Below are 230,686 nucleotides of genomic sequence, written 5' to 3' on the forward strand. Positions count from 1 at the left end.
CACTTGTTCTTCCCTAACAACAGAACTTTACGACCCGAAGGCCTTCATCGTTCACGCGGCGTTGCTCCGTCAGACTTTCGTCCATTGCGGAAGATTCCCTACTGCTGCCTCCCGTAGGAGTCTGGGCCGTGTCTCAGTCCCAGTGTGGCCGATCACCCTCTCAGGTCGGCTACGCATCGTCGCCTTGGTGAGCCGTTACCTCACCAACTAGCTAATGCGCCGCGGGCCCATCTATAAGTGATAGCCGAAGCCATCTTTCAACAAAGGAACAGGAGTTCCTTTGTGTCATCCGGTATTAGCTCCGGTTTCCCGAAGTTATCCCAGTCTTATAGGTAGGTTGCCCACGTGTTACTCACCCGTCCGCCGCTAACCTGCAGGAGCAAGCTCCTACAAGTCCGCTCGACTTGCATGTATTAGGCACGCCGCCAGCGTTCGTCCTGAGCCAGGATCAAACTCTCCATAATAGTTAAGTTTAAATCTTGTTTTGCTCTAAAACTAATAATTGACGTTTTACTTCATGTTTTGTTTAGTTTTCAAAGTTCATTGTGTCGCGTCATTGGCGACTTTTTTATCTTAACACCTCTCTAAGAGAGAGTCAATAAAAAGTTAAACATTTTTTAACAACTATTTCAGTTGTTTTGCCGCATCATCTTGGCGACGTATATAAATATAACACCTAGGTTTACGTATGACAAGTCTTTTTTTAAACTTTTTCAAATAAAATAGTAAAAATCAAGTTCAAAACAAAGGAAGAGTTATAGGTTGTGTCGAATTACGCATAAACTATATAGAAAAAGGAGAATTGAAAAATGGAATTACAGCCAGATATCCTACTAAAACTACTTATTTCAGCAATGTTAGGTTCTGTGATTGGATTAGAAAGAGAATTAAAAAGGAAACCACTTGGCTTAAAAACCTGTCTAGTTATTTCAATCATGAGTTGTATTTTAACAATTGTCTCAATTAGCTCGGCTTACACATTTAAAAGTAGTGATTATTTAAACATTACAATGGATCCATTACGTTTACCTGCACAAATCGTTTCTGGTATAGGTTTTGTTGGGGCAGGTGTAATCCTTCGTAGAGGGAACGACACAATAGCTGGATTAACTACTGCTGCGATGATATGGGGTGCATCAGGAATTGGAATCATTGTTGGCGCAGGTTTTTATGTAGAAGCATTTGCAGGAGTGGGTTTACTTATTATTAGTGTTGAACTGATTCCTTTCTTAATAAGTAAACTTGGACCTAAAAGATTAAAAGAAAGAGATATCAGTCTAAAACTGATTGTAAATGGAATTGATAATATCAATGTAGTAATTGATCAAATAACAGCCCAAGATATAACGGTTAAAAACATTAAGATAAAAGGTTTAAGCAATGACGAACATTATGTCCAAATGAAGCTATTGGTCTTTAATAAACGAAGAACAACCGAGATTTATTATGATATCGAACAAATCAATAATATCCGCGGTATTGAAATAGAGAGTATTTAAATTTGATAACTAAACAAGTTTTGGTAAAAATAAGTGTTACGAAATAATGATGGAGGTATATATTTTGAAAGTATTTCGTAACGAGCCAACTTATTTTAAATCCTATACCTTACTAAAAATTACATTAATACTAATTTTATTAATAGTTGTATTCGGAACGATTATTCACTTTGCTGAACCATTTACATTCCCAACTATTTGGGATGGATTATGGTGGTCATTAGTTACTACCTTTACAGTTGGTTACGGTGATTATGTTCCATTCTCTCCAGTTGGCAGATTTTTTGCAGTTGTATTGATATTATTAGGAACCGGATTAGGTTCATATTATATGATTTCATTTTCAGCCCAAGCATTTAGAAATCACGATGCTGACTTTAAAGGAACACTTACCTTTTCTAAAAAAAATCATTTTGTCATTGTCGGATGGAATGAACGAGTAAAGAACGTAATTAGTCAAATTCGATCCAACAATAACTCAACTCATATAGTTTTAATCGACGAAAGCTTAGAACTATTACCTCCAGATTTAGATAAGGTACATTTTATAAAAGGCGGTCCTTCAAGTGATTCAATTTTAGAAAAAGCAAATATCCGGTTAGCTCATACAATTTTAATTACTGCTGATCAAAATAAAAATGAACACGAAGCAGATATGCAAACAATCTTAACAATCATTGCGGCCAAAGGAGTAAATCCCTCCATTCATTGCATTGCAGAAATATTAACTAAAAATCAAGTGATCAATGCTAACCGTGCTGGAGCAAATGAGATAATAGAAGCAAATTTACTAACCTCATTTGTAATGTCCGGTTCATTACTCCACAAAGGTTATTCGGATGTCTTTCTAAAGCTTTCAAATCAATTAGAAGATTTTGCTGTCAAAATAATCGAAGTTGATAAACATATGATCGGCCAATTCTATTTCGACATTGTAATAGAAGAAATAAATAAAGACAATTTAATCATCGGTGTCGTTCGTGATAAAAAAACGATTATTCATCCAAATAAAGACTTAAAAATTATTGAAAATGATTTTCTCATTGCACTAGCATAGCTCCTTAAATAAAAAAGAGCCGCATCTAATCGAAGATGAACTGGCTCTTTTATTTTTATAATAGATACTCTTCTACTTTTTTTAGAATTTCTATTCCTTTTATTTGATACTTTCTGGGTACTTTAGCATCTTCTTCTAAAGGCTCAGAAAACTGGTTAATAGATGCAGTAACACTACCTTCCATTCCAACATTATCATCTATTCCTTCATTATAAATATGAGTTAATAAATATGGTGTTTGAAATTGTACAACTGCTCCATTCATATCCAATGAACCTGAAGTCACATCAAATGGTAAACGCAAATACTGATACCCACCGTCATCTGCCATTAATAAATCAAAGCTCCCGTGATCAAAATCCCAATTAGGACCGATTACAAATCCGTGTTCTTTTAATTTTCCTTCAATTGAATTTAGTGGGAAAATCTCTTTTTCTAATTTAGATTTTAAAGGATACATTCTTTTCTCCTCCTTTTTATAGATAGTATCTTCTTACTTGGATAAAAAAATGACCTTTAAATTAAAGGAAATTCTGAATAAGTTTAAAAAAAATAAAAACCGCTGCTAAAACTAATTAGCAACGGTTTTTTATTTATTATTTGGCTGTTTTGTATATATTATTTCAAACGTTCTTCTAATTGCTTTTTTAATTCCTCAAATCCTGGTTTACCTAGTAGTGCAAACATGTTTTTCTTATAAGCCTCAACACCCGGTTGATCAAAAGGATTTACACCAAGTATGTATCCACTCATTGCACAAGCAAGTTCGAAGAAATAAACTGTGTAACCAAAAGTAAATTCGTCTAGTTTTGGTAAAGTAACGACTAAATTCGGTACACCACCATCAGAATGAGCTAATATTGTGCCTTCAAAAGCTTTTTTATTAACAAAGTCTACAGTTTTTCCCGCAAGATAATTTAAGCCATCAGAATCATTGTCTTCAAGTTCGATTGTTAATTCGTGGCGAGCATTTTCAACAAATAGGATTGTTTCAAATAAGTCACGGCGACCTTCTTGAACATATTGTCCCAATGAGTGTAAATCTGTAGAGAAGTTTGCTGAAGAAGGATAAATTCCTTTTTGATCCTTCCCTTCACTTTCTCCGAATAATTGTTTCCACCACTCACCAAAGTACTGAAGAGAAGGCTCGTAATTTACAAGCATTTCGATTGTTTTCCCTTTATTATATAAAACATTACGTACAACCGCGTATTGGTATGCTTGATTATCTTCTAACTCAGATGAATTATATTCTTGATATGCAGCTTGTGCACCTTTCATCATCTGTTCAATATCAAGACCAGCTGCAGCAATTGGTAATAGACCTACCGCTGTTAATACTGAATAACGACCACCAACATCATCTGGTATAACAAATGTTTCATAACCTTTTTCATCTGCAACAGTTTTCAGTGCACCACGTGCTTTATCAGTCGTAGCATAAATGCGACGTTTCGCTTCATCTGCACCATATTTTTCTTCCAATAGTTTTCTAAAAATACGGAATGCAATTGCAGGTTCAGTAGTTGTTCCTGATTTAGAGATAACGTTAATTGAAAAATCTTTGTCTTTTAATAATTCAGCTAAGTCATGCATGTATGTAGAGCTAATATTATTACCTACAAAAAATACTTGAGGTGCATTTCTTTCTTCTTTAGAGGCAACATTAAAAAATGAATGTTGTAACATTTCAATCGCAGCACGAGCACCTAAATATGATCCACCAATTCCAATTACTAAAAGAACGTCTGAATCTGATTTTATTTTCTCTGCAGCTTTTTGAATACGAGAGAACTCTTCCTTATCATACTCATTCGGTAATTCAACCCATCCTAAATAGTCATTACCTGCACCAGTTTTTTCATGAATCGTATGATGAAATAATTTTACAGCATCTCTTAAGTATGTAAGTTCATGTTCTTGAAAAAACATTTTAGCCTTTGAATAGTCAAATTTTATATGAGAAGTCATATGTAACCCCCTAAGATTAATTAATACAATAACAATGTACCTAAATAGTTAGTTCAAATCAAGTTTCTTACTCAAATTTTTGTGAAGTTTTTAACAATTTTAAGCTGAGTTTCACATAAAATTTATTTTTCATCTAATACATATTCTAATTTTATTGAGAGAAAATAACTTAGAAGGTAATGAAAAGGAGGTAAACCTATATGAGTACACTTCAACGTATTGCACTTATCTTTACAATTATTGGAGCAGTAAATTGGGGATTAATTGGTTTTTTCCAATTTGATTTAGTTGCAGCTATATTTGGGGGAGCAGATTCTGCTTTCGCTCGAATAATATATGGTATCGTTGGTATTTCAGGTTTAATAAACCTTGGCTTATTATTTAAACCTTCAGAAGAGCTAGGTACACATCCTGAAACAAATGATATTTAATAGATAAAACTAAAAAGGAAGGGATAGCCCTTCCTTTTTAGTTTGTCATATTTTCTTTCTTCATTTCTAAGTGAATCCACTCGTTTAATTTTTTGTTCAGAGTGCTAAATCCATCTGGCTTAAGTTCTCTTAAAAGTCTTGCAGCATGCCTTAAGTTTTCTTCGCCATTTATTCCTTGATCAATACTTGCGCCTTTTAAAGATAAACTTATTTTCCCGGTCATCTCATCAATTGACAGGACACGTACATTGACGGTTTGCCCAACTGAAATATAATCTCGAATATCTCGAACATAACCATTTATAATTTCGGAAATATGTACTAGTCCTTGTGTTTGTTGATCAAGTGAAATAAAGGCACCATACGTTTGAATACCTGTTACTTTACCAGTGTAGACTTTCCCAATATTGTAGTTTTGTGCCATTCAAAACACTCCTAATTTTCGTTCAATCCTCTTATTAAATTCTAGCACACACAGTCCAACTTTTAAAGCTTGCTCAACTATTACAAAATGGCACTTTGTAACTGCACGATATTTACCTTTATTGTATTATAGTCTCTCTAATGGTTGGGCTATATCTATTATTTTAAAATTTCTTACTATTTATAGTAATTGACTAAAAACTGAAAATATAAAAGTACTTATGTTTCTAAACGACTTTGCCTTTTTACACTATAAAGTTTATTTACTAATTTATTTAAGCATTTTATCTTTTTGGTTTGGACATAATAAGGCAAAATCTAAAAAGGAGAGTTTTGGATGGTGAATCCTTCAGAAACAATACAGTCAACGTATATGGTCTCCGGACTAGATGTCTATTATGAACTTTATGGTCAACATAATTCCATAAAGAAAGATTCAAAAGTTTTTGTATTAATTCATGGATTTTTATCATCTTGTTTTAGCTTTCGTAGGCTAATCCCATTTATTGCAAAAGATCATACTGTACTGGTTATTGACTTACCCCCTTTTGGTAAAAGTGGAAAACATCTCAACTTTATATACTCTTACGATAATTTTGCAAATGTCGTAATTTCTTTAGTGAATCATTTAAATTTACAAAACATTAATTTGGTTGGCCACTCGATGGGTGGACAAATTGCTTTATACGTTTCAAAGAAAAAACCAGAATTAGTAAATAAGGTCATTTTGCTTTGTAGCTCTGGGTATATGGGAAAAGCTAATCCACATTTAATTTTTTCTTCTTATTTTCCGTTTTTTCATCTTTATGTAAAAAGAACATTAGCAAAACAAGGGATAATGAACTCATTGGTCTCAGTAGTTCATAATCAAAGTCTTATTGATGATGAAATGATAAATGGATATAAGGAGCCGTTCTTACAAAATGAAATATTTAGAGCTTTAACAAAAATGATACGTGATCGTGAAGGAGATTTAAGTCCTACTGATTTACAGGATATCAATACTCCTGCCCTATTAATTTGGGGTGAAAAAGATAAAGTCGTTCCGCTCGAAATAGGAAAAAGATTGCACCAAGATTTAAAACAATCCATCTTAGTGACTTATCCTGAAGCTGGACATTTAATTCCTGAAGAAATTCCCGAACATATTTATGATCGGATATCAAATTTTATATAATAAAAAGTCTCGCCGACTTGGCGAGACTTCTTTACTGTTCAAATAAAGGTAATGAAATGATAACCCTTAGTCCTTTACCTTCATAATTACTAAATCTAATTTCTCCATTATGTTGATCAATTATCTGCTTCACGATAGCTAATCCTAATCCAGTACCTCCTTCGTTTCGGGATCTGGCTTTATCTACTCTATAAAATCTTTCACCTAGACTAGTAATTTCCTCATTAGGTACACCTTTCCCCTCATCAATAATCTCCAAAATAACCTTTTTATTTTGACTTAATGAAATAAATATTGATTTTCCATTCGGAGTATAACGAATCGAATTGTCAATAAGATTGTGGATAACTTGTTGAAAACGATCAGGATCAACATTTGCAATGATCGTTTCATCTATATCCCTAACAATCTTAATTTCATTCCTATTGAGTGACTGAGTATAGGTTTCTAGGGTGTCTTCAATTAATTGTGCGATTACATTTGGTTCTTTATTTAGGGGCAACTGCTTTGCATCTAAAGTGGCTAAATCTAATAAATCTCGAACCAACCTTTGCATCCTGCCTGCTTCTTTACGAATAATACCTACATATTTTAATTGTTGTGGTGGTTTTACTACGCCATCAAGTATTGCTTCACTATAACCTTTCACATAACTTAATGGAGTTCTTAACTCATGTGAAACGTTTGCCAAGAATTCTTTTCGATTCTCATCTTCTTTTTGAAGTGACTCTGACATCGAATTAAATGCAGAAGCTAATTTTCCAACTTCATCTCCGCTATTGTACTTTATTCGTTCAGTATAATCTCCATTGGCCATTTTATATGAAATTTGCTCCATTCTTGATAAAGGCTTAATCATTTGTTTGATTATCCTTCTACCAATGACAAGTACAACAAACGCAAATATCAAAGTACTAATTAATAAAATCCATTTTGATTGTTGGATCAATTCAGTAATACTTCTTAGTGGTAAATGCAAATATACAATTCCTTCTAGCTTTTCACCTTTTACTACTGGTACTACAACACCGATTATTTGGCGTTTAAATTTCTCCTCAAATCCTGTCTTTGTGATCGTTTTACCCTTCAATAAGGTTTCTCTATCATCCTCTGTAATAAACGATTGATGACTCAAATTATACGGAATACATGCACTTAAATCCCTTGGATTACTTACAAAAATCACATTAGCATTTGAAACATTATCAAAATTAGAAACGAATTGTTCAAATTTTTTATCATCATTTATTTCATGATAGTGTTTTACTAAACTATTACCTTCTTGTATTAAAGTGGAACGAACATATGAAACATATAATTGTTTATAGGCATATTGAAACATTAAAAAGAAAAAAATAGTTGTACAAATCACAATTAAGCAAATTGTTAACCATAGTTTTTGTAAAAATGAAAGTGAATAAAAAATGCGCCTCATCCACTAATCCCAAATTTATATCCTACACCCCATACAGTAGAAATATAATCTGCATCCTGTCCTAGTTTAATTCTTAATGTTTTAATATGAGTATCTACCGTTCTAGCAGTACCGAAGTAATCAAATCCCCATACTTTTTCTAAAATTTGCTCCCTACTAAACACATAATCCTGATGTTTACAAAAAAAGAGGAGTAAATCATATTCTTTTAAGGTTAATGATAATTCTTTGTTTGATACAAAAACTGTTCTAGCTTTTTCATTTATTTGGATGTTACCTAATTGAAATAATAGCGGTGACTCATCATTATTTTTTGAGCGTCGAAGTACGGCATCTACTCTTGCAATTAATTCACCAGGACTAAAAGGCTTTACAATGTAATCATCCGCTCCCATTTTCAAACCATTTACTTTATCCCATTCCTCACCTTTAGCTGTTAAAAATATGATAGGTACCTTAGATGTTTCTCTTACCTTTTTACAAAGTGTCCATCCGTCCATTATCGGCATCATAATATCTAAAATTATTAAATCAAAGTTAAATTGATTTATCTTTCTTAATGCAACTTCCCCATTATTTGCTGAATCCCAATTATAATCATGGTTCTCTAAATACATTCCAACCAACTGACAAATTTCTTGTTCATCATCTACAATTAAAATCTTTCGTTCATTCATGACGAATACCCTCTCTTAATAATAATTGAAAAGGACCTCTACCAACTAATGCCTCTTTCTCTATGCTCATCGTAGACGTATCGATTTGATACAATTTATTTAAATCATAACTAGCAGCATAGGCCGTATGTTTAAATCCTATAGCAGAATATGGATTTGAACCTATTTCGATAAACTTATCTTGCTTTGTTGTGCTTAGATTTAATTTGTAAATTTGATTCGTTCCATGAGCAATCGTAAATAGCCCATCATCATTCCTAAAAAATGAAATTGGCATTAAAGGTGTATGAAGTGTTTTAATCAATTCACCATTATTAATAGAATAAACCTTAACATCTTCATTTTCCTTTTCACCATTTCCGTGACCTCCGACATAAAGTTCAGAAGCGTCCTTATTTAAAATTAGACCCATTGATGTAAGTGGTACTTTAATTGATTGTTCAATCTTAAAGTTTTCCATATTAATTTGAATAACCTTTTGTTCATTAAACAAACCTACAAATAATTGTAAATGCAAAGGATCTTCCGTCATAGATACTGGATTTTTACCAATTTTAATTTTCTTAAGCAATTTTCCTTTTTCATTAAAAAAAGAGATTGTATTTTCATTCCCATTCGTAATAGCAACCATATTTTTATAGCTTAAGGAAACCATGTTTGAAATTCCTTTTTCAGCATTCCAACTATTAATCTTTTCTCCAGTTGATAGCTGATAAACATCAATAGTCGGGTTTGATGGATGATATACTGCAATTTGTTTTCCTTGATTCAGTAAAATCGCACCACTAACATCTCTATTTAAATTCCAATCTGTTAACTTATGTAAATTGGACTGAGCAAGAAATGTTAAACTTCCTACTTTCTTATTTACTGAAATAATTACATTTTTATTATCATCTATACTACTTAATTTAGTGTTCATACAACTTGAACAAATTAAGCAGAAGAAAACAGCATAAATAACAAAAATCTTTTTCATATAATCACCGCCATAAAAAAGCTTTTCTCTAAAAAAGAAGCTATCCTAATCTTCAATATTGAAAGGATAGCATTCTTTTCTTATTTAGTTAACCATAACTTCTTTTTCCACGTGATCGTGTAACTCACCTTTTTCAACATGGACTTTAATGAAATTTGTTCCTTTTTCTTCAAAATTATACTTCACTTTGTACTCACCTGGTGCAACTTCTTTTGCATCGGAATAATTATGTTTACCCTTTTCATCTTTCCATGTTTCAATACGAACATTCGCCTTTTCTAAAGCTTTTCCTTCGTTCGTTTGAATGTGAATTGTGAATATGTTTTCTTTATTCATTTTAATTTTTTCTGTTCCCATTAAATGAATCATGACATCACCATGATGATGTTCTCCAGAATGTGCACCGTGATCATCTGCTTCATTTCCATTATTTGTTTCCGTATCAGTAGATGTATTTGTTACTATAAAATCTTTTTTTGGCATCGAATGTTGGTCCCTTGCTGTTACGTGAGCTACAACATAATAATCACCTGGATCTGTAAATGTATAATTAGCTGAATAAATTCCATCTGCACCATGCTTAGCATCAAGCATCGCCATGCTATCTTCACCAGTTTTTCCGACTTCAAATTGTACTTCGTCAGCATCGGATACAACTTTTGAGTTTTGAGTTACTTCTGCTCGGAAAGTAATTTCCTTTTTAACATTTATCCCAGTAGTTGGTAGAAGTAAATTAACCTCAACTGGTTTTTCTACTGTTTGCTTCTCAACTTTATCATTAGAGCAGCCTGCAGTTATCGTTATACATGCGAGTACTATACTTAAAACTTTTTTCATATGTATTGCCTCCTAAAATTCTACCGTGAATAGTTTAACAGAAAGTTGTGATGAAAATGTGATAAAGTTCAAAAAAGGCTGTTTCACGAAATTTTTGTTGTTATTTAACAGGAGTTTAGTTATCTTTCTCTCCAGGATGCTTGGGCCGTGGGCAACCTCGGTCAATTTCACCTGTGTTGGGTCGAAGTCTCCGCTCCAATCAAGTTCTATGTTTACGTTACACATATAAAATCTTTTAAAACAATATTCCTTTAGAAAAGAGCAAAAAAAAGAGACCTTCTTTAGTAAGTCCCCATTTTAAATGAATTTATTCATTTGTTCTATTTTTTTCTCTTGCTTGATCAATTTCGAATAAACGCTTCTCTTCTTTTTGTGATGCTCTTTTAAATAAGTAAAATGTAACAAAAGCACCAATCATAAATATGATTAAAGAAATAACAGCTGGAATATATTCGGTTTTATCTTCTGGAAAATATAAAAATTCCATCATGGCTATATCACTCCCTTTGCCAATTATACAAAGTAATGTCTGATAATCAAAGTTAAATTATGATTATAACCACAATGCAAAGCCATAAACACTTGAAATTGATGGCTTCAAACTGGTTTCGTAGAATTTTTTACTATATAAAAAGGTTCATAGTTTATTTCCACTCAAGGATACTTGCTTTCCGTGGGGCTGGCGCTGAGCCTCCTTGGCCCACACGATGTGGATGATGTATGCGTTACGATAGGACGTCTTGGTATAAGAATTTTTTGACCACTGTCGAATCTCACCTGTTCCACTACTCCCACAGGGGTTGAGCACCTACCGTTCCAAGCAACTCTTTTCAGATGTATGGTTTCGATGATTCTTTTACCAACAACAATCACTATTAAAAAGCCAGCCAAAATAAAAACCAATTGATCTTATAATCAATTGGTTTTTTAGTATGATGATATACGCTTTTTTAACAGAGAAAAATCAATAAGATCTCCAATTGTTGCTGGTTCTGGTTTTTTCATATACTGTTTATCCTTTTCTACTAACTTAAAAATATGGTACGTAGTTAATGCATCATCTAATGCTTTATGGTGTTTACCGGTTCCATCTTTGCCATATTCTTTTAATGCATTCCATAGACCAGTTTGGTTTTGATTTCCAAAGAAAGTTTTATATTCAAGACTTAGATCCCTTACATCTGTTTTTAAGGGAAACGGAATATTAGCAGCATCACAATTATGTTTTAACACTCTCATGTCCATGTTACCCCAAGTAATTACTGTCGTTTTATAATGCCTTGTAGCTTCCTTTAGTTTCTCCGCAAGTTCATTTAAAGATATTCCCCGATCAACATTAACTTGAGAAATATTTAAAAATCGTTTGCATCTTGAGGTTAAGGTCGGAAATTGAATTGGTTTAACAAAAGATGAATAGGTTTGATTGATTTCATCGTTTATCACGCTTGCAAAACCAACCTCAATAATTTCCGGATAAAACTTTAATCCTCGTGACTTTCCATCAGGCATTGTAAATTCAAAATCGATAAACAGCAACTGTTCTTCCATCCCCTCACCTCCCAATTTAAAATTTTCTGATTTTTATTTATTGTCTTATATGATTGATGATTATTCAAGTAGGACAAAATACCCATTTCCAAAATGCTTACTTATTAAATTAATACAATCGGTTTGTGTAAAAAATAACAATAGAGTGCCCAACTATATGAAATTTCATGTTAAAATATAAAAGTTCGGTAAAAAAATCGATTCAAGTTTCAAAAATCAAAAGAATATAGAGGGCAATTATGAGAAAAATTATTGGTTTTATCTTTATTATAATAAGCTTTCTTGTCTTTTATTTCACATCTGGGAAAGCCATGTCGGCATACGAAACCTCAAAAAATATTCCAAAAAAGACAGTTGAAGAACTACCAGTTGTTTCTTTATCGCAAAATAGTGTATTTTACGATCGAAATAACAAACCTTTTTATATCCCTGGTTCGGGTGAAAATAGAATTAACTTAAAAAGTAATGAAATTCCTCAACTTGTTAAAGATATTTTTATTTCAACAGAAGATCGTTATTTTTACTCGCATAAGGGTGTTGATCTTTTTGGTGTGGCTAGGGCATTTTTAGTAAATGTCTCAAATAGTGGAATAGAACAAGGAGCTAGCACAATTACACAGCAACTTGCTCGTAATTTGTATTTAAGTAATGAACGTTCAATTGAACGTAAAATTAAAGAGATCCGTATTTCTCTTCAATTAGAAAAGCAATATTCCAAAGATGAAATTTTAGAAATGTATATTAATACAATTTATTTTGCGAACCGAAACTATGGCATAGAAGCTGCAAGTAAAGCTTACTTTAGTAAATCTGCAAAAGATTTGAGTATTGCTCAAACAGCTTTTGTCTGTACGATTCCAAATAACCCAACACTATATGATCCATTTAAAAACTTTAATAATTCTAAAAAACGTCAAGAACGTATTCTTGGAATTTTGAAAAAACAAGGGATTATTACAGAGAAGCAATATACGTCTGCAATGAATGAAAAAATCACTTTAAAATCAGATAGCAAAATTCAAGAATATCCAGACTACTATTCATACGTAGAATCTGAACTTAAGAAAATCTTATCTGGAAGAAAAGGAACATTTAATACTTCAAAACTTTCAGTCGGACAACAGACTGAATTAAGAAAATTAAGAACGCCTGAAGAAAGAGTTACGTATTTACAAAATCAAGGCTTAAAGATTTATACAAGCTTAAATCCATATGTACAAGAAGCAACAGTTAGAGCTGTAAATGAAGGTACGCGATCGACTGGCACTGTAGGATCAGCAGTGGTAATTCGTAATAACAGTCACGAAATCATTGCACTTTCTGGTGGTCCTTACTATCAACCTCACAATCTTAATCGAGCGTTTCAAGATGTTAGACAGCCAGGTTCTACAATAAAACCATTACTTGTTTATGCTCCGTACATTGAATATTTTGGTGCAACTCCTGATACAAAGGTTAGTGCAGATAAATTCTGTGAAAGAGGTTTTTGTCCAAAAAATGATAGTGGTAAAGAATATGGAGATGTGACAATTCGAACAGCGATGCAAAATTCTTATAATACTGCTGCTGTCCGACTATATGATCAGCTTACTCCAAATGTTGGATTTTCATATTTAAATAAATTCAAGTTTTCAAATATCGCTGCTTCAGATCGAGTAGAGTTAGGTATCGCTCTTGGTGGATTTTATTATGGAGTGTCACCGTTAGAAATGACAAGTGCTTATACAACTTTCGGAAATGATGGCGTTTATTATGAAAATAGTGCTATTCAGAAAATAACCTTAAGAGATGGCACAATTGTATATGATAACAATCCAAATTCAACAAGAGTGTATAACCATCAAACGAATGAAACAATGAGAGATATGTTAAATTCAGTTGTCAAATACGGTACTGCAAGACATATTTATATGCCATTGCCATATATTGGTGGAAAAACTGGGACAACTAATGAAAATACGAATCTATGGTTTATGGGTTTAACATCGAACTATACGATTGGGACTTGGATAGGGAATGCTGAACAATCCGTACCAATTCCTAAAAATTATTCTGTACCACCACCACAAACAATTTGGAGAGACATTGTAGTTAATACGAATTTAAAATAATTTATTCTTTAATAGAAATGTAGTTTAGCAGAATCAAATAATAAAAAAGAAGCACTTTTGAGATCATCAAAAGTGCTTCTTTTTTTAGAATGGCATAGAAGTTTTAACCTTCGAGAAGATAGTAAAAAATGCGTATACTACCCCACTACCTATTACACCCCAAACAATCAATTGAAATAGAATAAATCCTGTTATACCTATAATTGTATAGTTTGAAGCTTGTTTAATTAGATATAAAATGAAAAATGATAGGACCGTAGTAATAAAAATAATAGCAATATAAATTAAAGAGCTATTTAAAAATACTGCAATTAATCCACCTAGAATAAAGACAAATGAATATTTTTTACTTGCTAACAAGTCAACTCCCTCATTATCTTTGGAAAAGAACAATAAAGCAAATTGCCATATCGTATCCGAAAATAATTTAAGTCCACTTATAACTAAATAAATAACAAAAGAAATTCCAATAAATGTTAGGATCCTAATTTCTTTTTCTGGGAGTACATCAGTAAGCGGTTGTAGTATTCCTGATACCGATAGGAAGTTTATAGTCATTTGAAATAGGTTTAATGTAATGGCGACCGTAAACAAAATAATTGATAATAATGCAAAATAACTTGTGTAATATATGTTTTTCATCATATGTCTCCTTTCATATCTATTAAAGGAAATGTATCCAATTATAGAAAGATGTCTCACTTAAGTTACAATATCTTATTTACACAACTTAATTATTTTACCATAAGTTAAATGAAATTTAGATGAGTTTTCTTTATTTCTTTTATTTGAAATTAGTTGAAAATAAAAAAGATGCTTTTTCACATAATGTGAATAGCATCTTATATTAATTATTTTCGTTTGTCTTTAATGGCAACTGTACATCTTGAGATACAAATTAGTTGTTCATCTTCAGAATAAATCTTGATATCCCATACCATTGTAGTTTTTCCAGTGTGAATAGCTGTACCAACCGCAGTAACAAATCCTTCTCGTACTGATCGTAAGTGATTCGCATTGATTTCAAGTCCAAATGCTAACTGATTCTCTTGATCAATCATCGAGAATGTTCCTACACTTGCAACTGATTCAGCTAATGCAACTGAAGCACCTCCGTGTAAATAACCAAATGGTTGATGAACGTTTTCAGTTACTTCCATCTTCATGACAACTTTTCCCTCTTCAACAGATTCAATTGTCATACCTAACGCCTTCATTAATGTCATTTTATCTTGCATAATCATTTCTCTCTCCGCCTTTCTATCTTAACTAAATCAATCAATGATTTCTGAATTTCTATAAAAAAGAATAGTACTTCATCTTTTTTATTATTATGTAAAAATAGAACATTTATTTTAAATTCGAGATAGCTTAAAAATTTCCTGTTAATTTTTATCGTAATATTATTTTTTCAGTAAAAAATCCCTTACACATATTCAGTTGTAAGGGATTAACTTTTATATTACTCCATCAAACCTAGCTTCAGCATATTTCTTTAACTCGGCCATTTGTTTCGATAACATTCGCTTAGAAAACCAGTTAAATATAAAACCCATACTTCTAGCTAAAAATGAATGCAATACTAATTTACACTCATAATCCAAACGGGTTTGATTTTTTTCGACTGAGGAAAAACGATAGTATACGTCAACAGTAAATGAAGAATGCATCAATCGCAATCCTAATTCTTTTGGACGTTTATACGAAAGTATTTCACCATTATATTCTTGTATCTTGTTCCCCTCTTTTAATCTTTGCTTAAATTTTTTGCCAACTGGATTTTCTCGATCAAAATCTCCTTCATATATATTCTCTATAAAACCTTCTAACCAATTTTTCACATGATCATCAGAATCCACAACTTCAAATACTGCTCCTATTGGTGCATTTATAATTATACTGTAATTTGATTTCTTCATTTCTTTAAGCTCCAATTAATCCCTTGTTTGTTGTCTAAATACTTGTAATGAATTTTGTTCATTTAAGTCTCGTAAGTCAGCATTTGTAAATTTCCCCGAGCCTTTTTTAACAATATAAACGTTTAATTTCTTTTTTCCCCAGTGTTCAAAAACATCTCCGACAGTATGGAAATACAAGTCTAAATGATGCCCTTTTACAGCTGCTCCCTTATCGGCTACCACTCCATAACCATATCCAGGAATGAATAGAATTGTACCAATTGGAAAAATTGTTAAATCTGCTGCAATCGTTGAAAATACATCTCTTTTAACCTCTACACCAGAATAAGTAATCCCGTATGAATGATCATTTGGACTTTTACCGGTTGATTCTTTTCCAGCAGTATAACCAGTAGCTGTAACAGTAACCTTCTTAAAGTTACTCCAATTTGTATTTTTTTCAATGTTTTTCGCTATCGTTAACATAGTTTTCTCATTTATTGCTTGTGACTTTATCTCACCTGCATATACACGGTTTAAAGATGAAACGTCACTAAACCAGTGTTGAATAGTCGAAAATTCTACATTTGTTAGTATTTTGAAAGATGATAACAACGCAAGGATAAATAATATTGTTAAAATAAATTTGCTTATCATTTTTTTATTTATAACCAATGAATCATTTCACTCCTTTTCATCTTCTCATCATTCCCTAAAACAAAAAAAATATAAAAAAAACTTTCCCATATCTGAGAAAGTTAAAACATTTGATATCCGTTTTTTCTTAAAGATAGTATGACAACGCCTGACATGATTGCTCCAGCTAAACCGCTTGTCAAAATAATCACATCACCCATACCAACTGATAATAAGTTTGTTTTTAAAGTTGAAAACGCAATTGAAGTCTCGGTAAAATACTTTGTTGTGCTAATCTTGTCCACTATCATTACAATCAGTATTGGATAGATAACAACCATAAACCATGTCGTTCGGAAAAGCATGTTTGCAAGAAAACCAATTCCAAATGCTAATACAAAAAATAACAAAATAGAAATTAGTAAAACCGGAATACTCATCCCCATATAAAACACCCCACATTTTTTCTATATACAGTGTAAAACCTAATTTTCTTAACGTCAATTTTTTCAATCTTCTAAATCATTTGATAAAATGATATGTAGTATATTGGAACTGATCGCCTGGATTTAAGCCTTTCTTCACAAGCATTGGCTCATTAGGTGGATTTTCAATTAAATATTTAATAAGCAAAGAAGAAGCCGGATCGTTGAGTAATTCATTTTCTGAAATGAATCTTGCATCTGATAATTCTTCTTCTTGAATTGTAATTGTCGTATCAACTGCTTCTAATAAAAAAAGGAGCATATTATCACTTATTTCTTCGCGGATAACTCCTGTTCTTACGCCGATTAATCCGACTAATGTAGCGTCAATTCCAGTTTCTTCTCTAACTTCTCTTAAAACTGCTTGATCGACAGTTTCATCTTGCTTTACAAAGCCAGCAGGTAATGACCATAAATTTTTTAAGCCACTATATTTCTTCTTAACAACTAACCACTTACCTTCAGAATCCTTCACTAATCCCGCAACACCTAGCCAAACATTTCCTCTTTTGCTCATTATAATTACCACCTTTTTTCGGCAAAGAAAAAGCCCGACAAAAGTCGAGCTATTATGCTTATAGTAAGTTTAATTTACCTTTTTTAAGAACTAACATTGGTCCACCAAGTACAAATAAGTAACGGTTATCAATTACTTTTTTCATAAATGACGCTTTCCAACCAGTTAATTTCTTACCGAACACTACACCGATTGCATCGTCATGACCTAATGAACATACTGTACCTTTAATATCTGGAACAAATTCTTCTAATTCGCCTTTACCACGAACTAAAACTGCTAAGTTATGTGCAACATTAAATCCTTGTTGGATTGCAATTTGTGCAGTTGGTGGGTAAGGACGATTATTCACTTCATCAATTAATAAAGCTGAGTCACCTACAATAAATACATCATCATATCCAGGAACACGCATATCTTTTGATACTTTAACACGGCCGCGCATTGCTTCGAAGCCAGCTTGCTCTACTAATGCATTTCCACGTACACCAGCTGCCCATACTACAGTAGCAGACTTGATTTCTTCTACGTCGTCACCTTTAGCAACGATAATTCCATCTTCAGTACATTCTTTAATTGCAGTACCGATTTTGAATTCAACGCCTTTTTTCTCTAATTGAGATACAGCATAGTCAACTAATTCTGGATCGAAACCAGGTAATACCATTGGAGCTGCTTCCACACATACAATTCGAACTAATTCACGATCGATATCATATTCTTTACATAAAACTGGTACACGGTTTGCAAGTTCACCTACAAATTCGATACCTGTAAATCCAGCACCACCGACGATGATTGTTAATAACTCATCACGCTTTTCAGCTGGAGTGTTATGATATTTTGAAAAACTGTAGTCAATATGCTCACGAATTTGACGAGCCGCATTGATGCTAGCAATCGAAAAAGCATGTTCTTTTAATCCTTTAATTCCGAATGTCTCAGATTCAAATCCAAGGCCGATTACTAAGTAGTCATAATTTAATTCACCATGAGCAAGAACAACTTTCTTATCTTCTGGTTTGATTTCAGTAACTGTATCTTGGATAAAGTTAATTTTACTTGGGTTAATCACGTCTTTAATATCAAGTCGTGTACGGTCGTGATGTAATGTACCTGCTGCATTTTCATGTAACCAAGTAGTTTGGTAGTGGTAGCTATTTTTATTTACTAACGTAATTTCTGCCTCATTTGCAGATAATGTTTTTTGAAGTCGAGTTGCAGTAATAATACCACCGTACCCAGCTCCAAGGATTACAATCTTAGGCTTATTCATGATACTTACCATCCTTTTAATTATATTAAGTAATTTCGATTGTTATAATTTTTATTCAAATTATAACTTAGTACATTAGTGAGCAAACTATAAGTTCATTAGTGAGCAAACTATTGCGCTCGAATATTGTCGAATTATTTCGTAATAATTGTCACAAATTGTTAACAATTAGCCTATAACAATATTAAAGTTTTTTCATTAAGATTTCAAGTATAATCTAAACGCTAGAATTCTCTGAATATTATGTTGTCATTGTAAATTTAAATTATTTTTTTATTCTTTCTTTTATATTGAACCAAATAAAATATTCTACTACAATTTAATAAGCTTTTTTTCTTTTCACTGCATAAAATATGATATTATTCTATTATAAGAGCCAAGCATTTAAACATGAGGGGGATATTCCGATTATGAAAGACGAAAAAGTATATGATATTACAATTATTGGTGGAGGACCGATAGGTTTATTCACTGCTTTTTATGGTGGAATGAGACAAGCAAGTGTAAAAATTATTGAAAGCTTACCACAACTTGGTGGGCAATTATCTGCACTTTACCCTGAAAAATTTATATATGATGTTGCAGGTTTCCCTAAAGTCCGTGCACAAGAATTAGTTGATAACTTAAAAGAACAAATGAAAAAATTTGATCCAACAGTATGTTTAGAACAATCTGTACAACAAATTACAAAAGGTGAAGATGGGGTATTCCATTTAGTTTGTAATGATGGGTTTGAACATTATACAAAAGCAATTATCATTACTGCAGGAAACGGTGCATTCCAACCTCGTAAACTTGAAATTCCAGGTTCTGAACGCTTTGAAAAAGCAAATTTACATTACTTTGTAGATGATATGAATAAATTCGCTGGTAGACGTGTCGTTGTATTCGGTGGTGGAGACTCTGCTGTCGACTGGTCTCTAATGCTTGAACCAATTGCTGAAAAAGTAACATTGATTCACCGTCGTGATAAATTTAGAGCACATGAACATAGTGTTGAAAATTTAATGAATTCAAAAGTTGAAGTAAAAACTCCTTGGATTCCAGTTGAAGCTGTAGGTAATGATCGTATTGAAAAGGTTGTTCTTCAAAATGCAAAAACAGAAGAACGTGAAGAAATCGAAATTGATGATGTAATTGTTAACTATGGTTTCGTTTCTTCATTAGGTCCTATTAAAGACTGGGGCTTAACAATTGAAAAAAATAACATCGTTGTTAACTCTCGTATGGAAACAAATATCCAAGGTATCTATGCTGCTGGGGACATTTGTACTTACGATGGTAAAGTAAAACTAATCGCTTCAGGATTTGGTGAGGCTCCAACTGCAATCAATAATGCAAAAGCTTACATCGATCCAAGTGCTAAAGTACAACCTGGCCACAGTTCATCAATGTTCTAAAAAATATTACAAAATAAATTACATGTTAGACTGTCCTTTACTTGGACAGTCTTTTATTATCACTCTCCTTGTGAAACAGTGAGCAATACACAGTATAGTTAGTGAACTTCTTCACAACTAACTACATAAAATCAAGACGAGCTTAAAATGATTTCTACACTATATAATAGTATCGTAACTCAAAAAAGATTCTATAAATTGACCTAAATTTGTAAAAATATTAACAAATTAAATAAAATTTATTTGATAGAGTTACTTATTAAAAAATAGGATACTTACGTATCCCATTTTCTTAGCACTCTTCAGGAGTTCCAGCATTTGTAGCAGTTCTAAAACTTGAACCACAACCACAAGATGCAATTGCATTCGGATTATCGATTGTAAATCCGCCGCCAAGCAAGGATTCTTTAAAGTCAATTACAATTCCTTTTAATATTGGCGCACTCTCATTATCAATTAAAAACTTAACTCCTTGGAATTCGTGTACAGTATCGTTTTCACTTTTTTCTGGATCAAATCCTAAACCATATGAAAGACCTGAACATCCTCCACCTTTTACACCTAATCGAACGTATACATTTTGATTTTCTTCATTTTCAAGCATTTCCTTAATTTTTAAGCCTGCTTGTTCTGTAACTGTAATCATTTTATTTCACTCCTCTTTGAGTATAGTATATGCCTTCGGTTATCGTTACTGCTGGGCCTTTCATCCATACATCACCTTTTGAGGACCAAGTTATTTGTAAATCCCCACCTTGTAAATGCACAGTAATTGGCTCGTCACGTTTATACTTACCTTCTTGAATCATTGTAACTACGGCAGCACAAGCTCCTGTACCACATGCTTGAGTAATTCCGGAGCCACGCTCCCATACAACAAAATTTATCTCATTATGAGGCAAACATTCAACAAATTCAACATTTACGCTTTCCGGAAATAATTCATGTTTCTCAACAAATGGACCTAGAGTAGTTAATGGTGCAGTTTTTATATCATCTACCTCAAATATAGCGTGTGGATTTCCCATTGAAACCCCACTAAATGAATGATACTTATCTTCAAATAAAATTTGATCTTTTGCAAAATCTTGATCTTCACCAGTTATCGGTATTTGCGATCTTTTAAAAATTGGTTTACCCATGTTAATTGTAATTTGATTTACAACTTCACCATCAAGATGAACATTTGCATTAACGATTGTACTGATTGTTTCAATTGTAAAGGAACTATTTTTTACAATTCCGTGTTCAAAAGCGTATTTAGCAACACATCTCAAACCATTCCCACAATTCTTAGCCTCAGATCCATCATTATTAAATACTCGCATTTTAACATCAGCTTTAGTTGAAGGACAAATTAAGATCATACCATCACTACCAATACCAGTATTGATGTTTGACACTTCAATAGCAATTTGTGAAAGCTCTGCTTCTTTTAAATGTTCTTCAAACATATTTACATATATATAATTATTCCCTAATCCATGCATTTTTGTATATCTAAAAGAATCCATTTTCATGACTCCTCACTTTTTATAATACTTTAAGTATAAATTTTTAATGAATTGAGCACAATAAGAACATCCCCCGTTTCTCGATATAGAAACATTTTTCGAGCAATCACTTTATGTGAATGCTCATTTTTTTTGTAGTTATGAAGATGTAAGATTATCGTTTTGCTCTCTTTAGGTTGAGTTAAACAAACCGTTGATTAAGAAAATAATTGGAGCGGAAAGTGTGAGACCCCTGGTTGAATAGTATGAAGGTGAAAACTCACAGGTGTAATGCGCCGAGGACCACCCTACGGATTGCAAGTAACCTTAAGTAGAATTCTTCAAATTCATCACCATTTGCTCCATCAAAAACAGACAATACTTTTTACCTATTTTATAATATTTTTGTACTACATACACATTCCTTCTACTCATTAGCCGATATATAGTTATAGAACATTTAAATCAGCAAATATTGGAGCCGAAGGATAATATGACTATAATAACACCAACTTTTACAAGAAATTTAAAATGCCCTTGTTGTTCAAAACCATTTACAACAGTAAACATTCGAATTTCATACCCAAAAACCGCTGAAGTAAGTACTGATTACTGTGTAACATATCAAGATGAAGAAAATTCACCTTATCTTTACTATGTTAATGTATGTGATCAATGTGGATACGCCTTTACAAAAAATAGTATTCCGCTAACAAATTTGGCAAAAGAGAAGATAAAAAAAGAAATCACTGAAAAGTGGATTCCGAGATCCTACGGAGACATTCGAACAATTGAAGAAGCAATTTCCTGTTATAAACTGGCAATTTACTGCTCAATAATTAAACGAGAAAAAAATTATATACTTGCAGGTCTTTTACTTAGAGTGGGATGGTTATTTCGAAAACTAGATAATTCAGTTGAAGAAGAACGATTTATGAAAAAAGCACTTGAAACATACAAAAATAGTTATGAAATCGCAGATTATATTGGAACTGAAATGTCAGAAATTAGAGTTTTATATTTAATTGGGGAATTATCAAGGAGATGTAGACTTTATGAAGAAGCAATTACTTACTTTTCCAAAATTGTTTCACACCCAAATGCACCAATTGAAAAAGGAATTGTAGAAAAAGCAAGGGAACAATGGTTAGTAACAAGAGAAGATGCGAAAGATATATAAAAAGCACTGTATTATGAACAGTGCTTTTTATATTAACATATTTTCTTCCAAAAATTTATATATATTATCAACTAATTCAGTTGCATTCTCACCAGTAACAACTTCACCTTCTACCAAAGCAAAAAGTGATAAACTACATTTTCCGCAATACCCTAGGCATCCATATTCTAATATATCTAGATTAGGGTCGCGTTCTAGCTGTTCCAATGCTTTTTGTGCACCGTCCGCTAGGTTTTTAATACAAAACTCTACTAAAGGTCTCAATTTTTTTCACTCCTTGCTCATCATAAAGTTACTCTTTTTTATGAAAAAGGTCAATCTTTTTGAGTTTAAGTAGAACCCATTTTATTTTACTAAGTAGACATTGTTATTTCATCATAAAATATATATAATATAATTGTCGAAAATTAGAAATTTTTTTTTATTTCATCGCTAATAAAACAAAAGGGGAACAGCAACTATGAAAAACCTCGTATTACTAGGTGGCGGATATGGAAATGTTCGTGTTTTATCTCGTCTTTTAACTTCCGCCTTGCCTGAGGATGTTCATATCACATTAATTGATCGAAATTCTTACCACTGCTTTAAAACAGAGTATTATGCATTAGTTGCAGGTACTGTACCAGAGCAACATATTCGAATTCCGTTTCCAACTCATGAAAAATTAACTGTTGTGTATGGGGATATTACAACAATTGATACATCAAGCAAAAAAGTAGTTTTAAGCAATGGAGAATCAGTTTCTTATGATGATTTAATTATTGGTCTAGGCTGTGAGGACAAATATCACAATGTGCCTGGGGCAAAGGAGAATACGTTCAGTATTCAAACAATTGAAAAAACTAGGGTAGCATACGAAAATGTAAACAGTCTACCTCCAAATTCAGTTGTCGGTGTAGTTGGTGCTGGATTAAGTGGGGTAGAGGTAGCAAGTGAATTAAGAGAAAGCAGAAGTGATTTGAAGATTTATCTTTTTGATCGCGGAAGTCGTATCTTATCCATGTTCCCTGAAAAACTAAGTTATTATGTTCAAAACTGGTTTGATGAGCATGATGTAAAAATCATTAGCAATTCAAACATTACAAAAGTTGAAGAGAACACACTTTTTAATCATGATGATGAAATACATTGTGATGCCGTAATCTGGACTGCTGGTATTCAACCGGTAGAAGTTGTACGTAATTTGTCTGTTGAAAAAGACAATACTGGACGAGTTGTAGTTACAAAATACCACCATATTCCAACTGATGAAAATGTTTACGTTGTAGGTGATTGCGCAGCATTACCATATGCTCCTTCTGCACAGCTTGCAGAGGCACAAGCCGAACAAATTGTAACCATTTTACAAAAGAAATGGAATGGTGAAGAACTTCCAGAAGTAATGCCTCAAATTAAACTAAAAGGTATTATGGGTTCTTTAGGTAAGAAACATGGTTTTGGCCTGTTTAACGAACGACCTTTACTTGGACGTGTACCTAGACTTATCAAATCTGGAATTCTTTGGTTATATAAATATCATAACGGTTAACAAATGAAAGACCCTTAGCATATCGCATAAGGGTCTTTTTTTATTTAATAATTAAAATTTTTATTATTCTGGTTTGTCAGTACGAATAACTTCTTTTATACTTTCTACCATACCTAATAGTTTTGTTGCATCCGTAGGGATAACAAGTTTTGATGCAGGACCATATGCCACTTTTTCTAGAGCTTCCATTGAGCGTAATTGGACCATTTCTTTTGTTGGTGCAGCTGTTCTCCAGACATCTAACACTAAACGCTCACTTTCCGCTTTCGCTTCCGCTAACTTAATGATTGCTTCTGCTTCCCCTTCTGCTCGTAATACCTGGGAATCTTTATCTCCTCGTGCTTTTTCAACTTGACTTAATCGTTCACCTTCAGCTTCAAGAATTTTAGACTGTTTTTCACCTTCAGCTTTAAGAATTTTCGATTCTTTGTCACCTTGTGCGATTAATACTTTTTCTCGACGTGTACGCTCAGCTTGCATTTGACGTTCCATCGCATTTTGAATATCAAGTGGTGGGATAATATTTCGAATTTCAACACGATTAACTTTCATACCCCATTTATCAGTAGCTTGATCTAGAACTGCACGTAATTTATTATTAACCGTGTCACGACTTGTTAAAGTCTCATCTAAATCTAATTCCCCGATTAGGTTACGTAAAGTAGTCGCCGTAAGATTTGAGATAGCAGCAAGCGGATTTGCAATTTCATACTCATGACGTACAACATCTGTCACTTGATAGAAAACAACTGAATCTACTTGGATACTAACATTCTCCTTTGTGATCATTGCTTGTGGTGGAAAATCAACAACAGTTTCTCTTAACGATTTTTTACTTGCAACTCTTTCAATAAATGGGAGTACAATATGAATCCCACTTTCTAATTTGCGATGAAATTTCCCAAGTCGTTCAACTAAATAAACTTCAGATTGTCTTACGATTCGAATACTCGATAACAATAACAATACAACAAATAAAACTATAATACCTATAATAATTGGACCATACATAATCTCAGACATTAACCACTACTCCTCATATTTAAATATTTGTTACGTATAATGTCGCACCCTCCACTTTGGATACGACTACTTTTCCATTTAAAACTAATGGTTCAGTTGAACGGATTGTCCATTCATCTCCGTAGACTTTTGAAGTCCCTAAATTTTCTTCTTCTAGATCAATTGATGAAACTACAATCTCCTTACCAATTAATGAATTCACTCCATTTTCTAGCGTCTTTTGTTGGTGTAAACGCTTTGCAAACTTCTTTGTACAAAGCCATAAAATTATTGCTCCCACTATAAAGACGATAAAAGTTAAGGTGTTTGATTCCGTTAAGTAACTAACTATTGATGCTAAAATACTAGCTAAACCAATCCAAAGGAATACAAATGTTAATGAAAACATTTCGATTATGATCAGTAAAACTCCAATTACGAATAAACTAATTGCAACCATACCACCCCTCCTCCCAGTTCTATATATATGCCAATATTTGTAAATTATCTTACACATCTATTTTATCATGTAAATTAGCCCATTTTACATAGAAATCTTGAATTTTATTAAAATTCTTTAATGTTTTGATGATTTCGTTAAGTTTGTTACTATAAAAGATTATTCTTAGTTGATTTCCTCTTCTGGATGCTCGCTCTTCCGTTGGGCGGGCTCAGAGCCTCCTTGGCCCACACGATGTGGGTTATGCATGCGTTACGACAGGACGTCGTGGTGTTAGCATGCCTACCTTTTTGACCACTGCGGGGTCTCACCTGTCCCGCTACTCCCACAGGAGTCGAGCACCCTCCGCTCCAATCAACTTCTTTTCAACAGTTAACCTTGGAAGATATATTTAAGTAAAATACTAAAAAACTCCTTACAATTTGTAAGGAGTTTTTGTCTTATTGTTCAATTGCATTATAAACATCTTTCAGCTTTGGATTACCTTCACCAACTACATTCCCGTTTACTAATACTACTGGATAGAAAAACTCGTCATTTCTAATTCTTTCAGCAAAATTCTCTTTTTGTTCATTTTCTACATTAAATATGTCAATATACTGAAAATCGAACGCTAAGTCAGGATACTTTCTTTGTAATGCAGCTTGAAGCCATTCATATGTCTCAATTGAAGATGGCATCCCTACACAACTAGCACAAATAACTTCAGCCCCAAAAACTTCCACTAAAATTTTATTACTCATTTTCTCCTCCTAGCATACACTAATATGTGTGTCCAAAATATATTCTTACACACAAAGTACTATGTAATAGATTTTTTCCTCTTAACTGATTATAATAAAATTAGTGAAAGGAGTCGATATGAATGGACATGAAAGAACAAGTACAAGAAGTATTAGATAAATTAAGACCGTTTCTTCTACGTGATGGCGGAGACGTTGATTTAGTTGATATTGAAGATGGCATTGTTAAACTTCGCCTATTAGGTGCATGTGGAAGCTGCCCAAGTTCAACTATTACATTAAAAGCTGGTATTGAACGCGCACTATTAGAAGAGGTACCAGGAGTAATTGAAGTAGAACAAGTTTTCTAATCAATTAAGTTTTAAAGAGAAGGGGAAAAAAACCCCTTCTCTTTTTATTTTAACCAGTTAATTTCTCTAATTCCCAATTTTGCAGTAGGTAATCCAACTAGATCATAAAATCCACCTAAAAATGCTTCAAATTCATTTGTTGTTTCAAGATAATGAACTAATTTGCGTTCATATCTTTTTCTGTCTGCATCATTTTTTGACAAATAGTATCCTTCAATTGTTTCGAAATAATGAACCGGAAACAATAGTCTTGCATATAGTAAACGCCAAGAAAATGTAGATAAAGGACTTTTCTTCTCATATCCGTATAGAAATGATAAAATCTTTTTCTTATAGTTTCCGCTGTTTTCTAAATACTCATCTCTTACCCACTCAGCAAGGTCTCTACTAGGATGATCATATATCCATTCAGAAGGTATTTTTGCAAAATGAATCTCTTTCATTTTTCGTTCAGTAATTTTTTGATGGCAAATTGTTGCAGAATCGACTATTTGTGGTGTATCGTCTAATTCGGTATCAACCACATATTGTATAGCATTCTCTGTCATTCCGAGATAATATGGGAATGATTCAATAAAAATTTGTTCAAAGTAATTTTCAGGATGATTATTTACTTTCGTTTGCCAAAATCGCTCTAGCTGTTCTAATCGTTTTTCCCACAAACTTTTCCATTTACCAATCCTATTTAAACGCTTTAAATCATCCGAAAACTTTTTCCCTCTTAAATGGAAAATGGCCATTTCTTCTCCAAAATTAGAACTCCTTTCATTTTGCCTATAACTTTTAAATAATGAGTAATTATTACCGGCTATTTTACTTACATAATAGCCTTGAATATTTTGAACAAAAGTAGCAACTGTTTGATCACCCGTTGAACTCATAAAATCACTCAATCTTTTCATTTCCTGCAAATCATCTTCTTTCAAGCTTCCTATTGGCACAAGAAAATACACTCGATTCCTTTGCCAAAACATGTAATATGACTGAACTTCTAATAGCTCAGCTGGTTGAATTTGATAATGATGAAATAAATCTTGAATGATGTTTTCGTTACGATTAAACACCATCACTCACATCCTTCTGTTGTAGCTACTTACTAATATATATGTCACAAATCTCAAAACCTGTACCCATACTTTCTAATAACGAAAACATAAACCGAATGACCCTTCACAAAAAAGGAGAAAATAACGTATATATATATGAAAGGTGGAAGGCGTACGCTCTGATCCAACAAGCATAAGACAAGAATTGATGATGGTTGCACACTTTAACCGTCTCCTGACATTGTTTATGACTTCGAGAGCAAACGCCTAGAAATAGACATTTTAAAAAGTGAAGGTGTTTGTTTAGGAAGAAAGACTTGTTATAACACATACCGCGTGTGTACTTGCTGACTTTTTTTGTAAATATGAATACCATTTTTTAAAGGGTAATTATACTCGATATAGAATCATATATATAAAACCTCTTAATTTACATGATCATTCCATTAATAAGCAAAAGTTGCAATTATCCTATTAAATCTATATCAAAATTGGTAGTTCATTCACTTTATTAATTTTTCACACTAAATAAATCAATCGATAAGGAAAAGGTGATGAAATGGAATATTTAAATCACGATTTAGAAAAGACTGCATTGGCATTATTAGAAAAAAGAGGTGTAACACTTGATGATATTGCTGATTTAGTTTATTTTTTACAGCATAAATACCATGATCATTTGTCATTAGAAGAGTGTAAACACAATGTTCAGAGAGTCTTGACAAAACGTGAGATACAAAATGCCGTCATTACTGGTATTGAATTAGATATCTTAGCTGAGCAAGATAAACTGCAAGAACCTCTATTAGCAATTATTAAAAAAGATGAGGGTTTATATGGGATTGATGAAATAATCGCCTTATCGATTGTAAACGTTTATGGATCAATTGGATTTACAAATTATGGTTACATCGATAAATTAAAACCTGGTATTTTAGAAAAATTAAATGATAAATCAACAGGATTAGTAAATACATTTCTCGACGATATAGTTGGTGCAATTGCAGCCGCTGCTTCAAGCCGATTAGCACACCGTGCAGCACATAAAGATGCTGATCAACGTAAATCAGACAAATAATAAAAAAACACTCAGTAAATTGATTACTGAGTGTTTTTTTATTATATATACTGAATCCATTCCTCTAGTGATTGGACTGAATATGTGGGTTGTTTTTCATAATCGGCTAACATTTCTTTTGTTGTTACACCAGTATGTACTAATAAAGTATCTATACCTGTATTGATCCCAGCTAATATATCTGTATCATAATAATCGCCAACCATTAAAGTATCTTCTTTCGAAACACCAAGTACCTTTAATGCCTGTTCCATTATAATGGATTCTGGTTTTCCGATAAATATCGGTTTTACCGTTGTTGATACAGCAATAACCGACGTTAACGAACCATTCCCAGGTAACAATCCTCTTTCAGTAGGAATGGCTATATCACCGTTAGTTGAAATAAATTTCGCTCCATTTCTAACTGCGATACATGCCTTGGCCAATTTTTCATAATTGATATTTCGATCTAAGCCACTTACGACGAAATCAGGATAATCATCCGTTAATTTAAGACCAACTTCTTCTAAGGCATATTCCAGTCCCTCTTCACCAATCATATAAACAGTTGCATTTTCTTTTTGCTCTTTAATATAATTTGCAGTTGCATTACTAGTTGTAAAAACTTGATCTTTAGTCGTTGGAATATTGAAGCGATTTAGTTTTTCAGCAACTTGCTCCGGTTTACGCGTTGAATTATTTGTTACGAATAAATATGGAATATTTTTTTCCTTTAGTGCCTTAATAAAGTGACTTGCCTCTTCTATTTGTTCCTCTCCACGATACATCGTACCATCTAAGTCAATTAAGTATCCTTTATATTGCTTCATATTGCCACTCCTTACAAATCCATAAATAAGTCTGTTTATTTTTCTTCTTCACTGCTAAATGCATTTACTACACCTAGTTCTTTATCTAAATAAGTTTGTACGGCGCATGTAAATTCATTAAACGCTTTTTTATTTTCCCTTAAAGTCTCGACAATCAATTCAGTAATTGAAGTTGTGTAGTCCTGTAATAAGTGTTTACGTATTGGAATTAATTTTTTAATTGATTCACCAATAGTAGAAGTAATTACTTTTTCATCCATTAGTATATCAACTATATCATCATAACTTCCTGGATCTCTCATAATAAAACCATCAATCATTGTATTTCCAATATCTAGAATCGCATCAATTAATAAATGAGTCATTCTTTCTAGGGCTAACTCTTCTGTTTTATTCTTTGGCTGACTATTAGCATCATAATATTCAAGCATAGAGTTAATTATTTCAATTCGATCTAATATGCTTTGACGATTTACAAAGTACATTTGTACACTTCCTTCTCAATTCTATCTTCTACATTTTACGAACTTATATTTATTTTATAGCTAATTTCAAAAAAAATCGACATGAATGAAAGCGTTTCGTATGTATTTTTGTTATATTATATAGGTGAATATTATTTGGGGGTTGGACAATGGAGCGTGAATTAGCACTTGAGATTGTAAGGGTCACAGAAGCAGCAGCTCTTGCCGCAGCTCAATGGATGGGACGCGGTAAGAAAAATGAGGCAGATGATGCAGCAACAACCGCAATGCGTTCAATGTTTGATTCAGTAAACATGGCTGGTACAGTTGTAATTGGTGAAGGTGAACTTGATGAAGCGCCTATGCTATATATTGGAGAGAAACTTGGGACAGGCAATGGACCTGAAGTAGATATTGCTGTTGATCCACTTGAAGGAACGAATATCCTTGCAAAGGGCCATGCCAATGCTATGGCAGTCATTGCAATCGCCGATAAAGGTAATCTACTACATGCGCCAGATATGTATATGGAAAAAATTGCAGTAGGACCTCTCGCTGCTGGAAAGATATCTCTAGACGATCCCATCGAAAAAACGATTGATATTATAGCTCAAGCAAACAATAAACGTATTCATGACTTAACGGTAATTGTCCAAGAACGTCCTCGACATGACGAAATCATTCAACGAATTCGTGAAAAAGGTGCTCGAGTTAAATTATTTGGAGATGGTGATGTTGGTGCAGTAATTGCTACTGCTTTACCACAAACAGGTATTGATTTATTTGTCGGAATTGGTGGCGCACCAGAAGGTGTAATATCCGCCGCTGCAATTAAAGCGCTAGGTGGAGACATGCAAGCAAGACTTGTTCCAATGAATAGTGAGGAGGAACAACGTTGTATAGATATGGGCCTTGAAAATCCGAGACAATTGTTAACCTTAAATGATTTAGTCAAAGGTGACGATGCCATATTTGCTGCAACGGGGGTCACTTCAGGGGAACTTCTTGATGGAGTAACTTTTCTTGGCGGAGACTTAATTGAAACTCATTCAATTGTTATGAGAAGTAAAACGAAAACAGTTCGCCATATAAAGGCACATCACCATCTCGGATTTAAGCCAAGCCTTAAAAATAATACAGAAATTACACAGTAAAGCTGACGTATCGCTTAAACGAACAAAAAAGAATATATTTTTGGAGGTACACCAATGGGAGAACGCTTTTTCTTATATGATGATGTAATTCAAGCAAAGACACGATTTGTAAGCTTTATGGGAGACGAGCAAAGACATGATCTTGCTTTAATTTATTCAGATCGTCATTATGGTAAAGTTTTTGTGTTAGATATTCAAAGTAATCGTTTCGCAATTATTGGGGGAGATGATTTAAAAGAAGAAGGATATTTAGAGTATGCTTTTGGTATTTCAGAAGAAAAAGCTGCAGAGTTATTAGATTTCCTTAGTGAAATAATATTCTAATTTTAAAATTTTCTTGTGGATAAATAATTGAAAATATAAAAAGAGTGGATAACCTTTAGAGTTGTCCACTCTTTTTGTGATTAACTTAGCACTTATGCACATTCATATAATAAGTTTTTTACTTATCCACAATATTTTTCATTATTATAAATATTTTAAAAATAATTATCCACAATTTTAAAAATGGCTGTTTTCGTATATATTTTTGCAATTTTAGATTGTTTAGTTGATTTCAACTCCAGGATGTACCTTTCAGCCGGGAGTGAACTAAGCCTCCCTGGCCCACCGCAACAATCTTTTAGAAAAGAGCCTAAAAAATAAAAAAATTGGTGAGTTTCCCCCACCAATTAATTTTTAATTTTTTTTACAACGAAATATTTACAGCCAAAATTACAATACTCATAAATATATTCACGTAAGGTACTTATTTTTGAATCATATGGTACATTTTTTTGTGAGTCATCGAAAAACCCTCTTAAACGTAATTGCTCGTAACCCCAATCCCCTACAATGTAATCATACTTGGAAAGGATTTCAGCGTATCGTGCTTTAAAAGCTTCTTCATTAAACCCTTCACGATAGTCTTCTACTATTTCATAACAAATATTTTGTATGCAAACCAAATTGAATTCTCCTTCCTTTTACTCCCATAAATATGTATTCACTTTATTTGGCATACTAATTTTACAATTGATTTTTAAAAGGTGGGATTAAGTATGCGCAAATTTTTAGTTTGTTTAGTAACTTTATCTTTATTAGGTGGGTGTTCCTTTGGTCCAAGTCACTCTAGAAAATTTGAATATAAAGATACAGCTTATCAAGGTGATCAAGGATTAACACCAAAAAGATTAAACACGAAGCCTGGTGATTTAGGTGCGATGAATTCTGATGCTTTAGACTCTTCTTACAAAGATTATGGCTTTTCTAGGTTACAAAAGCAAGGGGTTTTAGGTAAAGATGGTGAATATTCTTTAAAAATTGACAAGCAAGAAGTTGCTAAATTTATATCTTATTTAGTTGTTAAGCTACCTGCAGTAGACGATGCAGCAACATTAGTTACTGATCAAGAAGTATTAATCGCTTACCAAACAAGTGAAGATTTAAAGAAAGTAAGAAGCCAAGTTGAAAAAACAGCTCGTTCTGCTCTACCAAGTTATTATCACATATTTACTTCTGCTAAGATGCAAAATATCAACACAATTGAAGACCTTGATAAATATGGACAACTTACAGATGGTCAATTGGAAGAAAAAGTGAAAGCTTTATCCGAGGGCTTCGATGTGGATAAGGAAAGTCTTCACTTTGATAAAGTAATTAAAGATTAATTAAATAACAAAATAAAAAGCACTAGCTAGTCTAGTGCTTTTTATTTTTAATTATTGAGCTTGTTTTGCTGACTGAACTTGCTCATCAGCGTGATATGATGAACGAACTAATGGGCCAGATTCACAGTGAGAGAAGCCTTTTTCAAGAGCTACTTCTTTAAGAGCTGCAAATTCATCTGGAGTATAGTACTTCTTAACAGGTAAATGATTTTTTGTCGGTTGTAAGTATTGACCTAACGTAATAATATTTACACCCGCAGCACGTAAGTCATCCATCGCTTCATATAATTGTTCATTCGTTTCTCCTAAACCAACCATTATGCTTGATTTAGTAGGAATTTCAGGATTAATTTCTTTCGCTCGACGTAAAAATTCAAGTGATCTTTCATATGTTGCTCTCGCACGTACTCGTGGAGTTAATTCGCGAACTGTTTCAATATTGTGGTTCATAATATCTGGCTTAGCATCCATTAACATTTTAAGGTTCTCAAACTTTCCAGCCATATCTGAAGGTAAAACCTCAATTGTAGTAAATGGATTTGCTTTGCGTACTTCACGTACTGTTTCAGCAAATACTGCTGCTCCACCATCTCTTAAATCATCACGTGCAACAGCAGTAATTACAACGTGTTTTAAATTCATTTGAGTGACAGACTCTGCAACTCGAACTGGTTCTTGTAAGTCTAACTCTGTAGGTAATCCTGTTTTAACGGCACAGAAACGACAAGCACGAGTACAAATATCACCTAAGATCATAAATGTAGCTGTTTTTCTTACAGCCCAGCATTCATGGATATTTGGACAACGAGCTTCCTCACATACTGTGTGTAAATTCTTAGAACGCATCATTTTTTTTAAATCAGTATACGTTTCATTCGTATTTAATTTTATTTTTAGCCATTCGGGCTTTCTCAAATATTCTTCTTTTTTAGATGCCATTTGAAATTCCTCCAACGTTTATTCGTTTACGACATATTTCAATCTTTATTTCAATATTACTATATATTACTACATTTTTCACAGAGATGAAAAACTTTCGTTCGAATATCCCTATAATTTCCATCTATGAAAGTTGCTTCTTTAACCAAACTAAAGGAGAAAATCAATTTAAAGGATGATGGTTTTGAAAAAATTAATTGTACGTTTCTGTATGGTGCTGATCTTCTTAACACCATCATTAGTAAACGCCGAAGAAATTAACCAAGAAAAATTAAATCAAGAGCGAATGGCATTATATAAAAAAGGAGAAGCTTTGTCCTTTATTCCTTGGTACTATTTTGCAGCGATTGATACTTATGAGAGAAATGTACGAAGTGTACGAAATGATATTCCAAAAAGAGAAAATGGCGTACTTTCCATTTATATTAAACCAGAAGACTGGACTGGAGTTGTAAACCCAATAAAAAATGACACGTATATACCGACAATTCACTTATTTAGCGGTATTGGTATGGATGGAAATAATGATGGGAAAGCCTCACTTCAAGACGATGAAGATTTGTTATTTACATTTATTCATCGATTACATTTTTATGGACCTACGAGACAATATATTAGAATGATGTTATGGGACTACTATCAACGGGCTATAACTGTGGATATTATTGACGAATATGCTCGCATGTATCAATATTTTGGCAAATTATCGATTAATGGAAACGCCTTTCCATTACCTATAAGAAGTGAACATAGTTATCAAAGCACTTGGGGGGCGCCTCGTAGTTTTGGAGGTCGAAGAGTACATGAAGGAACGGATATATTTGCTAATTACGGTACGCCTGTTAGAGCTACTTGTTATGGAATTATTGAGACAAAAGGTTGGAATCGAATTGGTGGATGGCGAATTGGTATACGTGATCTAAGTAATAGTTATCATTACTATGCACACCTTGGAGGATTTAATAAAGTCATTCAAAAAGGTCAAGTTGTTGAACCAGGTACAGTAATCGGATATGTTGGAAGCTCCGGTTACGGTCCTCCAGGAACTTCTGGTAAATTCCCTCCACATCTTCACTATGGAATTTACAAGGATAATGGATATTCAGAATGGTCATATGACCCTTACCCTAGACTACGTTTATGGGAAAGACAGGATCGGATTTCATTAAGACGAAAATAATTTAAAAAGCAGACTAAATTGTTGATTAGTCTGCTTTTTAAAAATTTATATTATATCTTTTTAAAAATGTAATCGACTGAATAGAACTAAAGATTAGTCCTTCTTCTCTTCAGTTGGATTCGGTAATGCTTGATTATTATTTGGTGAAAAAGGGATATAGCTTGGTACTTCTCCATCGATAATTTCAGTAGCAATTGGTACTTCAACTTTTACCTTCGTTGATTTTGTACTAAAAGGAATAATTACATTCATATTTACCTCTACATGCATGATAATCTCCACAACTGAATTATCAAATCCAAATGGTTTAACTTCTTGTGAGACACTAGCAACTGCATCCCCAACAACTGAAAATCTAACTGGAATTGTAGGTCCCAGTTTACCTAACAAAACAGTATTCGTAACTACACCTATTGGTACATCCAAGTAAAATCCGTCATTATCAGTTTTCATTTTTTTCATTTCTGACTTGGGTAAGGATAAAAATGAAATATCTCCATTTTCAACTCTTCGAATATTTTTTTCTACATGTTCTGTTGTCGAGCCGATTATTTTATTTATTAGATATGTATCCGTGCTTATGACAGCTTTCCCATTTTCATCTACATCACGAATAATGATGTCATGACCCTTTAATTCTTGAGAAGCTGACTCATATGCTTCATTAATGACTAAGGAGGCTATTCGTTTTGTTTGTTTTTCGGAATACTTCAATATCGTTGGTGAAAAGATTTTATCTATTTTCCAAAATCCATAACAAAATAAGATTACGAATAAAATTAGTATCACTATATATTTATTTGGAAGTTTTTTTCGGAATAATTGCAAAGCAGGAATAGCAATGGCATTTGTTTTAAATACCCTAAAAGATTTTTTTTTACTAATAAATGCCCTACTTCCTGGAACACGCCTATGTTTAAATTTCTTCATTGTATCCATGCCCCCTTATTAATGGGTATGCATGTCAACGCATGTTCATTCTTATTGTCTTAAACTCAAGGTAAGTGTGACGACTTTATCAAAGTATCTTGTTTAACATTGTTAAACACAAAAAAAGATGCCCAAATTTTATGGAACATCTTTTTTATTATTGATAAACTCTTTGTTTTAAAGTTGTATCACAGTCTGTAATCATTAAATGTAATTCATCATAAAGATTTACTTCATAAGGAATACTTATTTCGTACCCATTCTCCTCAATGATTCGAATAATTGGTCGATCAGTAGATGCAGCATTTTGTCTTGCAACAATACCGCGTCGTCCGTCATTTAGCTGAACCGTTAATCCCGTTGGATAGATTGAAAGAGAATCTCTAAAAATTTGAACTAATTTTGCATCAAATAATTTATCACTACCACTATATAATAATTCTAAGCCCTCATGCGGAAGCATTGCTTGCCTATAGACACGATTTGAGGTAACTGCATCAAAAACATCAGAAATCGCAATAATTTTTGAATACAAATGCATATCCTTGCCTAATATACCTTTTGGATAACCGCTACCATTTATTCTTTCATGATGTTGTAACGCACAGATTGCTACAACGGAATGAATATTTGGAACCTCTCTTAACATCTCATATCCAGCAGTAGTATGTTGTTTGATTAGCTCATATTCTTCTTCAGTTAAACGTTCTGGTTTATCAAGAATTTGATTAGGAACAACCATCTTTCCTACATCATGTAAAAGTGCTCCTAAACCAAGAAGGTCAAGCTGGCTCTTATCTAGTCCAAGATTTGTTCCAATTGCTAAAGAATACATTGTTACATTTAACGAGTGTGTAAAAATATACTCATCATATGAAAATACATCTGTTAATAACGATAATACATCATTATTTTGTTTTAATTCTTTTAGTAGTGATTCAATAATTCCTTTTAGTTGAGGTGCAGATTTTTCTAATGAAAGCCATCTTAAATGTAATTCTTCATTTTTAAATTTAACAAAGGCATCTTCGATCTTTTTCGTGCTTTCAATACGTAGTTCATCTGAAATGGTAGACTCTAATTCTAAGCCATCAGAAAGAGGGTCTTGTATAAAGACATAAGAAACACCTAATTTATGAAGACGATTAATCATCATCTCTGTTAAAGGAACATTTGCATTAACTAAAATTTTTCCCTGTTCGTTATATATCGGCTTACCTAATAGCGTGCCTGGAACAAGAGTTGATGTCACGACGATTCTCATAGCATTCTCCCTGATATACTTTTTAATTAAATATATGTCTGTTCAGATGAGTTAATTCGTGATGTCATGCTTAGTAATTCTAGTTGTTTTATAGCACCTGAATACATTTTTCGAAATATTTCTACTAATTTTTATTTATTATACTATTTATAACGGTTAAATTGTAAAAAAATTTAGCCACTAAACAAAATTTAGTGGCTGTACTCATATCATTCTTAATAATGCGTCCCTTCCAATCATGCCTTTTTGAATGCCAAGACGTTCAGCTTCAATTGTAATGGATTCTAAGGGTGCATTTAATAACTCTTCGATTGTTTTGACACCAACTGCACGGCCAGCAATTATTTGCCGATCGCGAAGCCTTTCATTTAAAAGAGCAACATCTAAAGCTCCACACATTATATAACCTTTATCATTCATTACGACTAAAAGTGTTGTTTTTGGTAATAGAACGGTAACAGCATTAAAAGTATGATTTTCGATTGTAATGGGTGTTAAATTAATCAAGTTCAACGCTCCTTTCTCATTCTAAAATATGAGAAAAAATTTAAAAATGAACCTGTCTAGCCTACTAAATTTACATACTTTTTAACGCCCAAAGTAACACGTCTCTAATAAATTCAGGCATAAAGTACCTTTTATTTGCTGAATCACGAATCGTAGGTAATAAATGTCCAAACGTAAATAAATCCAAAGTTCCAACTTCATAAATTCTATTTAAATCAAGCATTACACCATTGATATAAATATCTTCCTTAAAAAAATGCGTTTTCTTATGGCGATTACGTATCGTAATACCACCATAAACCATTCTACCAATTACTTTACCTCTAAATCCAAATCCTTTCATTTTGAGATGCACTAGTTCTTTTTCTTCTCCGCGGTTTATCACATCTAATAGTTCGTCTCCACTTAGATAAACAATGCAAGGATTAATCGGATGCGGGCAAATTCGGTGCACATGTCCTTTATTAACAATTCCTTTTGTTAGACCGTCTAATAAAATACCTGAGTTTATCATACTTACTTCTGAATTCGTCCATTTTTTTAAAGCTTCTGCTAATAACGTTGGAAGTGGGCTATCTTTGAACCAATTAACATTAAGATGATCTGAGAGTATAGCTACCGGTTCACTTAGAATTTCTTCGCTCAATCTCATTAATTTCATCAAACTTCTTTTCGTCATTTCATCTTGATAGTATCTAGGTACTTTATGTACTTCTATAACCGAAGCATCTACATTGATCACTGTTTTTGTTTCTTGATTTACAGTTATTAAAACTTCACCTAGATATTTTCCATGTTTACCCGTACCGCATAATAAGGTCCCTCCTACATACTCACCATTTGGAAATAAATGATGGGTATGGGCACCTAATATAATATCTATCCCTGAAAATTGTTCTGCAATTCTTTGATCCTCTTTCATTCCTAAATGTGACAGGATCATCACAACATCTGATTTTTCTCTTACTATTGGAAGAATTTCATTTAATGTTTTAAATGGTTCGCTAATGCACCATCCAAGTGCTTCATAAAATACAGGATACGCTACCGTCAACCCTATTACACCTAACTTCATGCCATCGACTTCGTAGATTTGATATGGCTTACTAATACTTTGTGAATGTTCTTCCGAGATTGATAAATTACCAATCAACACATCAAAATTTGCATTTTCATAAAGTTTTAGTAATTCTTCCTTTGATAACGTAATGCCTTCATTATTACCAATGGTTATCGCGTTGTATCCAGCCTCATTTAATAAGCTTACATTTCCTTTTCCTAAAGTAGCCTCTGAAATTGGATGAAAACGATCCACGAAGTCGCCAATATCAAAAGTTAAAGTAGATTCACCATTAATTCTAGCAAGCTCTCTTTTAGATTTTAATAACCCTACAATCGTTGGCCATGTTTCAAAGTGACTATGAATGTCATTTGTATGGAACAATCGAATATTTTTTGTTTGATTGGTTTCCATTGTTCCACCCCATTTCTACATATTTTCTATCATTAATTTTATGCCATACAACAATAACACAAATCTCAAAATAACTGAGATGGTTTCAGTTTTTAACTTTTGATTGATATATGCTCCAAGTTTTCCTCCAACCCATGCTCCAGGTATTAGCAATAGTACATAATAAAAATTAACTGATCCAATCGACAAATACGAAATAGAACTCCCGACTGTCGTGAACATTACGACAAACATAGAAGTTGCAATTGCTAATTGAGGTGGAAAGCCAAATAAAAAGGCCATCATTGGAACTAGCATGACACCTCCACCTATCCCAAATAACCCTGAAATCAAACCAACTATTACCGAAAGCCCAATAGCTAATGGAAGATTATAACTATATGTATATGCTTCACCTTGCTCATTTGTATATGTTTGAATCATACCTTTATGTATTTGTTTTGGTTTTTTCTTAAATCTAGAAGATGCGAATAAAAATAATGAAATACAAACTAATAATACTCCAAAATACAATTTAAAACGGTCTGTATTTAGCAGTGTATTTATATATGAACCAAGTAAACTTCCTGGAACACTCCCTATCAAAAATAATAATCCACTTTTAAAATCAATTCTCTTTTGCTTACGATAAGTAAGAGTAGATGATAAGGATGAAAATACAATTGTAATAAGGGAAGTTCCAACCGCAACTTGAATTGGAACAGTAGAAAATCCAGGTAAAATTCGTTCAATATTCAGTAGCATCGGAACAATGATAATTCCTCCGCCTAAACCAAATAGCGACCCAAAAGTCCCTGCTGCTAACCCTATACTGATCAGTATAAGAATTTGTAAGGTTATTTCCAAACGATCACTCTCTCCTTCTGATCAACTCGATGACTAGATAATATTTAAAGTTTAACATAAAAAACTCGGATTTCTCCGAGCAGTGACTTTAATTTCTTCTTTTCATACATCTCTTTTAACAAGCTATTTCACTATCAAAACTTCTGTTATCAATTTTTGGATTAGGACCCCATTGATTTTCATCCTCTTTACTATTTAAACAAGTACTATCACAAAGTGTTTTTTTACAAAATATCACAAATTTTATACACACCTTAATCTTTGAAATAAGATGTATGCTTCAATAAAACTTGCTTATAAATCGACACTCTCCTTGAAAATAGCCAATTTTTAAAAGCATGTATAAATGAGGGTAATTCTAATTTTCTTATTTTTTTAGAATTCCTAAATATTCTTTCCATGGACCAACATCTTCACGATAACTATTAGCCATTACCCTTACAATTTGACTGATATGAGTTAAATCATGTACAACCCAAGTAGACAGTAATTCTCTTAACTTAACAAGTCCAAATTCAGGATGAACGCCCTTTAACTCAAAATTTATTTCTGCTTCAATCAACATTTGTAATTTTGTGATATTCTGTGCTCTATTTACCTTAAATTCATGTAATTTCTCTTCAATTGATCTATTTTTTTCTTGATTCAGATGTGTTAAACGATCAAATGGAGGAAATGGCTTATGTTCACCTTCATTAAGAATCCAATTGATCCTCACCATCCAATTCGTTTTTTCTGCTTCAATTAGGTGATCAATCACTTCAGAGACATTCCATGTCCCATCGCCTTCATTGCTATGTAACCACCTATTAGATAAACCGGATAGAAAAGAGTCCAATGTTCGCGGAGTCCGCTCTAGTACCTCAATCGTTTCATTCAGATTAAAATTCATCTAAATCGCTCCTTTCTTCATTCAATTAAATGTATGTATCTAAAACACTCTTAACAATCCACCTATCTAAATTTTAGCAAATATTTAATCGTCCACAACTAATTAATAGGTAATTTAATGCAAAAAAAAGACGAACTTAGAAAGTTCGTCTTCATTATTGTAATGAAAAATTAACCAATTGATCCTTCCATCTCGAACTTAATCAGACGGTTCATCTCAACTGCATATTCCATTGGTAATTCTTTTGTGAATGGCTCAATGAAGCCCATTACGATCATTTCTGTAGCTTCTTGCTCAGAAATTCCACGGCTCATTAAGTAGAATAATTGTTCTTCAGATACTTTTGAAACTTTTGCTTCGTGCTCAAGTGAAATATTGTCGTTTAAGATCTCGTTGTATGGAATTGTATCAGATGTTGATGCATTATCCATAATTAACGTATCACACTCAATATTTGAACGTGAACCAGCTGCTTTACGTCCGAAGTGTACAATACCACGATATGTTACTTTACCACCATGTTTCGAAATTGATTTCGATACAATTGTAGATGAAGTGTTTGGAGCTAAATGAATCATTTTAGCACCAGCATCTTGGTGTTGACCTTTTCCAGCAATTGCAATAGAAAGTGTAAGACCACGTGCGCCTTCACCTTTTAAGATAACTGCAGGATACTTCATTGTAAGTTTAGAACCGATGTTTCCATCAATCCATTCCATTGTTGCATTTGCTTCACATACAGCACGCTTCGTAACTAAGTTGAATACGTTATTCGCCCAGTTTTGAATTGTTGTATATCGGCAATATGCATCTTTTTTAATGATGATTTCTACTACTGCTGAGTGAAGTGAGTTTGTCGTATAAACAGGAGCTGTACAACCTTCTACGTAATGTACGCTTGCTCCTTCGTCAGCAATAATTAGAGTACGCTCAAATTGTCCCATATTTTCTGAATTAATTCGGAAATATGCTTGAAGAGGCGTATCAACTTTCACACCTTTTGGAACGTAAATGAATGATCCACCAGACCAAACTGCAGAGTTTAAAGCAGAGAATTTGTTATCTGTTGGTGGAATTACTTTACCAAAGTGTTCTCTGAAGATGTCTTCGTGTTCACGTAATGCTGTATCTGTATCAGTAAACAGAATTCCAAGATCCGTTAAGTCTTGTTTCATACTATGATAAACTACTTCAGATTCGTACTGAGCGGAAACACCCGCTAAATACTTTTGTTCAGCTTCAGGAATACCTAATTTATCAAATGTGTTTTTAATTTCTTCAGGTACTTCATCCCAAGACTTTTCTGTTTTCTCTGATGGCTTTACATAATAAGTAATTTCATCAAAGCGTAAATCAGACATGTCTCCACCCCATTGAGGCATTGGCATATCATAAAAATGTTGTAAAGATTTTAAACGGAAATCTAACATCCATTGTGGTTCATTTTTCATGCGTGAAATTTCTTCAACGATTTCTTTTGTTAATCCACGTTCAGAACGGAAAATCGATACGTCACGATCATGAAAACCATATTTATAATCACTAATATCTGGCAAATTAGTAGACATTTTTCTTGCTCCCTTCTAATAGAAGAGGAGGATTAAAGCTCAGAAGTTATTCTGATTTTAACCCCTTCTCCATCGCTTTCCATGCAAGTGTTGCACATTTAATTCGAGCTGGAAATTTCGAAACACCTTGCAGTGCTTCAATATCATCTAAATCAATTGATTCATCGTATTCTCTTCCAAGCATCATATCTGAAAAGATTTGAGAAAGTTTTAATGCTTCCTCAATCTTTTTACCTTTAATTGCGTGTGTCATCATTGAAGCAGAAGCCATTGAAATCGAACAGCCTTCACCGTCAAAACGTGCATCCGATACTATTCCATCGTCTACTTTTAAACGTAATTCAATGCGGTCACCACAAGTTGGGTTATTCATATTAACAGTTAAATCGCCGTCAGAAATAGCTCCAACCCCTTTATTACGAGGGTTTTTATAATGATCCATAATCACTCGACGATATAATCCATCTAGATCAATATTTCGATTAATAGACATCGCTGAAATACTCCTTCGTTTTTACTAGTCCTCTTACAAAAGCATCTACATCTTCTTTTGTATTATACAGATAAAAACTTGCACGAGCTGTAGCAGATACCTTTAACCATCTCATTAATGGTTGCGCACAATGATGGCCTGCGCGAACAGCGATCCCTTCTACATCTAATACAGTTGCAACATCATGTGGGTGTACATCTTCCACATTAAATGTCACTAATCCTGCACGATGTTTAGGTCCGTAGATTGTTACACCTTCTACAGATGATAACTGCTCAAGTGCATAATCAGCAATCTCATGTTCATGTTTTTCAATGTTATCCATTCCAATTTCAGTTAAGAAATCAATCGCAGCACCTAAACCAACAGCACCCGCGATGATAGGAGTTCCACCTTCAAACTTCCATGGTAATTCTTTCCAAGTAGAGTCTTGTAAGTCAACGAAATCAATCATTTCCCCACCAAATTCAATTGGTTCCATGTTCTCAAGAAGCTGTTTTTTACCATAAAGTACACCAATTCCAGTAGGAGCACACATTTTATGACCTGAGAATGCGTAAAAGTCACAATCTAAGTCTCGTACGTCTACTTTCATATGTGGCGTACTTTGTGCACCATCAACAAGCATGATTGCACCGTTTTGATGAGCAATTGCCGCAATCTCTTTTACAGGATTAATTGAGCCAAGTACATTCGAAACGTACATAATGGCAACAATCTTAGTATTAGAGTTAATTGTAGCTCTTGCCGATTCAACACTGATTGAACCATCTTCTTCTAATGGTAAATATCTTAATGTTGCTCCTGTAGCTTTTGCAACCTGTTGCCAAGGAATGATGTTGCTGTGATGCTCCATATAAGAGATAACAATCTCATCTCCAGCTTTTAGGTTTGCTCTGCCATAACTAGCAGCAACTGTATTAATTGCAGTTGTTGTTCCTCTAGTAAAAATAATCTCTTCAATTGAAGACGCATTTATAAAGTTTCGAACTTTTTCACGAGCCCCTTCATAAGCATCTGTCGCTTTTGTTCCTAGAGTGTGTACACCTCTATGAACATTTGAGTTATATTCACGATAATAGTTTGCAACTGCTTCGATTACCTGAACTGGTTTTTGCGAAGTAGCAGCACTATCTAGATATACTAAAGGATGTCCATTTACTTCTTGATTTAATATCGGAAAGGCTTCACGGATTGCTTTAACATCCATTACTTAACCTTCCTCTCAATTACATCAACAAGCATTTGTTTAACTTCTTCAATTGGTAATTCCGAAACTACAGGTGCTAAGAATCCGTGAATAACTAAGCGCTCTGCCTCTTTCTTCGGAATACCGCGACTCATTAAGTAGTAAAGTTGAGTAGGATCTACTTTACCAACAGATGCTGCGTGTCCAGCCATTACATCATTTTCATCGATTAAAAGAATAGGATTTGCATCTCCACGTGCTTTTTCGCTAAGCATTAATACACGAGAAGTTTGTTGAGCATTTGACTTAGAAGCTCCGTGCTCAATTTTTCCAATTCCATTAAAGATTGACGTAGCAGATTCTTTCGCCACACCATGTTTTAAAATCCAACCTTCAGATCCCTTACCATAATGAATGATACTTGTAGTAAAGTTTTGAGTTTGCTCACCACGACCAACTGTAACCATTTTTAAGTCTCCGAATGAGCCATCACCAACTAAGTTTGTAATGTTTTCAAATACTGAGTTTCCATCATTCATTAATCCAAGTGCCCATTCAATTTTGCTATCACGACCCGCGTGTCCGCGACGAACAACATATGAAGTTACACCTTTCGCTAATGTATCAACTGCACCATAGCGTACTTTTGAATTATCTAAAGTGATTACCTCTGTTACAATATTTGCAACAGCTGATGTTAATTCATCAGATGTTGAAACATAGTTTTCAACATAAGTAACTTCACTGTTAGCATCAGCAACTACTACTACGTGGTTATATGCTGGTACAGTTTCCCCATCAACTACGAAAATAGCTTGAATAGGTTTTTCAAGTACTACATTTTTAGGAACATATAAGAATGCTCCTCCATTAACTAATGCTGCATTTAGAGCGATTAATTTATTTTCATCGACTTTAACAGCCTCTGTCATAAAATATTTTTTCACAAGATCTTCATGATCTTTAATTGCTGTGTGTAAATCAACAAATAGTACACCTTTTTCTTTTGCTTCTGTTGAAAGCGCATGATATACCGGTGAACCGTTATATTGTACATAAATAGATTGATCAGCATCTTCATTCATTAATGAAGTAACTGATTCTGGTAACTGATCCTTTGTAGGAACATTTCCAGTAGTTGCTTCAAATTCTTTTCCAAAGAAATCCCATTTAGAGATATTCGTTTTATCTGGCTTTGGAAGAGAAAGTGATTCAGCTTTTGCAAGTGCGTTTAAACGGAACTCTGTGAAGTATGCAGGTTCATTTCGCAGTGCAGAAAGCTGCTTAACTGTTTCTTGACTAAATGGAATTGTAGTACCAGTTGTCATGAGAATCCCTCCTATCCGATTAAGCTTCTTGCCCAACTGTCTCGTCTTCGATACCTAACTCTTGTTTAATCCAGTCATATCCTTCAGCTTCTAAACGAGCTGCTAATTCAGGACCACCTGATTTTACAATACGTCCTTGCATCATTACGTGAACGAAGTCTGGAGTAATGTAATTTAATAAACGTTGATAGTGAGTGATGATTAAGCAACCAAACTCTTCTCCACGCATTTCGTTAACACCTTTAGAAACTACTTTTAAAGCATCGATATCTAAACCAGAATCGATTTCATCAAGAATAGCGATTTTTGGTTGAATCATCATCATTTGAAGAATCTCGTTACGTTTTTTCTCTCCACCTGAGAAACCTTCATTTAAATAACGTTGAGCCATTTCTGGATCCATTTCAAGGAATTCCATGTTTTTATCTAAAGTACGGATAAATTTCATTAAAGAAATTTCATCGCCTTCCGCGCGGCGTGAGTTTACTGCAGAACGTAAGAAGTCAGCATTTGTAATCCCACTAATTTCGCTAGGATATTGCATAGCAAGGAATAAACCTGCTTGAGCGCGCTCATCAACTTCCATTTCTAATACATCATTTCCATCAAGCTCGATGCTTCCACCGATTACTTCATATTTCGGATGACCCATAATAGCAGAAGATAAAGTTGATTTACCTGTACCGTTTGGTCCCATGATTGCGTGGATTTCTCCACCTTTTACTTCAAGGTTTACACCTTTTAAAATTTGCTTACCTTCAATAGCAACTTGAAGGTCTTTTATTTTTAATGTAGAAGCTCCCATTTTACACCCTCCATAATCTTACAAATAAAATTCTATAAAATAGAAAATGGCTATTTTAAGTTCATTCTCATTTTATTCTCATTCTAATCTTAAAGCAATTAAAAAGTATTTTCAAGCCGACCATAATTTTATCAAAAAAATTTATTCAATTGTATCTATTTTTTAATTAAAACCAATTTAATTAGTGATACTATATAAATAGGAAGTAAAAAATTTTCACTTCACATAAAAAAAGAGGTAAATTATGGCTAAATCATCTAAATTTTCACCAGAGCAACAGAAATATGCAATCAATCAGTTACAAACATATTTTTCGCAAGAAAGAGACGAAGAGTTAAGTGAATTAAGTGCTATTTTACTAATTGATTTTATTTCAGAAAAACTTGCGCCAATGTACTACAACAAAGGTGTTGAAGATTCCCAAAGATTTATGTCTGAACGCATCGAAGATTTATACGCTTTATTATTGAAAGAACGTATTGAAGATTAATTAAATTTTTACAAGTTAATTTATGCACATACTTAATTTAGATTATTCAACTGTAGTATAGTTGTTCAAGTTATTCTATAAAGTTTGTTTAAAACCGATTAATATTACTCTCCAAAAAACATCACCTTACCATTATTAACGAAAAAGCCTCTTTTCATAAATAATTTTCTCCGATTTTATAGCAAATAAAAGAACCTTCAAAAACACTATCGAAGGTTCTTTTCCCACAAAAACATTAAATTTTTCATCACTTTTTATACATGTGATATGGCACTACAACTTCTGGCATCCCAGCAGCATAGGCAGCTACCTCATATTCGCCAAAAATAAGTTTAATCCCCTTCTGATCAAATACCCATAGACGATTTTTATCATTTAATGCGATTTCATTTGGTGACTCGATCAATATATATCCGCTATATTTTTTTTGGAGTTGCTGATAGGCATACTGTTGTATAACCTTCGCCTTATTGTTTATCAGTTTAGATAAAGGAATTATCTCTCCAGTATTTATATTAAAATTATAAGTCGTTCCAACTGTCATCCCATGGGCTCCACCGGTATACGAATATTCATTATAAATCACACTTAACTTATTTCGATCGTTAAAAGGGACTTTATAAGTAAAAATGTATTCATAAGGTCTCCATGGTCCTTGACTTGAGGTCCACTTTTTCTTAGCCTCTTTCTCTTCGAATAAAAGTTTTAAACGGTTTTTATTAGCTAGATCTGCTCCCTTTCTTAAAGTAGCATTTATTTTTTCTTGTGCAATTCTATTTTTAAGACCTTTTACTTGTGGATATGTAATTGGCGAGTTTTTTAATTTCACTTTGTAAATTTGAGCTTTTTCAATCGGTGCTAATTGTTTTACTTCTGCTTTCGTACTGCTTGGCATAATCGTCAAACTTGAGAAGATAATAACCACTATCATTCTAAAGAAATACTTCATTAAATTACCTCCCATTTCTTCATGTATTAGTATGTTTATTTTGATAATGAAATATAACGTATATCAATTCTTATTTCATAGCTCTTTCTATAGCATACTATTTTTATATTTAGAAGAATGTAAATTTTTGTCATTAATCATATAATAAGGAGAAGAATACTTACCATCAATCATTAGAAAGTAGGGTTTAATTTGTCTCAGATTTTCGTAGCAGGAAAAATACCAGATAAGGCTGAATCAATCTTAAGCAATTATCAAGTAAATTTATTTGAAGGCGATCAGTTAATTACTGAAGAAGAACTTTGTCATGAGGTAAAGAATGCAGAAGCGATTTTAAGTCTTTTATCTACACCAATCAGTAAAAAAGTGATTGATGCGGCTAAAAACGCTAAAATTATTGCCAATTATGGTGCAGGATTTAATAATATCGACGTTGATTATGCAACTGAAAAAGGGATTCATGTTACGAATACACCTTTTGTTTCGACAGATGCAACAGCGGAACTGACTATTGCCATTTTATTAGCTGTTTCAAGACGGGTTGTCGAAGGAGATCAGCTTTGCCGAACACAAGGGTTTGATGGTTGGGCTCCACTATTTTTTAGAGGAACTGAAGTAGCCGGAAAAACACTCGGAATTTATGGTTTCGGAAATATCGGACAAGCTGTTGCAAAAAGAGCTTTAGCGTTTAATATGGACATCATTTATTCGCAACCTCGTAGATTAAGTAGTGAACTAGAAGCAAAATATAATGCTACATATGTTTCAATGGAAGAGATGCTATCAACAGCCGATTTTATTACTTTACACTGTCCGTATAAACAAGAGCTCCATCATTTATTCGGTAAAGAAGAGTTTTTAAAAATGAAGAAATCTGCATTTTTTATTAATGCTGCTAGAGGTCCTTTAGTAAATGAAAAAGAGCTAGTGAGTGCATTAAAGGATCGAGAAATTGCTGGAGCTGCCCTTGATGTATTTGAATATGAGCCAAGTATAACAGAAGAATTAAAATCACTTTCAAATGTCGTGCTAACACCGCATATTGGAAATGCAACCTATGAAACACGTGATGCAATGTCTGAAGTAGCCGCTAATAATATAGTAGAAGTCTTAAATGGAAGAAATCCAATTTCACCCGTTAATCGAATACTAATTAAAAACTAAGCTTTGTTAATTTATATTATTGATATTTAATAAAGGCTTCCTTTAAAAGATTGTTCTATAGTCAGGTTTAAGCAAAGAATGCAAAATCGATAAATATAAGAAGTTGATTCGAGTGGAGCGCAAGGTGCTCGACTCCTGTGAGAGTCGCGAGCCAGTAGAGACTCACGCAAGGCGCATGGGCTAAAGGAAGCTAAAGTTGCACGTGCCCCACGGAAAGCGAGAATCCTAAAGTGGAATTCAACAATCTTTTTTAATAGCCCAAAAACTAAAAAAGAAAGCTCCTAGTGAAATCACTAAGAGCCTTCTTTTTTATTATTCGCTTACAGGTACAACTGCACCTTTATATTTTTCAATAATGAAATCTTGAATTTCTTTAGAGTGTAATACTTTTACTAAAGCTTTGATTTCTTTTTTATCTTTGTCACCTTTACGAACAGCGATGATGTTTACGTATGGTGATTCTTTACCTTCTAATGCAATTGCATCCTTCATTGGATTTAAACCAGCATCAATCGCATAGTTTGTGTTAATTAATACTGCGTCTCCTTCTTTATGTTTATAAACTTGTGGAAGTAAACCAGCATCAACATTTGCTTCAAATTTTAAATTTTTAGGATTTTCTGCGATATCTTTTAAAGTCGCAACTGTTGGATCTACACCGTCAGCAATTTTAATTAGACCTTCTTGTTGCAATAAGCTTAACATACGACCATGGTCAGCTACTGAGTTACTCATGATAATTTTCGCACCATTCGGAAGATCATCTAAGCTCTTATATTTTTGAGAATAAACACCGATTGGCTCGATATGAATACCACCAGCGTTTTCGAATTTATATCCATTTTCTTTCATTTGTGCTTCTAAATAAGGAATGTGTTGGAAATAGTTTGCATCTAATTCTTTAGATTGAAGTGCTTTGTTTGGTAATACATAATCTTGGAATTTAACGATTTTCAAATCGATACCTTCCTTTTTAAGTAATGGTTTTGCTTCTTCTAAAATTACTGCATGTGGAACGTTTGATGCACCAACAACTAATTCTTTATTTCCTTTTCCCTCAGCTGAATTTTCTCCACCTTTACATGCTGCTAAAGATAATGCTAAAACGCCTGCTCCTAATAATCCTGCAATTCTTTTTAATTTCAATGTCTTTTCCTCCCAAATTTTGATTAAGCTCTTTTATCTATTTTTGTTGTAACTAAATCTCCAATGAATTGAAGAATAAATACAATAACTAAAATAATAACTGTCGCTACGAATGTAACTTGATTATTTGCACGTTGATAACCTTCCATAAAAGCTAAGTTACCAAGTCCACCTCCACCTACAACTCCTGCCATTGCTGTATACCCAACAATCGCGATTGTCGTAACAGTTAAACCTGAAATGATTGCTGGTAGTGCTTCTGGAATTAACACTTTTACAATAATGGTAAAAGTACTTGCTCCCATCGCTCTTGCTGCTTCGATTACCCCTTTATCTATTTCACGTAATCCAATCTCAACCATTCTTGCGTAAAATGGTGCGGCACCAATAATTAGTGCAGGTAATGCTGCCTTTGCACCTAACATCGTATCAAGAATAAAGATTGTAAATGGGATTAATAGAATGATTAAAATGATAAATGGTATTGAACGAAAAATATTTACAAATGCAGCTAAAATTGTGTTAATCAATTTATTTTCAAGAAGTTGATCTTTACTTGTTAAAAATAGTAATAACCCAATAATTAATCCAAAAATAAAAGTAGCTAATGCTGCAATTACTGTCATAAATAATGTTTCTTGAGTAGCGAGTAGCATTGCCTCCCAATCAACATTTGGAAAAAGTTGTGTCATCTTACGCTACCTCCACTTCAACTTGTTTTGATTCTAAATAAGAAATTGCCTCTTTGATGTTATTTGTATCACCTACAAGTTGAATCGTTAATGTTCCGTAAGAACCTTCTGCTGTTTGAACAATTTTTCCTTGCAAAATGTTAATGCCAATATCAAAGTGCTTTACTACATCAGAAATATGAGGTTGATCAGCTTGTCCATTTTTAAATGTAAGCTTATATGTTGTATCATTCCCGATACTTTGTGAGTTTACCTGATGATTAAATTCCTCATCTGTACCTCTAATTTGTTTAACAAATTTCTTTGTTATTTCTTGCCTAGGGTGAGTAAACACATCTACTACATGTCCTTCTTCTACAACTTTTCCATTTTCCATTACTGCAACTCGTTGACAAATCTTTTGAATAACATGCATTTCATGTGTAATTAAAATAATGGTAATTCCAAGTTGTTTATTTATATTTGTTAATAAAGAAAGAATTGAATCAGTTGTTTCTGGGTCCAGCGCAGACGTAGCTTCATCACATAACAACACATCAGGATTGTTTGCTAAAGCTCTTGCAATACCAACACGTTGTTTTTGACCACCACTTAATTCTGAGGGATATGCATTTTCTCTTCCTTCAAGTCCTACTAGTTTAATTAATTCCCTCGCACGCTCAACTCGTTCTTTTTTTGAGACCTTTGCAATTTCAAGTGGGAAAAGTATATTTTCTAACACTGTTCTCGACCACAACAAGTTAAAGTGTTGAAAGATCATGCCAATTTTTTGTCTTGCCCTACGAAGCTGGCTAGATGAACATTTTGTAATTGATTGCCCATTAATGATTACTTCTCCATTTGTTGGACTTTCAAGTCCATTTAGCATTCGTAATAGCGTACTTTTCCCAGCACCACTATATCCGATCATGCCAAAGATTTCACCTGCTTCAATTTTTAATGTAACATTTTGTACTGCGGTAACTGTGCCCTTTTTGCTTTTGTATGTTTTACTTACATTATTTATTTGAATCATACATTAGTTCTCCTTTCGAAACATTCTAACAACTCACCTTCCAATTTTTTGTATGAAATGCTTTTTTTAGTCTTAAAAAACAAAAAAACCTTTCAACTCACATGAGCAGAAAGGTTTAACATACAAAAGTATTCCTTTCTCTCATCTCTCAAAGCAATTGCTTTGCAGGAATTAGCACCATTTCAATGACGAACATTGACGGTTGCTGGGTTTCATAGGGCACAGTCCCTCCACCTCTCTCGATAAGAGTTAACATATCAAATTATTAAGTTGTTATTTAATGTAATTCTCATTCTACAAATTCCTACATAAGTTGTCAACAATTTTCTAAAAGTTTTTTTTCATTAGCAACACTTGTATATTGAAAAATAGTTTCAATAAGTAACAATAAACGATAGTTTCCTTCAAAAGAAGCATCATTTAATTTTAATAATAACCCAAGTCTTTGAGTTCCTAAGCTAAGCGAACTCCATCCTTCTTTAGTAAAATTAATTCTTAATTGAGGAATGGATCGTTCTAAAATTTCTATAAATGGGGCTTTTTTGCTAAATTTAACAAATAATTTTTCATTGAGGCAATTAAACTCCACAATACGCTCCTCAATTGGTAATATAATTTGAAGATATTCTTTCTGAATAAATAAATTCCTAGCTTGTCCAACCCACTCCTTAATTTCCATTTCGTACACCTCTCATCTTTTCGTTAATACTATTTTCTCATAGATAATCAGAGGATACTTGTCATTTCGCTCGACATTTACTTTGCAATACTACAGTTATTTACATGAATTTCTACACTATTCACCGTATTTCCCGAGAAATATGTCAAATAAACAGAAAGTGCAAACTCAAAATAAAATGAGTGCACCGAATTAGATGCACTCATCGTTTAATATATAAGTTGTATTTTTTCAATAAATCATGTAAGTACGGAACGGATTGAAAAGCGTACACCTTTTGCTTAATTTCCCCATTCTCAAAGATAAGTAAACAAGGAACACTTTCTACTTTCCACTTTTGAGCTTCTTCCACAATTTCATTAATGTTTATTTTACATTCTGGTAAATTTGGTAAGATCTCTTTTACTATGTCCAGCATTTTTGATGCGACTTGGCATGTACCACACATCGTTGTATAAATAAAAATAATTGTTGTCTCTTTCGATTCAATTCTTTGTAGCACTTCGTTTTTTGACCATTGATGCATATTCATAAACCTCGTTAATTTGTTCGTAAATAATCTGTAAAAACTAAAATATCTGCACCTAACAATACACTCGCTAAATGCTGACTTGGTGCTGTTGCCACTTCTCTATAGCTTCTGTCAATATATAGATGCTCCGCTTGAGGAAATTCCCTTTTTAACAGCCTTCTTAGTTTTTCTCCAGCTTCATCAGCATCTACTAGAACATAAATATCTCTAAAATCTAACATTTCAGCTAGTTCATCTAGTTTAGTAGTGCCAACTGTACCATTCGTACAAATTATATCCACTGGCTCTTTAATAATTGACTGTATTTTCTTTTTATCTGTAGTACCTTCGACAATGATAACTTTTCTTTGTTCTTCAATATTCACTGGGCATCACCTAATGTAAAGGACTCAAATCATTTGTATATAGTATATTCTATTTTTACCTGTTGTTTCCTTTTTTTATTAAAAGGAAATTGGAGCATATAATATTTCAGTAAAAAAGTACTACGATTTTTAGAAAACTTTTATATTTAATAGTATACACATAAAATAATAAAAGCGCCCAATAGGACGCTCAAAAAATTATTAATCTTGATTGATCATTTCTTCGTATTTCTCTGCAGACATTAACTCATCTAGTTCAGAAGCATTTGTTGCTTCAACAACTACCATCCATGCTTTTTCATAAGGAGATTCATTAACAAATTCAGGGTTTTCATCTAAATCTGAGTTTACTTCAATTACTTTACCACTGATTGGAGCATATAACTCAGAAACTGTTTTTACAGACTCAACACTACCAAATGGCTCGTTAACTGTAATCTCATCACCTACTTCAGGTAGCTCAACAAATACGATATCACCAAGCTCTGATTGTGCAAAATGAGTAATACCAATATAGTACTTATTACCTTCAACTTTTACCCACTCATGTTCTTCTGAATAACGTAGTTCTTTTGGAATTGACATTGTGAATCCTCCTCTGATAATTACCATAAATTTATGTTATTTTATAACCAAACTTTTTCAAATACTTCCTCATTAAAACCAACTGTTGCTTTGTCACCATTAAAAAGTAGTGGTCTTTTAATTAACTTGCCATCGGAACTTAATAGTTCTAATAACTCGTCCTGAGATTTTGTTGGGATTACATCCTTTAATCCAAGCTCGCGATATTTTACACCACTTGTATTAAATAATTTATTAATCGATATCCCACTTACTTTTAAGACATCAGCAAGTAATTCTTTTGAAGGCGGATTTAATGTAATATCTACAGGTTCTACAGATACGTTATGTTCTTTAAGCCAAGAAGCAGCTTTTCGACAAGTTCCACACTTTGGATATGTATAAAAAATGATACTCATATTCAGCAACTCCTCCCTCACCCTATTTTATCACATGGAATAAGTGAGTTAAAATAGTTCAGTTCGAAAATTCTGTTATAATTTGTCATTTAACAATATTATAGCAACATTACTTCCTTTAAACTACTAAAATGTTCGTAAATAATTTAAATTCGGATGATATTTTAGAATATTTTATGACATATTTAGTATTTTACGATAAATCACACAATGAATAGTTCAAATATTTTTCAACTTGTACTAGAACTTTATTAGTATGTCTCATTTAATGGGAATATTATCCTTTCACATCTCAAAAAAACATAAAAATAATGTACCTGCGCGTTCTCACCTGTCCTCTACTAACACTGGAGTCTCGCACCTTCATTCGAACTAAGTTCTTTAAAAACAAGTCTACTTTAAGTATACCTTTCTAAGAACAAAAATCATTTAGAAAAGAGCCAAAAATAAAAACTGCCAATCATTCGAAAGGCAGTTTTAGTAAGATTATAATGTGTAACGTTCGACAGCTAATACACCTGCTGCAATTTCACGTTTTTTCGCAATTACATTAATAGGTGTATGACGCGTAAATTTACGTAGTGCTGAAGTCATCATACGTAAAGAGTCACCAGACTCTACTGCTACTAGTGTTTCTTTTGCATGCGCTTCAATTTCGTTAAACGCTTCTTGACAGAACACTTGAGTATAAAGTAATTTTTGGTTCGATTTTTCTAAACCTACTTTATTAATCGCCTTTTCTGTACGAAGAATAGTTGACTCCATCGCATAAATATTGCTTACGATATCTGCAATATTCACTAAAATTTCTTGTTCTTTGTCTAATGCTTTACCGAATTTTTGTACTGCTAATCCAGCGATCATGATGCCGATTTTTTTTGCATTTCTTAATAAATGTTTTTCCTGTTCTAATGGAGCTTCTCCTACTTCTGCAGGCATTAGCATCATAAGCTCTTCTTGAATTGCTTGAGCTTGTTGAAGTAATGGTAACTCACCTTTTAATGCTTTACGTAAGAATGTTCCTGGAACGATTAGACGATTAATTTCATTTGTACCTTCGAAGATACGGTTGATACGTGAGTCACGGTAAATACGCTCAATTTCGTATTCAGCCATGAAACCATATCCTCCATGAATTTGCACGCCTTCGTCTGCAACATAATCTAATACTTCAGAGCCGAAAAATTTATTTAATGAGCACTCAATCGCATATTCAGAAACAGCTGCAGCAACTGCTTTAGGATCTTTTGCTTGCTCTTCCGTTAATTGACTAAATCGGTCTTCGAATAAACCAACTGTACGATAAACAGAACTTTCATTTGCATAGATCTTAGTAGCCATATTTGCTAATTTCTCTTGAATTAAGCTGAATTTTGCGATTGGCGTTTTGAATTGTTGACGTTGGTTTGCATATGTTGCTGATAATTCTAAAGCGCGTTTTGAAGAACCTACAGTTCCTACAGCTAGTTTATAACGTCCAATATTTAAAATGTTAAATGCAATTACGTGTCCTTTACCAACTTCCCCTAAAAGGTTTTCAACAGGCACATGAACATCTTCTAAAATTAATGTACGTGTAGATGAAGACTTAATACCCATTTTCTTTTCTTCTGGGCTAGTTGATACACCTGGATAATTTCTCTCAACAATGAAAGTTGAGAAATGCTCGCCATCGATTTTTGCATAAACAACGAATACGTCTGCAAAAGCAGAGTTTGTAATCCATTGTTTTTCACCGTTTAAAATATAGTGAGTTCCTTCAGCATTTAATTTAGCCGTTGTTTTTGCGCCTAAAGCATCTGAACCAGAACCTGGCTCTGTTAATGCATATGCTGCTAATTTTTCACCAGTTGCTAAGTCTGGTAAATAACGTTTCTTTTGATTATCATTTCCGAATAAAACGATTGGAAGTGAACCAATTCCAACATGCGCTCCATGAGAAATTGCAAATCCACCAGCTAATGAGAATTTTTCAGAAATTAGAGCAGAACTAATTTTATCTAATGCAATTCCGCCATACTCTTCAGGTACATCAGCAGCTAATAATCCTAACTCACCAGCTTGCTTTAATAAACGAACAGAACGTTCAAACTCGTGATGCTCTAAATATTCTAACTCCGGTAATACTTCATTAACAATAAACTCTTCAGTTGTTTTCGCAATTAATTTATGCTCGTCAGTGTAATCCTCTGGAGTGAATACTTTATCAAATGTAATTTCTTCTGTTAAAAAGCTTCCGCCTTTAATTAAATTACCGATTGTTTTTTCCATCGTAATTTCCTCCTAATTAGTATCTGTTCTTATATTTAAATCTTAAAATTCATCTGATTAATTGATTCTTAAATTAACTCAAATACACCAGCAGCTCCCATACCGCCACCAATACACATTGTTACTACACCAAATTGTTCGCCGCGACGTTTCATTTCATGTAATAACGATAAAGTTAATTTTGCACCAGTACATCCAAGTGGATGACCCAATGCAATTGCTCCGCCATTTACGTTTACTCGATTTTCATCAAGTCCTAAGTGGCGCATCACTTGAATTGATTGTGAAGCAAATGCTTCATTTAACTCGAATAAACCAATATCAGATAAACTTAATCCAGCTAGCTTTAATGCTTTTGGAATTGCTTCAACTGGCCCGATACCCATTACTTCCGGCGCAACCCCTGCAACCGCAAATGAACGGAACTTTAATAAAGGACTTAATCCTTCAGCTTCTGCTTTTTCACGGTCCATCACTAAAACTGCTGCAGCTCCGTCACTTGTTTGAGAAGAGTTACCTGCAGTAACTGAACCTCTTACATTAAATGCTGGACGTAATTTTGCTAAAATTTCAGAAGTTGTACCTTCACGTACACCTTCATCTTGAGCGAATGTAAATTTATTTTCTTGAATTTTATTATTTGCATCTACTGATCGAAGAGTAACATCAACTGGTACGATTTCATCGGCAAAACGCCCTTCACGAATCGCTACCGCTGCACGTTGGTGACTGCGTACTGCAAATGCATCTTGATCTTCACGAGAAATACCATAACGATTAGCTACTTGTTCTGCAGTATGCCCCATACCCATATAGTATTCAGGAGCAGTTTCTACTAATCTACTATTTGGGCGAATAACATGCCCTGACATAGGAACTAAACTCATTGACTCAGCTCCACCAGCGATAGCAGCTTCTGAATGACCTAACATGATTCGTTCTGCAGCGTAAGCTATACTTTGTAAACCCGAAGAACAATATCTATTAATTGTGATTGCTGGAACAGTATTTGGTAAACCAGCTAATGCTCCAATATTTCTAGCCATATTTAAGCCTTGTTCAGCTTCAGGCATTGCACATCCAAAAATTAAGTCATCAATTGGACCATCATAATTACCTGCACGTTTTAATGTTTCCTTTACTACTAATGCGCCTAAATCATCGGGTCTAACTGTTGCAAGTGATCCTTTTTTCGATTTACCTACAGGTGTTCTAGCACCTGCTACAATGACAGCTTCTCTCATGTTCTTCCCTCCATCTCCGACTAGTTACGTAACGGCTTTCCTTTTACAAGTATGTGCTGCATACGAGCTTGTGATTTCATTTCTGTAATTAAACTTAAAAATGCTTCGCGTTCAATATCTAATAAATATTGCTCATCAACTTTTGTTCCGAATGGCACTTTTCCACCAGCGATTACATATGCCAATTTCTTAGCAATTGTTAAATCATGCTCACTTATATATCCTGATTGATACATTCCCTGAGCTCCTAAAAGTAATGTTGCATAACCAGTTTCACCTACAACAGGTACTTTTTCACGTACTGGTGCGCTGTATCCAGCTTCATATAATTCAAGAACACGTTGCTTAGCTTCATAGATTAAGTGATCTGCATTGAATACTTTGCGATCATCATGGTTTAAAAATCCGTTTTCAAATGCTTCTTGTGCAGAAGTAGAAGCCTTCGCCATTGCAACAGTTTCAAATACACGGTTTGCTAAAGCTTGTAAATCAAATTGTACTCCTTCAGGGAATTGCTTTAATTGTTTAATATAAAGCTCTTTGCTACCGCCTCCTCCAGGGATTAGGCCGACACCAACTTCTACAAGTCCCATATATGTTTCTGATGAAGCTACTACACTAGCTGCTGGTAAGCAAATCTCCGTACCGCCACCAAGTGTCATTCCGTAAGGAGCTACTACCACTGGCTTATCAGAGTATTTAATTTTCATCATTGCATTTTGGAATCCTTTAACAACCATTTCAATTTCAAAATAGTTATCATCTTGTGCTTCCATTAAAATCATGGCTAAGTTTGCACCAACGCAGAAGTTCTTCGCTTGGTTACCTATAACCAATCCTTTGTAATTTTTCGAAACTTCATCAACCGCAAAATTAATCATTTGCGTAATATCCATCCCGATTGCATTACCCTTCGTATGGAATTCTAAGCATGCAACTCCATCACCTAGATCAATTAAGCTTGCACCAGAGTTTTTCTTAATTACACGACCTTGTTCCTTCAGAACATTTAATTTAACTTCCTTAACATTTCTTTCAAGTTGTTCATATTGACCATTATGATAGAAACTTACAACACCATTATCTTGGTTATAGAATGTTTCATTACCGTTGTCGATCATATCCTTAACCCATTGAGGAACAGTTAAGCCTTCACTTTCCATACGAACAACAGATTTAGAAACACCTATTGCGTCCCAAATTTCAAATGGACCTAAATCCCATCCAAAGCCCCACTTCATCGCTTGATCGATCCCAACGATATTATCCGAAATTTCACCAGATAATTCAGCTGAATAAACTAAAACAGGACTAATGATGCTCCATAAAAAGTTACCAGCGCGATCGTCTGCATATACAAGCGCTTTCAACTTATTAGCTAATCCTTTAACTTGTTTTACATTTTCAGTCGAAGCAGTACGTAATGATTTTCTTTCTCCATACTCAAATGTGTTTGGATCAAGTTCTAAAATTTCTTTGCCTTGTTTTAAGAAAAATCCTTGGCCAGATTTACTACCTAACCAATTGCGGCTTGCCATTTCTTTCAAAAATTCAGGAACTTTAAACACTTCTTTTTCTTTGCCTTCAACTAAATCATATACATTGTTTGCTACATGAATAAATGTATCTAATCCAACTACGTCTAATGTACGGAATGTCGCACTTGAAGGACGACCAATCATCGGACCAGTTATTGAATCAACTTCTCCAACACTGTATCCACCTTTAACCATTTCTTGAACAGTTACTAATAAACCGTATGTTCCAATTCTGTTACCGATAAAGTTAGGTGTATCTTTAGCAAGTACAACGCCTTTACCTAAAACATTTTCTCCAAAACGCTTCATGAATGTAAGTACTTCTTCAGAAGTATGTTTAGTTGGAATAACTTCTAGTAACTTTAAGTATCTTGGTGGGTTAAAGAAGTGAGTTCCTAAGAAGTGAGTTTTGAAATCTTCTGAACACTCTTCAGACATTGCTTCAATTGAAATACCTGAAGTATTAGAGCTAACGATTGATCCAGGCTTACGAACTGCATCAACTTTTGCTAATACTTGTTTCTTTACCGCTAAATTTTCAACAACAACTTCTATAATCCAGTCAACTTCGCTTAAACGACCCATGTCGTCATCAAAGTTACCAGCTTCAATTAATGCTAAATTTTTCTTAGATGCAAGGGGAGCTGGCTTCTGTTTTAATAATTTCTGAATAGCCGTTTGACTAAATCGATTACGAAATTCCTTAGAGTCAGTAGTAAGACCTTTTGCAGCATCTTCCTCAGTTAATTCTCTTGGTATGATATCAAGAAGTAATGTTGGAATACCTATATTTGCCAAGTGTGCAGCGATACCAGACCCCATCACACCCGAGCCGAGAACAGCGGCCTTTTTAATTCTTTGGATCATATGCATTTCTCCTCCTTGTTTCTTGAATGAATACTCATTCACTTTCGAGCTAGAATTTCCCTTCGCAAATGAGCACCTCTTATTTCACTATATGATAAATTCTAAGTTTTCGCAATAAACAAAAAGTTCAAATTAATATTTTTTATTTTTAAATGATGTCATTTTTTTACTAATAAGATTAATTTATTAGGTTAGTCTAATGAATGGAGGTGATAGCGATGAAACGTGAAAGAAATCCATCAAAAGGCGGAGTTAGTGCAGCTAGTGTTCAAGGAAATGCGGGTCATGGAGATCAAAAGCCTGAAAAAGGAAGACAAAGTAATAACCAGCAGTACGGTAAAGAAAATATGGGAAAATAAACTCTTTTTAATGAAGGTATAATAGCAAAACCTGGACGCTTTAAATTGAATAATGTTGTTTTTACTTATTTTTACTTAATCACAAATCCTGTATATAGAAAAAAAGAGGCTAACTAAAAAGATATCTCCTTTTTAGCTAGCCTCTTTATATTATTTACCAATCATACCTTTTAAAACGAAAGCAACGTTTGCTGGACGTTCAGCTAAACGGCGCATAAAGTAACCATACCAGTCAGTACCATAAGGAACATAAACCCGCATGTTGTACCCTTCTTTTACAAGCTCTAATTGACGCTCTGTACGAATACCAAATAACATTTGGAATTCGAATTGGTCATTTGGAATATTGTGTTCTTTAACTAATTGCTTCGTATATTCGATCATTGCTTCATCATGAGATGCAATCGCTGTAAAGTTTCCATTTAGTAAGTGCATTTTAATGATTTTTTTGAAGTTTTCATCCACGTCTTTTTTCTCAGGGAATGCTACTTCTGCAGGTTCCTTATATGCCCCTTTAACTAAACGTAAATTTGGTTTTAAACTATTTAGATCCATAATGTCGTTTTCAGTACGATATAAATAAGCTTGAATAACCGTTCCAATATTTTCGTACTCAGATTTTAACTGTTTAAAGATACGAATCGTTTTCTCGCAACGAGAGAAATCTTCCATATCAATCGTTACAAATACATCATGTTTTGTTGCCGCTTCAAGTATACGACGCATATTTGCTAAAACAATTTCGTCCGAAATATCTAGGCCCATAGAAGTCATTTTTAATGATAATTGAGAATTTAATTTTTCTTTACCGATCGCTTCGATTGCTTCGATACAATGGTCGGCCATTTCGTTTGCTTCTTCAATTGTATCTACAAACTCTCCAAGGTAATCAATTGTTACTTTTAAGTCTTTTTTATTTAATTCTTTAATTGCACTAGTCGCTAAATCAATTGTTTCACCAGCAACGAAACGCGCTGCACCAAATTTAAGACCGTATTTTTTTGCCATTTTAGTTAAAAACTTATTTTTAGAAAAAAATAAAAACGTATTTTTCATTAACTGTTCCATCTGTATACCCCCAAGTTTCTTCTAGTACTTTTCTCTCTATCTATATCTAATGTATCATTTTATGATTTTCGTTAAAACAATTATTTGCGATTTTGTCGAAAATTGTTAGAAAAATGAATGCCCTTTCTCAAATATTATATTATCATAATTTCCCTTTCTAGTCATCTTGGAAAAATCTGTTCAGCAAATCAGGAGTTTTTCTTGTTTGCCATTACTTCTCTATGTTTGTCATTTAAAGTTTTTATTTCCTTAATCAATTCAACTACATGCTCTTTCGCATTTGGATAAGTCTCATTCCAATGTTTCGTTAAAGCTGGCATGGATTTTGAAATATATGTATAAACAACCCATTTTTCTACTTTTTCTTGTTTCTCTTCCGACCATTCTCCTAGTAATAGTTCAGTATATTTTTTGATTAATGCATCAAACTTTTCTTCAAAATCATTTGTCATTGAAAACACCTCTCCAATCAAATTTCATATCTATTTACTCTCGTTATGATCATTAAATATTTTATTCAATTTAAGAAAAGTATAGTATACTTCAACAAGTTTAAAAATGGGTTGAACAATTTTTGATTTTCTAATAATAATTTTTAGGCTCTTTTAAAAAGATTTTTGATTTCCATTGCAGGATGCTCGTTTTCTGTGGGGCGTGGCTTAACCTCCTGGGCCCAAATGATGTGGGTCATGCATACGTTACGACAGTACGTCGTGGTATTAGCATGCCTAGCTTTTTGATCACTGCTAAGGTCTCAACTGTCCCGCTACTCACACAGGGGTCGAGCACCTTACGCTCTAATCAACTTATTATATTTGTCGATTGTCTTCTTTACGTCTCCCTGACTATAAAAACAATCTTTTAAAGGAAACCACTATTTTAATATCAACAATAAACATTAACAGAGCCTTTAAAAAAAATCTTCTTTTTACAATTTAAATTCTTTCTTCACACTATGTTCACACATTCACAATGTTGTATTCGTTATAAATCTTTATACTTAATTATGTACTCATGAATCAAATCACAAGTCATTTTGGGAGTGAAAACATGGAACGTGATAGTATCCAATATTGTATTGATTTAGCACTTAAGAAAAAGAACGTTTTAGATCAGAGTATATTTAAATATATAACGCGTGCTGCTTTAGCATCCATTTATATATGCTTCATTCTAATTGTTTGTTTAAAGTTAGCGGAAATCTTCAGATTGAACGAATCACCTTATGTAGCAATTGTTTATCCACTTGTCTTTGCTACTGCTTTAATAATGATTATATATGGTGGCGGAGAATTATTTACTAGTAACACAATGTATTTTACTTTTTCAACATTAGCTCATAAAACATCTAGATTAGACTTATTAAAAAACTGGTTAACATGTTACGCTGGGAATATAATCGGTGCCATTGTCTTTGCATTTTTATTTTATTTAACTGGTATACCTAAAGAATTTCCTAGTGATCATTTTTTAACTGGAGTGGTTGAACATAAAATTCACGCATCATTTTTACAGTTATTTTTTAAAGGTCTTTTATGTAATTGGTTAGTTTGCCTTGCTTGTTTTCTACCAACAAGATTAAAAGAAGATTTTTCAAAGATGACTATTATTTTTTTATTAGTATTTGCATTCTTCTTTTCAGGTTATGAACATAGTATTGCAAATCTTGCAGTATTTACTTTGTCTTCTATTATGCCCCATGATCTAACTTTTACTTTTGGTGATCTGTTACACAACTTAGTTCCTGTCACATTTGGAAATATTATCGGTGGTTCAGTCGGAGTTGGTATGGCTTATTATTACTTAAATACTGGAAAAACAACTAAAACAAAAAGTTTAAAACGAATTTCATAGCTAACTTCAACCTGCACTCATTTATTGATAGCAGGTTTTTTCGTGCAAATCTAAATTTAATATGGTAATAATGATTTTATATATGAAAATTTTTCCTTTTTTGGTGGTGTACATATTGAAATATAATAAGTTTGTTTTTTTTATTATGATTAGCTCAATTTTGTGTTTACTATTATTAGGTTTTGGTTTTGTAAAAGGCGCCTATACAGTCTTAAATCCACAAAAGAGCAAACTAATTGTGAAAGAAACGAATCAAAACCAAACAATGCATAAAACCGACAAGTTAAAAATTGTAGCGTTAGGTGATTCCATTACTCGTGGGATTGGTGACGATGAAGGTTTAGGTTATGTGAATAGACTTAAGACGTCTCTTAAAGAACAATATAAACAAGATTCTACAGTTTCTAATTTAGCTGTTAGTGGTGCTAAGACTTCAAACTTACTTACTGTTCTTCAGAAAAAAGATGTACAAGAAACAATCCGCTCAGCAGATACTATTGTCCTATCAATTGGTGGAAATGATTTATTTCCAGGCGCAGATCAATTAAACCAGGAATTTCTTAAATCTTACCGTCCAGACGAAAAAACATTTAAACATAACCTTCAACAAATTTTCAAATTAATAAGAACGCAAAACTCATCTGCATCTATCTATGCATTTGGTTATTATAATCCATTTCATAATGTACAAGGGCTAGATACCTCATCAAGTTTTGTTTCAAAATGGAATGATATTCTCGAACAATCTGTCCTCAGTATTCATGATGCATACGTAATACCTACGTTTGATCTTTTTTATAATGAAGAAAATAAATACTTATATACCGATCACTTTCACCCAAACAAAGAAGGGTACACTGAAATGGCTAATCGACTGTTAAGAAAAATAGGAAGCCAGCTTCGAGGTGAATCAAATGAATAAAGTACTTAAAGTAGATAAAGTTTCAAAGAAGATAAAAGGAAAATTACTAGTTGATCAGATCTCTTTCGAAGTGTATCAAGGTGAAGTTTTTGGATTCCTAGGACCGAACGGCGCCGGAAAAACTACTACAATTCGTATGTTAGTTGGTCTGATTTCACCAACAAAAGGCACTATTGAAGTAGCTGGTTATCCCGTGAAAACTCATTTTAAGCAAGCAATGAATGAAATAGGCTGTATTGTTGAAAACCCAGAGCTCTATAGCTATTTAAGTGGGTGGGAAAATCTATTTCAGTTTGCTCGAATGTTAAATATTAAAGATGACCAAAAAATTCATGAAGTCGTCAATCTTGTTAAATTAGATGAAAGAATTCATGAAAAAGTAAAAACATATTCTCTTGGTATGAAACAAAGACTTGGAATTGCCCAAGCTTTACTTGGAAATCCCAAGTTACTTATTCTAGATGAACCGACTAATGGATTAGATCCTGCTGGAATACGTGAATTACGTGAATTCATTCATATGCTTGTAAAACAACACAATATTAGTGTGTTTATTTCCAGTCATTTATTAAGCGAAATTGAAATGATTTGTGATCGAGTAGCCATTATTAATAAAGGAAAAATGGTTAGAGTATCAACTGTAAAGGAACTAGTTGAAGAAGCAGCTGAAAGAGTAGAATGGAAAGTCTCTCCAATTCAAAGAGCCAAAGAACTCTTGAGCCAAGACCCGTCGGTACAAGATATTGTCATATCTGGAGATGTAATCCAATGTCGTATGTCTTCCGAAAAAATAAATGAATTTACACATCGGTTTGTCGAAGAATCATTCCAGATTAATGGCGTACGCTCAATGTCCGATACGTTAGAAGACTTATTTATGGAAATGACTGGAGGTGAGGCAAATGACCGAAATGATAAGGCTAGTTTTTAATGAAATCGAAAAAATGGTACGTAAAAAAAGAATATTAGTTATATTCCTGATATTAGGCATTTTAATCCCTATTTTTGTATACGCTCAATTGCAACAAACAGAGGAAACAATTAAACGCTTAGGAACTGATGATTGGAAAGTTGCTCTGCAACAAAAAATAGTTGATCAACAAAACAGATTAAATTCAACAGGAATTCCAGAAGAATGGAAAAGCTGGTTAAAAGTTCAAATCGATCAAGAACAATATTATTTGGATAACAATATAAACCCGACGACTCCTGGAGCACCAACTTTCATTAGAAAACTAATCGAACAAAGTATAGGTTGGTTACTTCTTCCTTTATTAGTAATGGTTATTACAATTGACATCATTTCGGGTGAACGGAGCGATGGGACAATTAAACTTTTACTAACAAGACCAGTCAAACGATGGAAAATCTTATTAAGTAAATATTTTTCAATTTGCCTATTAATTTCATTTTTGCTCGTTCTGTATGGGGTAATGGCATATCTTGCTTCTGGATTTGTATTCGGGTTTAAAGGATGGACTGTTCCAGTACTCACTGGATTTGTCATAAAAAATAACAGTTTAATTACTGATTCAGTACAGCTAATCCCTCAATGGCAATACATCATTATGGCGTTTGGTTTAGCGTGGTTTGTTTGTATTATTATTGGTACATTATCATTTATGGTATCTGTTCTTGTTCGAACAACTCCTGCAGCTATGGGGATCATGTTAGCAGCATTAATTACTGGAAGTGTATTAAGTGGTCTTGCTACCTCATGGTCTGGAGCTAAATACTTCTTTAGTGTAAATCTAGGATTAACTGATTATCTAGTAGGACAGCTTCCTTCAATTGAAGGACTTAATATGCAATTCTCTTTGATCAACCTATCAGCTTGGGGGATTTCAGCCTTCATTATTGCTTTCATTACCTTTACTAAACAAGACATGCTTGCATAATATAATAGAAAAATGCCTAGATAGATGAAGAAATTAACTCTTTCCATCATTTCTAGGCATTTTCTTGTTGGATGTTTAGTCTAGTAATTCAAAATTCACTTTTTCTTCTAGGTTCAACATGTATATGTGTATACTGAATTCCATGTTGATCATGAAGAATACTTTCAATTTTGTCTGTTATGCCGTGACTTTTGCTGACATCAATCCCACCATCAACTTCAATAACAACATCAGCAATGGTTGTATTACCATACATCCTTGCCCTTAAATCTACTACTTTATGTACACCTGGTACATTATCCACTGTTTCAGAGAAGAGAGCCATCTCATCAGGATCAAATCCATCCGTCAATAAATGCGTTGCTTCATAAAATATATCCCAAGCAGTTTTACAAATTATGCAGCCTACTAAAATGGCAACAATAGGATCAATTATTGGATATCCAAATGACGCTCCTAAAACACCAATCGTTGTTCCGAAACTTACTAATGAATCGGATAAATTATCCTTTGCAGCTGCTTCAAGCCCTTTACTTTTTGTCTTTTTAGCAACTTTATTATTATAAAAATAAATTCCTACCATAAAAATCCCCGAAACAAATGCTATAAGCGCCGCTAGATTATTTGGGGTCTCATATTCACCTTTTGTTAGTCCTCTTATATTCTCAATAATTACTTGCAAACCTACAGACATCATAATAAATGATGCAATTAAAGTAGCAATTTGTTCGGCTCTTGAATGACCATATGGATGATCCAAGTCTCTTGGTTTTCTAGCAATTTTTATTCCAATGAATACCGCTAACGTTGCGCCAATATCTGTTACATTATTTAAACCGTCTGCTAAAAGAGCACTTGAATTTGTTTTAAAACTAACAAGGACCTTTACTGTTGCTAATACTAAATATGAAATAACACTTAACAAAGCAGCAAAATCTAGCTGTTTTTGAAGACTTTTATCCATTTGTTCACTCCGCTCTACGTCAAACTAATTACCATTATATGTTTTTCTTACATGGATTTATCATACCCATTATGATTTATTTCCATATTAAGTAAGTATGAAAATATAGGATCTTTTTTAAAAGATTGTTGTTTTTAGAAGGATTATTAATACAAACTGTAAATAAAGAAGATAATGAACGGATATGCGAGATTCCTGTGGGAGTAGGGAGACGCGCAGACCCAGCAGTGCTCAAAAAGGTAGGCATGCTAATACCACGACTTCCTGTCGTACCACATGCATGACCCACATTTTGTGGGCCCAGGACGCTCATCGTACGCCCACTAAAAACAAGTGTCCTGAAGTGGAAACCTGAATGAAATTCAACTTTTTTAATAGCGACAAAATTCACGAAATCAGCAAAAAATAAAACCAGATCCATTGTGAAAAACACGCAGAATCTGGTTTATTTATTATTTTTTACTACAGCAATATTTATTTATAATGGTTTAGGATTATAACTAGAACCAGTTAAATCCGTTAAATCACAAACAGCTTGCCATAACTCTGGATAAAACTCAAATTTAACTGCTCGTTCTAATGCTTCTGCTGGCACTCCTTTTAAACTCTTCGTATTCATACCAATCATTCGACGTACAAGTTGAATATGCTGTCTGCGGAAAGATTGGAATCTCTCATCAAAGCATGTAAGTTCTTGCATTAATTGGAATAACTCAAAATGATTCCCTGCAGATTGGTGTAATTGAACTGGTGTAACTAAGTTTTCATCTAATAGCTCTTTAAAAGGCTGCCAAAGTGTTGGGCCTAATTTTAAGATTTCATTAAATCCTGGAGAATCTTGACCGCTGCCTCTTCCTAGAGCTAAACGAATAATATGATAGTCACTTGGACTTACCATTTTTACCATATCAAAAACCGCTGGTAAATGTACTAAGTGGTTATTAATACGTTGTAAATGATGTACTGCTCTTGTAACCTCTTTTGCTCGTATATGTTTATCTGCAAAATGAATAGATTGGATGATTAATTTAAAATGTAACTCAGCAATTTGATGAACTGTTTGAAACGTTAATTCATCAGGACAAAACAATTCTTCATCAGATTTTTGTAAGCTTAATAGTTCTTCTGTTCGGATATATTTCTCGTAATCTGAAATTTTTCTTTGCTCTTGTGTCATTTTAATATCCCCCTAGAGTAATTTACGTAAAACAGCACGAACTGGACTACCATCTGCATCTGTTAACGGAAGTGGCAATGCAATAAGTTCATAGTCGCCAGCAGTGACGTTTCTTAAATCAACCGATTCTAAAATATGGATTCCGTTTACATGTAATTCATGATGAGCGCTTAATTCTTTACTATCGAGTGGGTCCACAGAAGGTACATCTATACCTAGTAATTTAATTCCACTTTCTTTTAAAAACGACGCTACCTCTGGCTCAATATGAGGTATTCTTTCTGGGAAAACGCTATCATTTTTCCATGAGTTCGTTTTGATGATAAGTCGTTCGATACCTTCTAAAGAAAAATTCTCTAAGTCAGATTTTTTAACATAATCAACATCGATTAGCTCAATCACTCTTGCTTTTCCCACATATAAGTTAGGATCTAAATCAATCACTTTTTTACCATTTTCATCAAAATGAAATGGCGCATCGATATGCGTCCCTGTATGAGTACTTAATGTTAATTTACCAACATTCACTGAGCCACTTTCTTCTTTTGTCCAGCTTAACTCAAACGAAAAATTTGTATCACCAGGCCAAACTGGCATGTCATTCTCTAATCTTCTTGAGATATCAATTAAAGTCATTTCTTACAACCCCTAAGCAATAATTTCTCGTTCATTTTGAAATTGTTCATATTGCTTCTCTACCATGATTTTCTTTAATTTTTGTACACTATTCCATACATCTACATATGAGGTATAAAAAGCGATAGGCGCTAGTCTAATTACATTCGGAGCACGAAAATCTGGAACTATTCCATTTAATTTTAATGCCTTGCAAATTCTAGCCGCATCATCGTGTTCTAAACACACATGCCCACCTCGAAAAGCATCGTCCAGCGGGTTACCTACCACAAAATTAAATTCACTTAATTCTTCATTTATTAAACTCATTAAATACGCCGTACTCTTTAATGATTTTTCTCGAATTCGTTCAATTGTTGCTTCTTTATACAATTCAAGTGATCCAGCAAGTGGTGCCATACTTAGTATATGAGGTGTCCCTATTTGATAAGCACCAGCAGTGTCAGATGGTGTAAATTCATGCTTCATATCAAATTGTTTTTCTTTATCTGAACCAAACCATCCAGTTAATCCTGGCATTCTTCCAAAATGTTTTTCATGCACAAATAAGCTTCCTACTCCACCTGGTCCACTATTAAGATATTTATAATTGCACCAATAAGCAAAATCTACATCCCATTCATGGAACTTATGAGGAATCGCACCTACCGAATGACAACCATCAAATCCAATCATGATTCCACGGTCGTGAGCTTCCTTCGTTAGACGTTCAATATCGAATAATTGACCGCTACGATAAAGAACAGTCGGAAGGATGATCAAGGCAATATCATCAGTCATTGCGTCTATGATATCTTCTTCATTAATCGTTCGGCCATCTTTACTTTTAACTTGAACTAAATGCGTTTCTGGATCAAAGCCTTTTAATTTTAATTGGCTTTGAATAGCATAAATATCTGATGGAAAGTTTAATTCATCAGCTAATATTTTCGTTCGATTACCACTCGGATGATAAAATGATGCAATCAATTGATGAAGATTTGTCGTTGTAGAACCTGTTACAACAACTTCATTTTCTTTTGCACCAACTAATGGCGCACTTAGAGCACCTAATTTTTCAGCTAAGTAGTACCATGGATATTCTCCTTGCATCCAACCATCAATCGCTAATGTTTTCCAAGATTCCAATAAATCTAGTAAACTCTTCTCAGCTCTTTTCGAAAGAAGTCCAAGAGAATTTCCATCTAAATAAATAGTATTAGCCTGTAAATAAAATTCATTTCGATAAATTGATAACTCATCATTTTGATCTAGATATTCAGCAAACTGCAATGTTGGTTGAAACATCCTCTGTCCCTCCTTACAATTAAATAACCTTCTCTATTAAAGTTATTGTAGTTTGATAACAGATGTCAATATTTTCTGAATATAATTTATACAAAAAAAATGCCAAGAACCTAAAGTAGTTTACTTTTCGGTTCTTGGCATAATGATTTAGCTGTTTGCTAATTTCGTAAATCACGATTTCGATAGGAGAAGAAAGTTATAACTGTTAATACAATGATTAATATAATTGAGATGGCAAGAAAACTAATTTTAAATCCACCGCCATACATAATGTTCTTAGCCTCGTAGTATTTAAAAGGTGTTAAATATTTTAAACCTTCTATTTTTTCATTTAAATCAATTGCAATTGATAAAATAAATGTTACTAATAGTATTCCTGTCGCGTAGGAGGCTGCTTTTTTTGAGTTTTTACTGCTAGCAGCTATCGACGATCCAATCACTAAGAAGAGTAATTGTAAGATGAACATTCCAAGCATCACTATAGCAATATCACCGTTTACATCTTCACCCTTACTGTATTTCCCCACAACTATAACACTTGATACCCATGTAACTAGATTAAAAATTAGTATGTTTACGAATGCACTTAGTAATTTATATGAAATGACTTTATTTCTAGATAATGGTTTAACAAATAAAAACTCAGCTGTTTTATCTCTTTCTTCTTTCGCAATGATATTTGCCCCAAGCATTGTAGCGTGTATTGTCGCCATTAAAAACAGGTATAAAACTAGAATTCCAAAGTAGCCACTAGCTTTGGATAAGTCAAGTGCACCTGATCCCATTATTGCCTGAAGTGATTTCGGCATTTCAGCAAACAAATTATTAATTTGTCCATTTGCTGCAGTAGCTTTATATTTTGTCATCCCACTAATCATGAATAAAATAATTCCAATACTCCAGAATATGATTGATTTACGATATGTCTTCAATTCTCTTAAAAATAGATTCATATCTACCCTCCCTTTCCCGAAAACTACACAGCGTGAATATCTTTCTTTGAATAGATTAAATAGCTTGCTACGATCGAAATAGCAATGATGACAATTGCCGTAAATAAATATGAGTATTCGTACTTTGAATGTTCAATGATATATTTCGTATCAAAATATTTAAAAGGAGATAAATATCGTTTTGCACTGTTTCCATCTGTTGAAATAACCATCCCGATTACAAAGAAGCCAAACACAGTAGCAAGAGAGACTGATAAAACAGACTTTATTTTCGTAAAGATGATTGAAACAATGATGCCAATTGAAAAGAATATTAATTGAATAATGAACAATGTACTGGAAATTAAAAAGAATAATTTAAAACTATAATCTACCGTTGTTACTTGTGATGCCATAATATTTGCTGCAGCTAGATAAAATACATTCGTAATTAGTAAACAAACTATACCTGAAAATAATTTTGCTGATAAAATCTTAGTTCGAGTAACTGGCTTTGATAGTAAAAAATCAGCTGTTTTTTCGCGAGTTTCCTTAGAAACAATTGAGGTACCTAAAATCATCGCTTGAATGGCCCCACAAAGGCTAACGTATAAAAATAAGTAAGAATAAAAACCTAAAATCGTTCCAAAACTTTCTATTTCAAGACCTAAAGCTTTTCTTACCCCCTCTGGATACCCTTTAATTATTTTAGCGAAATCCATATAATCTTTTGAAATAGAAGGGAATAGTGATAAGAAAAATATAACAATGGCAATTAATGAACAAGTCCATATGATTGTTGATTTCCGATAGGCCTTAAGTTCATGCAAAAATATATTCATAGCTTATTAGGCCTCCTTCTCATAATAATGCATAAAAATCTCCTCTAGGTCTGGCTCTTCTATCCAAAGATTTTCAATCTCAATCTCAGCGATTTTTTTCATCACTTTATTGATATTTCCTTTAAATAAAAAGCTAATAGAATTCCCTTTTATCTCGATTTTATTTACTCCATCTATATTGAAGAAATTTTGATCTATTTCATCTGTTGTCTCTAATTTAAATCGTTTGAAATTATTTTCCTTTAATTTACTAATCTTTTCGACTGTAACAATCTTACCTTCTTTAATAATGGCAACTCGATTACATAGGCGCTGAACTTCACTTAAAATATGTGATGAAAATAAAATTGTAGCTCCTTTCTTATTTTCTTCCTCAAGTAAATCAAAAAATCTTTGCTGCATTAGAGGATCTAAACCGCTAGTCGGTTCATCTAAAATGATCAATTTAGGTTCATGAAGTAGCCCCTGGACTATCCCTACTTTCTTCTTGTTGCCAAGAGATAAATCATCGATTTTTTTTGTTAAATCTAAATCCATTATTTCAGCTAATTCTTTTATTCTTTTTGTACAATCTTTTTTGTAGAAGCTAGCCGAATACTTCAATAAATCAATTACTTTCATATTGTCATAATAAAAAACTTCTGATGGTAAATATCCAATTTCCTTTTTGATTTCAGGAGCGAATTCAACACAATCTTTTCCAAAAATTTTGGCACTACCACTTGTTGGATAAATTAATGACAATAGCGTTCGAATAGTAGTTGATTTACCCGCTCCATTTGGCCCGATAAAGCCAAATATTTCACCCTCTTCTATATTAAAACTAATGTCCGTGATCCCTCTTGAATTACCGTAGGTCTTTGTTAGATTATTGATTTCGATTGCGTACATTTTTGTACCCCCACATCATTTTGAAATAATTAAACCACAATATTACAAAACTAGTATATACCCGTTTCCAAAAAATGAGAATACATTTTGAAATATTTTTAATAATATATTTCAAAACATGATATACTATTCTATAGATATTCATGGAGGTACGAATGTTGGACGGTTATAAAAAAAGAACGCTAAAGAAAATGGAAAACATTGAATTAAATACGATCAAATTATTATCTTTGCCACTAAATGATATAAAAATTATGGATATCGCTAAGTTAGCGAATGTATCACAAGTTTCAATTTATAATTATTACGGAAGTAAAGAAGCACTATTAAAAGCGGCTATCTTAAGATTAATGGATCAGCAATATGAGGAATATAAGCAATTACTTTCAACTAGTATTCCTTTTAATGAAAAGATAAAAGAATTATTCATGCGGAAGAAAAATGGACTTGATATTGTAAATCTTGAAATGTTTACAGTACTCATGCAAAAAGATAAAGAATTACACGATAGTGTATTAGATTTTACTATGAACAAATCGTTTAAGTTGTTAATTTCACTAATTGATGAAGGCCGCTCACTTGGTTTAGTTCGAAACGAAGTCCAAAATCAAACGCTGCTAATTTATATTCAAGTACTTAGTCAAGCCTTTATGAACATGGATACGGCGACCTCTCAATATATTCAAAAAAAAGAAGTGATTGATGAAATTATGAATTTATTCTTATATGGATTGCTAAAACAGGAGGATTAACATGACTAGAAAAATCATTTTGTATATAGCATCTAGCCTTGACGGTTATATCGCACGTGAAAATGGAGAGATTGACTGGTTATTCGATCCTAGTGATACCGACTATGGATATACTGAGTTGATCAATTCAATTGATACAGTATTAATGGGAAGAAAAACATACGAACAAGTTCTAACCTTTGGAGAGTATCCTTATCTTGATAAAAAGTCATATGTTTTCACAACACAACCAAGAGAAAATGATTCGAATGCAGAATTTATTACTTCTAACATTTCTACATTTATCTCGCAATTAAAGGAATCTGAAGGAAAACACATATGGCTTGTTGGTGGAGCTGAACTAACAAAGTATTTCCTAATGAACAATCTTATCGATGAATTGATTTTATTTATACAACCTACTTTAATTGGAAGCGGGATTCCATTGTTTCAAGGAATTGAAAAAGATCAACAACTATTCCTAAAGAATCATAAAATTTATGAGAATGGCATGGTTGAATTAAGATATGAGTGGTAAAGGTTTGAGTAAAATATAATAAGATTAAGTATGATTGTAGCACCCATAAGAAAAGCATCTTTGCATATAGCAGAGATGCTTTTTTTTGAATATTTCTCTAGTAAATCTTATTAATTGTTTAGTATTATCTCACTCCAAATGAACATAGAATGAATTACTCACGACTTACTTTTATATTTTGGAGGTCAATATGTACAAAACTATTTTAAGTATACGAAAATATTCCGAAGAAATTAAACGAGGTTTAATTGGTGGATTCACTATTTTCAGTCTCACTATTCTTTTTTTTACACCTGATTCTAAAATTGATTTTAGCAAAAAAGCCTGTTTAAAATGGGAATATAGCCACTCTGAACATATTAATGTTTGTTCAATTTATAACACCTCTACTAATAACTCCATCCCATATGGCTCATTAATTGAACTAGATATAGAGAAAAAATAGAATTTTGATGCGAGTCAAAATAACGGATATAAGAAAGAGTAAAAAAGCATCTCCACTAGCTAAGAAGATGCTTTTTATATTAGGCTCATTTCTAAAAGATTTTTGTTTTTAAAAGGTTTTAAAAAAACTGAAAATAAAGAAAATGATTGATCAGAAAGTGCGAGACTCCTGTTGGAGTATCTGGACATATGAAACCCCGCAGGCGAACCGAGGAGGCCCATTCTATGATTTTGCGATTACATGCCTTTAAATAACATCCCTTTTCTTAAACACTTCACCTGCAATAATCAGAAATAGCAAAGTATATAGAATCAGCATCATAATTGAAAACCAAATACTCATTCCATTCTCGATATTCACTCCTTTTATATATACCGTCAAATCTGTATGCATAAAAGGTAAATATTTTGACCAGCTTTTAGCTCTTAATAAAGAGGCGATCACATCTGAAGTTGCAAATAAAATAATACTTATTAATAAAGAAACACTTCCAGATTTCAAAATTGTCGATAGGAAGTAGGCAATTGCAATAAACAAAAGAAATGGTAAAAAGTTAATAAAGTAATCATGCAGAAGACTAGGTAAAATACCTTGTTCTATAACCTTGTTATTTACATACATTAAAACTGGTTGTGTGCTGAATTTCATTCCATTTAAAGCACTGCCGATAATAAATGAATATAATAGGATTGCAAATGTAAATACAAAATACAAAATTCCTAGGCTTATAAATTTTGTATAAAAAATCGTTCTTCTAGTTGATGGTTTTACTAGAAGAAAATTAATTGTTTTCCACTGGTGTTCTTTTGACATCATACTACTTGCAAAATAGATTAAAAGAATACCGATAAAGTTCGTTATGGCAGCACCCTTTTTCATAAAATCCAATACGCTGTACTGCTGAACAGTTGAAATATTATGTTTAATGCGATATTTATATATTTCGTATTGCTCTTTGTCTTGTTCTGACAATGCTCCTAAACCAAGTTCTGCTATTGTTTTCTCACTTTCTTTATTTTGGTCTATTAATTCTGATTTCCAATTTTCTTCTTTTGAAGTCCCAAGTTGTTTTTCTACAAAATCCCATCTTCCTAAAATCAAAACTGGAATAAATAAAACAAGTAATGTTACGACAAAAGACTTTTGAACGAAAATTTTACGCAGTTCATTTCCAATTAATATGAAAAACTTACTCAATGACATTTCCCCCTGTCAATTGAATGAATAAATCCTCTAAACTTTCTTTTTTACGAGTTATATAATAAACCTCTATACCCGACTTAACTAACTCTTTATTTAATAAAGGTATATTCCCCTCTTCAATTTCAAAAATAATCGACTTCTCATCAACCAATTCATATTTGAATTGTTTAATTACATCAGAAAATTTACGTTCAATGTTTTCTGTGCTACTAACAACTACTTCAATTAATAGCTTGTCCCCTGATTGATTACCCATATCGATTGATTCTACAAAATGACCATTTTGAATGATAACTGCACGATCACAAATTAATTCGATTTCAGATAAAAGATGACTAGATAATAAAATTGCTGTTCCTTCTGCCTCCGAGATGCGTTTCAAGTAATCACGTATTTCTCTTACACCAGCAGGATCTAACCCATTTGTTGGCTCATCCAATATTAGTATTGATGGTCTATGTAGTAGCGCTTGAGCAATTCCTAACCGTTGCTTCATTCCTAAAGAATACGTTGAGAACTTTTTATGTATCGCATTTGAAAGACCTAGTAATTCGATTACTTCAAGTACTCTCTCCTTTGTTACCCCATCTAGCATCCTCGAGAAGTACATTAGATTATTAAAACCACTATAAAACGGGTAAAAAGCAGGTGTTTCAATCATTGCTCCAATTTGCTGTATACACTCTTTGAAGTTTTCATTTATTGAATTTCCACTTATTAATATTTCGCCATCCGTTAAACTCATTAGTCCCACGATCATTCGCATAGTTGTTGTTTTTCCAGAACCATTCGGGCCTAATAATCCCAATACTTCACCTTTATATAAATCAAAGCTAATATCGTTAATGATACGTTGGTTCTTAATAGTTTTTTTAACATTTCTAAGCTCAAGAACTACTTCTTGATTCATCTTTTTTCCTCCTTAATGAGAGAAATTAATATAGAAATAAAATTATATCTCCTTTATTTTCCTATGAATAAATGCTATTCTCAAGTAGGAATTGAAAGGAGAACTTTATGAAAAGAATACCATACTACTTAGTATTTGGCTCATTTATTCCTTATTTATTAATATTCGCTTTACCTTTTTTAAAGATATCAGGTAGCTTTAAAGCAGTACTTATTGGGGTCCTTGTCATCCTCGGTGAGGGCATGTTTTGGGTTGGAGGAATATTAGTTGGAAAAGATGTTATGGCTAATTATCGTAAAAAAATGAATCCTGCAAGATGGTTTAAACATAAAAAAAATAAAGTCAAACAAGAAGACTAAAAAGCACATTGGGATAGAGAATCATTCTCTTACTCAATGTGCCTTTTTTTGGAAATTATTATTTATTAATTAAATAGTTTTAAAGTATAATATAGTCTGGCAATTATAATATGACAACTTGGAGGAACACAGATGAAAAAATTATTATCATTAGTTACTTTAGCGTTTATGCTAATTTCACTTATCATGCCATTCAATACAGCTTCTGCAGATGAGAACATTCCACCTACGTTCGACAGCTTAACTATTAGTAAAAAACAAGTCGAATTATTTGATCCAATTGAATTCTATATGGTTCAATCGGGATCACCTTATTTTTTAACAGATATCACACTAAATTATAAAAAACCAAATGGCGAATTATATCCTATCCGTTTATATCATGATGGACCAATGTATCATTATAGTTTAACAACTAATTTTTCGAATGAAGATGATATTGGTTTATGGACACTTGAGTCAATCGAAATGAGAGATGATGGTGATAATCATAATCTCTTAACAAAAGATAACTTTCCTAGTTTAGAAGAATACAATTTTGAAATCACTCCGGGAGCAGTAGACAATACTAATCCAACAATACATAGCATCTCTTTTAAAAAAAATGAAATAAATGCCGGAGAATACAATACTGTTTACGTAAATGCTCAAGATGATTCTGGAATCAGTAATGTATCTATGATGTTAATTAGTCCTTCTGGTAAGAAGCACATTGAAATATATAATTTGTCCAAAAATTCAAATGGTTTATGGGAAAATACATTTGAAGTGCCAGCTTACACGGAAAAGGGTAGCTGGAGAGTAGAATATGTAAATGCCTGGGATATAAGTGGTAATATGGTTTCAATTAATACAAATGAGTCATATCCTGAAAATTTTTCAACATTTCAAGTTATTTCCGAGAATGAAGATATTGATGCACCAGTAATTAAATCATTAAACATTGAAAAAAATGAAATGAATGCAGATGAAACAAATACAATAAAAGTTTCTGTTTCTGACAACAATTCAGGCATCTCTGAAATGGAGGTATCTTTCGGTATAGATAAAGGTGAAAATTCAAAGATTTACCCAACAGAATGTAAACAAACTGAGTCTGAATCTATTTATGATTGTACGTTAAAAGTTCCATACTATTTAGCTTCTGGTGATTATCAAATTATCTATGCTTACGCTAGAGATAACGCTAATAATTTTATTAATTTAACTACTAATGATATACCCGTGGTTGGTACTAATTTAATTAAAATAACAAATCCACACGAAGATATTACACCACCACAATTTAATAAGCTTGTGTTACCTACAAAAGCAATTAAACTAGATTCCCCTATTAATGTTCAAATTGATACAAAGGATATCGGTGCTGGTGTAGGTGCTATGGACATTATGTTTGAAAATGAATATGGCGATCAAGTATATGGTTGGGATTTTAACAAAGTCGATAAAAATACTTGGTCTACCGATATGTATGTTTACGGAAATTTCCACGAAGGTACATATAAAATTAAATTCATAGTAATTTATGATAATGCAGGTAATTCAACAGAAATTGAATACACTGATAATGGCGTGATTCAACATAAAGGTGGTACGAGCACTGTCCTTGAAAACGCACCTGTTTATAAATTTACAGTTATAAAACATTCAACTTCATTAAAAACTTCGCGTACGAATGTAAAAGTACAAACTTATGGAAAACAAACAGTTGAAATTTATAACGGAAATAATTTACTAGGTTCAAAAGTTTCAAACGCGTATGGAAAAGCTTCAATTTCATATAGTGCTTTACAAAAAAACACACGTTTAAAAGTCTTAATTAAGGATTCAGAAGGTAATATTATCGAAGAGTTTTTTACAACAGTTGGTGTTTCTGAGACAGATATAGTTCAACCTGCATAAGTAAAAAAATAAACAGCCGTTAAAGTAAAATTTAACGTCTGTTTTATATTTACCTTATTTACTATCTAATTGTTTCCATTTATTCTGCATTACTGGAGGAGCGTAGTTTTCCATTAATGCTAGTAATTCATCTGCATCATCAGCAACAACTATTAAGGATAATGTATTCTCATTCATAAAACCTTCATCAACTGCATGCTTTAGCAAAGCTAGAACTGGCTTATAAAAGTTATCTACGTTTAGTAATCCAATTGGCTTATTATGAATTCCAATTTGTGCCCAACAGATAATCTCAAATAACTCATCGAACGTACCGATGCCACCTGGTAATGCAATAAAACCATCTGACATTTCATTCATTAATGCTTTACGTTCATGCATTGAATCTGTTTCAATAAATTGTGATAATCCTTGATGAGCAATTTCTCCACGAAATAACCCGCTTGGCATAATGCCTATTGCATTTCCACCATGTTTTAGTACTTCATTTGCGATTTCAGCCATTATTCCTAGCTTAGAGCCACCATATATTAAATCGATGTTATTATTCGCAAATAATCTACCTAGTTTTTTTGCTTGAAAACTAAAAGACTCTCTATTTCCAAGATTCGAACCTGCGTAAACACAAATTTTTTTCATACATTATCACTTCCTTAGATGTTTTTCACTTTATTTTATCATATGTTTAGATTAGGATTGTAAAGATAGAGTTAACAACTTATTTAGGAGTTGAATATTTATGAACTTAGGTACAATTGGTACAAGTTGGATTACAGAAAGTTTTATTGAAGCTGCAAAAGAGAGCAAAATCTTAACCTTATCAGCTGTATATTCTCGAAATGAGGAAACTGCAAAATCATTCGCTTCGAAACATGGCGCAGATACATTCTATACAAATATTGAAGAATTGGCCAATAGTAAAGATATTGATGTTGTGTACATCGCATCTCCAAATTCTTTACACTATGAACAAACGATCTCATTATTACAAAATAAAAAACATGTTATATGTGAAAAACCTATCTTCTCAACAACTACAGAATTAGAGCACGCTTTTAAACTTGCAGAAGACAATGGAGTGTTTTTATTCGAGGCAATTCGAAACTTTCATTCTCCTAACTTTAAAATATTAAAAGAAAACTTATCAAAAATTGGACAAGTTAGAAGTGCAAATCTTCATTATTTACAGTATTCTTCTCGATATGATTCATTTCTAAGAGGTGAGAATCCGAATGTTTTTTCTCCAGAATTTTCTGGAGGTGCACTAGTAGATCTTGGGGTTTATCCACTTTATGTAGCCGTTGGCTTATTCGGAAAACCTGAATCAGTAAATTATACTCCAGTTAAACTTCACAACGGTATTGATGGCAGTGGTACTCTAGTTTTAAATTATGAAAATCATACATGCAGCATTCAATGCTCTAAAATCTCTCAATCATATATCGAAAGTGATATCACTGGTGAAATCGGTGCGTTCGTTCTAGACAAACCATCACCAATCTCAAAAATAGCGTTTGTTAACCATAAGACAAAGGTATCAGAATCTTTAGAAGTCACTCAAGTACAAAATGATATGCTTTATGAAATACAAAATATAACTAAAATCATTGAAGATAAAAATGAAATTGAATATAATCTACTAAAAGAAATGAGTAAAATTGTTTTAACGATTACAGAATCAGCTAGAAAGCAGAGTGGAATTGTTTTTGGAGTTGAAAAGAATTAATGAATAAATACCAGTCAAGCAAATGAGGGGTGAACTATTCTCTCAAATGAATGACTGGTTTTTAATTTAAATTTCAATTAATCTAAAAATTATGTTAAAATAACAAAAGTTGAAAATTTTCTTTCACGATTTATATAGAGATTCTACTAATAAATATTTCATCTAAATAAATCGATGACATCTTAGAACAAATGAACAGGAGTATAGAAAAAATGAAATGGTTAATCGTTTTTAGTCCGTTAATTGAATTATTGATAACAGCAACTATCGCCAAGTTTTGGGCAGAGGATTTTAAAGAAATTGCACCGATTATCATCCTTCAATTCGTGCTTTACACAGTATTTATAACTCCGATACTTTTATGGGGATTTTTACGTTAACATGTAAAAATCTCTTTTTATTTCCGGCTGTTCGTACTATAGCAAAGTGATTATTTCAGTGCTTTTAGTAATCTTTCTGCCTTGTTAGCTGTCCATTCTTTTCTATATTTATCCACTATTCCGATCAATATTTTCTCCGCATCTTCTTTTTTATGCTCCCTGATCAACGATTCTGCATGCATTAATAAAACATCATCATAATATGGTGAGGATTTGAAAAAACTATTTGTTTGATTTAAAAATTCTGTTAGATAAGGGTTCACGTTTGCCTTATTATTCATTTTTTGTTCAGCTAAAATTAAATAATAAAGTGTATCATCACTGCTGTAATTGGTTGAATCCAATGTATAGCTTGTTTTAAATAGTTCGACTGCTTGTTTATATTTTTTATTTTGAAAGTATTTAAAACCTTTTTCATATGCATTAACTGATTGCTTCACAACAGTTTCTGGCTTTAAGGAATAAAGTTTACTATTCACATCATATTGTTGAGATTCTTGCTCTACTTTATTGGAGACAACTGGTTTCACTTCTGTAAGTTTCCTTTGTGCCTCATTTACTTTCATTTCCATCGTCTTGTTTTTATTTCTTAGATCTTTAATTTGGTTTTGTAACATACTTACTTTGTCAGTATTTTCATTTTCTTTAGTCGATTGTTTGAATAAATCAGCTTGAATGATGCCATATGAAATGAATGATATAGCAGCTAGTCCGATTAAGCTAAAAACGACTTTTCTCGAAAAAAACTTGTTTTCTTTAGCAGATTTTTCGATCAAGGTTAAATTATACTTCTTTTGTATTTGTAAAATTTCACCTGCATATTTAATTTCATCTGGTGCACTTGCTAGGAATTGCTGCGCTTGTTTTTGTTTTTCATTTGTTAGCAATAATAAAATATATGTTTTATAAATCTCTATTGGAATTTGCAAGGTCTTATTTCCATTAAAAATTTCTTGTAAAATGAGCTCTGCGCTATCTAAATTATCTTCTTTAATTAATCGTGTAGCTTGATTGTATAAAGCATATACTTGTTTATATTGTTCAAGAAAATTTTTATTCGGATCACCTTGTTGAGAAACCTTTTTCCCTTTCATACTGCCACCTCATTGTCTATTTCTTCGGGTAATTGTTAACAGTTTGAAGAAATAAACTTTTCTAAAATATTACTCTTTCAGTTTATCATATCTATTTAGTAAAATTATGATCATTTTGTAGTCCAAATGGTTTATTTGTTTCTTTTCATTTTCACAATTTCCTTATACAACTTTCAATTAAAATATGCAGATTTATAGATTTCCACTCCAGGACGCTCGCTTTCCGTGGGGCGGGCGGTGAGCCTCCTCGACTCATTCGCGTCTGTGGGGTCTCGCCCTCCCGCTACTCCCACAGGAGTCTCGCACCTTCCGCTCCAATCATCTTTCATAAGAGAAGTTTGCTTTATCAAAGCCATTCTAAAAACAACTATCTTTTAGAAAAAAACCTTAGAATTTTTAGCTTTTATATTTAATAATTGTCGTAAAAAAATAAGAGCTATAAGTATGTTTTTAAGAATCCTCATACTTATAACTCCTATAGATTATTTATTTAGCATTAAAATCTTCTTGTGATAATCCAAATAGCAACCCTTGATTGTCAATGAAGTATGCAAAGTAACCCATACTTGGTATTGCTGTTTTAGGGACTACTATTTTCCCGCCATGTTGAATAACGTTTTCAATTGATTCATCAATTGATTCAACTTCAATTGAATTAGTTGTTCGAGTTTGTCCATCAGGCGAGGCCATTAAGCCACCGTCAATTCCTTTTTTATTTGAGTCACCAGTGATGATAAAGTAATATTCCTGTTGTCCTGGCATCTTTTCAAATTTCCAGCCAAAACTATTTGTATAGAAATCAATAGCTTGTTCAATATTGGGCACTTGTAATTCAAATCGTAAAATTTTTCCCATTTTACTAGCTCCTTTTTTGTTTTATCAATTTTAATTTCGTTACTTATGTAAAAGCTGTTTCAACTATTATCAAAAATTAATAATAGTTCAACCAGCTTTATTGTTTTCTTAAATTACGAACCAACCTAAACCGGGAATATAATGCCATCTTCTACCATTAAGAATATAATATCCTCCAGACCAATAACCACCAGGTCCTGGCCATCCATGCCCATGTCCGTGGCCCATTCCATGCCCATGCCCGTGGCCCATTCCTTGACCATGCCCATGTCCCATTCCTTGACCATGCCCATGTCCCATTCCTTGACCCGGTCCATGTCCCATTCCTTGACCCGGTCCATGTCCCATTCCTTGACCTTGGCCGTGACCCATTCCTTGACCCGGTCCGTGTCCCATTCCTTGACCTTGACCAGGACCGTATACTTGACCTTGGCCTGGACCTGGATATCGATCATAAAAATTTCCGTAACTCATACTTTCACCACCCAATAGTATTTTGTACTCTTTATGTTATGAGTTCTATTAGGTTGATGAGCAAGTACGATTGGAAGTGCTTTTAAAAGATTTTTTAGTTAGAAATATGCACCTTTCCTAATCGAAAGTTTCTACAATAATCTTACTAAGCATTTAGCTTATATACTCATCATATTGAACATATAATTCCTGACATTTAACTTCTATATTTACCTTTTCATCGTGTAAACTTTGCAAAACATCTATATCTGTCTCATCCATCATCAACTTATTTAATTCACTAATCTTTTGCTCTAATGCATTGATTTCACTCTCTATGTCTTCTATATTTCTAACTTGCTCTCTAGCTGTTTTTATTTGTTTTTCATTTCGTATTATTTTAGGTTGTTTTTCAGGTTTCATTCTACGAAGACTCATTTTTTCTTTTGCCAGTTGATAATCCTCGATGAATTCATGAATTGCTCCATCTTCTAACCAATAGATTTTTGAAAAGAGCTTATTAATAAAATAGCGATCATGTGATACCGATAATATTGTTCCTTTGAATTTTTCTAGTGCATCTTCTAAAACTTCTCTAGATTCTATGTCCAAGTGATTTGTAGGCTCATCTACAATTAATAAGTTAATATCTTGATACATAAGCTGTGCTAATCTTAATCTCATCCGCTCTCCACCGCTTAGTTGGCTAACTTTACGATACACCATGTATCCATAAAATAAAAATCCTGCTAATATATTTCGTGCTTCTCCCTCTGGTACATGAACTTCTTCCCTGAATTCCTCTATTACAGTATTTTCTTGCTGAATTGCCTCATAGTGTTGAGATAGGTAGCCCACTTTAATATTACTACCCAATTTTAACTTTCCTTCATCAATCGAAGTTTTCCCTAAGATCATCTTTAATAGAGTGGATTTCCCAGTCCCATTATTTCCAATAATTACTGCCCTATCTCCATAATAAAGAGAGAAGTTAATCTGCTGAAATAAAGTTTTGTCATCAAAACTTTTTGATAGATTTTCCGCAATGATGACATCTTTTCCGCTTCGTCCTGATCCTTCAAGTTGGAATGCCATTTTCTTTTTTTGAAGTACTGGACGTTTAAGTCTTTCAATTCGTTCTAATGCTTTTTCCATACTTCTTGCACGTCTATGCAAACCAGCATTCGGTGGATTTGCTTGATTTGCCCATTCTCTTAAACGTTTGATTGTTTCTTTCATTTTTTGTATTTTCTTTTGCTGCTCTTCATATGCTTGAAATTCTTTTAATAATCTTTCTTCCTTTTGGATCACAAATTGAGAATAATTTGTGTGATAGACAGTTATTTCTCCATCTTCTAATTCCAATATTTGATTAACCACATCATCCAAGAAATAACGATCGTGAGATATGACAATTATTGTTCCTTCATATTCTTTTAAGTAGGTCCCCAACCACTCAATCGCAGACAAATCCAGATGATTCGTCGGCTCATCAAGTAATAAAAGATCTGGTTGCTGTAAAAGTACGATTCCAAGACCTACTTTTGTCTTCTCTCCACCGCTTAGAGATGAGAATTGCTTTGGTAGTAAATCCACAATCCCCAATCCGTTAGCAATTTTTGAAAGGGAAGCCTCCATTTCATATCCACCATTTATACTAAACTTCTCTTGTAGTGCTCCATAATTTGAAAGCATTTGGTTAAGAGTACCTTCATCTACCGTACTCATCATATCCATTTCTAATAGTTTCATTTCACTTTCAATTTTTCTTAATTCTTCAAAAACTGTTAACAACACATCTCGACTAGTCATCTCGTCAGAAAATAATGGGATTTGAGCTAAATAGCCAATTTTTAAACCTTTTTTAAAATGTATTGATCCGCTATCTGGGGACTCAACTCCTGTCAGCAGCTTAAATATACTTGTTTTACCACTACCATTCGCTCCAACTAGCCCAACCCTACTACCTTGATTTATTTGAAACGACAATTCTGTAAAAAGTGAGTTCCCACCAAACATTTTTGAAATTTTATCTATACTACATGCAATCATGATTATGCTCCTTCTATTAACCGTACAATTCCATAGTAAAAAGCCACAGACTTTTTACTCATCCATGGCTTTAAACAATCATTTAATAGAAGTGTAAATAAAATATTTACCTCTTAATTTATGAAGTCGTAGGAAAGAGTACGGTTTTTTATAATTTGAGTTGTTAATTTGTTAAAAATGGACATACGTATCCCGTTAACAGTTAAAAACGCAAATTTCGCACGACAAAAATATAAAAATTCTACCATTTGCGCGCAAACTAATTGAAAACGTAACATCTTTCCTACACCTCCTTTTCGTCAATAATTTATCTAAATTATAAAATAATTCAATCAAATGTTCAATAGCTAATCTATTTGACTATACTTATTTTGGTGACAAAGATTCTCTAAACTATCATATAACTATTTTTTTCCGAATTAAATAGAGATATACAAAATGACAAGGAGCGAAAAGATGAAAAGATTATTACCGCATATTTATATCGAAAATTGTAAGGAAGCATTAGATTATTATCAAAAGGTTTTTGGTGGGGAAATTAAAAACACTCAAACTGGTGATGGAATGGAAATGTTTGAAGGTCACGAAGGAAAATATATTCATTCAGAATTACATATTAATAAAAACTGTGTAATCTTTTTTGCAGACGTTTTTAATCCATTAGTAAAAGGCGAAAATATTTGGACTATGCTTGATATGACCTCTGAAGACGAGATTAATTCAATCTATGAAACACTTTCAAAAGATGGAGAAGTAAAAATGGAGCTTCAGGATACATTCTGGAACTCTAGATTTGCGGTAGTAAAAGATAAAAATGGACTCACTTGGGAATTAAATTTCTCAAAATAAGTAGAATTAATAAAAGCGAAGAACACGTACGGTTCTTCGCTTTTAGCATTTTATAATTGAGTTAAAATAATTGGTTCACCTTTAGTTACTACAATTGTATGCTCACATTGAGCAACTAGGCTTTTATCAGGTGTAATAAACGTCCATCCATCTCCGGATTCAATAATATGATCTGCTTTCGCTGAAATAAATGGTTCAACCGCTAATACTAAACCATCTTTTAATAATGCACCGTCCATCGGATCGAAGTAATTTAAAATATGTTGTGGTTTTTCGTGAAGACTTTTTCCAATTCCATGACCGGTTAAGTTTTCGATTACATTGAAGCCATTTTTACTCGCTTCATTAAATACTGCTCGACCAATCTGGTTTTGTTTTGATCCTGCTTTTGTCTTTTTCATAGCTGACCAAAATGCATCCTCTGCGCATTTACAAAGTTTTTCCTTTAATAAGTCACCTTTCCCAATAACGAAAGAGATTCCAGTGTCTGCATAATAACCGTCTAAAGCGGCAGAAACATCAATATTAACTAAATCTCCTTCTTGAAGAACACGGTCTCCAGGAATACCATGAGCAACTTCCTCATTTACACTAATACATGTAGTGCCAGGGAAATCATATTCCTTTTGAGGGGCTGATGTTGCACCATTTTCGTCTAAGACTTTTTTTCCAATTTCATCTAATTCTTTCGTAGTCATTCCAGCAATAGCTTTTGATTTCATTTCCTCTCTAGCCAATGCAACGATTCGTCCTATTTTTCGTAAAGCTTCTAATTCTTGTTCATTATTGATAATCATTTTTTCTATATACTCCTGATTCTTTTTTGTAAATTTGACTTACTTTTATTATGCCATAATATCACTATGTTATAGTCTTTTAAGGAATTATACAAATTATATTCTTCTCAATAAAAAAAAGACCCAGTTATTAAACTGAGTCCTACTACAATTAGTTCAATTTTTGAATCGTTAGCGTGATAGGCTCACTTACATTGTGTGCTTTATCAATTTGTGTTACTACAACAAATAAACTACCTGCTTGTAATTGAGTAAGATCTAATGTAGTAGTATAAGTACCATCTGCATTCACTTTTACATAATTAGATGCAGTTGATTTACCGTCTGTGAACAAGATACTCACATTTGATCCAATTTCACCTTTTCCTGAAACCGTATAGTTAGCTAAATTATCTTGATTAATCGATCCTAAAGCATTCACTTCAGGAGCACTTGGAGCTGTAATATCTTTTACAAACTTTGTAGTTATTTCTCTGCTTGGATTACCCGCTGCACTTGTTTGAATAGCAACAACTGAAATCTCTCCGCTTTCTAAATCAGATGTATCTAGTTCAACTTCAAAATATCCTTTTGAATCCACTTCTCCAATCGAACTTACTTCTACATTTCCATCACTTAAAACAACTTCAATTTCAGAACCAGCTTTTCCTAGACCAGAAATAGTATAAGTTGTTTGATCTGTGTCAGCAGTTACATTTGCAGCTGGAAATAAAATTGGACTCACAGATGCTTTTGTTTCTTTAATTAAGTTTGTACTCACCTTAGATGAATTTCCTGCTTTATCTACTTGCTTCGCTGAAATTGACACTTTACCTTCAGCAAATTTGTTCAGGTTTGAATTTAACGAATAATTTCCAAATTCATCTACAATCGTTTTTCTAGTTACGATTTGTTTTCCACTCTGTGCAGTAATATAAACTGTTGCTCCTGGCTCACCAGTTCCAGAAACAGGAAAATCACTAGAATTAAATGAGTTAATATATCCTTCATTTTCAATCGTTAATTCATCTAAGATTGTATCTTTCTTTATTGATACATTTTTTACTTTCCCTTTACTTCCACTTGCATCAATAGTATAAATTGATAAAGTTAGAGCACCATCTTTTAATTTTAGTGAATTAACGGTTGCTCTGTAGTTTCCTTTTGAATCTACTTTAGTTGTAAAAGTAATTTGTGAATCTTTACTTTTTAATGTGCCAACAACTTTTGTTTTTGGCTCAGCTTTTCCTTTAATCTCTACTTTCTTTGCATTCAATTTGTTGATTGTTCTATTTACATAAACAACTGGACTTGCTGGAACTTTTGTTTTTTTAGTCACAATGTGTTTTGAATTTAAATTTTTTGATGATAAGCTTTCCTCAGCATGTGCATAACCGACTGTATAAGTTACAAAACTTGTTGCAATAACACTACTTACTAATACTTTTTTCCAATTATTCATTTGAATCCTCCTATTTTGCTCCATGCTCTTTTAATAAATTAACAATTTCTTTATCATCATTTTCAATTGCCATTGCAAGAGGGGTAATACCTAGATCATCTTGAATAGTTGGGTCCGCTCCGGCTTCAAGCAATAATTTTGTTATCTCTAAATCACCATACTGAATTGAAACGATCAGTGGTGTGTTTCCTAAATCGTCTTTCTTATTTGGATCTGCATCTTTAGAAAGGAGTTTTTTTGCTTTTTCAGTTTCACCATTTATAATTGCATCCATTAATGCCTGTACTGAATCAGACTGTTTGGTTTTCACTTCTTCCGCTTGATCCTTATTTATAGGACTTTTAAATGTTGATGGTCTATTTTGTGAACATCCACTTAGCACTAATATAAAAACGAAAAATAATCCGATTAATGTTTGCCTTTTTAACAATATCCTCATCCATTCTCATTAAAGTCTTGATTTCTTTAGTAAATAAAGGAAATACGGGGCACCCAATAATGCTGTGATGACGCCAACTGGAATTTCGATAGGAGCTAACAATGTTCTTCCAATTAAATCACTTATAACTGCAAGCATTGCACCTAATAATGCACTTATTGGTAAAACCCATTTATGGTCATTTCCTACTAGCAATCTACTAAGGTGAGGTATGACTAATCCGATAAAGCCTATTGGTCCTGAAACTGCTACTGCACTTCCAGCAAGTACAACCGTAATAATTAATAAAAATATTCTGCTTCTTTGAACAGATACACCTAAACTAGTTGCGATATCATCGCCAAGTTGAATTGCATTAATACGAGAGGAAAGAATTAAAGTTAAAATGATACCAATTACAGACCACGGGAGAATCATCAATACATGTTCCCATCCTCTGCCCCAAAAACTTCCTGCCAACCAAACAATCGATGCTTCTATTTTTTTTGAAGCAAACACAATCATCCCTGTTGTTGCAGCCTGAAACAGTGCATCAATTGCTATCCCTGCTAATGCAAACCTTTCTTTACTAATTCCATTTTTCCATGCAACGAAATAGACAAGTATCCCAGCTAATGCTGAACCTGCAAATGCCGCTATTGGTAAATAAGAGATTGGTAAAAATGGAATGAAAAACATTGATAATACAGTTACAAAACTAGCTCCTGCTGTTATTCCAATAATATTTGGTGCGGCCAAAGGATTTTGTGTAACAGCCTGTAAAAGAGTCCCAGCTATTGCTAGGTTCATGCCTACAAAGACACCAACCAATGTTCGAGGTAATCTATATTCCCAAATGATGACACTTTCAACTGATCCATTCGGATGAATTAAACCATCAAGAGCTTTCAAAAATGGAATTTTTATATCCCCAAACTCTATACTTAACGGAATAAGTAAAACAGTAATTATTAAAAAGAAGATTAATAGAATAGCAGGTTTTTTATTTCCCATTGTTATTGCCCTGCTTTCGAACTAAATATAAAAAGTATGGACATCCAATAGCAGCAGTGAATATACCAACTGGTAATTCAATTGGCTGAACAATCACTCGAGCTAAAAAGTCTCCCGCTACTAAAATACATCCACCAGTTAGTGCACTAAAAGGGATTAAATTTTTGTGGTCTGGACCTAATACTCTTCTCACTAAATGTGGCACAATTAATCCAATAAATCCTATGCTACCTGCAACAGAAACTGAGCTACCAGCAAGAACTATCACTAAAATTGACATCAATATTTTTAATAGTCCAACTTTTACTCCTAGTCCCTTTGCCATATCGTCACCAAGTTCTAGTAAGTTCATTTTTGTAGAAATTGCTAAAGCTACTACTAGCCCAATTAATGACCAAGGAGCAATTAAAATTAAATGTGACCAAGTAAGTCCATTTAAACCACCGACTAACCAAGTGTAAACAGAAGCTGCATCCTGTCCAAGTAATATTAATATTCCCACTGTGAATGCATGTAAAAATGCGCTAACAGCAACTCCAGCTAGTGTTAATCTAACTGGAGAGACGTTTCCTTTTATGGATAAACTTAAAACTACAGCAGCCCCAATTGCTGCACCAACAAATACAAGTGGTGAGAACCAAGCATATGGTAGACTTGCAAAGAAAAACTCAATGACTACAACCATAGTAGCTGCACCAGCAGAAATTCCTAATAATTTTGGATCCGCTAAAGGATTCTTTGTCATACTTTGCATAATTGCCCCACTAACGGCAAGATTTGCACCGATAAGAAAAGCCATAATGGCTCTTGGTAAACGTAGATCCCATATAATTGTCCTTGCATCTGACCCATCATTTGTTAACAATACATCGACTATTCTATTAAATGGGACATTGACTGTTCCAAACATTAGAGAAATAACTAATAATGAGATACTAATGGATAGTAAGATTAAGAAAAAGATTATTTTTTTTTGCACTGAGTTGCTTCCTTTCGAAATTAGTAGCGTGAAAGGATACTAGTCGCTTCCTTAACGATTAATTTAGCCGCTAATGGACCACGGCTACGAGACCAAAGATCACGATTTACTTGTACAACATGTTTATTTTTTACTGCCTGTAATTTAGGCCAAATTGGATTTTTTGAAACGGTTTTTAAATCACTTTTACCTGGATCTACATAAGCTACAATTAAATCCGGATTAATCGAAAGTACTTTTTCTAAGTTAACTGTTTGGAAATCTGAATACTCTCCACCACGTTCTTTATAAGCGTAATTAGCTTTTAGCGCTGTAAAGATTGTTCCTGAAAATGAATTATCTTGCCAAACATTAATTCCACTCTTATTTACAAAGAAACCTAAAACATCGATGTTTTTATCTTTTAATTTTGCTTTAGACTTGCTTAATTCACTGTTAAATGAGTTTACAAACGATTTCGCTTGCGCTTTTTTACCCATAATATCACCAAGTACTTCTAATTGTTTCATAGATTCGGTATAGCTATTTGCTCTGAATCCTACGACAGGTGATATTTTCTTAAGTTTTGAAAGAATTGCTTTATGGAATTCATAATCTTGATCAATAATGATTAAATCTGGTTTTAAAGCTGTAATTCTTTCTAAGCTTGGAGCACTTAAAGTTCCTACTGATTGAACGCCTTTTAATTTATTTTTCAAATAAACTGGTGTCGAATTTGAATTTGAAATTGTATAACCAACTGGTTTAACTCCTAAAGTTAAAACTGCATCTGTTCCTGCCATACTCAATGTAACTATTTTTTTAGGTATACCTTTTAAAGTAATTGTACCTAGCTCAGTTTTAAATTTACGGGTTTTAGCTGCAGCATCCGCTGTATTTCCATTAAATACTGTAGTAACTACTAAAATAACTGCCAGTAATATTGTAAGTAATGATTTATTTTTATTATTAAACATAAATTTTCTTCCACCTTTTCCCTTTGATAACGATAACCATTCTCATTATAATTCTCGAATATTTAATCAGTCAACAAAATTCTGTAAATTATTTGAAATAAATCTAATATTTTTTTTATTTTTGTCACATTATTTAATTTTTTGTAATAATTACTGACTATAAAAAAAAAAGAGTCTCAATAAATTGAGACTCCCCTAGCGATTCCTTAACCTTGAAAAGTATATGGAACTGACGATTCTAGTAATTTTAGTATGCCAGATTTATGAAATGGCATTAGTTGATTCGCTGTTTCGAGATCAACCCATTTTATTTGTAAAATTTCTTCCTTGTTATGTATGAAAATTTCACCACCAATAATCTTTGCAGCAAATGTTATCATTAAAGCATGATTTCCCCTTTCTGGAAAAAATGCTTCATTTAAAGCTAAAATATTCCCTACTTCAACTTCTAAGCCAGTTTCTTCATAGGCTTCTCTTATAGCTGCTTCTATTAAGGTTTCATTTTCCTCCACAGCACCACCAGGTAATGTCCAACTAAAATTTTCATTTTGTACCATTAAAACAGTTCTATCTTCTTCATTATAAATAAGAGAATAGACTACATTTACTCTCTCCATTTTTATTCCCCATTTCATTTGGCATTGAATTATTCCCCATTTCATTTGGCATTGAATCCTTCATTCTTTACACTATTTCTCTAAATGTCTCTCAAAAACATAGTAAGAGTATAATCGATAAATTAATCCAATCATTAAAAATACAGCTATTACTTTTAGTTTTACATCCTCTATAAAAAAACACATCGGAATCAATACACATGCTAAAATTGCAGCCATATTACCTACGAAACCATTAATTGGGTGGTTATCTAAGAATAATGTTTTAATACTTTTTAAGTCTTTCGCGAAACACTCTTCATGGTACGGAATTACTTCAAAAAAAATAGTCGAAGTGACTAAATCGTCTCTAACTCTAATTTCCCTTTTACATTTGTCACAATAAACTTGTTTGGACAACAGATCGTCTCTCCTTTGATACTACTTATTAAAAGTTTAAACTGGGTTGTTACAATTTGTTCAATCTGCTCCATTTTCGCTGACCTTACCATCTATTTACTTTTTTTTGATTTTATTAAAATTCATGTAATTAAGCAATCATTTTTTAGTTAGCCCTTTAGACAACAAAAAACATAGCTAATATTAGCTACGTTTTTTTTTTACATAAAAACTTGTCATCAATTAAAATAACTTTTTCTGTTGACGGTCTTCCTTTAAAATTTCAACTGCTTCTCTGAATCTTTGTGAATGGACTATTTCCCGCTCTCTTAAGAATCTCAAGCTATCATTCAAATCAGTATCATCTGACATATCAATTATCCATTGATATGTTGCACGTGCCTTTTCCTCGGCCGCGATATCTTCATATAAATCTGCAATCGGATCTCCTTTTGCTTGAATATATGCAGCAGTAAAAGGTACACCATCTGCATTATGATAAAATAATGCACTATCATGCGATGCATAATGCGTATCTAATCCTGCCGCTTTCATTTGTTCAGGTGTAGCATCTTTTGTTAATTTATAAATCATTGTAGCAATCATTTCTAAATGAGCGAATTCTTCTGTTCCAATATCGGTTAATAATCCAATAACCTTATCAGGAATAGTATATCGTTGATTTAAATATCTTAATGCCGCTGCTAATTCACCATCTGCTCCGCCATATTGTTCTACTAAGAACTTCGCTAAAGTTGGATTACACGTACTAACTTTTACTGGATATTGTAGTTTCTTCTCGTAGATCCACATAACGATACTCCTCCTCCTAAATTTGCCATGGCCATGGAGCTTTACCCCAGCTCCAGTTAGCATCAGAATAGCTATTTCCATACTGAAATAATGGACCATACTTGGATTCAAACGTCGATTCAATTTGCTTCTTATATTGAACATATTGATTAAACTGATTAATTGCATTCGCATCATCTGGATGAGTATCTAAATATAAAGTAAGTTCTAAAATGACAAAATCAACGGCTTGAATTTCTTCTAACTCCTGATAATATTCTGGCGGTAATTGCTGATTCATTTCATTTACCTCCCTGCTTTATACGGATTTTCGTAATAATCATAAAATACTTTCCAAAGAGTTCCTTTCATCAATGCCTCTCTATATGGAAACTGTTCCAAATTAGGTGGTTGAAATCCTAAGTAAAGATGTGGAGGTGTTGAAAAATATTTTGTTCCAATTGGGGGGCACGGATCATTTGGGCCATGATAGACACTGTAAGTTTTAACAGGGGTAAATTGAAGATCTTGATTATTTTCATTCAAAGTAAATCACTCCTTTGATGTGAAAAGCTACCATTATTCCCACTATATTCAATCGGAATTTGAAAAATGTAGATAAATTTATTTAGTCATTCATTCATTGACCTTTCATTTACCTCAAACGCGGAACGAATACCAGATTCTATCGCACCCTCTATCCATGCTGGAGCTGACGAGGTATGTTCACCAGCAAAATGAACTCTTCCTTCAGGCGTACCTATATGCGCTGATAACTCTTTATTTTGTTCTGGTTTAAACATTGAAAATGCTCCACCTGAATACGGATATAGTGCCCAACTATGCGAGAAGCCGGTAATATATTCGGTATATACTTGCTCGCCATGTATTGTCGCTAAATCTTTTAATGCATTGAGAATACGATCATTCTCTGACATGCTATCCCATATTAAAGCATCATCCTCCCAAGTATAGCTAGCCAATATGATCCCTGAACCATTTACACCTTCATGATTACTAGGATAATAAGCAAATCGGATTGGTAAATCAGTAATCAATTTCCCACCTAAAATCCCTTCTTTTTCCCAAAATCTGCTTTTAAATTGAAGTCCTATTTTTGTCGATGGCACGTAGTGTAATTCTCTTATTGCTTTCCATTTATGATAAGAAAATGATGCTCGTGGAATAATCTCAATAAAATTCAATAGTGAAAATGGAATCGTAATAATGGCATAATCACCTGTGGTCTGAAAAGGTATATGACTCGTATAATGATCAGAATGTATCGTAACTTGATGATCTCCTTGCACAATTTTATTCATTTTTTGTCCAAAAAATATATTCTCATTTAATTCTCGTAAAAATGATCTAGGTAATTTATCAAACCCACCCTTTATCTCATAAAATTTTAAGCCTTTCGAAAGTAACACAATGAACTCTCTTAAAATTGCTGTAAATGCAAGTTCAGGAAATCCTTCCATTCCAACTAAAACTTTTACTTTTTCAACGGCTCCCGGTGACAACGATTGCCCCATTGGATTGTACCTTAAAAATGAATCCATCGAGTGACGATCTAATTCTTGAATGATATATTCCCAATTCATTTCGGGATTTTTATTAATAAAGTCAATTACAGGCTTAATCGATTTTTCTATTAACTTGTCTACACTCAATCCTTTTTCGTTTTCATTAACCTGATATCTAAGCATATCTGGATTTTCTTCATACGTACTCTGTGTCATTTTTATTCCATTCGCAAAAATTACATCATCTGTATTGCCATTGATAAATTCGTTTACCTGTAAATTATGCTTCTTAATATATTCCAACACGAGAGAATGAGTTGAAGGAATACGCATCGCACCAAGTTCTAAATATTGATCATTTATAAATGGTGCTCTTCTTGTATAAATTCGCCCACCAGCTCGACCATTAGCTTCCAAAATTGTTACTTCATGCCCTGCTTCTTTTAATAGTGAAGCAGCTACCAAACCAGATATTCCAGCTCCTACAATAATAATTTTTTTGGGTCGATGCGTTTTTGGTAAACCATTTTGAATGACTGAAAGCATTTCATTCTTTTTTAATCCAGCTCGTGATGTGCTATTCATCTTTTCGCTCCTAAAAGATTTATTTTAGTTCATAAGATTTTTATTCACTAAAATATTTCAATAGAAGGTTTTTTCAACTTATTCATTAAAAATCTTTCAATTATATAACAAAATTCAGGTTAATTATTGAAATTACATATCTTTTGTCAATTCGTCATAAAAAGATAGGCCGTTTTCGTAAACACGTTAGACATTAATTAATAAAAGGCAATACCATGTCGGTATCACCTTTATCAATTTTATGTTCATTCTTTATAAAAACTAGTGATAATTGTATATCCCAAAATAACACTTGCAATTGATGTAGCTTTTCCTTGAAATAATGCATTACCGAGTACGCCCTCGATTTGTAATGATGGTAAATGAGCATAAATTAATAAGTAAGATGAAAAATATAACGCTGGGATTCCTATAAAGATTAATTTGAATGTATTTAATTTCCAAGAACCCGATTTTTTCTTCTCTCCCATTAGTCTTGGAACTCCTAGACATAATCCTATAGGTATATAGATTAACGATGCTATCCAAATATATCGTGAAAAATCATATTGATTTGCTCCCGCTGTAAGGCTTTTAAAATTCACATAAAAGCTACACAAATAAATTCCAAATAATAAAATAGCGAAAGAGATGTACTTCAATAGTTTATTGGCCATCATCTAATCCCTCCATTACTCTATTAATACTTCTCTTTAATGTAAGAAAGTACCTTTAATTCATCTTTGAACATAGGGCAACTAACATTACTGTAGAAATATCTCTATCACTTTTAGGAGGTTAAATAAAATCAAAAAACACTCACTTAAATGTGAGTGCTTTTTACTTAGATTATTCTTTTACAAATTCTTTTGTACTTCTAACAGTATCAATTGGACGAACAAGTTTTTCGATTTCAACACGTTTTGGTTCTAAAAATGGAGGTAATGATAATTTCTCTCCTAAAGTTTCATACGGTTCATCACCCATGAATCCTGGACCGTCTGTGGCAAATTCAAATAAAATTTGTGGTGCAACTCTTGCATACAATGATTCAAAAAAGTGTCGATCTACGTATCCAGAATTCGGTAATTGGAATGAGTCTAATCGTTTGATCCATTCTTTTAGAACCGAGGTATCTTCTACACGGAATGCCGCATGGTGAACTGTACCAAAACCTTGTCTTGCTTGCGGCAACATTGCATTGTATTCTGCGATTATTTGCGCCCCATTCCCACCTTCTCCTACTTCAAACAGATGGAATGAACCTTCTTTATCAATTTCTTTAAATAGTAGAACTTTTTCAATCACTTCTTTAAAGAAGTCAAAATTAGCAACACGTACAAAGATTGGTCCTAGACCAGTAATCGAATATTCTAATGGAACTGGACCCTTTTGCCATGGTGTACCTGATTCGACTCCTTTATTACCTTCATCAGAAATTAATTGGTATTGTTGGTCATCAAAATCAACAAAAGATAGAGTCTTTTTACCAAATTGTGTTTTTATACCAGTATGCTTTACTTCCAATCGGTCAAAACGGTTAACCCAATACTCTATAGCTTTATCACTCGGTACTCGGAAAGAAGTTTTTGATATTTCGTTTGTTCCATGAACTCCTTTTTGAATACCTGGAAAATCAAAGAATGTCATATCGGTACCAGCACTACCTTTGTCATCTGCAAAGAATAAGTGGTACGTTTGTATATCATCTTGATTTACAGTTTTTTTTACTAAACGCATTCCTAAAATATTTGTGAAAAATTCATAGTTCTTCTCCGCACTGCTTGTAATTGCTGTTACATGATGAATTCCTTTTAATCCGTTCATTTTAATTCCTCCTACTGAATTTATGTTGAAATAGATGGTCCATTTTTATTTTGCTAATTTATGCTTGATGAATACTAATCATTTATATAATTCCACTTACATATACTACTTAAATTTATTTTGAATTCAATATATCTCGAATTCGAGATAAATATATCATGTATAACTTTTTCAGTCAAATAGTAATTTTACATCCTTACCGTACAATTCAGATTACCTTAAAAAACATCACTAATTCAGATCAGAATTTTGTATAAAAAAAGACTCTGATCAGTGTGACACTGTCAAAGCCTCTTAGTACAGAAAAGTTAGCGCACCATTTTTCAACACTTAAAATCAAATGGTCGATCAAGTTCAAACAACTTACGATATCTATTTTCATTTTCATAAAGTTCTTTATGTGAACCATTCATTAATATATTTCCTTGATCTAAGAAAAGGATTTTATCTGCCATCTCAGCACCTATTAAATGATGAGTAATCCATAAAACTGTCTTTTCATCCAAGACATTAAATATAGTTTTGAGTAGTTTGCGTTCTGTTATTGAATCTAAACCTACAGTTGGTTCATCTAAAATAACGATCGAAGTATTTTGTAGTAGAACCCTTGCTAATGCAATTCTTTGGCGTTCACCACCTGAAAATCTCATTCCTGTCTCCTGCATTTGCGTATTGTACCCTTGAGGAAGAGATTCTATATAATCGTGCAATTCAACCATTTTAGTAACCATTATTACTTCTTCATCACTTGCTTCAGGTCTACCTAATCGAATGTTATTCAAAACAGAGGTATCAAACAAATAAGGATTTTGATTAAGAACTGAGACAACTTTTGAGATTTTCTCTCCGAACGCCACACTTTCAATATCATTTAGTTTGACGCTTCCTTCACTAGGAGATTCTACACCTTCAATTAATTTAAGAATTGTAGATTTTCCAGATCCACTTGGTCCTAATAAAGCCGTTATTTTCGAAGACTCTAGAATAAATGATACATTATTTAAAATGTTTTCTCCGTATTTATATTGAAATGTTACATTTTCAAACTCTATTTTTGTGCAATTAGTCATCCCCTCAACATGCGAGTGTATAGTTGTAGTTGTTTTACTTGGATTTTCTTCTTCAATACCTTCTAAACGACTAATGGAATCATTGTATAATGGAACACTTCCTAACGAGTTTGACAATGGTATAAACGCCTCTGTTAACGGAAATAGAATTAATACAAATGCGGCAATAAGGGTCTTTGGAATTTCACCTGTTATACTTTCATTTCCTGCCCAAAATAACATTAATAAAACGAGAATTCCCACAATACATTGTGCAACTAAATCACGCCATCTTCTAAATCGCTTTTCATTATTTTGAAGTACTCTTAATGACCCTTCAATCTCACCAAACCTTTTTATAAAATGTGATTGTCGCCCACTAAACAACCAATCGCTAATTCCCATCACTGCATCTGTTAGGTTTTCATATAAATTGCCTTTTACATTCTTTATCCGCTGAGTTCTTGCCTTTTCTACTAATAATGATATAAATGGCAAAATACAGATTAAAACTAACGATATAAACGCCATTAAAAGCGCGAATGGAATTGAAAAGAATCCAAGCGCAACTATTGATATTGCATAAATGAACAATGCTGCAAGTCCTGGAAAAATGGTCTTTAAGTATATATCTTGTAAATGCTCGATATCATTCGCTAATAACCCTAAAATGTCACCAGTTTTAAACTTCGAGCTCAAATTTAATGCTGACGGTTCAAGTGTTCGAAATAATCTTGTTCTCATACGAGATAATATTTTTAAGATTGTATGATGCCCAACTAATCGTTCGATATATTTCGAAACTGATCTTAGGATCCCAAACGTACGAACTGCAACGATAGGAACATAAATCATTAGAATGTTTTCTGGTCTTGTTGCTGCTTTCGAAATTAAAAATCCTGAAGTGTACATTAGGGAAGCCGCAGCAAAAACAGTAAGGGTACTTAAAAAGATAACCACTATTAATAATCGGCGATTTTCTATTATATATGGTAAAATCCATCCATTTTTATTAAACATGCGATTTCCCTTCTAACTTGAAATTAATTGAAAATAATAACCTTTTTTCTCTACTAGTTCTTCATGATTGCCAATTTCAACTATTTTACCTTTGTTCATCACAATGATTTGATCCATTTCCTTCATCCAATGCAGCCTATGTGTAGCGATAAATACTAATTTATTTGAAAATAACTTAAGCATAGTTTGTTTTAATTCATACTCTGTTTCAATATCAAGATGACTTGTAGGCTCATCTAAAAGAAGAATTGGACGATTTTCTAGAAATGCTCTGGCAATTGCTACGCGTTGACTTTGCCCTCCACTTAAATCCCTACCACCTTCACCAATTTTTTCATCTAAACCTCTTGGCAACTCGTTAAGTAATGTATTTAAACCAGCATTGTTTGCAGCTTTCTCTACCTCTTCGTCAGTAGCATCTGGTTGGTAAAAACGTATATTTTCAGCCACTGTTTTCGAAAAGATATATGGATTTTGTGGTATATAAAGAAGTTGTTTTTGCCAAGAACTTAATTGAAGGTGTGATACTTTTGTTTCTGACACATTAATACTCCCAGTATTCGGTTCTAAAAACCCACCGATCACGTCAATAAGTGTCGATTTCCCTGAACCACTTTCACCAACTATTCCTATTTTTTGAAATCCTTTAAAGCCTACATTCACTTTATTTAAAGACGTTGGACTATCTTCTTCAGGTTTAACTGTAACATCATTCAATTTCAGTAAACTATCTTGATTCCAAATTGCAACCCCTTTATCATCTTGTTCTTTAAACTCTTGTTCGTCTAAAATTGCCTGCATAGCTTTTCCTGCTTCTTGACCGTTAAGTGTTGCATGATAATCTGCACCAACTTCACGAACAGGTAGGAAATATTCTGGAGCCAATATCAAAATTGTTAATGCCGGACCAAGTAATATTTCTCCTCCAATAAGTCGTAGTCCTAAAAAAACAGCAACTGTAGCAATAGATAACATTGTAAATAAATCAAGAGCAAAAGAAGATAAAAAGGCAATTTTCAATGTCCCCATTGTTGCTTCTCTATAGCTCTCACTCACGCTTCTAATTTTTTTACTGTGCCTTCTACTTAAACCTAGAAATTTTAAAGTTTCAAGTCCTCTTAAAGAATCAGTAAAATGGTTAGATAGTATTCGATAAACCTTCCACTGCTTATTTGCTTTCTTTTTAGCAGCCAATCCAAGTAAGATCATAAAAATAATGATAATTGGAAATGTAACGATTAATATAATTGCAGAAACCTTATCAATTACAAAGATATATATGACAACTATTGGGGTTATAATTGCAAGATTAATCATTTTAAACGGAACGATTTCAAGATACTGTCTTAAGTGAGAAGCTCCCTCCATCACTAATGTAACAATATTACCTGTTCCGTTTTTTCGGACAAATCTTGGTCCGAGCCTAAATAACTTTTCAAGTACTCTCATTTTTATCTCATTCGAGGCATTGTCAGCAAAACGCTCTGAATACTTCTGTTTAATCGTCGTGATTGTATGTCGACAAATAAACGAGATAGTGAAGAAAATAGTAGCGTGAATAATATCGCTACTACTTTCCCCATTAAATAGACCTACAACTGCTTGAGAAAGCATATATGCCTGAATAATAATTGCCGTTCCTTGTAGCATTGTCAAAGTACATAAGACACTTAGCAATTTAGTAATTCCGTTAAATTTCAGCAAATCTTTTCCCATCAATATGTCAAATCCTTCTCATCTACGCGTTTTCTGAACACATAGTAGCTCCATATTTGATAACCAAGTACAAATGGTAATAACGTACAAGCAACAATTGTCATCACCTTTAAAGAATAGTTTCCAGAAGATGCATTATAAACGGTTAAATCATAAGCATTCTTTATTGAACTAATCATCACTCTAGGAAATAGTGCAATAAAAAGTGTTCCAATTGTTAGTACAATACCAAGACCTGTCATTACAAATGACCAACCATCTCTTCTCTTGGAGTTAAAGATTGCAGCAAAAACATAGGACACTACAATTAATATAATTAGTGGAACTGTTATTTGTCCTCTAACATTAAACATATCAGTCTCTACAAATGATAAAATAGTAAAGGCTACTAAAGAAACAAGGACTGGTACAATTAATCTTTTTGCAAATAATCGCGCCCGATCTCTTAAGTCTCCTACTGTTTTCAATGTTAAGAATGATAAACCATGTAATAAGCAAAGTAGCGTAATCGTTACCCCACCGACTATAGAATAGATATTAACATAGTCGCTAAAGCCGGCAGATATATTCATATTTTTATCGATTGGCATTCCTCTAAGGATACTAGAGAACAGGACTCCAAATAAAAATGGTGGTAATAAACTTCCTAAAAAGATTACCCAATCCCAAGTTTTTGCCCATTTAGAGTTTTCAACTTTCCCTCTAAATTCAAATGCAACTCCACGACCTATTAAAGCCATTAATACGAAAACAAATGGAATATAGTAGCCACTAAACATCGTTGCGTACCAATGTGGAAAAGCAGCAAATATTGCTCCTCCCGCAGTTAATAACCATACCTCATTTGCATCCCAAAATGGTCCAATGGTGTTTATTAGTATTCTTCTTTCTGTATCATTCTTAGCTAGCAGCTTTGTAGATATACCTACACCAAAATCAAATCCTTCTAAGAAGAAGAAGCCTATAAATAATATTGCTACAAGTAAAAACCATAATTCATTTAATTCAATCATAGTATAGACGCCTCCCTTTCAAATGGATCGACCGTAGAAGCTTTTTCGGCTACTACATGATTAGTCCCTTTCTTAATTTCTTTAACAAATAGATAGACTAAAACAGCTGCTAATATTGCATACATTGCCGTAAATGTTGTTAAAGAAAAGATAAGCGATCCTTTTGAAACATTTGGAGAAACAGATGCTGCAGTTGTCATTAAACCAAAAACAGTCCAAGGCTGACGGCCAATTTCTGTCATAATCCACCCCGCTGTATTTGCAATAAAAGGTAATGAAATCAATAAGATTGAAGCTTTTAAGAATAGTTTTTTTGAATCTAATTTTTTTCGATAACTGTAATAAAGTCCTAGTAATGACATCATAATCATTACCATACCTGATCCAGCCATTATTCTAAAACTCCAGAATGTTGTTTTTACTGGGGGAATATAATTACCGGGTCCATATAATTTCTCATATTTTTCCTGTAATGAATTCATCCCTGGTACTTTTCCTTCGAATTTCTCATATGCAAGATAGCTTAATAAGTAAGGTATTTCAATCTCATATTTATTTTCCTTGTTTTTTGTATCAATAAGTCCAAAAAGCATCCAGCTTGCTGGATCACCACTATCTTCCCATATCCCTTCGCTCGCTGCCATTTTCATCGGTTGAGACTCCATTAAGTGCTTCGCCTGGGCATGACCACTGAAAGCTATACCAATACCAGAAATTAAAGCCGCGACCATCGCGAGATTAAATGATTTTTTAAATAATTCTATTTCTTGCTTTTTTAAGATTTTATACGCACTGACACCAGCGACAAATAATGCACCTGTCGCTAGAGCTCCAGCAATTGTATGTGGAAACTCAACTAAAAGCTGAGGATTTTTCACGATTGCAAAAAAATCATTCATCTCTGCACGTCCATTTCTAATTGTAAAACCGACTGGCTCTTGCATGAAAGAATTCGCAGCTAAAATCCAAAACGCTGACATTAACGTTCCAATAAATACTAACCAAATACTCATTAAATGGACTTTTTTAGGCAGTCGATCCCAACCGAAAATCCAAATACCAAGAAATGTAGATTCCATGAAAAATGCAAGTAATGCCTCTATTGCAAGTGGAGCACCAAATACATCACCTACAAAGCGTGAATACTCAGACCAGTTCATACCAAACTGAAACTCTTGTAAAATTCCTGTAACTACACCAACCGCAAAATTAATTAAAAATAAATGCCCAAAGAACTTTGTTAATTTCTTATATTTTTCATTGTTACGGAAAACATACATTGTTTCCATTATAGCGACCATAAATACTAGACCAATTGAGAGTGGTACAAATAAAAAATGAAAGATTGTTGTTGAACCAAATTGTAATCTTGCAAGCTCTAACACACTCACATTACATCCCCCTTTAATTAAAAATAACCTTAAATAAAATCCAAAATGTTTGTTGTATTCTAATAAAAACTTTGAACATTATTTCACAAATATACATTTAAGAAAATTTCAAAAAACCATTTAATGGAATCTTGTTCTACTTTTAGTTTACTTTCCTAAAGACATTTTGCCTTAACCATATTTGTCAAATTAGTGTCGTTTAGTTGTCTATTTTGTGACTTTTTTCACAATATTCATTTTGAATCAAATTTTTGATACAAAAAAAAAGCATCTGATTAATCAGATGCTTTCGATACTCTTAACTAAATAGAATATGTAACCTGTTTGCTTATGCTAAAAAAACTGCACCGTATACAAGTGCTCCTCCTATTACATATGCAGGATGAATTTTCCAACGTTCCAAAAATAACAAAGCAAGTGTACAAATAATCACTGTTTGTGTAATTCCAACTCCATTATATGAGTCACTAAAAAAATCAAAAGCCATAATTCCTAATAAAACGGCAATGACAGGCCTGACAATGATTGTCATTTTCTTCACTTTTGGCGAATTTTTGTATTTCATTAGTATACTTAGTAAGGCAATCATGAGGATTAAGGATGGAGCAATCGTTGCAAAAAGACCAACAAATGCACCAAACACTCCACCCTCTGCATACCCAATATACCCTGCCATTTTTGTTGCAATTGGCCCGGGAAGAGCATTGCCAAGTGCAAGCACATTACTGAAATCAATCGAACTTAACCAACCATACTTATCAACAACTTCATTCTCTATCAGTGGAATTGAAGCAGGTCCACCTCCATACCCAAGAATTCCAGGTATAAAAAAAGCTAAGAAAATGTGCCAATAAATCATGATGCTTTCACCTTCTTTTTTTGCTCTTTTTCACTTCTTGAGAAGAAAGCAAACCCGATTAAGCAACCTATCAATATTGCAGGATGAACGTTTACACTATATAAAAGTATGAAACTAGCGACCAAGATCAGGCCCGTAGTTTTTAGACCAAGAGATTCTTTCGATTTTTTAATAAATTCCCATGTTAATGTCGCAAGCATAACACCTACTACTGGAACAACCGCATTTGACATTCCCTGCACCCAAGCAATGTTTTTAAAATGATTCAAAGTAGATAATAGTAGAAGTAATAATATTACCGTCGGTAGTGTTGTTGCAATAATGGCATTCAGCATACCAAGTAAGCCACCGATCCTCCAGCCTACATATCCAGCAAGCTTAGTTGCTATCGGTCCAGGGAGAGCATTTCCAATTGCGAGTACATCTGAAAAATCATCTTTGTTAAGCCATTTGTACTTGTCAACGACCTCTTTATGGATTAGTGGTATGGACGAAGGACCTCCTCCGTACCCTAACATTCCCACTCTAAAAAAAGCTATAAAAAGTCTCCATTGTTTCATGATTGAATCATTCCTTTACCAAACGGCAATCGCTCCATCCGTTCGAGATTCTGTTCCTCCCATTAACACTCCTGTTTGTGGGTCACGCCAAATTATTTGGCCCCTTCCAAAACTGCTACAATCAGTCGCAACTTGAATCTGATGGCCTTTTCGAGCAAGAGCTTGGACAATATGGTTAGGAAAATTTGGTTCGACTAATACTGCTTTCCCTTCCATCCATTGCCACCTCGGCGCATCTAATGTACTTTGCGGATTTAAAAGAAAATCTACTGTATTCATCACTACCTGAACATGTCCCTGAGGTTGCATATATCCTCCCATAACTCCGAATGGACCAATAGCTTCACCATTTTTCGTTAAAAACCCTGGTATGATTGTATGATATGTTTTCTTCCCAGGCTTTAGTGAATTAGGATGTTCCGGATCTAAGGAAAAATCATGACCTCTATTTTGAAGTGCTATGCCTGTATCAGGTATAACAATACCGGATCCAAAACCCATATAATTACTTTGGATAAAGGAAATCATATTCCCCTCTCCATCAGCAGCTGCTAAGTAAACAGTACCACCTTTAGGTGGAACGTAACTCTCAGGTTCAATTGCTTTTTCACCAATTAATTCTCTTCGTCGAACTGCATATTCTTCTGATAAAAGCTCGTCTACATCCACTTCCATATATTCTGAATCAGTAATGAACGTTTTTCCATCCGTAAAGGCCAGTTTCATAGCTTCTATTTGTTTATGATATGTAATAACATCATCTTTTACTGGAAAATCAAATCCTCTTGCAATATTCAATGCCATTAATGCCACCATACCTTGACCGTTCGGAGGGATTTCCCATACATCGTATCCACGATAATTTGTCGAAATAGGTTTAACCCACTCAACTTTATAATCCATTAAGTCTTCGTAAGTTAGATAGCCATTATGTTCCTTCATAAAGGAAGCTATCTTCTCTGCCAATTCACCACGATAAAAGCTTTCAGCATTTGTAGATCCGATAGCACGCAGAGTTTCAGCATGTGCCTTTGACGACCATAAATCACCGACTGCTGGTACCTTTCCATCTGGAGCAAACGTCTTAAACCACTCAGCAAATTCTGGTGTTGTCAGTTGTTTTTTAAATTTCTCGTAAGCGATATTCCAAAACTTACCGAGAATAGGTGAAATCGGAAAACCTTCTTCTGCAAGTGTAATAGCCGGCTTTAGAACCTCCTCTAGTGGCAACCTACCGAATCGTTCAGATAAGGCTGCCCAAGCAGCTGGTACACCAGGTACTGTAACAGGAATAACACCATGAGTAGGCATCTTCTCAACCCCTCGGTCACGGAGCTTTTCAATTGAAATGCCCTTTGGAGCAGGTCCACTCCCGTTTAACCCATGCAGTTCGCCATTTACCCAGACTAATGCAAAGGCATCTCCACCTATACCATTCGAGGTTGGTTCAACTACCGTTAGCGCTGCAGCAGTTGCAATCGCAGCATCGATAGCATTGCCCCCTTTTTTTAAGATATCTAACCCAGCCTGAGCCGCTAATGGCTGGGATGTCGCCACCATTCCTTTTTTTCCGAATGTTGTATGGCGTTGTGCTGAATATGGATTGTATAAATGATCAAAATGCATTGATATCAACTCCTTCTGTGTTTACATGATGGCATGCTACAAAATGGTTTTCCTCAATTTCTTTCCATTCTGGCTTTAATTGTTTACAAAGATCCGTCGCTAGTGGACATCGGGTGCGGAATGTACAACCCGATGGAGGATTAGCTGGATTAGGAATCTCACCAGTCAATCGAATTTTTTCAGCTCTTTTTCCAACCTTAGGACGTGGAATTGAGGATAATAATGCTTTCGTATAGGGATGTAGAGGATTTTTATACAACTTGTCCGCTGGAGCTAATTCAACGGTATTACCCAAATACATTACCAAAACTCGATCACAAAAATATCTTACAACTCCCAAATCATGGGAGATAAATAAATAGGTTAATTGATATTTTGATTGCAATGACTTTAACAGTTTTAGCACTTGTGCTTGAACAGACACATCAAGTGCAGATACTGCTTCATCGCAAATAATTAACGATGGGTTAAGGGCAATTGCTCTTGCAATTCCAATACGTTGACGCTGTCCACCACTGAATTCATGTGGATATCTATCATAATGATCTGCATTTAATCCAACTTCCCTCAGCAGATCAAGAACCTTCTCTTTACGCTCTTGTTTCGAAAGTTTTGTATGCATGACAAAAACTTCTTCTAATGCATTACCAATTCTCTGACGTGGATTTAAAGAAGCATATGGATCTTGGAATATCATTTGCATTTCTCTCTTAAATTCATTTCGATGTTTATTCGTTAAATGTTGTATTTCGTTGTTTTTAAACAATACTTTTCCTTCAGTAATGTCTTCGAGACCTAGAATTGTTTTTCCTAATGTAGATTTACCGCATCCAGATTCTCCAACCACTCCTAAGCTTTCACCTTCTAAAAGTGATAAACTAACCTCTTCTACTGCTTTTACATGACCTTGTACCTTTTTTAGTAATCCACCACGAATTGGATAATATTTTTTTACCTTTTTGAGCTCAAGTAGCGGTGATTTACTTTTAGTAAGTATCATTTTTATCCTCCTCACTCAACCAACATTTAACCGTATGACCATTCCCAAGTATAAATTCATTTGGTGTTTCAGCTTTACAACGTTCAGTAGCATGTAAACAGCGCGGATGAAAACGACAACCTGAAATATGTTCATTTAAGCTTGGTGTTGAACCAGGTATAGCCTCCAATTCGAAGTCTGGATCATCTACATTCGGTACAGAATTTAATAACCCTCTTGTGTATGGGTGACTTGGATTATTAAAAATCTCTTCTACTGGACCTTCTTCAATTTTCTCACCTGCATACATGACCATTACTTTATCCGCAATTTCGGCAACAACTCCCATGTCATGCGTAACCATTACAACACCCATGCCGAGCTGATCTTTCAAATCTTGAATTAAATCTAATATTTGAGATTGAATCGTAACATCGAGTGCAGTCGTCGGTTCGTCTGCAATAAGTAACCCAGGGGTACATGCTAATGAAATAGCAATCATCACCCTTTGTCTCATTCCCCCACTTAACTCATGAGGATATTGGTTCATACGTTTTTCTGGGTATGGAATGCCAACCTGCTTCAATAATTCTATTCCTTGTTGATTTGCTTGTTGTTTTGAAAGTTTCTGATGGATCATAAGTGGTTCTCTTATTTGAAAGCCAATTGTAAGAACTGGATTTAATGCTGTCATTGGCTCTTGGAAAATCATCGAAATTTTATTCCCTCTTATTTTTCTTAATTCCTCACTATTCAGCTTTGTTAAATCAGTTCCTTCAAAATTAATTGAGCCACTTTTAATTGAACCATTGCTTGGTAACAGACCCATAATGGACAAAGAAGTGATACTTTTTCCACAACCCGATTCACCAACAATACATAGAGTTTCGCTTTTATTAACTGAAAAAGATATGTTTCGAACAGCTGGGATTTCACCATCAGCTGTTCGAAACGTTGTTACTAAATTATTTACAGATAGAAGCTCAGTCGTCATGATATACCTACTCTCTATGTACGTTATATAAAGACCATTGACCGGTAGGGTCTATTTCGATTCCTTTAACAGATGTATCTACTGCAGATGTAACAACTCCTTGATTCATAACGATGACAGGAGCATCTTTTACTAATAATTCATTCGCCTCTTTTAGTTTTTCTTTTCGACCATTTGGATCAATTATTTGGCGAGATTCATTAACTAATTGATCAAACTGTGGATTGTTGTAAGAAATACGGTTCGATGTTCCAATATTGTCAGAATGGAAATTCGGGTATAATAATTCGCTTCCGTCAGCAGTACTATTTGCCCATCCTAAAAATGTTACATCGTACTGACCTTTCGTTGCTGCATCGAGGAAAGTTCCCCATTCCATCGTTTCAAGTTTCACTTTTAAGCCGATTTCAGTCATTTGTGATTGAGCTATTTCAGCCATTTTTAAATACATGTCACGGTTTGGAACCAACATTTTCACTTCTTTTCCAGCAAATCCATTATCTTTAACAAGCGATTTAGCTTTTTCTAAATCAAACGAGTAGCCAGAATCTTCAGATATTTCGTTATAACCGAAGACTTTTGGTCCGATTACGCTATTGCCTTCAATACCTAATCCATTTAACTGGCCAATATATGCTTTACGATCTAAGCCATAAGCAACCGCTTGTCGGAATGCAAGATTATTCATTGGTGCTTTTTTCATATTAAAACCTAAATAATAAACCGGAGTTCCTTCTGCTTTTGATACTTTTACATTTTTAATAGATTCTAAGCGTTTCACTTGTTCTGCTGGTAAAGCATCAATAAATTGCACCTTGCCAGTTTGTAGCATAGAGATTGCAGTTGATACCTCAGGTACGACCTTAAATGTAACTTTTTTTAGTTTTGGTGCGCCATTCCAATAATCTTTATTGCCTTCAAGGACAATTTCGTCACCAGGTGTCCAACTAACAAACTTGAATGGGCCTGTACCAACTGGTTTTTTCATTAAATCACTATTTTTATCCGATTCTGGACTTACTATAGAAGAAGCAGTATGAGCAAGTGCCGCTAAAAGAGGACCATACGGATACTTTGTTTTAATTTCTACTTTGTAATCATCAATCACATTTACTGATTCAACTGGCTCTAATAATGATGCACGTGGAGCAGCGGTTTTTGGATCACGGAATTTATCAAACGTATACTTTACTGCTTCTGCGTTAAAATCTGTACCATCTTGAAATTTAATGCCTTTTTTTAATGAAATAATCCAAGTTTTATCATTTGGATTATCATATGATTCTGCTAATAATGGTTCTATTTGCATTGTTTTAGGGTTTCGTTTAAATAAAGTTTCATAGACTTGATTAATGACATTCGCCGATACTGAATCATTCGTTAAGATCGGTGACAACCCTACAACATCTGATGTTGAAGCATATGTAAGTTCTTGCGTCACATTTTTTGAGTTACTTGAGTTACTCGTTTTACTAGAACACCCCGCAAGCAATAGCACTGTACTAATTACAATAAACATCCATTTCTTCATAAAATCGACTCCTTATTGGTTAATATTCATATTTGGATCCAAAGCATCTCTTAATCCATCGCCTAAGACATTAAAAGAAAATACAATAAGCATAATAGCTATACCAGGTACAATTGTCATATGTGGTGAGGTAAACATAAAAGCTTGTCCTTGAGCAATCATTGACCCCCATTCCGGTGTAGGTGGTTGGGCACCAAGTCCTAGATAACTTAGTGAAGCTGTCGATAATATAGCTGTTGCCATCCTCATCGTGGCAAATACGATAATTGGTGCCATGCAATTAGGAAGGATATGCTTTACCATAATTCGTAGATCACTCGCTCCTAAAGATCTCATTGCTTGTATGTACTCTTGTTTTTTTACTGACAATACAGAACCGCGAACAATTCGTGCACATGATGGAATCGACCAAATACTAATCGCCACCGCTACATTCACTAAACTTGTTCCAAGAATTGCAATGATGAGCATTGCGAGTAGAATACCTGGAAAAGCAAATAATAAATCTACTAACCTCATAAGTAAGCCGTCTAGTTTCGAATAATAGCCAGCTAGCAATCCAATTGTTATACCACCAATTAGTCCGAGAATAACTGCACAAAATCCAACTTCAAGTGAAATCCGTGCCCCATATACAATTCGGCTCCACATATCACGACCATAATTATCAGTACCTAACCAATGTCCATCGGAAAACAAAGGAAGCTCAGTAAATGATAAATTTTGTTTAATAGGATTATGAAACGTAATAAAAGGAGCAAAGAACGCCATTAAAATCTGCAAGATGATGATAATTAATCCAAATACGGCTAGTTTATTTTTTAATAACCGTTTCAGCGTTTGAAAGATAACTTTTTCCTTCTTTTTTATGGTTGCTTGTTTTGTACTAATGTTGTTGATAACTACTTCAGCAGACAAAATGATTCCTCCCTTCTAACCCATCAGTCGTAGCTAATTCTTGGATCAATAAATACGTATAGAATATCCACGATTAAGTTCACGATTACAAACATGGATGCTACTAACAATACAGCTCCTTGAACCATCGGAAAATCTCTAGCTGCAATCGCATCAATCATCAATCTTCCAACTCCATTTATTGCAAATACTTGTTCAGTAATAATTGTTCCTCCGAGAAGAAAACCAAAGTTCAATCCAATTACCGTTATTACTGGTATCATTGAATTTTTTAACGCATGAATCCAAACAATTGATTTTTCTTTAACACCTTTTGCTCTTGCCGTTCGAATGTAATCTGCTCGAATGACTTCCAGCATTGATGAACGGCTCATCCTAGCTATCATCGCAGCGGAGGCTGTCCCAAGTGCAATAGCAGGTAATATGATTTGCTTAAATCCTTCTATGGTCCAAATGGGTGAATCTAAACCTCCAACAGGTAGTACTTGCAGATGAACTCCAAATATAAGAATGAGGATTGCACCCAACCAAAAATTTGGGATTGAAATACCTGCAAGAGCAATAACTGTACTCGAAACATCTAACCATGAGTTTTGCTTTAGTGCTGAAACAATTCCAGCTGTTACACCGATTACAACTGCTACAACCATACTTGCAATCGCTAGGCTGAAAGTGTTAGGAAATCGAAATGCAATTGCATCGGCTACTGATTGTTTCGTTTGATAGGAGTATCCTAAATTCCCATGAAAAACATCTGATATATAATGCCAATATTGAACCAAAAAAGGACTATTTAACCCCAAATTTTCTCTAATAGCATTAAGATCAGCTTTAGTAGCTGTAGGTCCTCCAATAATTGATGCTGGATCACCAGGTGCAAGGTGCATCGAAGCAAAAACTAAAAAAGAGATACCTAATAATAATAAAAACAATTGAAACAACCTTCTTAAAATAAGTGCTACCATCTTTTCACCTACCCCGTTTGTAAATGAATTAACAAAAAATACCTACAAATGTTAATTCATATAGTTATTTAACTTAACAAATGTAAGTTTTTTTGATTATTTCCGATTATAACGTGTATCGACAAAACATTCCACACTTTTCTGAATCTTTTTAAAAATAAAAAAATAAATAAAAAAAACGAGAGATATCTTCTCTCGTTTAAACACATTATAATTTTAGGCCACTTCTACTTTTAAATCTGCGTAGTAAAATGTGACTCTCCACTCTAGTAATTCCTTCTAGAGCATATAATTCATTATTTATAAATTTCTCTAAACTGACGAAGTCATCAACTAGCACGTGCATATGTAACGTACTTGGACCTGTCATTTGATAGCAGCTCGCTACTACAGGATTATCCGCTAGCGCTTCAGCTACTACTACTAAATATGCCGGTTCACAATCTACTTCAAAGAAAGCAGATACACCTTTACCTACTTTCTCAGAATTTATGACAACTGAGAATCGCTCTATTACTCCATTGTTTATTAATTGGTGCACACGTTCACGAATTGATACTCTTGATAGATTAAGCTCTTTTCCAATATCTGCGTAAGACATCCGACCGTTAGCTGTTAGCATCTCAAGAATTCTTTTATCAATGGCACTTAATTTCATTCATTCACCACTTTTCTATCAAATGGATAAGTATTCTTAATATTATTATGTGTTATATAACATAGGCAGTCAATAAGGAGTAATTGTGTAGACACTTTCTATTGAAACTAAGAACCTTTTGATTCACTTTTATCATAACGAATAAATAAAAAATAGGCTCCTTTCTCAAAGATTTTTGTTTTTACAAGGGCTTTGTTATAGCAAACTGAAAGCGAAGAAAGTGATTGAAACGGAAGTTATGGGACAGGTGGGACTTACGCAAGTGGTCAAAAAGGTAGGCATGCTAATACCACGACGTCAACCTGTCGTAACGCATGCATGCCCCACATCGTGTGTGCGTTACGACAGGAGGCTCAAGCGTCAGCCCCACGGAAAGCGAGCATCATGGAGTAAATCTACAATTCTCCATGTTAACTAGCAGCACTGATTACGAAAACAGCCTAAAATAAAAGGATTGGACCCTATTTAACACGGGTTCAATCCTTTTTTGATATTAAATCGATTCCTGATTTAGTCTTATAGTTTTTCTTCGCTTAATTGACTTTTTTTAGGTAATTTAACACGAATCATAAATGTTATGTTTGTTAATAGTATAAAGATTAATGCAAACCCACTTAAATAAAGGATTTGATCCCATACATATCCATTATTAATTGAATTTGATATCAATTCTCTAAATCCTTTTATAGCATAAGTCATAGGTAAGTAAGGATGGATATTTTGGAAAAATGTTGGTGTTAGTGAAATTGGGAATGTACCAGAAGTTCCTCCAATTTGTAATAACATCATAATAAAAGTTAAATATTGTCCAAGATTTCCTAATGTGACAGTTAAAAACTGTATTAATGAATAGAAAGTTAAACTTGAAATAATCGTAAACAAGTAGAAAAACCATACGTTTTTCACATCAAGACCCATTCCATAAATTAAGACGAGATCAGCTAATATTGCCTGGAATATCCCCATAAAAATTAACACGCTATATTTACTTAAAAACCAAGCAATACCTGAAGTTGGAATAGTAGAGTTTTTTCTCATCGGGTAAACTGAAGTGAACATTAATCCGCCTGCAAAAAGTCCTATTGATAAAATATAAGGTGTTAATCCCACACCATATTCTTTCACGTTATTTAATTTATGCGCTACTAGTTTTGTAGGACTTGCAAAGAAATTATCGTTTGTATCAGTCGTTTTAACTTTGTTTACTTCCTCTCCACCGTCTTCTAAAGATTGATGAAGTTTAGTTGTACCTTTTGTTAAGTCGGTTGCACCTTTTAATAAATCTCCAGAGCCATTATATAGTTTATTAGTTCCATCTGATAACTGCTTTGATCCATTATCTAACTGATCTAGACCTTGAACTAATTGATCTCCACCAATATTTAATCTTCCCAAACCAGTTGAAAGTAAGGTACTTCCATCAGTTAACTGTTTCGTTCCATTATATAAGTCATTAGTCCCTTGCGAAAGTTGTTCTGCACCATTAGATGCTAACTGTAATTTACTATTAAATACGTTTAAATTAGCATTTAACTCCTTTTGACCAGCAAGTAAACTGTTAGAGCCTTCGTATAATTTATTTTGGGCTAAAACTATTTGATCAAATCCATTTTTTATTTGATCGCTGCCCTTTGTTAATTGATCCAACCCTTGAGAAACAGCTTGTAATTCACTTATTTTCTTCTGTAATTCTTCATTACTTAGTGATCCAGAGTTATTTTGTAAGTCACTTAATATTGATTTCAGTTTATTATTTGTAGCAGAAAGATTATTATTTAAACCTATTTCATTTTTTTGTAGTTGTACTGATCCTTCATAAGATTGTTTAAGCCCATCATTTAATTGACTGCTGCCAGTTTCTAATTTTGATGACCCTTCTTCTATTTTCTTACTCCCGTCAACTAGTTGTGCAAGTCCGTTATTTAAGTTACTTGAACCATCTTTTAGCGAACCAGATCCCTCTAAAAGTGAATTCAATCCTGTCGTTAATTTACTTGCACCATCATTTGACTGTTTAATACCATCTGATAACTGGAACGCTCCACTTTTCAACTTAGAGCTACCATTTTCAAATGTTAACATACTATCATTTAACTTTTTCAAATTTTTGTTTAGTGTGTTAGTCCCATCCGTGATCTTTTCAGCACCATCATTTATTTTATTCGCTCCATCACTGGCTTTTTGCATTCCATCTCCAATATCTTTAAAGTTATTGAAAACTGATTTTGCATATTGCTCTGTAATTTCTTTTGAAATTTTTGTATTTATTTCTTTTATTGCATTTGACCCAATTTGAGCTCCTACGTAATTTTTACCGGCATTCGTATAATAGTTTAATTTCATCTTTTGTGGTTTTTCATCAAGTAATGTAGCAGCATTTTTAGAAAAGTTAGAAGGAATTTCGATGACTAAATAATAATCCTCATCTTTTAAACCTTTCATCGCTCTCTTTTTGTTTGTTATTTTCCATTTAAACGAATGATTATCCTTCAAACCATCTACAAAATCTTTCCCTACATTTAGCTTTTTATCATTGAATTCTGTCCCTATATCGTTATTTACAACTGCCACAGATAATTTCTCTGTTTTATTATAAGGATTCCAATAAGCAGACAAGAAAATAAGTGAATAAAGCATTGGTACCAGACCGATCGTTATAATCGTAGCGATCATCATTGGTTTCTTTAATATATTTTTCCATTCCTGTTTTAACACTTTATCACTCCTATAAAAATTTCATTCAGACCAATTGACCAAATAAGTGTTTCGGTCAAAATGGACCAAGCAAATTGTTTAATACTACCTTCAACAATCGTCTCAAAAGGTAATATTAAACCATTTACCAAAATTAAATTTTGTTTCTATATAAAAGAAATTCACTAAGATTTCTACACTTGTTAAGTCTATTCAACAACTTTTCTTCCTATTAACCCAAATAATACTAATTGTACAATTTTGTTCGTTGTTTCATCCGTAATATAACCTGGATCTTCATCTATTAAATTTTTTTGCAGATTAAGTATTGATAATATCGTTGTGATCATACTTAAACTTAGGATTGGTATTTCAAGATGAAAATTTATTTCTTTTGCAAGCATTCTAGTTTCTATTTCTTCTTCAATTGGTGTTTTGCGATAAATTTGCTGAAAGAAAATTTCTGATAGCTCAGGATGACGTAACGTTTCACTAATTAAAATTTCAATTTGACTTCGATTTTTTTCAACCCACTTAATTCTCTTTTCTACATACAACTTAAGTAATTGCTCAATCGTATATTCACTGAAATTCTCATTCATTGAATCCTCATGAATATCAGGCTTTACACAAGTAATTAAAACATCCAACTTGCTTTTGAAATATTTATAAATGGTTGCTTCAGAAATCTTACTTTCTTTTGCAATCTGATTAATTGTCGTACCGTTATATCCATTTTTAGCAAAAAGGTATTTAGATTTATCAAGTATTAGCTGCTTTGTTCTTTCTCCCTTATTCACCATAAACCTCCTAAAAGAATAGACAAATGAAAGTTTCGAAAATACAACATTAAAATATACACAAATCTAAAATTTAGTTTTAGTTTTAATCAATATAAAAAAGTAAGTGTTTATTCACTTTTTCAGTATAGTAACCAAAGATTACTTCGTCAACAAAAAGTAAGTGAACACTTACTTTTTTAATATATTTTTAATAAATCACTCCCTATTAGTTCTTAATCTTAATCATCATTTAATTTTACACACTATTTTGACTTATAAACTTTGTTTTATCTATGCCATTAAAAGAAAAATTGACCCAAATTAAAAAAGCATAGATTGTCTTACTCGACAATCTACGCTTAATAATAGTTTTACTCACTTATCTTGTAATCATTTAGTATAATATATCTACTTTATTTAGCTAAAATTTTAATTCCTAAGAATACACCTAGAGAATTTAAAAGTATATCATCAATATCGAAACTGCCAACAATATAGTTTGTTTGGATTAATTCTAGTAAATTCACTATAAAAATTGATATAAAAATACACATAGAATCTCTCATATATTTATGCAAAAAATAAAAAATGACTGATCCTAATGGAATAAAAATAACAATATTTCCAATTAAGTTCGAAAAGATATAAATAAAATCAGCATTACTGTTTAGATATCCCCAAATGGTTTTAAGAGGGGTGTAGTTATTTCGATAATGATTTCCAAGAGAATTTCTTGAAAATAGAACGGATACTAGTAAAAGGATATAAGAAATCGTAAAAACTGCAAATCCAAATTTACTGATATAAATTTTTTTGTTTTTTTTGTAGTAAATAAAAACATTAATTATTGTATTTAGTATCAGTATCAAACACACAAATACACTATAGCCAAATACTGAATTTGCATAGGGAATAAGTCTAGAGAGGAGTTCTCCTAAAATTTCACGCATTAAGAAAAATACGATTAGTGTTGATAATAATAATATAAATATTTTATATATAATCTTTTTCATTAAATATTTACACTCTCTTACCAGAATTCACCTCTAACACCTAAATATGATGTATTTGCTCCTTTTGATACATCGAATGCAAGCTTGTACTCACCATTGCTAACTCCTTCTTGATAAGTAACTGTCCTATCACCAGAAAAAGGTTGTACTGAGTCAGAAACTGGGGTAAATACTCCTAAGATATTTTTCTTTAGAGGTGTAATTTTTATTGATTTTCCCAAGGCACTATATTGTTCGTGTTTTACATGTATCCATCCATTGGAGGTATTAAAAGAATTTTTCGTTTCTAAGTAACCAGTTAGTTTCCCATCGTAAGACTGAGTTGCCGAGGCGGATCCTACTGTACTAGCTAACATTGGAAGAGCTAAACACATTATACAAACAATTTTCTTCTTCATACATAACACTCCTAGTTCAATTATTTTTATATTAATTTAGAATTAGATTCTTTCAGAATGAGGAAACTAATAATATATTAATATACATATAAAATTTACCACTTAATTTGTATCTCTTATTATTTCTAATTTGAACTCTTTATGAAATTACCAAATTATTCTTATTTCTGTCAGATTATTTACACAAAACAAAAAAACTCTTGAATCATTGTGAACCAATGTTTCAAGAGCTTTTTAGTATTAAATATTATTAAGCATAAGACCTACATTAATGCAAACAAATGGTTAAAGTCTCAAAATAAAAAAACCACCAACAGTATGTATTGGTGGAGACGGTGGGAGTCGAACCCACGTCCAGAAATATCGGCACTTAAGCTTCTACGAGTGTAGTCAACATATTAGTATTTCGCATACTAATCAGCCCATTGACAGGCTTCCTAGTAGCTAGTCTGGTTAATCTCTTCCATTCCCCTCAGACGGCGAGGTCCGGCGTAGCCCACTAATGAGTGAACCCCTCTAAGCTATGCACATGGGCGATACATAGGAGGAGCCTTTAGTGCAATTAAGCAGCTAAAGAGAAATTGTTGTTTTTGCCAGTTATTGGCTTTTGCGTTTTAACGAGGCCGACCCCTCGACTCGCAACCTAAGCTCGAACTACCCCTGTCGAATCCGTAACGTCCCCATATAAAGTGCACACCTAACATATTTCAGTTAAAGTGGCTATGAGTGACTTACGAAGCGGAAACAAAAGCTTCATAATCTATAAAATCTGCACTGCTGTGCTCGTTTAAGTGGTGATTAACTTACAAACTTATTATAGCATATACACCATAAGATGCAATTAACAATTGTTTCTATTTAGCTAACAGATTGGTAATCCTTCAACAATTATCCATTTAATTTGACTACGACTTTTGACGATCTCGGAATGCACGCTCTACTTCACGTTTTGCTTCTTTCTTCTTTAAATCATCACGTTTATCAAACTGTTTCTTACCTTTTCCAAGTCCAAGTAACAATTTGGCATAACCATTTTTCAAATAAATTTTCAAAGGAACTAATGTGTAACCTGTTTCTTTTGTATAACCGATTAACTTTACGATTTCTTTATTATGCAATAATAATTTCCTCGTACGTAATGGTTCATGATTGTATCGATTACCTTGTTCATACGGACTAATATGCATATTGTGAAGCCATACTTCGCCACCTTGAACTCGGGCAAACGAATCCTTTAAGTTAGCTTTTCCCGCACGTAATGATTTTATTTCTGTACCTTGTAATACGAGACCAGCTTCGTATGTTTCTTCAATGAAATAATCATGATATGCTTTTTTATTTTGAGCAATAACTTTCCCTTCACCTTTTGGCATTTCTCTTACACCTCGCTATTGTTACTTATTTTACCATAAATCATAATCGTATACTATGTACCTACAATCCAATAAAGAAAACTCGTCGACTGATGAACCTTTTAGGCGAAGACAGAGAAGTAGTTGCAATTATACTCAGTTTTTAGATTTGGATAACCTCACCGTTTGCCTTCCTAATTGCCAACTTATATTTTCTTATCATATGAAATAAACAGTGAACAATTACATTGCTCACTGTTTTATTCTTATCTATTTCTTTTTATTACCTTTTGCTACTTTATCATAGAAAGGTTTTCTCTTTTTACTCTTGCTTTTTGTTGGACTAAATCGGTCATCTCTTTTATTGCGCGTTTGACCGCTACGTCCTCCACCTTCTTTTTCTCCATTTGAAGATGAACTATCGCTTCTGCGACCACGAGATTTTCCACCTCGAGCACTGTCAGTATTTCTATCTGATGAATTTCTTCCACGTCCTCGGCCTCTTCCACCAGGACCTCCATCATTTAGATTCACAGGTCCTCTTCCGCCGTTTCGACGAGGCTTATTGGACTTCATACCAACAATTTCGAAATCTATTGCTCGCTCTTCCTTATTTACATTGGCTACTCGAACGGCTACTTCATCACCAATTCTAAAGATCTTTCCAGTTCTCTCGCCAATCATCGCATAAGAGCGCTCATCGTAATTATAGTAATCATCAGATAAATCAGCTACGCGTACAAGTCCTTCGATTGTATTTGGCAATTCAATGAACATACCAAAATTCGTTACAGAACTAATAATCCCCTCATACTCTTCACCAATTTTATCAAGCATGTACTCTGCTTTTTTCAGATCATCCGTTTCTCTCTCTGCTTCAACAGAACGACGCTCCATATTAGAAGCATGTTCAGCTATTGATGGTAGTTTATCATCCCATTCACGCTTTGTATCAGCATCCATTTTACGATCTATTAAGTAAGTACGTATTAATCGATGTACGATTAAATCTGGATAACGTCGTATTGGAGATGTAAAATGTGTATAAAATTCTGCTGCCAATCCAAAATGGCCAAGATTATCCGCTTCATATTTCGCTTGTTTCATTGAACGTAGCATTATTGTAGAGATAACTGTTTCCTCAGGCTTCCCATTCACCATTTCAAGAACTTGTTGCAATGCTCTTGGATGAATTTCGTTTGCTGCGCCTTTCACTGTATATCCAAAAGTTGCAATAAATTCGAAAAAGCGTTGCAGCTTTTCTTCTTTTGGATCTTCATGTACACGATAAATAAACGGTACGTTCAACCAATGGAAATGCTCAGCAACTGTTTCATTCGCAACAAGCATAAATTCTTCGATTAATTTTTCAGCTGTAGAACGTTCGCGTAATACGATTTCATTTGGATGACCATCTTCATCCACAAGTACCTTTGCCTCTTTAAAGTCAAAATCTATCGCTCCACGAGTCATACGTCTATTACGTAATACTTTAGCTAATTGAGCCATTTCCTCGAACATTGGAATTAAAGGTTCATAACGTTCCCTTAACTCAACATCCTCATCATCTAAGATTTTATTTACATCACTATATGTCATTCGTTCTGTCGTTTTAATGATACTCTCAAAAATCTCATGTTTTACGACTTCACCTTTTTGATTGATTTCCATTTCACATGAAAGTGTAAAACGATTTACTTGAGGATTTAATGAACAAATACCATTCGACAAACGATGAGGTATCATAGGGATTACACGATCGACTAAATAGATACTCGTCCCACGATCATAAGCCTCTTGATCAATTGGAGAATTATCTGTCACATAGTATGAAACGTCAGCAATATGTACACCTAATTTATAATTTCCGTTATCTAGTTTCGTAACTGTTACAGCATCATCTAAATCTTTTGCATCTGCTCCGTCAATTGTTACGATTTGTTCGCTTCTTAAGTCTCGACGAGTTCCAATATCCGCTTCATCAATTTCTTCAGGTACAGCATTTGCTTGGTCCATCGCTTCTTTAGGAAACTCTTGCGGTAGTCCAAACTTATGAATCACTGAAAGGATATCTACACCCGGATCATTCTTATGTCCTAGTATTTGAACGATAATACCTTCAGCATTTTTTCCGTTCTCAGGAAACTGAGTAAGTTCAACAACTACTTTATGGCCTTCAACAGCACCTTGAGAATTACTTCTCGTTACAAATATATCGCTGCCAAATCGTTTATCATCAGGTACCACAAATCCAAAATTCTTCTGTGCTTGATAAGTTCCAACCATCTTAGTTTGACCGCGCTCAAGTATCTTGACGATTGTACCTTCACGACGAGCGTCACTTTTCTCTTTCGTAATTCGCGCTAAAACAATATCACCATGAAGTGCTCCATTTAAATCGGACGGTGAAATAAATACGTCCTCGGCACCTGCTTCCTCAGGTATCACAAATGCGAATCCTCGGGCATGCCCTGTTAATTTACCTCTTACCAAATTTGATTGCTCAGGTAAACTATATTTATTATTACGAGACCGTACAATGAAGCCTTCATCTTCTAATGTAACTAAGGCTTTTACTACTTCACGAAAGTCTACTGCATCAGTTAATTGTAAGACCTCTTCGATTCCCTGGATATTTAAGGGTTTATATTCTTCATTTTTCATTAAAGCTAATAACTTATCTTTCCATTCCTGAAATTCTTGCATCCTTTTCCCTCCTTTTTCTAACCAATCAGTTAAAGGGTCTTTTATATAAAGTTTGTCCAGATTAACACAATCTTACCATTCTAATTCTTCAAGAAACGATAGAATGTCTTCATGTAACAAATCTCTTTCTTTACCTAATGTGATTACGTGTGTTGAATTTTCGTACCATTTCAATTTTTTCTGATCTGATTGAACTTCATTAAAAATAATATTCGCACTATCTGTGTTAATCATCTCGTCAACTCTTGATTGTACAACAAAAGTAGGTGCATATACCGTGTCTACATTTTCACGAACCTCTTTTATTAATGCTTGAAGCTCTTTTAATGTATTCATCGGTGCTTTTTTAAACTCTTCCATTTCTATTTCAATTTGTTCTTCAGATTTACCTTCACGTTTTTTAAACTCTCTAGTGTATGCAAGAACTCCTTCATACATTATTTCTTCGCTTTTTATGTACATAGGAGAACACATCGTTACAATTCCATTTAAAGGAACCGTATAACCAAGCTTTAATGCGAAAACTCCTCCTAATGAAAGACCTACTGCAGCAATTTTTTGATGCCCTCTATCCTTTAAAAATTGATATGCATCAGTTACATCTAGCCACCAATCATTAGGCCCAGTATGAACTAATTCTTCTGGTGGAACTCCATGCCCTTTATAATGTGGTGCATGACATGTATAACCTTGTTTTTCTAAAAATCGACCTAACATTCGAACATCAGCCGAATGACCCGTAAATCCGTGTAACAATAATACTGCACGCTCTCCGCCTTCAAATGTAAAAGGCTTTGGCATTGATACTTTCATATATACTCACTCCAACACTTTTCTATCCTATATTCTTAACATTCCTTCGTTTTATCTCTTTTATTTGACTAAAAATTATATGTAAACTGAACTCGCACGTTAATTTTTCCCACATTAAGGTTAAATAAACAAACGTTTATAACATAACTAATCATTACAATTCAAAAAATAAAAGCTTACGTAAAGAAGTGTTCTTTTATTTTACCTTTCATTTGAAAGATTTACCAATAAAGAGATTTTTTTTAATAGCTGGTTATGATTTAATTAAAGGTAGGGTATTAATAATGTTTGTATATTAAATAGTACGAAGGAGGATTTATATGTTTATTAGTGTTAAAGAGTTTATTACAGAATGGACACAAGAAGCAGATCGTACGTTAAAATTGCTAAATGTAATGACGGATGATTCTCTAGAACAATCAATAGGGGATGACCTAAAATCATTAGGGGAATTAGCATGGCATGTTACAACATCTATTAAAGATATCATCTCTGAATCTGGTTTGCAATTCGAAGCTCCAGCTTATCAAGATGAAATGCCAGGTACAGCAAAAGAAATAGCTGAAAAATATTCTGAAGTAAGCAATGCAATGATTGAAGCAGCAAAATCAAATTGGAATGACGAAGGTTTAAAAGAAATAATCAACGCTTTTGGTTTTGAAATGCCTCTATTTGCTTTACTTCGAATGGCAATTCAGCATCAGACCCATCACCGAGGTCAAATGACTGTACTAATGAGACAAGCTGGCTTAGTAATCCCAGGTATGTATGGTCCAAGCAAAGAAGAATGGGAACAACTTAAGAAGTAAAACTGAAGACAACCTTATTATCAGGTTGTCTTCTCTATTTTCAATTTTAACTTAAAGACGTGAAATGATAACATCAAATAAAAAAGCCACCTCGAGTTAAGGTAGCTAGTTTATTACAGTTTAAAATAAGTTACAGCAATTGTTAAAATGAAGAATAAAATTGCTACAACAACTGTTATACGTTGTAAAACTAATTCAAATCCACGTGCTTTTTGTTTGCCGAAAAGTTGCTCAGCACCACCAGAAATCGCACCTAGTCCATTACTTTTACTTGATTGAAGTAAAACAAGAACAATCATAAGTACTGACACGATAATTAGAACAATAGATAAAAACGTATGCATTTCTTCACCTCCACAGTAAACACTGTTACTTATCATTTTACTATGAAGAACAATTTACTTCAAGATGAGTAAGTAGCTTATTAATTATTTAATATATGCAGATCTATCCAATTTTTCACATCGTGATGGACTTCCTCTTTATTTATTTCATGAAGCATCTCGTGGCGCCCCTCATCATATAGCTTCATTGTAACATCGGTACATCCTATATTTTTATAAGCTGCATAAACTTTTTTAACACCCTCACCATTTTGTCCAACCGGATCTTTACTTCCAGAGAATATGTAGATTGGAAGTGTGTTAGGAGTTCTTTTCAACTCATCTTTTCGATGAATAATACCGATTCCTTTTAGTAATTCATGATAAAAACTTGATGAACAAATAAAACCACAGAATGGATCTTTAATATATCGATCAATTTCTGCTTCATCCCTTGTTAACCAATCATATTTTGTTCTTGGAAACTTAAAATGATTATTAAAGTTTCCAAAAGTTAAAAAGTCTAATAATTTACTCCTTTTATTTTCCCCAATAATTAATGACTCCGTTCCTGAAAGAAAGACGCCTAACGTCCTTAAAATGCCTGGATCAAACCCTGTACCTGATATGATTAAACCATCGTACAACGCACCATCCAATTGAACAACACGTCTACTCAAATAAGAACCCATGCTATGTCCGAACAAGATAAGAGGTAAATTAAAATCATTTTTTATCAATTTACTAATATAAATGATATCCTTTGCAATATCTTCCCATTTTATTTGATTACCAAAGTAACCTAAGTCATCTTCGTTTTTTGCTGTTTTTCCATGTCCTCTTTGATCATGAATAAAAACAGCAAACTGATTTTGAACTAAAAATTCTATAAATTTCTCATATGCTCCCCCATGCTCTGCCATTCCATGAACAATTTGAACGACGGCTATTGGTTCATTCGGGATATATTTTCTCAAGTATATTTTCGTTCTGTCTTCAGCCGAAATTAACCCTTCCCAGTTATTCATTTTTATTCCCCTTCATTTCATAAGTCATTAAATAAAATAAGTAAAAAGACACCTTATTAGATTATTTCTATTTGTATGTGTTTGATTAAAAGTTCATCACATATTAACCACTTGGATAACAAAATTAAAAATTCATTTTATAAATGGTTGTAAATACATTTTAATAGTATACCAAATATTACCTTTAAACTATTCGAGAAATTTGATCATTCTCCTCCTCATATCAATTCCACTTCTCTCAATTTTCATACGACCACCATTCCAGTACCAGCAATCAATAAAATTGTTATCCAACTATAAACATTTATGACTGTGGTTTTATTAACCTTATCTTATTAGACTTTGATTAGAATTCGTAAGTAATGAATTTTTTCCTACAAGTTTATATATGTATTTAATGAGGTGTTGTATATGAAGAGAAATATTCAAACAATACTGAGTATTAGTTTTACAATATTAATGTTTATTTTATTTTTCGTGTTCTATTTAAATGGAGATCATTATCGATTTCAAATTGCAATTGCTGGTGTTATTTGTGGACTTATTCCGCTCATCTTAGACAAAGTCTTTAAGCTTCATTTTACGTCCCCCTTTATTCTTGCATACTTTGCGTTTTTAGTTGCCTCGCTCTGTTTAGGGGCGATGCTAAAATTTTATTCATTGGGCTGGTGGGATATATTGCTACACTTTTTAAGTGGTTCATTGACTTCATTTCTAGCAATCGATTTAATGGGTAAGCTTTCAACAGATAAATCGAGAAGTGAAATGTCCGCTTGGTTTATATTCCTATTTGTCCTAGCTTTCGGTGTGTTTGGAGGGGTTCTTTGGGAGATTTATGAATTCAGTGCAGACCAATTCCTTGGTACTTCCACTCAAGGTGGAGGTAACTTCGATACAATGACTGACTTAATAGCAGATACAACTGGCGCATTAATCATAGCTTATTGGATTGCAAGGAGATCAAAAATAAAATGATTCTGGAAGCGACTCGCTCTACCAATTTACGCACAAAAAAGAGAAGGTGATCTACCTTCTCTTTCGTTTATGATTTTGCTTCAACAACTACTTGTTTCATTATTTTGAACATCGGAATCATAATGATTATCCCGATGACGAATAGTAAAGCTGAAACTTGATAAATAGAGAATAAAGAGAATTGCTCTTTTAGAATTCCCGACAAGCTCATCGTAATGACCATAGAACCCATAAATAAAGGTGTTAATATTCCGTTTACCCTTCCAACAAAACTTTCATCCGTGTTTTTCAAAATAATTGTATTTATACCAATATGCAGTGCCGGCATAAATAGACCCATAAAGAATTCAGAGCATAAAGTGAGCCAAAAGGACTCGGACCAGCCCATTACAAAAATACCGATTGCTGTAACACCCATACCGAGCATTAACAAAATATGTGGTGCAACTTTATTAGAAATTACCATAATAACGCCACCACCAATAATCATAGCCGCTCCATTTGCTGCAAATAACCATTGTAGATAATCTTTCTCTAAACCTAATCTTTCAGTTACTAGAAATATCGCTAAAGGATGAATAAAACCTAGGCCTAATCCAGCAGCTGTAAATACTCCACCTAATGTAACAAGAATTTTACGAGACCAAACGTATTTAAAGCCTAACTTCATTTCTTCCCACAAGGAAGTAGTTTTCTCAGCCTTTTCTTCAATTTGATCTTTTGGTAGTTTCGTTAATACAACAGCAGATAGTAGAAAAGCAATACCTACTATACTCATTGAAATATAAATACCTGCTTGTTGGAAAACAAAAGTACCTAAAACCGGACCTAGAATCATAAAGATTGCCATCATTGTTTGGAATATGGACATACCAGCTTGCATTTGTTCTCCTGGTACATGAACCTTAAATAACTTCATACTAGAAGGCTGTGAAAACTGCGACAAAATCGCAGAGACCAATGTTGCAAAAAACACGACTTTCCAAGTTCCATACAATAGTGCCAGCAATATTACAAAAATTGATGCAGCACTTAATAGATCACACCAAATCATTGTGCGCTTTGGTCGCCAACGATCTGCAAAAGTTCCTCCGATAAATGAAAAAATAAATATTGGTGCAAATTCAGCAACAGAAATAAGCGATATAGCCGTTGCATCTCCATTCGTTTTATCCATAACAAATAATAAAATTGCAAAATTACGAATCCATATACCAACTTGGATAAACAAACCTGCTGAAAGAATCGTCTGAATAAAACGATTTTTTAACAAAGAAGCCATTGAAGGATTTGAAGTAGTATTAGTCATTTTTTAACCTCTCTAATCTTATTTTCTTTGGTTCAAAACAACATATGTAAAAATTCACAGTTTATGCCCAGAACAAGAACTAACGTTCTCAAGAACATATATTCTTATATTAACATCAAGTTTGATTAAACATCAATGCTTTTTATAAATTTTTCTATTTACACGTAAATCGTAATCAAAAATTTACATAAAAAACCTCTTGTTTTATCGTGAGAAAAATACACATAAACAAGAGGTTTTTGTTAATTGTCTGTATGACTTCGTTCAAGTAATTGATTTACTTAATCCAACAATTGCATTTGACCTGATTGACTCAATTTAAATACAAAAAAAGAGAAGGTGACGATCCTTCTCTTTTTAAATGTCTATAATGGATTATTTTTTGTTTTGTTACTGCACATAGTTTTGATTTTATTATTTTCTTAAGTTATAGAAACTTGATAAACCTTGGTATACTGCGCATTCGCCTAACTCGTCTTCAATACGTAATAATTGGTTGTATTTAGCGATACGATCTGTACGAGAAGCAGAACCAGTTTTGATTTGACCAGCATTTGTAGCAACTGCGATATCAGCAATCGTGCTATCTTCTGTTTCACCTGAACGGTGAGAAACAACTGCAGTGTAACCAGCACGTTTAGCCATTTCGATTGCATCAAAAGTTTCAGTTAATGTACCAATTTGGTTAACTTTGATAAGGATTGAGTTAGAGATACCTTTTTCGATACCTTCAGATAATTTCTTAGTATTAGTTACGAATAAATCGTCACCTACTAATTGAACTCGATTACCTAAACGATCAGTTAATAACTTGTGACCATCCCAGTCATTTTCATCTAAACCGTCTTCGATTGAAAGAATCGGGAAATCATTGCAAAGTCCCTCATAGAAATCAACCATTTCTGCTGAAGATACACCAGTGCGTCCTTCACCTGCAAGATCATATTTACCAGTTTCTTTATTGTAGAATTCAGAAGAAGCTACATCCATTCCTAAAAATACTTCTTCACCAGCTTTGTAACCTGCTTTTGCAATAGCTTCCATGATTACTTCTAAAGCCTCACGGTTTGAACCAAGGTTTGGAGCGAATCCACCTTCATCACCTACAGCAGTGTTTAAGCCTTTACCATGTAAAACTGCTTTTAAGTTATGGAAGATTTCAGTACCCATACGGATTGCTTCTTTAAAGCTGCTAGCTCCAACAGGTAAGATCATGAACTCTTGGAAGTCAACATTGTTATCAGCATGAGAACCACCATTGATGATGTTCATCATTGGAACTGGTAATTGTTTAGCGTTAAATCCACCAAGATATTGGTATAATGGTAAACCTAATTCATCAGCTGCTGCACGTGCTACTGCCATAGATACACCAAGGATTGCGTTAGCACCTAATTTACCTTTATTTTCAGTTCCATCAAGCTCGATCATACGACGGTCGATTGCAACCTGTTCTGTTACTTCGTATCCAACGATTTCTTCAGCTAAAATATCATTTACGTTAGAAACTGCTTTCTCAACACCTTTACCAAGGTAACGAGATTTGTCTCCATCACGTAATTCAACTGCTTCATATTCACCAGTTGAAGCACCACTTGGAACTAACGCACGACCGAAGCCGCCGTCTTCAGTGTAAACTTCTACTTCTACTGTAGGGTTACCACGAGAATCTAATACTTCGCGAGCATAAACATCAATAATCATTGACATAATAAAATCTCTCCTTTATTTGCGATATACGCTTAGTTTAAAACTTTTTATATATTAACTGATCACTTATTTAATAAGTGATTTACCAGTCATTTCATTTGGCTGTTTTACTTTTAATAAATCTAGAACTGTTGGAGCTAAATCTCCTAAGATTCCATCTTCACGTAAAGAAACTCCTTCTTCCGTAACAATTACAGGAACAGGGTTTGTAGTATGAGCAGTCATTGGCTGACCTTCTGGTGTAATTTCTTCATCAGCATTACCGTGGTCAGCTGTAATAATCGCTTTTCCACCTTTTGCAATAATCGCATCTACTACTTCACCTAAACACTCATCTACAGCTTCAATCGCTTTAATTGTTGGTTCTAGTTTACCCGAATGTCCAACCATGTCCGGGTTTGCAAAGTTTAAGATAATTACATCGTGTTTATCATCAGCGATTTCTTTAAGCAATGCATCTTTCACTTCGTACGCACTCATCTCTGGTTTTAAATCGTAAGTTGCAACTTTAGGTGAATTAATTAAGATGCGTTCTTCACCTGGGAATTGTGCTTCACGACCTCCACTAAAGAAAAACGTTACGTGTGGATATTTTTCAGTTTCAGCAATTCGCAATTGATTTAAATTATTTTGAGCAAGAACTTCACCTAAGGTGTTATCTAGGTTTGTTGGTTTAAATGCTACATAACCTTGAACAGTCTCACTAAAATGTGTTAAACAAACAAAGTGAACATTTTTTGGGAATTCATTCCCACGATCGAAATCACGGAAATCTTCATTTGTAAATACATTCGAGATTTGAATAGCACGATCAGGTCGGAAGTTATAGAAGATTATAGAATCTTCATCTTCAACTGTTGCAACAGGTTTACCATCTTCTTTTAGAATGACAGAAGGTAATACGAACTCATCGTGGATACCATTCGAATATGAATCCTCAATTAATTCATACGGATTAGTGTATGTTGGTCCTTCTCCGTAAACCATTGCTCGATAGCATTTTTCTACGCGGTCCCAACGTTTATCTCGGTCCATGGAATAATAGCGGCCAGAAATGGTAGCAAACTCTCCTACACCAAGTTCTTTAAACTTATCTTCCGTTAAATCAATATATTTTTTAGCAGTAGTTGGACCAACATCTCTTCCATCAAGGAATGCATGAACATAAACTTTTTTCATACCTTCTTCAGCTGCTAGTTTTAACAAAGCAAACATGTGATTAATGTGACTGTGAATACCACCATCAGATAGTAATCCAAAAATATGTAATGCTTTATCTTTTTCTTTTGCAGTCTTTATTGCATCAATGAACGTATCATTTTTTTCAAATTCACCTTCACGTATTGCCTTGTTCACTCTAGTTAAACTTTGATAAACAATACGACCAGCTCCGATGTTTAAATGGCCAACTTCTGAATTACCCATTTGCCCTTTAGGAAGTCCAACTGCCTCGCCAGATGCTGTTAATTGAGCGTGTGGGTATTTATTCCAATATCTATCATAATTTGGTTTGTTAGCTTGTGCAACAGCATTTCCAAATGTTTCATCACGCAAACCAAATCCATCAAGAATAATTAAAGCTACTGGTTTTTTACTCATTACTTAACAGCCTCCAATAAAGCTAAGAAAGAAGCTGGTTCTAGACTAGCACCACCAACTAACGCACCATCAATATCAGGTTGTGCCATATATTCTTTAATATTTTCAGGTTTTACACTTCCACCATATTGAACTCTTACAGCATCTGCAGCTTCTTTATTATAAAGACCTGCTACTACATCACGAACAAACTTACAAGAATCTTGAGCGTCCTGTTCAGTTGCAGATTTCCCTGTTCCAATTGCCCATATTGGTTCATAAGCAATAACTAAACTCTTTACTTGATCTTCAGTTAAATCTGCTAGACCAGCAGTTAATTGAGTACGAATTACTTCCTCAAATTTTCCACCTTCACGTTCTTCTAGCGTTTCACCACAGCAAAGAATTGGTGTAATACCATGTTCAAATGATTTTTTTGTTTTACTATTAATAAACTCATCATTTTCACCATAGTATTCACGGCGTTCAGAGTGTCCAATAATAGCATAAGTTACATTAAGATCTTTAAGTGCTACTGGGCTAATTTCTCCAGTGTATGCACCGCTGTCTTTGTCACTTACATTTTGAGAACCAATTTTCAAGTCAGTACCTTTTGCTGCATCCACCATCGGAGCAAGAAATAATGCAGATGCACAAACAGCTGAATCTACTTTATCTGATGTTGGAATGTTATTTTTTACTTCTTCAACGAATGTAATTGCTTCGCTAAGCGTTTTATTCATCTTCCAGTTACCTGCAATAATCGGTTTACGCATGGGAAAACACCATCCTTACTATTTGTAAGACCATATATCCTACTAATTATTCAACTTTTTATCATTCAATCTGTTAATCTTATTTATCGTTTAAAAGTGCAACTCCAGGAAGTTCTTTGCCCTCCATAAATTCTAATGAAGCACCACCACCAGTAGAAATATGGCTCATTTTTTCAGCTAAGCCAAATTTTTCAGCAGCTGCCGCAGAATCACCGCCACCAATAATTGAGTAAGCATCAGAATCTGCTAATGCTTGCGCTACACCTTTTGTACCTTGGGCAAATTTATCAATTTCAAATACACCCATAGGTCCGTTCCAAATAACTAATTTAGAGTCTTTAATAACATCTGCATATAGTGCTGTTGTTTTTGGACCAATATCAAGTGCTTCCCAATCAGCTGGAATTTTATCAATTTCTACTACTTGCGTATTAGCATCTTCACCAAATTTATCAGCGATGATTGCATCGATCGGCATATAGAATTTAACACCTTTTGCTTCTGCTTTTTGCATAAATTCATTTGCTAAGTCGATTTTATCTTCTTCTAGAAGCGATTTACCGATTTCGTATCCTTTTGCTTTCAAGAACGTATAAGCAAGGCCACCACCGATAATTAAGTTATCTACTTTTTCAATTAAGTTTTCGATAACACCGATTTTATCACGTACTTTTGCTCCACCAATAATAGCTGTAAAAGGACGCTCTGGATTAGAAAGTGCTTTACCTAATACACTGATCTCTTTTTCCATTAAGAAACCAGCTACCGCAGGAATATACTTAGCGATACCAGCAGTCGTTGCATGAGCACGATGAGCAGCTCCAAAAGCATCATTTACATAAACGTCAGCTAAAGCAGCAAATTCTTTTGATAATTTTTCATCATTTTTCTCTTCGCCAGGATAAAAACGAACATTTTCTAATAATAAAACATCGCCTTCATTCATTTTGCTAATTTCTTCTTGAACTTTAGGGCCGAATGCTTCATCAGTTTTACGAACATCTTTTCCTAATCTTTCACTTAAACGTTTTGCAACAGCATTTAAACGCAGTTCTTCATTAACTTGTCCCTTTGGACGACCTAAATGAGATGCTAAAATAACTTTTGCTCCGTTTTCTACTAAGTATTGAATTGTAGGAAGTGCAGCACGAATACGAGTTTCATCTGTTACTTCACCATTTGCCATTGGTACGTTAAAATCTACACGGCAAAATACGCGTTTACCCTTTACATCAATGTCACGTAAAGACTTTTTGTTCATAGTAAATGCCTCCAGTATGTATTATATTCAGCCAAGTATTAGCAACTATTCCTTAAGATGATGCGCAAATTCTCTTAAAAGAGTAGTAAAACAAACTATTATTTGTCTTTGTCTTTTGCTTATTTGGACTGACTAAGCCTATTCCATTTCCGATTCTTTTTACGAATTCGCCTTCTATTCTGTGATATTGTCACCGCAATTTTAACAGATTATGTATATTAATTGGAATTTATTTCTTAGAGTATTTTAAATTTTGTTGGATTTAAATGCGGAAATTTAATTTCAAATAAAAGAGGGGAGGAAAATCCCTCACCCTCGTATTAATTTTAATTATTAAAATTATAGACCTTTAGAAGCGATGTGTTCTACTAAGTCAACTACACGAGTAGAGTAACCAGTTTCGTTGTCATACCAAGAAAGGATTTTTACCATGTTACCTTCCATAGTCATTGTAGATAATGCATCGATTGTAGATGAGTTAGTGCAACCGTTATAGTCGATAGATACTAATGGCTCTTCTGAGTAACCTAAGATACCTTTTAGTTCACCTTCAGAAGCAGCTTTAAATGCAGCATTTACTTCTTCTGCAGTAACTTCAGTATTTAATTCAACAACAAGGTCAACTAATGATACGTTTGCAGTTGGAACACGTACTGCACCACCATTTAATTTACCTTTTAATTGTGGTAATACTAGTGAAACTGCTTTAGCAGCACCAGTAGTTGTTGGAATCATGCTCATTGCAGCAGCACGTGCACGACGTAAATCTTTATGTGGTAAATCTAAAATTTGTTGGTCATTTGTATATGAGTGAACAGTTGTCATCATACCACGTTTGATTCCAAATTTTTCGTCTAATACTTTAGCAAATGGAGCTAAACAGTTAGTTGTACATGATGCGTTTGAAAGTACGTTGTGGCTAGCTGCATCGTATTTATCATCATTTACACCCATTACGATTGTAATATCTTCGTTTGAAGCTGGTGCAGAAATAATTACTTTTTTAACTGATCCACCTAAGTGTTTTTCAGCATCTTTTTTATCTGTGAAACGACCAGTAGATTCAACTACTACTTCTACTCCATATTCGCTCCATGGTAGAACTGCTGGGTCACGCTCAGCAATAACTTTGATTTCACTGCCGTTTACAACAATTGAATCACCATTTACTGCTACATCAGCATTTACAGAACCGTGTACTGAATCATATTTTAATAAGTGTGCTAATGTTTTAGCATCTGTTAAATCGTTAATTGCTACAACCTCTACGTTAGGGTTGTTTAAAGCTGCACGGAAAACCATACGTCCGATACGTCCAAATCCATTAATACCAATTTTAGTTGCCATTATAATTTCCTCCTTTTAGTAGGTAGAAGCTATTTTTTTATATAGTTAAAGGGTACTTCCTTTAATTAACTCTCTTGCTGCGCCTTCATCTGTGACGAGAATGTTTACATGCCCTTTCTTTAAGAAAGAGGCGATTGCTTTTGCCTTAGAAGAACCTCCGGCGACTGCCAATACATATGGAATATCTTTTAACTCATTAAGTTGTAAACCAATCGTCCTAACCCTGTATACAACTTCACCATTCTCATTAAAGTAATATCCAAATGCTTCTCCAACAGCTTTTGATTCAATTAAGGTCTCTAGTTGTTCTGAAGAAGACTGTCTTCGTTTGGCCATTGTAAATGCATCACCAATACCATGAATAACAATTGAAGAAGAACGGATTAAATTTAAAACCTCTTTGACTTTCGGTTCTTCCATCATTGTGAGGTAAGCTTCCTCACTTAATTCATCTGGTAAATGTAATAAACGATAATTACCTTTTGCCATCTCTGCCATATTTGCACAAATTGTATTCGCTTGATTTCTTACTTCTTCTCCTAATCCACCTCTTGCTGGGACGAATAAGGGATTCAGTTCTTTTGAGTCGGCATTCATCATTTCAGCTACTGCGGCTAATGTCGAACCTCCAGTAACAGCAACAATATTATTTGTTTCTAACCTTTGGTTTATACAGCCTACAGTTGCACGACCCATCTCTTTTTTAACCCAAGCTAATTCATCACTATCGCCTGAAACAACAATTACTTCCTTAAGATTAAACATTTCCTTAAGACGATCTTCAATGTTTTTCAGACCAAACAGTTCACGCATTGGCTGTTCTAAATCGAGAAGAAGACTCAGACCTTCATCTGTTAATGTCATTCCTGAGGAAGCAACATTAATCAATCGTTGCTCTTTTAAAAGGGCAACCTCTGATCTAAGAACTCTTTCAGTTATTCCTACACTAGCAGACAAATTCCTACGACCTATAGGTTGCATGATTCGAATGAATTGTAGAATCAAAAATCTTTTTTGAATAACCGGAATTAGATCAGGTAACAATTTGTGTTGTAGCTTTAAAATATGGTTCATTTTCATCTCCTCTTTCGCAGAGTTTACTTCTTGGTCACAAAACGTCCCACTATGACATATTATGTCCCACTTGTTTTAAAAAATATACACCGTCTTTCAACGTTGTTTTTTTTTCACAAGATTTACTCCAGAAAATGAAATAACCCTGCTACATTTATATTGTATCAGGGTCATTAAAATGTTGCAACTGATAACTACCTACTTTATGGCATTTAATATGTCGCTTTTATGAATTTTACCATATGCAATTATTTCTCCATTAATTTGTACAACAGGTATCATTAATTGGTATTCCTCTAATAAAGCATCATCAGAGTAAATATCAATCTCTTCTATTTCTAAATTATTTTCAACTTTGATTGATTGGATTTCTTCTTTTGCTTCTTCACAAAGTCCACAATTTGTTTTTGTAAATAATGTTAATTTAATCGACATTCCAATCTCCCTTTTAACAACTAGGCTTTGTTACAAAATAATGTTGATTTCCGTTACAGGATGCTCCCTTTCCGTGGGGTGTGAGCTGAGCCTGCGGGGTCTTACCCTTCTCGATTAACTCGAGCCTTTAACTAAAGCGCTTTCGTTTTGATGAACCTGGTATCCTAAGTATATCTCTATATTTAGCAACTGTACGTCTCGAAATTTCAACTCCATGTTTATCTGCTAGTAATTGGACTAGTTTTTGATCAGATAAAGGTTTTTCCTTATTTTCTTCGTCCACAAGTTGCTTAATGAATACTTGCACACTCGTTGAAGCAAGCTCTTCTCCGTCCGCATTTACACCTTGATGGAAAAAACTCTTCATTTCATATAAACCAAATGGAGTCTGTACATATTTATTTTTACAGGTACGACTTATGGTAGATTCATGAAGTGACAACTCTTCAGCAATTTCCTTTAATGTAAGTGTCTTTAAGTGAGCAGGACCATTTTCAAAGAAAGCGATTTGTTTACGGAGTATGCAATTCATCACTGCCAACATTGTCGATTTTCTTTCCTCTAAACTTTTCATTAACCAGTTCACTTGAGCATTTTTATCTTTTAAATATGCTGAAACTTCTTTCTCATGTTGACCTTTTAAAATAGATGAATATTCACTAAGAACTTTTAGCCTTGGCATAATTTTATTGTTAATTAATACAACAAATTCTTCCCCAATTTTTTCAACTGATAAGTCTGGAGCCACGTAGTTAACTTGATCCTGAAAATAGTTTAATCCGGGTCTAGGTTGAAGAGTTAAAATTAAATCAATTTCTCTTTGTAAATCCGGCAAACTAATCTTTAGTTTTTTTGCAATGTCTTTCCAGTTTTTATTAACGAATAAGTCAAAGTAATCCGTTATGACAAATTCAGCAATAGTCGTATCACGTTCGAGACCTTTTAATTGAATAAGCAAGCTTTCTTTAACCGATCTAGCTCCTACTCCGGCAGGCTCGAAACGCTGTAATATGTCGATACATATCTGTAATTGTACAATAGAAACATTTAACTCTCGAACTAACTCTTCACCTGTTTCCATTAAAAATCCATTTTTGTCTAAATTATATATTAAGTATTTAATTATCCTGATTTCGTCATGATCTAATTTCAACTCATTTAGCTGACTAATAAGTTCTTCCTGTAAACTTTCCGTCTTCCGAGTATACAGTTCCATACCATGATCGTGAGAAGTAGTTTGTTGTTTACTGATTTTAGATGTCGAGTATTCATTATATGGAGTTTCAACCTCTATTAATGGGTTTTCTAACGATTGCTCGAATAAAAAATCAGTAAGTTCTTGGGCATTATATTGAAGCATTGTAATGGCTTGTCGGAGTTCTTGAGTCATCGCAAGTTTCAATGATTGTTTTTGAATTAAATTCATTTCCATACTACTTCACTCCCTTAATACTATTTTACTCGATATTTAACTTTTTCATAGTACTTGACGAATTGTTTCAATATTAAAATATAGTGAAAACGTTTTCTAATTCCTGTATAGTAAAGATATACAAGTCTTTATTACAGGTGGGCTACTATGAATAGAAAGAACCAAATTTATGATGTTTTTGTCCAACAAAGTAATGAAAATGGATATACTGCAAACGACATTGCATTAAAGTTGAATTTAGACCGTGCAAATGTAAGTAGTGACTTAAATAAATTAGTTAAAGAAGGTCTTCTAGAGAAAACAAATACTAGACCAGTTCTATTTAAATTACAATCGAATAGTAGTCTAGTTTATCTTCAGTCGGATAAAAAAGATTCAATCAATCCGATTTCTTCTGATTATAAGTATGAATATTTTTATGAAGAAAATATTAGTTTGAGGCCAGCAATCGAGAAAGCAAGGTCTGCTATACTGTATCCTCCAAATGGAATGCATACTTTAATTTTAGGTGAAACAGGTGTTGGTAAATCTGCCTTTGCGGCTAGAATGCATGATTTTGCAATTCGATCAACTATTTTGGGTAAAGACTCTCCATTTATCATTTTTAACTGTGCAGATTATGCTAATAATCCACAACTTTTACTAGGTCAGCTTTTTGGTGTTAGAAAAGGTGCATATACAGGTGCAACTGAACAGAAAGGTTTATTAGAAAAAGCAAATAACGGTATTTTGTTTCTAGATGAGGTTCATCGTCTAACTCCTGAAGGGCAAGAAATGTTATTCACATTTATCGATTACCAGTTGTATAGACGACTAGGAGAGACTGAGAATGAGCGAACTTCCAATGTTCTAATCATATCAGCAACAACAGAGGACCCTGAATCAACATTATTATCTACCTTCACTCGTCGAATTCCTATGGTAATAAAATTACCAGCATTACGAGATCGTACGTATGAGGAAAGATATACTCTTATTAAGCGTTTTTTTACAGAAGAGAGTTTACGACTTGGAAAAGAAATTGTTGTAAGTGCGAATACGATTCGTTCATTTCTTTTCTATCCATGTCAAAACAACATCGGTCAACTTAAAGCCGATATTCAATTAGCTTGCGCGAAAGCTTACGCTGACTATATTACGAATCAACATGATAAAATCCGTATTTATAGTACTGACTTAAATTGGTATGTAAAGGAAGGCTTGTTTATTGAGAAAAAAGTGAAGCATTCCATTACACTTTTAAATGAGCATTTTGAATTCTCACCTACAAAAGGAATCATTAGTAATCCGCAAATGGATGATACTGATACAATTTATGATCGAATTGATACGAAATATGAGGAATTAAAACAACGTGGTGTAGCACAGGATGAATTAACTTTACTAATGGAAAATGATATTGAAAGTTATTATACACATTATTTAACTTCAATTAATCGAAAATTATCTAGTAAAGAAAATATCCAAAAAATAATGCGGCCTGAAATAGTAACATTAAGTGAAAAAGTATTAAAATTGGCTGAAGAGAAATTAAATAAGAAGTTTAATGAGAAAATACTTGTAGCACTTAGTTTGCACATCCAAACGTTATTACAACGTATTCAGTCAAACAAGAAAATATATCATCCGAATATTACTCAAATTCGAGAACAATATAAAAATGAATTTTCTATTTCCATTGAGTGCGTGAAAATGATTGAAGATTTTTCAAATGTATCGATCCCATTCGATGAAGTAGCGTTTATTACAATGTTTTTTGTATATGGAAATGAGAATTTTAAAGAGATAAATTCAAATGTGAAAGTAATAGTGTTAGCACATGGGAATGGCATTGCTAGAGAAATGGCAAATGTAACAAATGAGTTGTTAGAAAACGAGGAAGTAATTGGAATTGATATGCCATTAAGTGAACAACCTCAGGAATTTTTAAATCGTGTAAAAGAATATATTAAATCTTTAGGGAAGTTAAATGGTATTCTTTTATGCATCGATATGGGGTCATTATCATATATAGGCGATATTATTGAATCAGAGTTAGCAATCCCTGTTCGTGTCATTCAAATGGTAAGTACAGCACATGTTATTGAAGCATCTCGGAAAGCAACTTTAGGTTACAGTTTAGACGAGCTTTATCAAGATGTTAGAAACCTTACTACATTTTTTATTAATTCTCATTCAAATAAAAAGAAACAATTGGAATTTAATCGTTCTGTTATCTTAACTGCGTGTTTGACTGGTCAAGGAAGTGCAATAGCCATTAAAAATATACTAGCGAACAACTTGGTCTATGATAAAGAGATGTTAGAAATTGTTCCAATTAGCCTCTTAAATAAAGATGAATTACAAAAAATGTTAAAAGACATTTCAAAAGAACGAAATATAGTTTGTATCGTTTCAAATTTTGATATAGATGTTCCATACAATACATTCCATTTACAGGATGTACTAAATATGAAAGCAACAAAAAAGATCCAAGGGTTAATAACATACGAAGAAACTTATTTAAAAATGGCAGACACCTTGCAAGAAACAATATCGTTAAAAAATGCAAAAAATGTCATTAATGTCATTCGTCGTTCATTAAATGATATCCAAGTTCAAACAGGAAGATTTTTTAAAAACGAAGATTTAATGGGGATCGTGCTCCATATGAGTTGTATGATTAATCGTATTCAAAACGAGGAACCACTAACACTTTTTAAAAATAAAGAAGATAAAATCAATACCCACTACATGCTTTACTTAAAAATGAAAAAAATACTCCAACAAATCGAAGAAGCATGTGATATTATCATCCCCGATGATGAAATATGCTATTTATTAGAGTTTTATTCTCGAAATGAAGTAGCTGCAACGGAATAAATGAGTAAGAGCCATCTCTTTTAGAGAATGGCTCTTTTTACTTTTTTCTTAATATTTTACTAGTTCGATACCCTCTGGTAATTTAGCAGTTGTTAATATGTCTAATTCTGTTAGTCTTTCAAAACAATAAGACGTTCCATTTTTCAAATCATTATCTACTAACGCAGGGTGTACCATGATTTCAATTGTTTCCGCACCTGGATTAAAGCGTTCTTTAATTGTCTCAAAATAATCGACTGGGATATCGTTACCATAGAAATCTGTTAAAAGTTGATCAGAGAAAGGCGTAATTCCATCAATAATATGTTTTTCAGAAATTCGAACAGGTAAATTATATTTTTGGGATAATTTCGCAATAATTGGTTGTAGAATTGGTATCATATGCATATGGTGATGGCTATCTAAATGCGTTGGATTTAAACCGAACGATAAAAACCGTTGGATTTGAGCATCCCATTCATTTTCCACTTCTTCAATTTTAACATTTGGATTTGAATACCAAAATGTTTGCTTATGAAAAGAGCCATTCTCATCAACAATTGTTTCTAACCCTCCTGATAAAGGCTTCCCTGCAGTTAATACTAAATGTACCCCTAAACCTAAAGTAGGATTCTTTTTGGCTAATTCAACTCCATGCTCAACAGCATACATATTCATCATCATTGTTGCTGAATTAACAATCCCTTGTAAATGAGCCTCTATTATGCCGTAATTAACTCCTTTTGAATATCCAAAATCGTCAGCGTTAACTATTATTTTCGCCATATCTTATACTCCTTCTATATATTAGGTTAAAAAAGGGATGCTACTCTTTGAGTTACATCCCTTTTAAATAAATTAGTATTTAATCTTAATTTGCTGTTACTTTTTCATTTTTAAAAAATTGCGGTAAGTATTCTCTATGAGCTTCTAACATCTCATCTAAAATTTCTTTTGCTAGATTATCTGAACCAACTAATGGATTAATGCACATTGCTAGTAATGCTGTTTTATAATCACCTGTCACACCTGCTTCAGCAGCAACACGTTCAAAAGATTTTATTTGTTGAACTAGTCCACGAGCAGCAATTGGTAAATCCCCCATCGTAAGTGGCTTAGGACCATCTTTTGTAATTACAGCACTTACTTCAACAGCACAGTCATCAGGGATAGAGGCAATTGCACCATTGTTCATTGTATTAACTGGTTGAATATCGCCTTTATTATTATATAGAGAAGAAATTAAGCGACATGCTGCATCACTATAATAGGCTCCTCCACGTTTTTCTAATTGAGGTGGCTTAATTGTTAAATTCGGGTCTTTATACAGTTCAAATAACGCATCTTCTAATTTTTTTACAACCTCAGCACGAGTTCCATCTTTCTTCGCAGCTTCTAATTCTTCTTCTAACATTACCTTAGATTGATAGTAGTAACGGTGATAAGGGCATGGAATTGCTCCAAGTGCTTCAATGAAATCAGGATTCCAATCCATTGCTTTAATATTTTGCATAGTCATACTTTCAGATGGACGAGCAAATTCACTTATTACGCGACTTGTAACATCTTCACCATCTAATAAAACCTTTGTTCCATATACCATATGGTTTAATCCCATAAAATCAATGTGAACACGTTCAGGCTCTACACCTAATCCTTTTGCAATATTCATATGAATATGAATTGGAACATTACATAAACCAACAACTTTACGGAAGTTAGTGTATCGTAAAATTGCTTCTGTTAAGATACCAGTTGGATTTGTAAAATTCACTAACCAACCATTAGGACAAAGTTCTTCCATATCTTTAACAATATCTAAAATTACTGGGATCGTGCGAAGTGCCTTGAATAGACCACCAGGACCGTTTGTTTCCTGCCCAATTACTCCATATTTTAAAGGAATACGCTCATCTTTCATTCGAGCCTCTAATAAGCCTACTCGGAATTGCGTAGTAACAAAATCAGCATCTTTAAGAGCTGCACGGCGATCAAGAGTTAAATGAATCTCCATAGGAACTCCTGCTTTCTCTACCATTCGCTTAGCAAGGTTCCCTACAATTTCAAGTTTTTCTTTTCCAGCTTCAATATCAACTAACCATAATTCTCTTACAGGTAGCTCATCATAACGTTTAATAAACCCTTCAATTAACTCTGGGGTATAACTTGAACCGCCACCGATTGTTGCTATTTTAATTCCTTTACTCATCTTCTCCACTCCTTATCCTCTATTTAGTAACATTAGCTCCATTACCTGAGACCTAGTGTTCTATACAAGATTTAGTAAGAAAAGTAGTTAAAACTCTAAAACTACTTTTCTTTCATACTTATTCAGTTATTTATCTAATTTTTCATGTAAGTATATAATTTCTGTCACTAAATCTCTCATTGTTAAGGCATTCATCAAGTGATCTTGTGCATGGATTAATAGGATGCTTAATTCCACTTTCTCGCCTCGTGCTTCACCTTGAATTAATGAAGTTTGTGCGTGATGAGCATGATTTAATTCTATTTTTGCCTCATCAATCTTACTATTTGCTTCGTCTAATTTCCCTTCACGAGCAGCTTGCATCGCTTCCATTAATGAACTTTTTGCATTACCTGCGTGTAAGATTAATTGAAATGCTGTCTGCTCAACAGTCACTAAAGTACTCATTTAATATCCCCCTCAGATCGCCATTACATAGCAACGTTGTTATTGTTAGCTGCCTCTTTTAATTTTTTTGCATCTATTCTCTCTTGCATAGCTACGAATGGCAAGTAAATTACTACTGAAATTACTAAGTTTATTGCTGCTAAAGCTGCTCCAGTCCAATGTCCACCAGTTGATAACCATCCGCCTAAAATTGCTGGTGTTACCCATGGTATATTTGTCGTCACCGGATGAACAAGTCCCCATGAAATTGATAAATATGATGTGATTGTTAATACAATTGGTGTACCAATAAAAGGTATTAACCACAATGGATTTAACACGATTGGCATTCCGAAAAGAATAGGTTCATTAATTTGGAAAATACCTGGAGCCCCACCTAAAGCAATCATTTGTTTATTACGTTTTCTATTTACTAAGATCATTGAAATAATTAATCCAAGTGTAGCACCCGACCCACCTAAGAATACGAATGCATCGAAGAATGGACCAGCCATTACATTATATTCACTCCATTTACTTACGCCTTTTGCCGCTAAATCAATATTTTCATTACCTAAAGCAGTAAATAACGGTGTTGTAATTCCACCTAAAATATTTGGTCCGTGTAAACCAAGTACCCAGAAGAAATGAATGAAGAATGCAATTCCTATAGCAAATGGTAAAGAATCAGCTGCATTTGTTAATGGTTTTACAAGCACTGAGTTTAACCAATCATTGAAATAAACTCCATCTGAAAGATACAATCTAAATAATAATCCGACTAGAGCAATAATGAAAATTGTTAACATACCTGGAAGTAATTTTGCAAACGCTTTAGAAACTGCAGGTGGAACACCATCCGGCAATTTAATTATTAATTGTTTTACTTTAGTTAAACGAACAAATATTTCAGTAGCGACAATCGCCACGATTATACCAGTAAACAACGCTGTAGAGTTAGTGTAGCTCCAATTTACTAATCCCCAAGCTCCGCCTGTTGCCGTATCACCATTTTCTAATGTTACTGAAACAGCTTTTAATGATTGAGGTACTAAAACAAAATATGATGCTAATGCAACAAGCATCGCTTCAAACCCTTCGTCACCATAAGAACGCGCTAGTTTATTTGCAATACCTACGACTGCAAAGACTGTCATAAATGCGAAAGTTCCCCACCAAATATCGCTGCCTAAAGTTTTCCAGTTCAATCCAAAAACTGCTTCCATCAATTTGTCGTAGCCTTTAATAGCGCCACCTAAGTTGTTGAATAATACAGCGAACGAACCTACCATCGTTATGGCAATCATACCGATTAATGCATCACGAATTGCTAATAAATGACGTTGGCTACCAATTTTTGCTGCAGTTGGCATTATATACTTTTCTACGAAATTCATCATTTTTTAGTCGACTCCTTTAAAAAAAGTTATTTTTTTAGACTAAGTGCTAATTCTAATACGGCTTCACCATTCATTAACCCGTAATGAACTGGATTGATTACATCTACTGGAATCCCTTTTGGCTCAGCGACTTTTTTCATTTCAGCTGCTAAATATCTTACTTGTGGTCCAAGTAATAGCACGTCTGCTTGATCTAAATTATCTTTTGCAGCATCACCAGACACAGCCCAAATTTTCACATCAATTCCTTTTTCTTTTGCTGCATTTTCCATTTTTGTTACTAGTAAACTAGTAGACATTCCTGCTGAACAAGCTAATAAAATATTCATTTTAAATCCTCCTATAGTTAAATAAATTGTAGCGCTTTCAAATAAAGATAAATCACTAACCCAATGTCTTTTAAACAAAAAAAACAATTTTATGTTTGTACATTCTTTTATATTGCAAATGGCGTGCCAAGTTTTATAAATAGTTTAAAAAATGATGAAATTAAATTATAGAAGCCTTATGTACCAACTTTTCGATTAAGATAACTATTTTTTTAAGTGTAAATCTAAATATCATCATATTAAAGTAGTGTGTTACTATTTCAAGTGAAAGTTTTCTAAATATAATATTAGTGTGTAAAATACTTTTTAGTGTGTCGAACCCAAAACACACTAAGAGATTTAGTGTTTTATTATTATTTGATACGAATCTATATATAAATTATACACTTCCAAAAATAAAAGGTGGTATAGCTTTAAGCTATACCACCTTCTTAGTAATTTCTTATTATCGAGAAGTTTTTTCATGCAAGAATAGTATTTCTTCAACTAAGTCTCTAGTTGTAAGAGTATTCATTAAATGATCTTGTGCATGTATAAGTAAAATATTAATTTCATATTTTTGACCGCCTGCTTCACTTTGTATAAGTGAAGTTTGAGAATGATGCGCTTTTTTAAGTTCTTCTTTCGCTTCATTTACTTTTAAACGAGCTCCAGTAAAATTCTCTTCACGGGCTTTATACATTGCTTCCATCAATAAACTCTTGGCATTCCCAGAATGTAATATCAGTTGAAATGCAATTTGTTCAATAGTCGTGTCGGTAGGCATTTGCACTCTTCTCCTTCACTGTCTATTAAAGATTTAATGAAGTGGAGCTTGTAGTCTCATTTGATCTTTTTACTTCTATTCTCTCTGCTACAACAACAAATGGTAAGTAAATAATAATTGAGATTACAACGTTAATCGCTGCTAAAGCTGCACCACTCCAGTGACCACCTGTTGCTAAATATCCACCAATAATCGGAGGAGTAACCCAAGGAATTGTAGATACAACCGGATAAACGATATGAGATGCAACTGCTAAATAAGAAATAATTGTTAAAACGATTGGCGTAAGAATAAATGGTACTAACCAAACTGGATTTAATACAATTGGTAAACCAAAAATGATTGGTTCATTGATATTGAATAATCCTGGAGGTGTACCTAATGCAATCATTTGTTTATGACGTCTACGGTTTACAATGAACATTGCAATAATTAAACCGATTGTTGTTCCTGAACCACCCATGTAAACGAAAGCATCTAAGAATGGTCCTGCTAATACAGCATATTTATCTAAATCTGTAACACCTTTTGCATATAAATCAATGTTTTGGTTGCCTAATGATGTTAATAATGGTGTTGTAATACCACCTAAAATGTTTGGACCATGTAATCCCATTGCCCAGAATAGATGTACAAAGAATGCAATTGCAACTGCAAAGCCTAATGAATCAGCCGCATCCGTTAATGGTTTTACTAGAACTGAATTTAACCATTCGTTAAAGAATACACCGTCTGAAATGTATAATCTGAATAATAAACCTACTAAAGCAATAATGAAAATTGTTAACATACCAGGTAATAATTTAGCAAATGCTTTAGATACTGCCGGTGGAACTCCATCTGGTAATTTGATTGTTAATTGTCTGACTTTTGTTAATCTTACAAAAATTTCTGTCGCAACAATTGCAACGATAATACCTGTAAATAAGGCCGTAGAGTTTAATGAGTTCCAACTTACAAGTCCCCAAGCACCACCAGTAGCTGTTTTTCCATCTTGTAAAGTTACAGATACCGCTGCTAAAGACTGAGGAACTAGTACAAAATAAGAAGCTAAAGCAACAAGCATTGCTTCAAAACCTTCATCGCCATAAGAACGTGCTAGTCTATGTGCAATACCAACAACAGCAAAAACTGTCATAAATGCAAATGTACCCCACCAAATATCTCCACCTAGTGTTTTCCAGTTTGCACCGAACACAGCTTCCATCATTTTATCGTAGCCATGAATTGCGCCACCTAAGTTATTAATAAGTACCGCGAATGCTCCAATCATCGTGATTGCAATCATACCAATTAAAGCATCACGAATTGCTAGTAAATGTCTTTGATTACCAAACTTTGCCGCTGCAGGCATAATATATTTTTCAGCAAAACGCATCATTAGAGTACACCTTCTTTTCTCTTTAGTTTTTAATACCCCGTTATTTCTTCAAGTTCAATGCCATTTCTAAAACAGCTTCACCATTCATTAACCCATAATGAACTGGATTAATAACATCTACTGGAATTCCTTTTGGTTCTGCTAGCTTCTTCATTTCTGAGGCTAAATATCGAACCTGAGGTCCAAGTAGCAAAACATCCGCTTGATCTAGGTTTTCCTTTGCAGCATCACCTGCAACCGCCCAAATTTTAGCCTGAATACCTTTCGCCTTGGCTGCTTGCTCCATTTTTGTTACAAGTAAACTAGTCGACATCCCTGCGGAACATACCAATAAGATATTCATATTCCACCTCCTAACTTAATTTTCCCGTAATTGCAACGCTTACATTTTTACATATAATGACAAAAGAACTAGCGTTACAAAGACAAGCATTTAAATCAATTTTAATATTGCAAGTATCGTGCCAATTTTCTAAATAGTCTTCAAATAATATTTTTTTATAAAAAAAAACCTTGAATAATCAAGGTTTTATCATTTATGTATTTAGTTTAGAAATTCTAGTGTTTTGACAGTGTGTACGAATTATACTACTGTGTTAACGGATAACTAGCAGTGTGTTGACAAACTAGACTATTTTTCCTATAAAAAATTAGCATGTGTGTTCATAATAACACATTAATGCTTAAGCCTCTTCATCTTCACCAGATAGATGAGTTTTACAGAATTCAAGAACTTCTAATTCTTCATCTTCTTCCAAATCAAAATCTAAATACTCATTCGATTCGACTTCAAATAAATCATATTTAATAATTTTTGACTCTCCGCCTTTTACTCCAAATAGTGCTTTTATGTAAATTCCTTTTTCATTGTACAATTCATCATCTTCTGGAACATCGATAAATAAAATGAATTCGTATCGATCACCCTCGATTATCCCAAATGGATCTTTTATTTCTTCAACAGTGTATTCTTTAATTTTTAACACGCAAACATTCCCTTCAATCATAATATTTACTATTATACACAAAGAAATAAACAAAAAGAAAGACGCCTACCGCAGTAGACGTCTGATGCGTTTGAGGCGAGAAACCGGGCGACCACATTCGCGCGTTTAGCTTACGCATATCTCTCGACTTACTCAAATTAGCTCATCGCAAATAAAACTATAACATGCCAAGGTTTAGAAAGCAATAGAATGCTAACTGGTAAATAATCCTTTATCAGGGAAATTCAAACCGTAAATCACGTGAAACGATCAATTAGATACAAAACTTAATATATTTCAAATCAACACAGTACTTCTTTCTTGGTAAATTTGAATATAATTTATATGTCTCTTTGAGCCTCAACTCTCTATCTAATTCTTCTTTATTTAATTTTAAAATCTCCTGTAAAACACAAATGTTCATGTCCATATGAGTCCCTCCTTTTTCTTACTATAAATATATTCTTTTAAGGGGAGAGAACCCATTCATCATTCGATTGAGTATAATTACATCTTTAGTCGTATTTCTTAAGGCTAGAAATAAAAATAAACCATGTAACTTTACAAAAAGTCACATGGTTTATTGCAATTTAGCGCGCTCGACAGGATTCGAACCTGCGACACACGGTACCGGAAACCGATGCTCTATCCAACTGAGCTACGAACGCATATCGTATTGGCTTAGCTATAATTATATCGTTAGAATGTATTAACCGCAATGATTTAAACACTTTCTTTTGTTATTAAGTTAGAAAAGTAGATGCACTAACTAAATCATTAAATGCATCTACTTTTCTAAAGATTACCTATAGATTCTCACCGTTTGTTTGAATGACATCTTTATACCAGTAAAAGCTGTTTTTCTTCACTCTTCGTAAAGAACCGTTTCCTTCATTGTCCTTATCCACATAAATGTATCCGTAACGTTTTTTCATTTCACCAGTTCCTGCACTTACTAGATCAATTGGTCCCCAACTCGTGTAACCAAGAATTTCAGCGCCATCTTTAATAGCTTCTGCCATTTCAATGAAGTGTGATTTTAAATAATCAATCCGGTAAGTATCATTAATTACATCATCCTCTTCTAATACATCAATTGCCCCTAACCCATTTTCTACAATAAATAATGGTTTTTGGTATCGATCATGTAACTGATTACATGTTATACGTAATCCTTTAGGGTCAATTTGCCAACCCCATTCGGACTCCTCTAAGTATGGGTTTTTAATTGATGCAAAAATATTACCTTCCGTTAATTGACTTAGAATTTCTGGATCTGTACTCGTACAACGGCTTGCATAATAACTGAATCCTATATAGTCTACAGTGTGATTTCTGAGAATTTCTTCGTCACCTGCATCCATTTCAATGTGTAAATTATTTTCCTTAAAGTATCTTTTTGCATATCCAGGGTATTCTCCTCTAGATTGAACATCAATAAAGAAATAAGACTCTCTATCTTTATCGATCGATTCCCACATATCATTCGGATGGCATGTATAAGGATATGTAGCACCTGCCGCTAACATACAGCCGATTTTCGCATCGGGAATTATCTCATGACATGCTTTTACAGCCAGTGCACTTGCTACAAGCTGATGATGAGCCGCTTGATATAATACTTGTTTCTTATTCTCACCATCTTTAAGGACTATACCAGCACCGATAAACGGAGCATGTAAAAGCATATTTATTTCATTAAAGGTCATCCAGTATTTCACTTTATGTTTATAGCGTTCGAAGATTGTTCTTGTATATTTTCCATAAAAATCTAGCATTTTTCTATTTTTCCAGCTACCATATTTCTCAACTAAATAGACTGGAACATCAAAGTGACAAGTCGTTACCACTGGTTCAATATTGTACTTTAATAACTCATCGAAAACAGCATCATAAAACTGCAACCCCTGCTCATTAGGTGCTTCCTCATCACCTTTCGGAAAGATCCTTGCCCAAGCAATGGATAATCGTAAGCACTTAAAACCCATTTCTGCGAATAAAGCGATATCCTCTTTATAGCGATGATAGAAATTAATTGCTTCATGAGAAGGATAATACACACCATCTTTTAATTCAAAAGAGTCGACATTGCCCACCATAAAAGAAAAACGTTCTTTCCCAGTCGGAAGTAAATCAACTGTTGTTAATCCTTTTCCTCCTTCCAAATACGCACCTTCTAATTGGTTAGCTGCTGTAGCACCTCCCCACAGAAAATTCTTTGGAAAGTTTGATTCAAACTTACTCATGATTATTCTCCTCCTGACTTAGTCTTTTCCTCTTTACACTGCCATCATAATTTCTGAAATGCATTTCAGGTCAATCTATATTTAATATATATTTAGGTTCTTTCTAAAAGATTGTTGTTTTTAAAAATGTTTAGCAATTACAAACTATGATAAAGAGGATGATTGGAGAGAAGATCTACTAAGTTCTATGTTTATTAGCCAGAAAGTTAAAGAAACATCCACAAAATCGAGTACTATGATAATGTAATATATAAGAAATTATGTTTTAAATTAAAGGGGACTTGATATGTTAAATATTAAAGAAATTGCAAAAATATCAAATGTATCACCAAGTACCGTTTCAAGAGTCTTAAATAACCATCCACATGTAAAAGAAGAGACGAAAAGAAACGTCCTCAGAGTCATTGAGCAATTTGATTATGTACCTAATTTAAACGCCGTTAAACTTAAAAAAGGAAGAAATTTTTTAATTGGAATCATTACTCCTCTAATTAATGAGATTTCTTTACCATACATTTCTAGCTTTATTTCAATTGCAAATGAACACAGTTATAAAACAATTACATATACAACAAATTACGAAACAAATGGTGAACTAGAAGGACTAGAGGCGTTACGAAGAAAAGAAATCGATGCAATCGTCATTACAGTACGAACCTCAAACTGGAGTGAAATTGAGCATTATTGTAAATACGGTCCAATTGTCGCTTTGGAAAGAGTTGATTCCGATCTCGTCCCATCTGTCTATCTCGATCAATATATAGGCTACCATATGGCTTTGAATCATTTAATCCAGAAAGGTTACCGTAAAATTGGCAACGCCTTCGGAAGAATGAATGGATTAAATACAATTAGAAGAATACAAGCTTACAAAGATGTTTTAACAGAAAATAAGATACCAATTATTGAGGACTTTACATTTACAGAAATATACTCAAGTTCTGATGGAGAAAAGATTGTAAATAAATTATTAGAATTAGATGAACGACCAGATGCAATCATCTGTGCAAATGATTATGTGGCTGCCGGTATCGTTTCTGAAGCAAAACGTAATGGACTTATGATTCCAAAAGACTTAGCTGTAATTGGCTTTGATAATCATCTAATGTCACGTATTCTAGATATTACGACGATTCATAATCCAATTAAACAACAAGCAGAAAATGCTTTTATATTAATCTATGAACAACTAGAAAAAATCCCTCAAACTCCTAAAGCCCTTCATTTTAATTTAATCACAAGAAAAACTACATAAACTTTCGTTTAAAAATAGGAAAAGTCGTTAATGATGTTGAAGTATTACATAATGTATTTTTTTTAAATGCGTTAATTTTATTTAGCTCATAGAATACACTGAATGTAGCATCTCTTTTATTTGACCTTTTCTGACCTTAAAGGTATTATTGAATTAATCAATCTTTTGTTTTAAAAAGGAGGAGAAAAATAATGAATTTAATTCCTACAGTTATTGAACAAACAAGTCGTGGTGAACGTGCTTATGATATTTACTCTCGTCTTTTAAAAGACCGTATCATCATGTTAGGTAGTGCTATTGACGATAATGTTGCCAACTCAATTGTTTCTCAGCTTTTATTTTTAGCTGCTGAAGATCCAGAGAAGGACATCTCACTTTACATAAACAGCCCAGGTGGTAGTATCACTGCTGGTATGGCTATTTATGACACAATGAACTTTATCAAGCCTCAAGTATCGACTATCTGTATCGGTATGGCAGCTTCTATGGGTGCATTCTTATTAGCTGCAGGTGAAAAAGGTAAACGTTTCGCTCTTCCAAATTCAGAAGTAATGATTCACCAACCATTAGGTGGTGCACAAGGTCAGGCTACTGAAATTGAAATTGCTGCAAAACGCATTTTATTCTTACGTGATAAGTTAAACGGAATTCTTGCAGAGCGTACTGGTCAACCTTTAGAAACAATCGAGCGTGACACAGAACGTGATAACTTTATGACTGCAGACCGTGCATTAGAATACGGATTAATTGATAAAGTAATCTCAAGCCCAACAGCGATTAAATAAAATAAAAGAACTAGCCGATATTTTTCGGCTAGTTTTTTTTATAAAAAATAGGACACCCAACATCGTGAATGTCCTACATCATTAAATTTCTTCTCCGATAAAGTTTAAAACTTCTTTCATTGCTTCAACTTCATCATCACCTGTTACAGTAATAAGTACTTCTTCACCGTAAGGTACAGCAAGACTCATTACTCCCATAATACTTTTTACGTTTACTTGTTTCCCTTTATATTCTAATAAAACTTCCGAGCGAAACCTCGTTGCGACTTGAACGAATTGTGCTGCCGGGCGGGCTTGAATACCAGTTTCCAATAACACTCTTCCTTTTTTCTCTAACATAATCTTCTCTCCCAAATCATTTATTTAATTTTTATTGGTTCACCAGCTCTAAGTTTATCAGCAATTTCATCAATTTTTCTTAATCGATGGTTTATTCCCGATTTACTAATTGCTCCACTTGAAACCATTTCACCTAATTCTTTTAATGTTACATCTTCATACTCCACTCGTAGTTCTGCAATTTCTCGTAATTTAGGAGGTAAAATATCTAACCCAACAGAGCTTTGAATATAACGAATATTTTCAATTTGTCTAAACGCCGCACTTATCGTTTTGTTTAAGTTTGCAGTTTCACAATTTACTAAACGATTAACACTGTTTCTCATATCTCTGACGATACGAATATCTTCAAATCTTAATAATGCCGAATGAGCCCCAACAATATTTAAAAACTCAGTAATTTTTTCTGCTTCTTTTAAATAAGTTATGTGACCTTTACGTCTTTCTAAAGTTTTGGCATTTAAGCCAAATTCATTCATTAGTCGGCAAATTTCCTCTGTGTGTTCTTTATATAAAGAAAAAATTTCTAAATGATAAGATGATGTTTCAGGATTATTTACTGAACCACCCGCTAAAAATGCACCTCTTAAATAGGAGCGTTTACAACATTTCTTCTCAATTAGTTCATTTGCAATTTCATTTGTAAAAGTAAAACCTTCACCAGTAATATAAAGGCTATTTAATATCTCTTTTGCTTCTTCTTTTATCCGAACAATGTATACATTATTCTTTTTAAGTCGCATTTTTTTACGAACGAGTAATTCAACGTCCACATCATAAACACGTTTAATTAAGACATAAATTCTTCTAGCAATTGCAGCATTTTCTGTCACTACATCAACTATGAATTGGCGATTCGCAAATGATAAAGAACCATTCATTCTAATTAATGATGATAATTCTGATTTCGAACAACAATCCTTTATCTCTATTGTTGTTAATTCTTTCTTCGTTTCTGATGCAAAGGACATTTGAATCACCCCCTCCTTTTTATCTCTCGTAAAAAATCATTTATTTTTACCCTTTTTAATTTTCGTAGGAATTAAATCGCACAATATTTCCGCTAACTTCACTGTATCATGCCTTATTACATTATTATCATATTTAACAATTGGCTTATTAACAATTTCTAGCTGTAAGTCATTCAGTGCATTATAGTCTAATTCAACTTGTTGAGATAACTCTTCACTATATCGTTTCAATACTTGCTTCGGTATATTTCCTTCATTAACAATAATTGTATTAATAAAGCTACAATCCATATGTTGATATAACGCCTTTACATGATCACTAGCGGTATATTGTAATGTTTCACCTGCTTGGGTCATCACATTACATACATATACTTTTTTCGCTTTTGAAGTAAGGACAGCTTTACCTAGGTCCGTTACTAATAGATTAGGTAAGATACTTGTATATAAACTTCCAGGACCGATGACAATTAAATCTGCTTTTCCAATTTCATCAATTGCTTCCTGTATAGGTTCTAAATTTCCTGGAGATAAAAATACACGCTCAATTTTTTTACCTGAGTAAGGAATTTTCGACTCCCCAGAAACAATCGTTCCATCTTCTAACTCAGCTTTTAAAACAACACTTTGATTCGCAGCTGGAATTACTTTCCCTCTTACATTTAATACTTTTCTCATTTCAATTATCGCTCGATAAAAATCACCAGTTATAGAAGTCATTGCACTTAACATTAAATTCCCGAGCGAATGACCGGATAAATCACCAGTCGAAGTAAATCGGTGTTGGAATAACTCCTCTAACATTGGTTCAACATCCGATAATGCCGCTAAAACGTTTCGTACATCACCTGGTGGCGGTATCTTCAATTCATCGCGCAATCGTCCTGAACTTCCCCCATCATCAGCAACAGTCACAATTGCTGTAATATCAACAGGATGCTTCTTTAACCCACGGACTAACACGGATAAGCCAGTACCTCCACCGATAATGACAATTTTAGATTGCTGGCTAGCCATTACTTATGGCTCCTTTTTTCAACATCACGGTGACTAACATTTGTATCATATTGATCTTTAAAGTAATTAGCTAAGTATTCTGCAAGTGTCACCGAGCGATGTTGGCCACCTGTACAACCAATTGCGATAATCAATTGTCGCTTACCTTCTCTTTTATACTGAGGAAGCATAAAACTAACTAAATCAATTAATTTCAACATAAACTCAGTTGTTTCATTGAATTTTAATACATATGAAGATACTTCTTCATCTAAACCAGTCAACGGTCTCATTGATTCAATATAAAAGGGATTTGGGAGAAATCGAACATCAAATACTAAATCTGCATCAATCGGGATGCCGTATTTAAAGCCAAATGACTCGATGTTTACTGAAAAACCTTCTTGCTCATTTTCACGGAACTGTTTAATAATTTTCTCTCTTAGTGCTTTAGGTTTTAAATCTGATGTGTCATAAATCAATTGAGCTCGCCCTTTAACTTGAGCTAATAATGATCGTTCTATCTCAATTCCCTTAAGTGGAGATCCATTTGGTGATAGTGGGTGTGATCGACGAGTCTCTTTATATCGAGTAACAAGAGCAGAATCCGTTGCATCTAAAAATAAAATTTGTGGAATAATTGAAGGGGTTGTCATTAGTTGATCTAAAGAATTACCTAACTGTTCAAAGAACTCCCTCCCACGTAAATCCATTACTAACGCAACTTTATCGGTAGTATGATGATCTGGATCCTTTAAAAGCTCTACAAATTTCGGAAGTAATGCTGGCGGAAGATTATCCACACAGAAGTAACCTATATCTTCTAATGCTTGAACAACGACTGTCTTACCAGCACCTGACATCCCAGTAATAATTACCATTTTCACATGTGATCTTGTAGCCATTGTGTTCCACCCTTTCTAATAGTTAATCTTTAACTTGGATTTAATCGATATCTTAATAATTCAAATTCTGGAGTATATACAAATGTACCGTGTAATATTTCGTTTCCTTTTAGTAAATAGTCAATTATATGATGATCGCCTTCTGCCATTTGAAGATTTTTCACTTCATCAACAGGATGCCAGCGTAGAATTCCTTCTTCACATTCATCTTGGTTTTCACCATCAAATTCAGTAGCTAAAAATGAAAACATCATCCATTCATTAACTACCTTTGCATTCTCTTCTATAATAATTGTAAAAACACCTTTTAATTTTGGGTTTTTCAAATAAACTCCCGTTTCTTCGCGGTATTCGCGAACAACAGCTTCTCGTATATTTTCACCTGGTTCCATTTTCCCACCAGGAGCAACCCACCAATTTCTTCTTGGCTTTTGTAACAGGAGGACGTTATTATCTTTTAACAAAACACAATGTGTAACTCTTTGCATTTTCTTTACCTCACTCATACTCGTCTACAGTTGGTTGTAACTGCCCAATCTATATTATACCGTTAAACCCTTACAACAACAACTTGAAACGCTACATGGCTTTTTTAAATCATAAAATTTTATATCGAATTATTTTTGTTAATAAGTTTTAAAAGAAAACATATTTTAATAAAGAATATATGAAAATCCTAGGTACAACATTTCTCGTGTGTTGCACCTAGGATTTATAAATATATATATCTAATTAGTATAAAACAAATGCTGAGAAACTTATTTTTAAAAATTTATGAACATCCACTCTTTTTTAATGGACGAACCACCAAGCCTGCTAGCTCGTCCTTCACATCGATTAACCGTAATCCGTTTTCCCGCATGACTGTCATTACTACTATTTCTTAACAATGTTTCTATAAAACATTATAAATATAATAGAGCAAAACAAAAAAAGGGAACATGGACAAGCGCATATCCATGTTCCAATATATTTAGGGGGCTCTCTGGTTAATGTATATAATACAGTAAATTTATTGCAAGAAAGTTACACCCTAGTTACATATAAGTGTCAGAATATTACAATTCTATTTGAAGATTAACGTTTTCTTATTTTACGTAGACTAACTGCTTATTTGTTAGAGTTTAGTTTGTTTTTGCTAATGCTTCTTTAAGTTCTTCAACATAATGTTGAACTGCTTGAGCCGCAATACTACCATCACCTGTTGCAGTTACTACTTGACGTAAAGTTTTTTCACGAACATCACCAGCAGCAAAAATACCAGGTACTTTTGTTTCCATCGCGTCATTTGTTTCAATATAGCCATTCTCATTTGTGATACCTAAGTTAAGGAATGGTTTCGTTAAAGGTAACATTCCGATATAAATAAATACACCATCTGTTTTAAAATCAGATTCTTCGCCATTTTGTGTATTCACTAGTGTTACTCCACTTACTTTACCGTCTGTACCATTTATTTGTTTTAAAGTTGTATTCCATACAAATGAAATTTTTTCATTAGCAAACGCGCGATCTTGAAGAATTTTCTGTGCACGAAGTTCATCACGACGATGAACAATCGTAACTTTTGACGCAAAACGAGTCAAGTAAACACCTTCTTCAACAGCAGAGTCTCCTCCACCAATTACAACTAATTCTTTATCTTTAAAGAACGCACCGTCACATACTGCGCAATATGATACACCACGGCCACCAAGTTCTTGTTCACCAGGTACACCAATTTTTTTATACTCTGCACCAGTCGTAATAATGATCGCGCGAGCTTTATATTCTTTTTTACCTGCGATAATAGTTTTATACTCTTTTCCATCAATGATTTCTTTAATATCACCATATGCGTATTCAGCACCAAACTTTTTAGCATGGTCAAACATTTTATTCGATAAATCCGGTCCTAAAATGCTATCAAAACCAGGATAGTTTTCGATTTCTTCTGTATTTGCCATTTGTCCACCTGGAACACCACGTTCCATCATTAATGTAGATAAGTTTGCACGTGATGTATAAACTGCTGCCGTCATTCCCGCAGGTCCAGCTCCAATTATGACTACATCATAAATTTTTTCTTCCATTTCATTTCACTCCTTGATCATATATGGCTATTTGCCCTAGTTAATTAACTACCACTATCCTAATACGCAATCACATAAAACAACAAATCATATGCTCATGAAAATATAGAAAACTCGTTGATTGGCGTGCCTTTTAGGCGAAGACAGAGACGTAGTTGCACTTATACTTAATTCCTTAAATTGCAACAACTTCGAGTACTCTTCGCAGCAGTCAATTTATACTTTCTTAACGTATATAGAAAACTCGTTGATTGACAAGCCTTTTAGGCGAAGACAGTGACGTAGTTGCACTTATACTAAAATTACAAAAACGTCGAGTTCTCTTCCTCGTTGCCCTATTTATACTTTCTTAAGGTATAAAGAAAGCTTGCTTAACACCATTTGGTATTAATACAAGCTTCGAATGGCGCTAATGCCTTTATTCAATAAGTAAGTAGATATGTTATAGTTTGCTGCAATTTTCTTTTGTGATACACGTTTTTCTTCATTTTCAACAAGATAATGTGTTGCAGCTAAAAGTACATTTTCATCTACTGGTAATTCTTTATATTTTAGAGTTAATTCACAAATCGAGAAAAACCATAATTGAAGTTGATTTCGCAAAATCGTATAATCATCTTCCCAATGTGTCTGAATTTTTTTAGCTCCATTTATAGCGACTTTTAATGAAGGATGTGGCTCAATATAGCACATATTATTTAAAAGTACTTGTTCTATTTGTTCATCAATACCAACATTTTCTTTTGGATCTAAATCTTGAAGAATAGAACTAAACTTTTGTTCATAATAATATTCTTTCATAAAATAAATTAATCCCCATCGTTCACTATTCGAGTTAGAGAATTTTGCTTGGTATTCTGTATCTGACATAAGTTTTTCAATTTCATTTGTCGAATGTTTCTTCTCAGCCCATGGAGCTAATTCCTCATGGTCTTCAAATGCATCTGACATTTCGGTTTCCCAAATTCTTTCTGCAAATTCGATTCGTCCGGAACGGTAAGCAGCATCGCTGTACATGTAATAAAATTGTACTTCACGATTCGGTCTTTCCATATAAAGTAAATGAAAAAGTTTAAATGCTTGCTCAAATTGTTGGAATTGATAAAAAAGAACGCCAAGTTTATGACGGTGCTCCTCTGAAATAGGAACGATATTAGACAAGCTTTCAAGGAGTTCTTGAGCAACTTCCTGTTCATTTAATATACGTTTCAGCATTGTTAAATGAATAAGAGATGAAAGATTCCCTGGATTTTGTTCTAATACATAATTTAAAACTCTTTCAGCTTCATCGTGATTTCCCATATGAAGTTCAACTAAAGCCAAATTATTATAAGCTGGCCAGAATTCTTGGTACTTATCGACGATATTCAATAAGGTTGTCTTCGCAGATTTCCAATCATGATTAGCTAAATAGCTTGTCACTCTTTCTTGGAGAACAAGTAAATCATCATTTATGCTAAGATCATCATCTTCCTCACTTTGAATAATATCTAAGTAATCTTCAAGTTCTTCTAGTTGTTCTTCATCAGTACCTATCTCTAAATACTTTTGTGCATAAAGATTTGCTTTTTGAAACAATCCTAACTCAAAAAAAGCAAATGCTAATAAATAATATACATCTTCGTTTGCAGGAAATTTATCTAAAATATATTCTAAAATTGTAATTGAAGTTTGATATTGATGCATTGATAAAAGCTTACGAGAAATATCAACTAACACAGTTTGATTTTCTTCATTTTCAGCTGCTTTTTTTAAATAATAGATCGCTTGCTCTGTATCGTTACTATTATAAGCTTTCATACCTTTTTCGTAGAAATAATCTTTAGGTAACGAGAACGAAACGACATTATGAAATTGATTTGTTTGATTCCCCAAATTTTCTGACATTCGATCCTCCAGTTATTAAAGCTTATCACAGTATATCACACAAAAAGAGGAAATAGTCGTCGTCCAAATTATAAGAATTTGTAAACGATCGAACAATTTCCACTTTCAATAATTTAAAAGTAGTCCAGCTTACTATAATACATGAAACGAAAAATATTGGAAACTACTTTTTAATTTTGGCTTTGTTAAACTAACTTGTTATTAAATGCTTCAAACTAACGAAATTAGAACTTACTATTGACTATTTTTCAACAAGATGGACCTATTGTTCAGAACTAGAATTCGGCATGGAAATAATCCTCATAGGATTCCCACCTACAAATGCCCCAGCTGGAACGTTTTTATGTACAAGGGAAGCTGCTGAAATTTTTGCTCCATCACCAATTGTAACCCCTGGTAAAATCGTCGTATTTGCCCCAACTAACACATTATCTCCAATAAGAACTTCACCTAAACGGTATTCATCAATTAAATATTCATGCGCTAAAATCGTTGTATTGTAGCCAATGATTGAATTTTTACCTACTGTGATTAACTCTGGAAACATTAAATCTGGAGTTACTTTAAATGCAAACGCAGTATACTCTCCGATTGTCATACCAATTAGTCGTCTAAACATCCAATTTTTCAATTTAAAAAACGGAATATATCTTGCAATTTCGATCACAATTACATTTCGAAAAACTTTCCAAAAAGAGACGGTTTTATACAATTGCCACAGTGAATTTACACCTTCAACATTGTAACGCTTTGTGTTTCTCACTTTTCATCGATTCCTAAGATTTGTAAGATATCGCTCATTTTTTCTAGCATAAAATCAGGTTGGTATGTTTCTAAAAAGTCCTTCCCTTTTAAAGACCAAGAAACTCCAGCTGTTTTCGTTCCGGCATTTTTGCCACCCTCAATATCATGATAGTTATCGCCAACCATAATCGTTTCTTCAGGGGTTGAGTTAAGCTTTTTCAAAGCCAATTGAATAGGTTCTGGATGTGGCTTTGCATTTTTAACATCATCAATTGTAATAACCGTGTCAAAAAATTGTTTTAGTCTGCTAAAATTAAGTCCCATTTCAACAACGTTTCGTGCTTTTGTTGTGACGATTCCAATTTTATAACCTTTATTGTGCAAAGCTTCAACTGTTTCAAAAACTGTTTCGTATTCTTCAACAAACTCATCATGCATTTTTATATTAAATTGACGGTACTCAGCAATTAATTCCTCAACTCGTTCTGGGTCAACAGTTGAAAAAGATTCAACTAATGTTGGTCCCATAAAGGGAATAACATGTTCACGTTGATATTGATTTGGGTAATATTTTTCTAATGTATGCATAAATGATGCAATTATTAATTCATTTGTATTAATTAACGTGCCATCTAGGTCAAATAATATTGTATTTATTTTCATTGGTAATTCCTTTCTATTTCGCTTCTACCTTACTATTTGATTCCGACTGAGTACTGATTCTTCCAATCACTCTTGCAACAATGCTGGTAACAATAAGTGCAAGTAAGAAACGGATTCCGAATAAATACCAAACCGGTATACCTAACGGAATAAATAAGAGAGTATCCTCTACTACCGCATGGCATGCTACTAAAAATAAGAAAACTAAATAGAGATCTCGTTTAGTAACCCCATCTTCTTTTACCGCTTGAATCATAACGCCGGCACCAAAAGCTAAGCCAAAAAATAACCCCGCAGCTAATGTAACTCCTGCTTTCGCTTCTACACCAATCAATTTAGTAAAAGGTGATAAAAATTTTGTGATATAGTTCATCCAACCAAAATCTTTTGCAAATTGAATAAAAATCATTAATGGGATAACAATTTTGATTAACTGGAAAATACCTTTTAATGAAGAGATGATTGCCGTTAGAATTAAATCCCATCCAGTATTATTAGCTGCTTCTGTTGCAGCAATTCCTTTATGAACAATTTCACTTCCACCTGGCCAAAAGAAATGCAAACATAATGCTGAAACGATTGCAAAACCAATTCTGACTAAAACGACAAATGATGCTCTAATCCCTACAGCAGATGCCACCGAGGTTTCAACAAATAAGTTATGAGAAAAACTTAGCATTACTGCAAGAATCAATGCTTCCTTCATAGTTAAATCCATCGGGAGCATCGCACCAATTGCGGCATATAAATTTAAAACATTTCCTAAAACTAATACTAATGCAGCATCTCCCTTTAAGCCTATAAAACTCATTAATGGTTCAAGAAGATTTACAAACCAATCCATTAGTGCTGTTTCTTTTATAATCATTAAAATGAAAGAAATAGGGAAGATGATTTTCCCTATTTTCCAAGAAGTTTGTAAGCCTACAAGTAAGCCGCTCCTTAATGTCCCCAAACGGATTCACCTCTCCCGTATTCTCTATTTAATTAAGCGTCTAAATATCGATCATTTGATAAGCCTTTTACTCTACGATAAATAAGAATAATAATAGCTCCCACTATAATTAGAACTGAAATAAATTGTGCCATTCGAATCGTATCCGTCAGCATTAAACTATCTGTACGAAGTCCTTCAATAAAGTATCTCCCCACTGAATACCAAATTAAATAACTTAAAAAGATCTCTCCTCGTCTTAGATTGAATCTTCTTAGCGAAATTAAAACGATAATTCCTACAAAACTCCATAGAGATTCATATAAAAATGTTGGGTGATAATACGTACCGTCTATATACATTTGATTTATAATCCAATTCGGTAAGTAAAGTCCTTCTAAAAATGCACGTGTAACTGGTCCACCATGTGCTTCCTGATTCATAAAATTACCCCAGCGACCTAGCATTTGTCCTACTAGAATACTTGGAGCAGCGATGTCAGCTAATTTCCAGAAAGAATATCCTTTTTTCTTTGCGATGAAATAACTTGCAATGAATGCACCTATTAAACCACCATGGATCGCTAAACCACCTGACCAAATTTGAGGAATTTCGATTAAATGCTTCGAGTAATAATCTAGATTGAACAATACATAGTAGATTCTTGCTCCCAAAATTGCAGCAGGTACAGCAATTAAAACGATATCCATAAAAGTTTCTTCATGAACACCTCGGCGCTTTCCTTCTCGTATAGCTAACCAAAGTCCGAGTAAAACCCCTGTTCCAATTAAAACTCCATACCATTTAATTGAAAGAGGACCTAATTGTAAAAACACTTTATTTAATGGTTGAATTGTTGAATCCATTCCTTTTTCCCCACTTCATTATTAAATTAAATCTTTAAAACTCATTCACATTATTTCCGCCTTGAATGACTTTTTCTAATCGATCAGCAAATTGCTGTGCAGCATTAACTCCCATTCGTTTTAAACGGAAATTCATTGCTGCTACTTCAATAATTACAGCTAAATTTCGACCAGGACGTACGGGTAACGTTATTTTCGAAATATCAGTATCTAAAATTCTAAGTTTCTCGTCATCTAAGCCAACTCTGTCATAAACTTTCTGAGAGTCCCAAATTTCCAAATCAATATTTAATGTAAGACGTTTATACGTACGAACAGAACCTGCACCAAAGAGTGTCATAACATTTATAATTCCTAACCCACGAATCTCTAATAAATGTTCGATTAATTCAGGAGAAGATCCTATTAAAGTATCTTCATCCGTTTGACGGATCTCAACTGAGTCATCAGCTACTAATCGGTGACCTCGCTTTACTAATTCAAGAGCAGTTTCACTTTTACCCACACCACTTTTACCAGTAATTAATACCCCAACACCATAAATGTCTACTAAAACGCCATGTAGTGCAGTTGTTGGTGCTAGTTTTGCCTCAAGATAACTCGTAAGTCTACTATATAATTTTGTTGTCTTACTATTAGAAAGTAAAATCGGAACTCCAGTTTCATCTCCAGCCTCAACTAGTTCAGGAGGTATTTCAAGTCCACGTGTAACGATGATACAAGGTGTATCCTCTGCGCAAAGTTTCTTTAATCGGTCAACTTTTTGTTCATCAGTTAGACTCTCATAAAATGTTAGCTCTGTCTTCCCTAACAATTGCACACGATCAGATGGATAATATGTAAAAAATCCTGCTACTTCTATCCCAGGACGCGATAAGTCTGTAGTATTGATAGACTTATTTAACCCAGCACTTCCACTTAGCACCTCTAATTTAAAGTGCTCAACTAAATCCTTCGTACGTAACTTACCCATTACGAACCTCCTAAGGTTTAATATTTATGTACTTTCCTACATATTGTACCATTTTTAAACAAGGTGGGAAAATGTCGAGAAATGACATTAATTAATTTTAATCTAAGAGCTTTAAAACTTGAAATTGTCCTCTTAAAAACGAGATTCGAAAGGTATTTACCAACACTAAATCTAGTTAAATATTCTTATTATGGTTAAATTTGTAAATTAAACTAAAACATTTGACGTACCTATTGAATCAAAACACCATGGCAAACTAACTATTTATTTAACTTTTATCAATCAATCATTGATTTCTTCCGATAAGAATAGTGTTTAACAAATAATTGTATAGAGGTGAATTATGTTGAAGAAATGGCTTTATAGTGTAAGCTCTTTACTGCTAGCATTTACTTTTTTTCTTCCGTTACTTAGCAATACTATCGCATTTGCAGAAGAGACAAACACAATCCAAAAACTAAACTTAGAAGTAACAAACAGCATCAAAGATGAAGCAATAACAACTAAAGTAAATAAGGACTTATTGTCAAATTCATTAAAAGACTTCGCTACATTAAGTGTTACTGTTTACGAAAATGAAGAACCAAAGGTAACTTCTGAAAACTTATCAAGTTTTGTAAAAACGGGTGTTGCCAATAATGAAAATGGCATCAAAACGGCTTTAAAACCTCATGAAGAATCATATGATGCATATGTCTTAACAATCCTTTACTCCCAGTCAAATACACCACTTGCATATCATTTAGACAAACTCTCAATCGACAATACACCAACGGATGAAAATAAATTACAATTATCTGAAAGCGACATTTCAATCGCTCCAGGAGAAACAAAAGAAATTAAAGTAACATTTTTGAATGAAAAAGGCGTTAAAGAAGATATCACTCTTAAACCTGAGTTAACTGTTGAAAATGAAGATAATGATTTAATCACATATAAAGACGGCATTATTACTGCTGGTGAAGAATTCGGTACAACAGAATTAACTTTCAATTTTTTAAATTCGACTGCTTCTTTAAACGTAACAATCGAAGATAAACCAGAATTAGAAAGTATTAAAATCGATCCTAGAGAATTTAAACTAGCTGTTGGTAAAACACTTCCTTTAAAAGTATTTGGAGTTTACTCTGACGGTTCAAAAGAAGTATTAAAAGAAGGCTTAACTTGGCAAACATCGAATAGTGCAGTAGCTACAGTTAAGGATGGAGTAGTAACAGGAGTTAAAGCAGGAAAAAGTAATGTCTTTATTACCGTTTCATATGAAGATTTTAGCGCAAAAACAGAAGGTAAAATTTTTGTGCAAGAAGCTGCTAAAATAAAGAATATTATTGCATCACCTTCTAAAATAAAACTAAAACAAGGTGAAAAAGAGACGATTAAAATCTATGCTGTTTATACTGATGGTAAGAAAAAAGATGTTACAAAAGATATAAAATGGAAGATATCAAATACTAAAATCGTTACTTATTCAAATGGTAAAATCGTAGCTAAAGCAAAAGGCGCTGCAGTAATTAAAGCTAGTTATCAAAATTTCAAAACAACGATTACTGTTGTTATTGAGAAAAAAAGTAAGCATGACGACGATGATCGTGATCACGGAAATAAACACCACCATGATGATGATAATCATAAAAACGATGATCATGGACATGGCAAAAGATAAATACTGCTAAATAGTAAAGCTCCCTATACTAATTAGGGAGCTCTTACTATTTTCTATTCGCATGTTTACTTTTATTTTTTGGATCAAAGACGAAATATTGAATCAACATACTGAATGTACTGATTAATATTGAAGCAATTATAGCTGTACCAAACCCATTTACTCTTAATGCATCACCAAGTATATAATCAGTTATTTCTAATGTAATTGCATTAATTATGAAAATAAATAATCCCAAAGTAAAAATAGTCACTGGTAATGTTATTAAAATCAATACAGGTCTAATAACTGTATTTAATATCGATAAAACTAAAGCGGCGATAACAGCTGTTGGAATATTTGCTACATAAAAATCCGGTTGAAGAAAACCAGCAACAACGATAAAAACTAAACTATTTATTGCTAATGAAAATAACCATCTCATAAACTTCCCACGTCACCTTCTCTTGGAACAACAAAAATCCAAACTAAATATACAAATAAAATTGCCCCAAAGCCTATAAAAAATAATAAAACAAATAACAATCGAATTAGTGTGCTATCAATATTAAAATAGTTACCTAATCCTCCACACACACCAGCAATCATTGAGTCTTTAGAAGATCGAAATAGTTTTCTCACAGAAATCTCCTCTCTATCAACAAATCTTTTTTTATTTATATTTTATTCATTCTCATTTCTTTATTATTTATTGTATGCCAAAGCATTCAAGAAATGTGGACCACTTATGTATTTCCCTATTGAATTATGAATATGTAGTATATCAAATAAAACAAATACAAAGAAAAAAGAATACTCTCTCTTTTCTTTGTATTTCATGTAGCTATATCGTTCTTATGATTCCATTAAAGCCATTCTTTGTTCCATTCGGCTTTTATCTCGCTCTAATACAGTTTTTAAATACTTTCCTGTATGTGAAGCATCTACTTTACATAGATTTTCTGGTGTTCCTGTTGCTACAATTGTTCCACCTTTATCTCCACCTTCTGGACCTAGGTCTATTAAGTAGTCTGCAGCTTTTATAACATCTAAATTATGTTCGATGACAAGAACAGTATCGCCATTGTCAACTAATCTTTGTAAGACAACTAATAATCTAGCGATATCATCTACATGTAACCCAGTTGTTGGTTCATCTAGAATATATAATGTGCGGCCGTTCGTACGTTTATGAAGTTCTGATGCAAGTTTTACACGTTGAGCTTCCCCACCAGACAATGTAGTAGCTGGCTGCCCAAGAGTAATGTAACCCAAACCTACGTCAAATAAAGTTTGTAACTTTCGTTTAATCTTTGGAATATTTTCAAAGAAAACAACAGCATCCTCAACATTCATATCTAAAACTTCCGAAACTGATTTGTCTTTATACTTAACCTCTAAAGTTTCTCTATTGTATCGTTTTCCATGACAAACTTCACAAGGTACGTACACATCAGGTAAGAAATGCATCTCGATTTTTATAATACCATCGCCTCGACATGCTTCACATCTTCCACCTTTAACATTGAAACTAAATCGGCCTTTTTTATACCCTCTAACCTTTGACTCATTTGTAGTTGCATAAACGTCACGAATATCGTCAAATACACCTGTATACGTTGCAGGGTTAGAACGCGGTGTACGTCCGATTGGTGATTGATCAATATCTATAACTTTTTCTAAGTGTTCAATCCCTTTGATTTCTTTATGTTCACCTGGGCGCACTTTAGATCCGTTCAAATTTTTGGCTAATGATTTATATAGTATTTCATTAATTAAAGTACTTTTACCGGAACCAGATACACCCGTTACTGCAACGAACGTACCTAAAGGAAATGCAGTCGAAACATTTTTCAAGTTGTTTTCTTTCGCACCAACAATCTTAATTTCACGACCATCACCTTTTCGTCGTTCAAGTGGTACTGGAATGAACTTCTCACCTGATAAATATTTACCAGTTAATGAATTTTCATCCTCCATCACTTCTTTTGGTGTACCTTGAGAAATGATTTGTCCGCCATGTACACCTGCGCCTGGCCCAATATCAATTAAATAATCAGCTGCTAACATTGTATCTTCATCATGTTCAACGACAATCAATGTATTTCCGATATCACGCATGTTTAATAAAGTAGAAATTAAACGATCATTATCTCGTTGATGTAATCCAATCGAAGGCTCATCTAGAATATAAAGAACTCCTGTCAACCTAGATCCGATTTGAGTTGCTAAACGAATTCGTTGTGCTTCTCCACCTGATAATGTACCTGCTGCACGATTCAACGTTAAATAGTCTAATCCAACATTAACAAGAAATCCTAATCGTTCTCTAATTTCTCTTAAGATTAAGTTCGCTATTTTTTCTTGCTTCGGAGTAAGATCCAGTCCACCAAAGAAATCATATGCCTCTTTAACTGACATTTTCGTTACTTCACCTACATGAAGTCCATTAATAAAGACTGCAAGAGCCTCTTTTCTTAAACGATGCCCTTTACAAGTTGGACAGCTTTGTTGTGCCATATATTTTTCCATTTGTTCACGAATAAAATCTGAAGTCGTTTCTTTATAACGTCTTTCTACATTTGAAACTACTCCTTCAAATTCAATCATCGCTTCACGCACATGGCCTTGTTCATTATCATACTTAAAATAGATTTGCTCTCCATCACTACCATAAAGAATTTTATCTTGTAAGTGTTTTGGTATGTCTTTAAACGGGATATCCATATTGATTCCGTAGTGATTACATACACTTTCTAGGAGTTGTGGATAATACATAGAACTAATTGATTCCCAAGGAGCAATTGCATTTTCTCTAAGTGTTAATCCTTCATTCGGAATGATTAGGTTTAAATCAACTTCTAATTTTGTACCAAGTCCATCACATGAATGACATGCTCCAAATGGGCTATTGAACGAGAACATACGAGGCTCTAATTCGCCAATTGAGAAACCACAATGTGGACATGCGTGATGTTCACTAAATAATAATTCTTCTTCTCCGATGACATCAATAATGACACGGCCTTCTCCAAGTTTTAATGCTGTTTCAAGGGAATCAGCAAGTCGAGTAGCTACCCCATCTTTTATAACAATACGGTCAATGACTACTTCAATTGAATGTTTTTTGTTTTTTTCCAACTCAATCTCATCTGAAACATCAAAAAGCTCTCCGTCTACACGCACTCGAACAAAACCTTGTTTTTTAATGTCTTCAAATACTTTTACATGTGTCCCTTTTCGGCCAGAAATAACTGGTGAAAGCACTTGGAGTTTTGTTTTTTCTGGGTACTCCATTACTCGATCCACCATTTGCTCTACAGTTTGCGAAGTTATTTCAATTCCATGTGTTGGACAGATTGGTGTCCCAATACGAGCATATAATAATCGTAAATAATCATAAATTTCTGTTACAGTACCAACAGTTGAACGTGGATTACGGCTTGTTGTCTTTTGATCAATTGAAATTGCTGGTGAAAGACCTTCAATTGAATCCACGTCAGGTTTATCCATCTGACCTAAAAATTGGCGTGCATACGCAGATAATGACTCTACATATCTACGTTGACCTTCAGCGTAAATTGTATCAAAAGCTAGTGAGGATTTTCCTGATCCTGATAATCCAGTTACAACTACTAATTGATTTCTTGGAATAGTCACATCGATATTTTTTAAATTATGTGCTCTAGCTCCTTTGATAATAATTTCATTCATACTTTTCAAATTCCTCACCTCTCAGCTTTTAACTCTAATATTAAGTCACGAAGTTCTGTTGCTCGTTCGAAATCGAGCGCCTTCGCTGCATCCTTCATCTCCATTTCAATTGATTGAATGAATAGATGACGTTCTTTTTTGTTCATTTTTGCATATTTAGCGCCAAGGCCATTTTCATAAACTTCTTCATCTCCAGCATCTGAAGTCGCTCGAATGACATCTCGTACTTGTTTAATAATTGTTTTTGGCGTAATTCCATGTTCTATATTATAAGCCTCTTGAATTTCGCGTCGACGTTTTGTTTCTTCAATTGCGATATTCATCGAATTCGTCATCTTATCCGCATACATAATAACATGACCATTTGAATTCCTTGCTGCGCGGCCGATTGTTTGAATTAATGAGCGCTCAGAACGTAGGAATCCTTCTTTATCCGCATCTAAAATGGCAACTAAAGAAACCTCTGGAATATCTATACCTTCACGTAATAAGTTAATTCCAATTAAAACATCATATTTACCTAATCGAAGGTCGCGAATAATTTCAATACGCTCAAGCGTTTTAATTTCAGAATGTAAGTAGTTTACTTTAATGCCAATTTCTTTCAAATAATCCGTTAAATCCTCAGACATTTTTTTCGTAAGAGTAGTGATTAACACTCTTTCATTTTTAGCTGTACGATTTCGTAGCTCATCAATTAAATCATCTATTTGGCCTTCGATTGGACGTATGTCAATTGTCGGATCTAATAGACCAGTAGGACGAATAATTTGTTCTACTCTTTCTGGACATAAATCTAACTCATACGGTCCTGGAGTAGCAGTGACATAAATAGTTTGTTGTACCTTGTCTTCAAACTCTTGAAATTTTAAAGGGCGATTATCTAAAGCAGATGGTAGACGGAATCCGTGATCGACTAATACTTGTTTTCTAGCTTGGTCACCGTTAAACATTCCTCGAATTTGAGGTACCGTAACATGCGACTCGTCGATTACCATTAAGAAATCTTCAGGAAAGTAATCTAATAAAGTATAAGGTGTTGAACCTGGTGGTCTTAATGTCAAATGACGGGAATAATTTTCAATTCCTGAACAAAATCCCATTTCATTCATCATCTCTAAATCATATCTTGTACGCTGTTCTAGTCTTTGAGCTTCTAATAATTTTCCGTTCTCTTTCATTATTTTTAAACGCTCTTCTAGTTCAGCTTCAATATTCTTAATCGCAACTTTCATTTTTTCTTCACGTGTTACGAAGTGGGAAGCCGGGAAGATTGCTACATGATCTCGATCTCCTAGAATCTCGCCAGTTAATGCGTCCACTTCTCGAATCCTCTCAATTTCATCACCAAAAAATTCCACACGAATACAGTGCTCATCTCGAGAGGCCGGGAAAATTTCGACCACATCGCCACGAACTCGAAACGTACCACGCGAGAAGTCAATATCATTACGTGCATACTGAATATCTACTAATTTATGCAATAAGTCATCTCTACTAATTTCCATTCCATTTCGCAATGAACAGACTAACTCACGATATTCTTCTGGATTACCTAAACCGTAAATACATGAAACACTCGCAACAATAATAACGTCCTGTCTTTCAAAAAGGGAGGAAGTAGCAGAGTGGCGTAATTTATCAATTTCATCATTAATACTAGAATCTTTTTCAATATACGTATCCGTTTGAGGTACATACGCTTCCGGTTGAAAGTAATCATAGTAACTTACAAAGTATTCAACTGCATTATTTGGAAAAAACTCTTTTAATTCACTATATAATTGTCCAGCAAGTGTTTTATTGTGAGCAAAAACTAATGTTGGTTTACCTATTTCCTTAATTACATTTGAAATGGTAAAAGTTTTCCCCGTACCTGTTGCTCCTAATAACACCTGATGCTTTTTACCATTTTTAACTCCATCCACAAGTTCTCTTATCGCATTCGGCTGATCGCCTTGTGGTGAATAATTAGAAACTATCTCGAAACTCTGCTCCATCTTCTCCGCCTCCATTTCCAAAACATACCTATCCTTCTATTTTACCACAAAATTGTAAAAATCAATCAAAAACAGAACAAATGTACTTTAATTTTTAACTCCAATTTAATATTATCTAGGTTTAAGTGAGAATTCAAGTTATTAAACAAGAACGTACATTCTTTCGAACTTCACTTTACTGATTCTATTAATAAAAAAACCTAGTCTTGATGGTTTAAAAATCATCAGACTAGGTTTCTATTTTATTGAATCCTTAAATCATAAAAATATAATTTTTTTACTAATTCCATATTATGTTCTTTTGTATTTTTTAATTTTACTCTTCCTTCATAAATAACCTTTCCATCACTCAAATCAATTATAATGACCATGCCATTACTACTACTTACTGATTCACCTGTAGAAGTTGGATACATATATAATTTACCTTTTAAAATCATATTGTTTATCATTGTTTCTTTTTTCTGTAGTGGAATATTTATTTTTATTGGTTCTCCATCAAGCATTTTTCTTTCGAGACTATATTTTAAAACTGTTTGTCCCTTATCATTACGATTGACGATGTATAGGAAATTACTATCCAGCATCAATTCACTTTGTTTTGCAATCTCTAGTTGTTCTTTTGATAAGTTTAATGGCTCATCTTTTCCAGTTTTCATGTTAATTACATGCAAATCACTTCTAATTAGTTCTGAAGTTGAATCTCCGTTTTGTTGAACAGTATTCTTTGATTCCATCTCCATATAAACAAAATAGTTATTTGGTTGAGTTGGATCCGATGAACCTGTAGTTTGTACGTCAGTATGAATATTGCCTTCATTTTTAGATAGGTTAAATACTTTCGTTTCAACAATTTTCTTTTGACTTACATTGATTCGATACATAACGCGTTCATTTTGGTCAACAACTTCATTCATATTACCATTATGATTATCGCTAAAATTGGTCTTATTTTGATACGTCGTTACTACAATCTCTTTTCCAATTAATTGAATGTCTTCTACGTTTATATATGAGTATTCCTCTTCTTTAGGGATATCTAATTTAAACTTAAAGCGATCTTTATTTTGACGGTCCATCCCATCAATATATAGTTTATACCCATTATTTTTTTCATTATATCCTGCATGTTTCCCTCTCGCATCAGCATACCAAATATAATTTTTATCAATGTAAAACCCAGACGACAAGGTTTTTCCGCGCATATAATTTTTTTCTTCTTTTTGCAAATCATTTAGTTTCTGAATCTCAAAAAAATTAGTATTAAACTGATCAAAAATTAGATTACTATTACGATACTCACTCCCAGATGTCGTAATCCTTAAATTATTATCAATACCATTTTTATTATACCCTGCATTTAGTACAATGTTTTTTACTTCCTTCGAATTTCCTTTTTCTGTTGCTAAATAGAAATTAGGTTGTTTGCTTTCAGATGTTGCAACCTTTGTATAAAAGATACCAAGGCTGAGAGTAGTCACAGCTGCGATTACGGCCATATTACGATAACGTTTCATCATGTCTCCTCCTTTATACCGATACTTTATTCTTTAATAAAAATTTACTTAGTAAGATTGAAGTTAGCGTAATTAAAACGATTAAACCTAATTCAATGAAAAATACCTCAATCGGATAAAATGAGAATCCGCCATTATTTACAAATACTAGATCATTTAATAAAATTGGTGAGATTAAAACAAACACAATGGCAATCGCATATAAAATACCGAACACGATCCCTTTCCATCGGTAGCTTCTTTCTAATAAGATAGCAGTAAAAATAACGAAGACTGATGCCATTCCTGCTCCGTATGATAGTAGAAACTGTACAAAACTTCCTGGCAATACAATTCCATAAAATTGGTTATTTATTATTAAATCGACTGTATTGACTTTTGCAAGCAGTTCACTAGGCACTATACTTTGAAATACACTTATTTCAATCGGTAAAATAATCAATTGAAAAGCAAGTAAACTTAAGACCATGATCATAATTGTCGTTGCTTTCGCATAATAAATCGTCATTCTTGAAGTTGGTAACATGAATAAGCGATAAATAAATGTGTTTTTCCCAAAATAATCTCGATACCAAATGATAAAGATATAAAGCATCATCAATGCTACACAGATTGCTATTGGAGCAACGAATAATAAATGCCTTGTTACATGATTAAAACTTAATAAACCATTTGATTCAATGAATGCCTCTGTTGCTTTAATGGAGCTTGCATAATTTGCGTCTTTTGCTGTTGCCATATAGTTAGATTTCACTAAAAACAAACTTACAAACTGAGAAATAGCCGTTAAAATTAATAACCCAATATATAATTTACTGAATCGATTGATTTCAAAATTAACAAGTTTTATAAAACGATTCATGATTGGTACACCTCTCTCATAACGTCAATCACTGACTTACCTTCTTCTAATCGTAATTCTTCTGTATAAAATTCTTTTAATATTTCTCCATTGTCTAATAGAATAACTTTATCGATTAAATGTTCAATATCATTAATTTCATGAGTTGTTATAATTACCCCTCTGTCTTCTATTAGATGACTTGTAAATACTTTTGCGATTTGCTCCCTACTAAACATATCTATTCCTGAAAAAGGTTCATCCATCAAGACATAATCCACATCTAATCCAAGTCCAAATAGTAGATTTGCTTTTGCAGAGTTCCCTTTTGAAAGCTCACCTAATTTATCCTCTTTATTTAATTTAAAAAAGCCTAATAACTCTTCAGCACGATCTTTATTCCAATTCAGATAAAAATCTTCCATAAAATGTATCGCTTCACCTACTGTAAAGTTTGGAAGCATCGTTAATGTATCAGGAATAAATGTAATATTTTCATACATCGAATGATGGATTTGCTTTTCATCAATCAATACTTCACCTTGATCAATTGGAGTAATACCCATAATTGCTTTCATTGTTGTTGATTTCCCCACACCATTAATCCCGATTAGACATGTGATTTCTCCTTTATTTGCTGTAAAAGAGACGTTGCGAAGAACATTTTTACGACCATATTTTTTTGACACATTTTTCACTTCAATCATTTTTGTTCTCCTTTCGACTTCGATATTTTTTTCTCATAATTTTGCTTAACCATTTCTAGCAATTCATTAACTGGAACATTAATGACTTTAATTGAATCAACGAACTCATTAACTGCTTCCATTATTAATTCATTTCTTACGCCGTTTAATATATTGCTATCTGTCGTAACTTTACTTGGAAAATTTCGTTCAGTTGTAATCAATCCTTGTTCCTCCATTTCCTTGTACGCTTTTTGCACAGTATTTGGATTTATATTAAATTGAACTGCCAGTTCTCTTCTTGATGGTATTTCCTGTCCTGCCTCTAATAGTCCTTTTGCAATTTTTTGCTTAAAGTTCCTAACGACCTGTAGATAAACCGGCTCGCGATTATTCACATTAAACTCCATCAGTCCACCTCCTACTTAGATGATAATCTTTCGATATCACACGTGTGTGTACTACTTAGTTCATACACCTTATACGTGTACTATACATGTAATACACTAAACTTGTCAAACGCAAAAATAAAAAAAGACATTCATTATTTTCGTTCATAAATAATGAATGTCTCTTTAATTAGCGATACTTTCTTGATTTCAACATATAAAAAACGAGCGTAATGAAAATACAAATAACAAAGAAAATCATCACATAATTATCTAACTGGTTCACTGTATTCAATGCATTTTGTACAACTGACCAAAGTAAATATGAAATCAAAATGATTACCTCAAACTTTAAAAAAGACATCATTTTCAATGCCAATTTATATTGTCTTTCCGCATTTTGCTCTGTAATTTTTACAATATAATTAAACTTATGTGGAATTGATTGTGTTTTAGAATACAAGAAATAGATTAGCAATCCAACTCCCCAAAGTATAAAAATGAACCACTTTGGACCCCAATTGTCTACATCCCCCATAAAGTTAAAATGTATTGGAATTCGGTTTGGCAATTTATGATAAATGAACACTATATAAATAGCTGACAATCCAATCAATAGTAAGGAAAGACGATTTATCAATTTTTGAAACGAATTTTCTTGTATTTTTATTATCGGTCTATTTTCCATATTAAGCCCCCACTTTCTATTTAATGCTAGCTTTACGATCTTTTCTTACAACGAATAAATAGAAAAAAATACTTGGCCAAGGAAATTGAATAATTCCTAATAGACCCCATAACCACGCTGAACGATTACGCTTTTTCGCTTTTGTAAACAGCGTAATACTTTGTATCATTAAAATAGTAAATACAACTATTAGTAGTGCAATATTCATGGCTGTCCATTCCATTTTATAGCCACTCCTTTTTCAACTTCTTTTTATCTCTACTAAAAATAAATGGCAACACGATAAACCCTATTACTTGGATAATAATAATACTTGCTGGCGTTTCAAAGGCAACTAAAATAGTACCTATGAACAGGCTACATGCAACACAAATGAATAGAATTAGTTCTCTAAAAAAGGCCGCTCTTTTTTGTTCTTCATGCATTTTAATTTTCTGTGTAAGCGAACTGATTGAGGGTTCTGGAACGTCTATTAAATCGTCTATCTGATTCAAAATTGAAACAAATTCATTCGTTTTCTTATTCATACTTCAGAAGCTCCTCTCTTATTTCTTTCATTCCATTATGAATTCTTGATTTGACGGTTCCTTCACGAATTCCCATCATATTTCCTATCTCTTCATTTGTGTAACCGTAATAATGCTTTAACAAAATTGCCGTACGCACTTCAGATTTTAATTTCTCGAATCCATCCATCACATCATTCCATTCAAAACCCTTGTAAGACAATTGCCATTGTAGAGAACGTGATAATTGTTCTTTCTCACTCTTTTGCCAAAACCATTCACGTTTCTTCTTTCTTTGTTGATCTAAATAAATTCTAGTCGCAATCGTAATTAGCCAAGTTGAGAACTTTGACTGACCGTTATATTTAGAAATATTATCAAACCCCTTCAACATCGTATCTTGAACAAGATCTTCTGCCGATTGTGGATTCAATGTCATTTTTAATACGAATTTATATAGAAAGGAATAGTGGGTTTGGAATAGTTTAGCGAATGCTTCTTGATTACCCTTTTGTGCAAGTTTGATAATCTCTTGCTCATTTAGTGAATCCATTTCTTCCTCCCCACATTTTTTTTCGTTTAAGTTTCATATCTTATACGAATAACTTCCACAAATCGTTCATTTTTCTTTTTAATTTTTTTATAAAAAATTCCCTAACGAATATAAAAAGGGAAACTAATTTACTATTATACTCTTACAACTACTTTTATTTTTATCTTTAACACTTCCTGCTATGTCCTCGTAATCAAAAGTATAGTTTTAATTTTTAGCCACTTTTTATTTAGCTTTCGCTTCATTTACATTAATCCTGTTCGGTGAATTTATCCTTTTCGCATTTAAGTTTATCAGTAGGAATTACATCAATAATTTCATCATGGCACAAATAAAAAAGAAGGATAAAAAAATTTATCCTTCTTTCTTTTATTTATCTCGGACGCTCTATTGTAAAAATCTCGCCAACCTTCGCGTAATTATCTCCTGCAAGCCTGCTTACAGCTCTTAATCCATTCGGATCAATTCGACCATTTGAATAAATTTCTTCATTCACATGATAATAAACAACCTTACCAATCAACAAATCACAACCTTCGTTATTGACACCTAGCGGAATAACTTGTTCGAGTTGGCATTCTAAACGAATTTTTGCTTCTTTTATGCCGGGAACTGAAACCTTCACACTTTCCGTAGGAGTTAATCCTGCTAGTTGAATTTCACTCTCGTCTGGTGGTAAAGCTGCCGCTGTTTTGTTTATTGCCTCAACATTAGATTCATCTACGATATGAACAACAAATTCATTCTTCTCAATTGCATTTCTTGCTGTATCTTTTTGTTTTCCATTTTGTCTTTGCACAGAAATGGAAATCATAGGCGGATTTGCAGTGACGATGTTGAAATAACTAAATGGTGCACCATTTAATACTCCTTCATTCGATTCAGTTGTTACAAAAGCGATTGGTCTAGGAATAATTCCACCAATTAGAAACTTATAATTATCGCGTTCACTTAATTCATTTGGAGAAAATGATTGCATTCTTCCACCTCTTAAAAGTTTTTTTCATACCAACTAGCTGCTGTTTCAATTTCAGTTCTTGTTAAGCTATGTCCATTATTTTCCCAATGAACTTCTACATCAGCACCTGCACCATTTAATAGTGACGCCAGCTCTTCAGTTTCTTGAGGTAAACAAATAGGATCATTTTTACCTGCACCAATAAAGATAGCTACATCCTTCATTTTAGGCAAATCAAGGCTTCGAATTGGCACCATAGGATGTAATAGCATTGCACCCTTCAATACATTTTCATAATGGAAAAGTAAGCTTCCAGCAATATTAGCGCCATTAGAATAGCCGATAGCAATCACATTATTAGCATTAAATCCGTGTTCAACTGATGCCGTATCAATAAATTCTTTTAATTCTTTCGTTCGGAAAATTAAATCTTCCTCATCAAATACTCCTTCAGCTAATCTTTTAAAGAAACGGGGCATCCCATTTTCACTTACATTTCCTCTAACTGATAGTACTGATGCTTCATCATCAATCATACCAGCAATCGGTAATAAATCATGCTCATTCCCACCAGTACCATGCAGTAATAAGAATGTTGGTTTATTTTGGTCTTTCCCTTTAATAAATACGTGCTTCATCATTTATTCTCCTTTTACTTCTCTAATTTTTATAGGTTGTAGATGATTTTCAATTAATTCGCGATTCGGTTCTTGCCATTTAGGTAACATTAAGTGCTCCCCTAACTGTTCTTTTGGCTCGTCGATCATAAAACCTGGAGGATCTGTTGCGATCTCAAATAATAATCCGCCATTCTCACGGAAATAGATCGCATTAAAATAATTTCGATCCTTAACTTCAGTTACACTATAATGATTTTCATGCACTTTTTGCTGCCATTTTAAGTGTTCTTCATCGTTACTAGCTCGCCATGCAATATGGTGAACCGTTCCAACTCCCATTACACCTCTACCAACTGGAGCTAATTCAATATCGATAATGTTTCCAATATCACTACTCGCTTTAAATCTTAGGTAATTTCCGTCTTGACCTATGCTTTCCAGTTCCATGACGTTTTCTAAAAGTTCTGCTGTTTTATGTGGTGCGCCTGAATAAAGTACCGCTCCCCCAAACCCTTTAATCGCAACATCTTTTGTAACCCCATTAAATTCCCAAGTATTTTGTGGACCTTCTTCCCTCTCCACTAACTCTAGTTTCAACCCATGAATATCTTCAAATTGAAGGAAAGTTTCTCCAAATCTTGTGACCTTTATCGTCTCAATTTTAAATGAAGCTAACCTTTTTTCCCAAAATGATAATGAGTTAGATGGTATTAAAAATGTTGTGATTCCTACCTGCCCACTACCTACTCTACCTTTATACGCATTAGCCCAAGGGAAAAATGTCATTATTGTTCCAGGCTCTGCACCTTCATTTCCAAAGTAAAAATGATAAGTGCCCGGGTCATCAAAGTTAACCGTTTTTTTCACAAAACGAAGACCTAGAATACCAGCATAAAAGTCCATATTCTCCTGTGGATCACCTACAATGGCCGTAATATGATGTAAACCTTTCATTTTCTCCATAAACTAATCACCCATCCCATTATTTTTTTATTTATTTAATTTCCTTAATAAATTTAGTAATTGTAACTGCTCATCTTCAGATAATTTATTAAACTGATTTTGTTGAAATTGCTCTTGAGTAGGTACAATTTCCTCATACATCTTCTGACCTAATTCAGTTAAAGAGAGATATTTGTTTTTCCATTCTGTTTCTCTTTTGATCCAATTTAACTCTTCCATTTTCTTTAATAAATGAGTCACATTCCCTTTTGTAACGACCAATTTATCTGCTAACTCTTGTTGAGTAATTCTTTTATTTCGTCCTACATGAACAATGACATCAAACTGTGCAGTTGTCAGTCCCCAATTTTTTAATTGGCTATTTGATTCCCTTACATTTTTTAGATAAAAACGGGCTAAACGAAACCAAAGTAATACGGCTAGATTTTTTGATTTATGTGAAGATACATCATGTTCATTTTTTTTCATTTTTAGCACCTCAGCTGATTGAACTTGTTATCAGTTTAATATTAAACTGATAAAAAATCAAGTAGTAAACTTTCGATTAATTTTGCTAATCTTTTTAATTTAAAAAGTAAAACAACTTTGCACATTTTCTATTTTTAAACAAAAACTAGCATTTAATTCTTCTAAAAGTCATTAAACTATTTGTCACGATTATTAAAAATAGTAGGCCCTTTTCTAAATGGTAGTTGTTGTTTATGAAAACTGCTAAATCATAAAATAAATCTACTAGAAATAGTTAGTAGTTTAGTTCGCTTTTTGTTCATTTGCATATCGTACTATAGTAATATTACTTCTTACAAAAGGAGGGGATTACGTGGACAAAATGAAAAAACATAAAAGAGTTATCGGCCTAATTTATTTGATATTTCTATTACTATTAATAAACTATGTAGGAGAAGCAGATGCATTATTTATTGACCAAGAAAATTTACCAAATACTGTTGGCACAGCTTATGTTGATATTACAGCCACTCCTACATTAGGAGGAACAGACTTATTCAATATTAGCGATATGTTACCTGGTGATACGTATACTAGAAATGTTGAAATAGATAATGCTGGTAATACTGATTTAGAATTCGCTATTACAGTCACAAACATGGCTTCTCCATTATTTAATAGTCCTGATGGTCTCCACTTAATAATCAAAGATGAATCGACTACAGTTGTTTACAACGGTTTATTAAATAATGCGTCTACAATACTTCGTAGTTTCTTATCAACTGATTCTCCTAAAGTTTATACATTTATTCTTTCTCTTCCATTAACAGCTGACAATACCCTCTCAAATCAGAATAGTATTTTCACTTTCCACTTTAATGCTGAACAATTAATAAAAGGTCGGTCATTATAATGAAAAATGTTTATTTTAAGTATGTAAAACTAGTATTTCTTATTCTTTCACTTTTGATTATTCTTCCAATCCTAATCGGCTATAAGCCATATATTGTGTTAACAAATAGTATGAATCCAACCATTCCTAAATGGTCGATTGCCATCTCAAAAAAATCTAATCCTACACATATCAAAAAAGGTGATATTCTATTTTTTAAATATAAAAATGAGACGAGACCTGTAATGCACAGAGTGAATAGCGTGAAAGAAACAAAAAGTGGAATTTCCTATGAAATGAAAGGCGATGCAAATAAACATGTCGACTTTATTTTAGTCCAAAGTGAAAAAGTTTACGGTAAGTACATCTATCATATCCCTCTAATAGGTTATTTAGTTTATCTTATAAAACCATATATAGCCTTAGTGATTCTATTAATCGTAAGTTTGACTTTACTGCTTATTCTAAAAAAAAAGCAATAATACTCCTCACTGCGATCATTTTAGTAAATGCACCAATTGCAGATGCTCTCTTTATTAAACAAGTAAAAATAAACAACACTTTAACCACAGGAAATAGCAATTATTTTCAATATAATTTCTATAGTACTAATACATTAAGACCAAATGATGCTGCAAATACTGTTTCAAGTGGAACAAATCAATCAATTTCAATCAATTTTGGGGTCGTATATAAAGTTGCAAACTCCCTACTTGTTAAGAATGTGAACAATGTGATTGGGATAGAAAGTAAAACTAATCCGGATAACCTAAGACTTCGAATAATCGACGGGACCTCCCCATTGGGATTAGTTGGATTAAGCGATATACTTCTTTTACCTACAAATACGTATAGCTTTAATTATGGGACAACTCAGTCAATTAATATGTCAATCCAACTTGGTATCTTATTTACTTCATTTGGTCAGTTCACAGGATCTATCGAAGTAAAAAGCCTCACTACTGGTGTTGTAATAAAGATTATACCGATTACCATCTTTGTAACTCTCCTTTAGATCAACTTCATTAAAAGTGAAAATTTAAGTTTAAGGAGGTTCATTAGTATTATTAATCATTTAAGAAAAATATTAGTTTCAAAATACAACTTAGAATTTGAGACATTATATTTCTTTAAATGGCTATTATATTTAGTAATTGCAGAGTTATTCTTTTCGTTTTCAAAACTTTCTGGAATAGGAAATTACGTTTTCCTACCCATCATTTTTATTATTCCACTATTAAGTTTATTGAATGATAAATATACAAATTCCTTCAAGCTACTAGCTCAATTTTGGTATTATGTTTTTGGAATTTCTCTCATATTAATTTTGCTCTTTTTATTTACCCCTGGCTTTGTCATATTTGTCCTGTTACTAACTCATATTTTAATTACAATCATCTCAATGATTAGATACTACTTTGCAATCATTAGAAATGTAGAAAATCGAATTTTATATTTCATCGTCTATATGGTCCTGATTGTCATTACATTCTATTCTTCATACGGAATGATTTGGACAATACATTCTTCATTTCTTCAAGGTTTAGCTAAAGGTTATATCCTTTTGTTGATTGCACATATTTGTATTATTATTTTAATCCTATGGTTTGATGTAATTGGTTCTGTACTTCGAAATATTAAAACGACAAAAGAATGGCAAAAATTCTTATATATCATCGTTACATTATTATCATCTGATATTTTCTACGGGCTACTCTATTTATTATTTAATCCTTCTGCCATCTCAAATTTCAACTCAATCAACCTTGATCGAATATCTGATATCATCTTCTTATATATTTCCTTCCACTTTTCGCTCCCACTAAATAATAGATTTACTACACTACTTTTAGACTATAATCATTTCTCTTTCTGGCCCTTATTACAAATACTCCATGCAGTAACGAATAAAGTCATCGAACTGACGTTTATAAGTTATATCATAGGTAAAATTAATTTTGATCGCTTCAATCGTTAATATGGTCAAATAAAAAAAGCAAAAAGAGATTTCTTTTTGCTTTTTTTCCGCTGAACTCATAAGCTTTGTATTTTTTAATATGGTCGGCTACAATTTTTCGCCTTAAAAACCTTGAATGAAATTAGAAATAAAATCCAAAATAAGATTGAACAACAATGAATCTCAAAAAGGAGAGAAAAAAATGAAAAAACTGCTACTTAAAATGACGATATTATTTTTGAGTTTTGCCTTAGTTTTATCTCCAATAACATCAAAAGCAGAAACAGATACTCGTGTACACTCAACAAAATGTATGAGTAAATCATCTGTTCAACTAAAAAATGATATGAGAAAACTATTGATGGATCACACTATCTGGACAAGTAAGTATATTACTAGTGCGACTGCAGGGTTGGCAGATAAGGATAAAGTTCTTGCTAGATTACTTCAAAATCAAAAGGATATTGGCAATGCGATAAAACCTTATTATGGTGCAGCAGCAGGAGATCAACTTGCTAAACTTTTAACTGATCATATCGTGATTGCAGGAAAGTTAATCGAAGCAGCAAAAGTAAATGATCAAGCAAACTTAAAAAAATTAAATGACGATTGGTTTAAAAACGCCGATGATATTGCCAACTTCTTAAGCAAAGCAAATCCACACTGGAACAATAAGGCATTAAAAGATTTGCTACATATGCATCTACAGATGGTGACAAATGAGGTAGTAACTAGAATAAAGATGGATTGGGATGGAAATATAAAAGCATTTGATGATGGACTGAACCATGTTATCCGTTTAGCTGATGCTTTATCAGCTGGAATCATCAAACAATTCCCAAATAAATTTAAAAACTAATTAAAATAGCAACTATAACAAACGTTTGTTTTTATCATTTTATACAGAAAAAAGATGAATTCCTATTTAATCTGAATTCATCTTTTTTCATTATGTTACATGATTTAATTTCTCGATTACTCTTCTCTTTTTGTAAAGCATTCTTCCTACTCCACCAACATCTTCAATAGCTTGCTTATTTACATATGCACCAAATATTAATCCTGCAATCGGAACCATTTGAAATAATTTTTTCCACCCCATATTATCTCGATAAGTATAAAATACTTCTCTCCATCCTTCGATTTGAGAAAAAGCTTTTTTGCCTTCAATATTTGTTAATTCTTCTAATATGGCTTTTTTTCCAACAATGTCAGATGAAGTAAATTGTAAGCATTTAATAATAAATACTCGTTCTTCCTGATCATTTGGATCATATCCATGTGATATCGCAATTTCTTGAAGTGTTTTTAAAGTCAGTCCTAATAAGATTGGAACATCAATCGCAAGTGTAAATATACCTCCAAAGCCAGTAGTCGCTCCTTGAACTTTTGCGAATTGCTTACGACTAGCAATAAAATAATTTGAAATATGGTCCATTTGTTCAATTGTTAACTCACTAACTTTTTCAATATCAGTTATTTCTTGAATGCCTAATTCTTTATTTATTTTGGAAAGAGTTGAAGGTACACTTACTAAGTACTGTCCACCAACATTTACATACTTTGAAAGCTCATCCAGAACAAGTCCAATTTTTTCATGGATAAACTTCGGTGTGATTTTATCCAATATCATAAATGGAATTCGGCCTATTTTCTCCCAAAAGAATACGTTCTTTTGATCTTTTTCCCACTTCTCAATTACCTTAAGCTGGTTCATCAGATACTCTTTATTTTCCATACGATCTCCTATCCATGAATCACTCAATTTACATTGTAATTATCTAACACTATATAGCTTTTCATATGTAAAAGTAAAATATATAAAGTCATAAAAGGTATAAAAAAGCATTACTTCAAATCAAGTAATGCTTCCAGTTTGTAGTCACCCAAAAATATAAGGTTCAGACTGATTAATGTAATGCATCTATTTACTCTAATGATTTCACATGTTATTACAAAAGTTTCAATTTATCTGGATTTCGTACCATATAGATTCTTCGGTAGCTATTCCCTTCTATTTCAAAACAAACGAGAGTTGGCTCTTGATCAGCGCTAGATACAATTAAACCAATCTGATTATTTACAATGACACATTCAATATTTGTAGGAGCCTTTACTTTCTTACTTATACCCACCAAGAAAGCAACAACATTTTCCCTTTGACTGATTGGACGAAGGGCTGCCTTTGTTTTACCTCCACCGTCGGTAACTAATACAATATCTTCAGTTAATAATGAAATTAGTATATCTAAATTACCAGTTTCCGAGGCTTCTATAAATCGTTTTGCAATTAATAGTTCTTTATTAAGATTTCGTTTAGGAATAAGCTCTTTTTGTTGAACCTTTCTTTGAAGCCTACTGAAGATTTTACGGCAATTTAATTCAGTTTTATTTAATACTTCAGCAATCGTACGAAAATCAAATTCAAATGCCTCTCGTAAAACGAATACAGCCCTCTCGATTGGAGTTAACTGTTCCAGCAGAACTAAAAAAGCATATGAGATCGTTTCGTCTAAAATCATCTTTTCGATCGGATCTTCGCTTAGATTTCCAATGTATCCTTGAATGAAAGGTTCAGGAAGCCACGGTCCTACATATACTTCTCTTTTATGTTTTGATGATTTTAAAAGATCAAGACAACGATTCGTCATAATTTTACAGAGAAATGCTTTTATATTATTTGGTTCTTCCTTTTTAGAATGACTTAATTTTTGAACAGTTAGAAACGTTTCATGTACTAAATCCTCTGAATCTTCTACAGATCCTAACATACTATAACCTATCGAAAATAGAAGTGGTTTATATTGAGAATATAAAACATCAACTTCCACAAAATGACTTCCCCTCTATTTTAAATATATTGAAGCGCAAACTTCTGATTTATATAATTCGTTGCATTTTTTGCACTTATTAGTGACGCGTTCAGTAGAATTTCTGTATTACCTACCCAATCTCCTGCAACATAAATGCCATCAATCCCTACTTCTTCATAATTTGGTTTCAGATCCTGATTATTAAGCGGCCTTTTAATCGCATTGGAGACTGTTAACTTAGGGAGAAAACGACGTGACACTACAAAATTTCTCCAACCTGGTTGAATATAATCTAGAAACCCTTCTAATTCAAGCTCATCCTCCAAAGGTTCAGTCTCATTGACTGAATCTAAATATTTCATTACATGAACTACAATTTCCCCTGGTTTATCTGAAAGCTTTGCGACAGTTGAGTGATTTGAGAAATACCATGGATTTTCGATACCTAAGGCAAAATTTATTTTTGGATTTGGAAGTCCATTCATGACCAAATCAAGACAGGCAGCACGGACAGGAATAAATTCTGAACATTTTTTGATAAATGATTCTGAACATTGATTTTCGACAATTTTTACTAAATTTTGAGGATTGATTGTTGAAAGTAAACAATTAGTTGAAAAACAGTTTCCGTCTTTAGTCGTTATTTCTATATTTGGATATGAACCTTTAATATTTGATATGATCAAATTTTTCTGTATAGTTACACCATGTTTGATTGCATTGGTAACTAGATCATCAACTATTGATTGCCAGCCATTATTTACATACAATACTTTCGAACTTCTTAATTGGCTGATTGCGACACGAGCACTCACTAATTCAGGATTATTTGTAAAAGTAGACACCCTAACAAGAGCAAGTATGAGTTCTATTACTTTTTTATTAAATATTGTCTCATTTAAAAATTTCTCTAATGACACTTCATTTAACTGTTCTAAACTCATTTTCTGAATGTGGCGATAAAACCGAAGAAATTCCATTTTCTCTTTCCACTTCAAGTGATTACCTAGAAATAAATTGAACACTTCAATGGCTTTCAATTCTTCCATTTTATTCCCAAAAACAAATGAACCACTTAATTTCGGCGTTTTACCAGAAATGTTGACACCAACTTCATTTAAGATTTCAAGCGTATTTGTATATAAGGCATGCGCACCAAGATTTAATTGTGCACCCCCAACATTATTTGATATTCCTCTACCACCTAATTTTGAGCCTTTTTCTACTAATAATACTGTCTTTCCTTCCTTTGCTAAATAGATTGATGCCGTTAAACCTGCTATCCCTCCACCTAATATAACAACATCCCATTTATCATCATTACTTAATTGATTTTGATTCATATCTCTTCACCCTTTCCTCTATTTCATTAATTAAGACGAATAAGTGATGGAAATTGTGACATATTGAAGAAAATAAATAACTTTTTATTGAGGAATTAGTTTCCATTACAGGAAACCATAGTTGTTTTGTATAGATTACATTAATAAAAATTCCTCGAAAAAATTACTTTGACAGATAGAGTAATTATTGTTAACATTACTCTATCAGATAGAATAATATGTTTTAGAAGGTGGATTATGGTTAGAAGTGACATCATACGCGGACATTTAGATTCAATTATATTAAAATTAATTTTTGAGAAAGATCGTTATGGTTATGAAATTTCACAAGAAATAGGATTACGTACAGACAATCGATTTCAGATTAAAGAAGCTACTTTATATGCAGTATTTCAGCGTTTGGAAAAGAAAGAACTTGTTGAAGCTTATTTTGGAGATATCACCCATGGTGGAAAACGAAAGTATTACAAAATTACATCATTAGGTAAGGCATATTTAAACGAAATGGCGAAAGAGTGGCAGGAAGTTAAAGAAATTATCGATTTATTTATGGAGGACTTATGATGAGAAAAATTAAAAATCACATTGAAGAATTATTTAAAGAAATTCCAAAAAGTAAAGAAACTGAGTTAGTAAAACAAGAGATCATTCAAAATTTAGAAGAAAAAGTAATGTATCTAATGGAGAATGGTAAAGAAGAAGAGGATGCAATTAATAAGGCTATTGTTGAATTTGGTGATATTGAAGAGTTAAAAAAAGAACTTGGAGTTAAGCAACCCGAGATAGACAATCGAAGAATTAAATTAGCAAAATTAAATTTAAAATTTGCTCTTTGTGGTAGTGCTTTAATAATTGCATTTTTTATCTTTATTAATTTCTACTATACACCTAAAACAATTTGGTTCGTTTATCCGACATTCGGATTATTATGGTGGCCTTTATCAATGTACTTTTATGTACAACGTAAAAAGTGAGGGATGAAACAATGAAGAATTATGTGAAATTTGCTACTGCTGGATGCATTATGACAATGATATTTTTTATGATTGTTAATTTTATAACTTCACCTGATACGCTATGGTTTATCTATCCTAGTTTCTTCCTTCTTTTATGGCCTATTAGCTTATACTTTGTTTCGAAAAGATCATTAAAACAATTTTCATTTCTCCTTAGTTTAGTCATTATTGCATTTCTTTTTACTGAAAACTTAATTCATTCACCTGATTATTTATGGTTCTTATATGCTGCATATCCATTAATTTGGTGGCCAATCATTATGTATTTAGAAGAAAAAGCTTACACATTATTTGTTGCCCTAATTGGTTGCATGATCACTATTGCATACTATTCAATTTTAAATTATCTTACCTCTCCAGAATACCCTTGGGCAATTTATCCTGCATTTGTCGTGATGTGGTGGCCATTATCAATCTATCACGCGAAAAAGAAATCCTTTGTAGCCTATTCTTTTTATGCTAGTATTTTAATCAGTATTTTCTTTATTTATGTAAATTACATTTCTTCGCCTCATACGATATGGGCAATCTATCCAATCTTTGCAGTTATTTGGTGGCCACTTAGCATGTATTTCTATGTGTATAAGAAGAAAAAAATAGTTTAGTTCAATTATAGAATCATAGTGCATTCATGTAGACTTCAAATTTAATTTGGAGTCTTTTTTATTTTAGTTGTTTTTGTAAACTTTGTATCTGGTATTTTGTAGATTTCCACTACGGTGCTTGATTGTTCTTTTTAACATGAAAAAAGGAGCTTAAGCTCCTTTTTTTTATTCAATAAATGAAATAACCCCTAAAATAATAATTAGTAATCCAGCTATTTTATTAACTAAACCCAAATAAGGCGTAATTTTACTTCGAAAGATACTTACAATATTACTTAAAATAAACCACCAAGCAATCGCACCTAAAAAGACACCGATAATTAATGAAAAAGCTGATAAATTAGTATTAGAACCCTTATCAATTCCTAAACCAGCAAACATTGCGACGAAATTTAGGATTGTCACCGGATTGGTAATCATTAATAAAAATGTTGAAAGATACATTCCTATATAACTTTCACCTTTTAAATTGGCAGCAGTATTTGATGGTTTTTTTAGAAATGTTTTGATTCCTAAGTAAAATAAAAAGACAGCACCTATAACCCTTAGCAGCATTTGCTGTTCAATCAAAAAAGATGAGACAACAGAAAATCCAAATGCTGCTATACTTGCATAAATTAAATTTGCTGATGATGCACCTAAGCCAGTCATAAATCCGGCAGTTTTTCCTCTAGAAAGAATTCTCTGTATACATAGTAATCCAATTGGGCCAACAGGTGCCGATACTGAAAAACCCAAAATAAAACTCTTTAGTAACAACATCTTAAAAATTCCTTTCAATATTCAATCTTAATGTGAGGTTTTAAAGTAAGCCGTATAATGCAATACCACCAAAAATAATAATAATGACCCCAGATAAACGATTAATAACTGTTAAAGATTGATTACTTATTCGATTCCTAAACAAGCCTACTCCACTACTTAAAATAACCCACCATAAAGTAGACCCACAAAAAACACCTACAACTAAAATAACAGATGCGATTAAATTATTATCTGAACTCGAAATACCTAATCCTGCAAAAATTGCAATGAAAGATAGAATCGTCATTGGATTTGTAAGCGTCAAAAATAAGACTGATAAAAATGCACTAATGATATTTTTCTTTTGCGTGTCAGACTGATCAAAACTAGCTTTTGATCTGAGTGTTTTTATTCCTAAATAACAAAGGAAAAAACCTCCGATTAGTTGAATCCAAAAATGCTGACCAATTAAAAAATTAGTTATAACTGTCAGACCGAACCCCGCAATCAAACCATAAATCCCATCTGCTGTAGCTGCTCCTAAGCCTGAAACTAATCCCACAATCCTTCCATGTGCTAAAGTTCTTCTGATGCATAAAACACCGATTGGTCCAACTGGGGCAGCAATTGATAAACCAATAATTAATCCTTTTATAAAAAATGCTATACTCATATGCCCCTCCCTACTCTATTGAAAATTTATGTTTTTGTAGTGGAAGTCGAAAAGTCTCTTTCGTTGTATCCATTACAATTGTTGTTTTTGTTCGAATAACGCCTTTAAGTCCTTTAATTTCATGACTAATTACTCGGTCTAAATCCTTCGTATTTCTACTTTTAATTTTGAGTAAATAATCATCCTCACCAGCAATATGATGACATTCTTGTACTTCTTCTAATTGATTAATCAGTTCTAAAAATGGTGCTCTATTTTCAGGACGCTCAAGTGATACTGCTACAAATGCTGTGAGTTCACTACCTACTTTTTCTGAATCAACTAATACCCCAAAGTTCTTAATTACACCTTGCTCTGTTAACCGATTCACTCGGTCTGCAGTAGCGGGAGCAGACAATCCAATTTCTGCTGCTAAATCGGCCCATTTGATTCTTGAATTATCCATTAAGCGATTAATGATTTTCAAATCGTAAGTATCCATTTTCAAATACCTTCTTTTATAAGTTTTATTATATAATATCTTATTTTATGAAAGTAATTCAACACTTTCTCAAATGAAAACTACTCTTTTTAAATGTTGGCTTACCATAAACCATTAAAATGACCATTTTCGAAATTTTAATTTCCTTCTACTATACTTAAATGCCACTTAGACTGTGTTTTGAACATTACTTTCTCAACAATTGAACGGGATCGTTCAAAACCAATCTTGAATAAAAAATTAAAAATTAATTAAAATCCAATATGGACTAGCTTTAATAAACATATATTTTTTATATGCCTAATAACATGAAAAGGTAAGACAAACTTTTTTTATAGGGAGGCATCACTTTTATGCACAGAGACCCCTCAAATTTTGAACGTCAAAGAAATAAGGAATCAAACAATTCCAGTCAAAAAGCTCAAACCCATGTGCATGAGTTTCTTGCTAGCACTAAATTGGCAGAGGAAGGAGATGATCGACATAACCATCGGTTTGCCGGAGTTACAAGTGAAGTAATTCCAAAAGGAAGACATAGTCATATCCATCGTATTACAGTTAACACAGATTTTTTAGATCATCATCATGAAGTTATAATAGAAACTGGTCCTCCTATTCCTGTTGGAAATGGAAAACATGTACACTTCGTCAGAGGAATGACTACTGAAAACGACGAACATGACCATGACCTTGAATTCGCTACTTTAATTGATAAACCTCTTGTGTGAAAAGGTAGCTACTAATACTGCTAAATTAAATGAATATTGATTTATGTATGTTTATGTCACATTTAATGTACATAAATTCTTTCTTTAAATGAAAAAGGACCTTCCATATATGGAGGTCCTTAACTACTCTTCAATCCTTTAGTATTCATTAATACAATTCTCCACCCATCAGGATCTTCAATTGTAATGCTTTTTCCAAGCCAATATGGATTGTCTGGTTCGACTTCATCATAGCCTAGTTGATGAAGTCTATTTTTTACTAATTCAATTTCGGTTTGATCAGGTATATAAAATACTAGAAGATTATCCTTTGTAGGTGCAGGACATGGACTTCCATCGATATGTTGAGTAAATTCTAGATGATATTCAACATTAGGTAATCCGAACATGATTCCATCATAGCCGTCATGGTTTTCAAACCCTCCAACCCGTTTTAATCCAAGTCCTTCACCATAAAATTCAATAATTTTATCTAATTGATCTGTTGGTCTTGCAATTCGAAATTGCACCCAATTTCCCATAATAATCTCCATTCATTTATTAATAATTGTCTCTTTTCTTTAAGATTGTTTTTTAAAAGGTTTATTAGCGATCATGAAATTGAAAAGAAGTTGATTAGAATGGAAATCAACTAAAATCCTTCTTAAATAGCAACAAAGTTTAAGAACAGCCTAATAATTTGAAGCACTCCACTCTTCATTTAGTTTTTTAGCTAATTGTGTATAAAGCTTTAACTCTTGGATTAAACCGTCAACTAAATATGATGGATTTTCATCTAAACTTAACCCTCCGGAAATAAAATCAGTTGGATCAATAACTAATTGTTTTGATAATACATTTGCATAAAGTGCTCTTAATACAATTCTCATATTATTTAATGCATTTATTCCACCTTTTCCACCACCAGAAACAGCAATGATGGCAACAGGTTTGTCTTTAAAATGTTTACTTCCTAAAAAATCAAATGCATTCTTTAACGCTCCACTCATGCCCCCATGATATTCAGGAGTAGCTACAATAACTGCGTCAGCATTCTCCAATTGTGCTCTTAACTTTTGAATGTTTATTAATTCATTCTGTTCTTCTTGTCCGTTATAGATTGGTAAAACTAATTCACTTAGATCAATCGTTTTAATACCATATTTTTTAGAAATAATTGCTGATAATTTCCCTGTTCGTCCTTCCTTCCTTGGACTTCCACTAATCATTACAATATTCATACTTTCCACTCCTCTTAGCTTTGTACTTTTAGTATAGTCAAAAGAATTGTTGTAATCGTCAGTCGTTTGGTAGAACTTTTCTACACGTTTTGATGTAGATAAGAATTAAATAAACCTACAACTAAAGTTGTAGGTTTTAATCAGATAATCCATTTCGAATCGCATAAAGTGCTAATTGAGTACGATCTTGAAGCAGAGTCTTTGCCAATATATTTGATACATGTGTTTTCACAGTTTTCTCTGTTATAAATAATGCAGATGCAATTTCTTTATTGCTTTTACCTCGCGTAATTTCCTTTAATACATCAATTTCACGCTTTGTCAGTTTTTCTTGCAAAATATCTTCTTTTTTTGTTTCAGTTTTACTTGTTAATGCCGATACTAGTTGTGTCGTAACCTTAGAATGAAACTGTTTTTCTCCATTATAAATTTTACGAATTGCTGACACTAACTCATCAGGGTCGCTATCTTTTAAATAATAGCCAGCTGCGCCAGCTTCAATTGCTGGTAAAATATGATCTTGATCATAAAAACTAGTCAAAATCATTACCTTAACAGGATATCCCTCAATTTTAATTCGTTCAGTTGCTTGAATTCCATCTACTATCGGCATAGATAAATCCATAACGACAATATCAGGTTTTAATTCTTTTACTAATTTCAAAGCCTCTTCACCATTCGAAGCTTCCCCAATTACTTCAATATCTGTCTGGGTATTTAAAAAGAAAATTAACCCTCTTCTGACAACATGATGGTCATCTGCAATTAATAGCTTAATAGTCATACATTCTTCTCCTTCTTTAAAAAGGAATATTCATTGTGATCTTCGTCCCTTTATTTAATTCACTATCAACTTTAAATGACCCTTTGAGTGATTCAACTCTTTCCCTCATACTTTTTAAACCAAGAGTAGGGATAACAACATTCGAAGGGCAATTAAAACCAACGCCTTTGTCTTGAATGGTCATTTTCACATTCTTACTATTACTAGATAATTGCAGATAGATATCTGTTTGACCAGAATGCTTACGACAATTATTTAAGGCTTCTTGACCAACTCGCCATAGAGTTTCTTCAATTTTAGCTGGTAAGACTGTAATTCCCTTTACATTTCTATGTACGTTCAATCCTAGCATTTCGCCATAGTTAATTAATGCACTAACAATCCCTTTTTCAATTCCTTGTGGTCTAAGTTGCCAAATTAAAGCTTTCATTTCGGCTTGTGCTTCTTGAGCAATTTGTTGAATTTGATTAAATGTATCCTTTAAATTCTGATTATCTGATACATTCATCCCAGCTTTAGCTGTAACACTTATTGAAAATAGTAATTGACTAACTGAATCATGTAAATCCTTCGCTAATCGGTTACGCTCTTGAATTACCTCTATTTCTTTTACTCTTTCAGTTAATTGAATTCTTTTTATAGCCGTACCAATTTGCAAGGCAACTGCACCTAATAAATTCAATTCTTCTTGATCAAATTGCAATTTATTAGAAGCTGCGACATTGAGTAAACCAAATGATTCTTCTCCTGCTTGTAGCGGAACAGTAGCATGGTGAGTTACGCCATTTGTTTCTCCCCATTTATGAATAATCGAATCTTCTAATCTTTTACACTCCATAATATTTGAAGCTTTATTTAACCTACCTTGCACATATTTACTAACACACCAGCAATCTCCGTTACACATTGGCTTTATTTCTTCATTTGTTAAAGCAGGTGGTAATTCATGTGAAGCAACCAATTCATAATTTCCATTTTTATCGATTAAGAATATCCAACCAGTGTCTAATCCAGTAACTTGAATTAATTTGGCTAACGCACAGTCGAGGGTACTATATAAATCAGTACCCTCATTCAATATTTCTGCAATTTCTTTTAATACTTGCAACTCTAAAAGAAACGATTCTTTTTTCATCCTTTAACTAATTCCTTCATCCTGTTGTCCAACTGATCCAGTACAAATGGCCATGCTTCCTTGTGCTGATCTCTTGAAAGCTCATCAGGAAAACCAGCATGAGTTAACTTAATCACTGCAGCTCCACTTTCATTTGTTTCAAACTCAACTGTTACAACTGTTTCCGCTTTTGTTCCTGCAGTAAACCAAGATATCTCTACTAGTTGATTTTGCTCCAATTTCAAGAAGCGACCGTAATGTGGATGACGTTTATCTTCAAAATGTGTTTCAAAGAAAAAGACTGAATTCACTTCTGCTTTCATGATAACTGAACCTGGAGCAGCAAACCAATCACCAAATTTTTCAGTCCAAGCCTCGTACAAAACATTTAAAGGTGTTTCCATTACTCTCTCAACAGATAAGCTATGTGGTCTACTTGTAAGGTCTGGATAACTAATTACACTCATTTCAATACCTCCAAAACAATTTTCATTAACAATTTTCATTAATGATTGCTAGTACTTGGTGATCTTCCCATTTTCCATTTATTTTTACATTTTTCTTTGCGATTCCTTCTTTGTGAAATCCTGACTTCTCTAATACTTTAATCGAACCTATATTGTGTGGCATAACCCCAGCTTCAATTCGATGTAGCTTTAACTCATTAAATGCATAATCTACAACTAACTGAACCGCTTCAGTTGTATAACCTTTTCCATTATGTTCTTCATTTAAGTAATAACCAACAAAACAACTTTGTAAATTTCCTCTTAAAACCTCTGCTAACATAGTGAGCCCTATTAGTTCGCCCGTGTCTTTTAAAAAGATTCCGAACGAGTAATAAAGATCTGTTTCGCTTCTCTCATTATTTCCTTTAATTCTTTCTTTTTGATAATCCAGTGTATAAAATTCTTCATCTTTAATATGAGTATATGGTTTGAAAAACTCAAAGTTTCTAACTTCAATATCCAATAAATCTTGTGCGTCACTTACTTCTAGTCTTCTCAAATATACATTATTACCTGTTAAATTCATTTCTAAATCCCCCTTAATCCCTAATTCCAGTATTATCGCTCTATCTTACTTACCTTTTGCCCATAAAACTCTCTGATCAATATGACGAACTAGACGATGTACAACCGGCTTAAATCCATTTCTTGGCCAAAATCTAGAAGATTCTATATTTGTCATTCGCCAATCTGTCTCGCATAATGTATAGCCATTTTCTTTTACATGTTTAAGTCCATTATATAATAAAGCTGACCCTACACCCATGCCTCTTGCAGATTCTACTGTTGCTCCAACCACTAAACTAATACAAGAATCTGGAATATACATATTGTCATCGGTAGCTTCTGCAGGCATATAAACTTGGAAACCAACAATCTCATCTTTATGGAGTGCCAACCAAAAATTTGCTGTGGAATCATCAATTAAGCTCGTGTAGCCATCTTGATAATCATTTCTTTCCTCAATAAAACCTGGAGCAAATACAGGTGCTTTAGCTTGATGCTCCATGATAACCGTTGCTAGTTCTCGAATAGATTCCTCATCTTCTTTATTTGCTAATCGGATTTGAAGATCATGATTTTCACTTAAAGACTCTGTTCCTTCTAAAATCTCATGAATCCCATGAACTTGTTCATATGCAAAACCTAGTCGGAACCACGCATCTAATGTCATTCCGTCCCCACTTGGTACCATTACATAATGGTTGAAGGAACCATGTTTAACCATCTCATTTGAAAAACGAGCATATAGTTCACGAATTAAATCTATATCCTCCTTCTCCGCTATAGCAAAACCTGCATATTTAATCCATGTATGTCGTTCACGATTTTTATCAGTACTAATTGTACCTACCATATAACCAACTAATTTAGAATCACGCATTGCAGCTACACCAAAGCTCTTCTCCTTTAATAGTGCTTCAATGGCTTTTCTAGCAAATTCTACTTCCTCAAACTTAGCTGGTAGTTCAGGATTCATCATACGCTCATTTATATGCCGCTTTGCTAAAAGACTTGCAGCTTCATCTATATATGAATTCTTAAACTCAACAATATTCATCTTAATCCTCCTGAAGTCATAATAAGCTGGATTACAAATCGATTTTTGTCAGATTAATAGACAAAAATCCGCATTTTAGTTCCAATTATTATTTTCAATAAAAAGAGCATTACTTCCTTCTTTTAGGAGTAATGCTCTACCAATATTTATTGTTGAAATGATTTAATTCCCTTCCTAATTTAAACGAATCCCTGTCTATGCTATACTACTGAAAAAAGATTAGAAAGAGTGATACATTTGGAGATTACTTTTATTGGTTGTGGTGATGCATTTAGTAAAGTATTAGGTCATAATAGTGCATTATTAACCTTTAATCATACGAACCTTCTTATCGATATTCCAGATTCAAACTACATTCGAATTGAAGAAATTGGTTTATCCTATAGCGATATCGATAATCTATTTATCACTCATTTACACGGTGATCACATCAATGGATTTGAAAAACTAGCCTATTATCGCAAATTTATTTCACCCTTGGAAAATAAAGACAAGGACGTAAGCAAAATCAATTTATACATACATGAATCACTTAAAGCAGGTCTATGGGAAAGTGCAAAAAATGGACTTCAATTCACCAATGATGGTGAGAAGAAGTTAGAGGATTATTTTAATGTTATTACTGTAGCAGACTCATTTGATATTAATGGATTAAAGTTTAATTTAATTCAAGGCAAACATGTACCAAATATGCCAGTATTCGGTTTATTTGTAGAAAATGAGTTTTATTACTCAGCTGATAGTATTTACAATTCCTCATTATTACAAAAAATTCTTCCAAAATCGAAAAAAGTATTTTATGATATTCACTTTTACCCTTTCGATATTCCAGTACATGCTAGTGTCCGAGATTTTAGCCAATTAACATACGATGAGAAAGAGAAAGTATACGCAATGCATTATGATGATAGCAAGGTTAAAATGACTTGTATTGATGGAATCAAACTTGTCCAACCTTTCCAAAAGATACAGATTTAAATTTACTTATTAAAAAACCACTTTTTCTTCTCGAACAGTGGTTTTTTATATGCATTAATGAAGCTCTAAAAACTCAATTCGATTTCCAAACGGATCGGCTACGAAAAATCGAGTTCGCCCTTCAATAGGCGGTTCCTCTTTAATTTCAAAATTTAGTGTAATTAGTCTTTCTCTCAATACTTCAATGTTTGTCACAATAAGACCTGGATGCGCTTTTTTAGGAGAAACAAAATCTTCTTGAATGCTTATATGAATTTCTTGATTCCCACAAATAAACCAGCACCCACCTCTACCTTTTAAATTATCCGGTTTTGGTATTTCTTTCATTCCTAATATTTCGCCATAAAATTTTCTTGCCTCATTCTCACCACCTTTTGGTGAAACTAATTGAATATGATCAATCCCTTTAATTTCGAAAGTCATTGCTAACACCTCTCTCGACTATAAGTACATTTTTAGATTAACAGAACTTGAAAATATGAAAAGCATTACCCTTTTAGAAGTAATGCTTTTCAATCTATTCATGTTTATTAAACTAGCTTTAAGCCATTTGTAATTAGGTTCTTTAAAGAATCTTCTTTTCGTAATTCTTCTAGTTCAGTTCTTAGAGGTTGCACTAATTGTGCTAGTTTTGGATTAGAAACAGCTAACTCTAGAAGCTCTAAACGTAGCAACCAATCACTTTGATGTGAGCGATTTAGTTCACTATGCGCAGCAATTAGTTTTGAAATACAATCATCACAGAAAGTATTCTTTTCTCTTATTACTCTAACCTGTTGGTATAAGTTTTCTAATTCCGTTAATGGAGCTGGTGTTACTCCGTCAGCTTCAACCTCTTTAAATGTCTCACTAAAGTAAGAAGCAGGGTCAGCAGCACCTGGGTAAGCTGATACAACACGTGATCCAACGGCCATATCAAAAGTTCCCCATTCTTTTTTAAACAATTCTTTCCCCTCACAAGAAACTGTACAGTCTTCAAATGAAATCAAAGCAACTTTATCATTATTTTTAATGATATTTACAATTCTACCGGAAGCGCTTACATTGCTTAAGAATTCTAAATCAACGTAGTTTCCAACAACAATACCTAAATTTTTAAGCGCATCATCATCACATTCTTCTAATTCAATATTCCCTTTTAGTTGCCCAATTGGTGTTCCGAATCCTTTAGCATGATAATCTTTACCATGACCATCTAATTGCTTATTGTTAATTGACAGTGCTGTTTCACCTGTCGTATTAACATAAATTGCTTCTCCATTTGCATCCTTTAAGATTGCATGAACAATACCTGTTACTTGTAAACCTGAGTTCAATTCAAATGTAGCGACGCTTTTCGATTTAAGTGCTTTATCCAAGCTTTCAGTTCCACCAACTCGGAATGCCATTGTACTTGCTATTGTTTCTGCACCCTCCATTAGTTCATCAAAGCTTTTACAAACAAATAATTGTGATTGCATTTCAGTTATATTTTTTGGATGTAATGTACTAGCTTCAATTGAGAAAGGTAGTTTCTCTACAGCATCAGTAAAGCAATGAGTACTTTCTCCAACAGATGATAGTAAGCCTGCACCGTAAATTTTCGGATTATCAACTTCTCCAATTAAACCATATTCAACTGTTCTCCAGAATACGCGTGAAATTGTTTCAGCTTCAGAAATTCCAACGATTGCATTTTGTTTTTCTTCTACTAATTTTTGAGCAGCAGCCTTTTCTTCTGCAGTTGATTTTGGATCTTCCATGACAATCGTTAAATTTCTAACTGCTTCAAAAAGCTCCTGTTTTTCTTTCGTTGCGAATGCTTTCGCACCAATCGAACCAATTTTCTGTACGTACTCTCTAAATACTGGATCAAATAAAATTGGCGCATGACCAGCAGCCTCATGAATAATATCAGGAGCTGGTGTGTATTCAATATTTGTTATTTGTCGAATTTCTGTTGCAATCGGTAAAATACCATTTGCTAACAGTTCAAAAAATGCAGCACCTGGAATTAATCCATTTACAATTCCTGCACCCCAACCAATTTTAGAAAGAGACTGGTTCATTTCAGCTACATTTGGAATTTTTTCCGTTTCAATTCCTGATAGCTTAAGACCATCTACAAATGCAGCGTGTGCTTTATCTTTTAGCGCATGATGATTTTGTCTCATTACATAACGCCATACCGCATGATCAATTGGCGTGTATAAATCATAGTTCTGCTCCGATAAATATTGCTTTAGATGAGGTGGTATTATTTTTGTTTCAAAAACTGCTTCTTTCATTTCATCAATTCCCCTTTTTAAATGATTTCACTTAACACTCTATTACCTTACTTTCTTAAAAATACCCGTTCTATTCAATCTTGCTAAAGCTTTTTTGAGCATTTCTAAGCAAGTTTTATTCATCATTAAACCATTTCTACTTTTTCCAAATTACTCCTTCTTTCCCTAAAATCTTTTTTTATTCGGTATTTATAGTCATCAATCATTCACATCACTCCCCTCAAAGTTTAGGTGACTTATGGCATAAAAAAAATCCCTACTGTTTGCACAGTAGGGACGAATTTTTCACTCGCGGTACCACCCTAGTTATTAGTAAATTAACGTATCTATACTAATATCTTCATTTCATAACGGCTCTTCACCGTCTTCCCCTCACTTATACGTTTCGAAGAAGATGCTCCAGGATTGTAATTCATGTTGTTTTATGTACTGATTTGCACCACCACCAGCTCTCTTTTACAGGGAAAACATCACTACTAAGTTCCTATCATTGCTTGTTATTATTCAATTGCAGTTGTTTTATAAACATAAAAAAGTCCCTACTGTTTGCACAGTAGGGACGAAAGGTTAAATTCGCGGTACCACCCTAAATTATTAGCATAAAAAATTATACTAATATCTTCATTTCATAACGGCTCTTCACCGTCTTCCCCTCACTTACGTTTCGAAGAAGATGCTCCAGGATTGTAATTCATGTTGTTTTATATACTGATTTGCACCACCATCAGCTCTCTGTTACAGGGAAAACATCACTACTCTGATTCCTATCATTGCTTTTCGTCATTTAATTAATACCAACTTTATTCCTATTCTAACAAAAAGTCAACAATTTTTTTAAAAAATTATTTCTCTTTTAAATTATTTTCAAATAATTATTATTGTGTTCTCTGAAAAAATGTAATTAAATTGCCGTCTAAATCTAACGCATCAAATTCGCGAGACCCCCATGGTCGATCTCCTAATAAAGTATTTTTATGACATACTCCTAACGGTTTGAAAAAATTATATAATTTATCAATTTCAACTACTTGTATTCTACAACTTGCTGTTCCAGAAATAAACGATTCAGCGCCTGAAGTTACTGGACATATATTACTTTGCATCCCAGCTTTCCAGCCTTCATCATCTGCTAGCCATAGATGAATTTCAACCTCATGACATGAAATGATCGCAAATCCTTTTTCAACATGATTGATTGTAAATCCTAGTTTATCACGATAAAAAATAGCACTCTTTTCAATATCTTTTACTGGTAGTGCAGGTATAGCATTTAGCATTCTCATCAAAATTCACACTCCAACCAATACTATATAAATATAACTACACTTTAGCCTTTTTAATAATCTCTCTTATAAATGGTTCCTTTTTCTTTGTATATGTTTGTCGATCAAATTGATATTTTTTTGCAAGTGATTTTTTAAGTTTATAATATTCAATTGCAGATTCCGGATGATTTCTTAAATAGTCTCTAAACAATATTTTTTCTACCCATTCAGTATTGTTGAATTCACAAATATGTAAATGACAGGAGCCTTGTCCCCAGAGACCTTTTCTAAAAAATCTTCTATCAATTAGTTCAGGCTTCGGCACAAATTCATAATGAATAGAACTTAAAGGTTTTATCAAATTATCCGCATCTTCTAAATTTGCAATCCCAACCATAATATCTATTATTGGTTTTGCTCCTAATCCTTTTACTGATGTGCTTCCAATATGCTCAATATCGATAATCTCATGTGAAATAGCCGATAAGATATTGCACTTTTCGTTTTCATATTCACCTATCCAAACAGGATCATACTTACTTAGATTTAGTATTGCTGATGACATCTCCCATCGTCTCCTTCCACAATTTTGTCAGTTTTTTATTACTATTTCTTCACAATAATTAATATTCCTTTTTTCATCCTTCAAACTAGATATACTATAACTCTATTATTTTTTTGTTATTGACAATTTTTGCTGATAAATTATAATTTAATTATCATATGTTAACTAAAATGATTAAATAGTTAACATAACGAAAGGGAGATTTAAACATGCAACAAGAAAGATTGAAAATGCTTATTACTTCAGCTTTATTTGCATCAATTATTGGTATCTTAGCGCAAGTATCTATTCCACTACCTTTTTCTCCGGTCCCAATTACAGGACAAACATTAGCAATTGGATTAGCAGCAACCATATTAGGAAGAAAATATGGAACGATTTCAGTACTTATTTATTTAGCAATTGGAGCAATTGGTGTACCAGTTTACGCAGAATTTTCAGGTGGATTTGCTGCTCTTGTCGGCCCAACTGGTGGTTATTTAATTGGATTTATCCCAACTGTATTTATAATTGCTTATTATATTGAAAAAACACGCTTTACAGTCGTAAATGCCATGATCGCAAATACAATCGGAATGTTAGTTACCCTAATATTTGGTACTATATGGTTAAAAATCGCTTTGTCTCTTAGCTGGACTGCTGCACTTACAGGGGGATTTTATCCTTTCATTCTACTTGGAATTGTTAAAGCATATTTAGCATCTTCAATTGGTGTAATTGTAGGTAAACGTTTAATAAAAGCTAACTTATTAAAACGCGACCAAATTTCTGCTTAATAAAAAAGCTCATTCATCTATTTGAATGAGCTTTTTCTAGTTAGTAATTAATACATTGAACTTCTGTGCTTTTCATGTTTAGTAGCGAAATTAATAATATCCACAATCCGCTTCTTTATTCACAGCTTGTTTTAAAAACCCTTTAAAAATCTACAATTCTTTAGAAATAAGCCACTATAAATAAGAAAAAAAAATAGCGCAGTATCTTACTAGTCCTTGATGCGACGCTTGTAGTTTACTATTATTTCAAAGTCTTAAGTGATTTCACTATTGTTCTATCATTTTTTTGTAGAAGTGTAACGATATAATGTTGATTTGGCTGATTAAATTTATCCATTTGCTTTTCAGGAATATAGAATTGCTCCAGATTATGTTTAATAACCAGTTCTACTGAACCGTCTTCTTTGTAATTATAAATATACCTTATCTCTGCTTTAATATATTTAGAATGCTTTGGTCGAGTATCTGTTGCGTAATCAAATTTATATAGTTCATTACTGCCTTTTTTTAAAACTATAAAGACAGTCTGATTTTCTTTTGGACGCGATTTTCCCTTCCAGGCTTTATCTGTTATATGATCAAACTCATATGATAATTGTGCATAATGACCGAATAATGGCTCTACAGGATCAATACTCATCGATTCGATTTTAAATGGTTTAGCTGTTTGCTTAAAATACATTATACTGCCGAGTAACGACAAAAGTAGAATAAATTGTACAAGAGATAGGAAAAACAATTTTTTCTTATTTTTCATCATCCACACCTCTTGCTTTTTTCGATTGAACAAACACGCAATATAGAATAAGCGCAAGTATAATGAAAATAATTGATTTACTAATAAATGAAATCGATATTCCTATATATATACCGATAACAAGAGCTAAGAATGTAATAAATCCAACTATGATACCTGATTTTTCTTGGCGAGAGACTCCTTGGAATAATCGGATACATGAGTAGGCAAATAATAGTAGAATATCCGCAATTATATTAGCTAAATCATTTTGAACTCCTAAAATAGGAAGTAAGAAAATGAACATGAAAATCCAAAGATAACTTTTAATATGTTTAGCAGTTTTCCATTTTTGATAAATGATTTGAACTGCTAATATAAGTAAAATTGCAATCATTACATTAAATAATGGAACTGCGATTGGCTTAAAAATGCCATATGAAAATTCATCTTGCATCTCACGGATTACACCATATGATTCACCAACCATCGTGGTGATAAAGGTAGTTATCCATATGAATGGGGTAAAAAATGGTAATAATTTGTACTCAATAATGCCTCGCTCATTTAAATACCAAAACAGAAACAACACAAGAATAATAGGAGTAATAAATTGACGATCTGTTATGGTCTCAAAAAATATGACAATTAAGTATCCCAGAAATGTATAATTAAAGCTTGCATTCCAGCTGTTTTTACAATTCTTTAAGAAGTAAACCGAACATAGTAATAATGGAATCTGAAGTAGAAAAACATATGTCATTTCGGTTTCTGCACTATAGTATAGACTAAAAAATCCTATTCCCAAAAATAGATAATAAAACATATCGTGTTTTAAAAAATAGAAGTAAAAAAAAGCTAACATTGACCAGGTGATGAGAAAGATTGGACTTTTACTTGTAAATTGGTACATTTGTACAATTAGTATAAATGCAGCTGCATAACCGATGATATTTATAAAACTTAAACAATGTCCGAACAACTCTTTCCCCTTTTGATAACTGACAAATGAAGCAGCATGGAAGAAAATCAACGTAACAAAAATAATGATTAATCTCACAGTTTGACTATATTCGTTCCAGTTACTACCAACAAGTGCAAGTATGGCAAACGCTACAAGTAAAGCAATTAAAAATGGAACGATATTCCCTAAAAATGATTGCTTCTCAGTTTTACCTTTATGGTTCTCGTATTCTAGTATTCGATTTACAGATTCATCATCCAGTAGGTCATGTTTACGCCATTCTTTGAGTTTTAAATCTAATTTATTCATTCGGCTATGCCCCCTTTTTCACTAGTTTTCAACAACGTTGCTTACATTATTATTATAATTTACTAATGAAAATAATGTCTTCTTAATGTTATCATCTGAATAAATATATCTTTTTCGATAAATAAATGCTTTAATCAAACGTTTGTTTAAGTCATAGGATTTATTTTTTAGGACTAAAAAACATTGCTCCAAATACTGAAGCAATGTAAAAAAATTTCAATTATTAATTAATCCCAAATAGTCGGGCGTTCTACTTTCATAGTCCTCATATAATCTAGTAATTGTCCAGTATGTATTGACTCATGATACGCTATTCTTAACAACATATCTCCAAGTGATCGAATATAGCCTACATCAGAACGGTCTATTTTCACATTATCAAGGTCGTCTTCTTCAATTGACTTTATATAGCTAATAAATTCATTTCGAAATGGTATTGATTGCTCCAAATCCTCATGAACAGTTGTAAAATCTCTTAGACTATACGGGTTTTCAGGATTCGAGATACTTCCCCTACACTTTAGCATTTGAAGATAAATATATTCACTTTCTAACACATGTCTAATCATCTCTGCACATGACATGGCTTCATCATCAGGTTTCCAATCTAACATATTATTAGGTATCGAGTCCCAAACTTTAATACTTCTGCGTCTTATTTCTTCAAAGTTTAATAAAACTAAGTCGATTTGGTTCATTTTTCCCCCTCCTTATTATTAGTAAATTATACCATTTAATACATTTGATAGGAACTAGTGTTCTGTATTTATTCAATTTATTTTAACTAATATATTTATAATTGGCCATTTTTCTAATTCAAGAAAAAACAGCCCTATCTCTAGGGCTGCTAATGTTTATACTGGATATACACCATGTTTTTTCGTACTTGGCGTTTCATATGATTCTGAGTAGTAAGCAAACCGCTTAATTAACTCAGATCGTAGCTCTTCTGGTTGAATAACAACATCTACTACTAGTTCCGATGCTAAACGATAAATATCGATATCCTCAGAGTATTCTTTACGTTTCTCTTGGATAAATGCAGCTTGCTCTTCTTTTGGTAAGCTTGCAATTTTATTTGCATATACTGCGTTTACTGCTGCTTCTGGGCCCATTACAGCAATTTGGGCAGATGGGAATGCAATCACACAATCTGTCTCAAATGCAGGGCCAGCCATTGCGTATAAACCTGCTCCGTATGCTTTACGAACGATAACTGAAATTTTTGGTACAGTTGCGTTACTCATAGAATAAAGCATTTTTGCACCATGACGGATAATTCCTGCTCGCTCTACTTTTGTACCAATCATAAACCCTGGTACATCCATCAAGAATAATAAAGGAATATGGTAGGCATCACATAAATTAATAAATTTTGCTGCTTTATCCGCAGAATCATGGAATAATACGCCACCTTTTACCTTAGGTTGGTTAGCGACAATTCCAACGCTATGACCATCTATTCTAGCAAAACCAGTTACTAGCTCAGGTGCAAATAGCTTTTTAATTTCAAAGAACGAATCTTCATCGACTACTCGATCAATAAATTCATAAATTGAAAATGGTACATTTTGATTGCTAGGGATAATTTCTGCCAATGACTTCTCTTTTTGCAGAGGATTTTTAGCCTCAACAACAGGAGATTGCTGTTTAAAATTTGTAGGTAAATAAGATAAATAATCTTTCAGTTTAGCAATCGCTTCTTCTTCAGATTCACATAGAACATCTCCACATCCAGAAACTGAGCAGTGCATTCTAGCTCCACCCATTTCCTCGAGTGTTACTTTTTCACCAATTACCATTTCAGCCATACGAGGAGATCCTAGGTACATTGAAGAGTTACCTTCAACCATAAACACTGCATCACAAAATGCAGGAATATAAGCTCCACCTGCCGCAGATGGACCAAATAATAAACATACTTGAGGAACTTGCCCTGATAACTTGATTTGGTTATGGAAGATACGACCTGCCCCACGTCTACCTGGGAACATAAAAACTTGATCAGTAATACGTGCACCAGCAGAGTCCACTAAATATATGAGAGGACAAAGCATCTTTAAACATGTTTCTTGGATACGAATAATTTTCTCTACCGTTTTTTCACCCCATGATCCTGCTTTTACAGTAGAATCATTTGCCATAACACAAACAGTACGACCATTAATTTTACCAATACCTGTAACAATTCCATCTGCTGGAAACTCGTCATTCATACAGTTGGCAAAAAAACCATCCTCTACAAAACTATCTTTATCTAAAAGCTGATTGATTCGCTCTCTAGCAAAGAGTTTTCCAATTTTCGCATTGCTTTCGTGATATTTTTCTTTCCCACCAGAAAGTATTTGGTCTTTTCGAGCTTGGTAAGTTGCTTCGTTTTGCATTACGTTTACTCTCCTTTATATTGCGGTTTACGTTTTTCTTGAAAAGCAATTAAACCCTCCATACGATCAGTTGTATGTAGTAATGTTTCATATTCATACGTCTCTAATCTAAGCCCTAAGTCTAGTGGAAGATCGAAACCTCGTTGAATTGCTTTTTTTGCTGCACGTATAGCTAGAGGTCCTTTACTTGCTATCGTCTCACAAATTTCAAGTGCTTTATCTTGTAAATCTTCTATTTCAACAACTCGTTCTAAAATTCCATATTCATGCGCTTCAAGCGCATTTAGTCTTTTCGCTGTAAAAATTAATTCCTTCGCTTTTCCAATACCAATTAAGCGCGGAAGTCTTTGAGTACCACCAGCGCCTGGAATAATCGCCAACGAAGTTTCTGGCAAACCGACTAATGCTTCGTTATGGGCTATTCGTAAATCACATGCTAAGGCAAGTTCAAGGCCACCACCTAGTGCAACTCCATTTATTGCTGCAATAGTAGGCATTGGTAATCTTTCAATTTTCTCAAATAGTGTACCAATTTTTTCTACTGTATCTCGAGCTTCACTCTCTGTCATGCCTCTTCTTTCTTTTAAATCTGCACCACTACAGAAATAAGATGAGCCACTACCAGTAAATAAAACAACTCGAACAGACGAAGTTTTCTTCAATTCATCCATTTCATTATGAAGAGCATCTAGTAACTCGCGCGATAATGAATTTGCTTGCTTTGTTCGATTTAGAGTAAAAATTCGAATATGACCGATATCATTCACTAGTAAAGATGATTCCATTTAAATACTCTCCTTCGAACCATTCCATACGGAAAATAATTTACTAACAGGTGTTAAATTCATTTGTTCAGCTATAAATGAGGTAGCGTTATGGAGTTTCTTTTCATCCACACCAGTTGAAATATCTAAACGGTGTAATAAAGATACTACATCTTCAGTTGCTACGTTTCCACTTGCTCCAGGAGCATACGGGCAACCACCTAATCCACCATTTGATGAATCAAATCGCTCAATTCCAAATAAGAGAGAAGTATAAAGGTTTGCTACTGCACGCCCGTATGTATCATGAAAATGCATAGCAATCTGATCGACAGGGACTTCTCGTACTAGGTTTTCTAAGAAATCATTTACTTGTAATGGAGTAGCAATTCCAATCGTATCACCAAAAGAGATTTCATCTACACCACATTCGATTAATTCATTAGCCATCTTTATTACTTTCATAGAATCAACATTTCCTTCATAAGGACAACCAAACACAGTTGAAATATAAGCTCTCGTTGATTTTTTTTGATTCTTACATTCTGTTATCATACTGCGAATATCGTTCATAGAATGTTCGATATTCGCATTTTTATTTTTCATATTATGCGTTTCACTAGCAGACAAAAAGAAATTAATTTCATCTGCATTTCCCTCAAACGCACTTATTAACCCTCTTTTATTTGGTACAAGAGCTGCATAAGTAACCCCATCTTTTTTCTTAAGTTTTGAAAACAGATCTACGGAGTCACTTAATTGAGGAATCCAGTCTGGCCTTACAAAAGAAGAAACTTCGATATAAGAAAGACCACTTTCAACTAATAATTCAATCCATTCTAGCTTCTTTTCAGTTGAAACAAACTGTTTTTCATTTTGTAACCCATCACGTGGACCGACTTCTCTTAAAACGACTGATCGAGGTAGCTTCATTATGTTTGCTCCTAACCTAGTTTTTCAACTTGGATTAATGTATCGCCTTCATTGACGAAATCGCCTTCTTGGACGAATACATTTACAACCTTACATTTATATGGAGTTGCATGTGGAATTTCCATTTTCATAGATTCTAAGATTACATATTCATGATCAATACTAATCTCGTCCCCTACAGAAACTAATAATTTCCAAACGCTACCAGCCATCATTGCAGTTAAATTTTCCATTATATAATCCTCACTTCACTTTTTGATATTCATTAATAAAATTAGTTGCGTAGTTGCCTTCTTGGAATGAATTCGTTGAAAGAATATCAATCAGAAACGGTACATTCGTTTTAATTCCTTCGATCTGTACGTTTGAAAGATATGTATGCAGTTTATGAACTGCTTCTTTTCTAGAATTTGCTGTTACGATTACTTTTGCTAGAAGTGGGTCATAAAATGGTGATACCACCCAACCATCATATAGATGTGTATCTACTCGCACACCATCTACTTCAGGGAAATTACAGTGTTGAACTGTTCCAGGAGATGGGAAGAATGTTTTAGGGTCTTCCGCATAGACTCTTACTTCAATGGAATGTCCTTTCATCTCTACATGATGCGGACGAATTGGAAGGATTTCACCAAATGTAATACGGAATTGCCATTCTACTAAGTCAATACCTGTAATTCCTTCAGTTACTCCATGTTCAACTTGTAACCTCGTGTTCATTTCTAAGAAGTAAATATTCTCGTTTTCATCAACTAAAAATTCGATTGTACCTACATTTACATATTTCATTTTATTTGCAATTGTAAGTGAATAGTCTTCAAGCTTTTTTCGGCCTCTTTCGGATAGGAAAGGTGATGGTGCCTCTTCAACTACTTTTTGATTTCTTCTTTGAATCGAGCAGTCCCTTTCAAATAAGAACACAACGTTTCCAAGAGAATCAGCAGCAATTTGTGCTTCAATATGTCTTGGTTTTAAAATTGCTTTTTCAATAAACACATCATCATTTGCAAAAAATTGTAGAGCTCTTGTTTGTGTTGTTAAAAATTCTTTCTCAAGTTGCTGTTCATCTTCTATTAATTTCATTCCTATTCCGCCACCGCCACTTGAGGCTTTCAACATAACAGGATAGCCAATTTGAGAAGCAATTTCTTTTGCTTCCTCAACTGATTGAATTGGGTGTGAATTACCTTTAATAACAGGAATATTTAATTCTTCCATGATTTGTCTTGCTCTAATTTTTTCGCCCATCATTTCTAAATGTTCAGGCTTCGGCCCAACAAATAAAATTCCTGCTTCTTTACACTTTTTAGCAAAATCGCTATTTTCGGATAGGAAGCCGTACCCCGGATGAATTGCTGTTACATTATTCTCTTTTGCAATTTGAATAATTAAATCACCATTTAAATAAGTATCCTTTGTATGATTCCCTTTAAGAGGGAATGCTTCGTCACTTAACTTAACGTGCAAACTTTCCTTGTCAGCATCTGAATAGACTGAAACAGTTTGATAACGAAGCTTTTTACAAGTTTGGATAATTCGACATGCGATTTCCCCACGGTTTGCAATAAGTATCTTAATCATATTCTCGCTCCTTATCGGCATCCTAATTGACGTGCGATTACCATACGTTGAATTTCAGATGTTCCTTCACCAATTTCAAGCAACTTCGCATCACGAACTAATCGTTCAATTCCATATTCCTTCATGTAGCCATATCCACCATGGATTTGTAATGATTCATTCGCAATTTTGGAAGCGATTTCAGAAGCGTATAACTTTGCGAACGCCGCTTCTTTCGTAAAAGGTTTTCCATTATCTTTTAACCATGCAGCTTTGTGTACCATATTTCGAGCTAGTTCAATTCCCATCGCCATATCAGCTAATTTAAACTGAATTGCTTGGAAACTTGAAAGAGGTTGTTTGAATTGTTTACGTTCTTTCGCATAAGCCAATGCTTTATCAAACGCTTTTTGAGCAATACCAACTGCAAGAGCTGCAATTGAAATACGTCCACCATCTAATGTATATAAAAATTGGCCAAATCCTTTATCTGGATTACCTAAGATATTTTCTTTTGGAACTCTTACCTCATTTAAGACAATTTGAGTTGTATTTGAAGCACGAACGCCCATTTTGTCATAAGGATCTGTAATTGTTAATCCTTCAGAATCCGTAGGTACGATAAATGCGCATATATTTTTCTTTCCATTTGCATCAATTGAAGTATAAGCTGTAACAATAATTGTATTTGCATACCCCGCATTTGTAATCCAGCACTTTTCTCCTGTAATCACATACTCATCGCCTTCTAAAACAGCTTTTGTTTGCGTTCCACCTGCATCCGATCCTGCATTAGGTTCTGTTAAACCAAAAGCGCCAAGTGTTTTACCTTCTGCCATTGGAACTAAGTACTTTTTCTTTTGTTCTTCTGTACCAAAATAGTAAATTGGAGAAGCACCTAGTGAACATGTTGCAGCAAAACTTAAACCAGTACCACCACATGCGCGCCCGATTTCTTCTACAGCTAATGCATAACTAATAGTATCGCCGCCACTACCGCCGTACTCTTCAGGGAATGGAATACCTAATAAACCTAATTCACCCATTTTTTTGAAAGTTTCAATTGGAAATCTGCTATCACGATCAAGTTCCTCTGCAAAAGGCTCAATTTCTTTCGCTGCGAAATCTCGTACCATTTCTTGAATCATTTGCTGTTCTTTAGATAATAAAAAATCCATGTGTTAGTCACTCTCCTTCTAATATTAAGGTACGTCTTAAGAAACGTAAGAATGTCTCCAACTGTAAGAATTATCAGTGGAGTGGTTTCATTTTTATATTAAAAAATAACATAGTCTTACAATTAATAATATTCGATATTTTCTGCCGTTTACCTCTTTTCAAAAAAACCCTATTTTCGACTCTTTTCGACAATATCCTGATATTTGATACAGATCGTTAACCAAAAACAAAATAAAAAAGCATAACTTCTTGTTCGAAGTTATGCTTTTATCCTTATTTCTTTATCTAATTACATCTAATAAAATCTTCCCTGTACTTCGTCTACTTTCTATTAATCTATGTGCATTAGCTACCTCTTCTATTGGAAACTGGTGACCTATTTTAATTGTAAGAAGTCGCTCTTCTAGTAATCGAAAGACATGTTTTGCTGTTTCATTTAAAATTTCAGGACGTTCCTTTCTAGTTGTCCCTAGGCTAAACCCAAGAATTGAGCGACAACTTGAATGTAATTCACTAGTTTTAAAATTGCCTTTTTCTCCGCTAGAATTTCCAAAATGAACTAATCTACCATAATGTGCTAAACAATTCATGCTTTGCTCAGAAATTTTACCAGCAACTGAGTCCAATATTATATTTACCCCTTTACCATCTGTAATTTGGTTTACCTTTTCAGCAAAGTTTTCGCTTTCATAACAAATTACATGATCTGCTCCAGCATCTAAGGCAAAAGATTTTTTTAGTTCACTTCCCACTGTTCCAATTATTTTACTTGCACCTAATATCTTTGCCATTTGAATAGCTGTTGTTCCTACTCCACCTGCCGCCGAATGTATAAGGACCGTTTCGCCTTGTTCAATTCTTGCTAAATCCGCTAAAAGTTTATACGAAAGAAAAGATACAGTTAGACAAGCTGCAGCATTATCAAAATTAACTGCTTCAGGTAAGGCATATGTTAGATTTGCATTTGCTACTACATATTCCGCATATGAACCACCTATAGGAAAAGCTGCCACTCTTTGACCAATCTTTAAATGCTTAACTTCAGATCCGACTGCTTCTATAGTACCAGCGCAATCGAGTCCAGGAATAAATGGAAATTGCCCTTCACCTTTTTTTCCGTACCTAGACTTTACATCTGCAAAGTTCACACTAGCTTTCACTACTTTAATTAATACTTGTTTTGCACTAATAGTAGGTATCTCTAAATCTACATATTTTAGAACTTCGGGTTTACCGAACTCTGTTACAACAATCGCCTTCACATCACTCACCCCAACATAAACTATTTAATTCAATCTTATCGTTAAAATGATTTATAGAATAATATTGATTCTTTATGTGTACCAATAAGCAAAACTTATGTGATACATTTCAAAATATCATTATTAAAATGTAGTTCGTCGATTTCCACTCCAGGACGTCGTGGTATTAGCATGCCTACCTTTTCGACCACTGTGAGGTCTCATCTGTCCCGCTATTCCCACAGGAGTCTCGCATCTTTCGTTCCAAGCACCTTCTTTATTTATAGTATGTTTTTAAAGCTGTATGTTAGTAATACTTCCCTTTGTTTACATGTACAACTAATGAAGCAGTTGAAGATATTATTTGAAAAAGCAGGTTTCAAAAACCAAAAAGCAGGCAAAAATTATCTAATGGAAAATCAAATAAGAATTGATATCTTTAATAGAAACGGAGAAAACAAATGATTAATATACTGGGTCAGGTTATGTTGTATGTAAACAACCAAGATGAGGCAGTGAAATTTTGGACAGAAAAAGTGGGCTTTAACGTAGTTTCTGAACATAACAACGAGGGGTTTAGATGGATTGAAATTGCTCCAACAAATGATGCGCAAACGAGCATTGTACTTCACAATAAAGAACTAATTGCAAAAATGCAGCCGGAACTAAATCTTAGTACACCTTCATTAATGTTTTTTGCTAAGGATCTTGATGGATTATATAAAGGTCTTACGGATAAACAGATCAACGTGGGAGAACTTGTAACGATGCCATCTGGTAAAGTATTCAACTTTGCAGATAATGAAGGAAATTACTTTGCAGTAATGGAAAAGAAGTGAAATACGATATAAGAAATATATAATTTATTTAATAAAGTAGTCTATAGGAGTAGAAAAGAGCTTGTCCAAATTGGACAAGCTCTTTTCTACTCCTATGCTTTCTTATTCTGTCGTTGTATTCTCCCTCCTATTTTAATACTCAAATTTGTAAAAAACTTCAAACTTTCCCGGAGGTTTCACTAACTAAGGTAAATGAAAAGATTTAATGTGATTAAGCCTCAAATATGCAATTTCTCCATTCGCAGCTGTTAATTCTATAAGATTGTTTTCTACCTTCTTAATTAACCCAATTTTCATTGGATCAATCCCACCGTCAAATACAACCAGTTTTCCCTCTTCTTTCTTTAATTGGGCATCAAACGAACGTAATAGAGGAATGTTAGATGGATGAAAAGGTAAACTTTCATTATCTAAGGTGTAGGGATTAGCGTTGTGGTTATATGGTGTAAGCCATTTTAAATGTGATAGTGATATATACATCATTTTAAAAACTGGTGAATAAAAAACGATATAGTCACTTAAGACATTTGTAATATATCCATGAAAAGTTATATTCCCTGTAACATAAATTTCTGTAAAAATTCCTTTTGCATTTGTTAATATTTTTCGATATGAGATCATACCGATATCTTCTGCAATTGAAGGTTCAATTGGATCGTCTATCTTTTCTCTGAAGTTGTTACTAAGACTAACCCTATGGATATGAATCCATGGGATATAATAAAACTTTAAGCCATTGTATACTACTAGAACGTCCTTTCCAGAATCTGTAAGAATTCCTTCAAAATCTTTATCTCCAGATAATTGTACAAAAACTTGTTTTCCAAGTAATGATTGAACATCATTCACTAACATCTCCTCCTAGAGGTAAATTCAAATTGTCTTATTAGGCGAAAATTAACTGTACCCAATAGAATAATAGAAATAATGTAACAATGGTTGTTAATGGGATGACTATTAGTGACACTTTTAAATAATCCTTCCATTTTACTTTAATCTTATTTTGTTTTAATATGTGCATCCAAATAAGAGATGCTAGAGTACCAATAGGCAATAACAATGAACCTATATCGCTACCTATAATATTCGCAAGATAGATTGTTTTCAAAGTGATTGGGTCAAGTCCCATTTCTGTTAACGTAATTGTTCCAACCATTAATGCAGGATGATTATTAAATAAGTTGGACAGTATCGATACTAATCCGCCCATGATAAAGCTTGCTTGGAGTAGCCCTTGATTTACGATTGGGTTGAAGAATTCTACTAGAAATGCAGTAAGTCCTGCATTATGAAGTCCGTAGATTATGACATACATAGAAAACGCAAAAATAAGAATGTGCCAAGGTGTCTTTTTCAAAATATCGACTGGGTTTGTGCGTAAATGGTACCATCTCCATACTAGTAAGACGAGAGATCCAAGCACCGCAACCAGTTCAATTGGAATGGAAAGAAAAGATGCAACAAATAGTAAACATCGCATGATGAATACGAATGATAATACTTTTAACATAAATCTAGTTCGTTTTTGTTTTGTTTCAACTGAAATTTTAGTCTTTAATGGATGGAAATTTTTCGTAAAGAAAGATTCTTCAATATCATCTGTTGAAACTGGTAATGTTTTCGGTAACTTATTCTTTACAACCATGTACATTAACCATGACATAAATAGTAAACCTAATGTCGCAGGCACGAACATCATCGCAGTATGCATATAAAGCGTCATATGAACAATTTTTAAAGCGATTAAGTTAACGATATTACTTACACCAATAGGAGCACTGGAAGCTGTTGCGATTAGTGCACCACTCAATAGATAAGGTATTTGTTGATGGGGTTTAAGACGTAGATTTCTAAGCAGTAAAATTAAAATCGGAGTAGTGATCAAGATACTTCCATCGTTATTAAATAATAGTGTCATCAAAAAACATAATAATTGGATATACCAATACAAACGATGACCCGAACCCTTCGCTAAACTTGCAAGTCTTGCAGCTGACCAGTGGAAAAAACCAAAGCTTTCTAAAATAACAGCCATGACAATCGTCGCGATAATTGTAATGGATGCTCCACCAATTTTATGAATAATATCAACAAGATTACTTCCTGATACAATTCCTGTTAATAAAATAATCCCTGCGCCTATCGCTGCTGGCCATGCTTCATTCAAACCTCTAGGTCTCCAAAATATGACTGCCATTGTCATAAGAAACACAAGACTACTCACAAAAATATCAAAACTCATTAATTCACCCTCTTTTGAACAATTTTAAGCATCTGACAACTACTTGTCCGATTCTTTATATTATTGTTATTCGAATATATTAATCTCGTACTTAGGTTAAAGCCTATTTTTACGAATTTGTATGTTTGTCCAAATAGTGCAAATGTACCCTAAAGATAAATGTTTAGTCTAACTGAATGCATAAAAAAAAGCTGTTATATCAGCTTTTAATTACATATTGATTCCTACATAGGCTATTGTTCAGTAACAAATAGGTTATGCAATTTCATAAAGATATAAAGCGGGTTTAAAAGTTAACTAATTCGAAACTTCAAATTTGTGGTCAATTTGATTATTGAGAAATCCGCATCAAAATATAGAAGAGTCAAAAAAAATAAAAACTACCTTAAATTTATAAGGTAGTTTTTATTTTTTTATTTATTAATACTATTCATTATATTTTCTGTTGCCGTTTTAATATTTTCTTTCCCTAAAATTGCAGAGACTATTGCAACACCATCAATTTTTGTTGACATTAGTTCCGCTACATTTTCTTCACTAATGCCACCTATTCCAACAATCGGAATTGAAATAGCTTCACGAATTTGTTTTAGTTCATCTATTGTGACATATTTTGCATCAAGCTTCGTACTTGTTGGATACATTGATCCAATTCCTACGTAGTCAGCACCTTGTTCTTGTGCGATAAGAGCTTCCTCTAGAGTAGTTGCAGATACGCCTATAAACATATTTTTACCAACTAGTTTTCTTGCAACCGTTATAGGCAAATCCTCTTGTCCAATATGGAGTCCATCAGCCTCAATTGCTAGAGCAATATCAAGTCTGTCATTGATGACAAGGGGAATATTATATTTTGTCGTAACTTCCTTTACTTGAATTGCAAGTTTATAAAATTCAAGACTACTGCAATTTTTCTCTCTAAGTTGAACGATTGTTGTTCCACCTTTAATCGCTTCTTCAATAGAGTTAATAAGGTCTCTAGTTCCTAATACTTCTCGATCAGTTACTAGATATAACTTGTAATCAACTTGACTTGTTGTTATACCCATTCCATTTTCCCTCCATCAAGTAATGTGCTGACTGAAATCTTTGATACTTCATCAAATAAATTCACTCTAAACGTACCAATTGCCTGTTCTTCTGTTAATCGTTTCTTTGCTAATTCGCCACTTAAGCCCATTGTTGTAATTCCTGCAATAGCAGCCTGGAAATAATCATTTGTTACACCAGCGTAAGTTCCGATAAGTGATGTGCTCATACACCCTGTCCCCGTCACATCTGCTAACAATTTATCTCCATTTGAAATCATGCATACTTTTTCTTGTTCGGCAACGATATCCACTGCTCCAGTAATCGCAACAACAGCACCTAACTTTGCAGAAAGTGATTTAGCGATTTCAACCCCATTTTCTTCGTCAGCAACTGAATCAACACCTTTGATCTGAACATTTAATCCAGATATAAGCTTAATTTCTGACATATTTCCTCTCACTACAGCAAAACGAACCTCTTTTAAAAGTTTTGTAGTTGTTTCTGTACGAAGTGTTGTAGCTCCTACACCAACCGGATCCAAAATGACAGGAATACCTAATTGGTTTGCCTTTTTCCCTGCTGTTATCATTGATTGAATTGTTCTTTCATTTAGCGTACCAATATTAATTACTAAAGCTGATGCAAAGCCAACCATTTCTTCTACTTCAGCTAGATCATCAGCCATCACTGGTGATCCCCCTAATGCAAGAACCATATTCGCACAATCATTAACAGTCACGTAATTTGTAATATGATGAACTAAAGGTTTCTTTACTTTTACACTTTCAAGTAGTTGACTAATTTCTTTAATAATTGACATGTTTATTTCCCCCTAATTGTTTTTTCGTAAGTTTATTAACTAAAAATTGAAGAACAATATACATAAAACAAATTACAATCATACTTGGTACAGTGGCACCTAGAAAACTATCAAACTTTACAAATTGGCGATAGATAAATATTCCCGCTACCCAAGTGATAATAGCCAACCAATCTAGTTTTAATGTTTCCCTTATTTTTGTTCGTTTTAAAAGGAAATAATCCGTTAATAAAATAGCGTATAATGGCGCAAAAAATGAACCAATTGTATATAAGAAGCCTTCATATTTTTCTATTGGAAAAACGATGGCTAGAAGTGTTCCAATAATCGTGAGTATAATAGCTACTTTTTTTCCATTTAATGTAGGAAGGATCGTAGTAATTGAAATCCCAGCTGAGTACGCATCCATAAAAGTTGTCGTAACAGTTGCTAAAACAACAATCCCTAATGCAAATAAGCCTAAATTTGCACTCATTAATACAGCGACTGGGTCAAATTCATTAAATGCAAGTGCCGCACCTAGCCCTATAATATACATCCATGAACTACCTATCATGTAACCTAGGAAACTACCAATCGCGCCATCTCGTGTTGTTTTAGCAAAGCGAGTATAGTCACTAATTAAAGGTAACCACGATAATGGCATAATTACAGATAGCTCAACAGCAGCACCGAACGATAAACCTGAAGTGCTTGGTTTCAATAGAAGATCATTATTTCTAAAAATGACATAACACAAAATAATTGTTAGCGCGAAAAGTAAGATAACAGCCACACTATTTAATTTTTTCATCGCATTTTGTCCATAGTACAACCAGATACAAATCAACACTCCAATGAAGATACACCATACCGCTGGTTGATTAAAGTGATAGTCATTCGTCGTTACTAAATTAATCGAGCGAGCTCCGGTTAAAATCATAATGGCCGTCCAACCAAGTAGCTGTAGTACATTTAGAATTGAAAATAGGTAACTACCATAACTACCAAAAGAAATCTTTGTTGATTCCATAGCCGTTAAGCGTTCCTTTGAACCTATTACTCCACCAAAAACTAGTAGTAGAGTTCCCATTAAATGTCCTAGTAATATTGCAGTTAATCCCTTTTTAAACCCTAGCGGTGCAATAAGCGCACCTGTCATTATTTCTGCAACGGAAACTGCTGCTCCGAACCAAAGTGTTGAAAAATTCCATTTTGTTAATTGTCCAGATTGATTAGACATGATGTATACCTGCTTTTTCATATAATGAGTAAAAATGATGGACCGGACCTACGCCTTTACCGATTGAAAAAGAATGTTGAATTGCAAGTGTAATATAATCCTTCGCTTCATTAATCGCAGCAATTAATTCTATATCCTTCGCTAAATTCGATGCGATAGCAGATGATAATGTGCAACCTGTGCCATGTGTATTTGTGGTGTTAATTCTTACCCCGTTAAAACTTGTAAACTCTTCTCCATTAAAGCAAATATCAGTTGCATCATTTTCAAGATGACCGCCTTTTACAAGAACAGCTTGTGCTCCTAAAGAGTGGATTTGAATTGCGGCATCTTTCATTTCTTCAATTGTCGTTATTTTTCTTCCAGTAATCACCTCAGCCTCTGGAAGATTAGGCGTAATCAAAGTCGCTAACGGTATTAAATCTTGAATTAAAGCCTCTTTCGCATTTGGACTTAATAAATCAAAACCGCTTTTTGAAATCATGACAGGGTCTAAAACAACTTGCTTTGGTTTATATTGCTTTAATTTATCTGCTATTGTTTTAATCGTATCGATTTGTGATACCATTCCAATTTTTACCGCGTCTACTTCAATATCAGTAAAAATGGCATCCAACTGACTAGCAATCAATTCTGGAGTTATATCTTGAACAGCAAATACCCCTTGCGTATTCTGTGCTGTGACCGCTGTAATCACGCTCATCCCAAATACACCATGTGCTGAAAATGTTTTTAAATCCGCTTGAATACCAGCTCCTCCACTAGAATCAGAGCCTGCAATCGTTAATACTTTTTTCACGTTTCTTCCCCCTATATATGAATAGACATTAATACCAAACAGATAGAAGATGTGACTTGATTTTAATCATAAATGTGGCAGCGACTGTACAGCCCCGACAACCATAAGACAAAGAACAATAGAAGTTGTTTTTAACTTTCTATGGGACTTGGCTTATGACCTTTGGGGGACCTGAAGCCGGAACTAGCCAACAAAAAAAGCACAAATCCCATAGGGACTTGTGCTCGAACAAATCAATGTTATGAATACAAAAAATGTATGTACTCAATCGCTCACTTTCCTACGCTGGCATTATCCAGATCAGGTTAAAGGGTTAAAGACATTTGTGTCTTAATCTCAGCCGACCATTTACGGCACCCCTAGTACTATTCAATTATTTAATTTAATGACTATTTCATCTTAATTAATACATATACGAATATCAAGTATTTAGACTAGTTTACGTAAAGTATTTTTAAAACCTCTCAAAAATTTGAGAGGTCTTATTTTAATTGTTATTTAAGAAGGATCTTTGTTGATTTCCACTCCAGGATACTCGCTTTCCATGGGGCGTGCGATGAGCCTCCTCGGCATTTCGCCTGCGGGGTCTCATCTGTCCCGCTACTCCCATAGGAGTCTCGCACCTTCCATTCCAATCAACTTCTTTTCAATTTCATGCTTTTAATAAACCTTTTAAAAACAATAATCTTTTAGAAAAGAGCCCTATTATTTTAAATCTTTCACTTCATTTAAAACGTCAGTTAAATCATCTGCTGCTTGGTTAAGCGTATCTGCATCAAGAGGAGATACTTTTACTCCAGCTTCAATAATATGAAGAGGTCCTTCAACTTTTTCATACAGGTCAGCGTCTTTATCTTTTACAGAGTCTTCGAATTTCTCCCAAGATCCTTCAAGTGCTTCGCCGCTTTCTTTTGCTTTTGCTTCATCGTTATCAGCAACTTGAGTTTTTAATTCTGTAATTGTTTTAATCATATCATCTGAACCATTTTTAATTGCTTTGTCTTCTTTTGTTCCACATGCAGATAAAGTTAATGATAATGCTAAAGCCATTGTTGCAACTAATTTTTTATTAGATAACATTTTTATTTTCCCCCGAATTTTTTATATTCATTTTATTTTTTTTATTTGAAATTCTATTATAAATAACGCTAGTAAATGCAATTAGTAATAAGATCACTTGTGGGATAAAGCTCTCCCAAGTTGAGTAAATTGCAAAGAAATCAATAGTAGGAATTGGCGCATGTGTAGCTGGCAGTAAACCAGATAGTTGTAAACCATGAATTCCCATACCAGCAAACTTAAAGCATAAATAGAACATTAGAATACTTGATATAAGGAAAAATGGTCTCATTGGCACTTTTAAACCAACTTTTAAAATTAAGAAACTTACTAAAGCTAATATACCTACACCTAATGCGATTCCAGTTAATAAACTTGATAATTTGATTGACGATGCCATTCCAATAAAGAATAGAACAGTTTCAGTTCCTTCACGAAATACTGCTAAAAATGAAAGAATTGCTAAAGATAGTAAGCTACCTGTATTTAATGCTTTATCACTCTTGGTTTGAATATACGATTGCCATTGTTTTAAATTTGATTTACTGTGAAGCCAGTAGCTCATATAAAGCAACATAACCGCTGCAAATACCCCAGTCCAACCGGCAATTAAGAAATTATTACTTCCAAATGCACCTGTTGAGAATAGTAAGTTTACAATTACACCTAGTATAATACTTAAACCTAATCCAGCTCCTACACCAAACCAAATCCACTTACTTTTCTTTTCTTGACCAGATTTTTTTATAAAACCTAATAGTGCAACTACAACTAATAATGCTTCTAATCCTTCTCTTAATAAAATAGTGACTGCATCTAGCATTGTATAACTAGTTTTAGCAGCTAATGGTAAAAGATAATCACGCATATCCGTTATCGTTTTTGTAGCTGCTTTAACGTCTGGTGATTTAGCTGATAACATGGCGTATGAAGTAACCATATCTCTTTCAGCATCAGTGTAAACCTTTTGGGACTGTGTTAATACTACCCCTTCTATGCTGATCCAAGATTTTCTAAATTGATTAATTTGAGACTGAGCTCCAGATACATCATTATCTTTCAAGTCTGATAATGCATTGTTTAAAATCTGTATTAAATCTTCCACGCTACCCTTACTCTTAGTGCTTAGTTTAGATTCAGCGAATTGATGTGCGATAAATTTTTCATTTACTCCTTCTAATTCTTTTAAAGAAGTAACTAATGTATTTTGATTAATTGTTTTTTGAGCTAATGAGTATTGTACCATCCCCATTGCTTCTTCAATTTTGCCATAAGCTTCAATCGACTTATTTTTTATTCCATCTTCTTTAGCTAACCACTCTTTATTGAAGTTTTTATATTGCTGCTCAGCAGATGTAAAATCCCCTTTCTGTGCAGCTTGTATAGCGCTTTCAATAAATGAATTTGCATGAGTTAAATCTTCTTCAGGACTTGCCGCGAAAATTTTAGTTGGCATCAGTATTAAAGTTAAAATGATAGGAATAACGATTTTAATTAGCGTTTGCCTCATTGTTGAAATTTCCCCTTAAGTAGAAATGATAATCATTTTCATTCTTGACTATAGACTGAATTAAATAGATAGTCAACAGGTAATTTTTTTCATCATTATTTTTAGGGGATTAAGAATGGAAAAAGCCGAGGATCCACCTCAGCTTTTAATAAAAATTGATTATCATTAAATAATTTAGGCTTATCCTAATTGGTTACTCTCTAAAACTTTGGCTGTATAATATCTACTTGTTTCACTCGCTTTACTTGTCCTTTGCCTAATTTAAAAACTAATATACCTGCAATAATGACACTTACACCTATCAATTGTTTAAGTGTAAAAGGAACTTTTTCAAGTCCTAACAATCCTAATGAATCCCACGCTAATGCAAAAATGAGCTGTGACGTGAGAACGATCGATATCGCATATGTTGGGCCAAGTGATTTAACCGATTGCATTAAACTCACCACAACGCCTACTCCGATTACACCGCTAAACCAGTACCAAGGCTGCATATTGTGTAGTTCAAATAAATACTTTCCTTCTATAATAAAGCCAACTAATAATGATGCTAAAAAACCCATCCCCAAAACGATAGAGGTTGTTAGCCATTTTCCAGACTTTTCATTTACTTTACTGTTAAAAATATTTTGCAAACTAATAAGTGCGCCTGCAATACTCGATAATAGTAAACCAAGAATCATAATGATTCCCCTCCTAACATTTCATTATTTTTGGCTGATTCGTAACTATGTTGCTTTTAAAACATGTAAATTTCTAGATTTCCACGCAAGGAGTCTCGCACCTTCTGTTCCAATCATCTTCATAATGAACAATTGCTTTTACAAAACCTTTTCAAAAAAACAATCAGTCTATTCATAAATATTATTACTTGCTAATGTGCTTAATCCCTCTCTGTCTTTAATGAGAATAGAGCCATTAATCCGTTCTATGAACCCTTCTTTACAAAATTGTTGGATAACCCGATTTAAATGACGATAACTTGTTCCAATTAAATTCGCTGCGTCTTTTAGAGTTGCTGTACTCAATTGTTCATTAAGAAATGAATCAGAATCATCATATGAAATGGACAAAAGATAACTAGCTAAACGTACCTCTACGGGATACATCAAATTAAAGCTTAGAGAATTAGATTTTATAAAGAATTTTTCAGTAATTATTTCAAGAATAAATTGAAGAAATGGAGGATGATCACTTCCATATTTCTTTAACCAGCGATGTTCAATTCCGATCATATAAACTGTTGATACAGCTTCAACAGTATTTAGAATCTCAGTTCCTCGAATATATTCAATGTCTCCTATCAATTCAAGTGGTTTCTTAAAGGATAAAATTAGTGTTTTACCTTCTGCAGAAGTTGTATATATTTTTAATTTCCCTTTTACTAAAACATACATATACTTGGGAGAGTCTCCTTGATTGCAAATCAGTTCTCCTTGCTCAAATTTGTAAAGTGACATATGTTCTCTTAACTTTTCGTTAAATATCGATTCAATCTGATGGTATTTTAAATAATAGTCTAGTTGTTTTAGATCTCTCATTTCTTTCATGATTAAAGTTCACCTCCAATATTAGCTTTATTATTGTTTAAAATTGGGCTGCTTCTGTAAAAATTATTTCTAGTTTATTAGGAGTTTTGTCAATCTACACTCCAGGATGCTCGCTTTCCGTGGGGCAGGCGCTGAGCCTCCTCGATCGTACCTCTCTGTGGGGTCTCACCTTCCCGCTATTCCCACAGGAGTCTCGCACCTTCCGTTCCAATCATTTTCTCTAGTAATCGTACATTTAATATCCTTTAAGAAACAACAATCTTTTAGCTTAGTTGTTTTCATAAATCTTGTTATTTTTTAATAGTTTTGTCTATTTACACTCCACAATGCTCACTTTCCGTGGGGCAGGCGGTGAGCCTCCTCGTTCGTACCACTCTGTGGGGTCTCACCTTCCCGCTACTTCCACAGGAGTCTCGCACCTTCCGTTCCAATTATCTTCTTTCGTAATCTTACATTTTAATATCCTTTAAGAAACAACAATTTTTTAGAAAAGGGCTTATAATTAATACCCTAATATAACAACACCAGCAATCATCATCCCGAAGCCAATGAATTGTGACGGATTCATTTTAAGTTTAGTAACACCAAACCATCCTTTACTATCAATAATAAAGGTTAGACTTAACTGAGCAACAAGTAAAGCTGATATCGAAAGTGTAATACCGTTGTTATGAATCGCAGTAACATTACTAAAAATAATTGGTGCACCAAAAGCTCCACTTATTAAGTACAATGGTTTCACTTTCTTTAACGAAACGACTTTTCCATCTCGAATGCTTGCAAATATTAGTAATGCCAAAATAAATCCAGTAAACTGAGTGATCGTCGCCGCTTGCCACGTTCCAATATCTTGGCTGATACTAGAATTAGCCACACTTTGTAGCGTAATTAGTGCTCCACCTACTATTGCAAATAGACTTCCTTTCATTTTCATACACCTCAAATTTTGATTTCTTCATTCATTAAACATTAACCTATATGACCTTGTGAAGGACATATGTCCTCGGATAACTTTTAAACAAACGTTTGAATGAAAAAGAAAAGGGTCTTCAAATAAGAAGACCCTTAAATAGTAGATTAGTGATTAATTTGCAACTTCGCTCATTACAATGGATTCAACTAACTGTTTTATTTCATTTATTTTATTCTCATGGAATAAGTCGACAATTTTACTACCTACAACGACACCATCACTGTCTTGGCATAACTCTTTAACTTGTTCAGGACTTGATACACCAAAACCTGCAATAACAGGTTTATTACTTATCTCTTTAACGCCTTTTAAGAATGAAGATAAGCTCACATCTAGTTCATTTCGGGCACCGGTAATTCCTTTCACTGTAACTGTATATAAAAACCCGCGTCCCTTTTCTGCAATTTTGCTTATTCTTTCTTTTGGTGTAGCCATAGTGACTAAACGAATTAATTCAACTCCAGCTTGTTCAAGTTTAAATGAAATAATCCCTTCTTCTTCAATTGGTAAGTCAGGTATTATACAGCCATCTACACCAGCTTTTTCTATATCCGAAACGAACTCATCAATCCCATATGCTAAAATTGGATTCATATAAGTCATCATCACTAATGGAACCGAGATCATCTTACGAACTTCCTGAATTTTTTCAATAACACCTCTTAAAGTTGTTCCTGCTTGTAACGCACGAATTCCTGCTTTTTGAATAACTGGCCCATCAGCCACAGGGTCTGAAAAAGGAATCCCAATTTCAATCGCAGAAGCTCCAAACTTTTCAAGTAAAGCTAATCGACCACCTAATTTTTCTAATCCACCATCCCCCGCCATTACATAAGGAACAAATAACTTCTCCCCATTTAAAAGTCGTTTTGAAAACTGGTCCTCAATTCGATTCATCCTATTTCTCCCCTTTCAATATTTCTCTAACTGTATGAACATCTTTATCTCCTCTACCAGATAAACAGATGACTAGTGTTTTATCTTCTTTCATTAAAGCTGCTTGTTTAATCGCATAAGCCACAGCATGAGCGCTTTCTAAAGCGGGGATAATCCCTTCCAATTTCGCCAATAATTGAAATGCTTCAAGTGCTTCCTCATCAGTAATTGATTCATAATTTACTCTACCAATATCTTTTAAGTGGCAATGCTCTGGACCGACTCCTGGATAATCAAGTCCAGCTGAAATTGAATGTGCTTCTTGAATTTGACCATGCTCATCTTGAAGTAAATACATTAAAGCCCCGTGCAGTACGCCTGGAGAACCTTTTGTTAATGAAGCTGCTTGTTTATCCGTATTTATTCCATGTCCCGCAGCCTCTACTCCGAATAGTTGTACATTTTTATCTTCAATAAATGGATAAAACATCCCAATCGAATTACTTCCACCACCGATACAAGCAACGATTGCATCTGGTAATTTATTATTTCTTTTCAGAAATTGATTTTTCGTCTCTTTTCCAATTACACTTTGAAAATCACGAACCATCATTGGGAATGGATGTGGTCCCATTACTGAACCTAATAAATAATGTGTATCGTCTACATTTGCAACCCAATAGCGAAGCGCCTCATTGACAGCATCTTTTAAAGTCGCACTCCCCGATTCCACACTAATTACTTTCGCCCCAAGAAGCTCCATTCGGAATACATTTAGCTCCTGTCTTCTAACATCTTCAGCTCCCATAAAAATGACACATTCTAGATTTAACAGCGCACAAACAGTTGCTGTTGCTACGCCATGCTGACCTGCACCTGTTTCGGCCACAATTTTTCTTTTTCCCATTCGTAGAGCAAGTAATGCCTGACCAATTGTGTTATTAATCTTGTGAGCTCCTGTATGGTTTAAATCTTCTCGTTTCAAATATATTTGAGCACCTTTGGCGTATTTAGTTAGATTCTCTGCAAAATAGAGTGGAGTTTCTCTACCAACATAATCTGTTAATAATTGTTCAACTTCTATTTCAAACGTTGGATCATCCTTTACTTTCAAATAAGCTTCCTCTAACTCAGTAATTGCTTGAACAAGTGTTTCAGGTATATATTTTCCACCATAGATTCCAAAATGTCCCTTTAGATCCGGAAGTGTATAAGCTGTCATTTTAAATTCCTCCTAATTTCACTTTATTAATAAATGATTTTATTTTCTTTTCATCTTTGATTCCGCCCGTTTCTACACCACTACTTACATCAATCATCACAGGTTTAATGAGTTCACTAGCCAATAAAACATTTTCAGTATTTAAGCCGCCTGCCAATATCAATTTTTCTCTAGGTATCTCTATATTCTGAAGTAGATTCCAATCAAATGTTGTTCCGTTCCCACCATGATATTTTCCAGCTGGGCTATCTACTAAAACGTAATCACAATCATATTCCGTTATTCTATGAACATCTGACTCATTCTCAATCCGAACCGCTTTTATAACAGGAAAACGTAATGAATGACAAAATTCTGGAGATTCATCACCATGCAACTGTAGATGCGTCAATCCTACATCTTTATAAACTGACTCTAAAACCTCTTTTGTTTCATTGACGAATACACCAATTTTCAAAATATGATCTGGTATTGATATGGAAATCTTTTTTGCTTCATCAGGATTAATTTTGCGTTTACTTTCAGCAAAAACAAATCCGATAGCATCCGCACCAGCTTCAACTGCCACTTGAGCTGTTTTTACATTAGTAACTCCACAAATTTTAACTTTCACTTTTTCACCTTCTTGATTAGAGGAATCAATAGCTCTCTTAAATTGACTGATAAGTCTTGGCTTTTCATTAATGCTTCACCTACTAAAATACCGTTTACACCCGCTTTACTTACTCGATTTGCATCTTCACGACTGAAAATTCCACTTTCACTAATGATGTAACCACCACTTGATTGAATTAAAGGAGAAAGCCTTTCTGTAACATCTAAATCCACTTCAAATGTTTTTAAGTTCCTGTTATTGATCCCAAATAATTTCGTACCTGTTTTTAGTGCTTTCTCTAAATCCTCTTCATCATGGACTTCTACCAGCACTTCCAAATTTTGCTCTCTTGCATAGTGATATAATTCTCGTAATTTCGGTAAAGACAAAGCTGCTGCAATTAATAAAATGATGTTGGCCCCGTGCTCTTTCGCAATATCAATTTGCACCTTATCGATCATAAAGTCTTTACATAATAATGGTAAATCCACTGTATCTCGTACAATTTTCAAATCACTGAATGATCCTTTAAAAAAAGTTGTATCCGTTAAAACAGATATTGCTGCGGCTCCAAATTGTTCATATTTTTTAGCTTGTTCTGCAGGATCTAGATTGCGATTGATTATTCCTTTGGAGGGAGATGCTCTTTTGAACTCCGCAATAACAGACAATGTATTTGCGTCTTTTAAATGATTCATTAGTGAAAAATCTGTTTCATGATCGGTTGAATGTCGTACTACTTCTCTCAAATTTTTTATTTCTTTGTGTTTTTCAAAAATGATACGATCTAAAATAGTTTCCATTTAGATGACCTCCCTTTTAAGCTTTTTAGTTTTTTCTACTAATCTTAGTAATTTTTCGTAGGCTCCACCCGAATCTATGCTTTCCTCTGCCCTCTTGATTCCATCTGATATGGTTTCAGCTACACCTGATGTGAAGATTGCTAATCCTGCGTTTAATAAGACTGTATCTCGAAAAGCTCCCTTTTCACCTTTTAAAACTCTTAGAAGAATATCAGCATTAATAGATGCGTCTCCACCTTTAATCGCGTCATTTGGATAACAATTTAATCCTACTTCTTCTGGATGGAGTGTCATTTTTGTAAGCTCACCCTTCTCCAATAAAACTAAGTGATTTTCTCCAGCAAGGGATGCCTCATCTAGATGACCCGCTCCGTTTATAACTAACGCTCGCTTTCGACCAAGCTTTTGTAGCACCTGTGCAAAAACTTCTAAATAATCTCGTCTATAAATTCCTAACAATTGCGTTTCTAAATCTATTGGATTGGTTAAAGGCCCAATTAAGTTGAAAATGGTTGGAATTTGCAATTCTCGTCTCACTTTCATAACCTTCTTTAATCTTGGATGTACATAAGGTGCGAATAAAAAAGCTATTCCAATCTCATCTAAGAGCTCCTCTGAATAATGTGTTGGAATGGATAATTCAACTCCTAATTGTTCCAATACATCTGCACTTCCCGTTTTACTGGAAATACTTCTGTTGCCATGTTTAGCAATCGGAATACCACAACCTGCTATAACAAATGCAGACGTTGTACTGACATTGAAGCTAGATGAGTTATCTCCCCCTGTCCCACAGTTATCAATTACATGTTGAAACTTTCGAGTAAATCCAACTGTATTCTTTCGAATGGCATTAACTAATCCCGCGATTTCATTTACTGTTTCACCTTTTGTTTTAAGCGCTACTAAAAAGGCTGCAATTTCAGAATCTGATATTTGCTCATCTTGAAGTATTTGCTGAACAGCTAACTGCATTTCTTCCTCCGAAAAAGACTCTCGGTTAGCTAATCTTTGAAGGTACTCTTTCATGACTAGTTTCCTCCTTTATTTCATTTAAAAAATTTAGTAATAACTGCTTCCCTGACTCTGTTCCGATCGATTCTGGATGAAATTGCATTCCGAAAACAGGATATTTTCGATGCTTAATCGCCATAATCTCTTGGTCATCCATTGAAATCGCTAATGTTTCTATAAATGGAGGTAGACTCTCCTTTTGAATAACTAATGAGTGGTATCTCATGACTTCTAATGGTTTAGTCATATATGAAAATAAATTGTTTCCGTTATGTGTAATCTTTGATGTTTTTCCGTGCTTAATTTGATTGGCACTTGTAATAATTGCACCAAATACGTGTCCAATAGCTTGATGACCTAGGCATATTCCTAAAATAGGAATCGTTTGGTAAAAGGTCTTAATCAATTCAATTGTTTCCTGTTTTTGATCCGGATGGCCGGGACCCGGTGAGAGAATGATCGCTTTAACGTTCATTTTCTTTATTTCATCAATTGAAATTTTGTCATAGCGGACAACTTCAATTTCTTCTCCAAGCTCTCCGAAAAATTGATAAAGATTATAAGTAAACGAATCATAATGATCAATTAGTAGAATCATGACTGACCTCCAAAAATGCTCTTAATTTATTTATTGTTTCTTCATATTCCAGTTCAGGTGAACTGTCATAAACAATCCCTGCACCAGCTTGAATATATGCTGAACTATTTTTCATAACGATCGTACGAATAGCTAATGCAAAATCAAGATTCCCGTTTGCTGATATATATCCAACTGCACCGGAGTACACACCACGTTTTGATTCTTCTAATTCGTTAATAATTTCCATCGCTCTAATTTTTGGTGCACCTGAAACTGTTCCAGCTGGTAAGCATGAAATAAATGCATCAAGTGCTGTATAAGGTTTTTTTAATTTCCCGCTTACTTCAGAGACTAAGTGCATGACATATTTGTATTTTTCAACGTTCATATATTTCTCTAGCTTGATAGAGCCAAACTCACAAACTTTACCAAGATCATTTCTTCCTAAATCTACTAGCATTTTGTGTTCAGCCAATTCTTTTTCATCTTGTTTTAATTCCTTTTCAATGATGGAATCTAGCTCTAAAGTTTTCCCCCTTCGCTTTGTTCCAGCAATAGGATTCGTAATCACTTGATCTCCTTTCACTTTTATCAAGCTTTCTGGAGATGTACCCGCAACAACACTGTCTCCGAAATCGATATAGTACATATACGGAGAGGGATTCTGAATACGCAGTTTGCGATAAAAATCGAATGGGTCTCCTCCAAATTTCGATTTCATTCGTTGGGATAATACGACTTGAAAAATATCTCCTGTTTCGATATATTTCTTTGCCTTTTCCACCCTTAACATAAACTCATCTTTTGTTATTTCTGGTGTGAAAGTGGAAAATATAACTGGCGTAATTTCCTCTAGATTCTTTTCAGCCAATATCTCCTGTTTCAATTTTGCAATCTCACTCTTTAAAACTTCCAAAGTCGTTTCATCAGAAAGTTTTGTTCCAACTAAATGAATTTTTTGTTCTAAATGATCAAATACAATTACTACTTCAAAAAACATAAGGTGTATGTCTGGCATTCCGATGCGATCGACTAATACTTCTCCTATTTCTTCAAATTGGCGAATGATGTCATAGCCAACATATCCAATCCCTCCACCTATAAAAGGAAGATCAAAAGCACTCAAATCGTTTAATGATGGCAAAAGCTCTCTCAGTTTTAAAAGAGGATTTCCAATAAACTCTTCTCTATGTCCGTTTCGATAGACGATTTCGCCACTTTGATTTGTTCCGATTAACTCAAAAACTGGTTTAGAACCAATAAACGAATAACGACCCGAGTCCTGATGCTTAAACGAGCTTTCATATAAAAACTTTTTACTCCCTTTAAGTTTTTTAAAAACAGAAATTGGTGTAAATAAATCTCCAATTATGGTATCAATGACGATTTCTACTGTGTTTTGCAATGTCATAACAACTTCAACCTCCTAAAGTTAAATATAAAAATAAAAAAGTCCCCTATACGCACAAAGATTGTGCATATAGAGGACGATTATTGTATACCGCGGTACCACCTCGATTGGATTAGATTTCTCTTAATCCCACTTTCAGATACGGGAAATTTATGTAGGAGTTTTATATGACATTAGTCAATATCCCCTTACTATTCCGATATCCTATCCTTTTAACGGTGGAAATCCGTGCATCCCTACTACCATTTTCAAGATGCCTCTCGTAAGCCCATTCGATATAGGTTCCTGTGTCAGACTCTCACCATCGTCTAACTCTCTGTGACTTTCACCAATATTTACTCTTCTTACTCAGCGATTTAGTTATATATTTTTTAAAAATGAATACAAAAAGGGCCCCTCGTCTTAAAAAAGGACGAGAGACCCGTGGTGCCACCTTCATTAGCTGATTAAACAGCTCGCTTTGTCAGTATCCAATCTAAGTTGATTGAATACCCGCCTTTTATAACGAGAAGACTACTCGCCAAAGCCTACTACTAAAACAAGGTTCGGTTTGGAAGCTCGGAAGTCCATTCGCGATTACTTTCACACTGATTCCCACCAACCATCAGCTCTCTAAAGTTTCCGTAATCGTTACTACTCTTCGTCAACGCTATGAAAAATTTAATTGTTTTATACTTTAATTGTTCTTTATATTAATACTCAATAAATAAAAAGTCAATAAGTTAAATCTTACAAAATTCGATTTTTCATTATAACCGTTTTCGTGATTTTTGATGCAATCTACCAAGGAGATTAGTTGATTTCCACTCCAGGATGCTCGCTTTTTAGTGGGGCGGGCGATGAGCCTCCTCGGCTGCGCCTTGCATGAGTCTCACCTGTCC

The 230,686-nt window shown here is 33.5% G+C and carries 243 protein-coding genes, 1 tRNA gene, 1 rRNA gene, 1 other RNA gene, 2 riboswitches and 4 other annotated features; of the genes, 47 read left to right on the forward strand and 199 right to left on the reverse strand.

All coding sequences use genetic code 11. The features are described 5' to 3' along the window. A 16S ribosomal RNA gene (locus B7R65_RS03090) occupies positions 1-464 on the reverse strand; the annotation flags it as partial. Positions 465-809: 345 nt separating this feature from the next. Here B7R65_RS03090 and B7R65_RS03095 point away from each other — a divergent pair. Together B7R65_RS03095 and B7R65_RS03100 are read left to right on the forward strand one after the other, a co-directional pair. Further along, positions 810-1,499 carry an MgtC/SapB family protein gene (locus B7R65_RS03095; protein WP_088041300.1) on the forward strand — a complete coding sequence of 230 codons (690 nt, stop codon included), beginning with the start codon at positions 810-812 and terminating at the stop codon, positions 1,497-1,499. A 64-nt stretch (positions 1,500-1,563) separates the two neighbouring features. Continuing rightward, positions 1,564-2,556 (forward strand): potassium channel family protein, encoded by a 993-nt coding sequence (locus B7R65_RS03100; protein ID WP_179194747.1) that lies wholly within the window; start codon positions 1,564-1,566, stop codon positions 2,554-2,556. 55 nt (positions 2,557-2,611) lie between these two features. On the opposite strand, the gene B7R65_RS03105 is transcribed toward B7R65_RS03100, so the two are convergent. Further along, entirely contained in the window at positions 2,612-3,016 is a 405-nt protein-coding gene (locus tag B7R65_RS03105) for a YugN family protein (protein WP_088041302.1), read from the reverse strand. A 158-nt stretch (positions 3,017-3,174) separates the two neighbouring features. Next, positions 3,175-4,527, reverse strand: a complete 1,353-nt coding sequence (locus B7R65_RS03110) for a glucose-6-phosphate isomerase (protein ID WP_088041303.1) — start codon at positions 4,525-4,527, stop codon at positions 3,175-3,177. A 200-nt stretch (positions 4,528-4,727) separates the two neighbouring features. On the opposite strand from B7R65_RS03110, the gene B7R65_RS03115 reads away from it, so the two are divergent. Next, positions 4,728-4,958: a DUF378 domain-containing protein gene (locus B7R65_RS03115; protein ID WP_088041304.1), complete on the forward strand. Its 231-nt coding sequence runs from the start codon at positions 4,728-4,730 to the stop codon at positions 4,956-4,958. A 37-nt stretch (positions 4,959-4,995) separates the two neighbouring features. On the opposite strand, the gene B7R65_RS03120 is transcribed toward B7R65_RS03115, so the two are convergent. After that, the gene (locus B7R65_RS03120; protein WP_088041305.1) at positions 4,996-5,382 is read right to left on the reverse strand and encodes a CvfD/Ygs/GSP13 family RNA-binding post-transcriptional regulator; all 387 of its coding nucleotides are present in this window, start codon (positions 5,380-5,382) and stop codon (positions 4,996-4,998) included. A 336-nt stretch (positions 5,383-5,718) separates the two neighbouring features. Here B7R65_RS03120 and B7R65_RS03125 point away from each other — a divergent pair, with 336 nt between their 5' ends. Further along, complete coding sequence (locus B7R65_RS03125; RefSeq protein ID WP_088041306.1) at positions 5,719-6,558, forward strand: alpha/beta fold hydrolase; 840 nt, start codon at positions 5,719-5,721, stop codon at positions 6,556-6,558. A 31-nt stretch (positions 6,559-6,589) separates the two neighbouring features. Here B7R65_RS03125 and B7R65_RS03130 read toward each other — a convergent pair whose 3' ends face one another. From B7R65_RS03130 to kapD, 6 genes are all read right to left on the reverse strand, one after another. Then, the gene (locus tag B7R65_RS03130; protein ID WP_256941143.1) at positions 6,590-7,993 is read right to left on the reverse strand and encodes a sensor histidine kinase; all 1,404 of its coding nucleotides are present in this window, start codon (positions 7,991-7,993) and stop codon (positions 6,590-6,592) included. Next, positions 7,990-8,670 (reverse strand): response regulator transcription factor, encoded by a 681-nt coding sequence (locus B7R65_RS03135; protein WP_088041307.1) that lies wholly within the window; start codon positions 8,668-8,670, stop codon positions 7,990-7,992. The genes B7R65_RS03130 and B7R65_RS03135 overlap by 4 nt, the downstream gene beginning before the upstream one ends. Continuing rightward, positions 8,663-9,649: a YncE family protein gene (locus tag B7R65_RS03140; RefSeq protein WP_088041308.1), complete on the reverse strand. Its 987-nt coding sequence runs from the start codon at positions 9,647-9,649 to the stop codon at positions 8,663-8,665. The genes B7R65_RS03135 and B7R65_RS03140 overlap by 8 nt, the downstream gene beginning before the upstream one ends. A gap of 84 nt (positions 9,650-9,733) precedes the next feature. Next, entirely contained in the window at positions 9,734-10,486 is a 753-nt protein-coding gene (locus B7R65_RS03145) for a FixH family protein (protein ID WP_088041309.1), read from the reverse strand. 307 nt (positions 10,487-10,793) lie between these two features. Then, positions 10,794-10,976 (reverse strand): hypothetical protein, encoded by a 183-nt coding sequence (locus B7R65_RS03150; protein WP_088041310.1) that lies wholly within the window; start codon positions 10,974-10,976, stop codon positions 10,794-10,796. Between the two features lie 437 nt (positions 10,977-11,413). After that, positions 11,414-12,034, reverse strand: coding sequence for a 3'-5' exonuclease KapD (kapD, locus tag B7R65_RS03155; protein WP_088041311.1), 621 nt, complete (start codon positions 12,032-12,034; stop codon positions 11,414-11,416). Positions 12,035-12,273: 239 nt separating this feature from the next. Between kapD and B7R65_RS03160 the strand changes: the two genes are divergently transcribed. Further along, positions 12,274-14,145, forward strand: a complete 1,872-nt coding sequence (locus B7R65_RS03160; RefSeq protein ID WP_088041312.1) for a transglycosylase domain-containing protein — start codon at positions 12,274-12,276, stop codon at positions 14,143-14,145. 84 nt (positions 14,146-14,229) lie between these two features. Here B7R65_RS03160 and B7R65_RS03165 read toward each other — a convergent pair whose 3' ends face one another. The 7 genes from B7R65_RS03165 to B7R65_RS03195 form a co-directional block, all read right to left on the reverse strand. Beyond that, a complete protein-coding gene (locus tag B7R65_RS03165; protein ID WP_088041313.1) occupies positions 14,230-14,787 on the reverse strand; it encodes a DUF5366 family protein in 558 nt (185 codons plus the stop codon). A 209-nt stretch (positions 14,788-14,996) separates the two neighbouring features. Continuing rightward, positions 14,997-15,383, reverse strand: coding sequence for a PaaI family thioesterase (locus tag B7R65_RS03170; RefSeq protein WP_306298449.1), 387 nt, complete (start codon positions 15,381-15,383; stop codon positions 14,997-14,999). Between the two features lie 219 nt (positions 15,384-15,602). Next, positions 15,603-16,064: an SRPBCC family protein gene (locus B7R65_RS03175; protein WP_142288188.1), complete on the reverse strand. Its 462-nt coding sequence runs from the start codon at positions 16,062-16,064 to the stop codon at positions 15,603-15,605. Positions 16,065-16,079: 15 nt separating this feature from the next. After that, complete coding sequence (locus tag B7R65_RS03180; RefSeq protein ID WP_088041867.1) at positions 16,080-16,700, reverse strand: 3D domain-containing protein; 621 nt, start codon at positions 16,698-16,700, stop codon at positions 16,080-16,082. A 101-nt stretch (positions 16,701-16,801) separates the two neighbouring features. Then, complete coding sequence (locus tag B7R65_RS03185; protein WP_088041868.1) at positions 16,802-17,119, reverse strand: YuiB family protein; 318 nt, start codon at positions 17,117-17,119, stop codon at positions 16,802-16,804. Between the two features lie 82 nt (positions 17,120-17,201). Continuing rightward, the gene (locus B7R65_RS03190; RefSeq protein ID WP_088041315.1) at positions 17,202-17,681 is read right to left on the reverse strand and encodes an NUDIX hydrolase; all 480 of its coding nucleotides are present in this window, start codon (positions 17,679-17,681) and stop codon (positions 17,202-17,204) included. 58 nt (positions 17,682-17,739) lie between these two features. Continuing rightward, positions 17,740-18,957: an NAD(P)/FAD-dependent oxidoreductase gene (locus B7R65_RS03195; protein ID WP_142288189.1), complete on the reverse strand. Its 1,218-nt coding sequence runs from the start codon at positions 18,955-18,957 to the stop codon at positions 17,740-17,742. A gap of 407 nt (positions 18,958-19,364) precedes the next feature. Between B7R65_RS03195 and B7R65_RS03200 the strand changes: the two genes are divergently transcribed. Next, a complete protein-coding gene (locus B7R65_RS03200; RefSeq protein ID WP_142288208.1) occupies positions 19,365-20,357 on the forward strand; it encodes an NAD(P)/FAD-dependent oxidoreductase in 993 nt (330 codons plus the stop codon). Positions 20,358-20,649: 292 nt separating this feature from the next. Here the strand turns inward: B7R65_RS03200 and B7R65_RS03205 are convergent, their stop codons facing one another. After that, complete coding sequence (locus B7R65_RS03205; protein ID WP_088041316.1) at positions 20,650-21,003, reverse strand: HesB/IscA family protein; 354 nt, start codon at positions 21,001-21,003, stop codon at positions 20,650-20,652. 1 nt (position 21,004) lies between these two features. Then, the gene (gene dapF / locus B7R65_RS03210) at positions 21,005-21,871 is read right to left on the reverse strand and encodes a diaminopimelate epimerase (protein ID WP_142288190.1); all 867 of its coding nucleotides are present in this window, start codon (positions 21,869-21,871) and stop codon (positions 21,005-21,007) included. A gap of 472 nt (positions 21,872-22,343) precedes the next feature. On the opposite strand from dapF, the gene B7R65_RS03215 reads away from it, so the two are divergent. Continuing rightward, on the forward strand, positions 22,344-23,030 hold the full coding sequence (locus tag B7R65_RS03215; RefSeq protein ID WP_088041318.1) for a DUF2225 domain-containing protein: 687 nt from the start codon (positions 22,344-22,346) through the stop codon (positions 23,028-23,030). 27 nt (positions 23,031-23,057) lie between these two features. Here the strand turns inward: B7R65_RS03215 and B7R65_RS03220 are convergent, their stop codons facing one another. Next, the gene (locus B7R65_RS03220; RefSeq protein ID WP_088041319.1) at positions 23,058-23,294 is read right to left on the reverse strand and encodes a YuzB family protein; all 237 of its coding nucleotides are present in this window, start codon (positions 23,292-23,294) and stop codon (positions 23,058-23,060) included. A 196-nt stretch (positions 23,295-23,490) separates the two neighbouring features. Between B7R65_RS03220 and B7R65_RS03225 the strand changes: the two genes are divergently transcribed. Further along, positions 23,491-24,558 (forward strand): NAD(P)/FAD-dependent oxidoreductase, encoded by a 1,068-nt coding sequence (locus B7R65_RS03225; RefSeq protein ID WP_088041320.1) that lies wholly within the window; start codon positions 23,491-23,493, stop codon positions 24,556-24,558. A gap of 63 nt (positions 24,559-24,621) precedes the next feature. Here B7R65_RS03225 and B7R65_RS03230 read toward each other — a convergent pair whose 3' ends face one another. The 3 genes from B7R65_RS03230 to B7R65_RS03240 all read right to left on the reverse strand — a co-directional run bounded on the left by B7R65_RS03230 (position 24,622) and on the right by B7R65_RS03240 (position 26,763). Then, positions 24,622-25,581, reverse strand: a complete 960-nt coding sequence (locus B7R65_RS03230) for an SPFH domain-containing protein (RefSeq protein WP_218780389.1) — start codon at positions 25,579-25,581, stop codon at positions 24,622-24,624. A gap of 19 nt (positions 25,582-25,600) precedes the next feature. Next, the gene (locus B7R65_RS03235) at positions 25,601-26,020 is read right to left on the reverse strand and encodes an NfeD family protein (protein ID WP_179194749.1); all 420 of its coding nucleotides are present in this window, start codon (positions 26,018-26,020) and stop codon (positions 25,601-25,603) included. Positions 26,021-26,460: 440 nt separating this feature from the next. Next, positions 26,461-26,763 carry a DUF1462 family protein gene (locus tag B7R65_RS03240; protein WP_088041322.1) on the reverse strand — a complete coding sequence of 101 codons (303 nt, stop codon included), beginning with the start codon at positions 26,761-26,763 and terminating at the stop codon, positions 26,461-26,463. Positions 26,764-26,885: 122 nt separating this feature from the next. Here B7R65_RS03240 and B7R65_RS03245 point away from each other — a divergent pair, with 122 nt between their 5' ends. After that, the gene (locus B7R65_RS03245; protein WP_025671774.1) at positions 26,886-27,113 is read left to right on the forward strand and encodes a NifU family protein; all 228 of its coding nucleotides are present in this window, start codon (positions 26,886-26,888) and stop codon (positions 27,111-27,113) included. A gap of 44 nt (positions 27,114-27,157) precedes the next feature. Here the strand turns inward: B7R65_RS03245 and yutH are convergent, their stop codons facing one another. Then, positions 27,158-28,156 (reverse strand): spore coat putative kinase YutH, encoded by a 999-nt coding sequence (gene yutH / locus B7R65_RS03250; protein WP_088041872.1) that lies wholly within the window; start codon positions 28,154-28,156, stop codon positions 27,158-27,160. Positions 28,157-28,718: 562 nt separating this feature from the next. Between yutH and B7R65_RS03255 the strand changes: the two genes are divergently transcribed. Beyond that, a complete protein-coding gene (locus B7R65_RS03255) occupies positions 28,719-29,237 on the forward strand; it encodes a phosphatidylglycerophosphatase A family protein (protein WP_088041323.1) in 519 nt (172 codons plus the stop codon). Positions 29,238-29,278: 41 nt separating this feature from the next. On the opposite strand, the gene B7R65_RS03260 is transcribed toward B7R65_RS03255, so the two are convergent. Together B7R65_RS03260 and B7R65_RS03265 are read right to left on the reverse strand one after the other, a co-directional pair. Beyond that, positions 29,279-30,049: a TIGR01457 family HAD-type hydrolase gene (locus B7R65_RS03260; protein WP_088041324.1), complete on the reverse strand. Its 771-nt coding sequence runs from the start codon at positions 30,047-30,049 to the stop codon at positions 29,279-29,281. Between the two features lie 35 nt (positions 30,050-30,084). Then, a complete protein-coding gene (locus tag B7R65_RS03265; protein WP_088041325.1) occupies positions 30,085-30,534 on the reverse strand; it encodes a DUF86 domain-containing protein in 450 nt (149 codons plus the stop codon). Between the two features lie 149 nt (positions 30,535-30,683). Between B7R65_RS03265 and glpX the strand changes: the two genes are divergently transcribed. Both glpX and B7R65_RS03275 read left to right on the forward strand, forming a co-directional pair. Further along, positions 30,684-31,667 carry a class II fructose-bisphosphatase gene (glpX, locus tag B7R65_RS03270; protein ID WP_088041326.1) on the forward strand — a complete coding sequence of 328 codons (984 nt, stop codon included), beginning with the start codon at positions 30,684-30,686 and terminating at the stop codon, positions 31,665-31,667. 54 nt (positions 31,668-31,721) lie between these two features. Continuing rightward, a complete protein-coding gene (locus tag B7R65_RS03275) occupies positions 31,722-31,991 on the forward strand; it encodes a DUF3055 domain-containing protein (RefSeq protein WP_088041327.1) in 270 nt (89 codons plus the stop codon). A gap of 347 nt (positions 31,992-32,338) precedes the next feature. Here B7R65_RS03275 and B7R65_RS03280 read toward each other — a convergent pair whose 3' ends face one another. Next, complete coding sequence (locus B7R65_RS03280; protein WP_088041328.1) at positions 32,339-32,614, reverse strand: YutD family protein; 276 nt, start codon at positions 32,612-32,614, stop codon at positions 32,339-32,341. Positions 32,615-32,707: 93 nt separating this feature from the next. On the opposite strand from B7R65_RS03280, the gene B7R65_RS03285 reads away from it, so the two are divergent. After that, on the forward strand, positions 32,708-33,316 hold the full coding sequence (locus tag B7R65_RS03285) for a YhcN/YlaJ family sporulation lipoprotein (RefSeq protein ID WP_088041329.1): 609 nt from the start codon (positions 32,708-32,710) through the stop codon (positions 33,314-33,316). Positions 33,317-33,367: 51 nt separating this feature from the next. Here B7R65_RS03285 and lipA read toward each other — a convergent pair whose 3' ends face one another. Then, complete coding sequence (gene lipA / locus B7R65_RS03290; protein WP_088041330.1) at positions 33,368-34,255, reverse strand: lipoyl synthase; 888 nt, start codon at positions 34,253-34,255, stop codon at positions 33,368-33,370. 178 nt (positions 34,256-34,433) lie between these two features. On the opposite strand from lipA, the gene B7R65_RS03295 reads away from it, so the two are divergent. After that, a complete protein-coding gene (locus tag B7R65_RS03295) occupies positions 34,434-35,435 on the forward strand; it encodes a M23 family metallopeptidase (RefSeq protein WP_088041873.1) in 1,002 nt (333 codons plus the stop codon). A gap of 93 nt (positions 35,436-35,528) precedes the next feature. Here the strand turns inward: B7R65_RS03295 and yunB are convergent, their stop codons facing one another. The 11 genes from yunB to sufC form a co-directional block, all read right to left on the reverse strand. Then, positions 35,529-36,365, reverse strand: a complete 837-nt coding sequence (gene yunB, locus B7R65_RS03300; protein WP_179194750.1) for a sporulation protein YunB — start codon at positions 36,363-36,365, stop codon at positions 35,529-35,531. Positions 36,366-36,522: 157 nt separating this feature from the next. Next, complete coding sequence (locus B7R65_RS03305) at positions 36,523-37,629, reverse strand: HD-GYP domain-containing protein (RefSeq protein WP_088041332.1); 1,107 nt, start codon at positions 37,627-37,629, stop codon at positions 36,523-36,525. Between the two features lie 204 nt (positions 37,630-37,833). Continuing rightward, positions 37,834-38,136 carry a YunC family protein gene (locus B7R65_RS03310; protein WP_088041333.1) on the reverse strand — a complete coding sequence of 101 codons (303 nt, stop codon included), beginning with the start codon at positions 38,134-38,136 and terminating at the stop codon, positions 37,834-37,836. Between the two features lie 70 nt (positions 38,137-38,206). Further along, positions 38,207-39,610, reverse strand: a complete 1,404-nt coding sequence (locus tag B7R65_RS03315) for a bifunctional metallophosphatase/5'-nucleotidase (RefSeq protein WP_088041334.1) — start codon at positions 39,608-39,610, stop codon at positions 38,207-38,209. A gap of 15 nt (positions 39,611-39,625) precedes the next feature. Continuing rightward, the gene (locus tag B7R65_RS03320) at positions 39,626-40,456 is read right to left on the reverse strand and encodes a sulfite exporter TauE/SafE family protein (RefSeq protein ID WP_256941144.1); all 831 of its coding nucleotides are present in this window, start codon (positions 40,454-40,456) and stop codon (positions 39,626-39,628) included. Positions 40,457-40,823: 367 nt separating this feature from the next. Then, complete coding sequence (locus tag B7R65_RS03325; RefSeq protein ID WP_088041335.1) at positions 40,824-41,348, reverse strand: DinB family protein; 525 nt, start codon at positions 41,346-41,348, stop codon at positions 40,824-40,826. Between the two features lie 170 nt (positions 41,349-41,518). After that, a complete protein-coding gene (gene sufB / locus B7R65_RS03330; protein WP_088041336.1) occupies positions 41,519-42,916 on the reverse strand; it encodes a Fe-S cluster assembly protein SufB in 1,398 nt (465 codons plus the stop codon). 46 nt (positions 42,917-42,962) lie between these two features. Beyond that, positions 42,963-43,409: a Fe-S cluster assembly sulfur transfer protein SufU gene (sufU, locus tag B7R65_RS03335; protein WP_088041337.1), complete on the reverse strand. Its 447-nt coding sequence runs from the start codon at positions 43,407-43,409 to the stop codon at positions 42,963-42,965. Continuing rightward, positions 43,399-44,619 carry a cysteine desulfurase gene (locus B7R65_RS03340; protein WP_088041338.1) on the reverse strand — a complete coding sequence of 407 codons (1,221 nt, stop codon included), beginning with the start codon at positions 44,617-44,619 and terminating at the stop codon, positions 43,399-43,401. Before B7R65_RS03340 ends, sufU begins: the two co-directional genes overlap by 11 nt. Then, positions 44,619-45,926 (reverse strand): Fe-S cluster assembly protein SufD, encoded by a 1,308-nt coding sequence (gene sufD, locus B7R65_RS03345; protein WP_088041339.1) that lies wholly within the window; start codon positions 45,924-45,926, stop codon positions 44,619-44,621. The genes B7R65_RS03340 and sufD overlap by 1 nt, the downstream gene beginning before the upstream one ends. A 19-nt stretch (positions 45,927-45,945) precedes the next feature. Beyond that, entirely contained in the window at positions 45,946-46,731 is a 786-nt protein-coding gene (sufC, locus tag B7R65_RS03350; protein ID WP_088041340.1) for a Fe-S cluster assembly ATPase SufC, read from the reverse strand. A 244-nt stretch (positions 46,732-46,975) separates the two neighbouring features. On the opposite strand from sufC, the gene B7R65_RS03355 reads away from it, so the two are divergent. Beyond that, positions 46,976-47,221 (forward strand): DUF2164 domain-containing protein, encoded by a 246-nt coding sequence (locus tag B7R65_RS03355; protein WP_088041341.1) that lies wholly within the window; start codon positions 46,976-46,978, stop codon positions 47,219-47,221. Between the two features lie 247 nt (positions 47,222-47,468). On the opposite strand, the gene B7R65_RS03360 is transcribed toward B7R65_RS03355, so the two are convergent. Beyond that, positions 47,469-48,170 carry a DUF3298 and DUF4163 domain-containing protein gene (locus tag B7R65_RS03360; protein WP_179194751.1) on the reverse strand — a complete coding sequence of 234 codons (702 nt, stop codon included), beginning with the start codon at positions 48,168-48,170 and terminating at the stop codon, positions 47,469-47,471. Positions 48,171-48,362: 192 nt separating this feature from the next. Here B7R65_RS03360 and B7R65_RS03365 point away from each other — a divergent pair, with 192 nt between their 5' ends. Beyond that, positions 48,363-49,334, forward strand: coding sequence for a 2-hydroxyacid dehydrogenase family protein (locus tag B7R65_RS03365; RefSeq protein ID WP_088041343.1), 972 nt, complete (start codon positions 48,363-48,365; stop codon positions 49,332-49,334). Positions 49,335-49,646: 312 nt separating this feature from the next. Here the strand turns inward: B7R65_RS03365 and B7R65_RS03370 are convergent, their stop codons facing one another. The 11 genes from B7R65_RS03370 to B7R65_RS03420 form a co-directional block, all read right to left on the reverse strand. Then, the gene (locus B7R65_RS03370) at positions 49,647-50,480 is read right to left on the reverse strand and encodes a MetQ/NlpA family ABC transporter substrate-binding protein (RefSeq protein WP_142288191.1); all 834 of its coding nucleotides are present in this window, start codon (positions 50,478-50,480) and stop codon (positions 49,647-49,649) included. Positions 50,481-50,503: 23 nt separating this feature from the next. After that, positions 50,504-51,172 (reverse strand): methionine ABC transporter permease, encoded by a 669-nt coding sequence (locus B7R65_RS03375; RefSeq protein WP_088041344.1) that lies wholly within the window; start codon positions 51,170-51,172, stop codon positions 50,504-50,506. A gap of 1 nt (position 51,173) precedes the next feature. Then, entirely contained in the window at positions 51,174-52,187 is a 1,014-nt protein-coding gene (locus B7R65_RS03380) for a methionine ABC transporter ATP-binding protein (protein ID WP_088041345.1), read from the reverse strand. Positions 52,188-52,325: 138 nt separating this feature from the next. Then, positions 52,326-52,436: riboswitch (SAM riboswitch) on the reverse strand. Positions 52,437-52,503: 67 nt separating this feature from the next. Continuing rightward, positions 52,504-52,866 carry a hypothetical protein gene (locus B7R65_RS03385; protein WP_088041346.1) on the reverse strand — a complete coding sequence of 121 codons (363 nt, stop codon included), beginning with the start codon at positions 52,864-52,866 and terminating at the stop codon, positions 52,504-52,506. 202 nt (positions 52,867-53,068) lie between these two features. Beyond that, the gene (locus tag B7R65_RS03390; RefSeq protein WP_088041347.1) at positions 53,069-53,392 is read right to left on the reverse strand and encodes a thioredoxin family protein; all 324 of its coding nucleotides are present in this window, start codon (positions 53,390-53,392) and stop codon (positions 53,069-53,071) included. A 14-nt stretch (positions 53,393-53,406) separates the two neighbouring features. Next, entirely contained in the window at positions 53,407-53,757 is a 351-nt protein-coding gene (locus B7R65_RS03395) for a ribonuclease M5 (protein ID WP_088041876.1), read from the reverse strand. A gap of 207 nt (positions 53,758-53,964) precedes the next feature. Continuing rightward, positions 53,965-54,348, reverse strand: coding sequence for a glycine cleavage system protein GcvH (gene gcvH, locus B7R65_RS03400; protein ID WP_088041348.1), 384 nt, complete (start codon positions 54,346-54,348; stop codon positions 53,965-53,967). A 41-nt stretch (positions 54,349-54,389) separates the two neighbouring features. After that, positions 54,390-54,746, reverse strand: a complete 357-nt coding sequence (locus B7R65_RS03405; protein WP_088041349.1) for an arsenate reductase family protein — start codon at positions 54,744-54,746, stop codon at positions 54,390-54,392. 486 nt (positions 54,747-55,232) lie between these two features. Then, entirely contained in the window at positions 55,233-57,017 is a 1,785-nt protein-coding gene (locus B7R65_RS03410; protein ID WP_088041350.1) for an acyl-CoA dehydrogenase family protein, read from the reverse strand. A gap of 68 nt (positions 57,018-57,085) precedes the next feature. Then, the gene (locus B7R65_RS03415) at positions 57,086-58,261 is read right to left on the reverse strand and encodes an acetyl-CoA C-acetyltransferase (RefSeq protein ID WP_088041351.1); all 1,176 of its coding nucleotides are present in this window, start codon (positions 58,259-58,261) and stop codon (positions 57,086-57,088) included. A 20-nt stretch (positions 58,262-58,281) separates the two neighbouring features. Beyond that, entirely contained in the window at positions 58,282-60,663 is a 2,382-nt protein-coding gene (locus tag B7R65_RS03420) for a 3-hydroxyacyl-CoA dehydrogenase/enoyl-CoA hydratase family protein (RefSeq protein WP_088041877.1), read from the reverse strand. A gap of 221 nt (positions 60,664-60,884) precedes the next feature. On the opposite strand from B7R65_RS03420, the gene B7R65_RS03425 reads away from it, so the two are divergent. After that, on the forward strand, positions 60,885-61,025 hold the full coding sequence (locus tag B7R65_RS03425; protein ID WP_088041352.1) for a YuzL family protein: 141 nt from the start codon (positions 60,885-60,887) through the stop codon (positions 61,023-61,025). Between the two features lie 150 nt (positions 61,026-61,175). On the opposite strand, the gene B7R65_RS03430 is transcribed toward B7R65_RS03425, so the two are convergent. Both B7R65_RS03430 and B7R65_RS03435 read right to left on the reverse strand, forming a co-directional pair. Beyond that, complete coding sequence (locus B7R65_RS03430) at positions 61,176-62,093, reverse strand: proline dehydrogenase family protein (protein ID WP_088041353.1); 918 nt, start codon at positions 62,091-62,093, stop codon at positions 61,176-61,178. 188 nt (positions 62,094-62,281) lie between these two features. Next, the gene (locus B7R65_RS03435) at positions 62,282-62,545 is read right to left on the reverse strand and encodes a DUF2573 family protein (protein ID WP_088041354.1); all 264 of its coding nucleotides are present in this window, start codon (positions 62,543-62,545) and stop codon (positions 62,282-62,284) included. A 598-nt stretch (positions 62,546-63,143) separates the two neighbouring features. Here B7R65_RS03435 and B7R65_RS03440 point away from each other — a divergent pair. The 4 genes from B7R65_RS03440 (at position 63,144) to B7R65_RS03455 (ending at position 66,767) form a co-directional block, all read left to right on the forward strand. Next, on the forward strand, positions 63,144-63,947 hold the full coding sequence (locus tag B7R65_RS03440) for a formate/nitrite transporter family protein (protein ID WP_088041355.1): 804 nt from the start codon (positions 63,144-63,146) through the stop codon (positions 63,945-63,947). Between the two features lie 115 nt (positions 63,948-64,062). Further along, positions 64,063-64,869 (forward strand): GDSL-type esterase/lipase family protein, encoded by an 807-nt coding sequence (locus B7R65_RS03445; protein WP_179194752.1) that lies wholly within the window; start codon positions 64,063-64,065, stop codon positions 64,867-64,869. After that, on the forward strand, positions 64,862-65,800 hold the full coding sequence (locus B7R65_RS03450; protein ID WP_088041357.1) for an ABC transporter ATP-binding protein: 939 nt from the start codon (positions 64,862-64,864) through the stop codon (positions 65,798-65,800). Before B7R65_RS03445 ends, B7R65_RS03450 begins: the two co-directional genes overlap by 8 nt. Continuing rightward, entirely contained in the window at positions 65,772-66,767 is a 996-nt protein-coding gene (locus tag B7R65_RS03455) for an ABC transporter permease (protein ID WP_373419546.1), read from the forward strand. Before B7R65_RS03450 ends, B7R65_RS03455 begins: the two co-directional genes overlap by 29 nt. A gap of 88 nt (positions 66,768-66,855) precedes the next feature. Here the strand turns inward: B7R65_RS03455 and B7R65_RS03460 are convergent, their stop codons facing one another. From B7R65_RS03460 to B7R65_RS03490, 7 genes are all read right to left on the reverse strand, one after another. Continuing rightward, complete coding sequence (locus tag B7R65_RS03460) at positions 66,856-67,731, reverse strand: cation diffusion facilitator family transporter (RefSeq protein ID WP_088041358.1); 876 nt, start codon at positions 67,729-67,731, stop codon at positions 66,856-66,858. 478 nt (positions 67,732-68,209) lie between these two features. Beyond that, positions 68,210-68,908, reverse strand: a complete 699-nt coding sequence (locus B7R65_RS03465) for a tryptophan 2,3-dioxygenase family protein (RefSeq protein WP_088041359.1) — start codon at positions 68,906-68,908, stop codon at positions 68,210-68,212. 12 nt (positions 68,909-68,920) lie between these two features. After that, positions 68,921-69,544, reverse strand: a complete 624-nt coding sequence (kynB, locus tag B7R65_RS03470) for an arylformamidase (RefSeq protein WP_088041360.1) — start codon at positions 69,542-69,544, stop codon at positions 68,921-68,923. A 12-nt stretch (positions 69,545-69,556) separates the two neighbouring features. Beyond that, positions 69,557-70,831, reverse strand: a complete 1,275-nt coding sequence (gene kynU, locus B7R65_RS03475; protein ID WP_088041361.1) for a kynureninase — start codon at positions 70,829-70,831, stop codon at positions 69,557-69,559. Positions 70,832-70,989: 158 nt separating this feature from the next. Then, on the reverse strand, positions 70,990-71,784 hold the full coding sequence (locus tag B7R65_RS03480; protein WP_088041362.1) for an ABC transporter permease: 795 nt from the start codon (positions 71,782-71,784) through the stop codon (positions 70,990-70,992). A gap of 23 nt (positions 71,785-71,807) precedes the next feature. After that, the gene (locus B7R65_RS03485) at positions 71,808-72,605 is read right to left on the reverse strand and encodes an ABC transporter permease subunit (RefSeq protein ID WP_088041363.1); all 798 of its coding nucleotides are present in this window, start codon (positions 72,603-72,605) and stop codon (positions 71,808-71,810) included. Between the two features lie 6 nt (positions 72,606-72,611). Next, a complete protein-coding gene (locus tag B7R65_RS03490) occupies positions 72,612-73,496 on the reverse strand; it encodes an ABC transporter ATP-binding protein (RefSeq protein ID WP_088041364.1) in 885 nt (294 codons plus the stop codon). A gap of 158 nt (positions 73,497-73,654) precedes the next feature. Here B7R65_RS03490 and B7R65_RS03495 point away from each other — a divergent pair, with 158 nt between their 5' ends. From B7R65_RS03495 to B7R65_RS03505, 3 genes are all read left to right on the forward strand, one after another. Then, positions 73,655-74,248: a TetR/AcrR family transcriptional regulator gene (locus B7R65_RS03495; protein WP_179194753.1), complete on the forward strand. Its 594-nt coding sequence runs from the start codon at positions 73,655-73,657 to the stop codon at positions 74,246-74,248. A 1-nt stretch (position 74,249) separates the two neighbouring features. Then, entirely contained in the window at positions 74,250-74,765 is a 516-nt protein-coding gene (locus B7R65_RS03500; protein ID WP_088041366.1) for a dihydrofolate reductase family protein, read from the forward strand. A 190-nt stretch (positions 74,766-74,955) separates the two neighbouring features. Further along, on the forward strand, positions 74,956-75,210 hold the full coding sequence (locus B7R65_RS03505; protein WP_088041367.1) for a hypothetical protein: 255 nt from the start codon (positions 74,956-74,958) through the stop codon (positions 75,208-75,210). A gap of 246 nt (positions 75,211-75,456) precedes the next feature. On the opposite strand, the gene B7R65_RS03510 is transcribed toward B7R65_RS03505, so the two are convergent. Further along, positions 75,457-76,407, reverse strand: a complete 951-nt coding sequence (locus B7R65_RS03510) for an ABC transporter permease (protein WP_179194754.1) — start codon at positions 76,405-76,407, stop codon at positions 75,457-75,459. After that, entirely contained in the window at positions 76,400-77,323 is a 924-nt protein-coding gene (locus B7R65_RS03515; protein WP_088041369.1) for an ABC transporter ATP-binding protein, read from the reverse strand. The genes B7R65_RS03510 and B7R65_RS03515 overlap by 8 nt, the downstream gene beginning before the upstream one ends. Positions 77,324-77,430: 107 nt before the next feature. Here B7R65_RS03515 and B7R65_RS03520 point away from each other — a divergent pair, with 107 nt between their 5' ends. Continuing rightward, a complete protein-coding gene (locus B7R65_RS03520; RefSeq protein ID WP_088041370.1) occupies positions 77,431-77,682 on the forward strand; it encodes a transporter suffix domain-containing protein in 252 nt (83 codons plus the stop codon). A gap of 132 nt (positions 77,683-77,814) precedes the next feature. After that, the gene (locus B7R65_RS03525; RefSeq protein WP_088041371.1) at positions 77,815-79,584 is read left to right on the forward strand and encodes a hypothetical protein; all 1,770 of its coding nucleotides are present in this window, start codon (positions 77,815-77,817) and stop codon (positions 79,582-79,584) included. A 54-nt stretch (positions 79,585-79,638) separates the two neighbouring features. Here the strand turns inward: B7R65_RS03525 and B7R65_RS03530 are convergent, their stop codons facing one another. Next, positions 79,639-80,223: an LOG family protein gene (locus tag B7R65_RS03530; RefSeq protein WP_088041372.1), complete on the reverse strand. Its 585-nt coding sequence runs from the start codon at positions 80,221-80,223 to the stop codon at positions 79,639-79,641. A 100-nt stretch (positions 80,224-80,323) separates the two neighbouring features. On the opposite strand from B7R65_RS03530, the gene B7R65_RS03535 reads away from it, so the two are divergent. Then, a complete protein-coding gene (locus B7R65_RS03535) occupies positions 80,324-81,310 on the forward strand; it encodes a Gfo/Idh/MocA family protein (RefSeq protein ID WP_088041373.1) in 987 nt (328 codons plus the stop codon). 212 nt (positions 81,311-81,522) lie between these two features. Continuing rightward, positions 81,523-81,690: a hypothetical protein gene (locus tag B7R65_RS21200; RefSeq protein WP_179194755.1), complete on the forward strand. Its 168-nt coding sequence runs from the start codon at positions 81,523-81,525 to the stop codon at positions 81,688-81,690. 50 nt (positions 81,691-81,740) lie between these two features. Here the strand turns inward: B7R65_RS21200 and B7R65_RS03540 are convergent, their stop codons facing one another. From B7R65_RS03540 to B7R65_RS21880, 5 genes are all read right to left on the reverse strand, one after another. Next, positions 81,741-82,784, reverse strand: a complete 1,044-nt coding sequence (locus tag B7R65_RS03540; RefSeq protein WP_088041374.1) for a tetratricopeptide repeat protein — start codon at positions 82,782-82,784, stop codon at positions 81,741-81,743. 486 nt (positions 82,785-83,270) lie between these two features. Then, positions 83,271-83,639 carry a VOC family protein gene (locus tag B7R65_RS03545; RefSeq protein WP_088041375.1) on the reverse strand — a complete coding sequence of 123 codons (369 nt, stop codon included), beginning with the start codon at positions 83,637-83,639 and terminating at the stop codon, positions 83,271-83,273. Positions 83,640-83,747: 108 nt separating this feature from the next. Further along, complete coding sequence (locus tag B7R65_RS21205) at positions 83,748-84,113, reverse strand: hypothetical protein (RefSeq protein ID WP_088041376.1); 366 nt, start codon at positions 84,111-84,113, stop codon at positions 83,748-83,750. A gap of 153 nt (positions 84,114-84,266) precedes the next feature. Then, positions 84,267-86,144 (reverse strand): ribosomal protection-like ABC-F family protein, encoded by a 1,878-nt coding sequence (gene abc-f / locus B7R65_RS03555; RefSeq protein WP_088041377.1) that lies wholly within the window; start codon positions 86,142-86,144, stop codon positions 84,267-84,269. Positions 86,145-86,257: 113 nt separating this feature from the next. Further along, positions 86,258-86,422, reverse strand: a complete 165-nt coding sequence (locus tag B7R65_RS21880) for an RAxF-45 family protein (RefSeq protein ID WP_306298434.1) — start codon at positions 86,420-86,422, stop codon at positions 86,258-86,260. A 178-nt stretch (positions 86,423-86,600) separates the two neighbouring features. Between B7R65_RS21880 and B7R65_RS03560 the strand changes: the two genes are divergently transcribed. Beyond that, positions 86,601-86,993: a VOC family protein gene (locus B7R65_RS03560; protein ID WP_088041378.1), complete on the forward strand. Its 393-nt coding sequence runs from the start codon at positions 86,601-86,603 to the stop codon at positions 86,991-86,993. Positions 86,994-87,043: 50 nt separating this feature from the next. Here B7R65_RS03560 and map read toward each other — a convergent pair whose 3' ends face one another. The 35 genes from map to B7R65_RS03735 all read right to left on the reverse strand — a co-directional run bounded on the left by map (position 87,044) and on the right by B7R65_RS03735 (position 123,339). Continuing rightward, the gene (map, locus tag B7R65_RS03565) at positions 87,044-87,790 is read right to left on the reverse strand and encodes a type I methionyl aminopeptidase (RefSeq protein WP_088041379.1); all 747 of its coding nucleotides are present in this window, start codon (positions 87,788-87,790) and stop codon (positions 87,044-87,046) included. Positions 87,791-87,941: 151 nt separating this feature from the next. Beyond that, on the reverse strand, positions 87,942-89,231 hold the full coding sequence (locus tag B7R65_RS03570; protein ID WP_088041380.1) for an Ig-like domain-containing protein: 1,290 nt from the start codon (positions 89,229-89,231) through the stop codon (positions 87,942-87,944). Between the two features lie 10 nt (positions 89,232-89,241). Beyond that, positions 89,242-89,661: an ankyrin repeat domain-containing protein gene (locus B7R65_RS03575; protein WP_179194756.1), complete on the reverse strand. Its 420-nt coding sequence runs from the start codon at positions 89,659-89,661 to the stop codon at positions 89,242-89,244. A gap of 18 nt (positions 89,662-89,679) precedes the next feature. Further along, positions 89,680-90,663, reverse strand: coding sequence for a FecCD family ABC transporter permease (locus B7R65_RS03580; protein ID WP_088041382.1), 984 nt, complete (start codon positions 90,661-90,663; stop codon positions 89,680-89,682). After that, positions 90,653-91,642 (reverse strand): FecCD family ABC transporter permease, encoded by a 990-nt coding sequence (locus B7R65_RS03585; protein ID WP_256941148.1) that lies wholly within the window; start codon positions 91,640-91,642, stop codon positions 90,653-90,655. The genes B7R65_RS03580 and B7R65_RS03585 overlap by 11 nt, the downstream gene beginning before the upstream one ends. A gap of 20 nt (positions 91,643-91,662) precedes the next feature. Further along, entirely contained in the window at positions 91,663-92,598 is a 936-nt protein-coding gene (locus tag B7R65_RS03590; RefSeq protein WP_088041383.1) for an ABC transporter substrate-binding protein, read from the reverse strand. Positions 92,599-92,804: 206 nt separating this feature from the next. Then, positions 92,805-93,215: an NUDIX hydrolase gene (locus B7R65_RS03595; protein ID WP_088041384.1), complete on the reverse strand. Its 411-nt coding sequence runs from the start codon at positions 93,213-93,215 to the stop codon at positions 92,805-92,807. 72 nt (positions 93,216-93,287) lie between these two features. Then, positions 93,288-93,614, reverse strand: coding sequence for a hypothetical protein (locus tag B7R65_RS03600; protein ID WP_088041385.1), 327 nt, complete (start codon positions 93,612-93,614; stop codon positions 93,288-93,290). Positions 93,615-93,836: 222 nt separating this feature from the next. After that, positions 93,837-94,406, reverse strand: a complete 570-nt coding sequence (locus tag B7R65_RS03605) for a manganese catalase family protein (RefSeq protein WP_088041386.1) — start codon at positions 94,404-94,406, stop codon at positions 93,837-93,839. A 16-nt stretch (positions 94,407-94,422) separates the two neighbouring features. After that, on the reverse strand, positions 94,423-94,686 hold the full coding sequence (locus B7R65_RS03610; protein ID WP_088041387.1) for a spore coat protein CotJB: 264 nt from the start codon (positions 94,684-94,686) through the stop codon (positions 94,423-94,425). 5 nt (positions 94,687-94,691) lie between these two features. Then, entirely contained in the window at positions 94,692-94,931 is a 240-nt protein-coding gene (locus tag B7R65_RS03615) for a spore coat associated protein CotJA (RefSeq protein ID WP_088041388.1), read from the reverse strand. Between the two features lie 86 nt (positions 94,932-95,017). Then, complete coding sequence (locus tag B7R65_RS03620) at positions 95,018-96,496, reverse strand: flavin monoamine oxidase family protein (protein WP_088041389.1); 1,479 nt, start codon at positions 96,494-96,496, stop codon at positions 95,018-95,020. Positions 96,497-96,741: 245 nt separating this feature from the next. Further along, positions 96,742-97,152, reverse strand: coding sequence for a hypothetical protein (locus tag B7R65_RS03625; protein ID WP_142288194.1), 411 nt, complete (start codon positions 97,150-97,152; stop codon positions 96,742-96,744). A gap of 172 nt (positions 97,153-97,324) precedes the next feature. Next, positions 97,325-98,302, reverse strand: a complete 978-nt coding sequence (locus B7R65_RS03630) for a ring-cleaving dioxygenase (RefSeq protein WP_088041391.1) — start codon at positions 98,300-98,302, stop codon at positions 97,325-97,327. A gap of 323 nt (positions 98,303-98,625) precedes the next feature. Next, complete coding sequence (gene cydC / locus B7R65_RS03635) at positions 98,626-100,371, reverse strand: thiol reductant ABC exporter subunit CydC (RefSeq protein WP_088041392.1); 1,746 nt, start codon at positions 100,369-100,371, stop codon at positions 98,626-98,628. Between the two features lie 12 nt (positions 100,372-100,383). Next, the gene (gene cydD / locus B7R65_RS03640; protein WP_088041393.1) at positions 100,384-102,087 is read right to left on the reverse strand and encodes a thiol reductant ABC exporter subunit CydD; all 1,704 of its coding nucleotides are present in this window, start codon (positions 102,085-102,087) and stop codon (positions 100,384-100,386) included. Then, on the reverse strand, positions 102,087-103,100 hold the full coding sequence (gene cydB, locus B7R65_RS03645; RefSeq protein ID WP_088041394.1) for a cytochrome d ubiquinol oxidase subunit II: 1,014 nt from the start codon (positions 103,098-103,100) through the stop codon (positions 102,087-102,089). Before cydB ends, cydD begins: the two co-directional genes overlap by 1 nt. After that, on the reverse strand, positions 103,097-104,491 hold the full coding sequence (locus tag B7R65_RS03650) for a cytochrome ubiquinol oxidase subunit I (RefSeq protein ID WP_088041395.1): 1,395 nt from the start codon (positions 104,489-104,491) through the stop codon (positions 103,097-103,099). The genes cydB and B7R65_RS03650 overlap by 4 nt, the downstream gene beginning before the upstream one ends. Before the next feature lie 328 nt (positions 104,492-104,819). Beyond that, positions 104,820-105,350 carry a chromate transporter gene (locus tag B7R65_RS03655; protein ID WP_088041396.1) on the reverse strand — a complete coding sequence of 177 codons (531 nt, stop codon included), beginning with the start codon at positions 105,348-105,350 and terminating at the stop codon, positions 104,820-104,822. Further along, positions 105,347-105,910: a chromate transporter gene (locus tag B7R65_RS03660; protein WP_088041397.1), complete on the reverse strand. Its 564-nt coding sequence runs from the start codon at positions 105,908-105,910 to the stop codon at positions 105,347-105,349. Before B7R65_RS03660 ends, B7R65_RS03655 begins: the two co-directional genes overlap by 4 nt. Before the next feature lie 15 nt (positions 105,911-105,925). Continuing rightward, on the reverse strand, positions 105,926-107,536 hold the full coding sequence (gene ggt, locus B7R65_RS03665) for a gamma-glutamyltransferase (RefSeq protein WP_088041398.1): 1,611 nt from the start codon (positions 107,534-107,536) through the stop codon (positions 105,926-105,928). Further along, positions 107,526-108,536, reverse strand: coding sequence for an ABC transporter ATP-binding protein (locus B7R65_RS03670; RefSeq protein ID WP_088041399.1), 1,011 nt, complete (start codon positions 108,534-108,536; stop codon positions 107,526-107,528). Before B7R65_RS03670 ends, ggt begins: the two co-directional genes overlap by 11 nt. Next, positions 108,523-109,509 carry an ABC transporter ATP-binding protein gene (locus tag B7R65_RS03675; protein WP_088041400.1) on the reverse strand — a complete coding sequence of 329 codons (987 nt, stop codon included), beginning with the start codon at positions 109,507-109,509 and terminating at the stop codon, positions 108,523-108,525. The genes B7R65_RS03670 and B7R65_RS03675 overlap by 14 nt, the downstream gene beginning before the upstream one ends. A 7-nt stretch (positions 109,510-109,516) precedes the next feature. After that, positions 109,517-111,040, reverse strand: a complete 1,524-nt coding sequence (locus B7R65_RS03680; RefSeq protein ID WP_088041401.1) for a glutathione ABC transporter substrate-binding protein — start codon at positions 111,038-111,040, stop codon at positions 109,517-109,519. A 12-nt stretch (positions 111,041-111,052) separates the two neighbouring features. Next, positions 111,053-111,958: an ABC transporter permease gene (locus B7R65_RS03685; protein ID WP_179194757.1), complete on the reverse strand. Its 906-nt coding sequence runs from the start codon at positions 111,956-111,958 to the stop codon at positions 111,053-111,055. Between the two features lie 23 nt (positions 111,959-111,981). Next, positions 111,982-112,923, reverse strand: a complete 942-nt coding sequence (gene nikB / locus B7R65_RS03690; RefSeq protein ID WP_088041402.1) for a nickel ABC transporter permease — start codon at positions 112,921-112,923, stop codon at positions 111,982-111,984. A 208-nt stretch (positions 112,924-113,131) separates the two neighbouring features. Then, a complete protein-coding gene (locus tag B7R65_RS03695) occupies positions 113,132-113,581 on the reverse strand; it encodes an Lrp/AsnC family transcriptional regulator (protein ID WP_088041403.1) in 450 nt (149 codons plus the stop codon). Between the two features lie 516 nt (positions 113,582-114,097). Then, positions 114,098-116,296, reverse strand: coding sequence for a YhgE/Pip domain-containing protein (locus tag B7R65_RS03700; RefSeq protein ID WP_088041404.1), 2,199 nt, complete (start codon positions 116,294-116,296; stop codon positions 114,098-114,100). Between the two features lie 188 nt (positions 116,297-116,484). After that, a complete protein-coding gene (locus B7R65_RS03705) occupies positions 116,485-117,075 on the reverse strand; it encodes a TetR/AcrR family transcriptional regulator (RefSeq protein ID WP_179194758.1) in 591 nt (196 codons plus the stop codon). 395 nt (positions 117,076-117,470) lie between these two features. Further along, positions 117,471-118,070: a VanZ family protein gene (locus B7R65_RS03710; protein WP_088041406.1), complete on the reverse strand. Its 600-nt coding sequence runs from the start codon at positions 118,068-118,070 to the stop codon at positions 117,471-117,473. Positions 118,071-118,087: 17 nt separating this feature from the next. Continuing rightward, positions 118,088-118,468 carry a hypothetical protein gene (locus tag B7R65_RS03715; protein ID WP_088041407.1) on the reverse strand — a complete coding sequence of 127 codons (381 nt, stop codon included), beginning with the start codon at positions 118,466-118,468 and terminating at the stop codon, positions 118,088-118,090. A 324-nt stretch (positions 118,469-118,792) separates the two neighbouring features. Beyond that, positions 118,793-119,150: a transfer-messenger RNA gene (gene ssrA / locus B7R65_RS03720) on the reverse strand. 223 nt (positions 119,151-119,373) lie between these two features. Then, the gene (gene smpB, locus B7R65_RS03725; protein WP_088041408.1) at positions 119,374-119,841 is read right to left on the reverse strand and encodes an SsrA-binding protein SmpB; all 468 of its coding nucleotides are present in this window, start codon (positions 119,839-119,841) and stop codon (positions 119,374-119,376) included. 249 nt (positions 119,842-120,090) lie between these two features. After that, positions 120,091-122,526 carry a ribonuclease R gene (rnr, locus tag B7R65_RS03730; protein ID WP_088041409.1) on the reverse strand — a complete coding sequence of 812 codons (2,436 nt, stop codon included), beginning with the start codon at positions 122,524-122,526 and terminating at the stop codon, positions 120,091-120,093. A 72-nt stretch (positions 122,527-122,598) separates the two neighbouring features. Next, positions 122,599-123,339, reverse strand: coding sequence for an alpha/beta hydrolase (locus tag B7R65_RS03735; protein WP_088041410.1), 741 nt, complete (start codon positions 123,337-123,339; stop codon positions 122,599-122,601). Between the two features lie 320 nt (positions 123,340-123,659). Here B7R65_RS03735 and B7R65_RS03740 point away from each other — a divergent pair, with 320 nt between their 5' ends. Continuing rightward, the gene (locus B7R65_RS03740) at positions 123,660-124,148 is read left to right on the forward strand and encodes a DinB family protein (RefSeq protein WP_088041411.1); all 489 of its coding nucleotides are present in this window, start codon (positions 123,660-123,662) and stop codon (positions 124,146-124,148) included. Between the two features lie 113 nt (positions 124,149-124,261). Here the strand turns inward: B7R65_RS03740 and secG are convergent, their stop codons facing one another. Next, positions 124,262-124,492 carry a preprotein translocase subunit SecG gene (gene secG, locus B7R65_RS03745; RefSeq protein ID WP_088041412.1) on the reverse strand — a complete coding sequence of 77 codons (231 nt, stop codon included), beginning with the start codon at positions 124,490-124,492 and terminating at the stop codon, positions 124,262-124,264. Positions 124,493-124,572: 80 nt separating this feature from the next. Further along, positions 124,573-125,499: an alpha/beta fold hydrolase gene (locus B7R65_RS03750; RefSeq protein WP_088041413.1), complete on the reverse strand. Its 927-nt coding sequence runs from the start codon at positions 125,497-125,499 to the stop codon at positions 124,573-124,575. A 411-nt stretch (positions 125,500-125,910) separates the two neighbouring features. Here B7R65_RS03750 and B7R65_RS03755 point away from each other — a divergent pair, with 411 nt between their 5' ends. Further along, positions 125,911-126,474: a DUF2238 domain-containing protein gene (locus tag B7R65_RS03755; RefSeq protein ID WP_088041414.1), complete on the forward strand. Its 564-nt coding sequence runs from the start codon at positions 125,911-125,913 to the stop codon at positions 126,472-126,474. Positions 126,475-126,541: 67 nt separating this feature from the next. Here B7R65_RS03755 and B7R65_RS03760 read toward each other — a convergent pair whose 3' ends face one another. From B7R65_RS03760 to rpoN, 9 genes are all read right to left on the reverse strand, one after another. Beyond that, the gene (locus B7R65_RS03760) at positions 126,542-127,783 is read right to left on the reverse strand and encodes an MFS transporter (protein ID WP_088041415.1); all 1,242 of its coding nucleotides are present in this window, start codon (positions 127,781-127,783) and stop codon (positions 126,542-126,544) included. 414 nt (positions 127,784-128,197) lie between these two features. Beyond that, positions 128,198-129,493, reverse strand: a complete 1,296-nt coding sequence (gene eno / locus B7R65_RS03765) for a phosphopyruvate hydratase (protein WP_088041416.1) — start codon at positions 129,491-129,493, stop codon at positions 128,198-128,200. A 66-nt stretch (positions 129,494-129,559) separates the two neighbouring features. After that, positions 129,560-131,092, reverse strand: coding sequence for a 2,3-bisphosphoglycerate-independent phosphoglycerate mutase (gene gpmI / locus B7R65_RS03770; RefSeq protein WP_088041417.1), 1,533 nt, complete (start codon positions 131,090-131,092; stop codon positions 129,560-129,562). Continuing rightward, positions 131,092-131,847: a triose-phosphate isomerase gene (gene tpiA / locus B7R65_RS03775; RefSeq protein WP_088041418.1), complete on the reverse strand. Its 756-nt coding sequence runs from the start codon at positions 131,845-131,847 to the stop codon at positions 131,092-131,094. Before tpiA ends, gpmI begins: the two co-directional genes overlap by 1 nt. 79 nt (positions 131,848-131,926) lie before the next feature. Further along, entirely contained in the window at positions 131,927-133,108 is a 1,182-nt protein-coding gene (locus tag B7R65_RS03780; protein WP_088041419.1) for a phosphoglycerate kinase, read from the reverse strand. A 339-nt stretch (positions 133,109-133,447) separates the two neighbouring features. After that, positions 133,448-134,455 carry a type I glyceraldehyde-3-phosphate dehydrogenase gene (gene gap / locus B7R65_RS03785; protein WP_088041420.1) on the reverse strand — a complete coding sequence of 336 codons (1,008 nt, stop codon included), beginning with the start codon at positions 134,453-134,455 and terminating at the stop codon, positions 133,448-133,450. A gap of 45 nt (positions 134,456-134,500) precedes the next feature. After that, complete coding sequence (locus B7R65_RS03790) at positions 134,501-135,529, reverse strand: sugar-binding transcriptional regulator (protein WP_088041421.1); 1,029 nt, start codon at positions 135,527-135,529, stop codon at positions 134,501-134,503. A 198-nt stretch (positions 135,530-135,727) separates the two neighbouring features. Continuing rightward, a complete protein-coding gene (locus tag B7R65_RS03795) occupies positions 135,728-135,958 on the reverse strand; it encodes a glutaredoxin family protein (protein ID WP_088041881.1) in 231 nt (76 codons plus the stop codon). Between the two features lie 133 nt (positions 135,959-136,091). Beyond that, entirely contained in the window at positions 136,092-137,396 is a 1,305-nt protein-coding gene (gene rpoN / locus B7R65_RS03800; protein WP_088041422.1) for an RNA polymerase factor sigma-54, read from the reverse strand. Positions 137,397-137,543: 147 nt separating this feature from the next. Between rpoN and B7R65_RS03805 the strand changes: the two genes are divergently transcribed. After that, on the forward strand, positions 137,544-140,258 hold the full coding sequence (locus B7R65_RS03805) for a sigma-54-dependent transcriptional regulator (RefSeq protein ID WP_088041423.1): 2,715 nt from the start codon (positions 137,544-137,546) through the stop codon (positions 140,256-140,258). A gap of 48 nt (positions 140,259-140,306) precedes the next feature. Here B7R65_RS03805 and chbG read toward each other — a convergent pair whose 3' ends face one another. The 12 genes from chbG to B7R65_RS03860 all read right to left on the reverse strand — a co-directional run bounded on the left by chbG (position 140,307) and on the right by B7R65_RS03860 (position 149,980). Next, complete coding sequence (gene chbG, locus B7R65_RS03810; RefSeq protein WP_088041424.1) at positions 140,307-141,023, reverse strand: chitin disaccharide deacetylase; 717 nt, start codon at positions 141,021-141,023, stop codon at positions 140,307-140,309. 85 nt (positions 141,024-141,108) lie between these two features. Further along, on the reverse strand, positions 141,109-142,446 hold the full coding sequence (locus tag B7R65_RS03815; protein ID WP_088041425.1) for a 6-phospho-beta-glucosidase: 1,338 nt from the start codon (positions 142,444-142,446) through the stop codon (positions 141,109-141,111). A gap of 126 nt (positions 142,447-142,572) precedes the next feature. Beyond that, positions 142,573-142,893 (reverse strand): PTS lactose/cellobiose transporter subunit IIA, encoded by a 321-nt coding sequence (locus B7R65_RS03820; protein WP_088041426.1) that lies wholly within the window; start codon positions 142,891-142,893, stop codon positions 142,573-142,575. A 23-nt stretch (positions 142,894-142,916) separates the two neighbouring features. Further along, on the reverse strand, positions 142,917-144,272 hold the full coding sequence (locus B7R65_RS03825) for a PTS sugar transporter subunit IIC (protein ID WP_088041427.1): 1,356 nt from the start codon (positions 144,270-144,272) through the stop codon (positions 142,917-142,919). Positions 144,273-144,298: 26 nt separating this feature from the next. Further along, the gene (locus B7R65_RS03830; protein WP_088041428.1) at positions 144,299-144,601 is read right to left on the reverse strand and encodes a PTS sugar transporter subunit IIB; all 303 of its coding nucleotides are present in this window, start codon (positions 144,599-144,601) and stop codon (positions 144,299-144,301) included. 445 nt (positions 144,602-145,046) lie between these two features. Further along, positions 145,047-145,367: a PTS sugar transporter subunit IIA gene (locus B7R65_RS03835; protein WP_088041429.1), complete on the reverse strand. Its 321-nt coding sequence runs from the start codon at positions 145,365-145,367 to the stop codon at positions 145,047-145,049. Positions 145,368-145,392: 25 nt separating this feature from the next. Further along, positions 145,393-146,748 carry a PTS sugar transporter subunit IIC gene (locus B7R65_RS03840; protein ID WP_088041430.1) on the reverse strand — a complete coding sequence of 452 codons (1,356 nt, stop codon included), beginning with the start codon at positions 146,746-146,748 and terminating at the stop codon, positions 145,393-145,395. Between the two features lie 40 nt (positions 146,749-146,788). Next, positions 146,789-147,091: a PTS sugar transporter subunit IIB gene (locus B7R65_RS03845; RefSeq protein ID WP_088041431.1), complete on the reverse strand. Its 303-nt coding sequence runs from the start codon at positions 147,089-147,091 to the stop codon at positions 146,789-146,791. 340 nt (positions 147,092-147,431) lie between these two features. Then, entirely contained in the window at positions 147,432-147,734 is a 303-nt protein-coding gene (locus B7R65_RS03850) for a DUF6509 family protein (RefSeq protein ID WP_088041432.1), read from the reverse strand. A gap of 274 nt (positions 147,735-148,008) precedes the next feature. Continuing rightward, positions 148,009-148,164 carry a hypothetical protein gene (locus B7R65_RS21210; protein ID WP_179194759.1) on the reverse strand — a complete coding sequence of 52 codons (156 nt, stop codon included), beginning with the start codon at positions 148,162-148,164 and terminating at the stop codon, positions 148,009-148,011. A gap of 164 nt (positions 148,165-148,328) precedes the next feature. Beyond that, positions 148,329-148,402, reverse strand: a tRNA-Arg gene (locus B7R65_RS03855). Between the two features lie 138 nt (positions 148,403-148,540). Then, positions 148,541-149,980, reverse strand: a complete 1,440-nt coding sequence (locus B7R65_RS03860) for a 6-phospho-beta-glucosidase (protein WP_088041433.1) — start codon at positions 149,978-149,980, stop codon at positions 148,541-148,543. A gap of 286 nt (positions 149,981-150,266) precedes the next feature. Here B7R65_RS03860 and B7R65_RS03865 point away from each other — a divergent pair, with 286 nt between their 5' ends. Both B7R65_RS03865 and clpP read left to right on the forward strand, forming a co-directional pair. Beyond that, positions 150,267-151,235: a LacI family DNA-binding transcriptional regulator gene (locus B7R65_RS03865; RefSeq protein ID WP_088041434.1), complete on the forward strand. Its 969-nt coding sequence runs from the start codon at positions 150,267-150,269 to the stop codon at positions 151,233-151,235. 191 nt (positions 151,236-151,426) lie between these two features. Continuing rightward, entirely contained in the window at positions 151,427-152,020 is a 594-nt protein-coding gene (gene clpP, locus B7R65_RS03870) for an ATP-dependent Clp endopeptidase proteolytic subunit ClpP (RefSeq protein ID WP_088041435.1), read from the forward strand. An 81-nt stretch (positions 152,021-152,101) separates the two neighbouring features. Here clpP and B7R65_RS03875 read toward each other — a convergent pair whose 3' ends face one another. The 12 genes from B7R65_RS03875 to hprK all read right to left on the reverse strand — a co-directional run bounded on the left by B7R65_RS03875 (position 152,102) and on the right by hprK (position 163,370). Next, the gene (locus B7R65_RS03875) at positions 152,102-152,359 is read right to left on the reverse strand and encodes an HPr family phosphocarrier protein (protein ID WP_088041436.1); all 258 of its coding nucleotides are present in this window, start codon (positions 152,357-152,359) and stop codon (positions 152,102-152,104) included. Between the two features lie 20 nt (positions 152,360-152,379). Next, complete coding sequence (whiA, locus tag B7R65_RS03880; protein ID WP_088041437.1) at positions 152,380-153,330, reverse strand: DNA-binding protein WhiA; 951 nt, start codon at positions 153,328-153,330, stop codon at positions 152,380-152,382. 36 nt (positions 153,331-153,366) lie between these two features. Further along, positions 153,367-154,347: a gluconeogenesis factor YvcK family protein gene (locus B7R65_RS03885; protein WP_088041438.1), complete on the reverse strand. Its 981-nt coding sequence runs from the start codon at positions 154,345-154,347 to the stop codon at positions 153,367-153,369. Then, complete coding sequence (rapZ, locus tag B7R65_RS03890; RefSeq protein ID WP_088041439.1) at positions 154,347-155,231, reverse strand: RNase adapter RapZ; 885 nt, start codon at positions 155,229-155,231, stop codon at positions 154,347-154,349. Before rapZ ends, B7R65_RS03885 begins: the two co-directional genes overlap by 1 nt. Positions 155,232-155,260: 29 nt before the next feature. Beyond that, complete coding sequence (locus B7R65_RS03895; RefSeq protein ID WP_088041440.1) at positions 155,261-155,719, reverse strand: NUDIX hydrolase; 459 nt, start codon at positions 155,717-155,719, stop codon at positions 155,261-155,263. A 636-nt stretch (positions 155,720-156,355) separates the two neighbouring features. Continuing rightward, on the reverse strand, positions 156,356-157,303 hold the full coding sequence (trxB, locus tag B7R65_RS03900) for a thioredoxin-disulfide reductase (RefSeq protein WP_088041441.1): 948 nt from the start codon (positions 157,301-157,303) through the stop codon (positions 156,356-156,358). A gap of 387 nt (positions 157,304-157,690) precedes the next feature. Beyond that, complete coding sequence (locus B7R65_RS03905) at positions 157,691-159,190, reverse strand: tetratricopeptide repeat protein (protein WP_088041442.1); 1,500 nt, start codon at positions 159,188-159,190, stop codon at positions 157,691-157,693. A 262-nt stretch (positions 159,191-159,452) separates the two neighbouring features. Beyond that, positions 159,453-159,953 carry an acyltransferase gene (locus B7R65_RS03910; protein ID WP_088041443.1) on the reverse strand — a complete coding sequence of 167 codons (501 nt, stop codon included), beginning with the start codon at positions 159,951-159,953 and terminating at the stop codon, positions 159,453-159,455. Continuing rightward, positions 159,950-160,597, reverse strand: a complete 648-nt coding sequence (ppaX, locus tag B7R65_RS03915) for a pyrophosphatase PpaX (protein ID WP_088041444.1) — start codon at positions 160,595-160,597, stop codon at positions 159,950-159,952. The genes B7R65_RS03910 and ppaX overlap by 4 nt, the downstream gene beginning before the upstream one ends. Positions 160,598-160,610: 13 nt before the next feature. Continuing rightward, positions 160,611-161,552, reverse strand: a complete 942-nt coding sequence (locus tag B7R65_RS03920) for a nucleoside recognition domain-containing protein (protein WP_142288195.1) — start codon at positions 161,550-161,552, stop codon at positions 160,611-160,613. A gap of 32 nt (positions 161,553-161,584) precedes the next feature. Next, positions 161,585-162,397: a prolipoprotein diacylglyceryl transferase gene (lgt, locus tag B7R65_RS03925; RefSeq protein WP_088041445.1), complete on the reverse strand. Its 813-nt coding sequence runs from the start codon at positions 162,395-162,397 to the stop codon at positions 161,585-161,587. Between the two features lie 34 nt (positions 162,398-162,431). Next, the gene (gene hprK / locus B7R65_RS03930; protein WP_088041446.1) at positions 162,432-163,370 is read right to left on the reverse strand and encodes an HPr(Ser) kinase/phosphatase; all 939 of its coding nucleotides are present in this window, start codon (positions 163,368-163,370) and stop codon (positions 162,432-162,434) included. Positions 163,371-163,716: 346 nt separating this feature from the next. On the opposite strand from hprK, the gene B7R65_RS03935 reads away from it, so the two are divergent. Beyond that, positions 163,717-165,033: an Ig-like domain-containing protein gene (locus tag B7R65_RS03935; RefSeq protein ID WP_179194760.1), complete on the forward strand. Its 1,317-nt coding sequence runs from the start codon at positions 163,717-163,719 to the stop codon at positions 165,031-165,033. A 46-nt stretch (positions 165,034-165,079) separates the two neighbouring features. Here B7R65_RS03935 and B7R65_RS03940 read toward each other — a convergent pair whose 3' ends face one another. The 16 genes from B7R65_RS03940 to B7R65_RS04015 form a co-directional block, all read right to left on the reverse strand. Next, on the reverse strand, positions 165,080-165,457 hold the full coding sequence (locus tag B7R65_RS03940; protein WP_088041448.1) for a phage holin family protein: 378 nt from the start codon (positions 165,455-165,457) through the stop codon (positions 165,080-165,082). Beyond that, a complete protein-coding gene (locus tag B7R65_RS03945; RefSeq protein ID WP_088041449.1) occupies positions 165,454-165,654 on the reverse strand; it encodes a PspC domain-containing protein in 201 nt (66 codons plus the stop codon). Before B7R65_RS03945 ends, B7R65_RS03940 begins: the two co-directional genes overlap by 4 nt. Positions 165,655-165,867: 213 nt before the next feature. After that, on the reverse strand, positions 165,868-168,726 hold the full coding sequence (uvrA, locus tag B7R65_RS03950) for an excinuclease ABC subunit UvrA (RefSeq protein ID WP_088041883.1): 2,859 nt from the start codon (positions 168,724-168,726) through the stop codon (positions 165,868-165,870). A 14-nt stretch (positions 168,727-168,740) separates the two neighbouring features. After that, complete coding sequence (uvrB, locus tag B7R65_RS03955) at positions 168,741-170,726, reverse strand: excinuclease ABC subunit UvrB (protein WP_088041450.1); 1,986 nt, start codon at positions 170,724-170,726, stop codon at positions 168,741-168,743. 242 nt (positions 170,727-170,968) lie between these two features. Then, on the reverse strand, positions 170,969-172,243 hold the full coding sequence (locus B7R65_RS03960; protein WP_088041451.1) for a hypothetical protein: 1,275 nt from the start codon (positions 172,241-172,243) through the stop codon (positions 170,969-170,971). Positions 172,244-172,256: 13 nt separating this feature from the next. Continuing rightward, positions 172,257-173,105, reverse strand: a complete 849-nt coding sequence (locus B7R65_RS03965) for a hypothetical protein (RefSeq protein ID WP_088041452.1) — start codon at positions 173,103-173,105, stop codon at positions 172,257-172,259. After that, positions 173,102-173,791 (reverse strand): ABC transporter ATP-binding protein, encoded by a 690-nt coding sequence (locus B7R65_RS03970; RefSeq protein WP_088041453.1) that lies wholly within the window; start codon positions 173,789-173,791, stop codon positions 173,102-173,104. Before B7R65_RS03970 ends, B7R65_RS03965 begins: the two co-directional genes overlap by 4 nt. Then, on the reverse strand, positions 173,788-174,180 hold the full coding sequence (locus B7R65_RS03975; RefSeq protein ID WP_088041454.1) for a GntR family transcriptional regulator: 393 nt from the start codon (positions 174,178-174,180) through the stop codon (positions 173,788-173,790). Before B7R65_RS03975 ends, B7R65_RS03970 begins: the two co-directional genes overlap by 4 nt. A 169-nt stretch (positions 174,181-174,349) precedes the next feature. Then, positions 174,350-174,847, reverse strand: coding sequence for a DUF1648 domain-containing protein (locus tag B7R65_RS03980; protein ID WP_088041455.1), 498 nt, complete (start codon positions 174,845-174,847; stop codon positions 174,350-174,352). 16 nt (positions 174,848-174,863) lie between these two features. Continuing rightward, complete coding sequence (locus B7R65_RS03985; RefSeq protein ID WP_088041456.1) at positions 174,864-175,070, reverse strand: transcriptional regulator; 207 nt, start codon at positions 175,068-175,070, stop codon at positions 174,864-174,866. Position 175,071: 1 nt separating this feature from the next. Then, positions 175,072-175,374: a DUF5345 family protein gene (locus tag B7R65_RS03990; RefSeq protein WP_088041457.1), complete on the reverse strand. Its 303-nt coding sequence runs from the start codon at positions 175,372-175,374 to the stop codon at positions 175,072-175,074. Continuing rightward, the gene (sigY, locus tag B7R65_RS03995; protein WP_088041458.1) at positions 175,367-175,906 is read right to left on the reverse strand and encodes an RNA polymerase sigma factor SigY; all 540 of its coding nucleotides are present in this window, start codon (positions 175,904-175,906) and stop codon (positions 175,367-175,369) included. The genes B7R65_RS03990 and sigY overlap by 8 nt, the downstream gene beginning before the upstream one ends. Before the next feature lie 373 nt (positions 175,907-176,279). Beyond that, positions 176,280-176,885 carry a flavin reductase family protein gene (locus tag B7R65_RS04000; RefSeq protein ID WP_088041459.1) on the reverse strand — a complete coding sequence of 202 codons (606 nt, stop codon included), beginning with the start codon at positions 176,883-176,885 and terminating at the stop codon, positions 176,280-176,282. An 11-nt stretch (positions 176,886-176,896) separates the two neighbouring features. Further along, positions 176,897-177,502, reverse strand: a complete 606-nt coding sequence (locus tag B7R65_RS04005) for an alpha/beta hydrolase (RefSeq protein WP_088041884.1) — start codon at positions 177,500-177,502, stop codon at positions 176,897-176,899. Between the two features lie 3 nt (positions 177,503-177,505). Continuing rightward, positions 177,506-178,447, reverse strand: coding sequence for a ring-cleaving dioxygenase (locus B7R65_RS04010; protein WP_088041460.1), 942 nt, complete (start codon positions 178,445-178,447; stop codon positions 177,506-177,508). Between the two features lie 27 nt (positions 178,448-178,474). After that, on the reverse strand, positions 178,475-178,915 hold the full coding sequence (locus B7R65_RS04015; protein ID WP_088041461.1) for a MarR family winged helix-turn-helix transcriptional regulator: 441 nt from the start codon (positions 178,913-178,915) through the stop codon (positions 178,475-178,477). 361 nt (positions 178,916-179,276) lie between these two features. Between B7R65_RS04015 and B7R65_RS04020 the strand changes: the two genes are divergently transcribed. The 5 genes from B7R65_RS04020 to B7R65_RS04030 all read left to right on the forward strand — a co-directional run bounded on the left by B7R65_RS04020 (position 179,277) and on the right by B7R65_RS04030 (position 182,602). Then, positions 179,277-179,807 carry a CalY family protein gene (locus B7R65_RS04020; protein WP_256941183.1) on the forward strand — a complete coding sequence of 177 codons (531 nt, stop codon included), beginning with the start codon at positions 179,277-179,279 and terminating at the stop codon, positions 179,805-179,807. Then, positions 179,807-180,268 carry a signal peptidase I gene (locus B7R65_RS04025; protein ID WP_088041463.1) on the forward strand — a complete coding sequence of 154 codons (462 nt, stop codon included), beginning with the start codon at positions 179,807-179,809 and terminating at the stop codon, positions 180,266-180,268. Before B7R65_RS04020 ends, B7R65_RS04025 begins: the two co-directional genes overlap by 1 nt. Before the next feature lie 242 nt (positions 180,269-180,510). Continuing rightward, on the forward strand, positions 180,511-180,801 hold the full coding sequence (locus B7R65_RS21025; protein WP_218780390.1) for a hypothetical protein: 291 nt from the start codon (positions 180,511-180,513) through the stop codon (positions 180,799-180,801). A 387-nt stretch (positions 180,802-181,188) separates the two neighbouring features. After that, on the forward strand, positions 181,189-181,764 hold the full coding sequence (locus tag B7R65_RS21030; protein WP_142288197.1) for a hypothetical protein: 576 nt from the start codon (positions 181,189-181,191) through the stop codon (positions 181,762-181,764). 181 nt (positions 181,765-181,945) lie between these two features. Next, positions 181,946-182,602, forward strand: coding sequence for a glycosyltransferase (locus B7R65_RS04030; RefSeq protein ID WP_088041464.1), 657 nt, complete (start codon positions 181,946-181,948; stop codon positions 182,600-182,602). A gap of 90 nt (positions 182,603-182,692) precedes the next feature. On the opposite strand, the gene B7R65_RS04035 is transcribed toward B7R65_RS04030, so the two are convergent. From B7R65_RS04035 to B7R65_RS04045, 3 genes are all read right to left on the reverse strand, one after another. After that, positions 182,693-183,481 carry an EcsC family protein gene (locus tag B7R65_RS04035; RefSeq protein WP_088041465.1) on the reverse strand — a complete coding sequence of 263 codons (789 nt, stop codon included), beginning with the start codon at positions 183,479-183,481 and terminating at the stop codon, positions 182,693-182,695. A 214-nt stretch (positions 183,482-183,695) separates the two neighbouring features. Next, the gene (gene sigJ / locus B7R65_RS04040; protein WP_088041466.1) at positions 183,696-184,574 is read right to left on the reverse strand and encodes an RNA polymerase sigma factor SigJ; all 879 of its coding nucleotides are present in this window, start codon (positions 184,572-184,574) and stop codon (positions 183,696-183,698) included. A gap of 20 nt (positions 184,575-184,594) precedes the next feature. After that, positions 184,595-185,899, reverse strand: a complete 1,305-nt coding sequence (locus B7R65_RS04045) for an NAD(P)/FAD-dependent oxidoreductase (RefSeq protein ID WP_088041467.1) — start codon at positions 185,897-185,899, stop codon at positions 184,595-184,597. 237 nt (positions 185,900-186,136) lie between these two features. Between B7R65_RS04045 and B7R65_RS04050 the strand changes: the two genes are divergently transcribed. The 3 genes from B7R65_RS04050 to B7R65_RS04060 are packed head-to-tail and all read left to right on the forward strand — an operon-like array spanning position 186,137 to position 187,520. Then, positions 186,137-186,463 carry a PadR family transcriptional regulator gene (locus tag B7R65_RS04050; RefSeq protein WP_088041468.1) on the forward strand — a complete coding sequence of 109 codons (327 nt, stop codon included), beginning with the start codon at positions 186,137-186,139 and terminating at the stop codon, positions 186,461-186,463. Then, positions 186,463-186,873, forward strand: a complete 411-nt coding sequence (locus B7R65_RS04055) for a permease prefix domain 1-containing protein (protein WP_088041469.1) — start codon at positions 186,463-186,465, stop codon at positions 186,871-186,873. Before B7R65_RS04050 ends, B7R65_RS04055 begins: the two co-directional genes overlap by 1 nt. Positions 186,874-186,884: 11 nt before the next feature. After that, positions 186,885-187,520 carry a hypothetical protein gene (locus tag B7R65_RS04060; RefSeq protein ID WP_088041470.1) on the forward strand — a complete coding sequence of 212 codons (636 nt, stop codon included), beginning with the start codon at positions 186,885-186,887 and terminating at the stop codon, positions 187,518-187,520. 165 nt (positions 187,521-187,685) lie between these two features. Here the strand turns inward: B7R65_RS04060 and B7R65_RS04065 are convergent, their stop codons facing one another. From B7R65_RS04065 to B7R65_RS04075, 3 genes are all read right to left on the reverse strand, one after another. Next, positions 187,686-188,258, reverse strand: coding sequence for a LysE family translocator (locus B7R65_RS04065; protein ID WP_256941150.1), 573 nt, complete (start codon positions 188,256-188,258; stop codon positions 187,686-187,688). 64 nt (positions 188,259-188,322) lie between these two features. Then, a complete protein-coding gene (locus B7R65_RS04070) occupies positions 188,323-188,937 on the reverse strand; it encodes a LysE family translocator (RefSeq protein ID WP_088041472.1) in 615 nt (204 codons plus the stop codon). A gap of 10 nt (positions 188,938-188,947) precedes the next feature. Next, entirely contained in the window at positions 188,948-189,418 is a 471-nt protein-coding gene (locus B7R65_RS04075; protein ID WP_088041473.1) for an Lrp/AsnC family transcriptional regulator, read from the reverse strand. A 353-nt stretch (positions 189,419-189,771) separates the two neighbouring features. On the opposite strand from B7R65_RS04075, the gene B7R65_RS04080 reads away from it, so the two are divergent. After that, on the forward strand, positions 189,772-190,146 hold the full coding sequence (locus B7R65_RS04080; RefSeq protein ID WP_088041474.1) for a YmaF family protein: 375 nt from the start codon (positions 189,772-189,774) through the stop codon (positions 190,144-190,146). A 119-nt stretch (positions 190,147-190,265) separates the two neighbouring features. Here B7R65_RS04080 and B7R65_RS04085 read toward each other — a convergent pair whose 3' ends face one another. The 7 genes from B7R65_RS04085 to B7R65_RS04115 all read right to left on the reverse strand — a co-directional run bounded on the left by B7R65_RS04085 (position 190,266) and on the right by B7R65_RS04115 (position 195,334). Next, positions 190,266-190,667, reverse strand: coding sequence for a VOC family protein (locus B7R65_RS04085; protein WP_088041475.1), 402 nt, complete (start codon positions 190,665-190,667; stop codon positions 190,266-190,268). Between the two features lie 150 nt (positions 190,668-190,817). Next, positions 190,818-191,366 (reverse strand): NADPH-dependent FMN reductase, encoded by a 549-nt coding sequence (locus tag B7R65_RS04090; RefSeq protein ID WP_088041476.1) that lies wholly within the window; start codon positions 191,364-191,366, stop codon positions 190,818-190,820. 136 nt (positions 191,367-191,502) lie between these two features. Continuing rightward, positions 191,503-192,150: a response regulator transcription factor gene (locus B7R65_RS04095; RefSeq protein ID WP_088041477.1), complete on the reverse strand. Its 648-nt coding sequence runs from the start codon at positions 192,148-192,150 to the stop codon at positions 191,503-191,505. 16 nt (positions 192,151-192,166) lie between these two features. Further along, on the reverse strand, positions 192,167-193,285 hold the full coding sequence (locus B7R65_RS04100) for a GAF domain-containing sensor histidine kinase (RefSeq protein ID WP_088041478.1): 1,119 nt from the start codon (positions 193,283-193,285) through the stop codon (positions 192,167-192,169). Next, positions 193,282-193,731, reverse strand: coding sequence for an SRPBCC family protein (locus tag B7R65_RS04105; protein ID WP_088041885.1), 450 nt, complete (start codon positions 193,729-193,731; stop codon positions 193,282-193,284). The genes B7R65_RS04100 and B7R65_RS04105 overlap by 4 nt, the downstream gene beginning before the upstream one ends. 25 nt (positions 193,732-193,756) lie before the next feature. Further along, positions 193,757-194,299: a GNAT family N-acetyltransferase gene (locus B7R65_RS04110; protein ID WP_088041479.1), complete on the reverse strand. Its 543-nt coding sequence runs from the start codon at positions 194,297-194,299 to the stop codon at positions 193,757-193,759. Positions 194,300-194,344: 45 nt separating this feature from the next. Continuing rightward, positions 194,345-195,334: a GNAT family N-acetyltransferase gene (locus tag B7R65_RS04115; protein ID WP_088041480.1), complete on the reverse strand. Its 990-nt coding sequence runs from the start codon at positions 195,332-195,334 to the stop codon at positions 194,345-194,347. Between the two features lie 237 nt (positions 195,335-195,571). Here B7R65_RS04115 and B7R65_RS04120 point away from each other — a divergent pair, with 237 nt between their 5' ends. Further along, entirely contained in the window at positions 195,572-196,312 is a 741-nt protein-coding gene (locus tag B7R65_RS04120) for an MBL fold metallo-hydrolase (protein ID WP_179194761.1), read from the forward strand. Positions 196,313-196,366: 54 nt separating this feature from the next. Here B7R65_RS04120 and B7R65_RS04125 read toward each other — a convergent pair whose 3' ends face one another. The 4 genes from B7R65_RS04125 to B7R65_RS04140 all read right to left on the reverse strand — a co-directional run bounded on the left by B7R65_RS04125 (position 196,367) and on the right by B7R65_RS04140 (position 200,409). Further along, the gene (locus tag B7R65_RS04125; RefSeq protein ID WP_088041482.1) at positions 196,367-196,735 is read right to left on the reverse strand and encodes a VOC family protein; all 369 of its coding nucleotides are present in this window, start codon (positions 196,733-196,735) and stop codon (positions 196,367-196,369) included. Positions 196,736-196,842: 107 nt separating this feature from the next. Then, the gene (locus B7R65_RS04130) at positions 196,843-198,579 is read right to left on the reverse strand and encodes an aromatic amino acid hydroxylase (RefSeq protein WP_088041483.1); all 1,737 of its coding nucleotides are present in this window, start codon (positions 198,577-198,579) and stop codon (positions 196,843-196,845) included. Between the two features lie 269 nt (positions 198,580-198,848). Beyond that, positions 198,849-199,079: a binding site (T-box leader), on the reverse strand. 52 nt (positions 199,080-199,131) lie between these two features. After that, positions 199,132-199,359 (reverse strand) — a binding site (T-box leader). A gap of 95 nt (positions 199,360-199,454) precedes the next feature. Further along, a complete protein-coding gene (locus B7R65_RS04135) occupies positions 199,455-199,862 on the reverse strand; it encodes a bleomycin resistance protein (protein WP_088041484.1) in 408 nt (135 codons plus the stop codon). A 37-nt stretch (positions 199,863-199,899) separates the two neighbouring features. Continuing rightward, a complete protein-coding gene (locus B7R65_RS04140; RefSeq protein ID WP_088041485.1) occupies positions 199,900-200,409 on the reverse strand; it encodes a GrpB family protein in 510 nt (169 codons plus the stop codon). A gap of 209 nt (positions 200,410-200,618) precedes the next feature. Between B7R65_RS04140 and B7R65_RS04145 the strand changes: the two genes are divergently transcribed. Further along, on the forward strand, positions 200,619-201,185 hold the full coding sequence (locus tag B7R65_RS04145) for a biotin transporter BioY (RefSeq protein WP_088041486.1): 567 nt from the start codon (positions 200,619-200,621) through the stop codon (positions 201,183-201,185). Positions 201,186-201,426: 241 nt separating this feature from the next. Here B7R65_RS04145 and B7R65_RS04150 read toward each other — a convergent pair whose 3' ends face one another. The 10 genes from B7R65_RS04150 to B7R65_RS04195 all read right to left on the reverse strand — a co-directional run bounded on the left by B7R65_RS04150 (position 201,427) and on the right by B7R65_RS04195 (position 211,279). Continuing rightward, a complete protein-coding gene (locus B7R65_RS04150; protein WP_179194762.1) occupies positions 201,427-201,942 on the reverse strand; it encodes a GDYXXLXY domain-containing protein in 516 nt (171 codons plus the stop codon). Then, positions 201,932-203,194 (reverse strand): DUF2157 domain-containing protein, encoded by a 1,263-nt coding sequence (locus tag B7R65_RS04155; protein ID WP_088041488.1) that lies wholly within the window; start codon positions 203,192-203,194, stop codon positions 201,932-201,934. The genes B7R65_RS04150 and B7R65_RS04155 overlap by 11 nt, the downstream gene beginning before the upstream one ends. A 227-nt stretch (positions 203,195-203,421) precedes the next feature. Further along, a complete protein-coding gene (locus B7R65_RS04160; RefSeq protein ID WP_088041489.1) occupies positions 203,422-203,892 on the reverse strand; it encodes a DinB family protein in 471 nt (156 codons plus the stop codon). A gap of 156 nt (positions 203,893-204,048) precedes the next feature. After that, complete coding sequence (locus B7R65_RS04165) at positions 204,049-205,578, reverse strand: acyl-CoA carboxylase subunit beta (protein ID WP_088041490.1); 1,530 nt, start codon at positions 205,576-205,578, stop codon at positions 204,049-204,051. A 5-nt stretch (positions 205,579-205,583) separates the two neighbouring features. Then, positions 205,584-206,363 (reverse strand): enoyl-CoA hydratase-related protein, encoded by a 780-nt coding sequence (locus B7R65_RS04170; protein WP_088041491.1) that lies wholly within the window; start codon positions 206,361-206,363, stop codon positions 205,584-205,586. Beyond that, on the reverse strand, positions 206,364-207,275 hold the full coding sequence (locus tag B7R65_RS04175; protein WP_088041492.1) for a hydroxymethylglutaryl-CoA lyase: 912 nt from the start codon (positions 207,273-207,275) through the stop codon (positions 206,364-206,366). Positions 207,276-207,286: 11 nt separating this feature from the next. Beyond that, on the reverse strand, positions 207,287-207,508 hold the full coding sequence (locus B7R65_RS04180; RefSeq protein ID WP_088041493.1) for a biotin/lipoyl-containing protein: 222 nt from the start codon (positions 207,506-207,508) through the stop codon (positions 207,287-207,289). 10 nt (positions 207,509-207,518) lie between these two features. Further along, the gene (locus B7R65_RS04185; protein WP_088041494.1) at positions 207,519-208,859 is read right to left on the reverse strand and encodes an acetyl-CoA carboxylase biotin carboxylase subunit; all 1,341 of its coding nucleotides are present in this window, start codon (positions 208,857-208,859) and stop codon (positions 207,519-207,521) included. 11 nt (positions 208,860-208,870) lie between these two features. Beyond that, the gene (locus B7R65_RS04190; protein ID WP_088041495.1) at positions 208,871-210,016 is read right to left on the reverse strand and encodes an acyl-CoA dehydrogenase family protein; all 1,146 of its coding nucleotides are present in this window, start codon (positions 210,014-210,016) and stop codon (positions 208,871-208,873) included. A gap of 282 nt (positions 210,017-210,298) precedes the next feature. Continuing rightward, a complete protein-coding gene (locus B7R65_RS04195; protein WP_088041496.1) occupies positions 210,299-211,279 on the reverse strand; it encodes a quinone oxidoreductase family protein in 981 nt (326 codons plus the stop codon). A 440-nt stretch (positions 211,280-211,719) separates the two neighbouring features. Between B7R65_RS04195 and B7R65_RS04205 the strand changes: the two genes are divergently transcribed. Beyond that, positions 211,720-212,097 carry a VOC family protein gene (locus B7R65_RS04205; protein ID WP_088041498.1) on the forward strand — a complete coding sequence of 126 codons (378 nt, stop codon included), beginning with the start codon at positions 211,720-211,722 and terminating at the stop codon, positions 212,095-212,097. Positions 212,098-212,280: 183 nt separating this feature from the next. Here B7R65_RS04205 and B7R65_RS04210 read toward each other — a convergent pair whose 3' ends face one another. The 18 genes from B7R65_RS04210 to trpE all read right to left on the reverse strand — a co-directional run bounded on the left by B7R65_RS04210 (position 212,281) and on the right by trpE (position 229,805). Continuing rightward, complete coding sequence (locus tag B7R65_RS04210; RefSeq protein WP_256941152.1) at positions 212,281-212,952, reverse strand: DUF2642 domain-containing protein; 672 nt, start codon at positions 212,950-212,952, stop codon at positions 212,281-212,283. Positions 212,953-212,983: 31 nt separating this feature from the next. Then, positions 212,984-214,339: an arsenic transporter gene (locus B7R65_RS04215; RefSeq protein ID WP_088041500.1), complete on the reverse strand. Its 1,356-nt coding sequence runs from the start codon at positions 214,337-214,339 to the stop codon at positions 212,984-212,986. 413 nt (positions 214,340-214,752) lie between these two features. Continuing rightward, positions 214,753-215,388, reverse strand: coding sequence for a thiamine phosphate synthase (gene thiE, locus B7R65_RS04220; RefSeq protein WP_088041501.1), 636 nt, complete (start codon positions 215,386-215,388; stop codon positions 214,753-214,755). After that, a complete protein-coding gene (gene thiM, locus B7R65_RS04225) occupies positions 215,379-216,191 on the reverse strand; it encodes a hydroxyethylthiazole kinase (RefSeq protein WP_088041502.1) in 813 nt (270 codons plus the stop codon). The genes thiE and thiM overlap by 10 nt, the downstream gene beginning before the upstream one ends. Further along, on the reverse strand, positions 216,178-217,434 hold the full coding sequence (cytX, locus tag B7R65_RS04230; protein WP_218780391.1) for a putative hydroxymethylpyrimidine transporter CytX: 1,257 nt from the start codon (positions 217,432-217,434) through the stop codon (positions 216,178-216,180). Before cytX ends, thiM begins: the two co-directional genes overlap by 14 nt. Beyond that, complete coding sequence (thiD, locus tag B7R65_RS04235) at positions 217,406-218,212, reverse strand: bifunctional hydroxymethylpyrimidine kinase/phosphomethylpyrimidine kinase (RefSeq protein ID WP_088041504.1); 807 nt, start codon at positions 218,210-218,212, stop codon at positions 217,406-217,408. Before thiD ends, cytX begins: the two co-directional genes overlap by 29 nt. A 260-nt stretch (positions 218,213-218,472) precedes the next feature. Further along, positions 218,473-218,583, reverse strand: a riboswitch (TPP riboswitch). Between the two features lie 334 nt (positions 218,584-218,917). After that, positions 218,918-219,292, reverse strand: coding sequence for a hypothetical protein (locus B7R65_RS04240; RefSeq protein ID WP_088041505.1), 375 nt, complete (start codon positions 219,290-219,292; stop codon positions 218,918-218,920). Continuing rightward, on the reverse strand, positions 219,282-220,781 hold the full coding sequence (locus tag B7R65_RS04245) for an FTR1 family iron permease (RefSeq protein WP_088041506.1): 1,500 nt from the start codon (positions 220,779-220,781) through the stop codon (positions 219,282-219,284). Before B7R65_RS04245 ends, B7R65_RS04240 begins: the two co-directional genes overlap by 11 nt. A gap of 200 nt (positions 220,782-220,981) precedes the next feature. Beyond that, positions 220,982-221,464 (reverse strand): DMT family transporter, encoded by a 483-nt coding sequence (locus B7R65_RS04250; protein ID WP_088041507.1) that lies wholly within the window; start codon positions 221,462-221,464, stop codon positions 220,982-220,984. Between the two features lie 168 nt (positions 221,465-221,632). After that, a complete protein-coding gene (locus tag B7R65_RS04255) occupies positions 221,633-222,331 on the reverse strand; it encodes a Crp/Fnr family transcriptional regulator (RefSeq protein ID WP_088041508.1) in 699 nt (232 codons plus the stop codon). Positions 222,332-222,833: 502 nt separating this feature from the next. Next, positions 222,834-223,259 carry a DMT family transporter gene (locus tag B7R65_RS04260; protein ID WP_088041509.1) on the reverse strand — a complete coding sequence of 142 codons (426 nt, stop codon included), beginning with the start codon at positions 223,257-223,259 and terminating at the stop codon, positions 222,834-222,836. Between the two features lie 156 nt (positions 223,260-223,415). After that, a complete protein-coding gene (gene trpA, locus B7R65_RS04265) occupies positions 223,416-224,201 on the reverse strand; it encodes a tryptophan synthase subunit alpha (RefSeq protein ID WP_088041510.1) in 786 nt (261 codons plus the stop codon). 1 nt (position 224,202) lies between these two features. Then, complete coding sequence (gene trpB / locus B7R65_RS04270) at positions 224,203-225,402, reverse strand: tryptophan synthase subunit beta (RefSeq protein WP_088041511.1); 1,200 nt, start codon at positions 225,400-225,402, stop codon at positions 224,203-224,205. A gap of 1 nt (position 225,403) precedes the next feature. Further along, complete coding sequence (locus tag B7R65_RS04275) at positions 225,404-226,015, reverse strand: phosphoribosylanthranilate isomerase (protein ID WP_088041512.1); 612 nt, start codon at positions 226,013-226,015, stop codon at positions 225,404-225,406. Next, positions 226,012-226,800 carry an indole-3-glycerol phosphate synthase TrpC gene (trpC, locus tag B7R65_RS04280; RefSeq protein ID WP_088041513.1) on the reverse strand — a complete coding sequence of 263 codons (789 nt, stop codon included), beginning with the start codon at positions 226,798-226,800 and terminating at the stop codon, positions 226,012-226,014. The genes B7R65_RS04275 and trpC overlap by 4 nt, the downstream gene beginning before the upstream one ends. Beyond that, on the reverse strand, positions 226,801-227,829 hold the full coding sequence (trpD, locus tag B7R65_RS04285; RefSeq protein ID WP_088041514.1) for an anthranilate phosphoribosyltransferase: 1,029 nt from the start codon (positions 227,827-227,829) through the stop codon (positions 226,801-226,803). After that, positions 227,801-228,412 carry an anthranilate synthase component II gene (locus B7R65_RS04290; protein WP_088041515.1) on the reverse strand — a complete coding sequence of 204 codons (612 nt, stop codon included), beginning with the start codon at positions 228,410-228,412 and terminating at the stop codon, positions 227,801-227,803. Before B7R65_RS04290 ends, trpD begins: the two co-directional genes overlap by 29 nt. Then, positions 228,396-229,805 carry an anthranilate synthase component I gene (trpE, locus tag B7R65_RS04295; RefSeq protein ID WP_088041516.1) on the reverse strand — a complete coding sequence of 470 codons (1,410 nt, stop codon included), beginning with the start codon at positions 229,803-229,805 and terminating at the stop codon, positions 228,396-228,398. Before trpE ends, B7R65_RS04290 begins: the two co-directional genes overlap by 17 nt. A gap of 69 nt (positions 229,806-229,874) precedes the next feature. Further along, positions 229,875-230,166: a binding site (T-box leader), on the reverse strand. Positions 230,167-230,210: 44 nt separating this feature from the next. After that, positions 230,211-230,461, reverse strand: a binding site (T-box leader). Positions 230,462-230,686 lie beyond the last annotated feature (225 nt).

Source organism: Bacillus sp. EAC (genome assembly GCF_002156875.1).
In the GTDB taxonomy this organism is placed as follows: Bacteria; Bacillota; Bacilli; order Bacillales; family Bacillaceae_G; genus Gottfriedia.

Excerpts from the sequence above, each read along its gene's own strand:
- B7R65_RS04170 (WP_088041491.1), bottom strand. The coding sequence starts at position 206,363 with ATGGAATCATCTTTACTAGTGAATGATATCGGTCATATTCGAATTTTT.
- yunB (WP_179194750.1), bottom strand. The coding sequence starts at position 36,365 with ATGAAGAAATTTAAACATAGGCGTGTTCCAGGAAGTAGGGCATTTATT.
- B7R65_RS03660 (WP_088041397.1), bottom strand. The coding sequence starts at position 105,910 with ATGAAACAATGGAGACTTTTTATAGCTTTTTTTAGAGTGGGAATGTTA.
- lipA (WP_088041330.1), bottom strand. The coding sequence starts at position 34,255 with ATGGCATCTAAAAAAGAAGAATATTTGAGAAAGCCCGAATGGCTAAAA.
- cydD (WP_088041393.1), bottom strand. The coding sequence starts at position 102,087 with ATGGGAAAAGATTTGCTGAAATTTAACGGAATTACTAAATTGCTAAGT.
- B7R65_RS03610 (WP_088041387.1), bottom strand. The coding sequence starts at position 94,686 with ATGAATCAGCAATTACCGCCAGAATATTATCAGGAGTTAGAAGAAATT.
- sufD (WP_088041339.1), bottom strand. The coding sequence starts at position 45,926 with ATGACAACTGGTACTACAATTCCATTTAGTCAAGAAACAGTTAAGCAG.
- B7R65_RS04240 (WP_088041505.1), bottom strand. The coding sequence starts at position 219,292 with ATGTTATCTAATAAAAAATTAGTTGCAACAATGGCTTTAGCATTATCA.
- B7R65_RS04075 (WP_088041473.1), bottom strand. The coding sequence starts at position 189,418 with ATGGATACTTACGATTTGAAAATCATTAATCGCTTAATGGATAATTCA.
- B7R65_RS03840 (WP_088041430.1), bottom strand. The coding sequence starts at position 146,748 with ATGATGCGTTTTGCTGAAAAATATATTATGCCTGCAGCGGCAAAGTTT.
- B7R65_RS03115 (WP_088041304.1), top strand. The coding sequence starts at position 4,728 with ATGAGTACACTTCAACGTATTGCACTTATCTTTACAATTATTGGAGCA.
- B7R65_RS03680 (WP_088041401.1), bottom strand. The coding sequence starts at position 111,040 with ATGAAGAAATGGATGTTTATTGTAATTAGTACAGTGCTATTGCTTGCG.
- B7R65_RS03285 (WP_088041329.1), top strand. The coding sequence starts at position 32,708 with ATGCGCAAATTTTTAGTTTGTTTAGTAACTTTATCTTTATTAGGTGGG.
- trpC (WP_088041513.1), bottom strand. The coding sequence starts at position 226,800 with ATGGAAACTATTTTAGATCGTATCATTTTTGAAAAACACAAAGAAATA.
- B7R65_RS04025 (WP_088041463.1), top strand. The coding sequence starts at position 179,807 with ATGAAAAATGTTTATTTTAAGTATGTAAAACTAGTATTTCTTATTCTT.
- B7R65_RS03355 (WP_088041341.1), top strand. The coding sequence starts at position 46,976 with ATGGCTAAATCATCTAAATTTTCACCAGAGCAACAGAAATATGCAATC.
- smpB (WP_088041408.1), bottom strand. The coding sequence starts at position 119,841 with ATGCCAAAAGGTGAAGGGAAAGTTATTGCTCAAAATAAAAAAGCATAT.
- B7R65_RS04135 (WP_088041484.1), bottom strand. The coding sequence starts at position 199,862 with ATGAGAATGCTAAATGCTATACCTGCACTACCAGTAAAAGATATTGAA.
- B7R65_RS03305 (WP_088041332.1), bottom strand. The coding sequence starts at position 37,629 with ATGAGAATCGTCGTGACATCAACTCTTGTTCCAGGCACGCTATTAGGT.
- B7R65_RS03895 (WP_088041440.1), bottom strand. The coding sequence starts at position 155,719 with ATGCAAAGAGTTACACATTGTGTTTTGTTAAAAGATAATAACGTCCTC.
- B7R65_RS03430 (WP_088041353.1), bottom strand. The coding sequence starts at position 62,093 with ATGGAACAGTTAATGAAAAATACGTTTTTATTTTTTTCTAAAAATAAG.
- B7R65_RS03790 (WP_088041421.1), bottom strand. The coding sequence starts at position 135,529 with ATGAACCATATTTTAAAGCTACAACACAAATTGTTACCTGATCTAATT.
- B7R65_RS04050 (WP_088041468.1), top strand. The coding sequence starts at position 186,137 with ATGGTTAGAAGTGACATCATACGCGGACATTTAGATTCAATTATATTA.
- B7R65_RS03815 (WP_088041425.1), bottom strand. The coding sequence starts at position 142,446 with ATGAGTAAAGGAATTAAAATAGCAACAATCGGTGGCGGTTCAAGTTAT.
- B7R65_RS04110 (WP_088041479.1), bottom strand. The coding sequence starts at position 194,299 with ATGAATTTAACAGGTAATAATGTATATTTGAGAAGACTAGAAGTAAGT.
- B7R65_RS03425 (WP_088041352.1), top strand. The coding sequence starts at position 60,885 with ATGAAACGTGAAAGAAATCCATCAAAAGGCGGAGTTAGTGCAGCTAGT.
- B7R65_RS03545 (WP_088041375.1), bottom strand. The coding sequence starts at position 83,639 with ATGGGAAAAATTTTACGATTTGAATTACAAGTGCCCAATATTGAACAA.
- B7R65_RS03735 (WP_088041410.1), bottom strand. The coding sequence starts at position 123,339 with ATGAAAGTATCAATGCCAAAGCCTTTTACATTTGAAGGCGGAGAGCGT.
- gpmI (WP_088041417.1), bottom strand. The coding sequence starts at position 131,092 with ATGAGTAAAAAACCAGTAGCTTTAATTATTCTTGATGGATTTGGTTTG.
- B7R65_RS03560 (WP_088041378.1), top strand. The coding sequence starts at position 86,601 with ATGAAAAGATTATTACCGCATATTTATATCGAAAATTGTAAGGAAGCA.
- B7R65_RS03845 (WP_088041431.1), bottom strand. The coding sequence starts at position 147,091 with ATGAATATCTTATTGGTATGTTCCGCAGGGATGTCGACTAGTTTACTT.
- B7R65_RS03530 (WP_088041372.1), bottom strand. The coding sequence starts at position 80,223 with ATGAAAAAAATTTGTGTTTACGCAGGTTCGAATCTTGGAAATAGAGAG.
- B7R65_RS04000 (WP_088041459.1), bottom strand. The coding sequence starts at position 176,885 with ATGCAATCATTTTCTCCAAATGAATTAAGTGAACGCGATAATTATAAG.
- B7R65_RS03990 (WP_088041457.1), bottom strand. The coding sequence starts at position 175,374 with ATGAATAAGAAAACGAATGAATTTGTTTCAATTTTGAATCAGATAGAC.
- B7R65_RS03130 (WP_256941143.1), bottom strand. The coding sequence starts at position 7,993 with ATGAGGCGCATTTTTTATTCACTTTCATTTTTACAAAAACTATGGTTA.
- B7R65_RS03415 (WP_088041351.1), bottom strand. The coding sequence starts at position 58,261 with ATGAGAGAAGCTGTCATTGTAGCAGGTGCTAGAACACCTGTAGGTAAA.
- sufU (WP_088041337.1), bottom strand. The coding sequence starts at position 43,409 with ATGTCTATTAATCGAAATATTGATCTAGATGGATTATATCGTCGAGTG.
- B7R65_RS03960 (WP_088041451.1), bottom strand. The coding sequence starts at position 172,243 with ATGAAACGTTATCGTAATATGGCCGTAATCGCAGCTGTGACTACTCTC.
- B7R65_RS03710 (WP_088041406.1), bottom strand. The coding sequence starts at position 118,070 with ATGAAAAAGATTATATATAAAATATTTATATTATTATTATCAACACTA.
- B7R65_RS03875 (WP_088041436.1), bottom strand. The coding sequence starts at position 152,359 with ATGTTAGAGAAAAAAGGAAGAGTGTTATTGGAAACTGGTATTCAAGCC.
- B7R65_RS03110 (WP_088041303.1), bottom strand. The coding sequence starts at position 4,527 with ATGACTTCTCATATAAAATTTGACTATTCAAAGGCTAAAATGTTTTTT.
- B7R65_RS03390 (WP_088041347.1), bottom strand. The coding sequence starts at position 53,392 with ATGCATCAATGGTCAAAAAACGAAGTGCTACAAAGAATTGAATCGAAA.
- B7R65_RS03375 (WP_088041344.1), bottom strand. The coding sequence starts at position 51,172 with ATGACACAACTTTTTCCAAATGTTGATTGGGAGGCAATGCTACTCGCT.
- B7R65_RS03140 (WP_088041308.1), bottom strand. The coding sequence starts at position 9,649 with ATGAAAAAGATTTTTGTTATTTATGCTGTTTTCTTCTGCTTAATTTGT.
- rnr (WP_088041409.1), bottom strand. The coding sequence starts at position 122,526 with ATGCAAGAATTTCAGGAATGGAAAGATAAGTTATTAGCTTTAATGAAA.
- B7R65_RS03440 (WP_088041355.1), top strand. The coding sequence starts at position 63,144 with ATGGAACGTGATAGTATCCAATATTGTATTGATTTAGCACTTAAGAAA.
- B7R65_RS03980 (WP_088041455.1), bottom strand. The coding sequence starts at position 174,847 with ATGGAAAATAGACCGATAATAAAAATACAAGAAAATTCGTTTCAAAAA.
- trpD (WP_088041514.1), bottom strand. The coding sequence starts at position 227,829 with ATGAAAGAGTACCTTCAAAGATTAGCTAACCGAGAGTCTTTTTCGGAG.
- B7R65_RS03135 (WP_088041307.1), bottom strand. The coding sequence starts at position 8,670 with ATGAATGAACGAAAGATTTTAATTGTAGATGATGAACAAGAAATTTGT.
- B7R65_RS03410 (WP_088041350.1), bottom strand. The coding sequence starts at position 57,017 with ATGGAAAAAACAATCGGTAATTTAATTAAAGGCGGAAGCTTTTTAACA.
- trxB (WP_088041441.1), bottom strand. The coding sequence starts at position 157,303 with ATGGAAGAAAAAATTTATGATGTAGTCATAATTGGAGCTGGACCTGCG.
- B7R65_RS03180 (WP_088041867.1), bottom strand. The coding sequence starts at position 16,700 with ATGATAAGCAAATTTATTTTAACAATATTATTTATCCTTGCGTTGTTA.
- B7R65_RS03860 (WP_088041433.1), bottom strand. The coding sequence starts at position 149,980 with ATGAGTAAGTTTGAATCAAACTTTCCAAAGAATTTTCTGTGGGGAGGT.
- B7R65_RS21210 (WP_179194759.1), bottom strand. The coding sequence starts at position 148,164 with ATGGACATGAACATTTGTGTTTTACAGGAGATTTTAAAATTAAATAAA.
- B7R65_RS04115 (WP_088041480.1), bottom strand. The coding sequence starts at position 195,334 with ATGAATATTGTTGAGTTTAAGAATTCATATATAGATGAAGCTGCAAGT.
- B7R65_RS03265 (WP_088041325.1), bottom strand. The coding sequence starts at position 30,534 with ATGTACTTTGTAAATCGTCAAAGCATATTAGATCGAATTGAAATAATT.
- eno (WP_088041416.1), bottom strand. The coding sequence starts at position 129,493 with ATGTCAATGATTATTGATGTTTATGCTCGCGAAGTATTAGATTCTCGT.
- secG (WP_088041412.1), bottom strand. The coding sequence starts at position 124,492 with ATGCATACGTTTTTATCTATTGTTCTAATTATCGTGTCAGTACTTATG.
- B7R65_RS03120 (WP_088041305.1), bottom strand. The coding sequence starts at position 5,382 with ATGGCACAAAACTACAATATTGGGAAAGTCTACACTGGTAAAGTAACA.
- B7R65_RS03740 (WP_088041411.1), top strand. The coding sequence starts at position 123,660 with ATGTTTATTAGTGTTAAAGAGTTTATTACAGAATGGACACAAGAAGCA.
- B7R65_RS03150 (WP_088041310.1), bottom strand. The coding sequence starts at position 10,976 with ATGATGGAATTTTTATATTTTCCAGAAGATAAAACCGAATATATTCCA.
- B7R65_RS03975 (WP_088041454.1), bottom strand. The coding sequence starts at position 174,180 with ATGGAGTTTAATGTGAATAATCGCGAGCCGGTTTATCTACAGGTCGTT.
- B7R65_RS03405 (WP_088041349.1), bottom strand. The coding sequence starts at position 54,746 with ATGAGTATCATTTTTTATACATATCCAAAGTGTGGAACTTGTCGAAAA.
- B7R65_RS03185 (WP_088041868.1), bottom strand. The coding sequence starts at position 17,119 with ATGAGTATTCCGGTTTTACTAATTTCTATTTTGTTATTTTTTGTATTA.
- B7R65_RS03165 (WP_088041313.1), bottom strand. The coding sequence starts at position 14,787 with ATGAAAAACATATATTACACAAGTTATTTTGCATTATTATCAATTATT.
- B7R65_RS03570 (WP_088041380.1), bottom strand. The coding sequence starts at position 89,231 with ATGAATAATTGGAAAAAAGTATTAGTAAGTAGTGTTATTGCAACAAGT.
- B7R65_RS03695 (WP_088041403.1), bottom strand. The coding sequence starts at position 113,581 with ATGAAATTAAGTGCCATTGATAAAAGAATTCTTGAGATGCTAACAGCT.
- B7R65_RS03230 (WP_218780389.1), bottom strand. The coding sequence starts at position 25,581 with ATGTCTGAGATTATGTATGGTCCAATTATTATAGGTATTATAGTTTTA.
- B7R65_RS04205 (WP_088041498.1), top strand. The coding sequence starts at position 211,720 with ATGATTAATATACTGGGTCAGGTTATGTTGTATGTAAACAACCAAGAT.
- B7R65_RS03195 (WP_142288189.1), bottom strand. The coding sequence starts at position 18,957 with ATGAATAAGCCTAAGATTGTAATCCTTGGAGCTGGGTACGGTGGTATT.
- kapD (WP_088041311.1), bottom strand. The coding sequence starts at position 12,034 with ATGGAAGAACAGTTGCTGTTTATCGATTTTGAATTTACAATGCCTGAT.
- B7R65_RS03965 (WP_088041452.1), bottom strand. The coding sequence starts at position 173,105 with ATGAATCGTTTTATAAAACTTGTTAATTTTGAAATCAATCGATTCAGT.
- ppaX (WP_088041444.1), bottom strand. The coding sequence starts at position 160,597 with ATGAAAATAAATACAATATTATTTGACCTAGATGGCACGTTAATTAAT.
- ggt (WP_088041398.1), bottom strand. The coding sequence starts at position 107,536 with ATGCATTTTGATCATTTATACAATCCATATTCAGCACAACGCCATACA.
- B7R65_RS03580 (WP_088041382.1), bottom strand. The coding sequence starts at position 90,663 with ATGGGAAATAAAAAACCTGCTATTCTATTAATCTTCTTTTTAATAATT.
- B7R65_RS03175 (WP_142288188.1), bottom strand. The coding sequence starts at position 16,064 with ATGAAGAAATCAAATTACAGTATAATTATAAATGCACCAATAGGAGCA.
- B7R65_RS04095 (WP_088041477.1), bottom strand. The coding sequence starts at position 192,150 with ATGACTATTAAGCTATTAATTGCAGATGACCATCATGTTGTCAGAAGA.
- B7R65_RS03835 (WP_088041429.1), bottom strand. The coding sequence starts at position 145,367 with ATGCCTACCGACACGACTATTGAACAAATTGCATTTCAACTGATATTA.
- B7R65_RS03235 (WP_179194749.1), bottom strand. The coding sequence starts at position 26,020 with ATGGTTGCAATTAGTTTATTCGTAATTGGAGTTTTACTGATCATAATC.
- gcvH (WP_088041348.1), bottom strand. The coding sequence starts at position 54,348 with ATGTCAATTCCAAAAGAACTACGTTATTCAGAAGAACATGAGTGGGTA.
- B7R65_RS03240 (WP_088041322.1), bottom strand. The coding sequence starts at position 26,763 with ATGAGTAATAAAATTTTAGTGGAAGTTTTTGGGGCTGAAGTTATTTGT.
- thiM (WP_088041502.1), bottom strand. The coding sequence starts at position 216,191 with ATGTCAATTATTAAAGAAATTAGTCAACTACTTGAAAGTGTAAAAGTA.
- B7R65_RS03245 (WP_025671774.1), top strand. The coding sequence starts at position 26,886 with ATGGACATGAAAGAACAAGTACAAGAAGTATTAGATAAATTAAGACCG.
- B7R65_RS03760 (WP_088041415.1), bottom strand. The coding sequence starts at position 127,783 with ATGACTAATACTACTTCAAATCCTTCAATGGCTTCTTTGTTAAAAAAT.
- B7R65_RS03325 (WP_088041335.1), bottom strand. The coding sequence starts at position 41,348 with ATGAATTTTAATCTGAATGAAACGATTGAGGTACTAGAGCGGACTCCG.
- B7R65_RS03520 (WP_088041370.1), top strand. The coding sequence starts at position 77,431 with ATGAAAAGAATACCATACTACTTAGTATTTGGCTCATTTATTCCTTAT.
- B7R65_RS04010 (WP_088041460.1), bottom strand. The coding sequence starts at position 178,447 with ATGGAGAAAATGAAAGGTTTACATCATATTACGGCCATTGTAGGTGAT.
- B7R65_RS03465 (WP_088041359.1), bottom strand. The coding sequence starts at position 68,908 with ATGACACAAGAGCAAAGAAAAATTTCAGATTACGAGAAATATATCCGA.
- B7R65_RS03905 (WP_088041442.1), bottom strand. The coding sequence starts at position 159,190 with ATGTCAGAAAATTTGGGGAATCAAACAAATCAATTTCATAATGTCGTT.
- B7R65_RS03780 (WP_088041419.1), bottom strand. The coding sequence starts at position 133,108 with ATGAACAAAAAGTCTTTACGTGACATTGATGTAAAGGGTAAACGCGTA.
- abc-f (WP_088041377.1), bottom strand. The coding sequence starts at position 86,144 with ATGATTGCATGTAGTATAGATAAAATTTCAAAAATGTTTGGTGGGAAC.
- B7R65_RS03715 (WP_088041407.1), bottom strand. The coding sequence starts at position 118,468 with ATGAAGAAGAAAATTGTTTGTATAATGTGTTTAGCTCTTCCAATGTTA.
- gap (WP_088041420.1), bottom strand. The coding sequence starts at position 134,455 with ATGGCAACTAAAATTGGTATTAATGGATTTGGACGTATCGGACGTATG.
- B7R65_RS03540 (WP_088041374.1), bottom strand. The coding sequence starts at position 82,784 with ATGAAAGGGAAAAAGGTTTCTCAACAAGGTGATCCGAATAAAAATTTT.
- B7R65_RS03605 (WP_088041386.1), bottom strand. The coding sequence starts at position 94,406 with ATGTGGATCTACGAGAAGAAACTACAATATCCAGTAAAAGTTAGTACG.
- B7R65_RS03450 (WP_088041357.1), top strand. The coding sequence starts at position 64,862 with ATGAATAAAGTACTTAAAGTAGATAAAGTTTCAAAGAAGATAAAAGGA.
- B7R65_RS04165 (WP_088041490.1), bottom strand. The coding sequence starts at position 205,578 with ATGCAAAACGAAGCAACTTACCAAGCTCGAAAAGACCAAATACTTTCT.
- B7R65_RS03385 (WP_088041346.1), bottom strand. The coding sequence starts at position 52,866 with ATGGAAATTAAGGAGTGGGTTGGACAAGCTAGGAATTTATTTATTCAG.
- B7R65_RS04145 (WP_088041486.1), top strand. The coding sequence starts at position 200,619 with ATGCAACAAGAAAGATTGAAAATGCTTATTACTTCAGCTTTATTTGCA.
- tpiA (WP_088041418.1), bottom strand. The coding sequence starts at position 131,847 with ATGCGTAAACCGATTATTGCAGGTAACTGGAAGATGAATAAAACGCTT.
- B7R65_RS03295 (WP_088041873.1), top strand. The coding sequence starts at position 34,434 with ATGGTTTTGAAAAAATTAATTGTACGTTTCTGTATGGTGCTGATCTTC.
- B7R65_RS03260 (WP_088041324.1), bottom strand. The coding sequence starts at position 30,049 with ATGAAGCAATATAAAGGATACTTAATTGACTTAGATGGTACGATGTAT.
- sufB (WP_088041336.1), bottom strand. The coding sequence starts at position 42,916 with ATGTCTACTAATTTGCCAGATATTAGTGATTATAAATATGGTTTTCAT.
- trpB (WP_088041511.1), bottom strand. The coding sequence starts at position 225,402 with ATGACAGCTTATACACTTCCGGATCTAAAGGGACATTTTGGAATCTAT.
- B7R65_RS03830 (WP_088041428.1), bottom strand. The coding sequence starts at position 144,601 with ATGAATATTTTATTAGCTTGTTCAGCAGGAATGTCTACTAGTTTACTA.
- B7R65_RS04245 (WP_088041506.1), bottom strand. The coding sequence starts at position 220,781 with ATGAGGCAAACGCTAATTAAAATCGTTATTCCTATCATTTTAACTTTA.
- B7R65_RS04160 (WP_088041489.1), bottom strand. The coding sequence starts at position 203,892 with ATGAACCAAATCGACTTAGTTTTATTAAACTTTGAAGAAATAAGACGC.
- B7R65_RS03500 (WP_088041366.1), top strand. The coding sequence starts at position 74,250 with ATGACTAGAAAAATCATTTTGTATATAGCATCTAGCCTTGACGGTTAT.
- chbG (WP_088041424.1), bottom strand. The coding sequence starts at position 141,023 with ATGGCGAAAATAATAGTTAACGCTGACGATTTTGGATATTCAAAAGGA.
- B7R65_RS21200 (WP_179194755.1), top strand. The coding sequence starts at position 81,523 with ATGAAATGGTTAATCGTTTTTAGTCCGTTAATTGAATTATTGATAACA.
- B7R65_RS03435 (WP_088041354.1), bottom strand. The coding sequence starts at position 62,545 with ATGACAAATGATTTTGAAGAAAAGTTTGATGCATTAATCAAAAAATAT.
- B7R65_RS04255 (WP_088041508.1), bottom strand. The coding sequence starts at position 222,331 with ATGAAAGAAATGAGAGATCTAAAACAACTAGACTATTATTTAAAATAC.
- kynU (WP_088041361.1), bottom strand. The coding sequence starts at position 70,831 with ATGTTTCAACCAACATTGCAGTTTGCTGAATATCTAGATCAAAATGAT.
- B7R65_RS04250 (WP_088041507.1), bottom strand. The coding sequence starts at position 221,464 with ATGATTCTTGGTTTACTATTATCGAGTATTGCAGGCGCACTTATTAGT.
- B7R65_RS04030 (WP_088041464.1), top strand. The coding sequence starts at position 181,946 with ATGAAAAAACTGCTACTTAAAATGACGATATTATTTTTGAGTTTTGCC.
- B7R65_RS03805 (WP_088041423.1), top strand. The coding sequence starts at position 137,544 with ATGAATAGAAAGAACCAAATTTATGATGTTTTTGTCCAACAAAGTAAT.
- uvrB (WP_088041450.1), bottom strand. The coding sequence starts at position 170,726 with ATGGAGCAGAGTTTCGAGATAGTTTCTAATTATTCACCACAAGGCGAT.
- B7R65_RS04090 (WP_088041476.1), bottom strand. The coding sequence starts at position 191,366 with ATGAATATTGTAATGATTAGTGGAAGTCCAAGGAAGGAAGGACGAACA.
- B7R65_RS03490 (WP_088041364.1), bottom strand. The coding sequence starts at position 73,496 with ATGTACGCAATCGAAATCAATAATCTAACAAAGACCTACGGTAATTCA.
- B7R65_RS03485 (WP_088041363.1), bottom strand. The coding sequence starts at position 72,605 with ATGAATATATTTTTGCATGAACTTAAGGCCTATCGGAAATCAACAATC.
- B7R65_RS03275 (WP_088041327.1), top strand. The coding sequence starts at position 31,722 with ATGGGAGAACGCTTTTTCTTATATGATGATGTAATTCAAGCAAAGACA.
- B7R65_RS03190 (WP_088041315.1), bottom strand. The coding sequence starts at position 17,681 with ATGAGCAAAAGAGGAAATGTTTGGCTAGGTGTTGCGGGATTAGTGAAG.
- B7R65_RS04210 (WP_256941152.1), bottom strand. The coding sequence starts at position 212,952 with ATGTTAGTGAATGATGTTCAATCATTACTTGGAAAACAAGTTTTTGTA.
- B7R65_RS04175 (WP_088041492.1), bottom strand. The coding sequence starts at position 207,275 with ATGAAGCTACCTCGATCAGTCGTTTTAAGAGAAGTCGGTCCACGTGAT.
- map (WP_088041379.1), bottom strand. The coding sequence starts at position 87,790 with ATGATTATCAATAATGAACAAGAATTAGAAGCTTTACGAAAAATAGGA.
- cytX (WP_218780391.1), bottom strand. The coding sequence starts at position 217,434 with ATGAAAAAGCAGGTATACATCATGTCTAATCAATCTGGACAATTAACA.
- B7R65_RS03525 (WP_088041371.1), top strand. The coding sequence starts at position 77,815 with ATGAAAAAATTATTATCATTAGTTACTTTAGCGTTTATGCTAATTTCA.
- B7R65_RS03215 (WP_088041318.1), top strand. The coding sequence starts at position 22,344 with ATGACTATAATAACACCAACTTTTACAAGAAATTTAAAATGCCCTTGT.
- B7R65_RS21880 (WP_306298434.1), bottom strand. The coding sequence starts at position 86,422 with ATGTTACGTTTTCAATTAGTTTGCGCGCAAATGGTAGAATTTTTATAT.
- B7R65_RS04035 (WP_088041465.1), bottom strand. The coding sequence starts at position 183,481 with ATGGAAAATAAAGAGTATCTGATGAACCAGCTTAAGGTAATTGAGAAG.
- clpP (WP_088041435.1), top strand. The coding sequence starts at position 151,427 with ATGAATTTAATTCCTACAGTTATTGAACAAACAAGTCGTGGTGAACGT.
- B7R65_RS03340 (WP_088041338.1), bottom strand. The coding sequence starts at position 44,619 with ATGGATGTTAAAGCAATCCGTGAAGCCTTTCCGATATTAAATCAAGAA.
- B7R65_RS03145 (WP_088041309.1), bottom strand. The coding sequence starts at position 10,486 with ATGAAAAAAGTTTTAAGTATAGTACTCGCATGTATAACGATAACTGCA.
- kynB (WP_088041360.1), bottom strand. The coding sequence starts at position 69,544 with ATGACTTTAATTGATATCTCAAGAAGATTAGAGAATGACATGCCAGTT.
- B7R65_RS03820 (WP_088041426.1), bottom strand. The coding sequence starts at position 142,893 with ATGAGTACTTTAGTGACTGTTGAGCAGACAGCATTTCAATTAATCTTA.
- B7R65_RS03380 (WP_088041345.1), bottom strand. The coding sequence starts at position 52,187 with ATGATTCAAATAAATAATGTAAGTAAAACATACAAAAGCAAAAAGGGC.
- B7R65_RS03595 (WP_088041384.1), bottom strand. The coding sequence starts at position 93,215 with ATGGAGAGAGTAAATGTAGTCTATTCTCTTATTTATAATGAAGAAGAT.
- B7R65_RS03940 (WP_088041448.1), bottom strand. The coding sequence starts at position 165,457 with ATGAGATGGTTATTTTCATTAGCAATAAATAGTTTAGTTTTTATCGTT.
- B7R65_RS04055 (WP_088041469.1), top strand. The coding sequence starts at position 186,463 with ATGAGAAAAATTAAAAATCACATTGAAGAATTATTTAAAGAAATTCCA.
- B7R65_RS04150 (WP_179194762.1), bottom strand. The coding sequence starts at position 201,942 with ATGAAAAATAAGAAAAAATTGTTTTTCCTATCTCTTGTACAATTTATT.
- cydB (WP_088041394.1), bottom strand. The coding sequence starts at position 103,100 with ATGATTGAATTAAATGAATTATGGTTTTTACTTGTAGCAATATTATTT.
- B7R65_RS04020 (WP_256941183.1), top strand. The coding sequence starts at position 179,277 with ATGAAAAAACATAAAAGAGTTATCGGCCTAATTTATTTGATATTTCTA.
- B7R65_RS03315 (WP_088041334.1), bottom strand. The coding sequence starts at position 39,610 with ATGGAAACCAATCAAACAAAAAATATTCGATTGTTCCATACAAATGAC.
- B7R65_RS03590 (WP_088041383.1), bottom strand. The coding sequence starts at position 92,598 with ATGTTTAATAATAAAAATAAATCATTACTTACAATATTACTGGCAGTT.
- B7R65_RS04290 (WP_088041515.1), bottom strand. The coding sequence starts at position 228,412 with ATGATTCTACTAATTGATCATTATGATTCGTTTACTTATAATCTTTAT.
- whiA (WP_088041437.1), bottom strand. The coding sequence starts at position 153,330 with ATGTCCTTTGCATCAGAAACGAAGAAAGAATTAACAACAATAGAGATA.
- B7R65_RS04155 (WP_088041488.1), bottom strand. The coding sequence starts at position 203,194 with ATGAATAAATTAGATTTAAAACTCAAAGAATGGCGTAAACATGACCTA.
- B7R65_RS04130 (WP_088041483.1), bottom strand. The coding sequence starts at position 198,579 with ATGAAAGAAGCAGTTTTTGAAACAAAAATAATACCACCTCATCTAAAG.
- B7R65_RS03255 (WP_088041323.1), top strand. The coding sequence starts at position 28,719 with ATGGAATATTTAAATCACGATTTAGAAAAGACTGCATTGGCATTATTA.
- B7R65_RS03655 (WP_088041396.1), bottom strand. The coding sequence starts at position 105,350 with ATGATTTATTGGCACATTTTCTTAGCTTTTTTTATACCTGGAATTCTT.
- glpX (WP_088041326.1), top strand. The coding sequence starts at position 30,684 with ATGGAGCGTGAATTAGCACTTGAGATTGTAAGGGTCACAGAAGCAGCA.
- B7R65_RS04180 (WP_088041493.1), bottom strand. The coding sequence starts at position 207,508 with ATGGAAAATTTAACTGCAATGATGGCTGGTAGCGTTTGGAAATTATTA.
- nikB (WP_088041402.1), bottom strand. The coding sequence starts at position 112,923 with ATGGTAGCACTTATTTTAAGAAGGTTGTTTCAATTGTTTTTATTATTA.
- B7R65_RS03750 (WP_088041413.1), bottom strand. The coding sequence starts at position 125,499 with ATGAATAACTGGGAAGGGTTAATTTCGGCTGAAGACAGAACGAAAATA.
- trpA (WP_088041510.1), bottom strand. The coding sequence starts at position 224,201 with ATGAATCGAATTGAGGACCAGTTTTCAAAACGACTTTTAAATGGGGAG.
- B7R65_RS03455 (WP_373419546.1), top strand. The coding sequence starts at position 65,772 with ATGACCGAAATGATAAGGCTAGTTTTTAATGAAATCGAAAAAATGGTA.
- B7R65_RS04015 (WP_088041461.1), bottom strand. The coding sequence starts at position 178,915 with ATGAAAAAAAATGAACATGATGTATCTTCACATAAATCAAAAAATCTA.
- thiE (WP_088041501.1), bottom strand. The coding sequence starts at position 215,388 with ATGGGTATAACAACAAGTCAAGTTGATTACAAGTTATATCTAGTAACT.
- B7R65_RS03095 (WP_088041300.1), top strand. The coding sequence starts at position 810 with ATGGAATTACAGCCAGATATCCTACTAAAACTACTTATTTCAGCAATG.
- B7R65_RS03170 (WP_306298449.1), bottom strand. The coding sequence starts at position 15,383 with ATGCAAGATAAAATGACATTAATGAAGGCGTTAGGTATGACAATTGAA.
- B7R65_RS03480 (WP_088041362.1), bottom strand. The coding sequence starts at position 71,784 with ATGAATCTATTTTTAAGAGAATTGAAGACATATCGTAAATCAATCATA.
- B7R65_RS04105 (WP_088041885.1), bottom strand. The coding sequence starts at position 193,731 with ATGAGTGTAATTAGTTATCCAGACCTTACAAGTAGACCACATAGCTTA.
- sigY (WP_088041458.1), bottom strand. The coding sequence starts at position 175,906 with ATGGATTCACTAAATGAGCAAGAGATTATCAAACTTGCACAAAAGGGT.
- sufC (WP_088041340.1), bottom strand. The coding sequence starts at position 46,731 with ATGGGAGCTTCTACATTAAAAATAAAAGACCTTCAAGTTGCTATTGAA.
- B7R65_RS04005 (WP_088041884.1), bottom strand. The coding sequence starts at position 177,502 with ATGAAGCACGTATTTATTAAAGGGAAAGACCAAAATAAACCAACATTC.
- B7R65_RS03885 (WP_088041438.1), bottom strand. The coding sequence starts at position 154,347 with ATGGCTAGCCAGCAATCTAAAATTGTCATTATCGGTGGAGGTACTGGC.
- B7R65_RS03160 (WP_088041312.1), top strand. The coding sequence starts at position 12,274 with ATGAGAAAAATTATTGGTTTTATCTTTATTATAATAAGCTTTCTTGTC.
- uvrA (WP_088041883.1), bottom strand. The coding sequence starts at position 168,726 with ATGAATGAAATTATTATCAAAGGAGCTAGAGCACATAATTTAAAAAAT.
- B7R65_RS03125 (WP_088041306.1), top strand. The coding sequence starts at position 5,719 with ATGGTGAATCCTTCAGAAACAATACAGTCAACGTATATGGTCTCCGGA.
- B7R65_RS03670 (WP_088041399.1), bottom strand. The coding sequence starts at position 108,536 with ATGATACTTACTAAAAGTAAATCACCGCTACTTGAGCTCAAAAAGGTA.
- cydC (WP_088041392.1), bottom strand. The coding sequence starts at position 100,371 with ATGTTTAATAAAAATGGATGGATTTTACCATATATAATAGAAAATCGC.
- hprK (WP_088041446.1), bottom strand. The coding sequence starts at position 163,370 with ATGGGTAAGTTACGTACGAAGGATTTAGTTGAGCACTTTAAATTAGAG.
- B7R65_RS03535 (WP_088041373.1), top strand. The coding sequence starts at position 80,324 with ATGAACTTAGGTACAATTGGTACAAGTTGGATTACAGAAAGTTTTATT.
- B7R65_RS03985 (WP_088041456.1), bottom strand. The coding sequence starts at position 175,070 with ATGGAATGGACAGCCATGAATATTGCACTACTAATAGTTGTATTTACT.
- B7R65_RS03825 (WP_088041427.1), bottom strand. The coding sequence starts at position 144,272 with ATGATGAATTTCGTAGAAAAGTATATAATGCCAACTGCAGCAAAAATT.
- B7R65_RS04060 (WP_088041470.1), top strand. The coding sequence starts at position 186,885 with ATGAAGAATTATGTGAAATTTGCTACTGCTGGATGCATTATGACAATG.
- B7R65_RS04070 (WP_088041472.1), bottom strand. The coding sequence starts at position 188,937 with ATGAGTATAGCATTTTTTATAAAAGGATTAATTATTGGTTTATCAATT.
- B7R65_RS04100 (WP_088041478.1), bottom strand. The coding sequence starts at position 193,285 with ATGAAAAAAGAATCGTTTCTTTTAGAGTTGCAAGTATTAAAAGAAATT.
- B7R65_RS03865 (WP_088041434.1), top strand. The coding sequence starts at position 150,267 with ATGTTAAATATTAAAGAAATTGCAAAAATATCAAATGTATCACCAAGT.
- B7R65_RS03625 (WP_142288194.1), bottom strand. The coding sequence starts at position 97,152 with ATGGCCAATAAACTATTGAAGTACATCTCTTTCGCTATTTTATTATTT.
- B7R65_RS04140 (WP_088041485.1), bottom strand. The coding sequence starts at position 200,409 with ATGTCATCAGCAATACTAAATCTAAGTAAGTATGATCCTGTTTGGATA.
- B7R65_RS04185 (WP_088041494.1), bottom strand. The coding sequence starts at position 208,859 with ATGATTAAGATACTTATTGCAAACCGTGGGGAAATCGCATGTCGAATT.
- rpoN (WP_088041422.1), bottom strand. The coding sequence starts at position 137,396 with ATGGAAATGAATTTAATTCAAAAACAATCATTGAAACTTGCGATGACT.
- B7R65_RS03675 (WP_088041400.1), bottom strand. The coding sequence starts at position 109,509 with ATGACGACTGAGCTTCTATCTGTAAATAATTTAGTAACAACGTTTCGA.
- B7R65_RS03360 (WP_179194751.1), bottom strand. The coding sequence starts at position 48,170 with ATGAAGTATTTCTTTAGAATGATAGTGGTTATTATCTTCTCAAGTTTG.
- B7R65_RS04125 (WP_088041482.1), bottom strand. The coding sequence starts at position 196,735 with ATGACTTTCGAAATTAAAGGGATTGATCATATTCAATTAGTTTCACCA.
- trpE (WP_088041516.1), bottom strand. The coding sequence starts at position 229,805 with ATGACATTGCAAAACACAGTAGAAATCGTCATTGATACCATAATTGGA.
- B7R65_RS03205 (WP_088041316.1), bottom strand. The coding sequence starts at position 21,003 with ATGATTACAGTTACAGAACAAGCAGGCTTAAAAATTAAGGAAATGCTT.
- lgt (WP_088041445.1), bottom strand. The coding sequence starts at position 162,397 with ATGGATTCAACAATTCAACCATTAAATAAAGTGTTTTTACAATTAGGT.
- B7R65_RS04045 (WP_088041467.1), bottom strand. The coding sequence starts at position 185,899 with ATGAATCAAAATCAATTAAGTAATGATGATAAATGGGATGTTGTTATA.
- B7R65_RS03970 (WP_088041453.1), bottom strand. The coding sequence starts at position 173,791 with ATGATTGAAGTGAAAAATGTGTCAAAAAAATATGGTCGTAAAAATGTT.
- B7R65_RS04215 (WP_088041500.1), bottom strand. The coding sequence starts at position 214,339 with ATGAGTTTTGATATTTTTGTGAGTAGTCTTGTGTTTCTTATGACAATG.
- B7R65_RS03755 (WP_088041414.1), top strand. The coding sequence starts at position 125,911 with ATGAAGAGAAATATTCAAACAATACTGAGTATTAGTTTTACAATATTA.
- B7R65_RS21030 (WP_142288197.1), top strand. The coding sequence starts at position 181,189 with ATGATTAGATACTACTTTGCAATCATTAGAAATGTAGAAAATCGAATT.
- B7R65_RS04260 (WP_088041509.1), bottom strand. The coding sequence starts at position 223,259 with ATGAAAGGAAGTCTATTTGCAATAGTAGGTGGAGCACTAATTACGCTA.
- B7R65_RS03505 (WP_088041367.1), top strand. The coding sequence starts at position 74,956 with ATGTACAAAACTATTTTAAGTATACGAAAATATTCCGAAGAAATTAAA.
- rapZ (WP_088041439.1), bottom strand. The coding sequence starts at position 155,231 with ATGGCTACAAGATCACATGTGAAAATGGTAATTATTACTGGGATGTCA.
- B7R65_RS03105 (WP_088041302.1), bottom strand. The coding sequence starts at position 3,016 with ATGTATCCTTTAAAATCTAAATTAGAAAAAGAGATTTTCCCACTAAAT.
- B7R65_RS03515 (WP_088041369.1), bottom strand. The coding sequence starts at position 77,323 with ATGAATCAAGAAGTAGTTCTTGAGCTTAGAAATGTTAAAAAAACTATT.
- B7R65_RS04085 (WP_088041475.1), bottom strand. The coding sequence starts at position 190,667 with ATGGGAAATTGGGTGCAATTTCGAATTGCAAGACCAACAGATCAATTA.
- B7R65_RS21205 (WP_088041376.1), bottom strand. The coding sequence starts at position 84,113 with ATGAGTTACGGAAATTTTTATGATCGATATCCAGGTCCAGGCCAAGGT.
- B7R65_RS03630 (WP_088041391.1), bottom strand. The coding sequence starts at position 98,302 with ATGAACGGATTAAAAGGAATTCATCATGTAACAGCAATTACAAGCAGT.
- B7R65_RS03460 (WP_088041358.1), bottom strand. The coding sequence starts at position 67,731 with ATGGATAAAAGTCTTCAAAAACAGCTAGATTTTGCTGCTTTGTTAAGT.
- B7R65_RS04190 (WP_088041495.1), bottom strand. The coding sequence starts at position 210,016 with ATGGATTTTTTATTATCTAAAGAACAGCAAATGATTCAAGAAATGGTA.
- B7R65_RS04080 (WP_088041474.1), top strand. The coding sequence starts at position 189,772 with ATGCACAGAGACCCCTCAAATTTTGAACGTCAAAGAAATAAGGAATCA.
- dapF (WP_142288190.1), bottom strand. The coding sequence starts at position 21,871 with ATGGATTCTTTTAGATATACAAAAATGCATGGATTAGGGAATAATTAT.
- B7R65_RS03620 (WP_088041389.1), bottom strand. The coding sequence starts at position 96,496 with ATGAATAGCACATCACGAGCTGGATTAAAAAAGAATGAAATGCTTTCA.
- B7R65_RS03225 (WP_088041320.1), top strand. The coding sequence starts at position 23,491 with ATGAAAAACCTCGTATTACTAGGTGGCGGATATGGAAATGTTCGTGTT.